Below are 226,384 nucleotides of genomic sequence, written 5' to 3'. Positions count from 1 at the left end.
CACCCGCACCGGGCACGAGATCATGTTCCCGACGCCCTGGCGCGCCTTGAGCCGCGCCTGTCCCTCCGCGTCGAGGTCGTCCCACTCCGGGCGCCAGTCGCAGAGCATCGCCGGCCCGTAGGTCTCGGTCAGCCCGTAGAGGTGCGTGACCTCGAAGCCCAGCTCCCCCATCCGCCGCAGGATCGCCGGCGACGGCGGCGCCCCACCCGTCGCGATGCGCACCGTGTGCCCCTCCGGCAGCGGCGCCGCGTCCTTCGCGTACGCGATCATCGACAGCACCGTGGGCGCGCCGTTGAGGTGGGTGACGCCCTCCTCGCGGATCAGCCGCCACACCTCGGTCGGGTCCACCTTGGGCAGGCACACGTGCGTCGCGGCGGCCGCGGTGACCGCCCACGGGAAGCACCACCCGTTGCAGTGGAACATCGGCAACGTCCACAGGTGCACCGAGCTCGGGGTGAGCCCGGTGTGCCCGACCATCGCCACGGACTGCAGGTAGGCGCCGCGGTGGTGGTACATCACCCCCTTGGGCCGGCCGGTGGTGCCGGACGTGTAATTGATCGACAACAACGACCGCTCGTCCGACGGCGTGCGGTGCACCGGCTCCGCGCCCGCCAGCAGCGCCTCGTACTCCTCGCCCGCGCGGATCCGGTGGGGCGGCGCGTCGAGCTGAGCGAACACGTCGTCGACCAGGGTGTCGAACGACGGGTCGTGGATCAGCACGGCGGCCTTCGAGTGCTGCAGGATGTAGGCCACCTCGCCGGCGGAGAGCCGGGTGTTCACCGCCACCAGGGGCACCCCGGCCCACGGCACCCCGAAGTTCGCCTCCAGCAGGACGTGCGTGTTCGGCGCCAGCACGGCGACCGGTCGTCCGTGCCCTGCGTCGGCTCCGCGCGATCCGTCGCCGCCCGCCAGGCGCGCCAGCCCGCCCGCCAGGCGGGTGCACCGCTCGTGGAGCTCCGCGTAGGTCCACCGCCGGTCCCCGTCGACGACCCCGACCCGGTCGCCGTGCGCCGCGGCGGCGCGATCCAGGTACGCGGTCGGGGTCAGCGGCTCGTAGGAGAGGGCGTCGAGAAGGGTGGGATCGAGGGCGGCATCGCTCACGAGGGTGAGCCTCACCCGCCCGGGCACCCGGGCGCAACGGGAGGCCGCACGGCCCGGGACCGGTCAGGAGGGGGCGAGCGGCCCGACCTCCTTGCGCCGCTGCGCCACCAGCTCCGTGACCCCGGACAGGAAGCGGGCGACGGCGGCCAGCTCCGCACCGCTGTAGCCCTCCAGCATCGCGTCCATCCCGGTGCCGAGCGGCCCGAAGAACGCCTGGCCGATCCCGGCGGCGGCCGAGCCGTAGCGCAGCACGACCCGGCGGCGGTCCCGCACGTCGCGGCCCCGGCGGACGTAGTCGTGCCGTTCCAGCCGGTCGACGAGCGCCGTCGTCGCGCCGGAGGAGAGCCCGAGGTGGGCGCCGAGCCGGCCCGCGGTGAGCGGTTCCCCGACCTGCTCGGCGTTGAGGACCGCGATGAGCGCGTGCAGGTCCGTCGTGTGCAGCCCGTGCTGCTCGGAGAACGCCTGGGCGAGCCGCGCGGACTCGGTGGCGTAGGCCTGGAGCAGTCGGACCAGCTCGTCCCGCAGCGGCCCGTCCGTCATGATCGCCAGGTTACCGACCGGTCCACCGCGGCTCCCGCTTCTCCAGGAACGCGGCCACGCCCTCCCGGCGGTCCTCGGAGGCGAGCACCGCCTCCGTCGCCTCCCGGGTGGCGGCCCAGCCCCGCTCGTCGGGCTCGCCCGCGACGGTCTCGACCGCCCGCAACGTGGCCCGCACCGCCGCCGGGGCGTTGGCGCACACCTGCTCGGCGAGGGCGAGCGCGGCGGCCTCGGCACCCCCGTCGTCGGTGACGTCGGCGAGCAGGCCGAGCTCGTACGCCCGGTCCGCGCCGAGGGGCCGGCCGGTGAGCAACATCTGTTTGGCGACGGTGAGCGGGAGCGGCCGCGGCGCCCGGAACAGCGCCCCACAGTTCGCGACCAGCCCGCGGGCCACCTCCGGCAGCCCGAACCGCGCCGAGCGGCTCGCCACCACCAGGTCGCAGGCCAGCACGATCTCGAACCCGCCGCCGTAGGCGACGCCCTCGACGGCCGCGATCAGAGGAGTGGACCGATCCCGCCGGACGACGCCGTAGTTGCCGCCCCGGGCGGTGGGCTCGCCCGCGCCCGCCGCCAGGTCCGTGCCGGCGCAGAAGACCGTCGGACCGCCGGTGAGGACGCCGCACCACAGGTCCGGGTCGTCCTCGAGCTGGTTGAGCGCGGCGTCGAGGGCGGCGGTCATGGCCGCGTCGACGGCGTTGCGCTTGGCCGCCCGCTCCATCCGGATCAGCAGGACGTGCCCGCGCCGCTCGGTCGAGACCCGGTGCTCCGTCGCGGTGGAGGTGCTCACGCCCCGACCCTAGGGTCCGGACCGTGACGGACACGAGATCACGTTTCGCGCTCCCCGCCGTCGGCCTGTGGACCGGCGCGCTCGACGTCGTCCCCGCCGCCCGGGCCCGAGAGCTCGCGGCCGAGCTGGAGTCCCTCGGCTACGGCGCCCTGTGGATCCCCGAGGTGGCCGGGCGGGACCCCTTCGTCCACCTGTCGATGCTGCTCTCCGCGACCGGGCGGATGATCGGGGCGACGGGCATCGCGAACATCTGGGCCCGGGACGCCGTCGCCACGTCCTGTGCGACGAAGGCGCTCACCGAGGCCTACCCGGAGCGGGTGCTGATCGGGCTCGGGGTGAGCCACCAGAACCTGGTCAGCGGGCTGCGCGGGCACCGGTACGACAGGCCCCTGACCGCGATGCGCGAGTACCTCGACGGCATCGACGCCGCCCCGTACACGGCGCAGCGGCCGACGACCCCGGCCCGGTACGTCCTCGCCGCGCTGCGCCCGAAGATGCTCGGGCTCGCCGGCGAACGGACCGACGGGGCGCACCCGTACTTCGTCACGCCCGCGCACACCGCCCGGGCGCGGGAGACCCTGGGCGCGGATCCGCTGCTCTGCCCGGAGCAGGCCGTCGTGCTCGAGACGGACCCGGGGAGGGCCCGGGAGATCGGCCGCCGCTACACCGCGACCTATCTGGCCCGGCCCAACTACGTGAACAACATCACGACGCTGGGCTTCGACGAGTCCGACCTGGCCGACGGCGGGTCCGACGCCTTCGTCGACGCCCTGGTGGCCTGGGGCGACGCCGACACCGTGGTGCGCCGGGTGCAGGAGCACCTCGACGCCGGCGCCGACCACGTCGCCGTCCAGGCCCTGCCGGTGGAGAAGCGCGGGGTGCCGGAGGACCAGTGGCGCGAGCTGGCGGCGCCGCTCGCCGCCCTGCGGAAGAGCTGAGCCTGCGGGGGACGCGGCGGGGTCGACCGGAACGGGCCGGCCGGAGTGGTGGCCGGCTGGAGTGGTCGGGCGGGACGGGACGGCCGGAACGGGTACGACCGGAACCGGGGTCGGACCGGGACTGGTGGGACGGAAGTGGCCGGACGCCTGCCCGGCGGCCCACATGGTCATCGTCCGGGACCACCCGCGGCCACTGCTGGCCGGAACATGACCGAAGCGGTGATCGTGCAGGGCCCGGGCTGGGAGCCGGCTGAGACCGCCGGGCGATCTCCTGGCCCCTCGCTCGTACCCTGGTGGTGTGGCCAGCTCGCCGCTCCCCCTCCGCACCGCCGTGCTCACCGCCCTCGCCCTCGCCGCCTCCGGGGGCCTGGCCGCGGTCGGCGCCGCCGCGTGGGGCATCCCCCGCGCGATGGGCGCACCGCCCGAGGAGCTGCGCCGGGCCGCGGACGGGTCGCCGCACGCCCGCGCGGGCAGGTTCCACAACACCGAGCCCGGTATCGCGCTGTCACCCGCCACCGTGCCGGTCGCCCTGCGCGCCATCGCCCTCCGACGGTCGGGGCGACCGACCCGGCCCGTTCCCCTCGTCGGCCCGGCGACCCGGACCGGCGGCGCGACGACCGGCGGACGAACCGGCGGAGCGACCGCCGGCGGGACGACCCGCGCGACGGCTGACCGGAAGTCCGGGGCCACGGCCGACGCCACGACCCGCGCGACGGCCGGCGACGCGGCCCGCGGGGCGACCGGCCGGACCGCAGGGGGGACGACCGGCGGGTCCGCCGGGGAGCTCGCCGTGACCTGGTTCGGCCACTCCAGCGTCCTGCTCGAGATCGACGGCCGCCGTGTGCTCGCCGACCCCGTCTGGGGCGAGCGCGTCTCGCCCTCCCGGCTGGTGGGCCCCCGCCGGCTGCACCCCGCGCCCGTCCCGCTCGACGCGGTGCCCCCGGTCGACGCCGTGCTGATCTCGCACGACCACTACGACCACCTCGACCTGCCCACGGTCCGGGCGCTGGTCGCCGACCCGCGGCACGGCGGGGCCCCGTTCGTCGTCCCGCTGGGGATCGGGGCACACCTGCGAGCCTGGGGTGTCCCGGAGGGCCGGATCGTCGAACTGGACTGGGACGGCACCGCCGAGGTGGCCGGCCTCACCCTCGTCTGCGCCGAGGCGCGGCACTTCTCGGGCCGCGGCCTGCGGCGCGACACCACGCTCTGGTCCTCGTGGGCCGTCGCCGGCCCGCGGCACCGGGCCTACTTCGGCGGCGACACCGGCTACACCGCCGCGTTCGCCCGCGCGGGTGCACGCTGGGGACCGTTCGACCTCACGCTCCTGCCGATCGGCGCCTACGCAGACCTGTGGCCGGACATCCACATGACGCCCGAGGAGAGCGTGACCGCCCACCGCGATCTGCGCGGCCGGGTGCTGCTGCCCGTGCACTGGGCGACCTTCAACCTCGGCTTCCATGCCTGGTCCGAGCCCGTGACCCGGTTGGGGGCCGCCGCGGAGAGGGCCGGAGTCCCGCTCGCGCTGCCCGTTCCGGGGCAGCGAATCGACCTGACCGGCCCGCCACCGACCGCGGACTGGTGGACGCCGGTGGCCTGACCGGCACCATTCGTACCGTTCCGCCCGCGGCCCGCCTTCAGGTTCCCGCAAGGTTCCCGGGCTTGCGCGCTCACTCGAAGGATGCGTCCGAAGGAGTGATCCGCGCGACGCGCGCCACCGCCAGGCCGGACCCCGAATCGACTTTCCGCGAGGCCTTCCTTTATTCTCGGCGCCGACGCATTCTCCTGTTCCGCACGCCGATGAACTCCGCCCCCGGAAAGTCACCCGGACAGCCGCCGGGCGATGCCTCCTGCCCGCGTGGATTCCGGTGACGGACGGGAGCCCGGAGAGCAGAAGGGCTGAGGGAACGTGGCGAAGCAGACCACGGTCACGCTGATCGACGACCTGGACGGCGGCGAGGCGGACGAGCAGGTGGAGTTCTCCGTGGACGGCAGGTCCTACGAGATCGACCTGTCGACGAAGAATTCCGAGAAGCTGCGCGAGGCCCTGGCCCCGTACATTGCGGCGGCCCGCCGCGCCTCCGGCCGGCGCTCCGCGGGCGCCGCCGCCGCGCCCGCCTCGCGGCCCGTTTCCGACCGCCAGCAGAACCAGGCCATTCGCGAATGGGCGGTGGCGCAGGGGATGAAGATCTCCGAGCGTGGGCGGATCCCGTCCAATGTTCTCGAGGCCTACCACGCGGCCCACTGATCTCGCCGGAACGGGTGCCACGGTTCGGTGACAACACGCGCACCATTGGTCAACGAACCGTGGCTCCGCCGCCATTTCCCCCGCCCTCGGCGCCCCTTCCGGAACAGGCAGGACCCGACTCGGGAGGAGGGCGGCTCGTCCGGTCGGTCCACGCCCCACCCGTCGCGGTGACCCCGGCACGCTCCGCTCACCGGTAGACTTGTCCGACCCGCTCCGGTACCCCGATCCGGTGAGCGGACCTGACGAGAGGCACGAGACGTGAACGAGAAGGTCACCGACGGCTACGGAACCTGTCCCGTGTGCGCGCAGCTGAAGCATGTCACCCCCGAGTCGACCCTGCGCCTGCACAACCGGTTCTCGGCCCGCGGCACCGTCGTGTTCGCGCAGCGCTGCGCCGGTTCCGGCGCGCCGTCCCTCGAGAGCACGGAGCGCCCCGCGGCCTCCGCCTGAACCGCACACCCGGCCCGACGCGTCGCCACGCTCCCCCTGCGGCGCCGGGCCCGCGTACCGCGAGTTCCGCCTCACCTCCGTCCGCCGTCGTCGATCGTCTGCCAGGATCGGACCTTCCGACAGCAGAGCGGACGACGTCGATCGAGGAAGAGGACGGACATGTACCCGGGCACGCACGCCACCACGACCCCCGAGAAGCCTGCGGTGGTGATGGCGGGCAGCGGCGAGACGCTGACCTTCCGGCAGCTCGAGGAGGGTTCTGCGCGCCTGGCCCGGTACCTGCACGAGGCCGGGCTGCGCCGCGGCGACGTGATCGCCGTCGTCACCGAGAACACGCCCCGGGTCTTCGAGATCTACTGGGCGGCCCGCCGCTCCGGCCTCTACGTCACGATGGTCAACCACCATCTGGCCGCGCCCGAGGCGGCCTACATCGTCACGGACTGCGGCGCCAGGGCACTGCTGGTGTCCGCGGGCGTGGCCGGGCTCGCGGGCGCCGTCGGGGACCAGGTCTCCGTCGACGTCCGGCTCGCGTTCGGCGGCCCGATCCCCGGCTCGGACGTCTACGCCGACTACGACGACGCCCTCGACGGCGTCTCGGCCGAACCGCTGCCCGAGCAGCCCCGCGGCGCCGACATGCTCTACTCCTCGGGCACCACCGGCCGCCCCAAGGGCATCAAGCCGTCGCTGCCGGACTCCTCGGTCGACGAGCCGGGCGACACCTACATCGACCTGTTCGGCCCGATGTACGGCTTCGACACCGAAACCGTGTACCTCTCCCCCGCGCCGCTGTACCACGCCGCGCCGCTGCGCTTCTGTGCCACGGTCCAGGCGATCGGCGGCACCGTCGTCGTGCTGGAGCGGTTCGACCCGGAGGCCGCGCTGGCCGCGATCGAGCGCTTCTCGGTCACGCACAGCCAGTGGGTGCCGACGATGTTCGTGCGCCTGCTCAAGCTGCCCGAGGAGACCCGCCGCACGTACGACCACTCGTCGCTGCGGGTGGCGATCCACGCGGCCGCGCCGTGCCCGCCCGAGGTCAAACAGGCGATGATCGACTGGTGGGGTCCGGTGCTCCACGAGTACTACGGCGCCACCGAGGCCAACGGGATCACGTTCGTGAGCTCGCCGGAGTGGCTGGAGCGGCCGGGCACCGTCGGCCGGGCCGGCCTGGGCGTCGTCCGGATCTGCGACGACGAGGGCAAGGTCCTCGCGCCGTACGAGGTCGGCACCATCTACTTCGAGCGGGACGAGCGGCCGTTCGAGTACCACAACGACCCGGAGAAGACCGCCGCCGCGACCCACCCGGACCACCCGACCTGGACCACCACGGGCGACCTCGGTTTCCTCGACGAGGACGGCTACCTGTTCCTCACCGACCGCAAGGCCTTCATGATCATCTCGGGTGGGGTGAACATCTACCCCCGCGAGGTCGAGGACGTACTGGTCACGCACCCGTCGGTGCTCGACGTCGCGGTGATCGGCGTGCCGGACCCGGAGATGGGCGAGGCGGTCAAGGCGATCGTGCAGCCCGCGCCGGGCGTCCACGCGGGGGCGGAGCTGGAGCGCGAGCTGATCGCCTTCGTGCGTGAGCGGATCGCGCACTACAAGGCGCCGCGCAGCGTCGACTTCACCGACTTCCTGCCGCGCACCCCCACCGGCAAGCTGGTCAAGCAGGAGCTGCGGGACCGCTACCCGCACTGACCCCCGGCCGCGCCGGGCGGGCTGACCCCGGTGGGCAGCGGCCCGAACGGACCTTGCCGAACGTTCGCTCACCTGGGCAGGCTGTGCGCCATGACGACGCAGTCGGGTGCCCTCGTCGGCCGTGGCATGAGCTTCAGCGACATCGTCGCGCGCTGGGCGCGCGTGACCCCGGACACCCTGCTGTTCGTCGACGCCGTGGCCGGCGTCCGACGGACCTACGCCGAGTCGGACGACCGGATCACCCGGCTCGCGAACGCCCTCACGGCGGGCGGGGTGGCCCGCGGCGACCGGGTCGTGGTGCTGGGCCTGAACAGCGCCGACCTGCTCGAGGCCTACCTCGCGCCGGTCCGCGCGGGCGCGATCTGCGTGCCGGTCAACTTCCGGCTCGTCGCCGACGAGGTGGCGTACGCGCTCACGGACTCCGGCGCCGTCTCGGTGATCGTCGACGCGGGCCTGAGGCCCACCGTGGAGAAGGCGCTGGAGAAGGCGCCGGGCGTCCGCCAGGTGATCACGATCGGCGGAGACCTGGAGGACGTGCTCGCCGCGGCCTCGCCGGACCACGTGGAGCTGCCGAACTCGGACGACGACACCGCCTTCATCATGTACACGTCGGGTACCACCGGACGACCCAAGGGTGCGATGCTCAGCCACCGCAACCTCTACCTGCACTCCTTCTCGAACATCACCACGTTGGGCGGCACGGGCGGCCCCGGCGTCTCGATGTCCGCCGCGCCGCTGTTCCACATCGCCGGGCTCGCGGGCGCGCACATCGCGATCACGGCGGGCGGCACGGTCGTCATCCCGCGGTCCGGCAACTTCGACCCGGTCGAGACCCTGGACGTCCTGGAGCGCGAGAAGGTCACCTCCTGCTTCTGCGTGCCCGCCCAGTGGGCCGCGATCTGCGCGGTGCCGGGGATCGCCGATCGCGACCTCTCCGCGCTCACCCGGATCTCCTGGGGCGCGGCACCCGCGTCCACCACCCTGCTCCGGACGATGATCGACACCTTCCCGCAGGCCCAGGTCACCACGGCCTTCGGGCAGACCGAGTGCAGCCCGGTCACCACCCTGCTGCGCGGCGAGGACGCCCTCGGCAAGATCGGCTCGATCGGCACCCCGATGGCGAACGTCGAGGTCAGGGTGGTCGACGACGAGATGCACGACGTGGCGCCGGGCGAGGTCGGCGAGATCGTCTACCGCGGGCCGCTGATCATGAGCGGCTACTGGAACAGGCCCGAGGAGACCGCCGAGGCCTTCCGCGGCGGCTGGTTCCACTCCGGCGACCTCGTCCGGCAGGACGAGGACGGCTACTACTACGTGGTCGACCGCACGAAGGACATGATCATCTCGGGTGGCGAGAACATCTACTGCGCCGAGGTGGAGAACGTCCTGGCCGCGCACCCGGGGATCGGGGACGTCGCGCTGATCGGGGTGCCGGACCCGAAGTGGGGCGAGACCCCGATGGCGGTGGTGGTCGCCGCGGACCCCGCCGCGGCGCCGACCGTCGAGTCCATCGAGGCCTACTGCCGGGAGCACCTCGCCGGATACAAGCGGCCCCGCCGGATCGCGATCGTGGAGGCATTGCCGCGCAACCCCTCCGGCAAGGTGCTCAAGACGGTGCTGCGCGAGCAGAACCAGGCGGGGTCGCTCGTCTCGCAGCCCGCGGTCTGAGCCCTGTGAGTGGCGATGGTCGCCATGGCGACGATCGCCACTCACGACCTAGGTTGCCGGGGTGCCCGATCTCGATCCCGACGAGTTCCGCAGGCTCGGTCACGCGCTGGTCGACTGGGTCGCCGCGCACCGGGCCGGGCTGGCGGAGCTGCCCGTCCGGCCCGCGGTGCGGCCCGGGGAGATCCGCGCGGCCCTGCCCGCGGACCTGCCCGACGAGCCCGCCGACGACGTCGGCGCCGCACTGACCGGCCTGCTCGACGACGTCGTGGTCCCCGGGTCGCTGCACTGGCAGCACCCCGGGTTCTACGGCTACTTCCCCGCCCAGGCCTCGCTGCTGTCGCTGCTCGGTGATCTCGCCTCCGGCGGGCTCGGCGCGCAGGGGATGCTCTGGTCCACCTCACCGGCCGGCACCGAGGTCGAACAGGTGCTGGTCGACGGGTTCGCCCGCGCCCTCGGCCTCGGCGAGCCGTTCACCTTCACCGGCGGCGGGGGCGGGTCGTTGCAGGACTCGGCGTCGTCGGCCGCGCTGGTGGCGCTGCTCGCCGCGCTGCACCGGGCCTCGCCGGACTGGCGGGAGACGGGCGTCGACGGCACCGAGCGCGTCTACGTCACCGCCGAGACGCACTCGTCCCTGGCCAAGGCGGTGCGGGTCGCCGGGCTCGGCGCGCGGGCCCTGCGCACCGTGCCCTTCTCCCCCGGCACGCTGACGATGTCCGCCGACGCACTGGCCGCGATGCTCGCCGAGGACCGGGCGGCCGGGCTGCGGGCGGTGCTGGTGTGCCCGACGGTCGGGACCACCGGCACCGGGGCGATCGACCCCGTCCGCGCGGTGTGCGAGGTCGCGGACGGGGCATGGGTGCACGTCGACGCGGCCTGGGCCGGCGTCGCGGCGCTCTGCCCCGAGTTCCGGCACGTGCTCGACGGCGCCGAGCTGGCCGACTCGGTCTGCACGGACGCGCACAAGTGGCTGGCGACGGCGTTCGACGCGTCGTTGCTGTGGGTCCGCGACGGGACCGCCCTGCCGGCGGCCCTGTCGATCACGCCGGAGTACCTGCGCAACCCCGCGTCGGACTCGGGCGAGGTCGTCGACTACCGGGACTGGCAGGTGCCGCTCGGCCGCCGCTTCCGCGCGCTCAAGCTGTGGGCCGTGGTGCACGGGACCGGGCTGGAGGGGCTGCGGGAGGGCATCCGCGCCCACGTCGAGCTGGCCGAGGACCTGGCCTCACGGGTCACGACGGACCCGCGGTTCGCCCTGGCCGTACCGCCCTCGCTCGCCCTGGTGTGCCTGCACGTCCTCGGCCCCGACGGCGCGCCCGACGACGCCGCCGGCCGCGCCCTGCTCGAGCGGATCAACGCCGGCGGGCGGGCCTTCCTCACCCACACCACCGTCGACGGCCGCTACGCGATCCGCGTCGCGGTCGGTGCCCTCGGCACGGGCCCGGAGCACCTCGACGTCCTGTGGTCCGAGCTGACCCGCTGATCCGGTTCAGGAGATCGTCTCCGGCGACGTCGCGAAGTGGGCGACGGTGCCGGCGAGCGCGTGCAGGTAGTGGTCCAGCACCGTCCGGTTCACGTTCTCCAGGCGGTCGCAGGCCTGGTGGTAACAGGGGTCGTAGGCCTCGCCGGCCTGCCCGCCGTCGGCCCGGGCCTGTTCCTCGGTCTTCCTCCTGCGGTCGCCGTTCTCCGCGCCCGCCGACGGGATGCCGGCGGCGACGAAGGGGGTCTCGTCGTCCCCGACGAACCTGACACGTTCGACGTCCACCCCCGTGCTGCCCAGCTGGGCGGCGAGCACGTCGGCCACGGCCGCCGAGCCCGGGGGGCCCGCCTCCGAGACGTCGTCCCCCGTCCCGCCCTGCACGAAGTAGCCACCGTTCGGCGAGGCGATCATGTCCACGTTCAGGTACAGCACGATCTTCCCGCGCTCCTCGTCGGACAGGCCGGTCACGTAGCCGGTCGACCCTTGCGCACCGGTCTCCTCGGACCCCCAGAAGCCGAACCGGACGACGTTGCGCACCGCCGGCGAGGACCCGAGCCGGGTCGCGATCTCCAGCAGCGCCGCCACCCCGGACCCGTCGTCGACGATGCCCGGTCCCTCCTCCACCGAGTCGAGGTGCGCGCCGATCATCACGACGTGGGCGGGATCACCCGTGCGCGTCTGCGCGACCACGTTCTGCGCCGTGGTCCGGCCGTCCTCGCCGCCGCGCCGCCGCGAGACCGGGTAGTCCGGCGTCGCGACGTCGTAGCCGGCGGCGCGCAGGACGCCGGTGACGTAGTCGACGCTCGCGGCGTACCCGGGGCCGGGCGAGGCGCGGTTGCCCCCGTTCCGGTCGGCGATCCCCTGCAGCTCCTGCAGGTGCTCGACGGTCCCGGCGTCGGTCACCGCGCCCTTGAGCTGCCGTGCCAGCTGCCCGTCGACGACCGGCACCGTCGGACGCGAGGCCGGACCGGTGGCCGTGCACCCGGCCAGCACGGCGAGCACGACGGCCAGCAGCGCCCACCGGAGGCGCTTGCGGGTGCGGGACCGGGCCTTCGTCATGCGGCCTCCTCGTCGAGGGTGTGCGGCAGGGCGCGGTCCGGACCGGGGCGGCCTGCGTGCAGGAACTCGGTGCAGGGTCCCGGTGCCGTTTCCCACGATCCTGGGAGACCGCTGAGGATCGCTAGTCCGGGATCTCCCGCTGGTCGGCCACGACCACCCCGAACAGGTCGGCGACGGAGGCGAGGCTCGCGGCCTGCAGGGTGGCGGCCGGCACCTCGGGGTGCTGCTTCAGCAGCGTGTCCAGCTCCGTGCCGGTGAACGAGTTCGGGTAGTGCTTCACCACCGTCGCCTCGCCGGACCGCGGGGCGACCCGGTCGACGATCGCGCCGATCTCCTCCCGGACGTCGTACGGCGTGCCGGGGCCGGCGTCGTGCAGGACGTGGACGATCGGGATGCCGGCGGCGCGGGCCCGGTCGAGCAGTTCCTCGGCCTGGTCGAGGGCCGCCTGCACGCCCTCGAGCTCCATCAGGCCGCGCGTGTAGGTGTTCTGGCAGTGGGCCGATCCCACCGGCACCCGGGGAGCGTCGGTGGGTGAGGTTAGCCTCCCCCACATGACGGGGGAGATCACCGGGCGGGCCGTCCGCCGGGGAGCGATCCGGGCCGAACGGTGGCACGTGCTCGCGGCGGTGCTGCTGCTCTGCGGGCACCAGGCCGGCGAGGCGCTGGTCCCGGTCCTGGTCGGCGTCGTGATCGACCAGGGCGTCGCCGCCGGGGACCTGCGCGCGATGCTGGTGTGGCTGCTCGCGCTGGGCCTCGACTTCCTCGTCCTGTCGAACTGCTACCGCTTCGGGGCGCGCCGGGCGCGGCACGCCGAGCGGCACGTCGACCGCCGGTTGCGGCTGCGGATCGCCGACCGGGTGCTGGACCCGCGCGGCGGCGCCGAGTCCGGGCGGCTCCCGGGTGCGCTGGCGAGCGTGGCCACCTCGGACACCCAGCGGGTCGCCGGGCTCGGGTTCGGGCTGCCGCTGCTCCTGGCGCAGGGCACCGCGCTCGTGGTGGCCGCCGTCGCGCTGCTGCGGATCTCGCTCCCGCTCGGCCTGCTGATCCTCCTCGGCACACCGCCGCTGCTCCTGCTGCTGCACCTGCTCGGGCGCCCGCTGGAGAAGCGGAGCGGGCCCGAGCAGGAGCGGGCCGCCCGGGCGTCGGGCGTCGCCGCGGACCTCGTGGCCGGCATCCGCGTGCTGAAGGGCATCGGCGCCGGCCCGGCCGCGGTGCGCCGCTACACCGGCACCAGCCGCGCGGCCCTGCGCGCGACGCTGCGGGCCACGGGCTCGCAGGCCTGGTACCAGGGCGCGGTCCTGCTGCTCAACGGCCTGTTCCTCGCCCTGGTCGCACTCGTCGGCGGGCGACTGGCGCTGGCCGGCGAGCTGAGCGTCGGCGGGTTGGTCGCCGCCGTCGGGCTCGCGCAGTTCCTCGTCGGCCCGCTGCAGACGATCGGGTTCGTCAACGCCCGGCTCGCGCAGGCGCGGGCCTCGTCGGAGCGGATCGCCGACGTGCTGTCGGCGCCGCCGGCGGTCGCGCCGGGCGAGCGATCCGTCCCCGAGGACCCCCCCGGCGCGCTCACCGTCCGCGGCCTGCGCGCGGGGCCGCTGACCGGGCTGGACCTCGACGTCTCGGCCGGCGAGCTGGTCGGGGTCGTCGCCGAGCCGGCGGCCGCCACCGCCCTGCTCGCCGCGCTGGCCCGCGAGTCCGACCCCGAGGAGGGCGGTGTGGAGCTCGACCGGGTCCCGCTCGACGCGTACCCGCCCGAGCAGGCGCGCGCGGCGGTGCTGGTCGCCGCGCACGAGGCGGCGCTGTTCACCGGCACCGTCGCCGAGAACGTCCGGGCCGGGGGGCCGGGCGACCCGGCGGCCGCGCTCGCCGCCGCGGGGGCCGACCAGGTCCTCGAGAGCCTGCCCGCGGGCGCCGACACCCCCGTCACCGAGCAGGGCCGGTCGCTCTCCGGTGGGCAGCGCCAGCGGGTCGCGCTGGCCCGCGCGCTGGTCGCCGACGCCCCGGTGCTGGTCCTGCACGACCCGACGACCGCGGTCGACACGGTCACCGAGGCGCGGATCGCCGAGGGGCTGCGGCTGCTCCGGGCCGGCCGCACCACCGTGCTGCTCACCACCAGCCCGACGCTGCTCGCGGTGGCGGACCGGGTCGTCGTCGTCGACGAGGGGCGGGTGCGCGCCGAGGGCACGCACGCCGACCTGCTCGCCGGCGACCCCACCTACCGCGGTCTGGTGCTCGCGTGAGCGCCCGTCGGCTGCTCCCCGTCGCCGACGGCCGCGCGGTCCGCGCGGCGATCGGCGAGCTGGCCCGCCCGCACCGCGGACGCGCGGTCGCCGCCGTGCTGGCGCTGGTCGCCGGGGCGGCGGCGAGCCTGGTCACCGCTCCCCTGCTGGGCCGGATCGTCGACCTCGTGATCGGCGGCGGCGCGCCGGCCGCGCTCACCGCCCCGGTGCTGCTGCTGGTGCTCGTCGCGGTCGTGCAGGGCGTGCTGGCCGTGCTGGGGCTGCGGCTGCTCGCCCGGGTCGGCGAGACCGCGCTGGCCACCCTGCGCGAACGGTTCGTCGCCCGGGCGCTGGAGCTGCCGCTCGGGCGGCTCGAGGAGGCCGGCTCCGGCGACCTCACCGCGCGGGTCACCACGGACGTCACGACGGTCGGCGAGGCGGTCCGCGAGGCCGTGCCGGAGTTCGCGCGGGCCGCGTTGGTCATCCTGCTCACCCTGGTCGGGCTGGCCGCGCTGGACTGGCGGTTCCTCGTCGGCGCGCTGCTCGCCGTGCCGATCCAGGCGTGGACCGCGCGCTGGTACCTCGGCCGCTCGCAGGCGGTCTACGCGGCCGAGCGGATCGCCGGGGGCGCGCAGCAGCAGGAGCTGCTCGACACCGTCGGCGGGATCGGGACCGTGCGCGCGTTCCGGCTGCACGAGCGGCGGGCCGCGCGGATCCGCGAGCGCGCGGGCGAGGTCGTCGAGCTCGACCGGCGGGTGGTCGTCCTGCAGACCCGGTTCTTCGGCCGGCTCAACGCCGCCGAGTTCGTCGGGGTCGCGGGCGTGCTCGGGGCCGGCTTCGCCCTGGTGAGCTCCGGCGGGGCCACGGTCGGCGCGGCGAGCGCGGCCGCGCTGTACTTCGTCAACCTGTTCGGGCCGGTCAACCAGGTGCTCTTCCTGCTCGACGTCGCCCAGTCCGCGGCGGCGAGCCTGGCCCGGATCGTCGGGGTCGCGTCGCTGGCCCCGGAGCCCGAGCCCGAGCAGCCGGGCGTCCCGGTCGACGGCCGGGTGCGCGCCAAGGAGATCGAGCACGCCTACGTCGAGGGGCACCCGGTGCTGCACGGCGTGGACCTCGACGTCCCGGCCGGGACCCGGGTCGCGCTGGTCGGGGCGTCGGGCGCGGGCAAGACCACGCTGGCGTCGATCCTCGCCGGGGTGCACGAGCCGAGCTGCGGCGCGGTCGACCTCGGCGGCGTGCCGCTCGCCGAGCTCGGTCCGGCCGGCGTGCGGGGGGCGATCGCGCTGATCACGCAGGAGGTGCACGTCTTCGCCGGGCCGCTGGCCGAGGACCTGCGGCTCGCCCGGCCGGGCGCCACCGATGCCGACCTGCGCGCCGCGCTCACCACGGTCGACGCCCTGACGTGGGTGGAGGCCCTCCCCGAGGGCCTCGACACCGTGGTCGGGGCGGGGGCGCACACCCTCACCGCGGTGCAGGCCCAGCAGCTCGCGCTGGCCCGGCTCGTGCTGGCCGACCCGCCGGTCGCGATCCTCGACGAGGCCACCGCCGAGGCGGGCAGCGCCGGGTCCCGGGTCCTGGAGGCGGCGGCCGCGCGGGCGCTGGCCGGGCGCACGGCGATCACCGTCGCCCACCGGCTCAGCCAGGCCGCCGGGGCGGACCACGTGGTGGTGCTCGACGGCGGCCGGATCGTCGAGCAGGACACGCACGAGGCGCTCGTCGCCGCGGACGGCGTGTACGCACGGCTGTGGGCGGCGTGGGCGGAGCGGCACTGACCAGGGCCGGGGTGATCAGCATCACGGCTGCATGACGCGGGCAGCCGCCTCAGGTCGTGAGGACCCGCGCGGGGGCGGGAGCGGGTGCACCGGCCAGTGCCGCCGCGATCTCCCCCGCCCGGACCGCGACGGTCGAGAGCAGCGTCGAGGTGATGCCGTGGGTGTGCTCGGTCGCGCCCTGCACGAAGAGCCCGACGTCGACGGCCCGGCCCTGCGGGGTCGCGCCCGTGACCAGCCGGTAGTCGCGGCGGACCTCGGGACGTCCGGCGTCGTCGCGGGTGCACGCGGCGGCGAGTGCGGGATCGAGCAGCCACAGCGGGTCCGTGGGCCGGTACCCGGTGGCGTAGACGACGACGTCGGCGGTCAGCACGTCCCGCGCCCCGTCGATCAGCGACTCCACCGCCAGCTCGACCCGGTCGCCGGTGTCGACCACGTCGGCCACCCGGGACACGTTGTGGAAGCGCAGCCGCTCCCGACCGGCGACCCGCTCGTGGTAGTGCCGCCGGTACAGCTCGGTGATCAGGTCCGGGTCGACCACGGAGTAGTTCGTGTTCGCGTGGTAGCCCATGATCATCTTCTTGACGGGGTCCGGCGCGGCGTAGAAGTCGTCGACGGCGGCCGGGTCGAAGATCCGGTTGGCGAAGGAGCTGTCGTCGGCCGGGCTGTAACCGTAGCGGGCGAACACGGCGTGCACCTCGGCGTCGGGGTAGGTCCGGTGCAGGAAGTCCACGGTCTCCGCGGCGCTCTGCCCGGCCCCCACCACCGCGCAGCGCGCGGCGGTCCGCAGCTGCGGTGCGCGGTGCAGCAGGTCCCGGTTGTGCCAGACCCGCGGGCCGAGCGTGACCCCGCGCGGCACGTTCGGGGTGAGCCCGGTGGCCAGCACGACGTTGCGGGCCCGCACCCGCACCGGCCCGCTGTCGGCCTGGAAGCCCACCACCTCGGCGAGCTCGACGGGCCCCTCCACCTCGACCGGCACCACCTCGGTGACCTCGGCGCCGTACTCCACGACGCCCGCGAACCGCACCGCGACCCACTCCAGGTAGTCGTGGAACTCCAGCCGGGTCGGGAACGCGCTGCCGTAGTTGATGAAGTCGACGAGCCGGCCGCGGTCGTGCAGGTAGGCGAGGAAGGTGAACGGGCTGACCGGGTTCCGCAGCGTGACCAGGTCCTTGAGGTAGGAGATCTGCATGGTCGCGTCCTCGAGGAGCATCCCGCGGTGCCAGCCGAACCGCTCCTGCCGCTCCACGAACCGGTAGCTCAGCCGCTCCTCCGCCGGCGCAGTGGCGTTGTGCTCGGCCAGGGCGACCGCCAGCGCCAGGTTGGACGGTCCGAACCCGATCCCGACGACGTCGACCACCTCCACGCCGTCGGCCGCCCGCTCGGCACGCGGGTGGTCGGGGGTGTTCGGGGGCGGGACGGTCATCGTGTCCTCTCGGTGCCCGGCGTCAGGCACAGTTGGCGAGCCTCTCTTTACTCAGGGGAGGCTAACTTTCGGATCGCCGGGACTCACGGCTCCGGGTGGGTGATCCCGATCGCGCGCTGCCACGCTCCGTCGTCGCCGGACCGGACACCGCTGGTCCGACCGTGGACGGTCCGTCCGAGCGCCCCCGCCGAGCACCAGGACCGGCCGGGGCCGTGCCGTGTGCCCGCCCCACTCGCCCGCGAACGCCCACCCGGGCGGGCGACGGCGCAGCCGGATGGGGCGTCAGGTGGCCAGCAGCGTCCGGACCAGGTCCTTCCACTGCGCGACCAGCGGATCGGTGGTGTGGTCGCGTGGATCGAAGGCGTAGGTCAGCGCCGCGCCGCGCATGCTCGTGAGCAGGATGTCGCGGAGCTGGCGGAAGCGCGGGTGCGCGGCGAGCTCGTCGCCGAACATGCGCGCCATGGACTCGCGGATCGCCGAGCCCAGGCCGCGCTCGGTCGGGCGCAGCGCCTCGGCGATGTCCGGGTTGGAGCGCGCGGCCGTCCAGAGCTCGATCGCGGCCCAGAAGTGGGGCTCGGAGAAGCTCTCCCAGAGCAGCTCGACCACGCGGTCGGCACGCTGCCGGAGATCGCGCGTGCCCTCCTCCTCGAGCAGCCGCGTGAGCCGGTCCTCGGTGTCCTGCACGCGCTTGGCGGCGAGGTGCCCGGCGGCGGCGACCAGCAGCAGGTCCCGGGAGGGGAAGTGGTGCAGCAGGCGGCCGCGCGAGACGCCCGCGCCGGCCTGGATGGTCAGGGTGGTGGCGCCGGAGTAGCCGCCCTCGACGAGGGCGGCCACCGCGGCGTCCAGGATCCGGGCGCGGCTGTCGCTGCTGCGCTGCGCCCGGGTCCGGGGTTCGGTGCCCGTCATGAGGTCACAGGCGAGGTCACAGGCCGAGGGAACGGCCGATGACCTCCTTCATGATCTCGGTGGTGCCGCCGTAGATGCGGGTGATCCGGGCGTCCGCGTAGGCCTTGGCGATCGGGTACTCGTTCATGTACCCGTACCCGCCGTGCAGCTGCAGGCAGCGGTCGACGACCCGTCCCTGCAGCTCGGTGCACCAGTACTTGGCCTTGCTGGCGTCGACCGCCGTGAGGTCGTCCGCGTTGAGCGCGCGGATGCAGTCGTCGACGTAGTGCCAGGCCAGGTCGATCTCGGTGGCGATCTCGGCGAGCACGAACTTGGAGTTCTGGAACGAGCCGATCGGCTGGCCGAAGGCCTTGCGCTCCTTCACGTACTCCAGCGTCCAGTTCAGCGCGGCCTCCGCGGCCGCCACGCCCGCGACGGCGATCGACAGCCGCTCCTGCGGCAGCTTGGTGACCAGCTGCGTGAAGCCCTGCCCCTCGGCCTCCCCCAGCAGGTTCGCGACCGGGACCCGGACGTCGGTGAACGACAGCTCCGCGGTGTCCTGGGCGTGCTGGCCGAGCTTGTCGAGGTTGCGACCGCGCTCGAAGCCCTCCATCCCGCGCTCGAGCACGAGCAGGGACATGCCCTTGTGCTTCTGCGACGGGTCGGTCTTCACCGCGGTGATCACCACGTCGGCGTTGATCCCGTTGGTGATGAAGGTCTTCGCCCCGTTGACGACGTAGTGGTCGCCCTCGCGGCGGGCCGTCGTCGACATGGAGGCGAGGTCGGAGCCGATGCCCGGCTCGGTCATCGCGATCGCGGTGATCAGCTCACCGGAGGCGATGCCGGGCAGCCAGCGCTTCTTCTGCTCCTCGTTCGCGTAGGTGAGGAAGTACGGCATGCAGATGTCGTTGTGCAGCGTCAGGCCGAGACCCGAGCCGCCGCAGCCGGCACGCATGAGCTCCTCGATGACCACGGCGTTGAAGCGGAAGTCCTCGACCCCGCCGCCGCCGTACTCCTCGGGTACGTCCATGCCGAGGAAGCCGTTCTTCCCCGCCTCGGCGAACACCTCGCGCGGGACGATGCTGTCCCGGTTCCACTGCTCGTCGTGCGGGGCGATCTCGACCTCGACGAACTTCCGGAACGACTCCCGGAAGGCCTCGTGGTCGCTCTCGTAGAGGGTGCGCTTCATGCCCGGGACCTCCTAGCGCGGTGCCATGCGGATGGCGCCGTCGAGGCGGATGACCTCGCCGTTGAGCATCGGGTTCGCCACGATGTGCGCGGCGAGCAGACCGTACTCGCTCGGCTTACCCAGCCGGGCCGGGTGCGGCACCTGCTTGCCGAGCGACTCCTTGGCCTCCTCCGGCAGGCCGCCCAGCAGCGGGGTCTCGAACAGCCCCGGCGCGATGGTGTTGACCCGGATCTGCGCGCTCGCGAGGTCGCGGGCGATCGGCAGCGTCATGCCGACCACGCCGCCCTTCGACGCCGAGTAGGCCGCCTGACCGATCTGGCCCTCGAAGGCCGCGACGGAGGCGGTGTTGATGACGACGCCGCGCTCGCCGTCGACCGGCTCGTTCTGCACCATCCGCTCCGCGGCCAGCCGGATCACGTTGAACGTGCCGATCAGGTTGACCGTGACGACCTTGGTGAAGGCGTCGAGCGGGAACGCGCCCTGCTTGCCGACGGTCTTGATCGCGTTGCCGATGCCGGCGCAGTTGACGGCCACGCGCAGCGTGCCCAGCTCGGCCGCGACGTCGAGCGCCGCGGTGACCTGGGCCTCGTCGGTCACGTCGGCCGCGGCGAAGCGGGCCTTCTCGCCCAGCTTCTCGGCGATCTCGGCGCCCTGCGACGACGGCAGGTCGACGATCACGACCGACGCGCCGGCGTCGAGCAGGGTCTCGGCGGTGGCGAGGCCGAGACCGGAGGCCCCGCCGGTGACGAGCGCGACCTGTCCGGTGATGTCCATGGGGTGAGGAACCTCCAGCTCGGTGGGGGTGTGACGAGGGCGCGGCGCCGGTCGGGCGCCGCGCCCGTCGAGGGGTGGGGTCAGAGCAGCTCGAGGATGGTGGCGTTGGCCTGGCCGCCGCCCTCGCACATCGTCTGCAGGCCGTAACGGATCCCGTTGTCGCGCATGTGGTGGACCAGCGTGGTCATGATCCGTGCGCCGGAACCGCCCAGCGGGTGGCCCAGGGCGATCGCGCCGCCGTTGGGGTTGAGCGCCTTGATGTCCGCGCCCTCGATGTCCGCCAGCCAGGCCATCGGCACCGGGGCGAACGCCTCGTTGACCTCGAAGGCGCCGATCTCGTCGATCGTGAGGCCGGACTTGGCGAGCGCCTTCCGGGTGGCCGGGATCGGCGCGGTCAGCATGATGACCGGGTCGGCACCGGCGAGGACCGCGGTGTGCACCCGGGCGATCGGGGTGAGGCCGAGCTCTGCGGCCTTCTCCGAGGTGGTCATCAGCAGCGCCGCGGAGCCGTCCGAGATCTGGGAGGCGTTGCCGGCGTGGATCACGCCGTCCTCCTTGAAGACCGTCTTCAGCGTGGCCAGGCCCTCGACCGAGCCGCCGGGGCGGATGCCCTCGTCCTGGCTGATCACGGTGCCGTCGGGCAGCGTGACCGGGGCGATCTGGCCCTCGAACCGGCCCGCGGCCCGGGCGGCGGCGGCCTTCTCGTGGCTGCCGAGCGCGAACTCGTCGAGCTGCGTGCGCGAGAAGCCCCACTGCTCGGCGATCATCTCGGCGCCGACGCCCTGGTTGGGGAACACGCCGTCGTAACGGGCCAGGAACTTCTCGCCGAACGGGTTCTGCCCGTTGGACGAGGAGCCCATCGGGACGCGGGACATGGACTCCACGCCACCCGCGACGACGACGTCGTACTGGCCCGCGATCAGGCCCGCCGCGGCGAAGTGCACGGACTGCTGGGAGGACCCGCACTGCCGGTCCACGGTCACGCCGGTGACGGTCTCCGGGAACCCGGCGGCGAGCGCGGCGGTGCGGCCGATGTCCATGGTCTGCTCGCCGACCTGGGACACGCAGCCCCAGATGACGTCCTCGATCACGGACGGGTCGACGCCCGAGCGCTCGGCCAGCGAGGTGAGGACGTGCGCCGACAGGTCGGCGGGGTGGACGCCGGACAGGCCGCCGTTGCGCTTGCCGACGGGGGTGCGCACGGCTTCGACGATGACTGCATCACGCACGGTCGAGCTCCTTCTCTCGCGGGGTGAGGTCGCAGGTGACTGCTACCGACGGTGCCCGGGCGGGAGCGCCGTCGCCTGAGGGCACCGTAGCAGCGAAACAGTCAACTCTGACCGTCCGGACGGTGTGGCGTACAGAACACTCGTTCAGATCGCCTGGTCAGACCGCCCCGTTGGAGGCCCTCGAGCCGGAGGTGCACCACCGCACGAGCCGGAATTTCCGGCACCGCGAGTCGCGCCCTGGGCTCCCGCGAGTCGCGCCCTGGGCTCCGGTGAGTCGCGCCCTGGGCTCCCGCGAGTCGCGCCCTGGGCTCCCGCGAGTCGCGCCCTGGGCTCCATGATGGTCGGAGGTGTGCGCGCAGGCTTCCCGGACCGCCACCGCCGCGCGACAACACTGATCACGGAACCGGCCGCATGGCATCCCTGGGGCGGCCGCACCCGATGATCGCTCGTTGCGTGCACCTGCGGCCGGTCGAGCTGCCGCCGCTGCACGAAGTCGCCGATCACGCGGCAGAGGTGCCTCGGAACTCGCGACCCGCGGAAGCCCTCGCGGCGGTCGCGCCGCCGACCCGCGCGCTCACAGCGAGCTCGATCCGGCGTGCCCGTCCGTCGCGGCGCCCTTGCGCAGCGCCTCCCGCACCGCGGTGACCGCCTCGAAGAACGCGGCGGTCTCGCGGACGTCCTCCACGGTGTCGGGCCGGTGCCCCCCTCGCTCGCCCGGTGATCCGGGCGCAGGCGAATCCTGAGAGGTTGGGATGACGGCGGCGTCACCGACGAGTTCCCACTGCCTCCGACCGGTCCCCCGGGTCACGACTCGGCAACGGGGTGACAGCACGCGCACCGGACGTGACGATCGCGCGTCGCGGCACCGATGCCCCTTGCGCGGCGGCCCGCCCCGGCAGCAAGGTGACCGCCTCACGTTCCGTGCGAAGGGGGGCTTCGATGGCACGTACTGTCCGGGCCGCGATCCTGCAGGCCAAGTGGACCGGCGACACCGCGTCCATGGTCGACGTGCACGAGTCCTCCGCCCGGGCCGCCGCCGAGCAGGGCGCTCGGGTGATGGGGTTCCAGGAGGTCTTCAACGGCCCGTACTTCTGCCAGGTCCAGGAGGCGGAGCACTACCACCGCGCCGAGCCGGTGCCCGGCGGGCCGACCGTGCAACGGATGGCCGCGCTCGCGAAGGAGCTCGGCATGGTGCTCGTCGTACCCGTCTTCGAGATCGAGAGCTCCGGCAACTACTACAACACCGCCGCGGTGATCGACGCCGACGGCACCGTGCTGGGCAAGTACCGCAAGCACCACATCCCGCAGGTCGAGGGATTCTGGGAGAAGTACTACTTCAAGCCCGGCAACCTCGGCTGGCCGGTGTTCGACACCGCGGTCGGCAAGGTCGGCGTGTACATCTGCTACGACCGCCACTTCCCCGAGGGCTGGCGCGCGCTCGGCCTCGCGGGCGCGGAGATCGTCTTCAATCCCAGCGCGACCAGCCGCGGACTGTCCGCCTACCTCTGGCAGCTCGAGCAGCCGGCCGCCGCGGTGGCCAACGAGTACTTCGTCGCCGCGATCAACCGGGTCGGCGTGGAGGAGTACGGGGACAACGACTTCTACGGCACCAGCTACTTCGTCGACCCGCGCGGGCAGTTCGTCGGCGACGTCGGCTCCGGGACCGACGAGGAGCTGATCGTCCGTGACCTCGACCTGGACATGATCGACGAGGTCCGCCAGCAGTGGGCCTTCTACCGCGACCGCCGCCCCGACGCCTACGGCCCGCTGGTGGAGTCGTGAGCAGGGAGCTGTACGACCGCACCCGGGCGGTCCTGCCGAGCTGGCTGGCGCTCTACTACGCCGAACCGATCGAGCTCGACCACGGCTCCGGTCGGCACGTCTGGGACGCCGACGGGAACCGCTACCTGGACTTCTTCGGCGGCATCCTCACCACGATGACCGAGCACGCACTGCCGGCGGTCACCGAGGCCGTCGCCGCCCAGGCCGCGAAGATCGTCCACTCGTCGACGCTGTACCTGAACCGGCCGATGGTGGAGCTGTGCGAGGAGATCGCCGAGGTCAGCGGCATCCCCGACGCCAAGGTCTTCCTCACCACCAGCGGCACCGAGGCCAACGACGCCGCCCTGCTGCTGGCCAGTGCCCGCAACGGCGCGAGCCAGATCCTGGCGCTGCGCAACAGCTACCACGGCCGGTCCTTCTCGACGATCGGGATCACCGGCAACAGCGCCTGGTCGCCGACCTCGCTCTCGCCCTTCCAGACCTACTACGTCCATGGTGGACAGCGGTACCGGTCGCCGTTCGCGCACCTGTCCGACGAGGACTTCGTGAAGGCCTGCGTCGCGGACCTGGAGGACGTGCTCGACCAGACGGACGGGCGGGTGGCGGCGCTGATCGCCGAGCCGATCCAGGGCGTCGGCGGCTTCACCTCGGGGCCCGACGGCGTGCTCGGCGCCTTCGCCGAGGTGCTGCGGGCGCGGGACATCCTCTGGATCTCCGACGAGGTGCAGACCGGCTGGGGCCGCACCGGCGAGCACTTCTGGGGCTGGCAGGCCCATGAGGCCACCCCGAACATCGTCACGTTCGCCAAGGGCGTCGGGAACGGGCTGTCGATGGGCGGCGTGATCGCCCCCGCCGCGATCATGGACAACCTGCCGGCGAACTCGATCTCCACCTTCGGCGGCAGCCCGATCACGTCGGCGGGTGCGCTGGCGAACCTGCGCCACCTGCGCGAGCACGACCTGCAGGCCAACGCGGCGAAGGTCGGCCCGATCCTGCTCGACGGGCTGAAGGCGGCCCGGGCCCCGGTCGTCGGCGACGTCCGGGGCAAGGGCCTGATGATCGGCGTCGAGCTGGTCGAGCCGGGCTCCGGCACGCCCGGGCGGCCCGCGCCGGCGCTGGCCACGGCGGTGCTGGAGGGCTGCCGCGAGCGCGGGCTGCTGGTCGGCAGGGGCGGCCTGCACGGGAACGTCCTGCGCATCGCTCCCCCGCTCTCGCTCACGGCCGAGGAGGCCGAGGACGGGCTGGCGATCCTGGTCGACGCGCTGTCGGCCGCGACCCCGCAGGAGGCGTCGTGAGCACCCTGGCGATCCGCGGCGGGACGGTGATCACCGCCGCCGACGAGGTGGTGGCCGACGTCCTCGTCGAGGGCGGGAAGGTCGTCGCGCTGACCGCACCGGGCGTGCTCGACCTCCGCGCCGACACCGAGCTCGACGCGGTCGGCCGCTACGTGATCCCCGGCGGGGTCGACGCGCACACGCACATGGAGATGCCCTTCGGCGGGACCTTCGCCGCGGACACCTTCGAGACGGGCACGCGCGCCGCGGCCTGGGGCGGCACGACCACGATCATCGACTTCCCGATCCAGACCGCGGCGAGCCGCGAGACCGGCGGAGCGGGCGGGTCGCTGCGCGCGGCGCTCGACACCTGGCACGAGAAGGCGGCCGGCACGTGCGCGATCGACTACGGCTTCCACATGATCCTGGCCGACGTCACCGAGTCCTCGCTCAAGGAGATGGAGGTGCTCGTCGGCGAGGGCGTCACCAGCTTCAAGCTGTTCATGGCCTATCCCGGCGTCTTCTACTCCGACGACGGGAGGATCCTGCGCGCCATGCAGAAGGCCGGCGAGACCGGCGGTCTGATCATGATGCACGCGGAGAACGGGATCGCCATCGACGTGCTCGCCGAGCAGGCGCTCGCCCGCGGCCAGACCGACCCGCGCCACCACGGCGACGTCCGGCACGCGCTGCTGGAGGCGGAGGCGACCTACCGGGCGATCCAGCTCGCCCGGGTCGCCGGGGCCCCGCTGTACGTGGTGCACCTGTCGGCGCAGCAGGCGCTCGCCGAGATCGCGCACGCGCGCGAGATCGGCGTCAACGCGTTCGCCGAGACCTGCCCGCAGTACCTGTTCCTGTCCACGGACGACCTGGCGCGGCCGGACTTCGAGGGCGCCAAGTACGTCTGCTCGACGCCGCTGCGGCCCGCCGAGCACCAGGCCGCGCTGTGGCGCGGGCTGCGCAACGACGACCTGTCGGTGGTCTCCACCGACCACTGCCCCTTCTGCTTCAAGGGGCAGAAGGAGCTGGGGCGCGGGGACTTCACGAAGATCCCCAACGGGCTGCCGGGCGTCGAGACCCGGATGGACCTGCTGCACCAGGGCGTGGTCGACGGGCACATCTCGCGGCGGCGGTGGATCGAGCTCGCGTGCGCGACGCCGGCGCGGATGTTCGGCCTCTATCCGCGCAAGGGCACCATCGTGCCCGGGTCGGACGCCGACATCGTGATCTACGACCCCACCGCCGAGCACACGCACTCGGCCGCCACGCACCACATGGCCGTCGACTACTCCTGCTACGAGGGCCGGACCACCACGGGCAGGGTCGAGACGGTGCTGTCCCGCGGCACGGTGATCGTCGCCGGCGGCGAGTACCTCGGCTCACCCGGCCACGGGCAGTTCCTGCCCCGCGACACCTGCCAGTACCTGCGCTGATCGGAAGGTGACCGGCATGGACGTCGGACTGGTGCTGCAGACGGACCCGCCCGCCTCGACGGTCGTCGACCTGATGGCGCGGGCGGAGGGGCTCGGGTTCGGCCACGGCTGGACCTTCGACTCGCACATGCTCTGGCAGGAGCCGTTCGTGATCTACAGCCGGATCCTGGAGCGGACCACGCGCCTGGTCGTCGGGCCGATGGTCACCAACCCGGGCACCCGCGACTGGACGGTGCTGGCCTCGCTGTTCGCCACGCTCGACGACATGTTCGGCCCGCGCACGGTCTGCGGGATCGGGCGAGGCGACTCGGCGATGCGCGTGCAGGGCCGCCCGCCGACCACGCTGGCCCGGCTCGAGGCGTCGATCGCGGTCATCCGCGGGCTCACCGCCGGGCGGGCCGTCGACCTCGGCGGCACCGAGGTCCGGATCCCGTGGGTCCGCGAGGGTGCGCCGGCCGTGCCGATCTGGGTCGCCGGGTACGGGCCCAAGGCACTCGCGCTGGCCGGGCGCTGCGCCGACGGGTTCGTGCTCCAGCTCGCCGACCCGTACCTGGTGGAGTGGACGATCAAGACGGTGCGCGCCGCCGCCGCGGACGCGGGCCGCGACCCCGACGCGATCACCATGTGCGTGGCCGCGCCCGCCTACGTGACCGACGATCTCGTGCACGCCCGGGACCAGACGCGCTGGTTCGGCGGCATGGTGGGCAACCACGTCGCCGACCTCGTGACCCGCTACGGCGAGGCCTCCGCGGCGGTGCCGCCCGAGCTCACCGGGTACATCAAGGGTCGCGGCGGCTACGACTACAGCCACCACGGCCGCGCCGGCAACCGGTCCACCGACTTCGTGCCCGACGAGGTCGTCGACCGGTTCTGCCTGCTCGGGCCGCCCGCGGCGCAGCGGGAGCGGCTCGCCGAGCTGGCCTCGCTGGGCGTCGACCAGTTCGCGGTCTACGCCATGCACGACGACCGCGAGGCGACGATCGAGGCCTACGGGGCGGAGGTCATCGGGCGGGTGTGACCCGCGCGCGGGGGGCGACGGGGTCGTCCGCCGGCCGGATCCCGAGCGCCGGGACCAGCCGGCGATGGAGGTAGCCGCGCAGGGCCTGCTCGTCGGCGGCGTCCCCGTCGAACCACACCAGGGACAGCAGGAACCGGATGACGGTCTCGGCGATCTCGTCGAGCTCGGCCTCCAGCTCGGGCTGGAACCGGAGCACCGGGCTGAGGAACCGCTTGGTCATGGCCAGCGCCTCGGCCGAGAGGCTGGCCCTGGCCAGGGCGAACGTCGAGCGGTCCGGGAAGGCGACCGGAGCCAGGGCGGGCTGGGTGCGGAACTCGTAGCGGGCGCGCAGGGTGGTCTCGACGACGAGCTCGGCCGCCGAGGTCGCCTCGCGCGCGCTCTCCCAGATGCGCTCCACGATCTGCTCGGAGAGCCGCAGCAGGGCCGACGACACCAGCTGCTCCCGGGAGCCGAAGTGCCGGTACACCGTGGGCCGGGACACGCCGGCCCGCCCGGCCACGGCGCTCAGCGACGTGCCGTCGAACCCCGTGGCCGCGAGGCACTCCACCGCGGCGTCGAGGATCCGCGTGCGCACGTCCACGGTCGCATTCTCGCAGGTCAGTCGCCGGGATGGATCACCGACTTGATCGCGGTCCGGTCACGGTCCGGAGCCGTGAGGGCCGCCTCCGTGTCCGCCAGTCCGAAGTGGCCCGTCACGAGCGCGCCGAGATCGACGCGGCCGGAGGCGGCCAGCGCGATCGCGGTCGGCCAGGTGTTGGCGTACCGGAAGGTGGCGATCAGCTCGATCTCCCTGCGCTGCAACGAGCCCAACGGGAGTGCGAGGTCCGCCGAACCGCTGCCCACCAGCACCGCGCGGCCGGCGGGCGCCAGCACGTCCAGCGCCGCACGGGTGGCCCCGGGTGCCCGGAGCACTCGAGCAGCACCTCGGGCTCCAGCCCGGCGAGTGCCGACCGCGACACGTCCACGGTGGAGGTCGCACCCAGTCCGGCGGCGACCTCGAGCCGGTGGGCGTTGACATCCGCGACGACGACCTCGCCGGCACCGGCCGCCGCCGCGACCTGCATCGCGAGCAGCCCGATCGGTCCGGCGCCGTTGACCAGCACCCGGCTGCCCGGACCGATCCCGCCCCTGCGCGCCGCCCACACGCCGACGGACAACGGCTCGAGGAGGGCGGCGCGGTCGTCGTCCAGGCGGTCCGGGACGGGATGGGCGAAGGCCTCGTGCACCACGACGTACTCGGCGAGGGCGCCGTCGACCGGCGGCGTCGCGAAGAACTCCATCCGCGGACAGAGGTGGTAGCGACCCGCGAGGCACTGGGCACAGGTGAGGTCCGGGCGCCCCGGCTCGATCGAGACCCTGGTGCCCGGCCGGACCCGGCTCACCCCGTGCCCCAGCGCGACGACCTCGCCGGACGGCTCGTGTCCGAGCACCAGCGGCGAGGAGACCACGAAGTCGCCGATCCGGCCGTGCTCGTAGTAGTGGACGTCGGAGCCGCAGACGCCGACCGAGGCCACCCGGACCAGCACCTCACCCGGGCCGGGCTCGGGCACCGGCCGTTCCTCCAGCGCGATCTCGCCGATCCGCCGCAGCACCGCGGCACGCATCGAGGAAGCCATCCCCCCAGGGTGCCCGGCCCGCCGGGATCCGTCGCCCCGGAGCCGTCCGGGCCGGCGCGGATCCCGGCCGGGCGGCGGGGCGGGTGCTCAGGGCGCCATGACCTGCTTGACGTCGAGGTTGCGGAAGGTCGGCTCGCCCTTCGCCAGGGCGGTCAGCTGCTCGGCGATGCGTTGCGTGGCGGGGTGCTTCGAGTTGCGCATCGCGGCCTCGTAGTCGGGGAAGCCGACGAACTGGACGTACCGGCCGGGCCGATCCCGGTCGGCCGTCACGACGGACCAGCCCGCCGTCCGCGCGTCGCCGATCTCCTCCAGCCATTCCTTCTCGAGCTCGGCGAACCGGCTGATGTCGTCCGCGTCGAACTCGATGACCTGCACGAACGCACCCTGGGCCACCTCGAGCGGCTCGGCGGCCGGGGTCATCGCGCCGCGGATGCCGTCGCGGAGCTCCGCGTCGTCCGTGTGGCCGTGCACGTCCACCGCGTGGGCGACGGCGGCGCGCAGCACCTCCTCCGGCTCGCCGGCGATCGTCAGGCCGCACTCCGACTCGCTCGGCATCGTGCGACAGTCGACCATCATCCTCGCCATGGCGTCCTCCCGGTCCGGGCCCGCGCGGCGCGCGGGGGCCTCACTGCACACCTGCTCACCGACGCCGTCTGTACGCAATTCGGGACGGGACCGTCCGGCGGTACCGGGACCACCGCACGGCACAGCGGGGCTCCGCGTCGGGTGACCCACGCCCACCCCGCCGCATCCTGAAGTCGCTCTCCGTTCATCCCGCGTTCATCCGGTGAACCTACCGTTACGCCCGGCAACACTCCGGGAGAAGCGGCGGGGTCATGGATCTGTCCCTCATCGTCATCGTGGTCGTGGTGACCGCGTTGATCTTTGATTTCACCAACGGCTTCCACGACACCGCGAACGCGATGGCCACGTCCATCGCCACCGGGGCCCTGCGGCCCAGGGTCGCCGTCGCCGTGGCGGGCGTGCTCAACCTGGTCGGCGCGTTCCTGTCCGTGGAGGTCGCCAGGACGATCTCCAGCGGGATCGTCGACGAGACCAGGATCACTCCGGTGGTCATCTTCGCCGGCCTCGTCGGCGCGATCGTGTGGAACCTGGTGACCTGGCTGGTGGGCATGCCGTCGAGTTCCTCGCACGCCCTGTTCGGCGGCCTGATCGGCGCGTCGCTGGTCGCCGCCGGTGTCGGCGCCGTCCACTTCGGCACCGTCGTCACGAAGGTCGTCATCCCGGCTCTGGTCTCGCCGGTCCTGGCCGGGCTGGTCGCCCTCATCGGGACCTACCTCGGCTACCGCGTCACCGCCCGCGCCGACCGCGGCACCGTGTCCACGGGTTTCCGCGTGGGGCAGATCGGGTCCGCGTCGATGGTCGCGTTGGCGCACGGCACCAACGACGCGCAGAAGACCATGGGCGTGATCACCTTGACGCTGATCACCGCGGGCGTGCTGGCCCCGAACTCGAGCCCGCCGTTCTGGGTGATCGCCTCGGCCGGCCTCGCGATCGCGCTCGGCACCTACCTCGGCGGCTGGCGGATCATCCGGACGCTCGGCACGCGGGTCAGCCACATCGAGTCGCCGCAGGGCTTCGCGGCCGAGACCGCCTCGACGGCCGTCATCCTGACCTCCTCGCACCTGGGCTTCGCCCTGTCCACCACGCAGGTCGCCACCGGCGCGATCTTCGGGGCGGGCGCCGGCCGCCGGCTCGCCGGGGTGCGCTGGGGCGTCGCCGGGCAGATGGCGATCGCCTGGATCCTCACCCTGCCCGCGGCCGGGATCGTCGGCGCCGCGGCCGCGTGGGTGGCCTCGACCGGCACCGTCGGCACGGTCGTGGTCGCCGTCGTGGGCGTCGCGGTGGCCGCAGGGATCTACGCGGCCTCGAGGCGCCGGCCCGTCACCGCCGAGAACGTCAACGACGTCCCCGCCCCGGAGCCGGTCGAGCCGCCGGTCCGGCTCGCGGCCTGAGGGAGGAACCCGTGAACATCGCCTGGGGCGCGCTCGGCACCGTCGTGATCGCAGCGCTGGTGATCGGCGTCGCGGTGATCGCGCTGGTGTCGTTCGCCCTGGTCGGGCTGTCTGCCCGCAGCCGGCCCTCGATCGCCGGGCGGCGCGGTCTCGGCCCCGCCACCGGCACCGCGGTCGCCGGGCTGTGCCTGGCCGCCACCGCCCTGATCGTGGGCTACGGGCTGTACGTCATCGTCTCCTGACCCGCTCCCCGACCGGCCGAACGGCGCTCCCGCTCGGCTCTGCCGACGCGGGAGCGCCGTTCGTCCGTGCAGCTCAGCCGGTCGCGACCGCCGGGGCCCCGGCGCCCGACGCGGTGTCCAGCACCAGCCGCGCGATCCGCGAGCGGTGCTGCTCGGCGCTGCCCAGCAGGGCCGCGTCGGTGATCGCCCGCTTGTAGTACAGCTGCGCCTGGTACTCCCAGGTGAAGCCGATGCCGCCGTGCAGCTGGATGGTGTCGGCGGCGATCCGGGAGAAGGCCTGCGAGCAGGTCGCCTGCGCGATGCTCGCGGCGAGCGCCGGGTCGTCCGAGCCGTCGCCCAGGGCCCACACCGCGTGGTAGGCCGCGGAGCGGGCGTGCTCGAGGTCGACGAGCATGTCCGCCAGGCGGTGCTTCACGGCCTGGAAGGAGCCGATCGGCCGGCCGAACTGCAGGCGCCCCTTCGCGTACTCCACGGTCAGGTCGAGCAGGTGCTGCGCGGCCCCGACCTGCTCCACCGCGAGCAGCACCGAGCCCACGACGAGCGCGTGCCCGATGACCCGTTCCGCCTCGTCCGGGCCGGCGACCAGCCGGGCGGGTGCCTCCGCGAAGTGCAGGGTCGCCTGGCGGCGGGTCAGGTCCAGCGTGGTCAGCGGGGTCCGCTCGACCCCGCCCGCGGTCGCGTCGACCGCGAACAACGCGACCCCGTCCGGGCCTGCGGCGGCGACCAGCAGTTCGTCGGCGGCGGCCCCGTCGACCACACGCTCGACGGTGCCGGACACCGTCCAGTCGTCGCCCGCGCGCTCCGCCCGCACCGTCACCGCGGCGGCATCGAACGCACCCGCGCGGTCGGCCGTGGCCACGGCCGCGGTCCGGGTGCCCTCGATCAGCGGGCCGAGCAGCTCCGCACGCACCGGACCGTCCGACGCCGCGACGAGTGCCGGGATCGCCAGGAGGACCGTCCCGAACACGGGCCCGGGGTACAGCGCCGCGCCCAGCTCCTCGACTGCGACGGCCTGGTCGACCAGCGTGCCGCCGACCCCGCCCTGCTCCTCCGGCACGGACAGGCCCAGCACGCCGAGCTCGGAGCCCAGCCGCGTCCAGGCCTTGGGGTCGAAGCCCGGCTCGGACTCCATCAGCCGGCGGACCGCCTGCTCGTCCGCGTTGTCGGCCGCGAACCTACGCACGGCGGAGCGCAGCTCCCGCTGCTCCTCCGAGAACACGAAGGGACGGGACTCCTGCTGGTCAGCCACGAGGGATCTCCTTCCAGGGCTTGCCGGCGTCGGCGCGCAGGTCGCCGGGCAGGCCCAGCACCCGCTCGCCGAGGATGGTGCGCAGCACCTCGGAGGTGCCGCCCTCGATGGTGTTGGCGCGCGAGCGCAGGAAGCGCTGCTGCAGCGGGCCGCGCCAGTCGTCCGTGCGCTCGGTGTCCCGCATCGTGTAGTCGTGGTACAGGATCCCCTCGGGCCCGAGGAGGTCCATGCAGAACTCGTAGACCTGCTGGTTCAGCTCGGCGCCGACGAGCTTGCCCACGGAGCCCTCGGGGCCCGGACCGCCGACGGTCGCCGCCGCGCGGGAGCGTTCGGCGGTCAGCCGCTGGGCCTCGGCCCGCAGCCACAGCTTCGTCAACCGGTCCTCGAGCACCGGGGTGTGCAGGTCCGGCCGCGAGGCCCAGAGCGAGACCGCGTCGGCGATCGTGCCGGTGCCGCGCCGGCTGCCGCTCGACCCGATCGAGCTGCGCTCGTTCATCAGCGTGGTCATGGCGACCCGCCAGCCGTCGCCCACGGCGCCGAGCCGGTGGGCGTCGGGGATGCGGACGTCGGACAGGTAGACCTCGTTGAACTCGGCCTGCCCGGTCATCTGCCGCAACGGGCGGGTCTCGACACCCGGGCCCTTCATGTCGACGACGAAGTAGGTCAGGCCCTTGTGCTTCGGCGCGTCCGGGTCGGTGCGGGCCAGCAGCAGCGCCCAGCGCGCCCGGTGCGCCAGCGAGGTCCACACCTTCTGTCCGTTGACCACCCAGTCGTCGCCGTCGCGGACGGCGGAGGTGGCCAGCCCGGCCAGGTCGGAGCCGGCTCCGGGCTCGGAGAACAGCTGGCACCAGATGTGCTCGGTGGTCGCGAGCGGGCGCAACCACTCGCGCGTGAGCTCGTCCGTTCGGGCGTGCTCGCGCAGCGTCGGCGCGGCCATGCCGTAGCCGATGGGGTTCAGGGCGAACGGGACGGGGCCGCCGGCGTCCTGCAGGATCCCGTCGGCGACCGCCTGCAGGCCGCGGGAGACGCCGAGGCCGCCCAGGCCCTCGGGGAAGTGGACCCAGGAGAGGCCGGCGTCGAAACAGGCGGCGAGGAACTCCCGCGTCGGGACGCTCGTGGGGTCGTGCTCCTGCACGACCTTCCGCGCGGCGTCCGCGACCCGGGACGAGTCGGCAGCGGTGCTCATGCCGGGAACGATATGTGGTGAACGCTCGTTAAGATAGGCCCTCCGCCCGTCGTGTCCACTCGCCCCGCGCGGAGGACTGTTCACCGAAAGGGTTGCGGACGCGACCTCCCCGGAGTGTCGGGATCCGCACGTCAGGGGTATGCAGGAAGGGTGAGCGTCCCGGAGTCCCGCCCCCCGCACCTGACCGATGCCGAACGCCAGCAGCTCGAGGAGCTCGAGCGACGGCTGGTCGGCCAGTTCCCCGACCTCGACCACCGGTTCCGGAACACCTCCGGCAGCGGCGGCTCCGCGCCCGCCGAGGTCCGCCGTGCGCACGCCGTCTTCGCCGTGGTCGCCCTGGTCATGGTGATCGTCGCGGCCGCGGTCGGCGGTGCCGGGGGCGCGCTGGCGGTGCTGCTGAGCATCGGCGGCACCGTCGGCATCCTCGCCCTGGTGGGGCGCAACCTGGCCCGCGCCCGGGCCGCGACCGAGGCGGCCACGCAGCGCCGCGCCGACAGCGGTACCGAGGTCTGAGGGACCCACCCGTTACCGGCGGGCACACTGCGGACGTGCCCGCCCTCGTCGCCGACCCCGGCGCCCTCCCCGACCTGCCCGTCCGGGCGGCGCTCACCGATGTCACCGGCACGCTCACCGCGCACGGGGCCGCCGTCCTCGTCGCGCCGCCCGGCACCGGCAAGACCACACTCGTCCCGCTCGCGCTCGCCGACGCCGTCCCGGGGCGGGTCGTCGTCGCCGAGCCCCGGCGCGTCGCCACCCGGGCCGCCGCGCGGCGGATGGCCGCGCTGCTCGGCGAGGAGGTCGGCGGCCGGGTCGGCTACTCGGTGCGCGGCGACTCGCGCACCTCGGCGGACACCCGGGTCGAGGTCGTCACCTCCGGGCTGCTGCTGCGCCGGCTGGCCCGCGACCCGGAGCTCCCGGGCGTCGGGGCCGTCGTGCTCGACGAGTGCCACGAGCGGCACCTCGACGCGGACCTGCTGCTCACCCTGCTGCTCGACGCCCGGGAGGGGCTCCGCCCGGACCTGCCGCTGCTCGCGGCCTCGGCCACCGTCGCGGCAGGCCGCCTCGCGGCGCTGCTCGGCGCCGCGGACCCGGCGCCGGTGGTGGAGGTCGAGGCACGGACCCATCCGGTCACCGTCCGGCACACCCCGCCGCAGCGCGGCGAGCGGATCGAGGCGTGCGTCGCGCGCGGGGTCCGCGCGGCGCTCGAGCGGACGGACGGGGCGGTGCTCGCGTTCCTGCCCGGGGTACCGGAGATCCGCCGGACCGAGGCCGCGCTGAGCGGCCTCGGGGTGCCGGTGCTACCGCTCCACGGGCGGTTGCGGCCCGCCGAGCAGGACGCCGCACTGCGCGACACCGGGAAGCGCGTGGTGCTGGCCACCTCGATCGCCGAGTCGAGCCTGACCGTGCCGGGGGTGCGCGCCGTCGTCGACTCGGGGCTGGCGCGGGTCCCGCGGGTCGACCACCGCCGCGGCCTCGCCGGGCTGGTGACGATCCCGGAATCCGGGGCCGTCGCCGAGCAGCGAGCGGGGCGCGCCGGGCGGGAGGCGCCGGGCGAGGCGTACCGCTGCTGGCCGGAAGGACGGGTGCTCGCGCCGTTCCCGCAGCCGGAGATTCGCACCGCCGACCTCACCCGGCTCGCCCTCGACCTCGCCGTGTGGGGCACGCCCGACGGGTCCGGCCTGCACTGGTGGGACGCCCCACCGGAGGGCCCGCTCGCGGCCGGGCGGGCGGTGCTGCGGGCGCTCGGCGCGGTCGACGCCACCGGTGCGGCGACGCCGCGCGGGGAGCGGATGGCCGGGCTCGGGCTGCACCCGCGACTGGCCCGCGCGCTGCTCGACGGCGCCGCGGCCGTCGGGCCCCGGGCCGCGGCCGAGGTCGTCGCCCTGCTCGACGACGGCACCCTCGCCACCGGCACCGACCTCGCCGCCGAGCTGGGCCGGCTGCGGAGCGGGCACCACCCGGCCGCCGGACGCTGGCGCGCGGAGGCGGCCCGGCTGGCCCGGCTCGTGCCCGGGTCGGGAGACGCCGGCGGCGGATCGGAGGCGGCGCTGGTGGCGGGCCTGGCCCATCCGGAGCGGACCGCGCGGCGGCGCCCCGGGGAGGCGCCGGTGTTCCTGATGGCCGGCGGCACGGCCGTCGAGGTCGCCGACGCCGGGCTCGGCGCCCGGGAATGGCTCGCCGTCGCGGTCGCGGACCGCACACCCGGAGCGGCGCACGGCCGGGTGCGCCTGGCGGCGGCCGCCGACCGGGCGCTCGCCGAGGAGGTGGCGTCGGCGCTGCTCGACGACCTCGAGGAGGTGGTCTGGGCCGACGGCGACGTCCGTGCCCGCCGGGTGCGCCGGCTCGGCGCGATCGTGCTGGAGGAGCGGCCGTTGCGCGATCCCGATCCGGCGCTGGTACGGGAGGCGCTGGTCGCCGGGCTGCGCGCCGAGGGCACCGGACTGCTGCGCTGGACCGCCGCGGACCGGGCGCTGCGCGACCGGCTCGCCTTCCTGCACCGCACCCTCGGCGGTGAGTGGCCGGGGGTCGCCGAGGAGGATCTGGTCGCGGGGGCCGCCGACCCGGCGGGGTGGCTGGCGGCCCCGCTGGCCGGGGCGCGGCGCCGGGCCGACCTCGCGGCCGTCGACGTCGGGTCGGCGCTGCGCAGCCTGGTCGGCTGGCCCCTGGCGGGGCGGATCGACCAGCTCGCCCCGGAGCGGATCACCGTACCGAGCGGCTCACGGATCGCCGTCGACTACTCCGGCGACCGGCCGGTCCTGCCCGTCCGGGTGCAGGAGGCCTTCGGGTGGACGGACACACCGCGGGTCGCCGGCGTCGCCGTCCTGCTGCACCTGCTCTCGCCCGCGGGCAGGCCGGCCGCCGTGACCGACGACCTCGGCTCCTTCTGGGCGACCGGGTACCCGCAGGTCCGCGCCGAGCTGCGCGGGCGCTACCCGAAGCACCACTGGCCGGAGGACCCGCGGTCCGCCACCCCGACCCGGCGGACCGGGCGGAACCGGCCGGACTGAGGACTACTCCCCGTCCCCGCCGCCCTGGGGCAGGCCCTCGTAGATCTTCTTGCAGTCGGGGCAGACCGGCGAGCCCGGCTTGGGCGAGCGCGTGACCGGGAACCGCTCCCCGCACAGCGCCTCCACCATGTTGCCCAGGACCGCGCTCTCGGCGATCTTGGACTTCTTCACGTAGTGGAACATCTTCGGCTCGTCGGAGCCGGTCGAGTCGGTCCCCTGGGGCCGGGTGTCGACGTCGGGCAGCGTCTGGGTCGGCATGTGCTCCATGATGCCCCACGTGCCCGACCTCGTGCTCTCGCCCGCCGTCCGCGCCGCACTGCGGTCCGGGAGGGCCGTCGTCGCGCTGGAGAGCACGCTCCTGGCGCACGGTCTGCCCGCGCCGCGCAACCGCGAGGTGGCCGAGGAGGTGGAGGACGAGGTACGGGCGGCCGGGGCGGTGCCGGCCACCGTCGCGATGCTCGACGGGCGCGCACACGTCGGGCTGGGGTCCGCCGAGCTCGACCGGGTGTGCGCCGGCGGGCTGGAGAAGCTGTCGGTGCGGGACCTGGGCGTGGCCGCCGGACTCGGCCGGTCCGGCGCGACGACCGTCGCGGCCACCGCCCGGCTCGCCGCCCTCGCCGGGATCCGCGTCTTCGCCACCGGCGGCCTGGGCGGGGTGCACCGAGACGCCCGGGAGACCTGGGACGTCTCCGCCGACCTGCCCGCCCTCGCCGCGACGCCGGTCCTGGTCGTGTGCGCAGGGGTGAAGTCGATCCTCGACGTGGGCGCCACGCTGGAGGTCCTGGAGACCTCCTCGGTCCCGGTGGTCGGCTACCGCACCGATCGCTTCCCCGGCTTCTACCGGCGCGACGCCGGCTTCCCGGTGCCGTGGCGGGTCGACTCGGCCGGCGAGGCCGCGGCCGCATGGCGGGCGCACGTCGCGCTCGGCACGGGCTCCGGGATGGTGCTGGCCCGGCCGGTGCCCGAAGCCGACGAGCTCGACGCCGCCCTGCACGACCGCCTGCTCGCCGAGGGGCTGCAGCTGGTCGCCGAGCGCGGGATCACGGGCAAGGACGTGACCCCGGCGCTGCTCGAGCACTTCCACTCCGCCAGCGCCGGCGCCAGCCTCACCACCAACGTCGCGCTGGTGCGCGCCAACGCCCGCCTCGCGGCGCAGGTCGCCGGGCAGCTCGGGAACCTCTAGTTGTTGCCGCTCTCGATGACCGGGTGGTCCTCGGCCTCCAGCTCGAGGCGCTCACCCTGGTAGCGGTCGAACTTCTCCGTCTTCAGCGGCAACCGGTCGTTGGCGATGAGCACCGCGATCCACGGGAGCGGGATCGAGATGACCAGCAGGGTGACCGCGAGCCACGGGATCTGGTAGAAGACGGCGGCGAGGACCATGCAGGGGATGCGCATCCCCATCATGATCTTGTAGCGTCGCTTCCGGGTGGCCAGCTCCTCCTCGTAGGAGCGCTGCGCGTCCGTGATGAGCACGGGGTCGGAGCCCCGCCCCGTCGCGCGACTGGGTTCGGTCGTCACCGGACCACCTCCTTCCCCATCGTGTCACTGGTCCCGACGGTACGCGCGTCGACCCGGGAAGGAGTTGCGTCCGCAACACGCTGCCCCGGGACCACTCCGTCGGCCCACCGCCCGAGGGCGTCGTCGGCGCCGCCCCCGGGCCGGGACCTTGTCGAGACGTCAGCTTTCGAAGCATCAGCCGCCCACACCGTCAGACCGTCCGACGCTTGAGATCTCGAGCGTTCCCTGGAGACCCCCATGGCCCGGACGACCGTCACGCTCGGTCAACGCCTGGTGGCCACCGCGCGAGCGGCGGACCGGGCGCTCGACCGACGGCTCGCCGAGCACGGCGCCACCCGGTCGACGTGGCGGGTGCTGCCGTACCTCCTCAGCCGTCCGGCCGCGAACCAGCGGGACATCGCGAGGGCGCTGGGCGTCACGGGCGCGACCGTGTCCCACCACCTGCACGGGTGGGAGGTCGAGCAGCTGATCGTCCGGCACCGCGACCCGATGGACCGCCGGTCGCACCTGGTCGAGGTGAGCGAGTGGCTCGCCGGGGCTAGCCCGTGCGGCCCGGCTTCGGGGCGGCGTCGTCCGCGTCGTCGTGCGCGCCGTGCGCGTGCAGCCGCACCGGACCGACGGCCTCCTCGGAGACGACCTCGAGCAGCCGCTTCGCCAGCCCGCCGGAGATCCGGTACCGCACCAGCCGGCCCTCACGGTGCGCGGTGACCATGCCGTGCGCCCGCAGCAGCCGCAGCGCGTGCGACACGGCGCTGTCGCTCATCCCGACGGCGACGGCGAGGTCGGACACGCAGAGATCGCCGGCATGCTGCAGCGCCAGCAGGATCGACAGCCGGTTCACCTCGCCGAGCGCGTCGAGGACGGTGGCCGCGTGCTGGACCTGCTCGGTGTCGGCGAGCACGGCGGTCGCGTCGCACACCTGATCCGGGTCGATGACCCGCATCTCGCGGCGGTCGGTCGGGACCTTGTGCACGCCGTCGATGCTACTGCGGGGCGATCACGTCGCGGCCACCCTCCGACGGGCGTCACCGGGATTCCCCGTCCGCGTCCGCCGGGCCGTCAGGGGGCCGTCTTCCGGGTCGTGTCCCGAGTCGTGTTCCGGGTCGTGTCCCGGGTCGTGTCCCGGGCCGCCTTCTTCGCCGCCTTGGCCGCCTGTTTGAACTCGCGGACCCGTTCCAGCGACCCGGGGTCGACGACGTCGGCCACCGACCGGAACGACCCCTCCTCGCCGTAGCTCCCGGCGGCCTCGCGCCACCCCTCGGGCGCCACGCCGCGCTGCTTGCCGAGCAGCGCCACGAAGATCTGCGCCTTCTGCGTGCCGAACCCGGGCAGCGCCGCGAGCCGCCGGAACAGTTCCCTGCCGTCGGCGACGTCGCTCCAGATGCCGGTGACGTCGCCGTCGTAGCGTTCCACGATCGCCTGGTGCAGCGCCTGCACCCGGCCCGCCATCGACCGCGGGTACCGGTGCAGCGCGGGCTTCTCCGCGAAGACCTCGACCAGCTTCTCCGGGTCGTGGCCGGCGATCTGCCGCGCGTCGAGCGTGTCCGTGCCGAGCCGCCGGGCCAGCTCGGCGGGCGCCGCGAACGCCCGCTCCATCGGGATCTGCTGGTCGAGCAGCATCCCGGTGAGCAGGGCGAGCGGGTCGCGGTCGAGCAGCGCGTCGGCGGCGACGTCCTGGGAGAGGCTCAGCACGCGCCTCATCCTGCCCGACGCCCGGCCCTCGTCGGGAGTCGCGCCCGCTGCGCGAGGACCCGGGCGGCCACCCCTGGCCGCAGCAGCGCCGGCGGCGGGTCGACCAACCCGGTGACCCGGACGAAGGCCCGGGCGAGCACGGGGTCGTCGGCGGCGGCGGCCTGCAGCCGGGCGACGTAGGCACCGGAGAACCGCGTGGCGGCGCCGCGCCGGCCTTCGACCGCGGGGAACGCGAGGTCGGCCCCGGTCGCGAGGTCCCATGCGGCGCGCCCGGCGCCGGCCAGGTCGCGTCGGACCGCCGCGGAGCGAACCCCGGCGCCCCCGGCCAGGTGGCGGCGCAGCGCCAGCGCCTCCAGCGCCGCGACCGTGACACCCTGGCCGTAGATCGGGTTGAACGAGCAGAGGGCGTCCCCCACCACCAGCAGCCCGGCCGGGAGGTCCCGGACCCGGTGGTAGGAGTGCCGAACGGCGGCCGGGAACCGGTACGGCACCGGATCCGACAGCGGCCGGGCCTCCGCGACGGCATCGGCGATGTCCGGGAACTGCAGGCTTCGGGCGAAGGCGCCGAACCCGTCGGGATCCCGTGGTGGGGCGTCGTCGCCCATGCCGAACAGCGTCAGCAGGTGGTGCCCACCCTCGATGGCGGCGAGCGCACCGCCGCGCGGGTGGGCCGGGGTGGGGCCGGTCAGGACGGCCAGATCGCCGCCCAACGCGTCCGGCGGCAGCCTCAGTACCCGGCTGGCGTAGCGGATGTCCACGCCCACCCGCTCGGCCCGCGGCCGTCCGCGACCCAGGTCGTCGAGCCAGGTGGGCACCCGGGACCCGCGTCCGGTCGCGTCGACGACCAGGTCCGCGGCGAGGACCTGCTCGGCGCTGCCGTCGGCACGCCGCAGGATGCGGGCGCCGACCACCCGGTCCCCGCCGGAGCCCACCGTGCCCGTCGCGAGCCCGACGACGTCGCACCCGTCCCGGAACTCCACGCCCGGCAGGTCCCTCACCCGCCGCCGCACGTGCGCTTCCAGCATGGGCCGGCTGGCCGACAACGCCACCAGACCGGAGCGGGTGCGGGCGAAGCGGTGGCCACCGAAACAGGTGCGCACGTCACCGAGCATGTCGCCGGTGGGCACCCCTGCGGCGACGAGCTCGCCGCTCAGCCCGGGAAAGAGCGCCTCCAGGACCTGTTGGCCCCGGGCCAGCAGGGCGTGGATGTGGCGGCCCTGCGGTACGCCGCGACGGGCGGCCGGTTCGTCGGGGAGCAGATCGCGCTCGACCACCACGACCTCGGCGCAGGCCTCGGCGAGCACGCGGGCGGCCAGCAGGCCCGCCATCCCCGCCCCCAGCACGACGGCGCGTCCGAGGTGCGGTCCGGTACCGGTTCCACGCTCGGCAAGCATGCCCGCACCGTGCGGGTCCGCGGTGTCCGGTCGCCAGTCCACGAGGTGCTCACCCCTGCTCACGTGTGCTCAGCGGTGCTCGGCCGGCGCCTCGCCGTGGAGTTCGCGCTCCCACAGGTCCGCGACGACCCGGTGCACCCCCGAGGTCAGGTGCCGCCGGTAGGTGCCGAACGGCAACCCGAGTACCGCGGCCGCACGTTCCTGGGTGGACGCCGGCCGCAGGAACGTGCGGTCGAGTGCCCGCAGGAGCTTGTCGTCGCGCGGGTGCCTGCCGAGCGAGCCGACGGCCCCGCGCAGCACCTCGGCCAGCTGCTCCGGGCCCGGCTCCCCGTCACCCGCGCGGTCGACGAGCAGCCGGGTGCGCAGCAGCGGGTTACGGGCGAGCAGGTCCGGACGGCTCAGGTCGCGCAGGCCCTGCCGCACCGCCGCGGCGAACTCGTCCTCCGCGAGCGGGAGCAGCAGCGGCTCCGCGGGCGCGGGAAGGGTGAAGTCGCGGGCCAGGGCGCGCTCGGTGACCAGCTCCAGCCACGCGTCGACCGGCACCCGGCGGAAGTCGTGGGCGAACAGGCCGAACCGCCCTCCGCCGACGGTGAAGTCGGCACCGGCGGCGCGGGGCAGGTCGGCGATCGCGAAGTAGTCGTCCCACCGGTCGGGTTCGGCCAGCGTCAGGTAGTCCCAGGCGAGCCGCGGCGTGGCCAGGTGGCGCTGGATGGTGAGGACGGGCGCGGCGTTCATCGTCGGCGACGGCCCCTGGTGGACCTCGGCGTCGACGACGAACCGGGTCTGCGTCACCGACTCGCCCGCCCGCGGCGGGCCGTGGGCCCGGCAGTGCCGCCACGCCGCCGCGGCGCCGGGATCGGACTCGATCTCGTCCGGGGCGGCACGGGTGAGGTCCAGCAGCGCGAGGATGCCGCGCACCGACCCGTCGCCGCGGCGCATCACGTGGAACCCCTCGGGCTGGGCCGCCAGCCACCGCCGGGCGATCGCGGCCGCCTCCTCGCCCTCGGCCGCCCGCACCAGCTCGAGGACAGCGTGGTGCTCGTCGGCGCGGAGCGGCTGCGGATGGTGCCGTCCCCAGCTCGACCAGTCGACCGGTGAGAGGATCCCCGGCAGGTTGCGGAACAGGAACTTCTCGTCGAACAGCGCCTCCTGCTGTGCGCGCCCGCGTTCGGTCCGCGCTCGCCCGTGCACCTGGCCCCGCACGGCCCGGAAGATCCGCCGGTAGCCCTCGGGATCCCGCCAGCGCAGGTCGACGTCGAGGACCTCGCGGGCCAGATCGTGCGGGACCAGCCCGCCCGGTGCGGGTTCGACGACCGACACCTCCCTGAGCCACGCGAACGGTTCGGCGGCGTCGCCGGTCCCGAGCGCGGCGCGCAGCAGTGGTTCGGTGGTGACCCGCGCGAGCGCACACACCGCCAGGGCGTCGCGCCGGCGGGTGTCGGGGACGGAGTCGACCATCCGCCGGACCAGCGTCGCGACGAGGTCGGGGTCGAGCGCGTCGCCGACGGGCTCGGCGCCCCGCGCGGCCACGTCGGCGAGCAGAGCCAGCGCGAGCGGATGTCCGTGCGCGACGTCGACCAGGCGGTCGTGCGCGGTCCCGTCGATGCCGCGGGCCGACAGGTACCGCCGGCTCTCCTCACCGCTCCAGTTGCGCAACGCCACGACCCGGAGCAGGTCGGACCAGGCCGGGTCCGCGCGCCAGCCCGCCGTGGGCGGCCGGCGGCCGACGAGCACCGTGACCGCGTCCGCGGGCATCCGCGGCAGCAGCGCGGTGCGCAGCCAGTCGTCGAGCGCCTCCACCCGTTCGTAGGAGTCGACGAGCAGGACGACGCGGCCCGGCCCGGTGATCGGCCCGTCGCCGTCGGGGACGTCGAGCTGCCCGGACAGCGCCTCGAGCACCGCCGCCGGCACCGGCTGCAGCTCCCGGGCATCCAGCCGGACGGGAGACGTGCCCGCGTCGGCCGCGAGGTCGGCGAAGGCGTCGAGCAGAGTGGTCTTCCCGATCCCGCCCGGTCCGTGCAGGTGCAGCACGGCGAAGGGCGGTTCCTCCCCGTCGAGGGCCGCCCGGAACAGCTCCCGCTCCCCCACCCGTCCGACGAAGCGGTCGCGCCGGCGCGCGGCGAGGGAGTCGCCCAGCGTCACCCCGTCATGGTGTCGGCGGGACGCGCGGATGGACAGCGGGACCCCGCGTGGCCCGCCGACCGTAAGCAACCGGCAAGGCGCCCCGGCGCAGTGCCGGTCGCGGCGCGCGACGCCAGGCTCCTCCCGCTGCCCCGCCGGCGTTCGCCCATCGCTCCCCGGCGGCCGGGGCCGGGCGTTCGCCCCCTGCCGACCAGCGCGGACCGGCGTCGGTGAGGATGGCCGGGTGAACGCCGCCGCACCGCCCCCCGCGTTGTCCGACGATCTCTGCGCCCGGCTCCGCGACAGCCTGCTGGAGCACGGGTTCACCACCACCGGTGTGCGTGACCTGCTCGGCGCGGGTGCCCACGCGGCCCTGACCCGCGGCGAGCCCGAGGCCGCCGCCCGGGCCACCCGCGAGGGCGGCGGGCTCGGCTCGCTGGTCCGGCTGTTCCTGCTGGGCGGCACGGAGGCGGCGCCGCCGCTGCCGGAGGTCGACGCCCTCGTCGCGGGCGGGCTCCTCGCCCGCACCCCCGACGGCGTGCGGGCCGCCATGGACCTGCGTCCCTACGGCGAGGAGCACTCGGACGACCCGGCCGGCGAGGCCCTCTGGTACGTCCTCTCCGACCTCGACACACCCGCCGCGCGGCAGGACCGCGACCACGTGACCGGGGTCGGCGGGGCATCGCTCACGCTGGCGTCGTCGCTGGTCCGCACGCCGGTGCGGGACACCCTCGACCTCGGGACCGGGTGCGGGGTGCAGGCCCTGCACGCCAGCCGGTTCTCCGGGCGGGTCACCGCAACCGACGTCGCACCGCGGGCGCTGGCGACGGCCCGGGCCACGCTCGCGCTGTCCGGCGTGCACACCGTCGACCTGGTCGAGGGACCCTGGCTGGAGCCGGTGGCCGACCGGCGGTTCGACGCGATCGTGTCCAACCCACCGTTCGTGCCCGGTCCCGCCCGGGTGGACTACGTCTACCGGGACTCCGGGCAGGCGGGCGACGCGGCGCTGGCCGGGTTGCTGCACGACCTGCCGGCCCGGTTGCGGCCCGGCGGCCGGGCCCAGCTGCTGGGCTCGTGGCTGCACGTGCGCGGCGAGGACTGGCCGGACCGGGTGCGGGCATGGGTTCCCGGAGGCTGTGACGCCTGGATCGTGCAGCGCGAGGTGACCGACCCCGCGCTGCACGTCGGCACCTGGCAGCGCGACGCCGGGCTGGACCTCGCCGCGCCGGCCACCCGCGCGCAGGCGGCGGCCTGGCTGGACTGGCTGGAGGCCGAGCGGGTCGAGGCCGTCGGGTTCGGCTTCCTGCTGCTGCGCACGGTCCCCGACGGGCGGGCCCCGGAGATCGTGGTCGAGGACCTGCCCGGCGAGCTCGCCGACCCGCTGGGCGCGGAGATGACCGGCTGGCTGGACCGCGTCGACTGGCTGCGGGAGCACGCGAGCGACGCGGCCCTGCTGGGCGCGCGGCTGGCCCTCTCGCCGAGCGCGACCCTGGAGCGGTACGCCGTGGCCGGCGTCGAGGGCTGGTCCGACGCGGGCGCGGCGGTCGTGCTCGCCGACGGGCCGCAGTGGCGGCACGAGGTCGACGAGCCCGCCGCCGCGCTGCTCGCCGGCTGCTCGGGCGCACTGCCCCTCGAGGAACTGTTCGCGCTGCTGTCCCTCGCCCACGACCGGCCGGTCGACGCCCTGGTGCAAGCCGCACTGCCCGCCGTGCGGGAGTTCGTGCGGCACGGGGTGCTGGTGCCCGCGGCCACCGGGGACCGCGCGTGAGGGCCGTCGCCTCGCGGGTCCGTGGCGCCTCGGTCACCGTCGACGGCCGGGTCGTCGGCGCCATCGAGGGCGAGGGCCTGCTCGTGCTGCTGGGCGTGACCCACGCCGACGCCGCCGAGGACGTCGAGCGGATGGCCCGCAAGCTCTGGGAGCTGCGGCTGCTCGACGGCGAACGGTCGTGCGCCGACGCGGGCGCCCCGCTGCTCGTGGTCAGCCAGTTCACGCTCTACGGCGACACCCGCAAGGGCCGCCGGCCCTCGTGGTCCGCCGCGGCCCGGCCGGAGGTGGCCGAGCCGGTCGTCGACGCCGTGGTGGCCGCCCTGCGCGCGCGGGGCGCGCACGTGGAGACCGGCCTGTTCGGCGCCGAGATGGCCGTCGCCTCGGTGAACGACGGCCCGTTCACCGTGCTGGTCGAGACCTGACGGGCAAGGCCCGCCGGGGTGAGGATCAGCCGTGGTGCTCGTGCTGCCCGTTGTCGTGCGTGGCGGCGGCGCGGGCCTTCGACGTGACCCGGTCCGCCTGCTCCCCCACGGTCTCGACGACCTTGGCGCCGGCCTCGACCACGCTCTTGGCGAAGTCGCGCTGGCTGGCGAGAACCTTCTCGGCCGCGCCGAACGACGTGTCGACCAGGCTCTGCGCGTCGGCGGCGGTCGGGCGGAACGGGGCGAACGATCCGATCGCGTCCGTCCAGGCGTCGAACGCCGAGCTCACGGCCTCCTGGCCGCGCTTGGTGAAGTCGTTCAGTCGCTCGCTGGTGCCGGCCATGTCGGCCTCCTTCCTCAGCCCTTCGGTCGGGGCGGGGTGTGTCGCGGTCGCGCACCGATCGGCGCGCGCTACCTAAACTACGCACCAGCGTTAAGTATGTCAATCAACGCTGGTGGTGCACCCCGTCACGGCCTCATACCTGCTCGGCGCACAACCCGCACCGAACCCCGTCAGGACTCCAGGAAGCTCCGGTACACCCCGAGCAGCGCCGTCTTCTGCTCCTCGGTCAACCGCGTCTCCGCGCGCACGGCCTCCTCCACCGAGCACGGGCCGGACGCCTCCTCGGCCGGGTCCGCGTGCGCCGTCGAGGCCGTCGAGGTCGCCGACGCCGCGTCGGACCCGCCTCCCCAGCCGGCCTGGCGCAGGAGCTGCTCGGTGTTGAGGTGCAGTGCGTCGGCGATGGAGTGCAGCACCTTGAGCGACGGCTGGTGCAGCCCGCGCTCGACCTGACTGAGGTAGGCGTTGGAGACCCGGGTCATGGAGGCCATCTCGCGCAGCGACAGCTTGGCCATCTGGCGCTGGGCGCGGATGAACCCGCCCAGCGCGTTGACCTGGTCGGACCAGCCCCCGTCCCGCACCCGGTCCTCCGCCGGACCGGCACCGCCACCCGTCGTCATGCCCCCAGTCTTCCCGATCGGGGGCCCCGGTGTCGCGAGCCGGCCCGGCGTGCGAGGCGGTCAGCTCCCCCGCACGTAGGTGCCCGGGGCGTCGCCGAGCGCGGGGTGGGCGTCGGAGCCCAGCGGCGGCGGCGTGACCTTGTCGCCCCCGTGCGCCTCGGCCCAGTTCGCCCAGTCCTCCCACCAGCTCGCGCGCTGTTCGGTGGCGTCGTCACGCCACTGCCGCGCGGTGGCCGGCAGCTCGGTGGTCTCGGTGAACCAGTGCCGCGACTTCGGCGAGGGCGGGTTCACGACGCCGGCGATGTGACCGGAGTTCGACAGCACGAATCGCACGGTCCCGCCGAGCTCGCGGGCGCCGAGGTAGACCGACTCCCACGGCGCGATGTGGTCGCGCTCTGCGGTGATCACGTAGGCGTCCTGCCGGACCTGCTGCAGGTCGAGCTGCTCGCCCGCGAGCTCGAACTTGCCCTCCGCCAGCTCGTTGCGGATGTAGAGGGCGCGCAGGTACTCGGCCTGCATCTCCGCGGGCATGCGGGTGGAGTCGGCGTTCCAGGTGAGCATGTCGAACGGCACCGGATCGTCGCCCTGCAGCCAGTTGACCTCGACGTAGTTCCACAGCAGGTCCGTGGCGCGGAGCAGGTCGAAGGTGCGCTTCATGCTCGAGGCCGGCAGGTAGCCGTCCTTGCGCATCGTGCGCTCGAGGCGGTCGACCGTCGCCTCGTCGGTGAACACCCCCAGCTGGCCCGGCTTGCTGAAGTCCAGCATCGTGTTCATCAGCGTGAGGCTGTGGACGCGGTCCTCGCCCCGGGCGGCGAGCCACGCGAGCAGCGAGGCCGCGAGGGTGCCGCCGAGGCAGAGCCCCGCCACGTTGACCTTCGGCGCCCCGGTGATCTCCTGGACCACGTCGAGCGCGGCCAGCGGCCCCTCGCGCAGGTAGTCGCTCATCGTCAGGTCGCGCAGCGACGAGTCCGGGTCCCGGTAGCTGATCATGAAGACGGTGTGCCCGTGCTGCACCGCCCACTCGACGAGGCTGCGCCCGGGCGCCAGGTCCATGATGTAGTACTTGTTGATCCACGGCGGGCTCATGAGCAGCGGGATCTCGTGCACCGTCGGCGTCTGCGGCGCGTACTGGACCAGCTCGATCAACCGGTTGCGGAACACGACCTTGCCCGGCGTCACGGCGAGGTCCTTCCCCACGGTGAAGTGGCCGGGCGTGTGCTGGCGCGGCAGGCCGCCGTTCTGCACGAGGTCGCGGACGGCGTTGCGGGCGCCACGGGCCAGGCTGCGCCCCCCGGTGGTGAAGGCCTTCTGCACCATCCCCGGGCTGCCCGCCGGCCAGTTCGGCGGGGCGGCGGCCTCGATCAGCTGGCCGACCAGGAAGTCGATCTTGTGCCGGGTGACCGGATCGAGCTCGAGGCCGGCCGACAGCTCGCGCAGCCGCGCGGCGAAGAGGGCGTACTCCTGGCGGCACAGCCAGTACCAGGCGTTCTCCTCCCAGACGGGGTCCTTGTACCGCGGGTCGCGCTCGGGCAGCACGGCCGGCCCCTGCCTGGTCGCCCCCACGGCGCGCAACGCCGAGACGGCACCGGCCCGGGCGGCGTCGAGCCCCCAGCCGAGACCGACCTTGACCGTGCTGCGCGGATGGGTGACCGCCGCCTTCGCCGCACCCGCGAGCGCGGGCACGAAACCGATCGGGTCCACCCGCGCGGCGACGGACCGGGGGTCGAGCCGGTGCTTCACCGCATCCGTCACCGAGTCGACCACGCGACGCGCGTGGTCCTCGGTCCCCGCCCGTTCGGTGGCGTCGCCCGTTCCGCCCTCGGTCGGCGGTACTGCTGCAAGCATCTTCCTGGACGTCATCGGCCGTGGCCTCCCCCGTGAACGACTGGTACCCGCCCCCGGGCCGATCGGGCTCTGCGGCAGGCGGTCGCCCCATGGTGGGGGGTACTGCCCGGTAGCGCGGCGCAAGGGATTCAGCTCACTCCGCAAGCCCCGTCACCTGCGCTTGGTATGGCAAGCACTACTCTCGAGTAGGCCTCCGGTTGCTCGGGATCCCCACCAAGACTTACCGTCGAGTAGCACACGACGGTCGACATCACCGGCGATGGGAGACGACCCATGACCAGCGCGCTGTCCGGCGACACCGGGGAGAGCACTCTCGAGCGGAGCGGCACCGAGGAGCTCGCGGGCACCCCGGTCGGCGGTCCCGCCGCCGAGCACCCGTACCGCTTCCTCCTCCGCTACGGCACCGAGACGGCGGCCCGCAGCCTGGCCGAGGCCGGCAGGGCGGCCGGCGCCGCCTGGTGGTCGCTCGCCCGGCGCCCGTGGGCGGCCCCCGCCCGGACCGCGCTGTGGGCCGGCACCGTGCTCGACCGGGCCGCGCCCCGCTGGCACCTCCCGCACCGCATCACCCTCGAGACCGACTTCGCCGTACTGCGCGACTTCACCGCCGACGAGCACCGCGCCGATCCCGTGGTCCCCACCCTGGTCCTCCCGCCCCAGGCCGGCCACAGCTCGACGGTCGTCGACTTCGCCCCGGGCCAGAGCCAGCTGACCGCGCTGCGCGAGTCCGGTCTCACCCGCCTCTACTCGCTCGACTGGCGGACGGCCACGCAGGCGACGAAGCGGATCACCATCACCGACTACATCGAGGTGATCGACCGCTCGATCCGCCGGATGGGCGGGCGGGCCAACCTCGTGGGCGACTGCCAGGGCGGCTGGCTGGCGGCCATCTACGCAACCCTGCACCCCGGGCGCGTGCACACGCTGACGCTCGCCGGCGCGCCGATCGACTTCCACGCCGGCGACTCGGTCATCGCGGCCTCGACCCAGGCGCTCGCCGGACGGTTCGGGCTCGCTCCCTACCGGGCACTGGTGGCCGCCAAGGGCGGGATCATGGCCGGGGCGGCGGTACTGGCCAACTTCGTGATGATCCAGCCGCAGGCCGAGATCGGCCGCCAGCTGCAGCTGCTCGCCGACGTCCACGACCCGGCGCACGTGGAGCGCTACCGGATCTTCGAGGACTGGTTCAAGCACACCCAGGACATCCCGGGGGCGTTCTACCTCTGGCTGGTGGAGCACCTGTTCTGGCGCAACCGGCTGGTGCGCGGCGAGCTCGAGGTCGGCGGGCGGCCGGCGCGCCTCGACGCCATCTCCTGTCCGCTGTTCCTGCTCGCGGGTGCCACGGATCACATCACGCCGCCCGCGCAGCTGTTCGCGATCGCCGATCACGTGTCGACGCCGGCCACGAAGATCACCAAGCGGGTCGCCGCGGGCGGCCATCTGGGCCTGTTCACCGGGCGGAACGCCCTGCACAGGGACTGGCCGGCGCTCATGTCCGAGGTCCGGGCGTTGTCCACGAGCGGCATCTCCGGCGTGGCCTGACGCGGATCGACGTCCCCGGCTCCCGTCACCCGCACGGCGGATGCGCGGAGCCGGGAACGTTTATCCGCACCCGTGCGTTCAACCCTGTAGAACCCCGGCGGAGGGCCAGTCCCCACTGGCGCACCGCCCGGGTCGCGTTAGGGGAGGAACGTCCATGACAGTGGCACCGACGGTGGATCCCGCACTGGACCCTGCACACGCCGGATCCGCACGCCGGAGCACCGGTAGCGACTCCGCGACGGCGCCCACCCGGCGCCGCGCGCCGGCTCGCGTTCCCGGCCAGCGTACCTCGACCTCGCCCTCCGGTGCCGCGAAGAAGCCGGCACGGGCGCGGAGCACGTCCGCGCAGGGCGAGGCGGCCGCCGCCCGGGCGCCGGAGGAGGCCTTCGACGAGACGATGGCGGACGAGGCGCAGCAGGGCACACAGGAGCCGGGGCGTCCGGAGCTGACGGCCGAGGATCTCGACGCCCAGAGCCCGGCCGCGGACCTCGTCCGCGTCTACCTGAACGGGATCGGCAAGACCGCGCTGCTCACCGCGGCCGAGGAGGTCGACCTCGCGAAGCGCATCGAGGCCGGCGTCTTCGCCTCGCACGTGCTCGACACCGCGCGTGTCGAGGGCCGCGAGCTCGACCCGGCGTACGCCCGCGACCTGCGGGCCGTGGTGCGCGACGGCGAGCGGGCGCGCAACCACCTGCTCGAGGCGAACCTGCGCCTGGTCGTCTCGCTGGCCAAGCGGTACACGGGCCGCGGCATGCCGCTGCTCGACCTGATCCAGGAGGGCAACCTGGGCCTGATCCGCGCGGTGGAGAAGTTCGACTACGCCAAGGGCTTCAAGTTCTCGACCTACGCCACGTGGTGGATCCGGCAGGCGATCACCCGCGGCATGGCCGACCAGGCCCGCACCATCCGGCTGCCCGTGCACCTGGTGGAGCAGGTGAACAAGCTGGCCCGGATCAAGCGGGACATGCACCAGCGCCTCGGCCGCGAGGCCACCCACGAGGAGCTGGCCGCCGAGTCCGGCCTGCCCGAGGAGAAGATCGCCGACCTGCTCGACCACGCGCGGGACCCGGTGAGTCTGGACATGCCGGTCGGCAGCGACGAGGAGGCCCCGCTCGGGGACTTCATCGAGGACGACCAGGCGGCCGACGCCGAGAACACGGTGATCTCGCACCTTCTGCACGACGATCTGCGCCGCGTGCTCGGCACGCTGGAGGAGCGCGAGCAGGCGGTGATCCGGATGCGCTACGGCCTCGACGACGGCCAGCCGCGAACGCTGGACCAGATCGGCCGCCGCTTCGGACTCTCCCGCGAGCGGGTGCGCCAGATCGAGCGCGAGGTCATGGCGAAGCTGCGGGTCGGCGAGCGGGCGGACCGCCTGCGCGCCTACGCCAGCTGAGCACGCACCACGGCCGCGGCCCCGCACCCGACCAGGGATGCGGGGCCGCGGCCGTCGCGGGTCGGGGCCGACGCCGCCCCACCGGGCTCCCCACGAGACGGGGGCGCCGCCGGCCGGTGATCATTCTCGGTGCGGACGGCACCGGTGCCGGCCCGACAGGCGGGCCCGATCGGTGGATGTCGGCCGGGCGGGCGCCGCGCGAGATCACGCCGGGTCGGAAGATCAGGCATGGTGATCCGGCCGCGCGCTGCCTAGGCTCACGGGCATGCCGAGTACGACGGAGACTCCCCAGCCGGTGACCCCCGAGGCGATGCGCGACGTCCTGGGGCACTTCGTCTCGGGCGTCGTCGTGATCACGGCGCAGGGGCCGGACGGGCCGCTGGGCTTCACCTGCCAGTCGTTCGCCTCGCTGTCCCTGGACCCGCCGCTGATCTCCTTCTCCCCCGCGCGCACCTCCTCGACCTGGCCCCGGATCCGCGAGGTGGGTTCCTTCTGCGTGAACGTCCTCGCCGAGGACCACCAGGAGTACAGCAACGGGTTCGCGCGGTCCGGCACGGACAAGTTCGCCGGTGTCTCCTGGAACCCTGCGCCCTCCGGCTCGCCGGTCCTCGAGGGCGTGAGCGCCTGGATCGACTGCAGCCTCTGGAACGAGTACGACGGTGGCGACCACACGGTCGTGCTGGGCCAGGTCGCCAACCTCGGCGCCGACGCCTCCCGGCTGCCGCTGCTGTTCTACCGGGGCAACTACGGGCTCACGCCCCCCGTGGCGAGCGAGTCCGAGGAGACCAGCTGACGGCGGGAAGCGTGCCCTCGGTCCCCTGGGGGCGTCCGAGGGAGGCTCAGCCCGCGGGCGTGATGAGCCCGTTGTCCGGGATGCGCGGGTGTCCGGCGTCGGGGGCGGCCCGCGCCGGTGGCTGCGGCAGGCCGAGCCGCGCCGGCAGGTCCACGACCGAGTCGAGGACGTCGTGGGCCCCCGCCGCACGCAGCCGCGCGGGCGTGTGTGCCCCGCTGGGCACTCCCAGCGCCAGCCCGGCACCGGAGCGCATCGCGGCGGTCATCCCCGCCGTCGAGTCCGCGACGACCACGCAGTCCACGGGCGCGGTGTCCACCGCGGTCGCGGCGGCCAGCACCAGGTCCGGTTCGGGCCATCCGCGCCCGCCGACGTCGGCCGGCGTGAGGAGGAGGTCGGCCGACAGGCCCGCCCGTGCCACCAGCGCGTCCCGCGTCTGCGGGCCGACCCCGGCCACCAGCACCACGGCCGTGCCGGCCTCGCGCAGTGCGCCGATCGCCGCGCCCGCCCCCGGGACCTCGGCGACCCGGCCCTGTTCCGCCGCCTCCCGCAGGTGGGCCTCGTAGGCGTCGGCCGCGAGCCGCGCCCGCCGCAGGTCGCCGTCGAGCAGGTCGAGGAAGACCCGCAGCACCGGACGGTCGGTGGTGGCGCGGGCCTGCCGTTCCAGCGCCGGGAACCGCGGTCCGACCACCGGCACCCCCACCGTCACCAGGCCGCGGCGGACCGCGTCGAGGACCAGGCCGCCGTCGGCGACCGTGGTGCCGACGAGGTCGAGGACGGCCAGGCGCATCACTGCACTCCATCGCGCCCGGGTGACCGGGAGGCGACCGGCGGGCGGCGCCCCGGTGAACGGATCACCGCTCCCGGGTGTCGCCGTCCCGGCCGCGGCCCCCGGACTGGTTCTCCGACGCCGTGCACTTCCTGGGTCTGCAGCAACATGGGCGCGCACCCGGCCGACCCTTCGTCCGTGGGGTCACGGGTGCGGCCAGCTGTTGTGCGTGCAACCGTGCAGTCCCAGGGTCTGCTGCTGCATGACGGGCGCGGGACGGCCCGCGCCGGGGCAGGTCTCGTGGCCGTGGCCCAGGGCGTGCCCGACCTCGTGGTTGACCAGGTACTGCCGGTAGCCCGTGGGGTTGTCGGCGTACTCCGCGGTCGTCTCGACCCACCGGCGGAAGTTCAGGACGACCATCTCCTGGTTGCGGCAGGACACCTCGCCGGCCGTGTCGAGCGGGGCGCACAGCCGGTTCGTGGTGCCCGGCGTGGCGAGCACCAGGTGGATGGTGGCCGCACCGTCCGTGCGGGCGAAGGAGAGCGCACCGCCGGCGCCCCAGCCCCGCGGGTCGTTCAGCGTGTCCATCACGAACCCGGCGAAGGCGTCCGGGTCGACGGGGAGCCCGGCCTCGACGGCCACGCTCAGCTCGCGGACCGGTCCGGGTCCCGGGGCGGGGGTCGAGCCCGGCACCACGGCCAGGCTGCCGTTCCCGTCGCTCGGGACGGACCGGCCGGTGAGGCCCGCGCGCAGGTCGACCGGCGACAGCGCGGTGGTCGTCGGGGTCGTTCCCGGGGAGGTTGGCGGCAACGGGGCGCTCTGCGCGGCCAGGGCGGCCGGGGGCGCCGCGCTCGGGGCCCCGGGCCGGGTGGTGGCCGTCGAGGTGGTGGCGGCCGGGGTGGTGGCGGCCGGGGTGGTGACGGTCGGGGTGGTGACGGCCGGGGTGCGGTCGGCCGGATCGGGCGCGAGCTGGTTCACCCCGGGCCGGGCACACGCCACCAGCAGCAGCGCCGGCAGGCAGAGCGCGAGCAGCCGGGCGGCCGACAGGACCCGCGGTCGGCCGCTCGGCGCGCGGCGGGCGGGGGTCGACTCCGCGGCACGAGAGGGCACGGGCGGCAGCCTGCCACCCCGTGGCGGGTCGCGCCGCGTGCCTCACCGGGTCGTTCACGGACCCATGACCGGAGTACGGCCGCGGACCATCCCGGGCTACTGTGTGAGGCCGCCGCTTCCCGCCCGTCCGGTCCCCTCAGGCCATGTCACCGCACCCGACGGGCCGAGGCCCCCGCCCCGGCGACCAGGCTGCTGATCACGAGGCCGATCACCAGGTGGATCACGGAGTTGGCCACCCGCTCCCCCAGCGGCGCCGAGCCGAGCAGCGGCAGCAGGGCCGCGACCACCGTCACCAGGCCGACGATCCACGACAGGTAGGTCATCGGCCGGGGCGTCGAGAGCAGCAGCAGGTGCGCGAGGCCTGTCGCCGCCAGCGCCGCGACCGCGGACAGGATGCAGAGCAGGACGGTGCGCGAGTCACCGAGCGCACCGGAGCTGGCGGGGCCGTTGAAGGCGATCCGCAGGACCGCGCGCACGATCAGCGTCCCGACCAGCGCGATCAGCGCGGCGACGAGGGCCGTGGCCACGCCGGCCGCCCAGAGCCGGCCGGCATCGACCGAGGGCTTCGGTGCACGCGGCGGGTGCTCGGCCCCGTACTGCTGTTCCCCGTACTGGTGGTCCGCGTACTGGTGATCGCCGTACTGCGGGCCCTGGTCGGGGAGCCGCCGGGTCTCGTCCCCGCGATCCCAGGTGCCGTACCCGCCGCCCGATCCGTAACCGCCGGACATCCCGTTCCCCTCGCCGCGCCGCACCTCGTCTCCGGTGAGTGTGTCGGCCGCGCGGCGAGGGGCAAAGCCGCCACGGCGCCACGACCGGGTGGGCCTACCCTGGGGCCGTGTCCGCCCCCACGCCGCCGGAGCCCGCGCTCCCGCGCGACACCCTGCAGCCCCCGAAGCTCCTGCTCGGGCTGGTCGCCGCGGCGGCCGTCGCGCACGGCGGGCTCGCCGTCGTGAGCGGGGCGGTGTGGGCGCAGGTGCTCTCCGCCGTCCTCTGCGCGGCCGGGCTGGCTGCGGTCGCCCTGCTCGTCACCCGGCCCGTGCCGCACGTCGTGCTGGGCACCGCCGTGCTCGGCATGCTCGGGGTCGCGAGCTTCCTCGGCGTGCTGGGCGCGGCCCTGGCCACCGGCGGACAGCCGGTGTCCGGCTGGGTCGGCCCGTGGGGCATCGCCGCCGTGATCGCCGACTCCTCGGTGGTCCGGATCGCAGCGGCCGTGCTGCGCCGGTCCGACGCCGCGCAGAAGCGGCGCTAGCGCCGTCGGCCGGGAAGGCCCCGGCACCCCGTGCTATCTGATCGTCACATGCCGGTTACACGTCGTGCACACCGGCTGCTCATGCTCGGTCCATGGTCGGCCCTGCGGACGGTCCGTTGATCGAGTTCAGGGTGCTCGGCGGTGTGGAGGCGTGGCGCGCGGGGCGGCGGGTGGAGCTCGGCGGCCCGAAGCAGCGGGCCGCGCTCGCGTCCCTGCTGCTGCGGGCGGGGCGGGTCGTGTCGCTCGAGCAGCTGATCGACGACCTGTGGCCCGAGCATCCGCCGGCCCGTGCGGCGGCCACGGTGCAGGTCTTCGTGTCCCACCTCCGCCGCGCCCTGGAACCCGATCGTCCGCGCGGTGCTCCCGCGACGGTACTGGTGACGGCCGCGCCGGGGTACCGGCTCGCGGTGGAGCCGGAGGCGGTCGACGCGCACGCGTTCGCCCGGCTCGCCGACGAGGGCCACGCGGCCCTGGCCGGCGACGATCCGAACCGGGCCGCCGAGCTGCTCGCCCGGGCCGCGGAGCTGTGGCGCGGCCCTGCCCTCGCCGACCTGCCCGACGCGCCGTTCGTCCGCGCCGAGGCCGCCCGCCTCGACGAGCTGCGGCTCGGCGCCGCCGAGGACCGCGCCGACGCCGAGCTGGCGCTGGGCCGGCACGCCGCGGTCGTGCCCGAGCTGGAGCGGCGGGTGCGCACGCACCCGATGCGGGAGCGCTCCCGCGCCCAGCTGATGCTCGCCCTCTACCGCTGCGGGCGGCAGGCCCACGCCCTCGAGACCTACCGGCACGGCCGCCGCGTGCTGCGCGAGGAGCTGGGTCTGGACCCCGGCACCCGGCTGCGCGAGCTGGAGCAGGCGGTCCTGCGGCACGATCCGGACCTGAGCTGGGAGCCGCCTCGACCGGTCGTCCTCCCGGCTCCCGCGCCCGACCCGGCCGGTTCCCGCACGGACGCGCCGGGTCGCGTCCTCGTCGTCGACGACAGCGGGATCAACCGCACGGTGCTGGTCGCCGCGCTGACCGAGCTGGGGCACGAGGTGCACTCCGCCGAGAACGGCCGGCGCGCGCTGGAGCTGCTTCGGCTCGACGACGGGTTCGACGTCGTCCTGCTCGACCTGCTCATGCCGGTGCTGGACGGCTACAGCACCCTCGCCGCGATCAAGGCCGATCCCGCGCTCGACCACCTGCCGGTGATCATGGTCTCGGCGGTGTCCGAGCTGGCGAGCGTGGTGCGCTGCATCGAGCTGGGGGCCACGGACTACCTGCCAAAACCCTTCAGCGCCGCGATGCTCCGGGCGCGCATGCGGTCCTCGCTCGCGCTCAAACGGCGGCACGACGGGGAACGGGCCGAGATCGCGGCGCTGCGCACCGAGGTCGACCGCGCCCGCGCCCTGGCCGAGCGGCGGTGAGCCGTCGGGACGGGAGGCTGACGCTCACCCGGTTGCTGACCGTCGGGCTCGGGGTCGGCGGGGCGCTGCTCGCGACCGTGCTGCTGGTCAGCCTGCTCGCGGAGCAGAGCATGCAGGACGCAACGCAGGCCGAGGCCCGGCGCTCGGAGTCCCTGCGGCTGGCCTACGAGCTGCGCCAGACCTCCGACGACCTCACCCGGATGGCGCGCTCCTACGTGGCCACGGGCGAACCCCGCTACCTCGGCTGGTTCCGGGAGATCCTGGCCATCCGGGCCGGCACCGCGCCGCGACCGGCGGGCTACGACGGCATCTACTGGGACGTCGTCAGCGACACCGGCCGGCGGCCGACCCCCTTCGTCCCGCCGGCCCCGTTCGCGACGCTCGCGGCCCGGGCCGGGTTCAGTGACCGGGAGCAGGAGCTGCTGGCCACCGCCCAGGCCCGCTCCGACGCCCTGGCGCGGATCGAGGAGCAGGCGTTCGCGCTGGTGGCGGCGGGTACGCAGACCTCGGACGTCGACCGCGCCCGGGCGAGCGCGATGCTCTACGACGCGACCTACCTGCACGCCAAGGCCGGGATCATGGAGCCGATCGGGCAGGTGCTCACGCTCGTCGACACCCGGACGGCGCGGGAGACCGCGCAGGCCGCCCAGCGCGCCCGCGGCTGGTCCGCCGCGGCCGTCACGACCGCGGTCCTGCTGCTGGCGGGCATGGCGGTGCTCGTCGTGACGACCCGGCGCAGCGTGCTGCGGCCGGTCGCCGAGCTCGACGCCGCGACCGCCCGGATCGCGGCGGGCGACGCGGACGTCCGGGCCCGGGTGGCCGGCGTCGGCGAGGTCAGCGCGCTCGCCCGTCGCTTCAACGACATGGCCGGACGCGTCCGCGCCCGCACCGCCGAGCTGAGGCTGCTGCACCAGGTGGCGGCCACCGCACACCGCGCCACCGACCTGACGACCGCGACCCGCGAGGTGCTCGCGCTGGTCTGTACCCATACGGGCTGGCCCACGGGGCGTGCCTCGTTCGCCGACGGCACGCCCCTCGCGGCGCACGGCGACACGCCGGCCGGGCCCGTCCCGGGCGGGCGGGCACCGGTCCCCGGCGAACCCCGGTGGCTCACCGGGACCGACGGGGTCGCGGTCGTCCTGCCGGTGCGGGCCGGTGCCGAGGTGGTCGCGGTCGTGGAGTTCGCCGCGCCGGGCCCCGCCGAGCGCGACCCCGCCCTGCTCGCCCTGCTCTCCGACGTCGCCGCCCAGCTCGGGCAGGTCGTCGACCGGATCCGGACGGCCGACGCGCTGCGCGCCGCGGCCGCCGCCGCGGAGAGCGCCAACCGGGCGAAGAGCGCCTTCCTGGCGACCATGAGCCACGAGATCCGCACCCCCATGAACGCGGTGATCGGCATGTCCGGGCTGCTGCTGGACACCGACCTCGCGCCCGAGCAGCGGCGGTTCGCCGAGATCGTCCGGGACAGCGCGCACGCGCTGCTGCTGATGATCAACGACATCCTGGACTACTCCAAGATCGAGGCGGACCGGCTGGAGCTCGAGCGCAGGCCGTTCCACGTCGCCGAATGCGTCGAGGGGGCGCTGGAGCTGGTGGCGGCCGACGCCGCCGTCAAGGACCTCGAGCTGCTGTGCGTGGTCGAGCCCGGCACGCCGCCGGGGCTGGTCGGCGACGTGACCCGGGTGCGCCAGGTGCTGCTGAACCTGCTGAGCAACGCCGTGAAGTTCACCGAACGCGGCGAGGTCACGGTCACCGTGGCCGCCCGGCCGGTCGAGGACGGCGGCCACGAGTGGCAGTTCACCGTGCGGGACACCGGGATCGGCATCCCGCCCGACCGGTTGGGCTCCGTCTTCGACGCCTTCACCCAGGTCGACGCCTCGACGGCCCGCCGCTACGGCGGCACCGGCCTCGGCCTGGCCATCTGTCGACGGCTGGCCGAGCTGATGGGCGGGTCGGTCACCGCGGAGAGCACCCCGGGCGCGGGCACCTCGGTCTCGGTCACGGTGCGCGCCGAGGCGACCGAGGTCGTGCGCCGCGATCCCGTGCCCGACGCGGGCCGCGCGCTGTCCGGCCTGCGGGCCCTCGTCGTCGACGACCATCCCGGCAGCCTCCGGCTGCTGCGCCGGCGGCTCGGGGCGTGGGGCATGCAGGTCAAGGACACGACCTCCCCCGCCACGGCCCTGCACTGGCTCGACGAGGGGCAACGGTTCGACGTCGCCGTGCTCGACGAGCGCATGCCCGGGCTCGACGGTCCCGGCCTGGCCGCCGCGATCCACGCCCGGCCGGCCGGGGCCGGAATGCCCCTGGTGCTGCTGACGTCGCTCGGCCGGCTCCCCCGGATCGACCGCACCGGGCTCGCCGCCGTACTGCCCAAGCCGGTGCGGCCCGCGGCCCTGTTCCGGGCCCTCGCCGACGCCCCCGGGGACCCGGTCGCCACGGCAACCGGCGGCGCCATGCCGCGGATCCTGGTCGCCGAGGACCACCCGGTGAACCAGCGGCTGGTGTCCCTGCTGCTCACCCGGCTCGGCCACCGCGCCGACGTGGTCAGCAACGGCCTGGAGGCGGTGGCGGCGGTGCGGGACCGGCACTACGACGTCGTGCTGATGGACGTCCGGATGCCGGAGCTCGACGGCCTCGGCGCCACCCGCCGGATCCGCGCCGAGCCGGACGTGCGGCAACCGTGGATCGTCGCGGTGACCGCGGAGCCCGGCGGCCGGGACGCTTGCCTGGCCGCCGGGATGGACGACCACCTGACCAAGCCGCTGGTGGCCGTGGAGCTGGCCGAAGCGCTCGCCCGGGCGTGCCGGGACGCGCCCGTCGCGCCGAAGACGGCGGCACGGGACCCGGCGGCACCGGGTTCGGCGGCACCGGGTTCGGCGGCACCGGGTTCGGCGGCACCGGGTTCGGCGGCACTGGACCCGGCGGCGCTCGACCGGCTCCGCGAGCTGGTCGGCGGTGATCCCGGAGCGCTGTCGGGGCTGGTGGAGGACTTCCTCAGCGAGACCCCGACGCTGGTGAAGGCGCTGCGCACCGCGGTGGCTGTGCGCGATGCCGAGGGTGCACAGCGCGTCGCCCACACGCTCAAGGGCCTCGGCGACACGTTCGGTGCCACCGCGATGGCCCGGCTGTGCCGGCGGGCCGAGTCCCACGGACCGGCTCTCCCGGGCGCCGTCGTCGAGGAGATCGCCGGCGAGCACGCGCGCGTCGCGCAGGCCCTCCGCGTGCTCGCGGCAGGTTCGTGAGCGCGGCCGGCGTCGGACCCCGGTTCCTCGTCGCGACATGTGAGATCTCTCAGCATCAGACGCCCTGATCGTCAGCACGTCCGACGCTTCAGAGAGCGAACTTCTCCGCCGGACGACCCCGGTACCCCGCGAGACCGCCCGGCACGCCCCGGAAGAGCGCAGGCAGGGCCCCCGGACAGCGCCGCACCTCCGGTAGCCGCACCCCCCGTGGCCGCACTTGGCGATCGTTTAGCGGCGGGCTGTTCCCTGGTCCCGGGGTCGGCGCCGCCCCCACCCGCCGGCGCGAACCCCGTGTCGCCGCCGGAGACCACCACCGAACGTCACCGCGCACTCGGACGATGTCCGGAAAGGCAGCCCGCATGAGCATCGAGAACCGGGAGGTGAGCCCGTCGCCGGCGGCCACCGCCGACGTCGGGACCGCGGCGAAGGAGACGCTGGAGGACTACACGCTGCGCTTCGCCCCGCGCAGCTACCGGAAGTGGTCCACGGGCGTCGTCGGGGTGACGGCGCTGGGGGGCATCGCCTATCTCGCCGACTTCGCCATCGGCGCCAACATCGGCATCTCCTACGGCACCACCAACGCCCTGTGGGGCATCCTCGTCTTCGCCGTCGTCATCTTCGCGACGGGCTTCCCCCTGGCCTACTACGCCGCGCGGTACAACCTCGACCTCGACCTGATCACCCGCGGCTCCGGCTTCGGGTACTACGGCTCGGTCGTCACCAACGTCATCTTCGCAACGTTCACCTTCATCTTCTTCGCCCTCGAGGGCTCGATCATGGCCCAAGGCCTCGAGCTCGGGCTCGGGATCCCGCTGTGGCTCGGCTACGCGCTCTCGACGCTGATCATCTTCCCGCTCGTGGTCTACGGGATGTCGCTGCTGTCGAAGCTGCAGCTGTGGACCACGCCACTCTGGCTGGTGCTGATGGTCGCGCCGTTCGGCTACCTGCTCGTCAGCCACCCCGAGTCGGTGGGCTCCTTCTTCGCCTACCAGGGCGAGAACGGCCAGGGCACGCCCAGTCTGGGTGCGGTCATGCTGGCCGCCGGCGTGTGCCTGTCGCTGATCGCGCAGATCGCCGAGCAGATCGACTACCTGCGCTTCATGCCGCCGAAGACGCCGGAGAACGCCCGCCGCTGGTGGGCCTCGATGATCCTCGCCGGGCCGGGGTGGGTCTTCTTCGGGGCGATCAAGCAGGTCGTCGGGCTGTTCCTGGCGGTGTACCTGATCGCGAACGTGGCCGACGGCGCCGCCGTCGCCAACCAGCCGGTGCACCAGTTCCTGGAGATCTACCGCGACCTGCTGCCGCCGTGGCTGGCGATGACACTGGCCGTCGTGCTCGTCGTGATCTCGCAGATCAAGATCAACGTCACCAACGCGTACTCCGGCTCGCTGGCCTGGACGAACTCCTTCACCCGGGTCACCAGGCACTACCCGGGCCGGCTGGTGTTCCTCGGCGTGAACCTGGCGATCGCGCTGGTGCTGATGGAAGCGAACATGTTCGACTTCCTGAACTCGATCCTCGGCTTCTACGCCAACTGCGGCATGTCCTGGGTCGTCGTGGTGGCCGTCGACATCGCGATCAACAAGTACGTGCTGAAGCTGTCGCCGATCACGCCCGAGTTCCGGCGCGGCATGCTCTACGCCGTCAACCCGGTGGGCTTCGGCTCGATGATCGTGTCGGCCGGTGTGTCGATCCTGGTCTTCTTCGGGGTCTTCGGCGCGGCGGTCCAGCCCTTCTCCCCGCTCGTCGCGATCGGCCTGGCCGTGGTGCTGCCGCCGGTCCTGGCGATCGCGACGAAGGGCCGGTACTACCTGCGGCGCACCGACGACGGCCTCGCGTCGCCGCTGTTCGACGAGCACGGCAACCCGTCGGCGGAGGTCCTGCACTGCCACGTGTGCCGGCAGGACTTCGAGCGCCCGGACGTCACGAAGTGCGAGACGCACGACGCGGTGGTCTGCTCGCTGTGCCTGTCCACGGACAAGGTGGGCGACCACGTCCTGCCCGCTGGGAGCTGACCCGGACACCGGGCCCGCCCGGGTGTGCCCCAGGAGAGGGCGGTGCGCCCGGGCGGGCGCCGGGACGGGCGGCCGCGGGGGACGGCGAGTGCGGTGACCACACTAGGTTCAGGGCATGGCCCGCGTGATCAGGTTCCACGAGCTCGGCGGACCCGAGGTGCTGCGCATCGAGGACCTCCCGGTCCGCCCGCCCGGCCCCGGCGAGGTCCGGATCCGGGTCGACGCGGTCGGCCTGAACCGGGCCGAGGTCAACTTCCGCCGGGGCAGCTACCTCGAGGATCCGCGGCTGCCGGCGGGACTGGGCACCGAGGCGGCCGGTGAGATCCTGGAGGTCGGCCCGGAGGTGCCCGGCTGGGCCCCGGGCGACGCCGTCAGCGTGGTCCCGGCCTTCTCCCAGAACGACTACCCGGTCTACGCCGAGGAGGCCGTGGTGCCGGCCGCCGCCCTGGTGCGGCGGCCGGCCGGGATGGACGCGGTGACCGGCGCGGCCGTCTGGATGCCCTACGTCACGGTGTACGGGATGGTCGCCGAGATCCTGCGGGTGCGGCCCGGCGACCGGGTCGTGGTCACCGCGGCCGCGAACAGCATCGGCGTCGCGGCACTGCAGGTGCTGCGGTACCTCGGGGCGGTCCCGGTCGCGACGGTCCCGGCACCGGGCCCGGAGGCGGCACTGCGGGAGGCGGGGGCGGCCGAGGTCGTCGTCGCCGGGCCGTACGCGGGAGACGGCCGGGAGATCCCCGGCGGCGGCTCGCTGGCCGACGCCCTACAGACGGCCTTCGAGCGGGCCGACCCCGGCGATTCCCCGCGCCGGTCCGCGCCCGGTGCCGGGACCAGCACGGCCGGGAGCGATGCCGGCGACGGCCCCGGCGCGGACCTGGTGCTCGACGCCGTGGGCGGGCCGCAGGTCGAGCAGCTGGTCCGCGCCTGTGCACCCGGGGCGACCGTGATCGTGCACGGCGGGCTCTCGGGGCTGCCCACTCCCCTGCCCGGCGGCGGGTACGCGGCCGTGTGGCTGCGCCGCTACCGGGTCTTCGAGATCACCGGGGACCCGGCGGCGCTGCGCCGGGCCGAGCGGTTCGTGCGGGCCGGGCTCGCCGCCGGGGCGTTCGCGCCGGTGGTCGACCGGATCTTCGACTTCGACGACGTCGCCGCCGCCCACGCCTACCTCGACTCCCCCGACCGCGCCCCCGGCAAGCCCGTCCTGCGCGTCCGCTGAGTGTCGGTGGCGGGAGCCTGAGGAGTCGCATCCCGGAACCAGGATGCGCTTGTCGAGCCGTGAAGATGCGCATCATGGTTCCACAACGCGCTCTCCAGCCGACGGAGAGCGCAGTAGGGTTCCACAACGCGCTCGGGGGGCGTCAGGCCCAGGCGCGGGCCGAGCGGGCGGCCCAGTACTGCTCGGCGGGCTCGGCGAGGTCGAGCAGCTCGTCCTCCACCTCGGCGGGGATCTTCAGCCCGGTCGCGGCGGCGTTGCTCGCCACCTGGGCCGGGTCGACGGCGCCGGACAGCACGATCCCCGCCCACGGCTCGGCCAGCACCGCGGCGAACGCCAGCCGGTCCACACCGGTGCCCAGCTCGTCGGCCAGGTTCGCGACCCGGTCGTCCCGGGAGTTCGTCGCACCGCCCGGGGCCAGCCGCCCGTTCGCCAGGGCCTCCTTGACGATCACCCTCGCGCCGGCGTCGGCGGCCTCGGCCAGCGCCGGTCCCACGGACGGCTCGAGGATGTTCCAGGTGCTCTGGAACGAGGTGAACAACGGCTCGCCGTCGACCGTCACCTCCAGCGCCCGCCGGACGGCCTCCGCCTGCTGCGGGCCGGAGGTCGAGATCCCCACCCGGATCCCGTGCTCACGCAGGTCGGCCATCGCCCGGTGCAGGTCGGCGTCGTCGAGCGCGCCGGTGTCCAGGGTGGCCGAGTGCACGTGGTACACGGCCAGCCGGTCCCCGAGCAGCGCCAGCGACTCGGCGGACTGCTCCGCGAACGCCTCCACCGAGTGGTCCTTGACCTCGTGGACGACCGAGACGGAGCCCGCGGGGTCGACCACCGGCACCCCGTCGAGCCGCCAGTCCCCGACGTACCGGTAACCCCACTTGGACCCGACCTCGACGTCCGCCGCCTCGGGCCGCGCCGCGAGCCAGCCGGCCAGGAACTCCTCGGCCCGCCCGTAGGAGCGGGCGGCGTCGACGTAGCGGATCCCCGCGGCGTAGGCGGCGTCGAGCACCGCCCACGTGCGCTCGCGCAGCGCCTCGACGTCCCGCGCATCGCCGAGGTCGCGCGCGCGCCCGGCGGTGATGTACGCGGGCCTGCCGACCGCGGCCAGCCCGATCCCGATGCGGCGTACGGAGGTCACGTCCCCACGCTGCCACATCCCCGGCGGGACGGGAGGCTGCAACGGCACTGCAACCCTTGATCCCCGCGGTGTCGACGGCTTGGGTGAAGTGGCGCGCACCACAGGACGGAAGACCACATGCACGGAAGACGGACAGGGAGGTCCGCATGACCCAGACCCTCGAACCGGCCGCCGCCACCGGGGCCAGCGAACGGGTCGACACGTGGCTCGCCGACTTCGAGGCCGCCCTCGCGGCCCGGGACGCCGAGCGTGCGGCCGGCCTCTTCGCGACGACGTCGTTCTGGCGTGACCTGGTCGCGTTCACCTGGAACATCACGACCGTCGAGAACCGCGACGGTGTCGCGGACCTGCTGCGCTCCACCATGGGGTCCACCGACGCCCGCAACTTCCACACCACGGAGGAGCCGACCGAGGCCGACGGCGTCGTCGACGCCTGGATCGGCTTCGACACGGCCGTCGGCCGGGCCCGCGGGCACCTGCGGCTCACCGACGAGGGCGCGTGGACCCTGCTCACCACGCTCTACGAGTTGACGGGCCACGAGGAGCCGCAGGGCGAGCGACGCCCGATGGGCGCCGAGCACGGCGTCAACCGGGAGCGGGTCACCTGGGCCGAGGCCCGGCGGGCCGAGCAGGAGGAGATGGGCCGCACCCGCCAGCCCTACGTGGTGGTCGTCGGCGGCGGGCAGGGCGGTATCGCGCTCGGCGCACGGCTGAAGCAGCTCGGGGTGCCGCACGTCGTCGTCGACCGGCACCCGCGGCCCGGCGACCAGTGGCGCAGCCGCTACAAGTCGCTCTGCCTGCACGACCCGGTCTGGTACGACCACCTGCCCTACATCGACTTCCCGAAGAACTGGCCGGTCTTCGCGCCGAAGGACAAGATCGGCGACTGGCTCGAGTTCTACACCAGGGTCATGGAGATCAACTACTGGTCCTCCACGACCTGCACGCGGGCCTCCTACGACGAGTCCGCCGGGCGGTGGACGGTCGTGGTGGACCGGGACGGGGAGGAGATCACCCTCCACCCCGAGCAGCTCGTGCTCGCGACCGGCATGTCCGGCAAGCCGAACGTCCCGACGCTGCCCGGCCAGGACGTGTTCCGGGGCGAGCAGCACCACAGCTCGAAGCACCCGGGCCCCGACGCCTACCGGGACAAGAAGGTCGTGGTCGTCGGGTCGAACAACTCGGCGTTCGACATCTGCGGCGCGCTGTGGGAGGTCGGCGCGGACGTCACCATGGTGCAGCGCTCGTCGACGCACATCGTGAAGTCCGACTCCCTGATGGACCTCGGCCTCGGTGACCTCTACTCCGAGCGCGCGCTCGCGGCCGGGATGACCACGCAGAAGGCCGACATGACCTTCGCCTCCATCCCGTACCGGATCATGCACACCTTCCAGCAGCCGGTGTACGCGGCGATCAAGGAGCGCGACCAGGAGTTCTACGACCGGCTGGAGGCGGCGGGCTTCCGGCACGACTGGGGCGACGACGACTCCGGCCTGTTCATGAAGTACCTGCGTCGCGGCTCGGGCTACTACATCGACGTCGGCGCAGCGGACCTCGTCGCCGACGGCGACGTGAAACTCGTGCAGGGCCAGGTCGTCGAGCTGACCGAGCACACCGTGAAGCTCGACGACGGTACCGAGCTCGAGGCGGACCTCGTCGTCTACGCGACCGGGTACGGGTCGATGAACGGGTGGGCCGCGGACCTGATCAGCCAGGAGGTCGCGGACAAGGTCGGGAAGGTGTGGGGCCTGGGCTCCGACACGACCAAGGACCCGGGTCCGTGGGAGGGCGAGCAGCGCAACATGTGGAAGCCCACCCAGCAGGAGGGCCTCTGGTTCCACGGCGGCAACCTGCACCAGAGCCGCCACTACTCGCTCTACCTCGCCCTGCAGCTCAAGGCCCGGTACGAGGGGATCCCCACGCCGGTCTACCGGCTGCAGGAGGTGCACCACACCAGCTGAGCGCGACCGGGGTGCCCGGCGGCGGGGTAGGGGATCTCCGCCGCCGGGTACTCCGCGTCACATGCATGCCGAACTCCTCGTCGTCGGCGGCGGACCGGCCGCCCTCGCCGCCGCCACCAGCTATCGCGACCACGGCGGCGACGGCGCCGTGGTGGTCGTCTCGGACGACACCGCGCCCCCGTACTTCCGGCCCCCGCTGTCGAAGGACTACCTGCGCGGCGAGTCCGAGGCGGGCGACACGGAGCTCACGCCCGCCACCACCTACACCGACCGTGGAATCACCCTGTTGCTGCGCCAGATGGTGACCACGCTGTCGGCGCAGGAGCGGGCCGCGCAGCTCTCCGGTGGCGACCGGATCACCTTCAAGGCCTGCGTCCTGGCCACCGGCTCCGCCCCGAAACCCCTTCCGGTGCCCGGCGCCGACGCGCCCGCGGTCGCCATGCTGCGCACCCTCGACAGCGCGAAGGCCCTGCGTTCGGCGGCCCTGACCGCCCGCTCCGCCGTGGTGGTCGGGTCGGGGTTCATCGGCTGCGAGGCCGCCGCCTCCCTGGCCCGGCGGGGGCTGGAGGTCACGGTGGTGAGCACCGAGGAGCTGCCGCAGGAGAAGCGGCTGGGCCCCGACGCCGGCCGCCGCATCGCCGGCTGGCTGGCCGAGGACGGCGTCACGCTGGTCGGCGGCGCGCAGGTCGAGGCGATCGAGCCGCTCGGGGACCCCGAGGAGCGCCCGCGCCGGGTCCGGGTGTCGGAGCGCGACCCGCTGGAGGCCGACCTCGTGCTGGTCGCCGGCGGCATCGACCCGCACGTCACGCTCGCCCGGGCGGCCGGCCTGGCGGTGGAGCAGGGCCGGGTGGCCGTCGACGAGCACATGCGCGCCTCCCTGCCCGGCCTGTACGCCGCGGGCGACGTCGCCTACGCACGCAACGCCACCGCGGGCCGACACCTCGTGGTGGAGCACTGGGGCGAGGCCGAGGCGATGGGCACGGTCGCGGGCGGCGTGGCCGCCGGGGCCGACCTGCGCTGGGACGCCGTACCCGGGTTCTGGACCGAGATCGGCGGCCGCACCCTCAAGTACGCCGCCTGGGGCGACGGCTACGACCGGGCCCGCCTCGTCGACCACGGGAGCGGCGCCTTCACCGTCTGGTACGCCGACGACCGGGGACGCGCGGTCGGCGTCGCCACCCACGAGGCCGACGAGGACTACGAGCGCGGCAGCGAGCTCGTCGCCGCTGCGGAGCCGGTACCGGACGTGGCTGCGCTCACACCGGAGTAGGCGTAGGGCCCTCCGGGTACGCCTCACCTGATCATGGCCGGAGCGCGATACTCCGGTACCGGGCTCCGGGAGGTGCGTGTGTCGCTGCTGGTGTCCGCCTCGTCGGTGGGGCCGCCGTTCGCGGGGCCACCGTCCGCGGGGCCGCTCTCCGCCGGGTTGCCGTCCTCGGGGCTGCCGTCCTCGGGGTTGCCGTCCTCGGGGTTGCCGTCCTCGGGGCTGCCGTCCTCGGGGCTGCCGGAGGTGGCGTCCGGGCCGACCGGTGCCGGGGGTCGGGGCGCGGAGCAGCATCCCGCGGACCGCCTCGCGACCATGCTCCGCCGCGGCGAGCTGGAGCTCCCGTTGCCCGGCCACGGTGCGACCGGTCTCCGCTGGGCGCGGCTGGCCGCCTGGGGCCGGGAGAGCCTCCCGCTCGCCCGGCTCGCCGAGGGCCACACCGACGCCGTCGCCGTCCTGCGCGAGGCCGGCGTCGAGCCGGTCCCCGGTGCGCGTTACGGCGTGTGGGCGGCCCGCTCCGGCGGCACCGGCGCCGAGCTGACCGGGTCGGCCGGGGCCTGGGTCCTGCGGGGACGGGTCCGGTTCTGCTCCGGTGCGCCGGACCTGGAACGCGCGCTGGTGGTCGCCGCCGCACCGGGCGGGAGCCGGATCGTCGACCTCGACCTGTCCCGCGCCGGGATCCGGCGGCACGCCGACTCCTGGCGTGCGGCCGGGATGCGGGCCAGCGACACCCTCGACGTCGACCTCGACGACCTCCCCGTGGCCGACGTGATCGGTGTGCCGGGCTTCTACACCGGGCGGCCGGGCTTCTGGTGGGGCGGGGCCGGGGTCGCCGCCGTCTGGCTGGGCGGGGCCGCGGGGATCGTCGACGCCCTGCGGGACCGGTTGCGGGAGCAGGCCGACCCCCATCAGCTGGCCCTGTTCGGTGAGCTGCACGCCGGGCTCGAGGCCGTCGACGCGCTGCTCGGCCGGACCGCCGACGCGATCGACGCCGACCCCGCGTCGGCCCACCGCACCGCGGCCTGGACCGCCCGCGCCGCGGCCGAACGGCTGTGCCGGACCGTGCTCGACGTGGCCCCGCGGGTCGCCGGCGTCGCGGCGCTGGCGGGTGGCCTCGCCGACGAGCTCGCCGATCTGGGGATGTACGTCCGCCAGCACCACGGCGAGCGCGATCTCGCGGCCCTGGGGGAGGCGGTACTGGGGGAGGCGGTACCGGGGGAGGCGGTGCCGGCAGAGCCGGTACCGGGGGAGGCGGTGCCGGGACGTGCCGTGGCCGGGGAGGAGCGGTGACGGCGACGGTGTCGGGCTGGGCCGAGGCCCTCGCCCACCACGCACCGCCCGCCATGGACGCGACCGTCGGGCGGCTGGTCGCGGTGGCCGCGCACCCCGACGACGAGACCCTCGCCGCGGCCGGCTTCCTCCGCGCGGTGCACGCCACGGGCGGCACCGTGGAACTCGTCGTAGCGACGGACGGCGAGGCCGCCTTCCCCGACGCCCCGGCCGCCGACCGCGCCGCGCTCGGCCGGACCCGGCGGGCCGAGCTCCACGCCGCCCTCGAGGCGCTGGGCCTGCCGGAGACCCGGGTGTCCTGGCTCGGCCTGCCCGACTCGGGCCTGGCCGACCACGAGGAGGAGCTGACGAGCGCGCTCGCGCCGCTGCTGCGTCCCGCCGACACCTGCCTCGCGCCCTGGAGCGGCGACCCGCACCCCGATCACGCCGCGGCCGGCCGCGCCGCCGAGCGAGCGGCCCCGGTGGGCGCGCACCGCTTCGCCTACCCGATCTGGATGTGGCCCTGGTTGCGGCCGGACGACCCGACGATCCCGTGGCAGGCGGCCCGTGAGCACCGGCTGGACGAGCCGGCGCGCCGGGCCAAGGCCGTGGCGATCGAGCGGTTCGCCTCGCAGCTCGCCCCCGCACCCGACGGCGGCGCGCCGATCCTGCCGCCGGACGTCCTGGCCCACTTCGCCACGGGCCGGGAGCTGTTCTTCCGGGTCCCGCGCCCGGACAGCGCCCCCGCCGAGCGCTTCGCCGATCTCTACGCGGACGGCGCGGACCCCTGGGGGACCCGGACCAGTTGGTACGAGGAGCGCAAGCGCTCCGTCGTCGCGGCCTGCCTGCCGCACCGGCACTACGCACATGCCGCCGAGCCGGGCTGCGGACTCGGCGGCCTGACCCGGGTCCTGGCGGGGCGCTGCGGCGCGGTGACGGCCTCGGACTACACGCCGGCCGCCGTCGCGGCGACGCGGGAGGCCACCGGCGGGTTCCCCGGGGTGAGCGTGCTGGAGGCCGCCCTGCCGGACCCGCGGACGGTACCGGCGGGCGTCGACCTCGTGGTGCTCAGCGAGGTCCTCTACTACCTCTCCCCCACCGACGTCGGCGCCGTGGCCGACCGCGTCGCGCACGCCCTGGTGGCGGGCGGTGACGTGCTGCTCGCCCACTGGCGCGGCTGGCCGGCGGAAGCCCCGCAGGACGCGGCGGCCACGCACGGCCGGCTCCTCGACGACCCACGTTTCGACCTGCTCGTCGAGCACGTCGACGAGGAGTTCCTGCTGCACGTCCTGCGCCGCTCGTGAGCGGGCAGCACGGGCGGACCCGGCCGGTCGCGGCCGGCGGAGCGGCGCGGGGCGCCGCGCCCCGCCGGGCCGGCGAGGCGACGGCCGCCGTCGAGGCCGTCGCGGTCGTGATCCCCGCCCGGGACGAGGCCGAGCGGATCGGTACCTGCCTGCGGTCGGTCCGCGTCGCGCTCGCCGGGTGCGGGCTGCCCGGCGCGGTGTGCGTGGTGGCGGACCGGTGCACGGACGGCACCGAGGCCGTCGCGGCACGCCGTGCCGAGGTCATCGGGAACGGTGCCGCGCGCACGATCGGGGAACTCCGCACCCTCGGGGCCCGGCACCTGCTGGCCCGCCTGCCCGACCGGGCCTGGCTGCTCAGCACGGACGCGGACACCGTCGTCCCGCCGACCTGGGTCACCGACCACCTGCGGCACGCGCGCCGTGGGGCCGACGCGGTGGCCGGGCTGGTGGACCTCGACGACCCGGAGGTGCTGCCGGGGGACGTCCTGTGCCGCTACACCGACCTCGTCGGCGCCGGCACGGGGGTCGGCCGGCACAGGCACGCCTACGCGGCCAACCTGGGCGTGCGGGCCGAGGCGTTCCTGCAGGTCGGCGGCTTCCCGGCCGTCCCGTCCGGGGAGGAGCACGCGCTGCTGGCCCGGCTGCGGGCGGCGGGCCGGCGGGTCGTGTCCCCCACCGACGTCCGGGCCCGCACGAGCGCGCGGACCGAGGGCCGGGCGGTCGGTGGGCTGGCCGACCTGCTGCGCGGGCTGGGCGCCTGAGGGCCGGGGACCGCCATCTCAGGGCCGCTCGAGCTCCTCCAGGGCACCGACCAGCTGCAGCTGGGTGTCCACGCCGGTCACCTGCATCGGCCTGAGCACCACGCGGCTGCCACCGCTGACCACGGCGACCGTCGACCCGACCGCTTCGGCCGCGCGCTGGGTCCGGACCAACGCGGCGAGGCCGCGCGAGGCGAGGAAGCGGACGCCGGTCAGGTCGACGATCACGTGCTTCGCCGTGCGGACCAGGTCGATCGCGGCGTTCTGGAAGGCGGCGGCCTCCGCGGCGTCGATCTCGCCGCGCACCGCGAGCACCCGGGTCCGCTCGCCCACCCGGCACAGGTACAACTCCACCCCGCTGCCGGGTTCGTCGAGCCGCACCCAGTCCCCGGCCTCGGCGCACCAGGCGGCGACCTCGGGCAGGTCCGGCGGCAGATCCGGCGCGGGGCCGGTACCCGCACACTCGGCACTGTCGGGAGCGGGGCTCACGGGATTCGTCCTCTCGGCATAGGAGCAGGCTTCTCGACTCCGGACCAGTGTGAGGACGACCGTACCCTCCTGCGCCCGCCGAGGCGCGACGGCCGCCCGACCGAGCCGTGCCGAGCGGGTGTCGAGGTTGGCCGCCGCGTCGGTGGGAACCCGGCGGCATGACGACGCCCGACCCCGACCCGGTCCCCACCTTCCACCGGGACCGTGTCGACCGGATGGACCACCAGGACCCGCGCGACCGCGAGGACGAGACGCCCGCGGGCTCCGAGGACGAGCCCGCGGAGGAACGCTCCCAGGAGGGCGGCCCGGACTCGGGCACGAGCGGGGAGTGGCGGGAGGGCGCCTCCGGCTAGCCGGCCCCCCGAGTCGCATGCTCATCGCAGGCAGCGGATCGCACGCGGCGTCCGGACCACGGTCCCTGCGTCGCGCCCGAGCCGGGGCCGGTGTGTCACTGTGCTCCATTCGGCGGGTGGCCGGCCCCGGACGTGCTGTGATGGTCGGCGGACGTCGACACCGATGTGGGCGGGAGTGCGGATGCTGCGGGCGGCGGAGTGGTTGATCGAGGCCGAGCGGGTGCTCGGCCAGGTGCTGGAGGGGGTGGCGCCCGACCAGTGGCGCACCCTCGTCCCGCCGCTGCCGACCGGACCGGACCCGACGCGGCCGACCGCCCTCGACGCCCTCGTCCGGCACCACGTCCGGGCGAACGCCGCCCTGCCCGACCTCCTCGACGGCCGCGCGCCGGAACCGGCCGAGCAGGCCCCGGCCGACCTCGACCATCGGCAGGACCTGCCCGCCCTGTCCCGCGAGGTCTCGGCGAAGGCCTGCGCCGCGGCCGCGGCCGTCGCCGACCCGGCCGCGCCCACCGGGGCCGACGGCCTCCCCGCCGAGGAACTGTTGTGGCGGCGTGCGGTCGGCACCGCGCTCATGGCGCACGAGGTGTCGGTGCACCGAGGCTCGGTCAACCCGCTGACCGAGGACCTGGCCCGGGGGCTGTGGGAGCACACGGAGCCGGAGGCGGCGCGCTGGCGCGCGCTCGGGTGGTTCGGCGAGCCCCTCACCCCGGTCCCCGCCGACGTGTCCTGGCGTGACCGGTTCCTCATGGCCGCCGGGCGCGACCCGCACCCGCTCTGGGACCGCTGAGGGCCCCCGCTCCCGCCGGCGTCGGCGTCAGCGGTGCTCGCGCCACGCCCGCTCGAACGGCAGCCGCCACGCGTTGGGCGCGATGAGCTGGTGGATCGCGTTCGGCCCCCACGACCCGACGGGGTAGGTCTTGGCCGGCGGCGGGTCCTCCAGCAGCGGCGCGGACCGCTCCCACAGCGACTCGATGCCCTCGGCCGTGGTGAACAGGGTGTGGTCGCCCCGCATGGCGTCGAGGATCAGGCGCTCGTAGGCCTCCAGCACGTCGCCGGCCGACTCGGTCTCCTGGGTGGAGAACTGCATCGACAGCTTCTCGAGCCGGAAGCCGGGGCCGGGACGCTTGCCGTAGAACGACAGCGACACCTTGGAGGAGTCCGCGAGGTCGAAGGTCAGGTGGTCCGGTCCCTGGGTGCCCACGCCGGAGCCCGCCGGGAACATCGTCCGCGGCGCCTCCTTGAACGCGATCGAGATGATCCGCTGGCCCTCGGCCATCTTCTTCCCCGTGCGCAGGTAGAACGGCACGCCGGCCCAGCGCCAGTTGTCCAGCCCGACCTTCAGCGCGATGAAGGTCTCGGTGTCGGAGTCCCGGGCGACGCCCTCCTCCCCGCGGTAGCCGCCGTACTGGCCGCGCACCACGTCCCACGGGTGCACCGGCAGCAGCGAGCGGAAGACCTTGTTCTTCTCCTCGCTGATCGCCCGCGGCTCCAGCGCGGTGGGCGGCTCCATCGCCACGAACGCCATGACCTGCATCAGGTGCGTGACGACCATGTCCTTGTAGGCACCGGTGGACTCGTAGAAGTTGGCGCGCTGGTCCAGCCCGAGCGTCTCGGGGATGTCGATCTGGACGTGGTCGATGAAGTTGCGGTTCCAGATCGGCTCGAACAGGCCGTTGGCGAAGCGGAACGCGAGGATGTTCTGCGCCGCCTCCTTGCCCAGGAAGTGGTCGATCCGGAAGATCTGCGACTCGTCGAAGACCGTGTGCACGTAGTCGTTGAGCTCGATCGCGCTGGCCAGGTCGTGCCCGAACGGCTTCTCCATCACCACCCGGGCGCGGTCGGCGAGGTCGGCGTCCCGCAGCATCGCGATCACCGCCTGCGCGGCCTTGGGCGGCACGGACAGGTAGTGCAGCCGCTGCACGTCCTCGCCGAGCCTGGCCTCGGCCTCCTTCACCGCGGCGGTCAGCCCCTCCGGCCCCGCCCCCTGCGGCACGTAGGTCAGCTTGTCGGCGAACCCGGCCCACGCCTCGTCGTTCAGCTTGTGGGTGCCGAAGTTCTGCACGGCGTGGCGGGCGAGCTCGCGGAACTCGTCCGTGGACAGGTCGTCCATCGCCGTGCCCACCACGCGGACCTCCGGCGCGAGCGACGACTCGCACAGGTACGCCAGGCCCGGCAGCAGCTTGCGCTTGGCCAGGTCGCCGGTCGCCCCGAACAGCACGATGACGTGCGGCGTGAGCGGCTCCTGGTCGCGGCGGAAGGGGCGCGAGCCAGGGCCGGGGTAGGCGATCGTCTGGGGTCGGGACTCGGGCACGCGGGGCTCCTCGAGGGACGGACCGGTGGGCACGCGACGTCGGGTGCGACCCTAGCCCTTCGCGCGTCCGCCGTCCCGTCGGCGTGATCAACCGGGTGCACCGCGCGGCGCGGCCGGGCACGCGGCACGATGCGGGGCATGAGCACGGACGCGGGCAGGGGCACGGGACGCGAGCACGATCTGGTCGTCTTCGGCGCCACGGGGTTCGTCGGGGCCCTGCTGGCCGGCTACCTCGCGCGTGCCGCGCCGGAGAACGTGCGCATCGCGCTCGCCGGGCGGTCGCGCGGGAGGTTGGAGACCGTGCGGGCCGCGCTGCCCGAACGGGCCCGGGACTGGCCGCTCGTCACCGCGGACTCGACCGACCCCGCCTCGCTGGCGGCGCTCGCGGCCGCCTCCCGGGTCGTCGCGACGACGGTGGGGCCCTACGCGAGGTACGGCCTGCCGCTGGTCGAGGCGTGCGCCCGGGCCGGCACGCACTACGCGGACCTCACGGGCGAGGTGCTGTTCGTCCGCGAGGCGATCGACCGGTACGACGCCGTGGCCCGCGAGTCGGGCGCGCGCATCGTGCACTCGTGCGGGTACGACTCCGTCCCGTCCGATCTCGGCACCCTGCTGCTGCACCGGGCCGCGGGCACCGACCTCGCCCGGGTCCGGGCCGTCGCGACGGCGCGGGGCGGGTTGAGCGGCGGCACCCTCGCCTCGCTGCTCGGGCACGTCGAGAGCGTCGCGGGTGACCCCGCCGCGCGCCGGATCGCCCTGCGGCCGCACTCGCTCAGCCCCGATCCCGCCGCCGAGCCCGCCCCGGACCAGCCGCGCGACGCCGGCCCGCCACGCCGCGAGCCCGACGGCTCGTGGACCGCCCCGTTCGTCATGGCGCCCTACAACACCCGGATCGTGCGGCGGAGCAACGCCCTGCAGGACTGGGGCTACGGCCGCGGGCTGCGCTACGAGGAGCGGATGGCGGCGGGGCGCGGAGCGGCCGGCGCGGCGGCCGCCGTGGCGATCACCGCGGCGACGGCGGCCATGGTCGCCGGGGCGACGTTCCCGCCCACCCGTGCGCTGCTCGAGCGGGTGCTGCCGAAGCCCGGCACCGGGCCGAGCGAGCAGGCCCGGGCGAAGGGCTTCTTCCGGCACGTCCTGACCGGCACCACGACCGACGGCCGGACGGTGACCGCCACGGTCGCGGGCTCCGGCGACCCGGGATACTCCGCCACGGCGGTGATGCTGGGCGAGAGCGCGCTGTGCCTGGCCCTCGACGACCTCCCCGACCGCAGCGGTTCCCTGACCCCCGCCACCGCGATGGGCCACACCCTGATCGAGCGCCTCCGCGAGGCGGGCCACACCTACGAGGCCTCGGCGCCGTAGGCCCGCGCTCGGCGGGGTGCGTGGCCGCATCTCCCGACTCGCGCCGCCACAACTCCCGACTCGCGCCGCCACGACTCCCGACTCGCGCTGCCACGACTCCCGACTCGCGGGTGCCCGCTCCCGCACCCCTCCCGCTCGCCGCGCGTCAACCGCGCGAGCGCCACGCCTCGGCGAGCAGCTCGTGGCTGCGCACCCGGTCGGCGTGCTCGGTGGTGATGGTGGTGACCAGCAGCTCGTCCGCCCCGGTCACCCGGGCGAGCGTCGCGAGCTCGTCGCACACCGTCTCCGGCGTGCCCACGAACTGGGTGTCGACGCGGTCGGCGACCCCGGCCCGCTCCTCCGGCGTCCACTCGCGGGCGCGCGCCTGCGCCGGCGTCGGGTACGGCCGGGCGCCGTGTCCGGCACGGATGTCGAGCACCCACTGGCCGTAGGGCTCGGCGAGCTCGCGGGCCCGTTCGTCCGTCTCCGCCACGACGACGTCGGCGGACACGATCACGTACGGCGCGGCCGCGCGGCCGGGCCGGAAGGCCTCGCGGTAGGCGGCCGCGGCGTCGAGCACCAGGTGCGGGACCAGGTGGTAGCTCACCGCGAACGGCAGGCCGTGCTCCCCCGCCACCCGCGCGCTCTCCCCCGGTGTCGAGCCCAGGACGACCACCTCGACCTCGGCGCCCTCGGCCGGCGTGACGTGCAACGGTTCGCCGCGCGGGCCGCGGGCGGTGCCGGCGAAGTACGCCAGGATCTCGCCGACCTGCCGCCCGTAGTCGGGCGGCTCCTGGTCCGGGTCGAAGCCGAGCAGCTCGGCGAGGCAGCCGTACAGACCCAGGTCCGACGGCACCGTGCCCGGCTTCGGCAGGAGCAACCCGTCGACCACCCGGGTCTCGGGCGCCCGCCCGCCCCTCCGGCCGGTCGGTCCGTTCCGGATCAGCCGCAGGATGCGGTGCAGGTCGAAGCGCCCGAGCCCGACGTCGACACGTCCGGGGTGGACCGCGGCCACCGTCCCGAACTGCTCGGCGACCTGCACCGGCCGGGTGTGCGGCAGCTGGACCGCGCCGGAGCCCACCCGGATGCGCCCGGTCGCCGCCGCGATCAGCGCGACCAGGACCGGGGTCGACGACGACGCGACCCCGGTGGCGAGGTGGTGCTCGGCCACCCAGTAGCGGTGGTACCCCGCCCGCTCCGCGGCCTGCGCGAGGTCGATCGAGTTCCGGAGCGCGTCGCCGGCGGTCCCGTCCGCCGGGACGGGTGAGAGGTCCAGCACGGACAGCGGGAGGCTCACCCCCGAACCCCCTCGGCGGCCCCGCCGCCCGGCAGGACCTCGCCGAGCACCGCCGCCCAGCCCTCCGGGGCCTCCACCGGCGAGAAGTGCCCGACACCGTCGAGCGGGCGCAGGTCCACCCGCTCGAACCACTCGTCGAGCCGGTCGGACCAGGCCCGCGGGAACAGCGGATCGTGCTCGGGCCACAGCACCGTGGTCGGCCCGGCGATCCGGGCCGCCGGGGGCTGCTCGGCGAGCGAGCGCGCGATCATCCCGGATCCGCTGCGGTACCACCCGATCGACGCCACGAACGCGCCCGGCAGGGCGTAGTGCTCGGTCAGCCGGGAGAGCCGCTCCTCCTCGACGGTGAAGCCGGGGCCCGACCAGTGGTCCCAGAAGTGCCGTAGGTGGGCGCGGACGGCATCGGGCCGGCCGTCGATCAGCTGCTCGGCCAGCTCGAGGCGGTGGAAGTGCTGGTACCAGAACTCCCGCGCGGCCTCCGGCGCCAGCACCCGGTCGCCGGCGCCGGGCAGGGGCGGCGCGACGACCAGGGCGGCGACCCGGTCCGGGTGCTCGGCCGCGAGCGTCTGCGCGACCCGGCTGCCGACGTCGTAGCCCGCGAGCACGGCCCGCCCGATCCCCAGCTCGTCGAGCAGCGCGAGCACGCTGCGCGCCTGGCCGCCCGCGGCGAGGTCGCCGCCCGCGTGCTTGTCCGACTCGCCGAAACCGCGCAGGTCGGGCCGGACCACGTCCGCGGTGCCGGTCTCGGCGAGCAGGCCGGCCACCGCCGCCCAGTCGCTGCGGTCGCCCGGCCAGCCGTGCAGGAGCAGGACCGGGTGACCCGATCCGGCCCGCTCGTAGGCGAGGGCGTAGCCGTCGACGTCGGGGCTGGTTCGTGTCGTCCCTGCCACCTGCCGGACCCTACGACGTCGTGTCCCGGCCTGCTCGCGGTTAGTGTCGGTGGGGTGGTCCCGGGGGTACTGACGCAGCGGCGGTGGATCGACCGCTGCCTCGTCACGACCACCGGCTGTCGCGCCCGCTGACCGCGCGCCCCCGTCCTCGACCCACCCTCCAGGGAGAGCTGTCGGATGACCCCCCTGCACCTCGCCGTCGCCCTCGAGGGCACCGGCTGGCACCCCGCCTCGTGGCGCGAGCCCGAGGCCCGCCCCACCGCCCTGTTCGACGCCGGCTACTGGGCCGACCAGGTGCGCGAGGCCGAGCGCGGCCTGCTCGACCTGGTCACGATCGAGGACGGCTTCGGGATCCAGTCCTCGCGCCCGTTCGAACCCGACGAGCGCACCGACCAGGTCCGCGGCCGGCTCGACGCGCTGCTCGTCGCGGCGAGGGTCGCGCCGCTGACCTCGCACATCGGGATCGTCCCGACCGGGGTCACCACGCACACCGAGCCCTTCCACTTCTCCAAGGGCATCGCGACGCTGGACTACGTGAGCACCGGCCGGGCCGGGATCCGGGTCCGCGTCTCCACGCGCCCGGACGAGGCCGCCCTCGTCGGGCGCCGCGAGGTCTCCCGCGAGGACGCGCCGGACCTGTTCGACGACGCCGCGGACTGGGTCGAGGTCGTGCGCCGGCTGTGGGACAGCTGGGAGGACGACGCCGAGATCCGGGACGCCGCGACCGGCCGGTTCGTCGACCGGGAGAAGCTGCACTACATCGACTTCGAGGGCCGGTTCTTCTCCGTGCGCGGCCCGTCGATCACCCCGCGGCCCCCGCAGGGCCAGCCGCTGGTCGCCGCGCTGGCGCACCGCGACCACGCCTACCGCCTCGTCGGTCGCTCCTGCGATCTGGGCTTCGTCACGCCGCAGGAGACCGCCGACGTCGCCCCGGTCCTGGACGAGATCCGCCGCGAGCAGGAGGCCGCGGGCCGGGCGGAGGAACCGCTGCACGTGCTCGGCGACGTCGTGGTGTTCCTCGACGAGTCCGCCGAGGCCGCGCGGGACCGCAAGGGTCGCATGGACTCCCGGTTGGGCCGCGAGCTGATCAGCGACGCGCGGATCGTCGTCGGCACCCCCGCCGAGCTGGCCGACCTGCTGCTGGAGTGGCAGGAGGCCGGGCTGGCCGGCGCCCGGCTGCGCCCCGGCTCGGTCGACCACGACCTCGGGCAGATCACCCGCGGGCTCGTGCCCGAACTGCAGCGCCGCGGCGCCTTCCGCACGGCCTACGAGGCGGACACCCTGCGCGGGCTGTTCGGCCTCGACCGGCCCGCCGATCGCTACGCCGCCTGACCACCCGGGAGGACATCGCATGCCGCGCAAGCAGATCCACCTCGCCGCGCACTTCCCCGGCGTCAACAACACGACGGTGTGGAGCGACCCGGAGGCCGGCAGCCACGTCGAGTTCGACTCGTTCGTCCACTTCGCCCGGACGGCCGAGCGGGCGAAGTTCGACTTCCTGTTCCTCGCCGAGGGCCTGCGCCTGCGCGAGCAGGGTGGGCAGATCTACGACCTCGACGTCGTCGGCCGGCCGGACACCTTCACGGTGCTGGCCGCGCTCGCCGCCGTCACCGACCGGCTGGGGCTGGCCGGGACGATCAACTCGACCTTCAACGAGCCCTACGAGGTCGCCCGGCAGTTCGCCTCCCTGGACCACCTCTCCGCGGGCCGCGCCGGGTGGAACGTCGTGACCTCCTGGGACGAGTTCACCGGGGAGAACTTCCGCCGCGGCGGCTTCCTGCCCCAGGACAAGCGGTACCTGCGCGCCAAGGAGTTCCTCGCCGCCACCTGGGAGCTGTTCGACTCCTGGCGGGGCGACGAGATCGTGGCGGACAAGGAGTCCGGCGAGTTCTGGCGGCCCGGCGGCGACTTCGCGATCCGCTCGGACCAGTTCGACATCCACGGGCGGTTCCCGGTGCCGCGCAGCCCGCAGGGCCGCCCGGTGGTCCTGCAGGCCGGAGACTCCGAGGAGGGCCGCGAGTTCGCCGCCTCCGGGGCGGACGCGATCTTCACCCGGCACGGCACCCTCGAGGCCGGCCGGGCCTTCTACGCCGACGTCAAGGGCCGGCTGGCGAAGTACGGCCGCTCCCCCGACGACCTGAAGATCATGCCGTCGGCCACCTTCGTGCTGGGCGACACCGAGGCCGAGGCGCAGGAGAAGGCCCGGCACGTCCGGTACCAGCAGGTGAGCCCCGCGACCGCGATCAAGTTCCTCGAGCAGCTGTGGAACCGGGACCTGTCCGACCACGACCCGGACGGCCCGTTGCCCACGGTGGACCCCGTCGTCGGGGAGAACACGATCTCCCGCGGCCGGGCCAGCGTGCGGATGTACCGGGACCCGATCGCGACCGCGAACGAGTGGCGCGAGCTCGCCGAGGCCAAGCAGCTCAGCACCCGCGAGGTGATCATCGAGGTGACCGGGCGGCAGAACTTCATCGGCACCCCGGGCCGGATCGCCGAGCTGCTCGACGAGTTCGTGCAGGCCGACGCGTCGGACGGGTTCGTGCTCGTCCCGCACATCACGCCCGGCGGGCTCGACGAGTTCGCCGACACCGTGGTGCCGCTGCTGCAGGAGCGCGGGGTCTTCCGGACCGAGTACGAGGGCGCCACGCTGCGCGAGCACCTGGGCCTGAAGCCGGCGCCGACCACGGCGGCCGGCGACCTCGGGACGGCCGTGTCCGGCTGAGCTAGGCCGGCACGGCAGTGGTCGGGACCGTCCCGAGCAGTTCGATGCCGTTGCGGGCGGCGACATCGAGGACCTGACCCATGCTCGGTTCGCCCTCGGCGGCCGCCGCCGCGGCGGCCCGCACGAACCCCTCGAACGCCGTCCCCGGGGCGTGCACGACGAAGGCCACTGCGCACGAGCCTTCGCGGTGGTGTCGACACGGCGTCGACGACCTCGATCGGCATCCGGTGCGCCGCTCCACGTCGGGGGCGCCGGCGTTGTCCACCAGGGTCAGTAGGACGCGCCGTCGGTCCGCGCGGCCGCCGAGTCGGATGGTCGGGTACGCGGGCTCCCCCTCCGGCGGCCCGCGTCCCGGGCCGCGGCGTCCTCCAGGATCACCGCGGAGGCGCTGGTGCCGAAGCGGGTGGCACCGAGCTCGTGCAGCGCGAGCAGGGTGTCCAGGTCCCGCACCCCGCCGGAGGCCTTGACCTGCACGGACGGGCCGACGGAGGCCCGCATGAGGGCGACGTGCTCGGCCGTCGCGCCGCCGCCGGCGAACCCGGTCGACGTCTTGACGAACGCCGCGCCCGCGGCCTCCGCCGCGCGGCACCCGGCCACGATCTCGTCGCCGGTGAGGAAGGCCGTCTCCAGGATGACCTTGACCAAACGCTCCCCCGCCGCCCCGACGACGGCGGCGATGTCGGCCCGGACGTCGTCGAGCAGGCCGCTGCGCAGCCGGCCGATGTTGAGCACCATGTCCAGCTCGACGGCACCCTCGGTGAGCGCCTGCCGGGCCTCGACCACCTTCGCCGTCGTCGACGTGGTGCCGTGCGGGAAGCCGAGGACGGTGCCGACCGCGACACCGCTGCCGGCCAGTGTGGACACCGCGTGGGCGACGTCGGACGGCCGCACGCACACGCTGAACACCCTGTGCCGCTCCGCCATCGCGAGGTCCGCGTCGACCTGTCCGCGGGTGAGCTCGGGCTTGAGGATCGCGTGGTCGATCATCGCGGCGATCGCGGCGGCGTCGAGGCTCATGCGCAGGGCTCCGGGACGGCTCGCGGGTCGGGGAGGGACGGGGACGACGCTACCGGAGGGCGGCGGTGAGGATCGGGTCTTGCCCGGCGGCGTGGCCGCTCGTACGTTGGGCGCCTGCGTGAAGGGCCGTCGAGACCACGATCGGCCCCTTCCCCCGGGAGGCCTCCGGATGCCGGACCCGACGGCGGGACGCGGGAGCCGCCTCCCGGCGGAACCGGTCCCGCGTTCCCTGCAGGACCGCCTCGTCGACGTGCTGCGCGACGTCCGGTATCCGGCGGAGCGCTGGGAGATCATCGCCGGCGCCACGACGCGGGGCGCCGACGCGCTGACGGCCTGCCACCTCGCTCGGCTGCCCTACCGTACCTACACCGACCTCGACGCCGTGCTCACCGGCGTGTTCGGCCGACGGCCGGTCACGCCGCCGGGACCGGTCGAGCCCGCCTGAGCGCGGCGGCCCCGGAGGCTCAGGCGCGAGCACGGCCGGTGGCGAGCGACCAGCCCAGTACCGCCACCGACCCCACCAGCAGGACCATCGCCAGCGGCACGTGCACGGCCATCACGCCGCCGCTGCCCAGCGCGGCCTGGACGAAGCTCACGGCGAACACGACGGCCGCCACGATCGGCGGCCACCACGGCCCCCTCGCCGAGCGGGCGACCAGGAAGGCGACGATGGCCGTCAGCCCGGTGAGCACGTGCACCACGATCGCGCCGGCGGAGTGCAGCGCCACGGCGGTCGCGCTGCGGGACAGGATCTCGCCGGCCGACACCCCCTGCAGGACGATCATCAGCGCGGCCAGCACGGCCAGGACGCGCAGCAGGGTCATGACCGCCGGGGAGACGGGGGACGCGGCGGGCGAGCGGGTCATGGTGCTCCTCTCGTCGGCCGGGCTCCCCGGCTCGGGTGCTACGGAAGGATGGGCGCACGGGAGCGCCCGCGCTCCCGATCGTGACCGTCCCGTGACCTTCCCGGGCCCCGGCCGTCGAGAAGGAGCTGAGGGCTCAGGTGTCGAACTTCTCCGCCCGGGACGGGGTGCCCTCGGCGGTGAGGTACTCTAGCGTGCGGGTGAGCTCGAGCAGCCGGGTGAGCCCGGGCTGCAGGTCGTCCAGCTGCAGCCGGGCCCCGGCCGCCCGCACGTGCCGGTGCGCCATGAGCAGCGCGGACAGGCCGTAGGAGTCGCAGAAGGCCACCTCGGCGCAGTGCAGGTGCACCGCGCCCAGGCCGGGGTGCGCTCCCAGGCCCTCGACGAGCACCCGGTTGATCTCGTCGGCGTGGTCGTGGTCGAGATCGCCCACGAGGGTGAGCCGGCCGGTCCGGCGCCCGACGACCGCCCAGGTGCAGGTGAGCCGTCGTCCCGCCGTCACGCGGACTCCCGCGTGCCCACGAGGGAGGCCGAGAGCCGGGCCTGCGCGCCCTCCAGCAGGGCCGTGGCCCGCGGGAAGTCCCGCAGCTCCTCCCCGAGCAGCTCGAGGGCGGGGACCAGGAAGGTCGCCGGCACCGACCGGGCCTCCAGGATCTCCGCGGTCCAGCGGAGGAAGCGGCCGAACAGCTCGTCGTCGCCGGTGTAGAGCGAGGTCGCCAGGAACTGCACGATGTGGTCGAGGTCCTCGGCGGTGTGCTGGCGCTGCTGGTCGGTGTAGCGCGCCATCACCGGCAGGCGCAGCTCCAGGCCCGTGTACATCGCCTTGACCAGCTGCGGCGCGGTCCGCGTGACCATCGTGTACTCCTGGTCCGCGAGATGCGGCAGGTCGTCGATGGCCTGGGTGCTGTTCTCCGGCCGCGGCAGTGGGCCCTCCCCCAGCCGGTCCGCCGCGGTGCGCGCGTCGGGCGCCCACGCCTCGGCCCCCAGGAGCCGGGCGTAGCGGCCATCCGAGCCGAAGGCGGCGCCGCCGGCGATCACCGGCACGCCGGTGGCCCGGCACGCCGTGATGGTCGCGTGCGCGGTGGGCAGCCGGGTCGCGATCGACCCCGAGAGGGCGACGGCCTCGGGACTGGTGCGGTGCAGGTGCTCCACCAGGTGCGGCGCGGGCACCTGGGCGCCGAGGTAGTCCACCGTGAACCCGCGCAGCCGCAGCACCTCGGCGAGCAGCCGGGCGGGCAGGGCGTGCCACTCCCCGTCGACACAGGCCACGGCGATCCGGCCGCGGTGCGGCTCGGTGCGCACCCGGTGCCCGATCGCGCCGATCACGCGCTCGTCGATCGCGGTCGCGGTGTGCTCCTGTGCGACGCTGATCCGGTTGGCCGCCCACTCGCGGCCGACCCTGCGCTGCACCGCGCCGACGACGTCGAGGAGCACGGCCTCCGGGTCGACGCCGGCGTCGAGCGCGCCCAGCACGACGTCGGTGGCGGCGTACTCGTCGCCCGCGATCGCGGCGGACCACAGCGCGTCGGTGTACTGCGGGAGGGACTCCTCGGGCCCGATCGGGGTTCGGGTCGTCGGATCGGTCATGCGGTGTACCTACCTCGTCCGTGCCCCCCGACCGCGGTCAGGTGCTGCCCGCGGGGAGCCGTGATCGCCAGGACGGCCATGTCGTCGTGCGTGCCGCGCCCGAGCCACTGCGACGCCAGCATCTGCACCCGCTCGACGACGGCCTCGGCCGGCATCCCGGCGCACTCGCCGAGCGCCCGGCGCAGGCGCTGCTCGCCGAACAGCTCGTCGCCGAAGGGACCGCCCTTCGCCTCGGTGATGCCGTCCGTGTACATCAGGCACGTCTCGCCCGGGCCGAGCGTCAGCTCGGCCGTGGTGGCCCGGACGTCGGGTATCGCACCGATGAGGGTGCCGCGCGTGGGGGCCTCCTCGACGTGCCCGTCGGCCCGCACGATCAGTGGGGCCGGGTGGCCGCCGCAGGTCAGCCGCAGCCGCACCCCGGCACCGTCCCGGGCGACGGAGGCGAGCACGAGCGTGGCGAACCGCGCGTCGTGGGTGTTCAGCAGCGCGCCGTTGAGCAGGCGCAGCATTCGCAGGTGGTCGTCGGCGAGCGGGAGCAGCGCGTGCAGGGTGCTGCGGATCTTCCCGGTGAGGACGGCGGCGTCGAGGCCCTTGCCACAGACGTCCCCGAGGACGACGAGCGACTCGGCGCCGTTCTCCCCGTCCTCCACGCTCGCCGGGTGCACGTCGTAGAAGTCCCCGCCGACGCGATCGCCGTCCTGCGAGGCGCGGTACCGGGCGGCGAACTCCACGCCGGGGAGCTGGTGCACCGTGGGGGGCAACAGGTCCCGCATCAGCGTCTCGGTGATCGACGCCTGCTGGTCGTACATCCGGGCGGCGGACATGGCCACGCCGGCGCGGGTGGCGAACAGCCGCGCGACGACCTCCTCCTCCTCGCTGAACTCGGCGGCTCCGGCACCGCGCACGAGGATCAGCGCACCGGCCGGCACGCCGTGCCCAGGCAGCGGGGTGACGACGATCGAGCCGACCTCGCCGAACCCGGTCGGTCGCAGCCACTCCGGGACCGACATCGGGTCGAGCCAGCGCGAGGGCACGGGCGGGAAGCCCTGCAGCGCCTCGGCCAGGCCGGGGACCTCCTCGGCGTCGACGTCGAGCACGTCGTGCACGATCTCGCCGCCGCGCAGGACGGTCACCGTGGGGTACCGGCCGCCGCGGGCGGGGGCCATGACGATCGCGGCGTCGCAGAGGTTCTCGGTCGCCAGCGCGACCGTGGTCTCCATGCACCGCTGCAGGTTCAGCGACCCGAGCAGCGCGGTGGAGACCTCGGTGAGGAAGGCCGTGCGGGCCTGCTCGGTGCGCAGGGCCTCGCGGGCGAGCCGGGTGTCGGTGTCGTCGACGAGCCACCAGGTGACCGTGCCGTCGTCGTGCCGCACGGGGTGGCCCTCGAGGCTGCGCCGGTCGACCCAGCCCTGCGCGGCGCCGCCGGGTCCCGGGGTGCCGGCGAGCGTCGCGTGGGACTCGGCCAGCCAGCCGGGGGCGGTCGCAGTGAGGGACTCGCCGACGCGCACGCCGGGCAGCAGCGCGCGCGCAGCCCGGTTGAGGGCCTGGACGATCCCGGCGGCGTCCGCCACCACGGCCGGGTGGGGTGCGGTGTCGATCCTCGTGTCGATCTCCAGGAGAGTCGCACCAGTGGCGTGCTCGGGGTCTGTCACAGGCACGGGACGCCGGCACGCCCCTTCTCACCTCGAATCCGTCGTGGTCGGCCCGGTCAGTGTCGCCTACTGCTGCGGGATCTGTCCAAAGGACACCGACTCCGGACAACGGCGGTCGTGTCGCGGGAATTCCCGGGTCAGCCCGGCTCGGGCGCCATCAGCGCCCACACCACCTTGCCCTCGCCACGGTCGACGACGGCCCACTCCTCGGCCAGCGAGGCGACCAGCTGCAGCCCGCGGCCGCGGGCGGCGCCAGGATCGTGCGGCCGGAGGACGGGCGGGAGCGGTGAGCGGTCCGCCACGGCGATCCGCACGCCCCTCCGGTCGAACGTCACGGTGAGCGTGAACGGGGTCCCGGCGTGCTCGACGGCGTTGGCGACCAGCTCGTTCACCACCAGCGCGACGTCCTCCGGGTCCCCCGGGTACGCCCACGCCGCCAGGCGCCGGTCCACCGCCCGCCGCGCGCGGCCCACGACCTCCCGTTCGGGCGGGAGGACCCAGGTCGCGTCGACGACGGCCGGACGTCGTTCGGCCCGGTCGAGCGCGAGGTCGACGCCGTGCGCGACGGCGACCCGGTCGGACACCCCGGCCGCCCGGAGCATCCGCCGGAGCTGGTCGTCGCGGGCCACCAGGGCCAGCCGCGCCTCGGGCCACCCGCCGGCGTCCCGGGCCGCCCGGGCGAGCACGGCGAGCAGGCTGAGCCGCTCGACCCGCAGGTCGTCGAGGTCGACGACCACCCGGTCGAAGCCCTGCAACAGGCGCGCGAGATGGCTCGCCGCGTCGGGCGCGGTCTCGGGGACCAGCCGCCCCACCAGGTGCACGCGCGCCGTCCCGCCCTCCGCCGCCGTGATGGCACGCAGCGGCGAGGACCTGTCGCTGTACTCGGGAACGGTCACCCCGGCGCCTCCCCCTTCCCCTCGCCCACCCGGGTACTCGTACACCCCACCGCGGGTGCTACCTCCCCGGTGGCCCCGGCGTGCCCGATCCGCACGACGACCACTCCGGCGTCGTCGGGCGAGCGGCCGTCCGAGCGGGACCGGGCGGCCCCCAGCAGCGCCTCGGCGGTCTCCTGCGGTCCGGTGTCGGGCGGCAGGCCGCCGAGCACGGCGGCCAGCCCGGACCCGTCGAACTGGTCCGGGTCGCCGACCCGGTGCGCCTCGGTCACGCCGTCGGTGTAGAGCACCAGGTCGTCGCCGGGGCGCAGCTCCAGCCGCTGCCGGCCGACGGGGGCGCCGGGGGCCAGACCCAGGATCATGCCGCCGCCCGCGAGGGGCTCCACCCCGCCGGCGGCGCGTCGCACCAGGCCCGGCGGGTGGCCGCCGCGACGTCGACCCGCCAGCCACAGCCCGCGACGGGGCGATGGAACCGGGCGTACACCGCCGACACGAAGCCGATGCGGTCGCCGAACAGGGCCTCGGCGAACCAGCCCCGCAGGACCTCGTCGACCGTGCGCAGCACGCCCGTGCCGTCCGCGTACGTGGGCTCGCCGAGCGCGGCCGTGCGCACGGCGGAGCGGGCCGGCGCCGTGGTCCGGGCGGCCACGGCGCCCTTCCCGCAGACGTCCCCGACGACGAGCCCGAACCCGCCCCCGAGGGGCACGAGGTCGTAGAAGTCCCCCATCACCTCCACGTCGGTCCCGCCCGGCTCGAACCGTGCACCGACCGTCACACCGGGCACCACGGGCGGGTGCAAGGGCACCAGACCGGCCTGCAGGGTGCGGGCCAGCTCCGCGGCCTCCGCCGCGGAGCGCTCGGCCGCCTCGGTGGCCCGGGCGGCGTCCCGCAGGGCGAGCCGCAGCGCGATCTCGCCCCGGCCGCCCGGGCCAGGCCGCGCAGGGCGGCCCGCTCCTCGTCCGTCCACCGCCGGGCGACCCGGTCCATGGCGCAGAAGTTGCCGATCACGTAACCGTCGGGATCGAGGACGGGCAGCCCGAGCCAGGCCGCGGCCTCGAACTCCTTGATCTGCGGCAGGTCCCGCAGCCGCGGCTCCCGCGAGACGTCCGGGGCGCAGATCCCGTCCGCCGCGTCGATCACCACGTGGCAGGCGGCGTCGTGGACCGGGACCTCGTAGGTGCCCTCGGGCCCGGTGAGCGCCTCCGGGTGCGGCGGGCCCTTGAGGACGGAGCGGACGTCGTCGACCACGGTGAGGGCGACCATCGAGGTGCCCATCAGGGCCGACGCGAGCCTGCGTCGCGCGACCGCACCGGACTGAACGGTGCTCGGGTTCCACAGATCCTGCCGATGCTAATCGCCCCCGCGCGCGTCCACCCCCCGGTCGGCGCCGTCCTGTCCGAGCAGCGGCCGGAAGGTGAGCGCGAGATGGAGGGTGAGCCGGTCCCGCCCGTCGGCCAGGTCCAGACCCGTGAGCTCGGTGATCCGCCCGAGCCGGTAGTACAGCGTCTGCCGGTGGATCGCGAGCGCCCCGGCGGTCCGCCGCGCGTTGCCGGCCAGATCCAGGTAGGTCGCGGCGGTCGCGGCGAGCACGGGGTGGTCCAGGAGCGGGCGCACGGCGGGGTCGATCGTGCCCTCGCGCAGCGCAGGGCGCGGGCCGCAGCCGAGCAACCGGTAGGGCCCGAGGGCGTCCCACCGCGCGACCGGGCGCAGCCGCGGCACCTCGTGCGCGACCCGGGCCGCCAGCCGCGCCTCGCGGACGCTGTCCCGCAGCCCCACGAGATCCGCCCGTTCCCCGCCGATCCCGGCGACGAGCCGGGCGGGGTCGGCGCCGTCGAGCCGCTCGGCGTAGAGGTGGCGGGCGGCGTCGGCGAGGTGGTCCGCGCCGGCCGACGGGGTCAGCAGCAGCACGGTGGGGTCGGCGGGATCGTCGGCGGCGGTGGCGAGGGCGGCCCGGGGCAGCCGCCAGAGGTTGAGCGGGGGCACGGGCCCGCCACCGGCGAGGTGCAGCGCGATCGCGCGCACCGGGGCGTCCCGGGCCAGGGCGCCGAGCCGGTCGATCTCGGCGGCCGCGATCTCGGCCGTCGCCGGGTCGCCGGAGAGCAGGTCGTGGGCCCGTTCGGCGAGGTGCTCGCGGGTACGGGCCTGCCCGGCCATGAGCGTGCCGGCGCGGGCGGCGTGCCGCATGACGCGGTCGAGCCGCTCGTCGGCCTCGGGCCCGGCCAGCCGGCCCGTGGCGTCGAGCACCCAGACGTAGCCGTAGGTCACCCCGTTCCACCGCGCCGGCAGGCACACCCGCGCGACCACGCCGAAGCCCGGGTCGGCGGGGGTCCGCACCGGGCGCTCGCTGGTCGCGATGCCGAAGCGCTCGAACCAGTCCTGCACCTCGGGGCCGGAGCGGCGGTGCAGGATCGACCGCTGCCGGACCGGGTCCAGCTCGTCCGGGTGGGCCCCGTAGCAGACGAGGTTGAAGTCCCGGTCCTCCAGGACGACGGGCTCACCCAGCACGCGGGAGACCTCGTCCACGAGCTCCTGCAGCTCCATCGGACAAGTGTATGAGCAACGGCGTCGGAGCTTCCGACGATCGTCCATGGGCCGCGGAACGGGAACTGCCTACCGTGGTCCCACACCGGTGCCCGTGGTCCCGCCGCCGCATCGGAGGCCGGAAGGGAGACCTGCCGTGTTCAGCTCGTCCGTCCTCGCCGTCAGCCGCCGTCCCCTCGTCCGCCGCCTCGTGACGGGGGCGACCGCCGCGCGCCGGGTCGTCGACCGGTTCGTGGCCGGCGACACGCTCGACGCGGCCCTCGCCGCCACGGCCGACCTCACGGCCGACGGCCTGCTCGTCACTCTCGACCACCTGGGCGAGCACACCACCGACGCCGGCCGGGCCGTCGCCATCCGGGACGCCTACGTCGCCGCGCTCGACGGCCTCGCCGCACGGGGCCTGGCCGCCCGCGCCGAGGTGTCGGTGAAGCTCTCGGCCCTCGGCGCGGCCCTGCCCGGCACCCTCGCCCTGGACAACGCCGCCGCCATCTGCGCCGCCGCCGACCGCGCCGGCACCACGGTCACCGTCGACATGGAGGACCACACGACGGTCGACGCCACGCTCGAGACGGTCGGCAAGCTGCGCGCCGAGCACCCGTGGGTGGGCGCCGTCGTCCAGGCCGCGCTGCGCCGGACCGAGGCGGACTGCGCCGACCTCGCCCGGGAGGGCTCGCGGGTCCGCCTGGTCAAGGGCGCCTACGCCGAGCCCGCCTCCGTCGCCTATCCGGCGAGGGTCGAGGTCGACGCGTCGTACGAGCGCTGCCTGCGCCTGCTCATGGCGGGTCCCGGCCACCCGATGGTCGCCACCCACGACCCCCGCCTGATCGCACTGGCCGAGGGCATCGGCCGCGATCCCGCGACCTTCGAGTTCCAGATGCTCTACGGCGTCCGGGTCCCCGAGCAGCACCGGCTCGCCGCGGCGGGACACCGGATGCGCGTCTACGTCCCCTACGGCGCCGACTGGTACGGCTACTTCGCCCGTCGCCTCGCCGAACGCCCCGCGAACCTGGGCTTCCTGCTCCGCGCCCTCGTCACCCGCTGATCCGTCGCCCGAGGAGTCGACCATGGATGCGATCACCGCCGTCCCCGAGCCGGCCAACGAGCCGGTGCACACCTACGCCCCCGGCTCGCCCGGACGCGCGTCGCTCGAGGGGACGCTCGCCGAGCTGCGCGGGCAGCGCCCCGAGCTGCCGATGACGATCGCCGGGAAGCGCCGGATGGCCTCCGGCGAGCGGTTCGACGTCGTCGAGCCGCACCGGCACCGCTCGGTGATCGGGTTGTCGGCCAACGCCACCGACGCCGACGTGGCCGAGGCCGTCGCCGCCGCGAAGACCGCCGCCCCGGCGTGGGCGGCCCTGCCCTTCGACGAGCGCGCCGCCGTCCTGCTGCGCGCGGCCGACCTGCTCGCCGGGCCCTGGCGCGACACCCTCAACGCCGCCACGATGCTCGGCCAGTCCAAGTCCGTACAGCAGGCCGAGATCGACGCCGCGTGCGAGCTGATCGACTTCCTGCGGTTCAACGTCCACTACGCCCGCCGCGTGCTCGCCGAGCAGCCGCGCAGCGTCCCCGGCGAGTGGAACCGGATGGACCACCGCCCGCTCGACGGGTTCGTCGTGGCCATCACGCCGTTCAACTTCACCGCCATCGCCGGCAACCTGCCGACCGTGCCCGCACTGATGGGCAACACGGTCGTCTGGAAGCCCACGCCGACCCAGCAGCTCGCCGCCGAGTACACGATGCGGCTGCTCGAGGCCGCGGGCATGCCACCCGGGGTGATCAACCTGGTGACCGGTGACGGGCTCGCCGTCTCCCGGGTCGCGCTCACCGACCCGGGGTTCGCGGGCCTGCACTTCACCGGCTCCACCGCCACCTTCACGACGCTGTGGCGCACGCTGGCCGACAACCTCGACCGCTACCGCAGCTACCCGCGGATCGTCGGGGAGACCGGCGGCAAGGACTTCGTGGTCGTCCACCCCTCGGCCGACCCGGCGCCGCTGACCACCGCGCTGGTCCGGGGCGCGTTCGAGTACCAGGGCCAGAAGTGCTCCGCGGCCTCCCGCGCCTACGTGCCGCGCTCGCTGTGGCCGGCGCTGCGCGACGAGCTCGCCGAGGTCACCGCCTCGCTGACCTACGGCGACGTCACCGACCTGCGCCACTTCGGCGGGGCGCTGATCGACGCCCGCGCCTTCGGCCGGGTCCGCGGCGCGCTGGACCGGGCGAAGAACACCGCCTCGCTCGACGTCCTGGTCGGCGGGGGCAGCGACGACGCCGAGGGCTGGTTCGTCGACCCCACCGTGCTGGTCGGCACCGACCCCGGCGACGAGGCCTTCACGACCGAGTACTTCGGGCCCGTCCTGGCCGTGCACGTCTACGACGACGCCGAGTGGGAGCCGACGCTCGAGCTCGTGGACCGCACCAGCGCCTACGCCCTCACCGGCGCCGTGTTCGCCACCGAACGCTCGGCCATCGACCACGCGCACCGGGTGCTCCGGCACGCCGCCGGGAACTTCTACGTCAACGACCGCCCCACCGGCTCGATCGTGTCCCGCCAGCCCTTCGGCGGCAGCCGGGGGTCCGGCACCAACGACAAGGCGGGCTCGATGCTCAACGTCCAGCGCTGGACCAGCCCGAGGGCGATCAAGGAGACCCTCGTGCCCCCGACGACACACACCTACCCGCACATGCACTGACGCACTATGGAACCATAACGCGCTCAGGGCCGCCGATATCGCGCGTTATGGAACCATAATGCGCTCGATCTGGGCCTCACCTCGCGTTGTGGTTCCATGATGCGTCTCAGTCGAGGCCGCCGCGCTTGACGAGCTGGGCGGCGATGACGTTGCGCTGGATCTCGTTGGTGCCCTCACCGACGATCATCAGCGGCGCGTCCCGGAAGTAGCGCTCGACGTCGAACTCGGTCGAGTAGCCGTAGCCGCCGTGGATCCGCACGGCGTTGAGCGCCACCTCCATCGCGACCTCGGAGGTGAACAGCTTCGCCATCCCCGCCTCCATGTCGCAGCGCTGCCCGGACTCGAACTTCTCCGCCGCGTAGAGGATCAGCTGGCGGGCCGCCGTCACCTTGGTCGCCATGTCCGCCAGGTAGTTCCCGACCGACTGGTGCTGCCAGATCGGCTTGCCGAAGCTCTCCCGCTCCTGGGCGTAGCGCAGCGCGTCCTCCAGCGCCGCCTGCCCCACACCGAGCGCGCGGGACGCGACCTGGATCCGGCCCGTCTCCAGGCCCTTCATCATCTGCGCGAAGCCCTTGCCCGGTTCCCCGCCGAGCACGGCGTCGGCGGGCACCCGCATGTCGTCGAAGATCAGCTCACAGGACTCGACACCCTTGTAGCCCAGCTTGGGCAGGTCCTTGCTCACGGTGAGCCCGGGGCCGTGCTCCACCAGCAGCACCGAGATCCCCTTGTGCTTCGGCTCGGCCGCCGGGTCGGTCTTGCACAGCAGCGCGATCAGCCCGGACCGGCGGGCGTTGGAGATCCACGTCTTCGAGCCGTTGATCACGTACTCGTCGCCGTCGAGCCTGGCCTGCGTGGCCATGTTCTGCAGGTCCGAGCCGCCGCCCGGCTCGGTGAGCGCCATCGTGGCCCGCAGTTCGCCGGTCGCCATCCGCGGCAGGTACCGGTCCTTCTGCTCCTGCGTGCCGAAGGCCAGCAGCAGCTTCGCGACGACCGTGTGCCCGCCCATCGCTCCGGCGAGGCTCATCCACCCGCGGGCCAGTTCGGCGGTGACGAGCGCGTAGCAGGGCATCGACACCGGGGCCTCCCCCCAGGGCTCGGGGATCGCCAGCCCGAAGATGCCGAGCTCCTTCATCTGCTCGACGAGCTTCTCGGGGTAGGTGTTCTCGTGCTCGAGCTCCCGGACGACGGGCTTGACCTCGCGGTCGACCCAATCCCGGACCGTCTCGACGACCGCCCGCTCTTCGGTGCTCAACGTGTTCATGCTCGGACCCCTCGTCGCGCCTCTCAGGATTCTGCAGAATATAGAACTTGTGCTCGCGGTCCGGCAGACCCGCACCGGCGTGAGACCGTCCACCCTGCCCCGGCCGGCCCTCGACCGCGCGGCCCGGAACCGCGATCGAGGCGGCGGTCTGGCGGCCGGAGGGGCCCGTGCCCGAACCCAGGCGGTCCTCGCCCCCTGACCGAGAGCGCCGTGTTCCTCACGCTCATGGTCGAGCGCGGGGGCGAGGCCGCGGGCGCGCGTGGTCGACGAGGTGCAGGGCTCCCGGTACTTCGACGGGGGCGACCTGCGCACGCCGGGTCGACCCACCGAGCGGGACGCCAGAGCTGCCCGACCATGATCGAACAGCCCCGAGGTCCCGCTCGCTCACTCGGTCGCGGTCGCCCCGGCGAACTGGGCCTGGTGGAGCCGGTGGTAGGCGCCGCCCGCGGCGAGCAGCTCCTCGTGCGTACCCTGCTCGACGATCGAGCCCTCCTCCAAGACCAGGATGAGGTCCGCGTCCCGGATCGTGGAGAGCCGGTGGGCGATCACGAAGCTGGTGCGCTCGGCGCGCAGGGCCGCCATCGCCCGCTGCAGCAGCAGCTCGGTGCGGGTGTCGACGGAGCTGGTGGCCTCGTCGAGGATCAGCAGCGAGGGGTCGGCGAGGAAGGCGCGGGCGATCGTGATCAGCTGCTTCTCCCCCGCGCTGACCCCGGTGCCCTCCTCGTCGATCACCGTGTCGTAGCCCGCGGGCAGGCTGCGGACGAACCGGTCGACATAGGTCGCCCGGGCCGCCGCGAGGATCTCCTCCTCCGACGCGCCCGGGCGGCCGTAGGCGATGTTGTCCCGGATCGTGCCGTGGAAGAGCCACGTGTCCTGCAGGACCATGCCGATCCCGGAGCGCAGGTCGGAGCGCGCCATCCGGGCGATGTCCACGCCGTCGAGCGTGATCCGGCCGGCGTCGAGCTCGTAGAACCGCAGCACCAGGTTGACCAGCGTGGTCTTGCCCGCACCGGTCGGCCCGACGATCGCGACGGTCTGGCCCGGCTCGGCGACCAGCGAGAGGTCGGTGATCAGCGGCCGGTCGGGCTCGTAGCGGAACGAGACGTGTTCGAACGCGACCCGGCCGCGACGCGTGGTGCGCACCTGCGGCGCCGCCGGCTCCGGGGTCTGCTCCTCGGCGTCGAGCAGCTCGAACACCCGCTCCGCCGAGGCCACCCCGGACTGCAGCAGGTTCGCCATCGACGCCGCCTGGGTGAGGGGCTGGGTGAACTGCCGGGAGTACTGGACGAACGCCTGGACCTCGCCGAGCGTGAGCGAGCCCGAGGCCACCCGCAGCCCGCCGATCACCGCCACGAGCACGTAGTTCAGGTTCCCGACGAACATCATCGACGGCATGATGATCCCGGAGATGAACTGGGCCCGGAAGCTCGCGCCGAACAGCTCCTCGTTCTTCTCCCCGAACTGCGCCTCGACCTCGGCCCGCCGACCGAACACCCGCACCAGCTCGTGCCCGGTGAAGGCCTCCTCGATGTGCCCGTTCAGGATGCCGGTGTTGCGCCACTGCGCCACGAACTGCTTCTGCGAGCGCCGCCCGATCGCCCGGGTCAGTCCGATCGACACCGGCACGGTGATCAGCGCGATCAGGGCGAGCAACGGCGAGATCAGGATCATCATCGCCAGCACGCCCACGATCGTGAGCAGCGAGGTCACCAGCTGGCTCAGCGTCTGCTGCAGTGACTGCTGGACGTTGTCGATGTCGTTCGTGACACGACTGAGCACCTCGCCGCGCTGCCGGCCGTCGAAATACCGCAACGGCAGCCGGTGGATCTTGTCCTCGACCTCGCGGCGCAGCTGGAACACCGTGCGCTGCACGATCCCGTTGAGCAGGTAGCCCTGCGCGTAGGAGAACACCGACGCCGCCAGGTAGATCGCGATCACGCCGAGCAGCACGAGGCCGAGCGCCCGGAAGTCGATCCCCTGCCCCGGTACCACGCCCTGGGTCTCGATCAGCGTGGCGGTGGTGTCGTTCCCCGCCGCGCGCGCCCGCGCGGCCGCTTCCGCCGCGGTGAGCCCGGCGGGCAGCTGCGCGCCGATCACCCCGGCGAAGATCACGTCCGTGGCGTGGCCGAGGATCCGCGGGCCGATCACGTTCAGCGCCACGCTGATCACGCCGAGCGCCATGACGACGAGCACGCCCAGCCGGTCGGGCGCGAGCCGACCGATCAGGCGGCGGGCGGAGGGACCGAAGGTGGCGGCCTTCTCCGTGGGCTGGCCGATGCCGCCCCACGGCGGTCCGCCGCCCCGGCGCTGGGCGGCCATCCCGCGCGCGGCGGAGACGCTGTCGGCGTCCTGCCGGGGGCGGCCACGGGGAGCGGTGGTGGTCACGCGGCCTCCTCGACGCCCAGCTGGGACTCGACGATCTCGGCGTAGGTCGGGCAGCCTGCCAGCAGCTCCTCGTGCCGCCCGACGCCGACGACCACGCCGTCGTCGAGCACCACGATCCGGTCCGCGCCGGCCACGGTGGACACCCGCTGGGCCACGACGAGCACGGTCGCCGCCGCGGTGACCGGTGCCAGGGCGGCCCGCAACCGGGCGTCCGTGGCGACGTCCAGGGCCGAGAACGAGTCGTCGAACAGGTAGATCGGCGGCCGCTTGACCAGGGCCCGGGCGATGGCGAGCCGCTGCCGCTGACCACCGGAGACGGTCGTGCCGCCCTGGGACACCGGCGAGTACAGCCCCTCCGGCATGGCGTGCACGAACTCCTCCGCCTGCGCGATCCGCAGCGCCTCCCACAGCTGCTCGTCCGTGGCGGTCGGGTCGCCGTAGCGCAGGTTGCTCGCCACCGTGCCGGAGAACAGGTAGGGCCTCTGCGGCACCAGCCCGATCCGCCCCCACAGCTCCTCGGGGTCGACATCACGCACGTCGACCCCGTCGACCAGCACGGCGCCGTCGGTGACGTCGAACAGCCGGGGCACGAGGGAGAGCAACGTGGTCTTGCCCGCGCCCGTGCTGCCGATGATCGCCGTGGTCTCCCCGGGCCGCGCGGTGACGTCGATCCCGCGCAGCACCGGTTCGGCGGCGCCCGGGTAGCGGAAGGTGGCCCCGCGGAACTCCACGACGCCCTCGACCCGGCGGGGGACGACGGGCTCGCGCGGCGGCGAGACCGAGGACTCCGTGCCGAGCACCTCGGCGATCCGCTCGGCGCACACCGCGGCACGCGGCACCATGATCGCCATGAACGTGGCCATCATGACGGCCATGAGGATCTGCAGCAGGTAGGCCAGGAACGCGGTGAGGGCGCCGATCTGCATCTCCCCCGCGTCGATCCGGATCGCGCCGAACCACAGCACGGCCACGCTCGAGACGTTGAGCACGAGCATCACGATCGGGAAGATCAGCGCCTGCAGTCGCCCCGCGGCCAGCGCCACCGCTGTGACCTCGCGGTTGGTCACGTCGAACCGCGCCCGCTCGTGCGGCTCGCGGACGAAGGCCCGCACCACCCGGATGCCGGTGATCTGCTCGCGCAGCACGCGGTTCACGGCGTCGATCCGCTCCTGCAGGAGCCGGAACCGGGGCACCATCCGCACCACGACGGCGCCGATGCTCACCGCCAGGACGGGCACGGACACCGCGACCAGCCAGGAGAGCCCGGCGTCCTCCTGCAGCGCCATCACCACGCCGCCCACGCACATGATCGGCGCCGAGACGAGCATCGTGCAGCCCATCAGCACCAGCATCTGGACCTGCTGCACGTCGTTCGTGCTGCGGGTGATCAGCGACGGGGCGCCGAAGCGGTTCACCTCGCGCACCGAGAACTCGCCGACGCGGTGGAAGACGGCCGCCCGCACGTCCCGCCCGAAGCCCATCGCCGAGCGGGAGCCGAACCAGACCGCCGCGATCGAGCAGACGACCTGGACCAGCGAGACCACCAGCATCCAGCCGCCCGTGCCGAGGATGAAGCCGGTGTCCCCGCGGGCGATGCCGCGGTCGATGATGTCCGCGTTGAGACTGGGCAGGTAGAGCGCCGCCATCGTTCCGACCAGCTGCAGGGCGACGACGAGGGCGAGCGGTCTGCGGAAGGGCTGCAGGTACCGCCGCAGCAGGCGCAGCAGCATGCGTCGACACACCCCTGTCGTGAGGCCCGCCGCGGGCGGACGTGTGGTGGGAGACCGACGATAGCCGCGGGGTCCGACGGTTCCGGCGGCGATCGTCGCGCCGTGTGACGGTACTCCGTCCGGGGCAGCGGGCCGAGCGGATTTCGCCGACGGCGGAGATCGGTCCCCGCTACGGTGCGTCCCCATGACCGACGTCGACCTCACCGCCCGGGCCGCCGCCACCGGCGGCTCCCCCACCCTCCGCGGATACCTCGCCACCCCGGAGGGCGACGGCCCCTGGCCGGGCGTGGTCGTGGTGCACGAGGCCTTCGGGCTCGACGACGAGATGCGTCGGCACGCGGACCGGCTCGCCGCGCGCGGCTACCTGACCCTCGCGCCGGACCTGTTCAGCGCGGGCGGCGCGCGCCGGTGCCTGGTCTCGACGTTCCGCGCCCTGTTCGCGGGCCGGGGCCGCGCCTTCGCCGACATCGAGGCCGCCCGGGCCGAGCTGGCCGCGATGGACGCCTGCACGGGCCGGGTCGGTGTGATCGGCTTCTGCATGGGCGGAGGGTTCGCCCTGCTCACGGCCTCGCGCGGGTTCGACGCGTCGTCCGTCAACTACGGGCAGCTGCCCAAGGACCTCGACGCCGCGGTGGCCGGGGCCTGTCCGATCGTCGCCAGCTACGGGGCGAAGGACATCTCCCTCAAGGGGGCCGCGGGCAAGCTGGAGGCGGCGCTGACCCGGGCCGGCGTGCCGCACGACGTCGCCGAGTACCCCGCCGCGAACCACTCGTTCCTCAACGAGCAGCAGAACGGGCCCCGCGCCCTGCGCCCGCTGCTGCGGGTCACGGGGATGGGGCCCGAGCCGGAGAGCGCCGCGGACGCGTGGAGGCGCATCGACGCGTTCTTCCGGACCCACCTCTCCTGAGCCCCGCGACTCGCCGAAGCCCACACCGCGACTCGCGGGAGCCCACACCGCGACTCGCCGGAGCCCACACCGCGACTCGCCGAAGCCCACACCGCGACTCGCGGCAGCCCACACCGCGACTCGCGGCAGCCCACAGCGCGACTCGCCGAAGCCCACTCCCCCGTCGTCGGTCCACGGACCGAGATCGGCGCCGCCGGGACGACTGCCGACGGCCGCGACCGGGAACGCCTGCAGGAGGCGACTCGGCGGGACCGCCGGGAGGAGGAGCGCATGGAGTACGTGAAGCTGGGATCGACCGGCCTGGACGTGTCGCGGATCTGCCTGGGCGCGATGAGCTTCGGCGAGCCGGGGCGCGGCCGGCACGACTGGACGCTCGGCGAGGACGACGCGCGCCCGATCATCCTGCGCGCGTTCGAGGCCGGGGTGAACTTCGTCGACACCGCCAACGTCTACTCCGCCGGCGGCAGCGAGGAGATCCTGGGCAAGGTCCTCGCCGAGTACGGGCACCGGGACGAGATCGTGCTGGCCACGAAGGTCAACGGGCGGATGCGGCCCGGACCCAACGGGCAGGGCCTGTCACGCAAGGCGATCACGAGCGAGCTCGACGCCAGCCTGCGTCGGCTGGGCGTGGACCACGTGGACCTCTACCAGATCCACCGGTGGGACCCGCGCACGCCGATCGAGGTCACCATGGAGGCGCTGCACGACGTCGTGAAGGCGGGCAAGGTGCTCCACGTCGGGGCGTCGTCGATGTGGGCCTGGCAGTTCGCCAAGGCCCAGCACACGGCCGAGCGGCACGGCTGGACGCCCTTCGCGACCATGCAGAACCACTACAACCTCCTCTACCGGGAGGAGGAGCGGGAGATGCTGCCGCTGTGCGCGGACCAGGGCGTCGGGGTGATCCCGTGGAGCCCGCTGGCCCGCGGGCGGCTGACCCGGCCCTGGGACTCGACCACCGCCCGCACCGAGACGGACGAGTTCGGCCGCAGTCTCTACCGCGACGAGGACCGCGAGGTCGTCGACCGGGTCCTGGAGCTCGCCGAGCGCCGGAGCCTGTTGCCGGCGCAGATCGCGCTGGCATGGGTGCTGAGCAAGCCGACGGTGACGGCGCCGATCGTCGGGGCCACGAAGCGGCAGCACCTCGAGGACGCGTTGTCGGCCGTCGACGTCACGCTGACGGCCGAGGAGATCGCGTTCCTCGAGGAGCCGTACCAGCCGCACGAGGTGGCCGGATTCGTGTGAGCGGTCACGCGGCGAGGGTGGCGTAGCGGCCGCGGTCGGCGACCAGCGCGTCGTGCGTCCCCCGCTCGACGACGCGACCGTGGTCCAGGACGGCGATCTCGTCGGCGTCCCGGACGGTGGAGAGCCGGTGCGCGATGGTGATCGTGGTGCGGCCCTTCGCCAGCTCGGCGAAGGCGCGTTGCACCGCCCGCTCGGTCTCGGTGTCCAGCGCGCTGGTGGCCTCGTCGAGGACGAGCACCTGTGGGTCCCGCAGCAGCGTGCGGGCGATCGCGATGCGCTGCTTCTCGCCGCCGGAGAACCGGTGCCCGCGGGAGCCGACGACCGTGTCGTACCCCTCGGGCAGGCTCGCGATCAGGTCGTGGACCTGGGCGGCGCGGGCGGCGGCCTCGATCTCGGCGTCGGTGGCGTCGGGTCGGGCGTGTCGCAGGTTCTCCCGCACCGTCGCGTGCAGCAGGTAGGTCTCCTGGCTCACCACCCCGACGATCCGCGCGAGGTCGGCCAGGCGCACGTGCCGGACGTCGATGCCGTCGATGGTGATCCGCCCGGAGTCGGGGTCGCGCAGCCGCGGGACCAGCGAGGCGAGCGTCGACTTGCCGGAGCCGGTCTCCCCCACCAGGGCGAGGGTGGTGCCGGCGGGCACGTCGAGGGTCACCCCGGCGACGGCCGCGGTGTCGCTGCCCGGGTAGGCGAAGGTCACGTCCTCGAAGCGGACGTGCCCGCGCACCCGCGCGAGGTCGACGGGGACCGGGTCGGCCGGGTCGTCGACCTCGACCGGCAGGTCCAGGTACTCGAAGATCCGGGCGAACAGGGCGAGCGAGCTCACCAGCGAGACGCCGACGTCGAGCAGGCCGGTCAGCGGCCGGAACAGGCTGCCCTGCAGGCTGGTGAACGCGATCAGCGTGCCGACGGTCATCGCGCCGGCGGTGATCGGCAGCCCGGCGGACAGGTAGATCACCGCGGGGATCGCGGCGAAGATGATGCTCATCGTGGCCATCCGCCAGCGGCCGGCCAGCTGGCTGCGCAGCTCGAGGTCGACCAACCGCTCCGACGAGCGGGTGAAGCGGTCGACCAGGGCCGGGCCGGCGCCCAGGGTCTTGCTCAGCTGGATGCCGGAGATCGAGAGGCCCTCCTCGATCGTCACGTTGAGGTCCGCGAGCTCGCGCTGCTGGCGCGCGGTGATGCTGCGGCGCATCCGGGCGACCCGCCGGGAGAGCAGGATCGCGGGTGGCAGCACGACCAGCGAGATGAGCGTGAGCTGCCAGGACAGGGCGACCATCGCGACCAGGGTGGCGACGGTCGTGGTGAGGTTCGAGGCGATCGACGTGGCCGTGGAGGTGACCACGGACTGCATGCCGCCGATGTCGTTGGTGATGCGGGACTGCACCTCGCCGGTGCGCGTCCGGGTGAAGAAGCCGAGCGACTGGCGCTGCAGGTGCGCGAAGACGTCCGTGCGCAGCCGGTGCATGACCTGCTGGCCGACCCGCGTCGAGATCCAGGTCTGGACCACGCCGAGGGCGGCGGTCACGGCGGCGACGGCGACCATGCCGCCGACCAGCCAGGCCAGCAGCGGGACGTCGCGGTTCGGCAGCGCGACGTCGAGCACCTCGCGGAGCAGGAAGGGCGAGGCCATGCCCACCACGGAGGAGGCGACGATGATCGTCACAACCAGCGTGAGCGGCCCGCGGTACGGGGTGAAGAGCCGGCCGATCCGGCGCAGCGAGACCTCCCGGGCCTGCTGCTTCTCGGCGGCCGACGGGGCGCGGCGGCCCGGACGCCCGGGACGGTCCGGCCGGCCGGAGGAGCTCTGGAGTTGCGGATCCAAGTGCGTGTCCCCCTCGTCAGACATGCTGAGGTTACCTCAACATGAGGGAACAACACGACCCGCTGGTACGGTATTCCCGTGACCGACGGGGAGGAGACGCTGGGCGAGGCGTTCTGGGCCGTCGCCCGGCTCATCCGGAGCCGGTCGAAGCAGGCACTCGCGCCGTGGGACGTCACGCCCTCGCAGTTCCGGGCGGTCGCCGTGCTCGCCAGGCACGGCGTCCTGCGCCTCTCGGCACTGGCCGAGCACCTGCGCATCGCCCCGCGCTCGGCCACCGAGGTGGTCGACGACCTGGAGGGCCGCGGGCTCGCCGCGCGCAACCCCGATCCGGCGGACCGGCGGGCCACGCTGGTCGGGCTCACCCCCGAGGGCGCCGACCTGGCCCGCGAGATCCGGGCGGCGCGCCACGCCGAGTCCGAGAGCCTCTTCGCCGAGCTCGACGAACGCGACCGGGCCGACCTCGCCCGGATCCTGCGCCGGCTGCGGGCGGCGGCCGCCGGCGCCGGGGACGGCGCGGCCGCGCCCCCCGCGCGGGGTGATGTGCAGCCACGGGCCCGAACGGGAACATCGACACCGTGAACCGCTTCACCACGACCACCGAGTCGGAGGCCGTCGTCGCCGCCGAGCGCGCCGCGATCTGGGCCGTCCTCACCGACCCGGCGCTGCTCCCCCGGCTCACCCCGCTGTTGACCGGCATCGACACCCACGGCGACCACTGGCGCTGGAGCATGATGCGCCTGGCCGTGCTCGGCGTCGGGATCCAGCCGACCTTCACCGAGCGGATGCGGTTCGCCGACGGGTCCGAGGAGTCCCGCATCGACTTCACGCACGAGCCGCCACCGGACGTGCACGAGTTCACCGGCGCCGACGGCTGGTACCGCCTCCGGGAGGCCGCGGCCGGCACGCACCTGGCGATCCGGCTGACCCTGCACGTGGAGCTGCCACTGTCCCGGCTCGCCTCGCCCGCGGTCGTCGGGCTGATGAACGTGACGCTGCAGCGCACCGGGGACCGGTTCGTCACCAACCTCCTGCACCATCTCGACGCCGACGAGGTCCCGGGCAGCCGCGTCACCCGCTGAGCACGCCGACGGCCCCCCGACCACGTCGTCGGGGGGCCGCCGGGCCTGCGCCGAACGTCACGGGATGACGAGCGTGGACTCCCCGGCCGCGCCGTCGAGCTCGCTCACCGCCAGGCCCAGCCCGGTCAGCCGCGGCGGGACGCCGTCGGCCACCCAGCGCCCGAGCAGCAGCCGGACCTTGTCCGCCATCTGCGTGCGCAGCATGGTGAAGGACTCCTCGGCGGTCACGGCGTCGTCACGGGTCATGCCGACCCGGCCGAGCAGCAGCCACCAGGCCCAGGCCGCGGCACCGGCGTTGGCCACGAAGTCCGGCACCACCGGGACGCCGCGGGCGGCGAGCATGGCCTCGGCCTCCGGCGTGGTGGCGGCGTTCGCGGCCTCGACGACGACCGCGGCGGCCACGTCGTAGCTGTTGTCCGGGGTGATCGCGTAGGAGATCGCGGCCGGCACGAACACGTCGGCCGGCAGCCCGACGACCGCGGAGCGCGGCAGCTGCTCGACCCCGGCCGGCAGCCGGGTGCGGTCGATCTCGCCGTAGCCGTCCCGCAGCTCGAGCAGTGCGGGCACGTCGAGGCCCGCCGGGTCGTGGAGGGTGCCGGCGGCGTCGGCCATCGCGACCACGCGCATGCCGGCGTCGTGCAGGTACCAGGCCGCGCCGCCGCCCATGGTGCCGATGCCCTGGATCGCGACGGTGGTGCCCTCGACCGCCCAGCCGAACGCGGAGGCCGCGCCGAGGCACGCGTGCGCCACGCCGTAGCCACCGATGACGTCGCCGAGCAGCCCGCCGGGGACGCGCGCGTCGAGGCCCTGGCGGACGCGCTCGAGGGTGGCCGCCGGGTCCGCCGAGCGCGAGATGGCCGCGTGGTACGACTGACCGAGCCCGATCCGCTCGAACACCTCGTCGATGAGGTGCTGCGGCACGCCGAGGTCCTCGGCGGTGACCCAGTGGCCGTCGATCCACGGCCGCATGGCCTGGCAGAAGCGCTCCAGCACCCCGACCGCGCGCGGGTCCTTGGGGTCGAAGTCGATGCCGCCCTTGGCCCCGCCGACGGGCAGGTCGAAGGCGGCGGTCTTCGCGGCCATGCCCCGGGCCAGGTCCTCGACCTCGGACAGCGTGCAACCGGCCCGCATCCGGGTGCCGCCGGTGGCGATGCCGGAGCGCAGGGTGTGCACGACGAGGTGGCCGCGGGCGCCGGTGACCGGGTCGGTCCACGTCACGCGCAGGTAGGGCTCGCGGTCCCGCGGGGCGGGAGCGGCGGCCACAGGAAGGGGGGCGGGGACCGGCGCGGCCGGCACCTCGATCGGCGTCCCCAGCGGCCCCATCGGCTCCTGCATCGTGGTCACGTCGGCGGACCTCCCGGTCTGCTGCTCGGGGCACGACGAACCGCGCCGGGCCCGTCCGGGCGGCGGCGTGGGGGTCGTGCCGGGGTGGCCGGCGATCTCCGCCGGTGTCCCCACTGTGCGGCAGCGGCGCGGCCGGCGTCCATCAACGAATCGTGGAGGATCGCGTTCACGGTTCCTGCACGAGCCGGACCGCCCGCCTACGGTGGGTGCCGTGGAGCTGTCCCTCTCACGCCTGCGCATGCTCCGCGAGCTGCACCGGCGGGGCACGGTCACCGCCGCCGCGGCGGCCCTGCACTACACCGCCTCGGCGGTGTCGCAACAGCTCGCCCAGCTGGAGCGCGACGTGGGCGGCGCCCTGTTCGAGCGGCTCGGCCGCCGGGTGCAGCTCACCGAGCTGGGCATGGTGCTCGCCGAGCACGCCGAGGAGATCCTCGCCTCGGTGGAGCGCGCCGAGCTCGCCGTGGAGGAGGCCCAGCAGGCGCGGTCGGTGCGGCTGACCGCGGGCGTCTGGGCCTCCGTGGCCTCGGGCCTGCTGCCCGCCGCGCTCGCCTCGCTCGCCGCCGAGCACCCCGGGATCCAGGTCCGGACCCGGGAGCTGGCGCCCGAGGAGACCGCCGGCGCGGTCCGCGACGGCGCCCTCGACTTCTCGTTCGTGATCGACTACTCGGGGCACCCCATGTCCTGGGACCCCGCGCTGACCCGGGAGGTCGTGGCCGTGGAGCGGCTCTACGCCGCGGTCCCGGCCGGGACGGTGCCCGGCGCGACGGTCACCCTCGGCGAGCTGGCCGACCAGCCGTGGATCCTCGCCGGCCCGCGCTCGCACTTCGGCCGCGCGGTGCGCGTGGCCTGCCGCCGCGCCGGGTTCGAGCCGGCCACCACGCACGAGGTCGAGGAGCAGTTCACGGCCCTGGCCCTGGTCGCGGCCGGGCTCGGGGTCACCCTCGTCTCGGACCTCGGCCTGGTGCGGCGCCCGCCCGGGACCGACGACGCGATCGACGTCGTCGCCCTGACCGAGCCCGTCATGCGCACGGTCTCGATCGCCTACCGGACCAAGGCCACCCGCCGGCCCGCGCTGCACCTGGTGATCGCCGCGGTGCGGGAGGCCGCCGCGGCGACGGGGCTGGGCGCGGAGGCGAGCTTCGGCCTCCCGCCGGGCGCCCCCGCCGGCGACCTGCACGGCCCCCGGCTCCCCCTGCCGTAGCCGCCGGACGGCCGGCGACCCGGGCGCTCGCGGTGCCGGACCCCTCGCGCTCGCCCGTGCCGCCCCCGGCGGCGAGCGGGGCGGCCGGCGGGTGGACCGGTCCGGGGCTCAGCGCCGGTTGACCCAGTCCGCGGCGTGCGCGGCCCCGGCGAGCTTGGCGAGCAGCCGGTTGAGAGCAGCGAGGTCCTCCGGGTCGAGCAGCCGGGCCCATTCGGCCTCGCGGGCGTTGTGCCGCCGGAAGGTCTCCTCGGTCGCCGCCGTGCCCTGCTCGGTGAGCGCGAGGACCACCGACCGGCCGTCGGCCGAGCCGGGCCTGCGGTCGAGCAGGCCCGCGGCGCTGAGGGTGTTGGTCAGGCTGGAGACGGCGGCCCGGCTCATCCCGGACAGCTCGGCCGCCCGCCGCGACTCCTGCGGCCCGGCGACCCAGATGGTGAACAGCAGCCGCCAGGCCGACCAGCTCCAGCCCGCGGGCCGGTGCACCGTGGACTCGAGGTCGTAGACCAGCCCGCTCGCGACGCGGGTCAACAGCAGGACCATCGCCATGGCGGAGCGGTCGGTCCCGGGCAGTCGACGCTGCATCTCGTCGATCGCGACGCCGGCGAGGGACAGGAAGTCGCTGTCGGACGGCGGGTCGGCGGGCACGCCGGGATCCTACGGCCGCCGCGCGGGCGGCTCGGCGAGCCGGGACAGCGCCGGGGCCAGCCGCATCGGGACGGACTCGACCATCGAGATCGCGGTGCTCGAGCGCACCACGCCGCGGCAGCGCAGCACCTCGCGCGTGATCCGGTGCAGGTCGGCGGTGTCGCGCGCGACCACCCGGACCAGGAGGTCGCCGTCGCCGGTGACGGCGTGCACCTCGCACACCTCGGGCACCTCCCGCAGGTCGGCGAGGGTGCGGTCGGCGTCGACCTGGTCGATGGTGAGGGTGAGGAAGGCGAGCACCGGATAGCCGGCGTGCTCGGGCCGCACCCGCACCGTGACCGGCGACAGCGCGCCCTCGGCCTCGAGCCGGCGCAGCCGCGTCTGGATCGTGTTGCGGGCCATGCCCAGTCGCTGGGCGAGCGCGACGACGGTGGCGTGGGGCTCGTCGTCGAGCGCGAGCAGGATCCGGGCATCGGTCCGGTCGAGCAAGGTGACCACTCCTGAGCTGTAGCCGACGGTGATGCTGAGCATTGTGCCGTACTCAGGAGTGACGTGTTGTGCAGGACGCACCGACGAGCTCGACGCCGGCCGAGCGGTCGTCCGGGCCGGCGTGGGCAGGGCCTCCTCCCGGCGCACGGCGGCGATGCGGCGACCCGGCGGCCGGGAGCGGGACCGGTCAGGCGTCGGCCGTCAGGAGGCGCTCGGCGGCGGTGCGTTCGCGTTCCTGGACGCTGCCCGGGAGGGCGTCGCGCAGCGACCACCGCGACACGCTGCCGTCCGGCCCGGTGCGCAGGCCGCGGGCCAGTGCCTCGTCGATCCGGCTGCGGACCTCGTCCTCGAGGTCGCTGTCGCAGGCGAAGAGCACCCGCAGCCGCAGCCGACTCCCCGCCCGGCACCACTCGGTGTGGTGCGCGGCGATCGGGCACGGCGGCTCGTGGTCCCAGGTCCCGCACAGCGCGGCGGTGATCGCCGCGCCCGGAGCGGCCCGGTCCCCGTCCTCGGCCAGCTCGATCTCGGCGGTGTGTGCGAAGACGGAACGCATCCCGCCAGGATGACAGACGATGTGGCAGACGTCACAGTGACCGCCGGATTCGCGGGAGGCGCGTTCGCGGGCCGGGCCGGACCGGTAGAACGCCCTCATGCAGCGCATCGCCGTGGTGACGGGAGCGGGATCGGGCCTGGGCCGGGTCGTCGGCCGGGCCCTGCTGGAGGACGGCTGGGCGGTCGCCCTGGCGGGCCGGCGCCCCGAACCGCTGACCGAGACCGCGGAGGGCTTCGCCGACGCCCGCATCGTGCCCACCGACGTCGCCGACGAGGACTCGGTCGCGGCTCTGTTCCGCACCACGGTCGACGCGTGGGGCCGGGTGGACCTGCTGGTCAACAACGCCGGCACCTTCGGCCCCTCCGGCACGCCGGACGAGATCGGGATCGCCGAGTGGCGCGCGGCCGTCGACACCAACCTGACCGGCTCGTTCCTGTGCGCCCGCGCGGCCTTCGCCGTGATGCGCGAGCAGGACCCGCAGGGCGGCCGGATCGTCAACAACGGCTCGATCTCCGCCCACGTCCCGCGCCCGGGCAGCGCCGCCTACACCGCCACCAAGCACGCCATCACGGGGCTGACCCGGTCGATCTCGCTCGACGGCCGCCCGTACGGCATCGCGTGCGGGCAGATCGACATCGGCAACGCCGCCACCGACATGACCGCCGGGATCGCCACCGGCGCCCGCCAGGCGGACGGGTCGGTGCGGCCGGAACCGACCTTCGACGCCCGGCACGTCGCCGACGCCGTCCGCTACATGGCGAACCTCCCGCTCGACGCGAACGTCCAGTTCCTCACCATCACGGCCACGACCATGCCGTTCATCGGCCGGGGCTGATCAGGCCGGTCGCGCTCGCGCATTAGGGTTGGCGCATACCCTGCGGAAGGAGAGTCGGATGAAGACGCGCCTGACCTGCCCGTGCGGCGAGCACATCAAGGGCACGGACGAGGACGACCTGGTGGCCAAGGCCCAGGCGCACCTGAAGGAGAAGCACCCGGACCACGAGTACTCGCGCGACGAGATCCTCTTCATCGCGTTCTGAGCGGGTCGTGGTCGACCACGGACCGGCTCCTACTCGTCGGCCTGCCACGGGGCGAAGGGCGGCAGCGCGCTGGCCCGGCCGGTGAACTCCGCCGGCCGCTTCTCCAGGAAGGCGCGCACGCCCTCCTTCCCGTCGGCGATCGACGTGTAGAACATCGCGAGCGAGTCGACGCGGTGCGCCTCGACCGGGTGCGGCGCCGCGCTGTTGCGGTACATCATCTGCCGCATCAGCGCGGTCGCGACCGGCGAGTGCCCGTCGACGAACTTCCGGGCGAGCGCGTAGGCGGTGTCGAGCAACTGGTCGGCGGGGACGACGGAGCGGAGCAGGCCGCCGTCGAGCGCCTCCTGCGCGCTGAGCACGTCGGCCGAGTAGACCCACTCCAGCGCCCGGCTGATCCCGACGATCCGGGGCAGGAACCAGGTCGAGGCGGCCTCCGGCACGATCCCGAGCCGGCCGAAGACGAAGCCGATCCGGGCGTCCTCGGAGGCCAGGCGGACGTCCATCGGCAGGGTCATGGTCGCCCCGATGCCCACCGCGGCGCCGTTGATCGCCGCGATCACGGGCTTGGTGCAGCGGTAGACGGCGAGCGAGACCTGCCCGCCGGTGTCGCGGACGCCGCGCACGATCTCCGGGTCCTCGAAGCGCTCCTGCAGGTCGCGCACGGTCGGCCGCAGCGACTCGTCGAGGCCGAACACGTTGCCCTCCGACGACAGGTCCATGCCCGCGCAGAACGCCCGGCCGGCGCCGGTGACCACGATCGCGCCCACCTCGTCGTCGGCGCTCGCCCGGTCGTAGGCGGCGATCAGCTCGTCCGCCATGGTGACGGTGAAGGAGTTGAGCCTGTCCGGGCGGTTCAGCGTGAGGGTGAGGATGCCGTCGCGCACCGTGTAGTCGAGGGTCTCGTAGGTCATGCCCCGATCATGCCTCCCGGTCCCCGGTCCCCGGTCCCCGGTGCGCCAGGGGCGCCGGAGCACCCGTCGTAACGGTGCGGGCGGCCGTGGCGACACCGGCAGCATGAGCGGCAGCGCGCGCAGGCCGTACCGCCCGGGCCCGCTGGGCTGGGCGGGCGCGGTCTGCGTGGGCGCCGGCGTGGCCGCCGGCTTTCTCGGGTTCGCGACACTGACCTGGACCGCCACCGCACTCGCGGTGCTCGCCGTGCTGGTCGCGGCCGGGGCGCTCGCCCTGTCGGTCGTCGCGCAACCGGGCCCGCTGGGCGGCGCCGCGATCCGGGCCGGCCTGACCTGGGCCGCCTACGTCGGCGCCCTGTTCGGTTGGCGGGTGCCGGTGACGGGTGCGGAGTTCCCGCTCGGCGGAGCGACGGTGGCCGCGGCGCTGGTGGTGGCCGTGGCGGTGGTGCGCCGCCGCCCCGGTCCCGCGGGCGCGGTGCTGGCCGTCGCCGTCCTGCTGGGCCTGGCGCTCGCGGCGGGGGCGGCGCTGCGGGCGCTCGCGCTCGGCGCGCCCGGGGCGGGTGCGGCGCTGGTCGTGGCGGGGTGCGCAGCGGCGGTGACCTACGTGGCCGCGACACCGGCCGTCGGCGACGCCCGGCCCCCGGTCGTCGGGCAGGGCCGCTGACCAGGGCCGGTCACGGCCCGGGCAGGACCGGCTCGGCGGGCAGGACCGGCTCGGCGGGCAGGACCGGCTCGGCGGGCAGGACCGGCTCGGCGGGCAGGACCGGCTGGGCGGGCAGGACCGGCTCGGCGGGCAGGACCGGCTGGGCGGGCAGGATGGGCAGGACGGCAGGGTCAGGGCGGTCAGGACCGGCAGGGTCAGGGCGGTCAGGGCGCGGCCAGGAACCGGTCGATCACCGGGGCGAGCTCGTGGGCTTCGGTGAGCAGCGCGAGGTGCCCGCCGCGGTAGACGTGCAGCTGCGACTCGGGAATTCCGCGGTGCAGCACCCGGGCGTTGACCAGCGGGATGAGCGGGTCGTCGTCGCCGGAGACGATCAGTGCGCGGGCGGCGATCATGCGCAGGACGGGCAGGGTGGTCCAGCCCGCCCCGGCGAGCAGCTGGTACAGGTAACCCCGCTCGTAGCCCGCGGCGTCACCGTCGCCCGAGGACTGCAGCAGCCGGGCGGCGCGCTCGGGGTGCGTGCGCATCGTGCCGCCGTAGATCTCGCCGGCGATCCGTGCGGCGTACTCGGGGTCGCGGTAGCGCCGCGGGGTGAGCATCTTGCCCAGCACCGCGGGCCGGGCGGGCACCATCAGCGAGCCGGTACCGGTGGCCACCAGCACCAGCCGGCGCACCCGGTCCCGGCCGCTCAGCGCGACCTGCTGGGCGAGCCCACCGCCCCAGGAGTAGCCGAGGACGTCGACCTCCGCGTGGCCCAGCTCGCGCACCAGCCTGCCGACGGTCAGGGCGAACGTCGCCATGTGGTACGGCATCCGCGGCCGCGGCGACCCGCCCACCCCGGGGACGTCGAACCGGATCACCTCGAGCTCGGGCGGCAGCGCCTCGACGAACGGTGCGAGCATCTCCAGACGCGCGCCGATGCCGTTGAGCAGCAGCAACGGGGGGCGGGAGCCGTCGCCGCGACGGATCGCGACGCGGAGCGTGCGCCCTCCGACGGTGCGGGTGGACACCTCGCCGAGGGTGCCGGTCATGCGTCCAGTCTGGCCGATCAGGAGGCTGGCGTCCCGCCGACATGGCCCGTGCCACGGGGGGCGCGAGAATCTCCGGGCGGGACACCGGCGCAGCACCGCCCTGCTGGCAGCGCGGCCGGCTCCCCGAGGTCCGCCCCCCGACCTCAGTCAGCCGTCAGCGACAGCTCCCCCTCGGCGAGCGTCAGCCGCGCCCGCCCGCCGGAGCGCAGCTCCTCGGCGAGCAGCAACCGCGCCAGGCGTCGCTCGACCTCCCGCGCGACGACCCGGCGCAGCGGCCGGGCCCCGTACTCGGGTACGTGCCCCAGCTCGGCGAGCCGGTCGAGCGCCTCCGGCTCCACGACGAGCTCGACGCCCTGGGCCGCGAGCCGCGCGCGGGTGCCGGCCAGCATCATCGCCGCGATCTCGCGGATCTCGGCCCGGTCGAGCGCCTCGAACAGCACGACGTCGTCGATCCGGTTGAGGAACTCGGGCCGCAGGTGCCGCCGCACGGCGAACATCAGCTGCTCGCGGATCGACTCCACCGGACGCCCCGCCGCGGCCGCCGCCAGGATCTCGTCGGCACCGAGGTTGCTGGTCATCACCACGATGCTGTGCCGGAAGTCGACGGTGCGGCCGCGGGCGTCGGTGAGCCGGCCGGCGTCGAGGACCTGCAGCAGAGTGGCGACGACGTCCGGGTGCGCCTTCTCGATCTCGTCGAGCAGCACCACGGTGTACGGGTCGCGGCGCACCGGCTCGGTGAGCTGGCCGGCCTCGTCGTGGCCGACGTACCCGGGCGGCGCGCCGATCAGCCGCGTGGCGGACGCGCGGTCGCCGTACTCGCTCATGTCGAGCCGGACCATGCGTTCCCCGGAGACGGAGCCTGCGGAGTCGACCCTCGGCCCGGAGACGGAGCCTGCGGAGTCGACCCTCGGCCCGGAGACGGAGCCTGCGGAGTCGACCCTCCGGCCGGCCCCGAACAGCGCGGCGGCCAGGGCCCGGGCCAGCTCGGTCTTGCCGACGCCGGTCGGGCCGAGGAACAGGAAGGAGCCCGCCGGCCGGTCGGGGCTGGTGAGCCCGGCCCGCGCGCTGCGCACCGCGTCGGCGACCGCCTCCACGGCCCGGTGCTGCCCGACCACCCGGCGGTGCAGGTGCTGCTCCAGCTCGAGCAGCCGCGTCCGCTCCGGGGTGGTGAGGTCGGCGACCGGGATGCCGGTGCGGTCGGCGACGACCTCGGCGACCTCGCGCGCGGTGATCTCGGCCTCGCGCGGCCCGTCGTCCAGGACCAGCCGCTCGAGCTCGCGGTCGAGCATCGCGACCCGCTCGGAGTCGCCGGCGTCGGCGGCGACCTCCCGCGCCCGGACCAGCTCCTCCACCCGCCGGTCCGGCGGTGTGCCGGTGCCGCGCAGCCCGCAGCGCGCGGCCGCGCGGTCGATCAGGTCCACGGCCTTGTCCGGCAGGTGCTTGTCCCGCAGATAGCGCACGGACAGGGCGACGGCGGCCTCGATCGCGGCGTCGGTGATCCGGACCCGGTGGTGCTCCTCGTAGCGCGGGCGCAGACCGCGCAGGATCTCCGCGGTGGCCTCGGGCGTCGGCTCCGGCACCCGCACGATCTCGAACCGGCGCTCGAGCGCGGCGTCGCGCTCGATGTGGCGGCGATGGTCCTCCGGCGTGGTCGCGCCGACGAGCTGCAGGTCGCCGCGGGCGAGGGCGGGTTTGAGGATGCTGGCCGCGTCCATCGCCTGGTCCTGCGCGGACCCGGCGCCGACCACCAGGTGCAGCTCGTCGACGAACACCACCAGCGACCGCCCGGCCGCGGTGATCTCGCCGATCACCGCGGTGAGCCGCTCCTCGAACTCGCCGCGGTACTTCGTCCCGGCGACCATCCCGGCCAGGTCGAGCGCGACGACCCGCACGTCCCGCAGCGTCACCGGGACCCGGCCGGCCGCGACCCGCGCGGCCAGCCCCTCCACGATCGCGGTCTTGCCCGTGCCCGGCTCGCCGACCAGCACCGGGTTGTTCTTGGTGCGGCGGGCGAGCACCTCGACGACCTGGTCGATCTCGGCGTCCCGGCCGATCACCGGGTCGAGCCGGCCGGCCCGGGCCTCGGCCGTCAGGTCACGGCCGTACCGGTCCAGGCGGCGCGTGGAGGCCCGCCGGGGACGGTCCGGGCCCCGCTGCTGCTCGCGCGGCCCGTCGTCCCGCTCGTCGTCCCGGTCGTCCGGGAACCCGAGGCCGTGGACCAGCCCGCGCAGCAGGTCCTCCAGCGGGCCGAGGCCGCCGCCGAACGGGTCCTGGGGTTGGGGCATCGCGTGCGACCTCCGGCTCGGCGACGTGTGCCCTTCGTTGTACCCGCGTTCCCCGGCTCAGGCGCGCGCGCCGAGGCGGACCGGCAGCGCGGTGAGGCCGCGGATCAGCGTGCTGCGCCGGTAGGTGAGGTCCTCGGCGGCCAGGGCGAGCTCCGGCCGCGCGGTGAACAGGCTGCGCAGGGCCACCTCGCCCTCGATCCGCGCCAGCGGGGCACCCAGGCAGTGGTGCAGGCCGTAGCCGAAGGCGAGGTGACCGCGGTCGTCCCGGGTCACGTCGAGCCGGGCCGCGTCGGCGAAGCGGGCGTCGTCCCGGTTGGCGGCGCCGATGCCGAGCACGACGACGGCGCCCTCCGGGATCGTCGTCCCGGCGACCTCGACGTCCTCGGCCGCGAACCGGACGGGCGCGGTGGTGACCGGCGCGTCCCAGCGCAGGAACTCCTCGACCGCGTTCGGCCACAGCTCCGGCTCGTCGGCCAGGATCTCGCGCTGGTCGGGGTGGGTGAGCAGGCCGAGGACGCCGTTGCCGATCAGGTTGACGGTGGTCTCGTGGCCGGCGATGAGCAGCAGCATCGCCATGGCGACGAGCTCCTCCTGCGACAACGCGTCGCCGTCCTCGTCCGAGACCTGGGTGAGGGCGCTGAGCAGGGCGTCGTCCGGCTCGGTGCGCTTGCGGTCGATCAGCCCGGCCAGGTAGTCCGACAGCTTCTGGGAGGCGGCGAACTTCTCGTCCTGCGGCGACTCGTCGATCATCGTCGACGACCAGCGGCCGAAGTCGTCGCGGTCCTCCGCCGGGACCCCGAGCAGCTCGCAGATCACGCGGACGGGGAGCAGGAAGGCGTAGTGCGCCATGACGTCGACCGTGCCGTCGGCGGGAAGGGCGGCCAGCAGGTCGTCGGCGATCTCCTGGACGCGCGGCCGCAGCTCGGCCATCCGGCGTGCGGTGAAGGACCGGCTGACGAGCTTGCGCAGCCGCGTGTGGTCCGGCGGGTCCATCAGCAGCATCATCGGTGTGGGCGCGGCCGGCATCGCGTCGCGCTGGTCGGCCGGCAGCGTGTAGCGCCAGTCCTTGGAGAACCGCGCGTCGACGAAGGCGGCCCGCGCGTCGGAGTACCGGGCGATGATCCACATCGGGCCGTCCGGCAGGTCCAGCCGGCGCACCGGCTCGTCCGCCCGCAGCTCGGCGTAGGCCGGGTAGGGATCGCTCCAGAACGGGCCGTCGAAGAGGTCGAGGCCGGAGGTGGTGGTCGGCGCCATGCCCCCATCGTGCCGCAAGAAGTCAGCGCTCGCTTACAAGCGTGCCGGAGACACCTGCTCCGGGCGGACCGCGACGTCCGGGGGCACCGGCGTGCCGGTCACGACGGCGGCCCCCAGCGCCGCCAGCGCGGGTGCCGACTCGATCCCGGACCCGCCCTGACCGGCGAAGAAGTGGAAACCGGGATGCTCCGGGCGAGCACCGACCAGGGGGTCGCGATCCGGCGCGAAGGTCCGCAGCCCCGCCCAGGCGGTGCGTACGGAGCGGAGGCCGAGGTGCAGCGCCTCCTCGACCCGCTCGAGGGCGAGCGCGACGTCGAGCTCGTCCGGGCGGGCGTCACCGGGCTCGGCGGGAGTCTCGTCGCCGGGCGAGAGGAGCAGGGCCTCGCCCTCCGGCTTGCAGTAGAAGCGCTCGGCGGCGTCGATCAGCATCGGCATGCCCGGCGGGAGCGTGCACGGGGAGAGCGCGATGGTGCGCCGGTAGGGCGTGAGGCCGGCCGGCGTGACACCGGCCAGCGCGGCGACGACGTCGGTCCAGGACCCGGCCGCGTCCACGACGTCGGGCGCGGTCCAGGCGCCCTCCGCCGTCTCCACCCGCCAGGTCCCGCCCGTCCGCGTGATCGCGCGGGCCCGCGCCCCCCGGACGACCCGGCCGCCGCGGCGGCGCAGCCCCCGGACGTAGGCGCCGTGCAGGCCGATGGCGTCGACGTCGGCGGCCGCCTCGGTGATCGCGCCGCACCGGACGTCCCGCAGCCCGGGGCAGGCACCGGCGGCCTCGGCGCCGGCCAGGGCGTGCGGGCCGTCCGGCTCCGCCGCCCACTCGGCCAGCAGGTGCTGCAGCTCGCGCTCGCCCGCCTCGTCGAACGCCGCCCAGACGACCGTCAGCGGGCGCAGGAACGGCGGGGCCTCCAGCTCCTCGGCGAGGGCCGGGAAGCGCGGAGCGCTCGCGCGGATGAGTGCCCGGAAGACGGCGGTGCCGTGGCCGGGGATGTAGGTCGCGGCCGAGCGGCCGGTCGAGTGCACCGCGAGCGACGGCTCGGCCTCCAGCAGCAGGACCGAGCGGTGCGCGGCGATCTCGTAGGCCACCGAGGCACCGGCGATCCCGCCACCGATCACGATCACGTCCGGGGAGCCGTCCACGGGACCCACCGTAAATCGGTCGCGCGGGAAGGGAGGTGTCCCTAGGGTTTCGGCCATGGACCTCATCACCCTGTGAGACGGCGCGTCTCCGTCGAGGGACGCCACCCGTCACCGGCGCGATCCGCGCCGGCCGGTTCCTGTCCGTCCGGGCCGCCCCGCGGTGGCCGGACGTCCTTCCTCCCCGGATCGTGGCTGTTGCGGCACGCGGTCCACGGAGTCCCGCGTCCGCCATGCCCGCTCGAGGGGCGCGGCGGCCGGTCGTGCCGCGGGTCGACACGCTGCCGATCGTGCGTCGCCGGGCGCGGTCCGATCCGGAGGAAGGACCCGCACGCCCCGCGGGGCGGCCCCTCATCTCCTCCAGGAGGTCCTCGTGCGAGCTCATGACACCAGCCAGACCCCGACCACCCAGCCGACCAACCGCGCCGCCCGCCGCGCCGCCGCCCGCGGGAAGACCCCGCAGGCCACCGGTACGGACGCGCCGCGCACGCTCGCCCGGATCGGCCGGGCGAGCACCACCCCGGTGCACGCCCGCACCGATTTCGCCGCACGTCGCAGCGGCTGACACCGCGGCGGGGCCGGCCACTCCCGGGCGCCGGCCCCGCCGCACCCTCGCGGGGGGGTCGGCGGAGGGGAGCGGGACAGCTCGACCGGGCCCGCTCCCCTCCCGGCGACCACCCCGTCCCACGTGGACCTCCAACACCGCGAGTCGCGCCCCCGGCTCCCGCGAGTCGCGCTCCAGGCTCCGCCGAGTCGCGCCCCCGGCTCCCCCGAGTCGCGCCCCCGGCTCCCCCGAGTCGCGCCCCCGGCTCCCCCGAGTCGCGCCCCCGGCTCCCCCGAGTCGCGCCCCCGGCTCCCCCGAGTCGCGCCCCCGGCTCCGCCGAGTCGCGCCCCCGGCTCCCGCGAGTCGCGCTCCAGGCTCCGCCGAGTCGCGCTCCCGGCTCCCGCGAGTCGCGCTCCAGGCTCCGCCGAGTCGCGCTCCAGGCTCCGCCGAGTCGCGCTCCGAGCTCCACCGACTCGCGCCCACCCACACCCCTCAGGCATCGACGACCTACGGTGCGCCGGCCGCTGCGCGCGGCCCCCGGGGCGCGACCGACTACGCTCGTCCCGTGCCGGACGTCTGGTGGGCCCGACCGGTGGACCCCTCGTCGGCGCCGCATCTCGTCGCGCTGCTCGACGCCCACGAGCGCACCCGGCTCGCCGCGTTCCGGCGCCCCGTCGACCAGGCCCGCTACCTCGCCGCGCACGCCCTCACCCGGCTCGTGCTCGGCGCGCGGCTCGACACCGATCCCGCCCGGATCGCGCTCGACCGGACCTGCCGCTGCGGCCGGCCCCACGGCAAGCCCCGCCTGGTCACCAGCACCGCGCCCGCCTTCTCGCTGACCCACTCCGGGGACCGCGTCGGCGTCGCGCTGAGCGACGACGGGCCCGTCGGGCTCGACGTCGAGGAGATCCGCGCCCTCGCCGACCTCGACCGGCTCGCCGAGCACGTCCTCTCCCCCACCGAACGCGCCCGTCCGCCCGCCGACGCCCGCGCCTTCCTCACCGTCTGGACGCGCAAGGAGGCCCTGCTCAAGGCCACCGGCGAGGGGCTCGCCAGCCCGATGGACGCGATCACCCTCGATCCGAGCGGCGCCGTCCTGGCCTGGACGGACGGGCCGGGCGCGGCCTGGGTCGTCGACCTCGAGGCGGGCCCGGACCACCCGGCGGCGCTGGCCGGGCTCGGCGCGCGCGCCCCGGAGGTCCGCACGCACGACGGCGACGGCCTCCTGCACTGACGCGCCGGCCGCGCGGCCGCGCCGACCACGCCGGCCGCGGCCGACCACCCCGGTCGGGCCAAGCGCGGCTATTCCACCGGCCGCCACGGCCGCGGCGGGAGCGTGGGCAGGCCGGAGGGCGAGCACTGCCCGCCGCGCTCGCCGGCGAGCCGGAACACGAGCCAGCCCACGACCGCCGCGAGCACCGAACCGACGAGGATACCGATCTTGGCCTCGCTGACGAGCAGCTCGTCGTCGAGGGCGAGCTCGGTCACGAACAGCGCCACGGTGAACCCGATCCCGGAGAGTCCGGCACCACCGAAGAGCTGCCCCCAGCGCAGCGTGTCCGGCACCCGGCCGATCCCGGTCCGCAGCGCCAGCCACGTCCCGATCGTGACGCCGATCGGCTTGCCCAGCACCAGCCCGACGACGATGCCCCAGGTCAGCGGCGAGGCGACGGCGGCGCCGAGGGTCTCACGGTCGAGCACCACCCCGGCGTTGGCCAGGACGAACAGCGGCACGATCACGTAGCTCGACCAGGGCTGGATCTTCGCCTGCAGCCGCTCGTTCGGCGAGACCGCCTCGGTGACCGCGGCCTGCGTGGCGAGGGCACGCTGGGGCGTCGGGTCCAGGATGAAGGTCTTGCCGACGATCATCGCCCGCCGCATGTCCTGCCGGCGCGGGGCATAGGTGTTGACCAGCAGACCCAGCGCCACCCCGACCACGCTCGGGTGCACCCCGGAGGCCAGGACCGCGAACCACATGACGACGCCGATGAGCGCGTAGAACGGCGTCCGCCAGAACCGGGCGAACCGCAGCCCGAGGAGCGCGGCGAAGAGCACGATCGCGAGCAACAGCGCGAGCACGTCGACCTGCTCGGTGTAGAAGACGGCGATGGCGATCACGGCGCCGACGTCGTCGACGATGGCCAGGGCCAGCAGGAAGACGCGCAGCTGGTCCGGGCAGCGCGGGCCGACGAGCGCCAGCACGCCCAGCAGCACCGCGGTGTCGGTGGAGATCGTGATGCCCCAGGCGTTCTGCGCGACCGTGCCGGCGTTGAAGGCCAGGAAGACCAGGGCCGGGATCACCAGGCCACCGACCGCCGCGGCCGCCGGCGCGGCGAGCGCCCGGAAGCCGCGCAGCTCGCCGAGCGTGATCTCCCGCGCGATCTCCAGCCCGACGCTGAAGAAGAACAGGACCATCAGGCCGTCGTTGACCCAGTGCCGCAGGTCCAGGCTCAACGACCACTCGCCGAGGTTCACGGCCAGCGGGGTGTGCCAGAAGGTCTCGTAGCCGAGCGGCAGGTTCGCCCAGAGCAGCGCGAGCACGGCCGCCGAGATGAGCAGCACCGCCGAGCCCGACTCCGTGCGGAGGAACTGCCGCGCGGCGCGGGAGAGCTCCCCACGTTCGGATAGGGTCGTCACGGTCACCGGATCATCCTGCCCGGGCGTCGGGCTCGGACGCGAGGAGGTGGGCGCGATCGGGCCGCTCGATCCGCCGCTCGGGGCGTACGACCATGTCGCCGGCCGGGTCGACGCGCCGCTGGCGCTCCTCGAGTACGGCGACTTCGAGTGCCCCTACTGCCGTGCCGCGGCACCCGTGATCGAACAGGTGCGCGCGCGGCTGGGTGAGCGGCTGCGCTTCGCCTTCCGGCACTTCCCGCTGCACGAGCTGCACCCGCACGCCCTGGCCGCGGCCACCGCGTCGGAGATGGCGGCGCTCGAGGGCCGGTTCTGGCCGATGCACGCCAGTCTCTACGCGCCCGGCCCGCCCCGCCTCACCCAGGCCGACCTGCGCGAGCACGCCGTGGTGGCCGGGGTGGACCCGGACACGGTCGTCTGGCCGGCGACACGGGTGGTGGAGGACCGGGTCGAGGCCGACTTCAACTCCGGGGTCCGCAGCGGGGTGCGCGGCACCCCCACGTTGTTCGTCAACGGGGAGCCGTACCGGGGGGACGTCACGGTCGAGCGGCTGGTCACCGCCCTCACGGCGGTCCGCTCGGGCCCCTGAGCGGGCTCCCGGCGCCGGGCCTACCCTGAGCCGGTGACGGCGACGCCCGGCCCCCGGTCCCGCGACCGGCCCGCCCGCCCGCGCGGGGCGGAGGCGGCCTGGCGCGCCGATCCGGTCGTCGGGCCCGCGCTCGCGGCGGTCGACGCCGACCCGGCGCGCCCGTGGACGGTCGCCGCCCTCGCCGAGGAGGCCGGGGTGACCGCGCCGCTGTTCGCGCGGCGGTTCCGCGAGGTGGTGGGTACCGCTCCCCTGGCCTACCTGCGGCGGTACCGGATGTGCCTGGCCGAGAGGTATCTCGCCGAGCCCTCGGCCACGGTCGCGGCCGTCGCCCGCCGGGTCGGCTACGCCGATCCCTTCTCCTTCCGCGTCGTGTTCACCCGGGAGCGCGGCGTCCCGCCGGGCCGGGTCCGGTCCGCGAGGTCCCCGGGACGGTCGCGAGCCTGACGGACGGGGCCGCGCGCGCCGTCGGTGCCTGCGGCCAGAATGTCGTCGTGAACCGCTGGGTGCTGCACCTCGACATGGACGCGTTCTTCGCGTCGGTCGAGCAGCTCACCCGGCCCACCCTGGCGGAGCGGCCGGTGCTGGTCGGCGGCACCGGGGGGCGCGGCGTCGTCGCCGGGGCCAGCTACCAGGCCCGGGTGTTCGGCGCGCGCTCGGCGATGCCGATGGGCCAGGCGCGCCGGCGCTGCCCGCACGCGACCGTCCTGCCCCCGCGGTTCCCGCTGTACAAGGTGATCTCCGAGGAGGTCATGGGAGTGCTGCGCGAGGCCGCGCCCGTGCTGGAGCCCGTGTCGGTCGACGAGGCGTTCCTCGAACCTCCGGCGCTGGCCGGGGCGTCGGCCGCGGAGGTGGAGGAGTTCTGCGTGGCGCTGCGCGCCGAGGTGCGGGCGCGGACCGGGCTGCCCGCGTCGGTGGGGGCGGGGTCGGGCAAGCAGGTCGCGAAGATCGCCTCGGAGCTGGCCAAGCCGGACGGTCTGACGGTCGTCGCGCCGGCGGTCGAGCGGGAGGTGCTCGATCCGCTGCCGGTGCGCTCGCTGTGGGGCGTCGGACCGGTGGCCGAGGCGGCGCTGCGCACGATCGGGGTCGAGACGATCGGCGCCCTCGCGGCGATGGACGCCCGTGAGGTCGCCGGGGTGCTCGGCTCGACCGTCGGTGCCGAGCTGCACCGGCTCGCCCGCGGCATCGACGAGCGGCCGGTCGCCCCGCGCGGCGCGGCCAAGCAGATCTCCGCGGAGTCCACGTTCGAGCACGACCTCACCGCGATGGCCGACGTCCTGCGCGAGGTCGGGCGGATGACGGCGGCGGCCCACCGCCGGCTCGTCGTCGACGGCCGGGCGGCGCGGACCGTCACGGTCAAGGCGCGCAACGCGGACTTCCAGACCCACACCCGCTCCGAGACCACCGCGTTCGCCTCCACCGACCTCGCCACCCTGACGGCGGTCGCACAGCGGCTCGCCCGCACCGCCGTGCCCGAGGGTGGGGTGCGGCTGGTCGGGGTGTCGCTGTCGGGTCTGTCGGACAGCCCGCCGCCGGCCCTGTTCGAGGCCGTCCCCTCGGAGTCGGGCTGGACCACCGCGCCACCGACACAGCCCGTGGAGACCGTCGAGGCGGACACGGTGCTCACCGTGGAGACGTCCGAGGGGACCCATCCGGAACCGGGCACCGAGTTCGGGCCGCGGCCCGGCGGGCGGCACGGGTCCCGCGACCCGGCGAGCCCGTGGCGGGCGGGCGACGACGTCGCGCACGCCGTGCACGGGCACGGCTGGGTGCAGGGGGCGGGGCACGGCCGCGTCACGGTCCGGTTCGAGACGCGCGCGACCGGGCCCGGCCCCGCCCGCACCTTCGCCGCCGACGACCCGGCCCTCTCCTTCGCCGATCCGGTCGAGAGCTGGCGGCTGCCCTCACCGGCGCACTGACGGACGGGCGAGCCCGCCGAAGGGGCGCATCATGGTTCCACAACGCGCACCCAGCCGCCGAGAAGACGCATTATGGTTCCATAACGCGCTCACAGCCGCAGAAGACGCGCGTTATGGTTCCACAACGCATTTCCTCACGCGTCCTTGTCCGCCACCCCCGCGGCGTCGAAGGTGGCGACCTCGGCGAGCGCCCGCGCCGCCCCCTGCACCACCGGGAGGGCGAGCAGCGCTCCCGTCCCCTCCCCCAGCCGCATACCGAGGTCGAGCAGCGGATCCAGGCCGAGGTGCGCCGTCGCGATCCGGTGCCCGGGCTCCGCCGAGCGGTGCCCGGCCACGCACGCGGACACGGCGTCGGGCGCCAGGACCGCGGCGACGAGGGCGGCCGCACCGGCGTTGACGCCGTCGAGCAGCACCGGGACGCGCAGCGCGGCGGCGCCGAGGACGAACCCGGCGATCCCGGCGTGCTCGAGCCCGCCGAACGCGGCGAGGAGGTCGAGCCCGTCGGCGGGGTCAGGAGCGTGCCGGGCCAGCGCCTGCCGGACGACCTCCGTCTTGCGCAGGAGCGTCGCGTCGTCGATCCCGGTGCCGCGCCCGGTCGCCTCGGCCGGGTCCGCGCCGGTGACCGCGCAGATGAGCGCGGCCGCGGCGGTGGTGTTCGCGATACCCATGTCACCGGTGACCAGGCACCGGTTGCCGGCGGCGACCAGGTCCCGCGCCACCTCGATGCCGGTCTCGACCGCCCGGCGGGCCTGGTCGCGGGTCAACGCCGGACCGGCCGTCATGTCCGCGGTGCCGTCGGCGACCCGGCGCGGGAGCAGCCCGGGCACGGGATCGAGCGGGGCCGCGACGCCGACGTCCACCACCTGCACCTCGGCCCCGAGCTGGCGGGCGAAGGCGTTGACCACCGCGCAGCCGGCCAGGAAGTTCCCGACCATCTGCGCGGTGACCTCCTGCGGCCACGGGGTCACGCCCCGGGCGTGGACGCCGTGGTCCCCGGCGAACACCGCGACGGCCGCGGGCTCGGGCACCGGCGGCGGGCACTGCCCGGCGATCCCGGCCAGCCGCACCGCGAGGTCCTCGACCCGGCCGAGCGAGCCGCGCGGCTTGGTCATCCGGTCCAGCCGGTCCCGGGCCTCCGCCTCGGCGGCGGCGTCGACGGGCCGGATCGCGGCCGCGGTCTCGTCGAGCAGGGTCATCGCCACCTCCCCGGGCAGCGCCCGGTCTCCGTACCGCTCCTGGTGCACCGCCCACCGCAGCGGGCGCCGGCGGGCCCAGCCCGCGCGGGCCAGCTCCGGCTCCGGTGCGAACTCCCGCACGTGTCCCACGCACAGGTACGCCACCACCTCGACGTGCGCGGGCAACCCGAGCAGGCCGGCGAGGGCACGCAGGCCGGCGTCGTCGAAGAAGCTGACCCAGCCGACGCCGAGGCCCTCGGCCCGCGCGGCCAGCCACAGGTTCTGCACGGCCGAGGCCGTGGAGTGCGCCGCCATCTCGGGGCGCCCGTACCGGCCGAGCACGTGCCGGCCGCCGCGGGTGGGATCCGAGGTGACGACGACGTTGACCGGGGTGTCGAGCACCGCCTCCACCTTGAGCGCACCGAACCCCGCCGCCCGGGCCCGCGGCAGGGACGCGGCGAACGCGGCCCGCTGCGCCGCGACCAGACCGGCCACGCGCTCGCGGGTCGCCCGGTCCCGCACCACGACGAAGTCCCAGGGCTGCGAGAACCCGACGCTCGGTGCGGCGTGGGCGGCCTCGAGCACGCGCCGGAGCGCCGCGTCCGTGACCGGCTCGTCGGGCAGGAACCCGGTCCGGACGTCTCGGCGGCCGTGCACCACCTCGTAGAAGTCCCCGGCCCCGCCGATCATCCCGGCGTCGGGCCCCACCCCGGCATCGCGCCCCACCCCGGTATCGGGCCCTACCCCGGCATCGCGCCCTACCACGGCATCGGGCCCTACCACGGCATCGGGCCCTACCACGGCATCGGGCTCAGCCGCGGCGGGACGAGCGAGACCCCGGGCCGGGCCTCGGCGTGGATCCCGGCGACCCGCAGGCCGTCGAGCAGCGCCCGGCAGCCCGGGTTCGTCGCGGGGTCCCCGGGCACGGCGAGCACGACCCTCGCGGCCCCGAGACCGACGAGGTCCGCGACGGCGGCGGCCGCCCCGGCCAGGTCGGGCAGGCGTTCGACGCGCCAGGCCTCGGCGTAGAACAGGACCGTCGACTCGACCTCCGGCGTGGCGAGGACGGCGTCGGCGGCGGCGATCAGATCCGCGCCCTCGGCGGTCTCGGGGTCACCCCCACCGGTACCGAGCACCGTCACGGTGGGGGTGCGCGCAGCGCTGGCGCGACCATCGCCGGTCATCCTGGCCTCCTCGAGGGTCCGCGCCCTCATCGTCGAAACCTGCGACGGCGGCGAGTGTCCTGGCTCCCGGATCGTCGCGCGCCTCCCGGCCTTCCCACCCCGTGGGGCGGTGACCGTCGGATGGGGACGCGCTTCCCCGGTCACAGTGGCGGGACCGCGCCGGATTCACACCGGCTTCCTCCACTGCCGTCGACCACGACGACATCACGCGGCGGCCGCAGAATCAAGCCGCCCGCCGTCACACCTGCGCGACCGGCGGGGGCGGCGTGCCCCACGCCGCAGAGCGGCGTCGCGGTCGACCGGCCGCGCAGGCACCGCCCTGACGACCTACCGCCGGCCGCCGGTGACGGGCCGGCCGCCCGACCGGGCCGGAGCGCCCGGGTCCGCGGTGTCGTCGGCGAGAACGAAGTAGTTCTCCTCCTCCTGCAGGAAGTGCAGCCGCAGCAGCGCGTGCAGGCCGTAGAGCGAGGCGAGCAGATCATCGAGCTGGTCGGCACCCACCTCGCCGTTCGCCTCGGCCAGGGAGAGGTGGGTGCCGATCCGGGTGGCCAACCGGTCGATCTCCGCGTGCGTGCGGCTCATGGTCGCGGTGGCCTCCGCGCTGCCCAGGGGGCGGGCCAGCGCCGGGTAGAGCCGGGCCTCCTCGCCGTGCTCGTGCGGCAGCAGGCGGTCGGTCAGGAAGTGGTGCACCTGCCGCAGCGCCTCCAGCGCCGTGCCGTCCCTGCTCACGGCCAGCCGGTCGGCGGCGTCGCGCAGCTGGGCGAGCGCGTCGCGCAGCTCGTCGTGCTCGGCGGCGAAGTGGCGCAGGATCCGCTCGGTGTCCGCGGGCAGCGCGCGGCCCGACCGGGGGGCACGCAGGGCACGCAGGGCGTTGAGGATCACCGCGACGTCGATGCCCTCCTGCAGCAGCGCCCCCGCGGCGGGGGTGAGCAGGCCGAGTGCGGCGACCGCCATCGCCAGCAGCGACAGGCCCATCCCGACCACGGCGCTCTGCACGGCGACGCGTCGGGACCGGCGGGCGATCTCCATCGCGTCGGCCAACCGGTCGAGCCGGTCGGTGGTCAGCACGATGTCCGCGGCCTCGGAGGAGGCGCTGGCGCCGCGCGCCCCCATCGCGACCCCGACGGTGGCGGCGGCCAGCGCGGGCGCGTCGTTGACCCCGTCGCCCACCATCACCGTCACCGCCTGCTGCTGCTCGGCACGCACCGACGCCACCTTGTCCGCCGGCGACTGCTCGGCCAGCACCTCGTCGAGCCCGAGGACCGAGCCGATCTCGTGCGCCGGTTCGGGACGGTCGCCGGTGAGCATGATCAACCGGGTCAGGCCCGCGGCGCGGAGCCGACGCAGGGTGCGGGGGGCGTGCCGACGCAACGGGTCGCGCAGCAGGATCGCGCCGACCATCTCGTCGTCCACGCTCACCCAGGCGATCGCCGCACCGTCCAGGGCGGCCCGGTTGACCGCCGTGCGTGCCCAGGCCGCGGTGGAGGTGCGAGCAGGCCTGCCGACCTCGACGACGTGTCCGTCCACGGCTGCGCTCACCCCACGCCCGGGTCGCTCCACCACGTCGGCGGGCAGGGCCAGCGGCAGGCCCCGGGCCCGCGCCTCGGCCACGACCGCCTCGGCCAGCACGTGCGGGGACAGCTGGTCGGCCGAGGCGGCCAGGCGCAGCACGTCGCCGGGGCCGCGGTCGGGCGCGGCGAGGATGTCGACGACCGCGGGTCGGCCGGCGGTGAGGGTGCCGGTCTTGTCCATCACCAGGGTGGTCGCGTTCCCCAGGTTCTCGAGTGCCCCACCGCTGCGGATCACCACCCCGAGCCGCGAGGCGCGGGAGAGCCCCGAGACGATCGCCACGGGCGCGGCCAGCAGCAGCGGGCACGGGGTCGCCACCACGAGGACCGCGACGGCCCGCACGGCGGAGCCGCTCGCCAGCCACGCCGCCCCGGCCAGCAGCAGCGCCACCGGCAGGAACCAGGCCGCGTACCGGTCGGCCAACCGGACCACCGGCGCGTTCTCCGCCCCGGCCTGTCGGGCCAGGCGCACGATGCCGGCGTAGGTGCTCGCCTCGGCGGTCGCGCCGGCACGGACCTCGACGGCACTACCGGCGTTGACGACACCACTGCGCACCGGGTCGCCGGTCTGCCGCTCCACCTGCAGCGGCTCGCCGGTCAGCACGGACTCGTCCAGCACCGCGACGTCGCCCTCGACCCGCCCGTCGACCGGGACGACCTCGCCGGGGCCGACGACCAGCAGATCGCCGACCGCGACCTCCTCGGCCGGGACCACCTCCACCCGGTCCCCGACGCGGCGCCGGGCCGAGCGCGGGGCGTGCTCCAGCAACGCCGTCAGGTCACGCGCCGCACGCCGCTGGGCGGCGGCGTCCAGCGCGCGGCCCGTGGCCAGCATGACCGCGATCAGCGCCCCGGCCAGGTACTCGCCCACCAGCAGCGTGCCGACCAGCGACAGCACCGCGATCAGGTCGACACCGGCCCGCCTCCGGCGCAGCGCGGCGACCACCCACACGACCGCCGGAACGAGCGCGGTCAGCGTGCCGACCACCCAGGACCCGGCCGCGACCGTGCGCTCGCCGATCAGCCAGGCGATCACCCCGGCGAGCAGGGCGGCGAGGGTGACCGCCAGCAGGGCCGGCTCGATCACCGCGCCGACGCGGTCCCACCACGCCGGGCGGGGCCGGGAGTCGGGTTCCAGGGCCTGCACCGGGACCTCCCGGGTGATCGTCGATCGGGCTCGCCGGGCACCGTCCCGGGCGGATGCACGAAGTCGACCGGAGCCACGGCCCTTCCCGACAGGGCCGCAATGCCCGACCGCGGGGACACAGGACCCGCCGGGCCCGTCCCCGCCGGCCCGGTCACCCCTCGGGTCGGCGCGCGCACCGGATGCGGTAGTGTTCTCCACACCGGAGCGAACAGCCCGGCGAGCCCCGGGCCTGGGTGCTCATGCGGACGTAGCGCAGCTGGTAGCGCATCACCTTGCCAAGGTGAGGGTCGCGGGTTCGAGTCCCGTCGTCCGCTCCACGATCTCCCCTCAGCGATGCTCAGCCGTACCGGCCGGCTGCTCCGTCCGTTCCCACCGCCCCGGCCCCACCGGCCGCAGCTCGACGAGCGTGCCGTTGGGCGGGACCTCCCGCGGCGCCTCCTCCGGCCCGAGACCGCACGCGGCGGCGACGAGGGCCCGCAGCGTCTCGCCGTGGGTGACCAGGACGACCTCTCCGGCCACGGGCAGCCCGGCGAGCACCCGCGCCGCACGGGCGTGCAGCTCCCGGCCCGTCTCGCCGCCCGGTGGCGCCCAGTCCGGCTCCGCCCCGGCCAGCGCGGCCGCGCACGCCGCGGCGGGGCGGCCCTCCCACTCGCCGTGCGACTGTTCGCGCAGGCCGGAACGCTCCTGCACCCGCAGACCGCGAACCCGTCCGAGCACCGCGGCCGTCTCGGCCGCCCGGCGCTGCGGGCTCGTGAGGACCAGCGCGCCGGTGCCGACCCGCAGCGCCTCCGCAACGGCCCGCGCCTGCGCCCGGCCCCGCGCCGTCAGCCCGACGTGCGTGGTACGGCCCTGCAGCAGCCCGGCGGCGTTCCAGGTGCTCTCGCCGTGCCGGACCAGGTGCAGCACCGGCGCTGTGCTCATCGTTGGGCCGTGAGCCCCGCGACCGGCCCGATCACGACGATCGCCGGCGGGCTGATCTCCTGCTCCTGGACCTGCACGGCGACCGTGCCGAGGGTGGCGCGCAGCGTGCGCTGGATCCGGGTGGTGCCGTCCTGGATCACCCCCACCGGGGTGTCCGCGGACCGGCCGTACTCGATGAGCGCGGCGGCGAACTGCGCGATCCGCTCCACCGCCATCATCAGCACGATCGTGCCGCGCATCCGGCCGAGGGCCTCCCAGTCGACGAGGCTGCGCGGGTCGTCCGGCGCGACGTGCCCGGACACCACGACGATCTCGTGCGCCACGCCGCGGTGGCTGACCGGGATCCCCGCGACGGCCGGCGCGGCGAAGGCGCTGGTGATCCCGGGGACGACCGTGACCGGCACGCCGGCCTCGGCACAGGCCTGGACCTCCTCGAACCCGCGCCCGTAGACGAACGGGTCCCCGCCCTTGAGCCGCACCACGAACTTGCCGGCCTTCGCGTGCTCGATCAGCAGCTCGTTGATCCGCTGCTGCGCCATCGCCCGGCCGTACGGGATCTTGGAGGCGTCGATGACCTCGACGTCGGGCCCCAGCTCCTCGATCAGGTCCCGCGGGCCGAGCCGGTCGGCCACCACGACGTCCGCCCGGGAGAGCAGCCGCCGCCCGCGGACGGTGATCAGCTCGGGGTCGCCGGGCCCGCCGCCGACCAGCGCGACGCCCGGCAGCACCGGGTCGGCCGAGTCGGACACCACGCCCGCCTGCAGGGCCTCGACCAGCGCGGTCCGGACCGCGGCCGAGCGGCGGTGCGCGCCCTTGGCGAGGACGCCGACGGCCAGACCGTCGTACTCCCCGGTCGCGGGGGTGACGGCGGTGCCGAGGCGCCCGTCGTCCGCCCGGACGCAGAAGACCCGGCGGCGCTCGGCCTCGGCGCCGACCGCGGCGTTGACCTCGGGGTCGTCCGTGCAGGCGATGGCGTACCAGGCGCCGTCGAGGTCGCCCTCGGCGTAGCAGCGGGGCGTCCAGGTGATCTCGCGGGCCGAGGCCATGCCCTCGACGGCCGGGGTCACCTCGGGCGAGACGACCTCGACGAGCGCCCCCGACGCGATCAGCCGGGAGACCCGGCGCTGCGCGACCTGCCCTCCCCCCACGACGACCACCCTGCGTCCGGCGAGCTCGAGGCCGACGAGGTACTGGTCGTGCTGGGTCACGTGCAGGTCCTTCCGCGGATCGCCCCGGCGGGCTGGTCGTGGCCGGCGCGCCTGGAGAGAAGGTCACGGGACGCGCCCGGTGTCACTCCGGGTCCCCTGTCGCCGACTGCGGAAGCATAACGAGCCGACGATCGCAGCTGAACCGTCCCGCACGGGGCCCGCCTCTCCCGACGGTCAGTCCCCGCTGGTCAGGGAGGTGTGCTCGACGCGGGCGGCGGCGACCGTCACATCTCCCACGATCGTCTTGGGCACGACGAGCCGCGGCGCACCGAGCTCGGACGCCACCAGGAGGGCCGCGGCCTCGGCCACGGACGGTGTGCCGACCGCCTCGCCGACCCGCACGCTGCCCGGCACGGCGACACCCGCCAGCGCCGCGGCGGGCCGCACCTCGAGCCGGGCGGGCGCGATGGCGTCGAGGATCCCCTGCTCCCCCGCCTTGGCCTCGACCGAGGCGTAGACGACGTCCGCCCCCGCTCCGGTCACGTCCCGCACGACGGCCAACGCCGCCCGCACCGCCGCCCCGGACACCCCTCGCCGCGCCCCGATGCCGACCACCACCCGTGAGCGGCGGCTGCCGCTGGAGGGGCGGTCGCCGCTCACGATCCGACCCGAGAACCCGTCGGCCCCGACGCCGAGGCCCTTCCGCACGAGGGGCGGTCCGCCGGTCCCGTCAGCTCAGCGGCAACGTGTGCGGACAGGAAGCGACTCACCGAGCCCGGGGTGCCGGCAGGGTGGGTGTGCAGGAACGACGCGTGCACCCCGCCCGCGACGAAGCCCTCCGGCTCCCCGCCGCGCCACCCCCACGCCGGCGCCGCACCGGCCCGTGGCGTGACCGCGCAGTGGTGGAACTCGTGCCCGCCCACCCGTTCCCCCGCGACGAAGCCGGTCGAGTCGCCCAGCGACACCGCCTCGCGGTAGCCGAGGGTGAGCCGGCCGGTCATCGCGGCGGTCGCGTCCAGGGCACCGACCAGCGGGACGCCGTCGAGCTCCCGGCACAGGTAGAGCAACCCGCCGCACTCGGCGCGGATCGGCGCACCCGTGGCGGCGAGCCCCCGGATCGCCGCGAGCAGGCCGACGTTGGCGCCGAGATCGGCGACGTGCTCCTCGGGGAACCCTCCGGGCAGGACGAGCCCGCCGACGCCCGCGGGCAGGGTCCGGTCGCGCAGCGGGTCGACGAGCACGACCTCGGACCCCGCCACCTCCAGCAGCTCGACGTGCTCGGCGTAGCCGAAGGAGAAGGCCGCCCCACCCAGCACCGCGGTCCGCACTCCCGGCCCGGCCCGGAACCCGCCGAGCTCGCCTGCCGGGTCCCACACCGGCCCGGCCGGCAGCGGCTCCGCGACCCGGACCACCGCGTCGAGGTCGACGTGCTCGGCGACCAGGGCCGCCATCGCGTCGACGGCCGCGGTCGCGGCCGCACCGTGCTCGACGGCCGTCACCAGACCGAGGTGCCGCGAGGGCACGGCCAGCTCGGCGCGCCTCGGCAGGACGCCGAGCACCGGCAGCCCGATCTCGTCGCACGCCGCCCGGAGCACCTCCTCGTGCCGCGGCGACCCGACGCGGTTGAGGATCACCCCGGCGATGCGAGCTCTGCCCATGGCCGCTCCGCCTGCGCTCCGCGTGCTGCCCATGGCCGCTCCGCCTGCGCTCCGCGTGCTGCCCATGGCCGCTCCGCCTGCGCTCCGCGGGCCCGGGTCGAAGCTGCGGAAACCGTGCAGCAGCGCCGCCACCGACCGCGACTGCCCCCGGCAGTCCACGACGAGCACCACCGGCGCCCCGACCATCGCAGCGACCTGGGCGGTGGAGCCGTACCCGTCGGCCACCCGGCCGTCGAACAGCCCCATGACGCCCTCGATCACCGCGACCTCGCAGCCGGCGGCGCCGTGCCGGACCAGCGGCCCGATCCGCTGCTCGCCGACGAGGACCGGGTCGAGGTTCCGGCCCGGGCGTCCGGCGGCGAGGGTGTGATAGCCGGGGTCGATGTAGTCGGGGCCGATCTTGAACGGCGCGACCGCGGTCCCCCGCCGGGCCAGGGCGGCCATCAGGCCGGTGGCGACCGTCGTCTTCCCGGACCCCGACGCCGGGGCCGCGACCACGAGCGCGCGGGCTACCACTCGATCCCCCGCTGCCCCTTCTGCCCGGCGTCCATCGGATGCTTGATCTTGGTCGTCTGCATGACGAGGTCCGCGGCCTCGATCAGCTCCGGCGCCGCGTCCCGGCCCGTGACGATCACGTGCTGGCGGCCCTCGCGCGCGGTGAGCACCTCGACGACCTCGTGCACGTCCACCCAGCCCCACTTGAGCGGGTAGGTGAACTCGTCGAGGACGTAGACCTCGTGCACCTGGTTCTCGATCCGGCGGCGGATCTCCCGCCAGCCCTCGAGCGCGGCGGCGGCGTGGTCGGACTCGCTGCCGGCCTTGCGGCTCCAGCTCCAGCCCGAGCCCATCTTGTGCCACTCGACGGGCCCGCCCTCGCCGGTCTGCTCGTGCAGCCGGCCGAGCGCGCGGAAGGCTTCCTCCTCGCCGACCTTCCACTTCGCCGACTTCACGAACTGGAAGACACCGATCGACCAGCCCTGGTTCCAGCCCCGCAGGGCCAGCCCGAAGGCGGCCGTCGACTTGCCCTTCATCTCACCGGTGTGCACCACCAGCAGCGGGCGGTTGCGGCGCTGGCGGGTCGTCAGCCCGTCCTGCGGCACGGCCGTGACCTGGCCCTGGGGCATCGTCGTCCTCCCGGTCGGTGGTGGGTGCGGGTCGGTGGTGGGTGCGGGTCGGCGGTGGGTGCGGGTCGGCGGTGGGTGCGGCTACGCGCTCGCCGCGGCGGTCAGGTCCGCCACGGTGAGCTCGTCGACCGTGATCACAGGGGCGCCGGCCGCGGCGGCGACCTGGCCGGCGAGGCCGAGCCTCACGAAGCCGGACTCGCAGTCGACGACCACGGTGTGCGCACCGTCGGCCGCCAGCAGCCCGGCCGCGCGGCGGGCGTCGGCCACGGGGTCCCCGCCGGGCTCCGCGGCCACCGTGGCCCGCCCGTCCGTCAACAGGACGACCAGCGGGCGGCGGCGCGGGTCCCGGACCCGCTCCGCGGCGAGGGTCCGGCGGGCGAGCAGCAGACCGTCGGCGAGCGGGGTGCGACCACCGGTGCGCATCGCGGCCATCCGGACCCGGGCGGTGGGGACACTGGTCGTCGGCGGCAGGACGAGCTGGGCACCCGCCGAGCGGAACGTCACCAGGCCGACCTTGTCGCGGCGCTGGTAGGCGTCGCGGAGCAGGGCGAGGACGGCGCCGGACACGGTCGCCATGCGCTCGCGGGCGGCCATCGAGCCCGAGGCGTCGACGACGAACAGCACCAGGTTCCCCTCCCGGCCCTCGCGCAGCGCCGCACGCAGGTCGGCGCGCTCGAGCAGCAGGCCCGGGCCGCGGCGGCCGCGATCGCGCTGGAACGGGGCGGCGGCGGCGAGGGTCGCGGGCAGGTGCAGGTCGGCGGCCCGGCGCGGGGTCGCGGCGGAGGGCCGGACGACACGCCCGGTGTCGGTGCGGGCCCGCGAGCGGCGACCGGGGGCGCCGTCGCCGACGCCGGGAACGGTGAACCGGCGGGCCGCGACCCGGCTCAGCCGGGCGGGGGCACCGACGGGCATCGCGCTGCCGGCGCTCGGGGCCTCGGGGCGGTCGCGGGCGGCGTCCACCCGCCCGGCGGCGTCGGACCCCGGGGCGCCGCCGGTCTGCCCGGGAGCGGTCTGCTCGGGGCCGGTCTGCCCGGGGCCGGTCTGCCCGGGGCCGGTCTGTCCGGGGCCGGTCTGCCCGGGGTTGGGCTGCTCGGGGTTGGGCTGCTCGGGGCCGGACCGGTCGGCTCGGGTCCGAGTCGGACCCGGGGCCCCGTCCGCGTCGGCGCCCCCGTCGCCGCCGGGCTCGGCCGCGTCCGTGTCGGGACCGCCGTCCGGGCCGGGGTCGTCGTCCGGGGTCCCGCCGCCCGGGTCGTCGTCCGGATCGGTCGGGTCCTCCGGGCCGAGGTCCTCCTCGGCGTCCCGAAGGGCCTCGTCGAGGTCCTTCTCGTCGATCCCCGGCTCGTCGAAGGGGTCCCGCCGGCGGCGGTGCGGCAGCGCGAGCCGCGCCGCGACCCGGACGTCGTCCTCGGCCACGACGCCGGCCCCCCGCCAGGCGGCGTGTGCCAAGGCGGCCCGGGCGATGACGAGGTCGGCACGCATGCCGTCGACGTCGAACCGGGCGCAGACGAACGCGATCCGCCGCAGCTCCCGGTCGCTCAGCCGCACCCGCCCGACCCGGCCCCGCGCGGCGACGATCCGCGCCGCGACCTCCGCGTCCGCCGCGGCCCAGGTGCGCGCGAACCCCGCCGGATCGGCCTCGAACGCCATCCGCCGGCGGACGACCTCGACCCGGGTGTCCACCTCCCGCGCCGCCCGCACCTCGACGGTCAGCCCGAACCTGTCGAGCAGCTGCGGCCGCAGCTCGCCCTCCTCCGGGTTCATCGTCCCGACCAGCAGGAACCGGGCCGCGTACGAGACCGACACCCCGTCGCGCTCGACGTGGGCGCGGCCCATGGCGGCGGCGTCGAGCAGCAGGTCGACGAGGTGGTCGTGCAGCAGGTTGACCTCGTCGACGTAGAGCACGCCGCGGTGCGCGTCGGCCAGCAGGCCGGGCTGGTAGGCGCGGGTGCCCTCGGCCAGCGCCTTCTCCAGGTCGAGCGAGCCGACGAGCCGGTCCTCCGTGGCGCCCACGGGCAGCTCGACGAGCCGGGCCGGCCTGGTCGCGGCGCCGCCCGGGTGCGGAGCGTCGGGGCAGGACGGGTCGGGTGCCGCCGGGTCGCAGCCGAACCGGCATCCCGGCACGACCTCGACCGCCGGCAGCAGGGCCGCGAGGGCCCGCACCGCCGTCGACTTCGCGGTCCCCTTCTCCCCGCGCACCAGCACCCCGCCGACGCCGGGGTGCACGGCGTTGAGGACCAGGGCCAGGCGCAGGTCGTCGTGCCCGACGACCGCCGAGAAGGGGAAGGTGGTACCGCTGCTCACCGGCGCGACTCTGCCAGACCGGTCGCGAGCACCGGGAGATCGGCGGGAGCACCGTGACTGATCACATGCTCGAGGGCGGCCGTGTCCAGGTGCTGGTCGACGAGGTCGGCGAGCAGGTCGAGCTGGGCGGTCCGCTCCGCCGCGAACGACGTGTCGGGAGCCGGGCGGAAGCCGGACCGACCTGACTGTTCGGCGAGCCGGGCCAGCAGCAGCCGGCGGAAGGCGTCGTTCTCCAGCAGGCCGTGCCAGTGGGTGCCGAGCACCGCGCCGGCGTCCGAGCCCTCCCCGTCGAGCAGCTGCGGGTCGCCCGAGCGCACGACGCGACCGTGGTGGATCTCGTAGCCGGTCACCGGCTCGCCGAACGCCGTCCCCCGGGGGGTGCCGAGGTGCTTCTCGGCGTCGAAGGCGATCTCGAGGTCGAGCAGTCCGAGCCCGGCGACGTCCGCGCCGCCCGGCACCTCCACCCCGGGATCGGTGATCCGCCGGCCCAGCATCTGGTAGCCGCCGCAGATCCCCAGCACGGGCCTGCCCTCCGCGGCGTGCGCGGCGATCGCGTCGGCCAGGCCCGACGCCCGCAGCCAGCCCAGGTCCGAGACGGTCGCCTTCGACCCCGGCAGCACCACGACGTCGGCGTCGAGCAGCCGGGACGGCTCCGTCACGTACCGCACGGCGACGCCGGGCTCGCAGGCCAGGGCCTCGGCGTCGGTCGCGTTGGAGATCCGCGGCAGCCGCACCACCGCGACCCGCAGCCACTGCTCGCCGACCGGCGGCGCCGGGCGGCCGAGCACCCCGTCGGCGACGGCCGACAGCGAGTCCTCGGCGTCGAGCCACAGCCGGTCCGACCACGGGACCACGCCGAGGGTGGGTCGTCCGGTCAACGTCCGGAGCCGGTCCAACCCCGGCGCGAGCAGCGCGGGGTCGCCGCGGAACTTGTTGATCACGAAACCGGCGACCCGGGCCTGGTCGGCGGGGTCGAGGACGGCGACGGTGCCGAACAGGTGCGCGAGCACGCCACCCCGGTCGATGTCGCCGACCACGATCACCGGCAGGTCCGCGGCCTGGGCGAGGCCCATGTTGGCCAGGTCGGTGGCCCGCAGGTTGATCTCCGCGGGAGAGCCGGCGCCCTCGCAGACCACGACCTCGAACCGGGAACGCAGGTCGGCGAGGGTGTCGGTGACGACCTCCCGTAGCGCCGCGGTCCGGGTCCGGTAGGACATCGCCGAGACCTGACCGTCCGCCCGGCCGCGGACCACGACCTGCGAGGTCCGGTCGCTGCCCGGCTTCAGCAGCACGGGGTTGAACGCGACGCTGGGCTCCAGGCCGCAGGCGTGCGCCTGCATCGCCTGCGCCCGGCCGATCTCGCCGCCGTCGACCGTGACGACGGAGTTGTTGCTCATGTTCTGGGCCTTGAACGGGGCGACCGACACCCCCTGCCGGTGCAGCCGGCGGCAGATCCCCGCCACCAGGGCGCTCTTGCCGGCGTCGGACGTCGTTCCCGCCACCAGCAGGGCGCCGCTCGGAGTCACGCCGAGCAGTCTCCGGCAGGAGGGCCCGCCGGGCCCCGGCGGGGTGCGGCGACCGGTCGGGACCACGGGCCGGGCGGGACGACCCCGTTCCCGCCCTCGATCCCCGGCGGCGGGGCAGCGGGGGCCCGGGGGGGCTCGGCGGCACCCGCGCCGTGCGGGACGCCTACCGTAGGGGCATGCGCTTCCTGCTGCGCCCGGGCTGGATCGCCTTCGTGGTGGTGGTCGTCGGCTTCGCCGTGGCGTGCTACACGCTGCTGGCGCCGTGGCAGTTCGGTCGCGAGGAGCAGCGCCAGGCGCAGCAGCACGCGATCGACGTCGCCGACGCCACCCCGCCGGTCCCGTTCGCCCGGCTGGTCCCCGGCCAGGCCGTCGAGCCGGGTGACGAGTGGCGCCGGGTCACGCTCTCCGGGACGTACCTGCCGGACGCCGAGGCGCTGGTCCGGCTGCGGTTCGCCGAGGGCAGACCCGCCTCCGAGGTGCTCACGCCGCTGCGGCTCGACGACGGCCGCACCGTCGCCGTCGACCGCGGCTCGGTCACCACGAACGACGGCCAGGCCGTCCCCGACTTCCCGGCCGCGCCGTCCGGGACGGTCACCCTGACCGGCCGGCTCCGGACGAACGAGACCGACACGAGCGGGCGGGCGCCGCTGACCGAGGGCGCTCACCTGCAGATCTACGCCGCCGACTCCCGGCAGCTGGCCGCCGCGACCGGCATCCCCGACATGGTCGAGGGGTACGTGCAGCTCGCCGCCGGCGAGCCGGGTGTGCTGACCCCGATCCCGGTCGCCCCGGGCAGCTCCGCGGCCCCGTTCACGAACGGCTCGTACGCCCTGCAGTGGCTGACCTTCGGCGCCATCGCGATCATCGCGCTCGGCTACTTCATCCGGCTCGAGATGCTGCAGCGGCGCGGCAGGCGGGAGTCGAGGGCGGGCCTGCGCGACGCGCTGGCGGGCCGTGACGTCGAGCCCCCGCTCGACGACGACCGCGACGCCCCCGCGCCCCGCTGACCGCCCCCTGCCGGTCGCCCCCTGCCGGTCGCCCCCTGCCGGTCACGGTGCACGGCGCCGTCGGCCGGCAGGAGTGCGGGGGAGCGCCGTTCGTCCGCCCCGGTGCGACAGTCGGCCGCTCATCGCCGCAGGCGCGACGCCACCACCACGCCCACACCCGCGGCCAGGATCCCGACGGCGCGGGAGAGACGGGCGGCGCGGACGAGGTCGGCGGGGACCGGGGCGGGGCCGCTCCCCAGCGCCGGGCGGTCCTCCGCGCCGTAGGCGTACTCCGTCCGCCCACCCAGCCGCACCCCCAGCGCCCCGGCGGCGGCGGCCTCCACCGGCCCCGCGTTGGGGCTGGGGTGCTCCCGGGCGTCGCGGCGCCAGGCGGCCAGCGCGGCGCCCGGCCGCCCGCCCGCCAGCGGCGCCGCGGCCGCCGTGAGCAGCGCCGCACCCCGCGCCGGCAGCAGGTTGACGAGGTCGTCGAGGCGTGCCGACGCCCAGCCGAAGCGCGCGTAGCCGGGCGAGCGGTACCCGACCATCGCGTCGAGCGTGTTGACCGCGCGGTAGCCCAGCAGGCCCGGCACCCCGGCCACCGCGCCCCAGAACACGGGCGCCACCACGGCGTCGGACGTGTTCTCCGCCAACGACTCCACACCCGCCCGCGCCATCCCGGCCGCGTCGAGCAGCGCGGGGTCGCGGGCACAGAGGTGCGGGATCCGCCCCCGCGCCGCGGCGAGGTCGCCCTGCTCCAGGGATCGGCCGAGCGCCGCGCCCTCGCTCACGAGCGAGGTGCCGCCGAGCACGGCCCAGGTCGCCGCGGCGGTGAGCAGCACCGACGCCGCCGAGCCGCGGCACGCCTCGACGTCCCCCCGCCCGACCGGACCCCGCCCGACCGAACCCCGCCCGACCGAACCCCGCCCGGCCGGACGCGCCCGACCCGCCCGTCCGCCGACCCTCCCCGCGGCCCGCTCCCCCGCGGCGCCGAGCAGCACCGCTCCGCCGACCAGCAGCGCGGTGTAGACCGCGCCGGCCCCGCGGGAGTCGGCGTACAGCCGCCGTTCGAGCGCCGCGGCGACCCGGCCGAAACCCGCCACCGGATGCCCGCGCCGCGGATCGCCGAGGACGAGATCGGCGGCCACCCCCAGCGCCAGCCCCCACGCCCGGGGCGGACACCGGTCGGCTGCGCGGAGGGACCGCAGGAGGGGGACGCGCCGCATGCCGGTCACCGTAGCGCGGTGGATGATCGGGGCATGCGCACCGACATCGACCCCGGCGAGCTCGGGCACGGCCGCTTCTACAAGGTGCTGACCAGCGTCGTCGTCCCCCGGCCCATCGCGTGGGTCGCCACCCGGTCGGCGGCGGGCGTCGACAACCTCGCCCCGCACTCGTTCTTCACGGTCTCGTGCGTGGACCCGCCCATGGTGCAGTTCACCTCGGTCGGCAGGAAGGACTCGCTGCGCAACGCCACGGAGACCGGGGAGTTCGTGGTCTGTCTCGCCACCGAGACGATGTTCGAGCGGGTCAACGCCACCGGCACGAACTTCCCGGCCGAGGTCTCGGAGTTCGCCGCGGTCGGGCTGACCGCCGAACCGAGCGCGACCGTGGCACCGCCCCGGGTCGCCGAGTCCCCGGTCGCCCTGGAGTGCCGGGTCCACCAGGCCCTCGAACTGGGCGACTCGACGGTCGTGATCGGCCGGGTCCTGCACGCCGCGATCGACGCCGACGTCTTCGAGACCGACGCCCGCGGCACCAGCCTGCCCGCGATCGACAAGCTGCGCCCGCTGGCCCGCCTGGGCCGCAACGAGTGGTCGACGATCGGCACGGTCCTCGACATCACCCGCATCCCCTACGACGACTGGCCGGGCCACTACCGCCGCGGGGACTGACCGGTCTCGCGGCGGGCGTGCAGGTCGGCCGCCCGGGCGGCGATCTGGTGCAGTGTGCAGGGCCATACGACACCCGACCCGGCGTTGCGGCAGGCGGAGCAGCGGCCGAGACGGTCCGGGACGTGGTCGGCGAGCAATCGGCCGAACACCTCCGGCATCCCGGCCAGCACGCTCGCCATCGGTCCGCTCCCGGGCGTGTACGCCCCGCCGCCTCCGGACATCCGTCCCCCTCGCCGTCGTCGTCGTGCGCCGCCGCCCTTGAGGCGACGACCGCCGGCGGTGGCCCGCCGCGCACGCGCCGTGCCCCGCGGCACGGCCCGGGGGAATGACTACCGGACGGCCGGGCGGAGGAGCCGCCCGGCCGCGCCGCCTACAGGGTGAACTCGCCCGACGGCGTCGCCTCCGGGTCGGCGTGCAGGTCGCCCTCGCGGCCCCGCAGCTCGACCCGGCGGATCTTCCCGGAGATCGTCTTGGGCAGCTCGTGGAACTCCAGCCGCCGGATCCGCTTGTACGGGGCGAGGTGGTCCCGCGCGAACTGCAGGATGTCCCTCGCCGTCTCCTCGGTCGGCTCGTAGCCCGCGGCGAGCACCACGTACGCCTTCGGCACGGCCAGCCGCACCGGGTCCGGCGAGGGCACGATCGCCGCCTCCGCCACCGCGGGGTGCTCGATGAGCACGCTCTCCAGCTCGAAGGGGCTGATCCGGTAGTCGGAGGCCTTGAACACGTCGTCGGCGCGGCCGACGTAGGTGATGTAGCCCTCCGCGTCCCGGGAGCCGACGTCGCCGGTGTGATAGTAGCCGCCGGCCATCGCCTCGGCGTTGCGCTCCGGGTCGTCCCGGTAGCCGACCATGAGCCCGATCGGCCGCTGCGCCAGGTCGATGCAGATCTCGCCCTCGTCGGCCTTCTCCCCCGTCGCGGGGTCGATCAGCGCGATCGGGAAGCCGGGCATCGGCCGGCCCATCGAGCCGGGCTTGATCGGCGCGCCGGGCGGGTTGGCGATCTGGACGCTGGACTCGGTCTGCCCGAACCCGTCGCGGATCCGCAGCCCCCAGGCCTTCTCGACCTGCTCGATCACCTCGGGGTTGAGCGGCTCGCCCGCCCCGACGACCTTGGTCGGCGGGGTGCGCAGGCCGGACAGGTCGGCCTGGATCAGCATGCGCCACACCGTGGGCGGGGCGCAGAAGCTGGTCACCCCGTAGGTGTCGAGCACGCCCAGCAGGTTCGACGCGTCGAACCTGCTGTAGTTCATGACGAGCACGGTCGCCTCGGCGATCCACGGCGCGAAGACGTTCGACCACGCGTGCTTGGCCCAGCCGGGCGAGGAGATGTTGAGGTGCACGTCGCCGGGCTCCAGCCCGATCCAGTACATCGTCGACAGGTGGCCGACGGGGTAGCTCTGGTGCGTGTGCTCCACGAGCTTCGGCTTGGCCGTGGTGCCCGAGGTGAAGTAGAGCAGCAGGGTGTCCGTGGCCTGCGTCGGCCCGTCGGGCGTGAAGACCGCGGACTGCTCGTACGCGTCGGCGTAGTCCTCCCAGCCCGAGGGCGCGCCCCGGACGGAGATGCGGGTGTAGTCGCCCGGGACGTCGGCGAACTTGGGCGCGTCGTCCTTGCCGACGATCACGTGCTTCGCGTTGCCGCGGTCCACCCTGTCGCGGAGGTCCTCGGCGGTGAGCAGCGTGGTCGCCGGGATGACGACGGCGCCGAGCTTCATCGCCGCGAGCAGCGTCTCCCACAGCTCGAGCTGGTTGGCCAGCATGAGGATGATCCGGTCGCCGCGGGCGACGCCGCGCCCGCGCAGCCAGTTCGCCACCCGGTCGGACCGCTCGGCGAGCTCGGCGAAGGTCCACGACGCGTCGCTGCCGTCCGCCTCGATGATCCGCAGCGCCGTGCGCGCACCACGCTCGGGGTCCGCGGCGACGGCGTCGAAGTGGTCGAGCGCCCAGTTGAACTCGGTGAGCTCGGGCCAGCGGAAGTCGCGCACCGCGGTGTCGTAGTCCGTGCGGTGCGCGAGGAGGAAGTCCCGCGCCGCGTAGAAGGCCGTGCTGCTGTCGGACATGACACCTCTCCGAGATCGGCGGCTCTGCTCGGTGGGAACCCTATTCGAGAAGGCCCTCCGCGCCAGTCCGGCGGACGCGCCGGTGCGGGTCCGCTCCCCCTCGAACGTGGCGGTGCGTCGCCGTGGCGGGCCCGCGCGACCCGACTAGCGTCCCGCGGGTGGACGGGGCGACGGTGCGCAGCGGCAGGGCGGGGTCGATCCGCGGGTTCCTGACGGCCGGGGCGCTGGCCCTGCTGCTCACGGGCTGCGGCGCCGCACCCGCGGCGCAGGAGACCTCCGCGCCCGCTCCCGTGCCGTCCGCCGCGCCGTCGGTCGTGCACCCGGCCGCCCCACAGACCACGGCCCCGCCGACCACGGTCCCGCAGGCCGCGCCGGCGGGGACCACGCTGCTCTGGCCCGTCACCGACCTCGCGGCGGCCCAGAACCTGCAGGACCGCGTCGACGGCGGCGCGCAGCCGTGGCTGCTCGACCCGGAGGAGGTCGCGATCAGCTACGCGACCACGACGTACGGCTGGACCGCGCCGGAGACGTCGTCCACCGTCCCGGGGTCGGTCGACCTCTCCGACCCCTCCGGCGGCACCGCGCACCTCACGCTCGTCCAGCCCGTCCGGGCGGGCTCGACGGGCATCTGGGTCGTCTCCGCGGCCACCCGCGGCTGATGCCCGCGCCGCCGGGCACCGCCGGACGTCGGCGGATCCGATCACCAGAAAGGGTGAAAGGTCCGCGAACCTGCTGCGTTCCGACGAGCGCCACCGATTCCACCCGTGAGAGCCGCCCACACCGCCGGGCGGCCGGCGCCAGGGAGCCAACGCCATGATGACCAGCGACTCGGTCCAGCAGGACATGTTCACCGTGCTGCACGGGCAGCCCGCGCCCGTCGTCACGCGGTGGACCTACACCGCGGCCGACCCGTTCGCGGTCACCCTCGCCGTCCGGACCAGGCAGGACCGGTGGGTCGAGTGGCTCGTCGCGCGCGACCTCGTCGTCGAGGCGCTGTCCGGGCCGGCCGGCCACGGCGACATCCGGATGAGCCCGCAGCTGGTCCAGGGCTACGACATCGTCGAGATCGAGATCCGCTCCACCGACGGTCGCGCCGTGCTCGAGGTCGACCGGGACCTGCTACGGCACTTCGTCGAGTCGTCGGCGGAGCTGGTTCCGCTCGGTGACGAGTCGGCCCGCCTGGACCTCGACCGGGTGATCGAGCGGATCACCCAGAGCTGCGAGGGTTGATCCCCGCGTCGCGCGCGCCCTCGACCCCCGGCACGCCACCCGTCTCCGGGTTCGCGTCGATCCGCGCGGCCGCGGTCGGGCGCTCCTGCGGCTCGGTCTCCTCCTGGTAGTCCCGGACCGCGTCCTCCTCGGCCTCGCCCGGGCGCTGGTCCTCCGCCAGCTGCCGCGCGACCTCCGGGTCGTCGGCCGGGGACTCGTCCAGCACCGGCTCCATGTCCTGGTCGAGGTCGTGCATCGCGGCCTCCTCGGCCGACGCCGCCCCGCCGTCCACACCGACGTCCGCCGCCGCGGTCGCGGGATCCTCGTCGACCATCCGCCCGTCCGCACCGGAGTCCCGCGGGGCCAGCCGGCCGCTGCGGCTGGTGTCCACGCTCTCCGACTCGGGCTGCTCGCGGGCGAGCCGCTCGTCGAGCGACTCGCCCTCCCGCTGGCCCGCCGCGGTGACCGCCGGGTCGTCGACCCCGTAGGGCCGGTCGGCCGGGATGTACCCGGCGTCGAGCGGATCCCCGCCCGACGGGCCCGTGAGCGCCTCCTCGTTACCGAGATGGAGGGTCTCCGCCAGGTCCGGCGCGGTCTCGAGGCCCTTCTCGTCCGCCTCGCGCTTCGCCATGATCCTCCGCTCTGCTCGTTCCGGGCGCGGTCGGCGCCCTCGCCCACGCCTACCCCGGACGGTGCTCCGGCACACCCGCCGTGGTCCGATAGGGCATGACCAGCGACAGCGGTGCGCACGGCGGCACGGACCGGGCCGCGCCCCGGGCCGCCCGTCCCCGTGACTCCGCCGCGACCCGGCGCGCGCTGCTCGCCGCGGGCCGCGAGCTGTTCGCCCGGGCCGGGTACGAGGGCACGACGGTGCGCGCCGTCGCCGAGCGCGCCGGCGTCAACCAGGCCCTGTTGTTCCGGCACTTCGGGTCCAAGGAGGGCCTGTTCGCCGAGGCCGTGACCGGGCAGGCCCTCGACCTGCTGCACGACGGGCCGCCGGAGCAGGTGCTCCCCCGCACGCTGGCGGCGATCCTCGCCCCGGCCGAGGCCGCGGACGGGCCGGGGGGCCCGGTCGACGACTCGGCGGACGTGGCGCTGTTCCTCGCCACCCTCCGCTCGGCCGGCAACACCGACGCCGCGGCCACGGTCCGCGAGGAACTGCGCGTGGCCTACGGCGGCACGCTCGCCCGGCTCGTCGCCACGGACGACCCCGCCGACGCCGAGCTGCGCGCCGAGCTCGCCCTCGCCTGGTTGCTCGGGATCGCGCTGCTGCGCAAGGTGATCCGCAGCGATGCGGTGGCGGCCGCGGACCCGGACACCGTGGTCGGGCACGTCACGCGGGCGGTCGAGGCGCTGTTCGGCCCCGCCGCGCCCGCCTGACGGTCAGCCGGCCGCCGCGTCCTCGGCGGGCCGGCCGAAGCGGTGCCGCAGGAGCACCCGGCTGCCCCGGCCGTCGAAGTGGACCAGCACGGTCTCGACCATGTGCTGCATGAGCAGCATCCCGCGGCCCCCGCGGGCGTCGCCGGTGATCGTGCCGCCCTCGCCCCCGGCGGGCCGCCAGCTGCCGTGGTCGGTGATCTCGATGCAGAGTGCCTCGCCCTCGGTCCACAGGGTGAGCTCGACGTCCCCGGGCCGGCCCTCGGGGTAGGCGTGCCGGACGGCGTTGGCGACGGCCTCGTCGACCGCGAGGACGACGTCGTCGGCCTGCTCGGTGGTCAGCCCCAGCGGCGCGAGCCAGCCGAGGAGCTCGTGCCGGATGACGGACAGCTGGGCGGGGTTCGCGGGCCAGCTGCGGTGGACGTACTCGACGGAGCCCGCCAGACCGGTGAGGCCGGCCCCACCGAGGTCCTCCTCGGGGTGCTCGTCGTCCCGGGCCGCGGCGGCGGGCCCGCCCGCCCCCACGTCGGTGCCCCCGACGTCGGCGGTCCGGGGGTCGCTGCGGGGGTGGTCGGTGGGCGGCGGGTGCTCGGCGGGCAGGGAGTCGGCCGGTGCGGCCTGGTGCGGGATCCGTGTCGGACAGGTCATGGATGCCTCTCGGTACGGGGAGCGTGTCGCGCCGGACGCCCCTGGGATGGCCCTGCGGGCCCGGCCCACAAACACCGCTGGTCGAGCCCCTGACACCGCTCGTCGTGCGCACCCGACCCGGAGCCCTGCCGCACGGACCAGGGCCGCTGGGCCGGACGGCGGGCCCTACCGCCCCTCGGTCCGCGGGGTCCGGGGGGAGGGCGCGCGCGCCGCCCCGGGGGCCCCGTCGCCGGCCGCGGCGGTCCGGCCCGAGGGAGCGGCGGGCCGCGCCCCGGGCTCCTCGGTGCCCGGCGTGCCGGAGGCGCCGACGGGTGTCGCGTTCGGCGGCGCCGCCCGCGCCCCGGCCCGCCGGTCGACCTCCTCCCCGATGTAGCGCAGCACCTCGGCCGCGACCGCGGCGACCGGTACCGCCAGGAACGCCCCGGCGATGCCCCAGATCGCGCCGCCCGCGGTCACCGCGAGCAGCACGACGGCCCCGTGCAGGTTGAGGCTGCGGCTCTGCAGGATCGGCTGCAGGACGTTGCCCTCGATCTGCTGCACCGCGATGATGATGCCCAGCACGATCAGTGCCGTGGTGAAGCCCTTCGTCACCAGCGCCACGAGCACCGACAGCGCACCGGCGACGAGCGCGCCGACGATCGGCACGAACCCGCCGAAGAAGGTGAGCACCGCCAGCGGCAGCGCGAGCGGCACGCCGAGGATCACCAGGCCGATGCCGATGAACACGGCGTCGACGAGCGCCACGAGCGCCTGGGTCCGGATGAACCCGCCGAGCGTGCGCCACGCCCGCTGCAGCACGCCCGCCACGTGCCGTCCGGCCCGGGCCCCGGTCACGCTCGTGACCCACGGCAGGAAGCGCGGGCCGTCCTTGACGAAGAAGAAGGCCAGCACGACGGCGAGCAGGATGTTGAGCAGGCCGTTGGCGAAGGCCGACACCCCGGTCAGCACGGTCCCCGCGATCGTCGACGCGCTGGACTGCAGCTGGCGCGTGACGTTGTCGAGCATCGCGCCGATCTGCCCCTGGCCGAGGTTGAACGGCGGCCCGTTCAGCCACTGCTGGATCTGCCCGAGCCCGCCGGTGACGCCGGCGGCGATCTCGTCGGCCTGCCCCGCGACCTGCGGCGCGATGAGGCTGATGATCCCGCCGAGCACGACGAGGGCGCCGACGAGCACCAGGGTCGTGGCCACTGCGGGCGGGAACCGGTGCGCGATCAACCAGCGCGCCGGCGGCCGGAGCACGGTCGCGAGGATGACGCCCAGGAGCACCGGCAGCACGATCGACCACAGCTGGCCGATCACCAGGCCGAGCAGGACCGCGCCGCACCCGATCAGGATGATCCGCCAGCTCCAGGTGGCGAGCCAGGTCAGCCCGCCACCGATGACCGCGCCGCGGTCCGGCCGCGGGGGCGCGGCGGCCGGGACGGGCGCGAACGGCGCCCCGTCGGCGGTGCCGTTCGCGGTGGGGTCCCGCCTGCGGTCCCCCGTGCCGTCGACGACCCCGTTCACGGCTCCGTCCGGCGTGCCGTCGGCGCCCCGGTCCCGGACGGCGTCGGGGGCACGGACGGCGTCGGGGTCACCGCCCGCGGCCGCCCCGCCGAGCCCCGTGCCGTCGGCGGGGATGCTGCGGCCCGTGCCCTCGCGGTCCTCACCGCCCGGGCGCCCGCGCGCCTCGCGGCCGGCACCACCCGGCCCGCTCCGGTCGGTCACACCGCCACCCCCGTCCCGCTCGCGCGGTCGACCCGCTCAGCGGTCCCCGGGATGCCGCCGCAGCAGGTACGTGTCCATGATCCAGCCCTTGCGCTCCCGTGCCTCCGCCCGGATCCTCACGATCTCGTCACGGACCTCGAGCACCGGCCCGGAGACGAGGAGCTCGTCCGGGCTGCCCACGTACGCACCCCAGTACACCTCCACGTCGGCCACGTCGTCGTCCGGCAGGGTGGCGAAGGCGGTGCCGCCGTCGAGCATCACCACCACGTCGTCGACGTCGGCGGGCAGCCCGGCCGCGATCCGCCGGCCGGTCGTGATCAGCACCGGCCGGCCCACCCGGTTGAGGATCAGCCGGTGGGCGGCCGCGAGCGCCTGCACGCTCGAGATGCCGGGGTAGGACACCACCTCGACGCCCTCGAGGCCCTCGAGCAGCCGCAGGGTGCCGTCGTAGAGGGAGGGGTCGCCCCACACGAGGAAGGCGCCGGTCTCGCCGTCGGCCAGCTGGTCGATCATCGACGCGTAGAGCGACCCGCGGCGGTCCTGCCAGTCGACGACCGCGGCGGTGTAGCGCTCCGACCGTCCGGGCTCCCCCGCGCCGGCCCCGCGGTCCCGCTCGGGGTCCGCGGCCTCGACGACCCGGTAGCTGCCGGGTTCGAGGTGCCGGTCGAGGATCCCGGTCCGCAGCGCGGTGAGGTCCTCCTTCACCTCGCCCTTGTCGATGACGAAGACGACGTCGACGCGCCTGAGGGCGGCCACCGCCTGCAATGTGAGGTGGTCGGGGTCCCCCGAGCCGATCCCGATCACGTACACCGTGCGCACCCGGACACCCTATGCGGGCGTGGACCGCCGCAGGACGGGCCCGCCGGACCGTCTCGTCGGGTCGGGCAGCGTGACCGGACGGGTAGGGTCGCGGACTCGACCGGGTGATCTCGAGCGAGCGGAGGACCGGGACGTGAGGGTGGCGCACCTCGTCGACACGCTGCACCCCGACGGGGGCGAGTACGGCCTCGAGGCCCTCGCCCGGGCGGCGCGCACGGCCGAGCTGGAGCTCGTCGTCGTCGGCATCTCCGGCAGCGGCGACGGGGCGCGGGCCGCCGCGCTCCGCCGGGCCGGCGCCGTGGTCGTCGAGCACGGGCTCGCGCCGTGGGACCCGCGGGCGGTGCCCCGGATCGTCGAGACGCTGCGGGAGCACCGGGTCCGGCTGGTGCACACCCACGCCCCGAACGCCGACGTCGCCGGCAGCGCGGCCACCACCCGGCTGCGGATCCCGGTGGTCTCCACCCTGCACCGGATCGAGGAGGAGCCCGCAGACCGGCTGCACCGGCTGCGGCGCACCGCCCGCACGCTGGCCCGCAGCCGGTTCGTCACGCGGACGATCGCGATCTCGCGGCTGCAGCGGGACTGGTACCTGCGGGTCGCCGGGTCCGAGAAGGGCCTGGTCGTGCTGCCCGACGGCGTCACCGATCCCGGACCCGCCGATCCCGCCGTGCGGGCGCGCGTGCGCCGGTCCCTGGGTGTGGGCGACGACGGGCTGCTGGCCCTGTCCGCGGCGCCGATGCGCCGCGGCAAGGGCCAGGACCTGCTGCTCGACGCGGTGGCCGAGCTGCCCGAGGACCTCCCGCTCACGGTGGTGCTCACCGGCGACGGTCCGCTGCGGCCCTGGCTGGAGGCGCGGGTGGCCCGGGAGGAGGAGCTGGAGGGCCGGGTGGTGTTCCGGCACCACGGCGATCCGGACCCACTGCTGCAGGCCGCGGACCTGCAGATCCACACGACGCGCACCGACTCGATGCCCGGCGTGGTGGTGCGCGGGATGGCGTGGGGGGTGCCGGCGGTCGTCAGCCGGGTCGGCGGGCTGCCCGAGATCGTGACCCGCGACGTCGGCCGGCAGGTGCCGCTGAGCGCCGCGGCGATCGCCGGGGCGATCGTGGAGCTGGCCGGCGACGACGCCCTGCGCGCCCGGCTCGGCCGGGCCGCCCGCGCCCGCTACCTCGAGCGCTTCGAGGCGGGCGGCTGGGCCGTGCGGCTGCGCGAGGTCTACGACTCCGCGCTCGGGTCGCCGGTCCGCTCGCCCGGGACCTGAGTCGGTCCCGGGCCTGGGGCTGGCCCGGTCCCGGGACTGGCCCGGTCCCGAGCCCGGGCCGATCCCGAGCCTGGGCCGGTCCGCCGGAGACTGGGCAGCCCGCCGGGCCGCGAACCGGGCCGGCTCGGGGCTCCCGGGGGGAGCGCCGGGCACCCGGGCGCCGTTACGCAGGGGGGTCGTGATCACGTCCGGTGCCGCCCCCCGTGCGCCCCGCGGACGCGGTGTCCCGTTCGCCGGCCGAGGCCGGTCCGTGACCTCGGGTCCGGATCACCACGAGCGGCTTCGCCGGACGGGAACGACGGCTCGTCCCTCGGGGACGGCCGCTCGGCGCGCCGCGGCCCGTTCGGCCCGCGCAGCGATCACGCCCCGGTTACGGTCGGTCCTGCCGGTGGGAACGACGTCCACCGGCACGCCCGGTCGGCCCGTCCCGCCTGCCCGCCGACATTCCCCCGGGCGCCCACCCCCGGCACGGGGCAGGCGCGGCGCGGTTGCTCCCCGGCTCCCCGCATGCCGCCCGCGGACGGCGAGGAACGACGCATGTCCGACACGTGTGTGGCACCGCGCCCGGTGCTCGTACCGAGCTCCCGGCGCGGCGACCCCCGGCCCGACGGATCCCGGCTCGCGGCTTCTCGGTTCGCGGCTTCTCGGCACAGCGCCGAGGACCGCTGCGACGGCGAGGGCCTCTCCGCCGCCGACCTGATCGCCCGCCTCGGCGGTGCGTCCGCTCCCCCGCCCTCCGGCGGGCGCCGTGCCCGGCGCGCCGCGGAGGACTCCGCCGGGCACAACCCTGAGCACGCCCCCGGGGGCCCGGTGTCCCCGCTCGGTGTCCGGCCGGTCGGCCCGCCGGCCCACCCCGGCCCGACCGTGGCCCATCCCGGCCCGGCCGCCGCGCCGGACCGTCCCACCGCACCGGCGCGTCCGGCGGACGAGCCCCCCGCCGGCCTCACCGGGTCCTTCTTCGCCTCGGGCCTGGCCGCCCCGGGACGCAGCGGCGACGGCCCCTCGCTCACCGGCATCCTCCCCGCGCTGTCGGCCGCGGTGCGCTCGCCGAAGGCCGTCGCGGCCGCGGCGACCGTGACCGTCATGGGCGCCACCGCCGTCCTCGGCGGCCTGCCCACCCCCGGCGGTGAGATCGCCCCGACCACCGGCGACTCCCCGACGCTGCGCCTCGCCGCGGCCGACGTCACGCTCCACGGGGGCACGGGGGACGGTGGCGACGACAGCGCCGCGACCCCGGGCGGGGACGACCGTCCCACCCAGGTCCTGCAGGCCGTCCAGGAGGGCCCCGGCGCCGTCGGCGGGTCGATGCAGTCCGCCTTCGGCACGGCCATGGGGACGCTGCCCCAGGTGTTCGAGAAGGCCGACGCCGCGGGCATCGCCGCCGTCCAGAAGGCCGAGGCCGAACGGGCCGCCGAGGAACAGCGGAACGCGCTCCGCCGCGCCGCGCAGTCCGCCGGCGGCGCGGTGGACGACGCGGTCGACGAGGTCGTCGGGCAGGCCTCCGGCGCCGGGGCGAAGGCGCTCGCCGCGGCCCGCACCAAGCTCGGAACGCCCTACCGGTGGGGCGCCTCCGGCCCGAACGCCTTCGACTGCTCCGGCCTCACCTCGTGGGCGTTCGCCCAGGCCGGGGTGAGCATCCCCCGCACGTCGGCCGCGCAGTCGACCTTCGGCACCGCGGTCAGCAAGGACCAGCTGCAGCCCGGCGACCTGGTGTTCTTCTACTCGCCGGTCAGCCACGTGGGCATCTACCTGGGCGGCGGCAAGATCCTGCACGCCAGCACCAGCGGCGAGCCGGTGAAGATCTCCGACATGTCGGCGATGCCGTACCACAACGCCCGGCGCATCTGATCCGAGCGGGCCCCGCTCGCCCACGGGGCCCACGAGTCCCGCCCGACCACGGGTCCCGCGACCACGGGGCCCACGACCACGGGGCCCACGACCACGGGACCTACGACCGGGCCCGCCCGACCACGGGGTCCGCCCGTCCACGGGGCCACGACCACGGCCGGGCCGCTCGGCTCCGGACCCGACCGACTCACCACTGCCCGAACCCAAGATCGCCGTCGGTGACCGTTCCCCGCCGCACTGGGCCGCATCCGGCCACCAATGGCGATCATGCAATCCGACACGACCGGGCCCCGCCGGCTGCCCGAACCCAAGATCACCCTCGGCGACCGTTCCCCGCCACACTCGGCCGCATCCGGCCACCAATGGCGATCATGCGGCGCGACAGGACCGGTCCGGCTGCCCGTGATCACCGCTCCGGACATCCGGGCCACGGACGGCCGCCGGCTGTCCCGTCGAGCGATCACGGCGCCGGACGTCCTCGGGCGGTCCCCCTCGCCCGGCGTCCGACCGGGCCCGGTCCTCACCCCCGAGCGGGTGCGACGACGAGCCGGTCCACCTCGCCCTCGAGCACCGCGCGGGCGTCGGCGTCGAGGCCGTCGTCGGTGACCAGGACGTCGGCCTCGGCGAGCTCGGCGATCGTGGAGATTCCCGCGGTCCCCCACTTCGTGCTGTCGGCGACCACGACGAGCCGCTGACCGGCCTCGACGAGCGCGCGGTCGGTCTCGGACTCCATCAGGTTGGGCGTGGTGAAGCCGGTGGCCGCGCTCATCCCGTGCACGCCCAGGAACACGACGTCGAGGTTCAACGACCGCAGCGCGGCCACGGCGACCGGGCCGACCAGCGCCTCCGAGGGCGTCCGGATCCCGCCGGTGAGCACGACGGTGCGGTCGGGGCGACGGGCGGCGTGCAGGACCTCGGCCACCGCCATCGAGTTGGTGACGACGGTCAGGTCGGCGACGTCCGTGATGCGCCGGGCCAGCGCCCACGTCGTGGTGCCCGCGGACAACCCGATCGCCGTGCCGGGCTCGACGAACCGGGCCGCGGCCTCGGCGATCGCCTGCTTCTCCGCCTGCTGCCGGCCGGACTTGACCGCGAACCCGGGCTCGTCCGTACTGGTGGCCGTGACGGGACCGACCGCCGTCGCGCCCCCGTGCACCTTGTCGACGAGCCGCCGCCGGGCCAGGACGTCGAGGTCGCGGCGGACGGTCATGTCCGACACCCCGAAGCGCTCGGCGAGATCGGACACGCGGACGGCGCCCCGCTCCCGCACCTGCTCGAGGATGAGCTCCTGCCGTTGACGCGCGAGGAGGCTCACGGTCGCACCGCCTCGTTCCGCACCACATCGCACACAATGCAACGTCACCACACGGGCGTCAACGGCCCGACCGGACAGCCCTGCCCAGCCTCGACGCACCCGGCCGGCTCGATGTTCGGTGCGACTCGCACATTCTCGACCGATTCAGCCTGTCGGATAATGTTCAGTTACGCGCGAGAAGGGGTACCTTGCGTCCCGACACGTACCGACCGGGACCGGCGAGGGAGCCCGCTATGACGCGTACCCGAGGGGGCCGCACGACGGCCCGGCTGCGAGGCGGACTCGCATGACGACCATCCTTGCCCAGGGGCAGACGGACCTGCTGCTCGACGCCAACGCCCTCGACTACTCGCTCGTCGCCTTCTACTTCCTGCTGGTGCTCGGCATCGGGTACGCGGCGCGGCGGTCGGTCTCGTCCAGCCTGGACTTCCTGCTGTCCGGCCGCTCGATGCCCGCGTGGATCACCGGCCTGGCGTTCATCTCGGCGAACCTCGGGGCCCTCGAGCTGATCGGCATGGTCGCCAACGGGGCCCAGTTCGGCATCCCGACGGTGCACTACTACTGGGTCGGCGCGATCCCGGCGATGGTGTTCCTCGCCCTGGTGATGATGCCGTTCTACTACGGCTCCAAGGCCCGGTCGGTGCCGGAGTTCCTGTACAAGCGGTTCAACCGCACCACCCAGCGCGTGCAGGCCGTGATCTTCGCGCTGTCGTCCATCCTGATCGCCGGCGTCAACCTGTTCTCGCTCGGCCTGCTGCTGGAGGCCCTGCTCGGCTGGTCGCTGGCCGTCGCCATCCCGGTCGCCGCGGTGATCGTGCTCGCCTACATCACCCTCGGTGGGCTCTCGGCGGCGATCTACTCCGAGGTCCTGCAGTTCTTCGTGATCCTCGCCCTGCTCATCCCGCTGACGATCGCCGGGCTCGCCCGGGTCGGCGGGTGGGACGGCCTGAGGGAGGCCGTGATCGCCGGCCCCGGCGGTCCCGAGGAGCTCTCGGCATGGCCCGGCACGACGCTCACGGAGATCGCGAACCCGGTGCTCTCGGTCGTCGGCATCGTGTTCGGCCTGGGCTTCGTGCTGTCGTTCGGGTACTGGACCACGAACTTCGCCGAGGTCCAGCGCGCCCTCTCGGCGAAGAGCATGTCGGCGGCCAAGCGCACGCCGCTGATCGGCGCCTACCCCAAGGCGCTCATCCCACTGGTCATCATCGTCCCCGGCATCATCGCCGCCGTCCTGGTCCCGCAGCTGCAGACCCTCAAGTCCGGCGGGCAGACGGACGTCACCTACAACAACGCGCTCTCGCTGCTGATGAAGGAGGTCCTGCCGAACGGCATCCTCGGCGTGGCGATCGCAGGCCTGCTCGCGGCGTTCATGGCCGGCATGGCGGCGAACATCAGCTCGTTCAACACCGTGTTCACCTACGACATCTGGCAGGACTGGGTGAAGCCGGGCCGATCGGACCGCTACTACCTGCAGGTCGGGCGGTCGATCACGGTGATCGGCTGCGTCCTGGCCATCGGTACCGCGTTCGTGGCGTCGGGCTCGGGCAACATCATGGACTACCTGCAGTCGCTGTTCAGCTTCTTCAACGCACCGCTGTTCGCGATCTTCATCCTCGGCCTGTTCTGGCGGCGGATGACCGGCCCCTCGGCCTGGATCGGGCTGCTCGCCGGCACCGCGGCCGCGGTGGTGGTGAACATCCTGACCACCACGGGGGTGCTCACCATCTCGAGCCAGGCAGGCAGCTTCCTCGGCGCGAGTGCGGCGTTCGTGGTCGGCGTCCTGGTCGCCGCGGGGGTGTCGCTGGTGACGACCCCGAAGCCGGCCTCGGAGCTCGGCGGGCTGGTGTGGAGCCTGACGTCGAAGGAGGAGCGCAGCCACGAGCGCCACGGCGACGACAGCGGCTGGTACCGCAGCCCGGCACTGCTCGCGGTGGGTGTGCTGGTGCTGACCACGATCCTCTACATCCTCTTCTGGTAAGGACGGGCCATGACGGAACCGAACGGAGCCCCGGCCGGCCAGGACGCGCCGGCCACGACCACCGCGTCGCGGCTCTTCGATCTGCGGACGGTGCTCGCGCTGCTGTTCAGCGTCTACGGCATCGTGCTGGTCGTCGTCGGGCTCGTCGCGACGGACGAGGCGGACATCGCGATGGCGGGCGGCTGGAACGTCAACCTGGACACCGGGATCGCGATGCTCGTGCTCGCGATCTTCTTCATCCTCTGGGTCCGGCTGCGGCCGGTGAAGGCCCCGGTCGAGGAGATGGAGGGGACGGCCGGCGACACTGCCGGTCCCCCCGGCCACTGAGACCGCCGAACGACCCCGGCCGTCGGCGTCCAGGTGGTGTGCGCGCACGGTGGAGCCGCAGCTCGTCCCGCGCGCTTCGCCAGGCCGACGACGTGGCGCTGGCACCGCCTGGGCGCCACGCAGCAGGGCGGGGTTGTTCGGCCGATCTCATGATCGACCCGTACGTACCCGGTCGGCCCCGCAGTGTCAGCTGCGGGAGCCGACCCGGTACCAGGGGCTGAATACCTGCAGCGTCCAGTCGTCGAGACGGTGGACGGCGGTGCGGACCGTGGTCCAGAGTGCGGTCATGCCTTCCGTTCCCTCCGGGATCGTGTCCTGTGGTGGCGAGGGCCTGTCGCCGGTCCCTCGCCCCGTGTGACGCGACGATCTTCTGAATCGTTACCGAAGAGGGCGGCCGTGCGAGAGGTGTCACAGCAGGTACCGCGAACCGGGGAGGACGACGGCACCCGCCCGCCCCGGTAGCGTCGCCGGAATGCCGGACCCGCTGCTCGTGATCGCCCGGGACGTCGAGCACGAGATCGAGATCCAGCGCTCCCGTTTCCTGTGCCGGCTTGCCCGGGTACCCGATGCCGAGGCCGCCGCCGTGCTCATCGCCGAGATCCGCCGCGAGCACTGGTCGGCCACGCACAACTGCACGGCCTTCCGCGTCGGCCGGGAGGGCGGGGTCCAGCGCTCGTCCGACGACGGCGAGCCGGCCGGGACCGCGGGCGTCCCGATGCTCGAGGTGCTGCTGCGCCGCGAGCTGACGGACGTCGTCGCCGTGGTCACGCGCTACTTCGGCGGGGTCAAGCTCGGCGCCGGCGGCCTGGTCCGCGCCTACGGCCGGGCGGTCACCGAGGCGATCGACGCCGTCGGGGTACTGCGCCGCGTCCGGCACACCCGTTTCCTGCTCGCCACCGCCCACGCGCAGGCCGGCCGAGTGGAGAACGGCCTGCGGGCGGCGGGGTACCCCGTCGTCGACGTCCGCTACGGCCGGGAGGTCGAGCTCACCGCCACCGCCGCCGACCCGGAGGCCTTCCGCGCCTGGCTCGCCGCGCAGACCGGTGGCGCCGTCGAGGCGGTCGAGGTCGGGGAGGTCGACGTCGAGATCGGGCCCTGACCCGGCGGCGGGTCAGGGGCGCGCGGCCGCGATGACCTTCAGGTCCGCGACGAACGCCGCCAGCCTCTCCCGTCGCTCTCCCGGATCCGAGCGCAGGATCGACGACGGGTGCACGGTCGGCACGACCGTGCGGCCGTCCTGCTCCAGCAGCTCGCCCCGATGGTCGGTGATCCGGAAGTCCTGCCCCAGCAGCGACTTGGCGGCGACTGCGCCGAGCACCCCGACGACGGGCGGCGCGACCAGCCGCAGCTCGGCGTCGAGCCACGGACGGCACGCCCGGACCTGACGCACGGTGGGCGGCTTGTGGATGCGGCGCTTCCCCCGTTCCTCGAAGCGGAAGTGCTTGACCGCGTTGGTCACGAACACCTCGCCGCGGGCGATGCCGGCCTCGTCGAGGGCCTGGTCGAGGACCCGGCCGGCCGGACCGACGAAGGGCTTGCCGGCCTTGTCCTCCTGGTCGCCGGGCTGCTCGCCGACGAGCATGAGCCAGGCGCCGCGCGGCCCCTCGCCGCCGACCGTCGGCCCCGCCGTCCGGTACAACTCGCAGCCGGTGCACCCGGCCTCGACCTCGCGCAGGACGTCCAGGTCGGTCGCGGACGGGGCGTCGGCGGCGGGCTCGGTCATGCGGGAGCAGTGCCCGGCCGCGGGGCAGGGGAAACGCAGGTTCTCCCGGGCCCGTCGCATCCCGTTGCGGGCCGGCTCACGGCGCGACTCGCCGAAGCTCAGAACGCGACTCGCCGAAGCCCAGAACGCGACTCGCGCGCAGCTGTCAGGTGGCGTGGCTCGGCTCGCGCCGGTGCTGCTGCTCGTGCTCGTCCGTGCCCGGGACGGGGATGCGGGCGAGGTGGGCCTCCCGGAGGACCGAGACCGTGGGCCGGACCGCGAACAGGATCGAGCCGACGAGGAAGAACCAGGTAGCGAGCAGCATGAGCGACTCGGAGAAGAAGCAGACGCTCCCGACCACGAAGGCCACGGCGGCGGCGAACTCCACCGCGGTGTAGATCTTCTGGTACCGGCCGTAGACGGCGCGGTGCCGTGGGCTCGCGGTGGGCCGGCCGGGGTCGAAGCTCCGGCCTCGGGCGGTGGTCCTCACCCTGCTGTCCTCCTCGGTCTGCTCCCGGGCTGCGTCTTCCTGCTCGCTCCCGGGCCGGGTCGTCCTGCTCCCGGGTGGCGTCGTCCGGGAGCTACCTCGGTGCGTGCACGACGAAACGTCGTCACCGCTCGCCGGGCACCCCGTCGAACGCCTCGCCGCAGCGCCAGCAGCGGTCGCCCGGCGCGTCGGGGTCCTCCGTGGGCATGGCCCCGCAGGCCGGACACAGCCGGTGCAGCCAGCAGACCGGGTCGCCGCCCGGTTCGTCGTCGCGCTCCTCCGCCATGCCTCCACTGTGACGCGCCACATCCCCGCACGCCGGGAATTGAGTCGACTCGACTCACGTTTACTCAGTCAGGCGCTGCGAACCCCGTCAGCGACCAGCATCGAGGAGACACAGCATGAGCACCCTGATCCCGCGTCGCGACCCGTTCTTCGCCGAGTTCGACGCCCTCGTCCGTCGCGCCTTCGGCCCCTCCCCCGTGCGTGTCCCGCGCCCGGAGAGCGGCTTCACCCCGGCCGCGGACGTGACCCGCGACGGCGACGACGCCCTGGTCTCCCTGGAGGTCCCGGGCCTCGACCCCGCCACGGACGTCCACGTCGACGTCGAGGAGGGCCGCCTGGTCGTCCACGGCGAGCGCCGTGACGAACGGAGCGAGGAGAACGACGGCCGCCGGTTCCGCGAGGTCCGCTACGGCTCGTTCCGCCGCAGCTTCGGGCTCCCCCGGCACGTCACCGCCGACACGGTGAGCGCCACCTACGAGGCGGGCGTGCTGAAGGTCCGCGTCGCCGGCGCCTACGCCGAACCCCGCAAGCCGGGCGTGACCAGCATCCCGGTGCAGGTCCCGGCCGCCGAGCTGCCGGCACAGGAGTCCGGGCAGGGCCCGGACGAGGACTCCGAGCAGGAGTGATCGCAGCCGGTCGGAGGATTCCGGCCGGGGAGCGACGACGGCACCCCGCCCGTGGGCGGGGTGCCGTCCCCGTGCTCGAGCAGCCCGACCTCACACCCGGCGAGATCGTCCTGCCCCCGGAGCACGTCGTCGGGAGCACCACCGCTCCCCCGGTGAGCTCCTGACGGGTCACGTCCATCCGGTGTGCCGGGGCCGGGCCCCGACCGTGCGCGGCATGCCGCCCACGTCGTCGAGGTCGCCGACCGCCCTCGGTCACCGCGCAGCCCGGCGGTGCCCGCCCCGGAGGCCCCGTCGGGGGCCGAGGTTGCACCCTCGGTGATCACACAGGCCACCGGCGTCTCCGTCCGGGCGAGCCGGGCCCAGAACCTGATCGTGGCCGGGTGGTGGCTGGCAGGATCGGCCAGGTGGACGGCACGACCGGTCCGAACGGAACGCACGGTACGGCAGGACCCAGACCGGCGACGATGAGCGACGTCGCCCGGCAGGCCGGCGTGTCCCGCGCGACCGCCTCCTACGTCCTCAACCGGACGCCGGGCGCCCGGATCCCGGAGCAGACGCGCGCCAAGGTGCTCGCCGCGGCGGAGGCCCTGCGGTACGTCCCGCACGTCAGCGCCCGGTCGCTGCGGCGAGGGCGCAGCGACCTGGTGGTCGGGCACGTCGACGGCACGTCCATCCTGCGCGACCGGCTGCCCTTCTTCGGGTTGGTCCAGATCGCGTCCGAGGTGCGCAAGGCCGGCTACACCTTCCTCATCCACGGCGACCCGACCGTCAGCGGGCTCGCCGCGGCCCGGGCCTGGCTCGCGCTGCGGCCCGCAGCCGTCGTCGCCACGCTCGATCGGTTCTCCGAGGAGAGCGTCGCGATGCTGGCCGGGGCGGGCACGGTGCCGGTGGCGCTCGGCCGCCGCGCGTCGGAGCTCACCGCCACCGTCGTGCTCGACGACGGCGAGCTCGGCCGGGCCGCCGTCACCCGGCTCGCCGACCGGGGCCGCCGCCGGATCGCGGTCCTCGGGTCACACGAGGACCTGGCCGCCGACCCGCTGCTCGGCAACCGGATCACCGAGGCCCTGGCGACCGCGCGTCGACGGGGACTCGAGACCCGGTACGTGCCCATGCGCCCGGAGGTCGACGCGGCCGCCCGGGTCGCCACGGAGTGGCAGCGGGGCTGGTCGCCCGACGGCGTCGTCGGGCCGACCGACCGGCACGCCGGGCTGCTGCTCGGCGCCCTCACCGACGCCGGCATCGACGTGCCCGGCCGGGTGGCGGTCATCGGGATGGACGACGACCCCTTCTGCGACCTGCTCCGCCCCCGCCTGACCTCGGTCGCCGCGGACCTGACCGGGGGCGGCACCTCACTGGCCGGGGTCGTCCTCGCCGCGATCGAAGGACGGTGGGACCCGGGCCGCGCGGTGCGCCGGTTCCCCGCCCGCGTCGTCGCTCGCGACAGCGCCTGAGCGACACCGACACCGGGGACGGCGACACGCGCCGTGTGGCGCCTCCGACAGCCGTGACCCGAGTATCGATCACGGGAGCGGCGATGTCTGCGTGGCCCGACCGGTTCCACCGATGCCGAGGTGAACGCCACCCCGACCGCTCTGCGACCGAAGGAACGAGAGTGAGCCAGCTCCCCCGAAGCGGCCCCGGGCGAGCGGGCTCCGCCGCCGCCCGCGCTGTCGCGATGCAGGTCGCCTACCAGTTCCCCGAGCTCACCGAGCGGCTCGTGCTGGACGCCGGCGGCGGACTCGGCCCCGACGTGGCCCTCGCCCTCCGTGCCGCGAGCCTGCCGGGCGCCTCCGCGGTGCTGAAGGCCGTGCACACCCTCACCCCCGCCGGATCGCCGAGCTCGCTCACCGCGCCGTCCGGCTCGTGCCGGGGTACCGCTCGCCGATCTCGACGAGCTGGCCTGTGCCCTGGCCTCCTTCGCCGACGCCGGCGCGCGCGACACCTTCATCCACACGGTGCGCAGCGCGTTGACCTGGTCCGGGCAGCGCCTCGACGGGACGGGCCGGCTCTACCTGCTCGCCGATCTCCCGGTCCTGCTCGTCGCCGGCACGGACGACGCCGTCATCCCCCTCGACCACAGCCTGGCCGCACACGACCGGCTGCCCCACAGCCGGCTCGAGGTCTTCGAGCACACCGGGCACTTCCCGCACTCCGAGCACCCGGCCCGGTTCGTCGAGGTGCTCCTCGACTTCCTGCACACCACCAGCGCGGTGCACAGCGACACCGATTCCTTCCGCCGGCGGCTGGTGGCGGCGCCCGGCCCCGCACGGCCGCGGCGGTCGTCCCCGTGTGACCACCGCCCCGGCATCGGGACCGGTCCGGCGGCGCGGCGGGAGCGGACCAGCGCGAGTCCGCCGACGAGGGCCCCGACCGCGCCCGGCGCCACGGCGACGACGACCCGGCCGGCCCGTTGCCGGTGCCGAGAGCACCGGCGGCGGTCGTGGCGTGGCGACCGCCGGGCGTCGACGGTCCTACTCGTCGACGGTGTGCACCGCGGCCTCCTCGGCGGAGGCGGCGGCGCCGTCGATGCCGACGTCCCGGGCCCAGGCGTCCGCGTCGTCGTCGCCGACCCCGCCCTCGGCGGCGTCGACGAGCCGGCCGGAGCGCGCGTTCCCGACCTGGTCGTCGCGCAGCTCGCCGTCCGTGTCGGAGGTGTCGGACTCCCAGTCCGCGTCCTCGGCGTCGTCACCCCAGTCGTCCGGGATCTCGCGGGCGAGCCGGTGGGCGAGGTCCTCGCCGGTGTGCTCGTCGGAGGGGGTGACCCCGAAGTCGTCGACCGCCCACGGGCGCTCCGGCGGGGAGTAGCCCTCGTCGAGCACGTCCCGCACCCCGCGGTAGTCCAGCGTGTCCTCGGGTTCCAGCTGGTCGGTGTCCACGTCCGGCCCGTTGTCGTCACGGCTCATGCGCGCCAGCCTGGCACTGCTCGCCGACGGCGTCGACGAGTCCGCAGCGCCGTCGTCGCGTCGCAGGTCGTGTCCGACGGGGCGAGGTGCCGGGTGCGACGCCCCCTGCGTCGCGGCAGGGTCACCGCGCCGTGGGCGCCGGCGGTGCGCGGGACCGTCACCGGGGAAGGTGGGTGCACACCCGACGAGCAGGCCCGGCACCGCGTGGTGCCGGGCCCGTCGTGTGTTCCGGTCAGTCCCCCGCGACCGGCTGGGGCGGCCGGATCGAGGGCGCCGGCACCCCGCCGGGAGCCGGCGCGCCGAGGGCCACGCGCACCTCGGCCGTCGAGCCGGGGTCGACCCGCACGACCTGGACGTCCGGCGCGTACCCGGCCGCGGTGAGCGTGTAGGTGCCGCTCGGCAGGTCGGCGAAGGCGAACCCGCCCTGATCGTCCGTGCTCGTCGAGGCGACCACCTCGCCGTCGGGACCTACGAGCGTCGCGACGGCGTCGGGCACGGCCCGGCCGCTGCTCGCGGCGGTCACGGTGCCGCGCAGCCCGGCCCGGTCCGGCAGGCGGACGTCGTGCACGAGCGAAGCGCCGTCGGCCAGCGTCACCGTGGACGCCACCGGCACGCCCGGCCCCGCCGCGGCGAGGGTGAACGCCCCCGCGGAGACCCCGGCGATCCGGTAGCGACCGGTTTCGTCCGTGCGGGCCGCTCCGGCGACGTCGCCGCGCGCGTCGATCAGCGTGACCGTGACCCCGGCGGCCGGCACGGCGTGCTCGCCCCGCGACACGGTCCCGGACACCTCGCTGCCGCCGCCGAGCGTGACGTCGTGCCGCACCGGGCGGTCGGCCACGGCGACCATGGACGCCGAGGGCCGTAGCGTTCCCGCCGACACGACCAGCAGGAACGTACCGCCGGTGGACAGGTGGAACTCGAAACCGCCGTCGGGCTCGGTGGCGGTCCGGGCGATCTGCTCCCCCGTCCCGGCCGTCAGCGTGACGACGGCCTGTCCCAGTCCGGCCCCGCCGGTGCGGCTGACGAAGCCGTAGACCGCGGGCCCGACGCCGTCCGGATCGGCCGGCCGATCGGCGGTGACGTGGTGCGGCATGGCGTGCCGCCCCCGGTGCCAATCCTCGGGGTGCCAATCCTCGGGGTGCCAATCCTCGGGGTGCCAATCCTCGGGGTGCCAATCCTCGGGGTGCCGGTTCGCGGGCTGCCCGTTCTCGGGGTGCCCGTCCCCGGGGTGCCGGTGCTCGGCGACGTCGGATCGGGCGGGCAGCTCCGCGGGGGTCGAGGTGGTGACCGGCGCCGCGACGGCCGCCGCGGGAGCGGCCACACCGGGCAGGGCACCGGCGGGCGCGACCGAGGGGGCCCCGCCGTTGGCGCCGACGTTCTGCTCGGCCTGCTGCTGGATCCCGCTCAGCGTGCGCAGCGGGACCTCCTTGATGAACACGATCGCGAGCAGCGAGACGATCGCGAGCCCGCCCGCGACCAGGAAGATCCGGGCCGTCGCGTCGCCGTACGCACCCCGGACGATGTCCGCGACGAAGGCGGGCAGCTCGTTCAGCGAGCCGATCCCGACCTCACCGGAGCCCGCACCGGTGATCGGCACGCCGGCGTCGGACAGGCCCTGCGTGGTGAGGTCCGCGACCCGGGTCGCCAGGATGGCACCGAGGACCGAGACCCCGACCGTGCCGCCCAGCGACCGGAAGAAGGTGACGGTCGACGACGCCGCGCCCAGGTCGGTGACCTTGACCGTGTTCTGCACGGCCAGCACGAGGTTCTGCATGGTCATGCCCATGCCGATGCCGAGCACGGCCAGGTAGACGCCCATGAGCCAGATGTCGGTGGCGTGGTCGATCGTGGACAGCAGGCCGAATCCGACGACCATCAGCACCGCGCCGGTGACCAGGAAGACCTTCCACCTCCCGAGCCTGGTGATCAGGATCCCGGACACCGTGGCGGACAGCGTCGAACCGATGATCATGGGCAGGGTCAGCAGGCCGGAGGCCGTGGGCGAGTAGCCGCGCGCGATCTGGAAGTACTGGCCCAGGAAGACGGCGCCGCCGAACATCGCGACGCCGACCGCGATGCTCGCGATCACCGCGAGCGTGGTGGTGCGCTCCTTGAACAGGTACAGCGGGACGATCGGCTCCGCCGCCCGCGACTCCACGAACACCGCGAGCCCCAGCAGGACGACGCCGATCGCGAGGAGCAGCCACGACGTGCCCGAGCCCCACGCGAACTCGTTGCCGGCCAGGGTGACCCAGATCAGCAGGTCGCAGACCCCGGCCGCGATCAGGGCGGCGCCCAGGTAGTCCACCCTCACCCGGCGCGTGACCACGGGCAGGTTCAGCGTGCGCTGCACGACGACCAACGCGACCACCGCGAACGGCGCGCCGACCCAGAAGCACCAGCGCCAGCCCAGTGAGCTGTCCACGATCACGCCGCCGATCAGCGGCCCGGCGACCGTGGCCAACGACATCACCGCAGCGATCGGGCCGGTGTAGCGGCCGCGCTCGCGGGGGCTGATCATGGCCGCGATCACGATCATGATCAGCGACTGCAGCGCGCCGAGTCCCAGGCCCTGGACGGCCCGCCACGCGATCAGGACGTCGACGGACTGGGAGAACCCGGCGAGGACCGACCCGCCGATGTAGCAGACGATACCGAGCTGCACCAGCAGCTTCTTGGAGAACAGGTCCGCCAGCTTGCCCCAGATCGGGGTGCTCGCCGTCGAGGACAGCAGGGTCGCGGTGACGACCCAGGTGTACTGGCTCTGCGAGCCGTGCAGGTCCGTGATGATCGTCGGCAGCGCGTTCGAGACGATCGTCGCCGACAGGAACGCGGTGAACATCGCCAGCAACATGCCGGACAGCGCCTGCAGGACCTGGCGGTGCGTCATGGCGCCGTCGGGGGAGCCGGGCGGCTGCGCCGCCGGTGCGCTGGGCGCGAGCGGCGTCTCGCCGCGGGTGGTGGACACGCGTGCTTCCTCGTCTCTGGCAATTCTCGGGTGGTGCGGAGGCGGGGCGCCACGGGGTACCGGATACCCCGGCGGCGCGGCTAACCGGTGCCGGCCGGGTCCGGGCGCCGGCGCGGGGGCGGCGGGATGCGGTGCAGGTCGGCGACCAGACCCCGCAACTCCCCGGCGATCCGCCCGACCTCCTCGTCCGTGCGATGGGCCAGGGCGGCGGCGACCTGCTGAGCGCGGTGCTCGCGGTACGCGGCGAGGGCGGCGCGGCCCCGGTCGGTCACACCTACCAGGTAGGCGCGGCGGTCCTCCGGGTCGGGGCGTCGGTCGACGAGGCCGGCCTCCTCGAGCGCGGCGACGCGTCGGCTGATCACCGACGCGTCGACGTCGAGTGCGGCGGCCAGCACACCCAGCCGCTGCTCCCCGTCGGCGACGAGCAGGCCCAGCAGCCCGGCCCGGGACGGGTGCAGCACACACGCGCCCTCGCCCACCGCCTCGGCATCGGCCAGGTGGCGGGCCAGGCGCCCGAGGCCGACGAACTCGCGGATGACCTCCACGAGGTCGGACGCCGTCGACGTGCTGACCACTGCCTCCCCTTTGGTTGCTACACGCAAGCATACACACATGCTTGCGCCATGCAATTTCGGCTCCGCCACCTTCGCCCCATCGGGTCCGGACCGTGCGGGCCGTCCCGCCCGCGCCCGGGGCCGCCGCGGCCGCACGCGGCGCGGCTAACCTGGCCCGGAGATGAGCACCTCGCCCGCCGCGGGCCGCCCGCGCGATCCCGACGTCGACCGACGGGTCGCCAGCGCGGCTGTCGAACTGTTCGGCACGCAGGGCTGGGCGGGCTTCAGCGTCGAGGCGGTGGCCCGGCGCGCCGGGGTCGGCAAGGCGTCGATCTACCTGCGCTGGCCGAGCAAGGAGGCGCTGCTCGTCGGCGCGCTGGCCGACCGCGTGCCGCCCGTGGCCGACGTCGACACCGGCACCGTGCGCGGCGACCTCGTCCGGCTCGCCCGCCAGCTCCTCGAGATGCACCTCGGCCCGTCCGGGCGTGCGGTCGAGCGGATGGGGCTCGACGCGCCGCAGCTGCCCGGGGTCGCCGAGCGGTGGGAGCGGCACCGCGAGGCGCAGGTCCGGGCCGCGCGGGCAATGGTGCGGCGCGGGATCGAGCGCGGGGAGATCCCGGCCGACACCCCCGTCACGCTGCTGCTCGACACGCTGTGCGGCGGCGTCGCCCTGCACGTCTCGTCCACACCGGAGCGGCTCCGGCCGGCGATCGACGTCGAGGACTATGCCGAGCGTCTCGTCACGTTCCTGATGCGCTCGGTTGAGTGAGCGGGCCGGCGGGCGTTACCGTCCGAGGGGGTTTACGGACGTTCGGCGTCCAGGAAGTGGGGTGTCCACGTGGTGCACAAGGTCCCCGCGGGTGGCGTCCCCGCGGGCGTGGAGGTCGTCGGCACCGCGCAACGCGCGGCGTGGGCCGCGAAGGTGCTCCCGCCCGTCGAGCGGCTGGAGGCGGGCCTGTGGTCCGTGCCGGTCCCGATCCCGCACAACCCGCTGCGCTACACGCTCTGCTACCTCGTTCCCGGCGACGACGGCGTGGTCGTCGTCGATCCCGGCTGGGACACCGAGGACACCTGGTCGGCCCTGGTCGCCGGGCTCGCCGCATCGGGGGCGACCTTCGACGACGTCGTCGGGATCGTGGCGACGCACGTCCACCCGGACCACCACGGCCTCTCGGCTCGCCTGGCCGAGCGCAGCGGCGCCTGGGTCGCGATGCACCCGGCCGAGGCGGCCACCCTTCCGCAGCGGTGGAGCGGCAGCGCCGAGGACCGACGCGACGCCATGGCCGGATGGCTCTGCGGGTGCGGTGCGCCCGACGCCGAGGTCGGTGAGCTGACCGGGCCCCGCAGCGGCGGGCCGGGGGGCGAGATGGCCGAGCCGGACGTCCTGCTGGAGGACGGCGACGCCCTCCCCCTGAAGGGTCGCACGGTTCGCACACTGTGGACACCGGGACACACGCCGGGGCACATCTGCCTGCTCGAGGCCGACGCCGGGGTGCTGCTGACCGGCGACCACGTCCTGCCGCGGATCACCCCCAACATCGGCCTGACCCCCGGCTCCGACGACCCGGCCCTCGCCACCTTCCTGGACTCGCTCGAGCGTGTCGCCGGCACGGACTCCGAGCACGGCGGCCTCACCGCGCTGCCCGCGCACGAGTACCGGTTCCGGGGCCTCGCCGCACGATCGCGCGCGCTGCAGGCGCACCACGCCGAGCGCTGCCGCGAACTGCTCGGGATCGTGCGGGAGGCCGGCGAGCCGACGATGTGGGAGATCGCGGCCCGGCTGACCTGGTCGCGGCCGTGGGAGGAGGTCGGCCCGATGCGGATCGGCGCGCTGGCCGAGACCGCCTCGCACGTGCGCTACCTCGTCGACCGTGGCGAACTCGAGTGCCTCGGCGGCGCGCCGGGCGCCATCACGGCTCCCGTGCCGGACAGCACGCCGAGGGTCAGGCTGGCTCGCCGCGCGGTCGCCTGAGGTGGGCCGGCCCGACGGGTCGCCGAGGGTCGGCCGGCATGTTGCGCGGATCGGGGGCCGGCATCAGCGGCGACGCGGCCGGTCTGCGCAGGCGAGGCAGGTCTCGGCGGCGGGCAGGGCCTCCAGGCGGACGTCGGGGAGGGCGGCACCGCACCGGGTGCACAGCCCGTAGGTCCCGCGACCGAGCCGGTCGGCGGCGCGGTCCAGGGCCGCGATCTCGCCCCGGGCCCCGGCGAGCAGGCCGAGGAGCTGGGCGCGCTCGAAGCCGATGGTGACGCCCTCGGGGTCGTGCTCGTCGTCGTGCGTGGTCAGTGCCTGTTGCTCGGCGAGCGCCGCCACCTGCACCTCGAGCGCCGCCTGCCGAGCGACGGCGGACTCGCGCGCCGCGGCGATCCGGTCGCCCGCAGTGCTCTCGCCGAGAGTGCTCCCGTCGGTGGTGCTCTCGTCGGTGGTGCTCTCGTCGGTGGTGCTCTCGTCGGGGGTGCACTCGCCGGGGGTGCCCTCGCCGGGGGTGCTCTCGTCGGGGGTGCTCTCGTCGGGGGTGCTCTTCCCGGGAGCATCGGGGTCCGGGTCGGGGTCGGGGTCGGGGTCGGGAGGCACGCCTCCCAGTCTCTCCCGGCCCCGACCGCCCGGCCAGCTGCCGACCCGCGCGAGCCCACGGCCCGCCTCACCGAACAGCCCGACTCACCGAAGCCCACAGCCCGACTCACCGAAGCCCACGGCCCGACTCGCGCTGCGGGCACTCCCGACTCACCGAAGCCCACGGCCCGACTCGCGCTGCGGGCACTCCCGACTCGTGCTGCGGGCACTCCCGACTCGCGGAGGTGGGTCAGACCGCGGCCGGTGCTCCGACCATGCCGGACAGGCGGCCGGTGATGATCTCCTCGGCGTCCCGGACGATGCGGCTGATCAGCTCCTCGCAGGTCGGGACGTCGTGGATGAGCGCCTGCACCATGCCCGCCGACCAGATGCCGTGGTCGAGGTCGCCGGTCTCGTAGACCATGGCGCCCCGCGTGCCCGCCACCAGGTCCTTCACGTCCTCGAACCGGGCGCCGGCGGCGAGCTTCTCCACGACCTCGCGGGACACGGCGTTGTCGGCCACCCGCGCGGTGTTGCGGAGCTGGCGGAAGATCAGCCGGGTGTCGCGCTCCCCCGCCTCGACCAGCCTGTCCTTGACGTTCTGGTGGATGCCCGACTCGACGGTCGCCATGAACCGGGTGCCCATGTTGATGCCGTCGGCACCCAGCGCGAGCGCTGCGGCGAGCCCGCGCCCGTCACCGAAGCCGCCGGATGCGATGAACGGGATCTCCACCGCGTCGGCGGCGGCGGGGAGCAGGATCAGCCCGGGGACGTCGTCCTCACCGGGGTGCCCGGCGCACTCGAAGCCGTCGATCGACAGGGCGTCCACGCCGAGCTCCTGCGCCTTGAGACCGTGCCGGACGGAGGTGCACTTGTGGATCACCTTGATCCCGGCGGAGTGGAAGTGCTCGAGGTGCTCGATCGGGTTCGCCCCGGCGGTCTCGACGAAGGGCACGCCCTCCTCGATGATCACCTGGCGGTACTCCGCGTAGGGCGGCGGGGTGATCGCGGGCAGGATGGTGAGGTTGACGCCGAACTTCTCGTCGGTCAGCTCCCGGCAGCGCCGGATCTCCGCCCGCAGGTCCTCCGGGGTGGGCTGGGTGAGGGCCGTGATGAAGCCCAGGCCACCCGCGTTCGCCACCGCCGCGACGAGCGGCGCCCGTCCCACCCACTGCATGCCGCCCTGCGCGATGGGGTGCTCGACCTCGAACAGCTCCGTGAACCGCGTCCGCATCCTTGCTCCGCTCCCCGCCCGCCCGCGACGGCCCGCCCGCCCGGCTCATCCGGCCGCCGCGAGCGCCTCACTGAACGAACGATCGAATAGGTCTCGTCGGCATGATCGTGCCCGGCCGCCGCGAGGCGCGTCAACGCACTCCGGCTCACGTCACGGCGGAGGTCACGCGGACCGGGGACCGCAGGAACATCTCGTCGGGCCACGGCCCCGCCCCGACGACGGCGGTGAAGTGCCCGTCGATCCACTCCCGCTCGGCGGCCCGGTGTCCCGCCGCATCAGCCGGACGCGGCAGGCCCGACCACCCGCACTCGCACCGCGCGAGCACCGCGACGTATCCCGAGCGGCCGTCCCGGGCCTCCGACCGGATGTCGGTCCAGATGTCGGTGGCCCGCCCCGCGGCGTCCAGACCGGCCACGAACCCCTCGTGCTCGTCCGTCGACTCGTCGGCCGCCGGCCCGATGAACAGCATGATCACAGCCTGTCTCCGCGGACGTCGCGGCGGGAAGCTCCCGGGAGGTTCCTCACCCCGCCCGGTCCGCGAACGGCTTCGGTGGACCGACGAGCGGGCGGCCGGGTCTCGACGGCCGCCGGATGGCCCCGGCGGTCGGCGGACGGAGTCGGCGGGCTTCGGAGTGGTGTGCCCGACCAGCGAGGAGCCGCCAGGAACCGGCGGCGCAGAAGGCCGCCCGGCACGGACGCAGCCGCAGCCCCACCCCACGCGAGCACGCCCCGGATGCCGATGCCGGGCTCGGCTCGCACTTGACCGCGCCACGGCGCGCGACCTACCGTCGTCGCCAGGTCAAGAGCGCCAGCGCCAAGCCCCGGCTCGCTGGCCGGCAACCCTCCTCCGCGGCGGGGTGCTCCGGGTGACGACCGGGCCGCCGCGGACCCGCGGCCGGCAAGCGCGGACCCTCACGTCCGGCACGTCGTGCCGCACCGGGTCCTGAGCGATCCGGGAGGATCGACCATGTCCGACGTCCGTACCGCCGTCACCACCGCGCCGCTGCGCACCGCCGGCGCATCGCGGCGCACCGGCGCCCCCGACCCGACGCCGCTGCCGGCGCTCGTCGGCACCGGGCTGCCGGTCCCGCTGGTCGACGGCCGCACCGTGCCCTGTGTCAACCTCGACCTCGCCGCCAGTGCCCCCGCCCTGCGCGCGGTCGCGGACCACGTGACCGAGCTGCTGCCCTACTACTCGAGCGTGCACCGCGGCGCCGGCTACGCCTCGCAGGTCTGCACCTCGGTCCTCGAGGGCGCCCGGCACACCGTGGCCCGCTTCGTCGGGGCCCGCCCGGACGACGTCGTCGTGTTCACCCGCAACACCACGGACGCGCTCAACCTGCTCGCCGGCGCGGTCCCGGGCGCGACGCTCTGCCTCGACGTCGAGCACCACGCCACGCTGCTCGCCTGGCGCGGCACCGACCACCGCGTGCTGCGGGCCCCGGACACCGTCGGCGAGACGCTCGACCTCCTGCGGGACGCGCTGACCGCCGAGCGGACCGCACTGCTGGCGATCACCGGCGCCTCCAACGTCACCGGCGAGATCCTGCCGATCGACGAGATCTGCGCGATCGCGCACGCCGCGGGTACCCGCGTGGTGCTCGACGCCGCGCAGCTCGCCCCGCACCGCCGCGTCGACCTCGCGGTGTCCGGTGTGGACTACGTCGTGCTGTCCGGGCACAAGCTCTACGCCCCCTACGGCGCCGGCGCGCTGGTCGGGCGGCGGGACTGGCTCGACGTCGCCGCCCCGTACCTCGCCGGCGGCGGCGCGGTCCGCTCGGTCGGTGTGGAGGACCGCACCGCGGAGGTGAGCTGGGCCCCGGCACCGCACCGGCACGAGGCCGGCACGCCGAACGTCCTCGGCGCCGCCGCGATCGCCGCCGCCTGCCGCGTGCTCGATCCGGTGATCGACGAGATCGTCCCGGCCCACGAGCGCGCCCTCCTCGCGCGGCTGCTCGGTGGGCTGTCCGGCACCGTCCGCCCGCTCCGGATCTGGGCCGACGCACCGGACCGGGTCGCGGTCGTCTCCTTCACGGTCGCCGACATCCCGGCCGGTCTCGTCGCGGCCGCGCTGTCCGCCGAGCACGGGATCGGGGTGCGCGACGGGCGGTTCTGCGCCCACCCCCTGCTCGCCCGCCTCGCGGGCGGGGCCGACGCCGTCCGGGTCAGCCTGGGCCTGAACACCACCGGGTCCGACGTCGACCGGCTCGTCGGGGCCGTCCGCGCGATCGCGGCCTCCGGCCCGCGGTGGGACTACCGCGAGGTCGACGGCCGGTGGACGCCCGTCCCGGACCCCCGCGACCTCGACCCGCTGCGGCTGGGCACCGACGCCGGACCGGGTGGAGCGGTCTGCGGGCACTGAGCGGTCTGCGGGCACTGAGCGGTCTGGGGGCACCGAGGCGTCGGGCCGAGCGGTGCGGCACACCGCTCGGCCCCTACGGACGGGTGGACGGGCGCATCGTCGGCGCGTCACCGTCGTTTCCCCGCAGGCGTGGGTGGTACACCCACCCCGGGCGACGACCGGGTCGCGGCGAGCACGGAGAGTAGATGGCAGACGACGCAGCGCTGTCCGAGGCGCAGACCGAGGAGACCGGGGACAGCTCGGAGCAGCAGCCCCATGAGCCCAGCGAGATCACCTACGCGGAGCACCTGCATCCCGCGCGGCCCCGCACGCTGCGCCACCGCGCCCGGGCCAAGTCGCCCGTCCTCCGGCGGTCGGTGGCGAAGGACGGCGCGGCGACCGGGGAGAACCCGGCGTACGTGTCGTGGCTGCTCAGCCAGTCCATGTTGGCCGACGCCAACGAGATCGGCCGGCAGTTCTCCGGCCAGGGCACGATGTGGCAGAACCCGTTCGCCGATCCCGGCCCGCGCCAGGCCGTGGAGTCGGCGTCGGTGTGGTTCACGGCCTACCCGATCTCGCTGATCACCCGCCCCGGCCAGTCCTTCCTCGCCGCGCTGGGCGAGGAGGAGCTCTGGAACGCCTTCTGCACCATCGGCATCGAGGCGATCCACACCGGACCGGTCAAGCGGGCCGGCGGCATCGCCGGCTGGCAGTACACGTCCAGCGTCGACGGGCACTTCGACCGGATCGGCACCGAGATCGACCCCGCCTTCGGCACCGAGGCCGAGTTCCGCGCGATGTGCGGCATGGCCACCTGGTCCGGCGGCACGATCATCGACGACATCGTGCCCGGCCACACGGGCAAGGGCGCGGACTTCCGGCTCGCCGAGCTGAAGTACGCCGACTACCCCGGCATCTACCACATGGTGGAGATCGAGGAGGAGGACTGGAACCTCCTGCCCGACGTGCCGGCCGGCCGGGACTCGGTGAACCTCGACGTCGCCACGGAGGAGGCGCTGGAGAAGGCCGGGTACATCATCGGCCGGCTGCAGCGCGTCATCTTCTACGCGCCGGGTGTCAAGGAGACGAACTGGAGCGCGACCAAGCCGGTCGTGGGCGTCGACGGCGTCGCCCGGCGATGGGTGTACCTGCACTACTTCAAGGACGGGCAGCCCTCGATCAACTGGCTCGACCCCTCCTTCGCCGGGATGCGGCTGGTGATCGGCGACGCCGTGCACTCGCTGGCCGACCTGGGCTCCGGTGCGCTCCGGCTCGACGCGAACGGCTTCCTCGGCGTCGAGAAGAGCGCCGAGGGGATGCCGGCCTGGTCCGAGGGCCACCCGCTCTCCTCCGCGGCCAACCACCTGATCGCGAGCATGGTGCGCAAGCTCGGCGGGTTCACCTTCCAGGAGCTCAACCTCACGATCGACGACATCCGCGCCACCTCCGAGGCCGGCCCGGACCTGTCCTACGACTTCGTGAACCGCCCCGCGTACCACCACGCCCTGGTCACCGGCGACACCGAGTTCCTGCGGCTGACCCTGCGGACCTCGCTGGAACTGGGCGTCGAGCCCGCCGGGCTGGTGCACGCCCTGCAGAACCACGACGAGCTGACCTACGAGCTCGTCCACTGGGCCACCGGGCACCGCGACGACCCGTTCCCCTTCGCCGGGGAGGAGCTCACCGGCGAGCAGCTGGCCGAGCGGGTCCGCGCGGACCTCACCGAGGGGCTGACGGGCGAGCGGGCGCCCTACAACCAGGTGTTCACCACCAACGGGATCGCCTGCACGACGGCCACCGTCATCGCGGCGACGCTCGGGCTGTCCTCACTCGACACCATCACGGACGACGACGTCCCGGAGATCATGCGGGTCCACCTGCTGCTGGCGATGTTCAACGCCCTGCAGCCCGGCGTGTTCGCGCTGTCCGGCTGGGATCTCACCGGCATGCTCACCCTGCCGGCCGACGACGTCGCCGAGCTGATCGGCGAGGGCGACACCCGCTGGGTCCACCGCGCCGCGCACGACCTCATGGGCGTCGCCCCGCACGCGGTCAGGTCCGCGTCGGGAATGCCTCGGGGCCGCTCGCTCTACGGTCCCCTGCCCGCCCAGCTGGAGGACGAGCGCAGCTTCGCCCGGCAGCTGCAGGCGATCCTGGCCGTCCGGTCGCGCTACGGGATCGCCGTGGCGCGGCAGGTAGACATCCCGGACGTCTCCCACCGCGGCATGCTCGTCATGGTCCACGAGCTCGACCCGGGCGAGGACGGCGACCGCCGGATGCACGTCACGGTGCTGAACTTCGCCGCCGAACCCGTCGTCGGCACCGTCCGCTCCGAGCACCTCGTCCCGGGTAGCCGGGTCACCGACATGTTCACCGACAAGGAGTGCGCGGTGGTCGACGACCTGCAGGCCTTCGTGGTGGAGCTCGAGCCGCACCAAGGGCATGCGCTGCTGCTGGAGGTGCCCGCCGAGGACTGACGGGCTCCGCCGCCCGTGCGCGGTCGGTGGTGCCGGCGCACCACCCACCGCGCACAGTGACGGCCGGGCGGTCAGGCGGCGGTCGCGCTGCGGAAGTAGTGCCCCTCCCCCAGGTCATCGAGGAGACCCGGGTGGGTCGGCTCCCAGCCGAGCTCGGCCCGCGTCAGCGCGTTCGAGGCCGGGCAGTCGGCGGCGAAGAAGCGGCCGAGCCAGCCGAAGTGCTCCGCGGCTCGCTCGGCGGACACCGGGACCACCGGCAGGCCGAGCCCACGCCCGATGGCCTCGGAGATCGCCCGCGCGGGCACCCCCTCCTCCGCGACGGCGTGCAGGACCGAGCCCGCGCGCGCCTGCTCCACCGCGAGGCGGACGAGGACGCCGGCGTCCCGCTGGTGGACGGCCGGCCAGCGGTTGGAGCCGTCGCCGACGTAGGCGGAGACGCCCTGGGCCCGCGCGATGTCCACCAGTCTGGCCACGAAGCCGTGGTCGCCGTCGCCGTGGACCGTCGGGGCGAAGCGCACGACGGACGACCGCACTCCGCGCTCCGCGAGCGCGAGCGTGGCCGCCGCGCTGGCCGTCCGCGGGTGCGCGGCGGGATCCGGCTCGTCGCGCTCGGTCGCGACGCGGCCGGGCGCGAGGCCCGCGACGCCCGAGGCGACGACGAACGGCCGGTCGGTGCCCTCGAGGACCCCGCCGATCGCCGCGATGGCGGCCAGGTCCATCCGGGCGGCCTCGGCCATCTGCGAGAAGTCGTGGTGGTAGGCGAGGTGGACGACGCCGTCGGACCCGTCCGCGCCGGCCCGCAGGCTCTCGAGGTCGTCCAGACCGCCGCGGTGCACCTCGGCGCCCAGGGCCGCGACAGCGGCCGCCGCGGCATCCGAGCGGGCCAGGCCGAGGACCCGGTGCCCCGCGCCCTGCAGCTCACGGACGGCCGCCGAGCCGATCCAGCCGGATGCCCCGGTGACGAAGACGCGCATGGGGAACCCTCCCGAGTATCGATGTCACTTGATGACATCACCGTAGCCTCGATGTCAGCAAGTGTCATCATTAGACTCCCGCGGATGGGTCGCTGGGAGCCGAACGCGAGCGGGCGCCTGCGCGAGGCCGCCCTGGACCTCTACGTCGAGCGCGGCTTCGAGCAGACGACGGTCGCCGAGATCGCGGCCCGCGCCGGCCTCACGGCGCGCACCTTCTTCCGGCACTTCGCCGACAAGCGGGAGGTGCTCTTCGCCGGCTCGGAGCTGCTGGAGCAGCAGATGGTCGCCGCGCTCGACGGCGCCCCGGACGCGGCGTCGCCGATGGACGCGGTCGGGGCGGCCCTCGACGCCGCCGCGGTCGCGCTCGGCCGCAACCGCGACTTCTCGCGGCGGCGCCACCTCGTCATCGTCGCCAACGGCGAGCTGATGGAGCGCGAGCTGATCAAGATGACGAGGCTGACGGCGGCCCTCACCGAGGGGCTGCGCCGGCGCGGCGTACCGGAGGGGGACGCGCGGCTGGCCGCGGAGGCGGGGGGCGCCGTCCTCCGGGTCGCCTTCGAGCAGTGGGTCACCGGGTCCGAGCAGCAAGACCTGGCGCAGGTGATGCGCGAGTCCGTCGGGCGGCTGCGCTCCCTCACGCGCTGACGCAGGTTCGTCCGCGTCGGGATCAGCGCGCGGCCAGCTCGTCCTCGATCCGTCGGCCGGACGGCATGCCGCCGCGCGCCCCGCTCCCCGCGACGGACAGTGCGGCGGCCACCACCGCGCGTCGGACCGCCCGCGGCACCGTCTCCCCCGCCGCCAGCCCGGCCGCGAGGACGCCGTTGAAGGTGTCGCCGGCGCCGGTGGTGTCCCGGACCGCGGGGGCCGGGTGGGCCGGGACCTGCTCGACCCCGCCGCCGGGGTCGACGACGAGAGCCCCGTCGCCGCCCAGGGTCACCACGACCTCCGCGTTCGTCCGCCGGGCCAGCGCGGTCGCCTGTTCCTCGACCGGACCGGCCTCCTCGCCGTGCGGCAGGAGGGCCGCCAGATCCCGGATCTCGGTGGTGTTGGGGGTCAGCACCGGCCCGTGCCGCAGCAGCCGGCCGATCACCGGCAGCACGGGCGCCGGGTTCAGGACGCACCGGATTCCTCGTGCCGCGGCGGTCTCGACCGCCGCGGCCACGGCGTCCTCGGGAATCTCGGTGCTGACCAGCACACATCCCGCCCGGTCGGCCGACCGGTCGACGGCGGATCGCACCGCCTCCGGGTCGACGGCCGCGTTCGCCCCGCCGCCCACCGCGATCTGGTTCTCGCCGTCCGCGTCGACCACGATGAGCGCGACCCCGGTCGGCACGTCGTCGAGCACCGCGACCCCGCCGACGTCGATCCCCTCGGCCCGCAGCTCGGCGACGGCACCGGAGCCGACGTCGTCGGCCCCGACCGCCCCGACGTACCGGACCGCGGCGCCCGCGCGCGCCGCGGCCACCGCCGCGTTGGCACCCTTGCCACCGCCGAACCGCTGCACCCCGGGCCCGACCACGGTCTCGCCGGGGCCGGGCAGCCGCGGCGCCCGCACCACCATGTCGACGTTCACCGCGCCGACCACGAGCACTCGCCCCGGCCCGCCCTCAGCAGGTCCGGTCACGGGCGGGAGAGCAGGCGGGCGAGGGTGTCGAGGTCGGCCTGCACCGCGGCGAGGTCCCGCTCCGCGTCCGCGTCGCTCATGCCGGGCCGCTGACGGACTGTGAAGACGAGGTCGCAGCCGTCCCCGTTGGGCAGGACCCGGACCGGGTTGGAGACGACCTCCCCGCTGGGCAGCGTGACGTCGTGGTCGAGCACGCCGAACTCGTTGCGCGGCGCGAAGGCGATCTCGACGGTGCCCATCGGCGACTCGGTGATCCACCGGCCCTCGTGCAGCTCGACGCTCGACGAGGCGAGGCCGGCCGCCCAACGGGGCAGGTTGGTGGGATCGGCGACGAAGGCGTAGACCTCGGCCGTGGGCGCCTCGATCCGGACGCCGAGGTGCCGGCTGGGGAGAGTGGACACGGGCACTCCTTCCGCTCGGGCCGCCCACCCTGCCACGCACCCCCGACAGGATCACCCGGCCCCGTCGACCGTCATGATCACCACCTGCGGTGGATTCCGGCCACACACGGCCGCCGGCCACCGTACGAGGCGATCATGGACCGAACACATCGACGTACGCACCCACCGTCCCGTGAGGACTCACCGGCCGCGCGGGCGCGCGGATCGTCCCCGGGGGCGTCTGGTGGATCACCGTCGATGGGCTCGGTGATCCGGACGGCTCCTGGCACGGCGGAGCCGGGTCCTCATACCGGGCGTGTCCGGGCCCGGCGACGACGCAGCCAGGGGGCGTCCGGGCGCGGAGACCGCGGCGGACGATCCACCAGCCGTCCCCTAGCGTCGACGCATGAGCGACAGCGCGGATCCGTCGTCCGACACCCGGCTCGAGGCCCTCCGGCGCGGCGAGAAGCTCCCGAACCTGATCGCCGAGACGGCGTCGGGGTTCGCGGTGTTCGGCGACCACCAGAAGCTCCCCGGCTACTGCCTGCTGATCCACCGGGCCGAGGTCGAGCACCTCGACGACCTCGGCGAGACCGAGCGGATCCGCTTCCTGTACGAGCTGTCCCTGCTCGGCCAGGCGGTGCGCACCGCGCTGCGGGACGACCGGCAGTTCCGCAGGGTCAACTACGAGGTCCTCGGCAACACCTGGCCGCACCTGCACGGGCACGTCCACGCCCGGTACGAGTGGGAGCCGGACGACTACAAGTTCCTGCCGGTCTGGCGCTACCCGGACCTGCACGGCGCCGAGCACGCCGCCGGGACGCGGCACGAGGAGCTGAAGGAGCGGATCGCGCTCGAGCTGCGGGCCCTGCTCACGGGCGGTCTGTAGCCCGTCGGGGCGAGGGTCCAAGATGGCGGGCGTCGCCCTGCCGAAGGAGATCACCGTGCGCCGGTTCGCCGCGCTCGCCGTCCTGCTCGTCCTGCCGTTCCTGCTGCTGCCCGGCAGCGCCGCCGCGGACCCGCCCTTCCGCGTACCCGGGCCCGTCACCGACCGGGCCGACGCCCTCGACGCAGCCGGCCGCGCCCGGGTCACCGAGGCGATCGACCGGCTGCGCGCCGACCGCGGCTACGACCTGTTCGTCGTGTACGTGCCTTCGTTCGACGGCCGGGACGGGCAGCGGTGGGCCGACGCCACCGCGGTCGCCTCACAGCTCGGGCGCGACCAGGTGCTGCTCGCCGTCGCGACGGAGGACCGCGTCTACGGGCTGTCGGTCGACGACGCCTTCCCGGAGTCCGACGCGTCGATCCTCGAGATCCGGCGGGACGCCGTGGAACCCGCGCTCGCCCGGGACGACTGGGCGGGGGCCGCCGTCGGTCTGGCCGACGGGCTGCGTGGGACCGGCAGCGGTGCCACGATCCCGTTGCTCGTCGGTGGCGGGGTGGTCGTCGCCGGCGGCGCGGCGTGGCTCGTGAGCCGCCGCCGGCGCGCGACGCGGGCGGCACCGACCCCCGGCCCCGCGCCCGCCGGACCGCCCGACCCCGCGCCCGGCGAGTCCACGCAGGACCTCGCCTACCGCTCCAGCCAGGCGCTCCTGCAGGTCGACGACGCCGTCGGCACCTCGGAGGCCGAGCTCTCCGCCGCCCGCGCCCACTTCGGCGAGGAGGCGGTCGCCGGGTTCGCCGCGGCGCTCGAGGCCTCGCGCGCGGACATGCTCGCCGCCTTCGAGATCCGCCAGCGGCTCGACGACGACGTCCCCGAGACCGAGCCGGAGCGGCGCGCGATGCACGGGGAGATCATCCGGCTCGCTACTCGGGCCGACGACCGGCTCGACCACCAGGTCGAGGCCTTCGACCGGCTCCGCGCCCTCGAGGCCGACGCCCCCGGCTACGTCGACGGGATCGCCGCCCGGCTCTTCGGGCTCATCGCCCGGGTGCCGGAGGCCGAGCAGCAGTGGGCCGAGCTCGGCCGGCGGTGGGCGCCCACGGCGCTGGAGCCCCTGGCGGAGAACCTGCCGCAGGCGCACGCGTTGCTCGCCAACGGGCAGAAGGAGCTCGACGAGGCGCGGGCCCGGCTCGGCGCGTCGCAACCCGCGCTCGCCGTGGTCGACGGGCGGGCGGCGGAGGACGCGGCGACGCAGGCGGAGACCCTGCTCGACGGGATCGCCCGCCGCGGGAGCGAGCTGACCGACGCGGCGGCCCGGGTGCCGGCCGCGCGGGCGGCGGTCGAGCAGGACCTGGCCGAGGCCTCGGCGCTGCCGCAGGTCGACCCCGGCGTCACGGCCCGGGCACGGGCGGCGGTGGCGGCCGCGGACACGGCGGCGCGCGGGCCCGGCGTCGGGTCCGCACCCGACGGTGGGACGGCTGCGCTCCCCGACCCGCTCGCGGCGCTGCGCCTGCTCGACGAGGCGGGCACCGCACTCGACGCGGCGATCGCGGACGCCCGGGAGTCCGCCGAACGGGCGCGCCGGGCGGCGGCCGCGTGGGAGCAGGCGCTGGTGACGGCCCGGTCGGCGGTGGCGGCGGCGTCGGACTTCGTGTCCACGCGGCGCGGCGCGGTGGGCGCACCGGCGCGGACGCGGCTCGCCGAGGCGCAGCGGCACCTCGCCGCGGCGACGGCGGGCGGCGACCCGGCGGCGGCGCTGCGCGAGGCGCAGCAGGCGGAGGCGCGGGCGCAGGAGGCCCTGCAGCTGGCGCAGGCGGACGTCTCGCGCTGGTCGGGGCCCTCCGGCAGCGGCGGCGGCAGCGGGCTCGGCGGCGAGCTCGGCGCACTGGTGCTCGGCGGGATCCTGTCCGAGGCGATGCGGGGCGGCGGCTACCGCGGCGGCGGGGGCGGCGGGTTCGGCGGCGGATTCGGGGGCGGGTTCGGAGGCGGACGCTCCGGCGGCCGCGTCCCCGGCAGCTTCGGCGGCTCCTCCAGCCGGGGCCGTCGGGGCGGCGGCGGGCGCTTCTGACGACGGCCGTAGTCAGGGCGCACTATGGAACCCTAATGTGCCACATCATGCTGTCCTGGCGCGCTATGGAACCATAATGCGCCAGATATCGTCTTCTTAGCGCGTCATGGAGCCATAGTGCGCGCGAGTAAGCAGGTCACAGGAGGGCGCGGATCGCCTTCTCGAATCCCACCACGTGGCCCAGCGCCAGTTCCGCGGCCTTCTCCCCCTCCCCCGCGACGACGGCGCGGAGCAGGTCGGCGTGCTCGTGGACGTGGCCGGGCAGGCCGGGCAGCCGGTCGAGGAAGAGGACCCAGATCCGGGTGGCCAGGTTGTCGAGCCGTACGCAGACGTCCTCCAGGTGCGGGTTCCCGGTGGCGCGGTAGAGCGCCCGGTGGACCTCGACGTCGGCACGCAGCAGCTCGCGCGGGTCGCCCACGGGGTCCAGCGCGGCGACGCGTTCGCCGAGCTCGGTCAGTGCGGCGCGGGCCGCGGACCCCGCGGACCGCGCGGCGGTGCGGGCGGCGAGCGGCTCCAGGCTCAGCCGGACCTCGGACAGGTTCGCCAGGTCGGTGATGTCCACGGCCGTCGCGAAGGTGCCCCGCCGGGGATAGGCGACGACGAGCCGGTCGCCCTCCAGCCGTTTCAGCGCCTCCCGCACGGGGGTCCGGCCGGTGCCGAGCTCGGCGGCCAACCGGTCGTCGTTGAGGGGGTCACCGGGCCGGATCTCGAGCATGACGAGGCGGTCCCGGATCGCCTCGTACGCCCGATCGGCCAGCGACCCCGCTTCTCCCGCGGCAGCGACGCTCACGTTCCCTCCCCCTTGACCGACCTCGATGACGTGCCTACCGTACCTCACGATTGATATACCAGCCTGTGCGATCTGTTCGGGCAGACCGTAGGACGGAGTCCTGCATGGCCGAGCAGCTGCCGGAACACCCCGATTTCCTGTGGCGGACGCCGGAGCCGAAGAAGTCCTACGACGTGGTCATCGTCGGTGGGGGTGGGCACGGTCTGGCCACGGCGCACTACCTCGCCCGCAACCACGGGATCCGAGATGTGGCGGTGCTGGAGAAGGGCTGGCTGGCGGGCGGGAACATGGCCCGCAACACCACGCTGATCCGGTCGAACTACCTGTGGGACGAGTCCGCGGCGATCTACGAACACTCCCTCGGGCTGTGGGAGGGCCTGGAGGAGGACCTGGGCTACCCGATCCTGTTCTCCCAGCGCGGGGTGCTCAACCTGGCCCACACCGAGCAGGACGTCCGCGACTCCGTCCGCCGGGTCGAGGCCAACAAGCTCAACGGGATCGACGCCGAGTGGCTCGGCCCGGACCAGGTGGCCAAGCTGTGCCCGATCGTCAACGTCTCCGCCGACATCCGCTACCCCGTGCACGGCGCCACCTACCAGCCCCGCGCCGGGATCGCCAAGCACGACTACGTGGCGTGGGGGTTCGCCCGCCGCGCCGACGAGGCCGGGATCGACCTGATCCAGGACTGCGAGGTCGTCGGCTTCAGCACCGACGGCGACCGGGTCACCGGGGTGCGCACCACCCGGGGGGACATCGCCTGCGGGCGGGTCGCGCTGTGCGCGGCCGGGCACACCAGTGTGCTGCTCGACATGCTCGGGGTGCCGACGCCGCTGCAGTCCCACCCGCTCCAGGCGCTGGTCTCGGAGCTGCTGGAGCCGGTACACCCGACGGTCGTGATGTCCAACGCCGTGCACGTCTACGTGTCCCAGGCACACAAGGGCGAACTCGTCATGGGCGCCGGGGTGGACTCCTACACCGGCTACGGCCGACGCGGGGCGTTCCACATCGTCGAACGCCAGATGGCCGCCGCGGTGGAGCTGTTCCCCGTCTTCGCCCGGGCGCACCTGCTGCGCTCCTGGGGCGGGATCGTCGACGTCACCCCCGACGCCTCCCCGATCGTCGGGCACACCCCCTACGAGAACGTGTTCCTCAACTGCGGCTGGGGCACCGGCGGGTTCAAGGCCACCCCCGGGATCGGGTGGTGCCTGGCCGACACCGTCGCGCACGGGCGCCCCCACCCCTACGTCGCCCCGTTCGCCCTCGACCGGTTCGTCACCGGCGCGCTCGTCGACGAGCACGGCGCCGCGGCCGTCGCCCACTGAACCAGGAGAAGACACCGATGCAGTTGATCCACTGCCCCTGGTGCGGCCCCCGCGAGGAGGTCGAGTTCCACTACGGCGGCCAGGCCCACCGCGCCTACCCGAGCGACCCCGTCACGCTGTCGGACGAGCAGTGGGCCCGGTTCGTGTTCTTCCGGGACAACCCCGAGGGCCCCTCCGCCGAACGCTGGACCCACGCCGCCGGCTGCCGGCGCTGGTTCCACGCCGTGCGCGACACCCGCACCTACCGGTTCCTCGCCACCTACCGCATCGGCGAGCCCCGTCCGGAGGTCGGCGCATGAGGATCGACGGCTACGGACGCGTCGTCGACCGCACCCGCACCCTGACCTTCACCTTCGACGGCGAGCAGTACACCGGCCACCCCGGCGACACGCTGGCGTCGGCGCTGCTGGCGAACGGGGTCCGCCGCGTCGCGACCAGCGTGAAGCTCGGCCGGCCGCGCGGCATCACCGCCGCGTGGAGCGAGGACCCGACCGGGCTCGTGCAGGTCGAGGAGCCCTTCCCTGAGCCCATGCTGCTCGCCACCACGATCGAGCTGGTCGACGGCCTGGTCGCCAGGGGTCTCGGCGGCCGCGGCCGGCTCGCGGAGGTCCCCGACACCGCGCGCTACGACCGCCGGTACACGCATTGCGAGACCCTCGTGGTCGGCGCCGGGCCCGCGGGCCTGCTCGCCGCGCGCACCGCCGCGCGCCGGGGCGACCGCGTGGTACTCGTCGACGACCGCCCCGCCGCGGGCGGCGCGCTGCTCGGCACCGAGCGGATCTGCGGACGGAGCGCCGACGAGTTCGTCGCCGACACGATGGCCGAGCTGCGGGCGGATCCGGACGTCCGGGTCCTGCCGCGCACCACGGCGTTCGGCCACTACGACGACGGCTTCGTGCTCGCCCTGGAGCGTCGCACCGACCACCTGGCCGACCCTCCGCGGAACCTCTCGCGCCAGCGGGTCTGGCGCATCCGGGCCGCCCACGTCGTCGTCGCGACCGGGGCGCACGAGCGGCCGATCGTGGTCGAGGACAACGACCGCCCCGGGATCATGCTGGCCGCCTCGGCCCGGGACCTGCTGCACCGGTTCGGTGTGCTGGTCGGCCGGGAGATCGTCGTCTTCACCACCGACGACGCCGCGCACGCCGCCGCCGCCGACCTCGAGGCCGCCGGCGCCCGTGTCGTCGTCGTGGACCCGCGCTCCACGAGCGGGAGGCCGTACTCCGGCAGCACGTACCGCGCCCGGGTGGTGGGGACGAGCGGCGGGGAGGACGGCGCCGTCACCGCCGTCACGCTCGACGACGGCACCGTGCTCCCCTGCGACACCCTCCTGCTCTCCGGCGGCTGGAACCCGACCGTGCACCTGTTCTCGCACCTGCGCGGCGCGCTGCGGTACGACGCCGAGCTGGGCGCGTTCCGGCCGGGCGAGCCGGTCGACGGGGTCACCGTCGTCGGCGCGGCGAACGGGACCTTCGACCTCGCGGGCTGCCTCGCCGAGGGCCGCGGGGACGGCACCGGCGAGACCCGGGAACCGCCGCCGCCCACCACCCAGGTCCTGTGGCGCACCGAGGGCGATCGGACGAGGCAGTTCGTCGACCTCCAGCGCGACTCGACGGTCGCCGACATCGTGCGGGCCGTCGGCGCCGGCCTCCGCTCGGTCGAGCACATCAAGCGCCACACGACGATCGGCACCGCCCACGACCAGGGTAAGACATCCGGCGTGATCGCCTCCGGGATCACCGCCGAGCTGCTGGGCGTGCCGGTGGAGTCCCTGGGCACCACCACCTTCCGCCCGCCGTACACCCCGGTCGCCTTCGCGGCGTTGGCCGGGCGCGACCGCGGCCGGCTGTTCGACCCCGAGCGCACGACCGCCCTGCACGGCTGGCACGTCGCGGCGGGCGCGGTGTTCGAGGACGTCGGGCAGTGGAAGCGACCGCTCTCCTACCCGCGGCCGGGCGAGGACAGGGAGGCCGCGGTGCTGCGCGAGTGCGCGGCGGCCCGCACCGGCGTCGGCATCCTCGACGGCTCCACGCTCGGAAAGATCGACGTCCAGGGGCCCGACGCCGGCGTCGTCCTCGACCGGGTCTACACGAACATGATGTCGAGCCTGAAGCCGGGCCGGGTCCGCTACGGCGTGATGTGCGGCCTCGACGGCATGGTGATCGACGACGGCACCGTGCTCCGCCTCGCCGACGACCGGTTCCTCGTCATGACCACCACCGGCGGCGCCGCGCCGATCCTCGACCACCTCGAGGAGTGGCTGCAGACCGAGTGGCCGGAGCTGCGGGTCTCGCTGACCTCGGTGACCGAGCAGTGGGCGACCTTCCCGGTCGTCGGGCCGCGGTCCCGGGACGTCATCGGCGCCCTGGCCCCGCACGTCGACGTCTCGAACGCGGCCTTCCCCTTCATGAGCTGGCTCGACACCGTGCTCGACGACGGGGCCGACGGCGTCCCGGTCCGGTTGGCGCGCATCAGCTTCTCCGGCGAGCTGGCCTGGGAGGTGAGCGTGGACGGCTGGCACGCGGGGGCCGTTTGGCGACGCCTGCTGGACCTCGGCGCGCCGTACGGGATCACCCCGTACGGCACCGAGACGATGCACGTCCTGCGCGCCGAGAAGGGCTACCCGATCATCGGGCAGGACACGGACGGCACCGTCACCCCGCAGGACCTCGGCATGGACTGGGTCGTGTCGACGAAGAAGCCGGACTTCGTGGGCAGGCGGTCCTTCGCCCGCCCGGCCACCACGGGCCCGCTGCGCAAGCAGCTCGTGGGCCTGCTGCCGCTCGACCCCGACCTGACGCTGCCGGAGGGCTCGCAGATCGTCGAGCCGACCGACGCGCTGCCGCCGCCCCCGGTGCCGATGCTCGGCCACGTCACGTCGAGCTACCGCAGTGCCGCGCTCGGCCGGACCTTCGCGCTCGCCCTGGTCAAGGGCGGTCACGGACGGATCGGGGAGCGCCTGACCGTGCCGGTCGACGGGGCGCTGGTGCCCGTCGAGGTGACCGGTTCCGTGCTGTTCGACCCCGAGGGGTCCCGTCGGGACGGTGAGCCGAGTGTCCACTGAGATGTCCACCGCGACCACCCTGCGCCCGATGGGGGCGCTCGACGGCTGGGCCGGCCGGTTCGCCGAGCTGCCGGACTCGGTGGCGCTGCTGGCCGAGCCGTTCCACGCGATGGTCGACGTCCGCACCCCGGACCCCGCCGCGCTGGAGGAGCTGGTCGGCGCCCGGCTGCCCGGGCCGAACGCGTGGAGCGGCGGCGAGCGCGTCACCGCGATCTGGCTCGGGCCCGACGAGTGGCTGCTGACCAGCCCCTTCCTCGCACCGGCCGAGCTGGAGGCGGCGGTCCGGACCGCGGGGGCGACCGGGGTGGACGTCTCCGCCCAGCGCACCACGATCCGGCTCCGCGGCGCCCACGCCCGGGACGTCCTGGAGACGGGCTGCGCGATCGACCTGCACCCGCGCGCCTTCGGGGCCGGGTCGGCGGCGGTGACGCTGCTCGGCCGGGCCGGGGTGGTGCTGCTCGGCCTCGGGCCGGCGGACCACCGGATCCTCGTGCGGTCCTCCTTCGCGACCTACCTCGCGGAGTGGCTGCTCGACGCCGCGAGCGAGTTCCGATGACGGGGTGGTGGCTCGAGCCATGACGGTCTCCGCGTTCGACCTGTTCAGCGTCGGTATCGGCCCCTCGAGCTCGCACACCGTCGGCCCGATGCGGGCGGCGCTGCGGTTCGCCGGGCGGCTCGAGCGCGAGGGCCTGCTCCCCCGCGTCGCGCACGTGAAGGCGGAACTGTTCGGCTCGCTCGGCGCCACCGGGAAGGGCCACGGCAGCGTCGGCGCGGTGGTGCGCGGGCTGGCCGGGGAGGCGCCCGAGACCGTCGACCCGCGCAGCCCCACCGTCGACGACGTCCGGGGCACCGGGCGGCTGCGGCTGCTCGGTCGGCACGAGATCGGCTTCCGGGCCGAGGACGTCGTGCTGCACCGGCGGCGGACGCTGCCCTTCCACCCCAACGGGATGCGGTTCACCGCACACGACGGGACCGGCTCGGCGCTGCTGAGCGCGGAGTACTTCTCCGTCGGCGGCGGCTTCGTGCTCGACGAGGCGCAGCAGGCGCTCCTGCCGCCCGAGCCCGAGGTCCCGTACCCGTTCGCGGCCGGTGCCGAGCTGCTCGCCCGCTGCCGCGAGACCGGGCTGCCGGTCAGCGGGGTCGTGCAGGCCAACGAGTGCGCCCGGATGCGGCGCCTGCGCCCGGACGTCGACCCCGAGGCCGAGGTCCGGCGCGGCCTCCTCGCGCTCTGGGCGGTCATGCAGGAGTGCGTGGAGCGGGGCTCGACGACCGGCGGCGTCCTCCCGGGCGGGCTGAAGGTCCGGCGCCGCGCGGCCGCCCTGCGGGAGGCGCTGGAGGCCGAGCCCACCGCGGAGTCCGGCGAGTGGGTCGCCCTCTTCGCCCTGGCCGTGAACGAGGAGAACGCCGCCGGCGGCCGGATCGTCACCGCGCCGACCAACGGCGCGGCCGGGATCGTGCCCGCCGTCCTGCACTACTACCGCCGGTTCTGCAGGACCTCGTCCGACGACGGCGTGATCCGGTTCCTGCTCACGGCCGCCGCCGTCGGCTCGCTGTTCAAGGAGAACGCCTCCCTCTCCGGCGCCGAGGTCGGCTGCCAGGGCGAGGTCGGCTCGGCCTGCTCGATGGCCGCCGCGGGCCTCGCCGAGGTCATGGGCGGCACCCCGGAGCAGGTGGAGAACGCCGCGGAGATCGGCATCGAGCACAACCTCGGCCTGACCTGCGACCCGATCGGCGGGCTCGTCCAGATCCCGTGCATCGAGCGCAACGCCGTGGCGTCGACGAAGGCGATCACCGCGGCCCGGATGGCGGTGCGCGGCGACGGGCAGCACCACGTCAGCCTGGACAAGGCGATCCGGACCATGCGGATCACCGGCGCGGACATGAAGACCAAGTACAAGGAGACGAGCCGCGGCGGGCTGGCCCTCACCGTGGTCGAGTGCTGAGCCGTCGGGTGCTGAGCCCGGCCCGGTCGTGAGTGGCGATGGTCGCTACAGCGACCATCGCCGCTCACGGGGTCAGTTCTTCTTGATCACCACCTTGAGCGCCTCGTGGGCGGCGGCGTCGGCGAACACTTCGTAGGCGCGGTCGATCTCGTCGAGGCCGAAGGTGTGGGTGCCCATCTTCTCGGCCGGGATCTTGCCGCTCGCGACCATCGTGAGCAGCGTCGGGATGGAGACGGTGTCCACCAGGCCCATGGTCAGCGTGACGTTCTGGATCCACATCTGCTCGAGCGGCAGCTCCACGGGCACGCCGTGCACGCCGATGTTGGCGATGTGGCCGCCGGGGCGCACCAGCGCCGCGGCCGTGCGCAGCGTCTCCGGGTAGCCGACGGCCTCGATCGAGACGTCGACGCCCAGGCCGTCCGTCAGCGCCTTGACCGCCTCGACGACGTCGGGACCGGCCTCGACGGTGTCGGTCGCCCCGAACTCGACGGCCTTGCTCAGCCGGAACTTGTTGGTGTCCACCGCGATGACCCGCGACGCGCCCCAGAGCCCGGTGGTCAGGATGGCCGCGAGCCCCACCGCACCGGCGCCCACCACGGCCACCGTGTCCCCGGGGCGGACCTGCCCGGCCAGCACCCCGACCTCGTACCCGGTCGGCAGCGAGTCGGCGAGGAAGATCGCCTGCTCGTCCGTCACCTCGTTCGGGACGGCGTAGAGGGACGTGTCGGCGTACGGCACGCGGACCGACTCGGCCTGGGTGCCGTCGACCAGGTGCCCGAAGATCCAGCCGATGCCGCCGACGGTCTGGCAGTGCGACGGCATGCCCCGCTGGCAGTAGGCGCACCGACCGCAGCGGGTGATGGCCGGGACGAGTACCCGGTCGCCCTCCCGGAACCCGGTCACGGCCGAGCCCACCTCGGTGACCGTGCCGACGGCCTCGTGGCCGAGGATGCGGCCGTCCGTCACCGCCGGGACGTCTCCCTTGAGGATGTGCAGGTCCGTGCCGCAGATCGTGGTGGTGTCCACCCTGACCACCACGTCCGTCGGGTCCTGGACGGCCGCGTCCGGGACCTCCTCCCACGCCTTGGCTCCCGGTCCGTGATAGACGAGCGCCTTCATCCGTGCCCTCCCTCGGTCGATGCCACCGCAGGGACACGGTAGTGGTGCATGTCACAGCTGGTCGTCTCACTCTGCGACCGGCCGGGCGATCGGCCACCCGGCCCCACCGCCCACCTCAGCCGACGACACCCCGGTCGTGCAGCCCGCCGATCTCCGCCGCGCCCAGCCCCAGGACCTCGGCCAACACCTCGTCGGTGTCCCGGCCCAGCACCGGTGCCTCCCCGGCCGGACCGTGCTCCCCGCTCCACCGCAGCGGCGAGCGCGCCGTGATCGAGGCCGTCCCGTCCGGCAGCGTCAGGTCGGTCAGCACCGGGTGCCGCCCCTCCCGGTGCGCGCCCACCACCTCGGTCATCCCCCGGTACCGGCCCCACAGCACCCGGGCTGCGTCGAGCTCGTCGGACACGGTCTTGAGGTCGCGGGCCCCGAACCACGGCCGCAGCACGGCGGCGATCGTCTCGCGCAGCCGGTAGCGCTCCGACTCCTTGGTGAGGTCGGCGTCGAGCGCCTGCTCGAGCGCCGCGAAGACCTCCTCGGTACCGGTGACCGTGCGCAGCGCCGCCCACTGCCCCTCGGTCAGCGCCACGACCATCACGCGCGCGCCGTCGGAGCAGGCGAAGTCGACACCGAAGGAGCCGTAGACGTGGTTGCCGTGCCGGGGGCGCTCGCGACCCCGTTCCGCCGCCTCCGACAGCCAGCCCAGGTTCGCCACCCCGGCCAGCGCGACGTCGGCCAGCGCGAGCTCGACGTAGCTGCCGCGGCCCGGTCCGGGAGCGGTCGTACAACGCCGCGAGCACGCCGGTCGACACGCTCAGCCCGGTCACCAGGTCCCACGCCGGCAGCACGTGGTTGACCGGTGCGCCGCCCTCCTCCGAGCCCGTGATCTGCGGGATCCCGACCTCGGCGTTCACCGTGTAGTCCACCGCCGGGCGCCCGTCCGGATAGCCCTGCACGCGCAGGTGGATCAGGTCCGGGCGGCGCGTCACCAGCACGTCGTTGGCCATCCAGCGGCGCCCGACGACGTTGTCCACCAGCACCCCGCGGTCCGCGCCCGGCGCGGTGATCAGCGCGGTGACCAGCTCGCGGCCCTCGTCCGAGCGCATGTCGACCGTCACCGACCGCTTGCCCTTGTTCAGCGAGGCCCAGTAGTACGACTCGGCGTCGGCCGGGCCGGTCCCGTTGCCCACCACCGGCCAGCGCCGGTGGTCGGTGTTGCCGCCGACCGGATCGATCCGGATCACGCTCGCGCCCAGCTGGGCCAGCGTCATCCCACCCGTCGGGCCGGCCACGAAGCTCGCGCACTCCACGACCTGCAGGCCCTCCAGCGGACGGCTCATCTCGTTCCTCCCCGGCTCACGGTCCCGGCCTGATCCCCCGATCCTGCCGCCCGTGGACCCCGGACGCAGGCCTCGCCCACCGCAGGCCGCGCCCACCGCTGGTCCGACCTCACTGGGCACGACGCCGATTCGGTGGTTCCCGTTCCGGGCAGCTGACCGTACGCTCGTTAGACCGGTATGTGACGTCGTCGTCGCGGTCGGCGGCGCCATGTCGGGTCAACGGAGACCGACCGGACGAGGAGAACCATGTCCAGTGCGCACACGGACCAGCAGGGAACGGCCGAGGTCGACGCGGTCGTCGTCGGCGCCGGCTTCTCGGGGCTGTACATGCTGCACCGCCTTCGCGACACGCTCGGGATGTCGGTGCGGGTGTACGAGGCGGCGGACGACGTCGGCGGCACCTGGTACTGGAACCGGTACCCGGGCGCGCGGTGCGACTCCGAGAGCTACTTCTACAGCTTCTCGGACCGGCTGTCGGAGGACCTGCTGGAGGAGTGGACGTGGAGCGAGCGCTTCGCGGCCCAACCGGAGATCCTCCGCTATCTGCAGCACGTCGCCGACCGGTACGACCTGCGGAAGGACATCCGGTTCCGGACGACGGTCGTCGGGGCCGAGTACGACGACGCGACGGGCCGGTGGACCGTCCGCACCGACGACGGCGGGCGGGTCACCGCGACCTTCCTGATCACCGCGGTCGGGTGCCTGTCCACGACCAACCTGCCGGACTTCCCGGGCCGGGACGCCTTCCGCGGCGAGTCGTACCACACGGGCGTCTGGCCGCACGAGGGCGTCGACTTCACCGGCAAGCGGGTCGTCGTCGTCGGCACCGGGGCGACCGCGGTGCAGGCGGTGCCGGAGATCGCCCGGGACGCGGCGCACGTGCACGTGCTGCAGCGGACGGCGAACTACGACATCGCCGGCGGGAACCGGCCGATGGACGCCGAGGACGGCAGGAAGATCAAGGACAACTATCGGGACATCTGGAAGGCGACCCGGGAGACGGCCTTCGGCTTCCCCTACGACGTGGCCGACCGCACCGCGCTGTCGGTGTCGGACGAGGAGCGCGAGCGCATCTTCGCCGAGGCCTGGGAACGCGGCGGGTTCCGGCTCGGCACCACCTTCAACGACCTCCTCCTCGACGAGGAGGCCAACGAGACGGTCTCGGAGTTCCTGCGCGCCCGGATCCGCGAGCGGGTGCACGACCCCGAGGTCGCCGAGCTGCTCTCGCCGCGGGACCACCCCTTCTTCACCAAGCGCCCACCGCTGGAGAACGGGTACTACGAGACGTTCAACCGGGAGAACGTGACGCTGGTCGACGTGCGCACGGCACCGATCCAGGAGATCACGCCGACCGGGGTCCGGACCGCCGACGCCGAGTACGAGGCCGACGTCATCGTCTACGCCACGGGGTTCGACGCGATGACCGGGACCCTGTTCAGGCTGGGCATCCGCGGCCGGGACGGGGTCGGCCTGGACGAGAAGTGGGCCGAGGGCCCGCACTCCTACCTCGGCATCGCGACCCACGGGTTCCCGAACCTGTTCATGGTCACCGGCCCGCAGAGCCCGTCGGTGCTGAGCAACATGCCGGTGTCGATCGAGCAGCACGTGGACTGGATCGCCGACTGCCTGCGCCGGCTGCGCGAGGACGGTTACGACACGATCGAGGCCCTGCCCGAGGCGGAGGACGACTGGGTCGCGCACCACGACGAGGTCACGGCGATGACCCTCCTGCCGCGGGCGAACTCGTGGTGGGTGGGCGCGAACATCCCGGGCAAGCCGCGCAGCCTGTACCCGTACGTGGGTGGCGTCGGTGTCTACCGGCTGCTCTGCGACGAGGTCGCCGCCCGTGGCTACGACGGGTTCGTCCGCGGCAAGAGCGGGGCGGCCACGAACGGCAGGTTCAGCGGGGTCGCGCGGGCCCGGTACACGGAGCTCGCCGAGGAGGCCGCCGCGGCACGGGCATCGTGATCCCCGCCCGGGACTCCCGTACCGCCGGGAGGGAGCGGTAGCACCGCCCGGGGCCCGCTCTGCCGGGCCCCGGGGGGCCTCACGACGGTCGTCCGGCACTCGCAGTGATCAGCCCGGCCGTCGCACGTGATCCTTCCGGCCGGGACACGGACGCTGCGGCAGCATCGCTCGCGCGACGCTCGGACCGATCAGCCGTGGCTCGTCCGACATGTCGGGGAGCGGAGCGGGTAGGCCGGAGCCGGAGGTGGTCGCCATGCCCCGGACCCGGCCCCGGCTGCATGCCGGGCAGCACGTCGAGGAGCCGCGGCTCGTCGAGGGGCAGCTCCTCGGGGAGCTGCGCGCGGGGCGGCTGCTCGTCCCTCGTGCTCCGCGCCGGTGCAGGGCGCCGACGGGCGAGGAGGCCGGAGGGTGAACGGGCGCGACCCGGCCGCCGAGCGTCGGGCCCTGGCCGCACGGTTGCGGGCCCAGGGGATCACGGACGAGCGCGTGCTCGCCGCGGTGGGCGAGGTGCCCCGGGAGCGGTTCGTCCGACCCGAGCTGGCCGGCGAGGCGTACGGCGACCATCCGCTCGACATCGGCCACGGCCAGACGATCTCCTCGCCGTGGATCGTCGCGTTCAGCGTGGCCGCGCTGCAGCAGCCGCCGTCGGCGAGGGTGCTGGAGATCGGCACCGGGTCCGGATACGCGGCAGCGGTGCTCTCCCGCTGCGTCGCCGAGGTCGTGACCGTCGAGCGTGACCCGCGGCTCGCCGCGCACGCCCGTGAGCTGCTCGCCGAGCTCGCCCCGGTCGTGGAGGTGCGAACCGGGGACGGGATGCGGGGCGCCCCGGACCGGACCCCCTTCGACGGGATCGTGGTGACCGCCCTGGCGACCCGGACGATCCCGCCCGCTCTGCTCGACCAGCTCGCGCCGGGCGGGACGATCGTCTGCCCGGTCGGCGCGGACCGTGTCGGGACGTTGGTCCGCTACCGCGACGGCCGGTCGGAGGACCTGGTCGAGGTCAGCTTCGTCCCGCTCGTCCCGGGCAGCCCGGACCCCTGAGTCGGCCCGGACCCCGAGCTACGCCGGACCCCGAACCGCCCCGAACCCCAAGCCGCCCCGAACCCCAAGCCGCCCCGGACCCCGGCCCGTCCGGATCCCGCGCCGGTCCGGCCCGCTGAGCCCGCCCGGACGCCCGAGCCGGTCCGGGAGTCAGAACAGCAGCACCAGCCGCCCCCGGGTCCCGCCCTGCTCCAGCCGGGCGTGGGCCTCGGGGGCGCGCTCGGCCGGGTAGGTGTCGGCGACCCGCAGCGTGACCGCACCGGACTCGGCGAGCACGCGGAGGGCGTCGAGCCGCTCCCGGTCCTCGGCGACGTCGCGCACCCACACCGGGTGCCAGGTGATGTCACGCTCCTCGGGACCGGAGTACCCCCGCACGGTGGCGATCCGCCCCCCGTCGCGCACGGCGGCGAGCAGCACGTCGCCCTGGACCGAGCCGTCGGCCAGCGCGTCGACGCCCTCGGGCACGGCCTCGCGGATCCGCTCGGCCACCGCGTCGCCCCGCGGGACGACGACGTCGGCGCCGAGCTTGCGGACGAGCTCGACGTCGGCGTCGGAGGCGTCGGCCACCACCCGCAGGCCGGCAGCCTTGGCCAGCTGCACCACGTACCCGCCGTACGCGCCGGCGGCTCCGGTCACGGCGAGGGTGGCCCCGGGCTCGGGGTCGAGCAGGTCGAGGGTCCGGCGCGCGGTCAGCCCGTTCATCGGCAGGGTCGCCGCACGGGCGTGGTCGGACCCGGCGGGCGCGCGCACCACCGACCCGACGGGCACCACGACGTACTCGGCGTAGGCGCCGTGGGCGCCGTCGGGCACGACGACGGCCATGACGGCGTCGCCGAGGGCGAGCCCGCCCTGCGCACCCTCGCCCATCTCGTCGACCACGCCGGCGGCGTCCATGCCGGGCACGTACGGCGGCGGGTCCTTGCGCTGCCGCTCGGCGCGCGACCCGTCCCGCACGAAGGTGTCGGTCGGGTTGACCGCCGCCGCGTGGACCCGGATCCGGATCTCGCCGGGCCCGGCGTGCGGCTCCGGCAGCTCGACGACCTCGAGGGCCTCCGGCCCGCCGTACTGGTTCACCCCGATCGCGCGCATGCCCCGAGACTCCCATCCGCCCGGCGCACCCGCCGCACAGGCCCCCTGGTGGGCGCGGCGCCCCGCGGTCGCGCCGGGACCGCCCGCCGACCGCGACGCGCTCCGCCGAGGGCGAACCCGTGGCGGCCGGGCTGCGGCGGACGGCAGGATGGACGGCGTGACGACCTCCCCCGAGACAGCGAACGGGACCCGCCGCAGCGGTCTGGACCTGCGGTGGGTCGACCCCGGCACCCGCCCCCAGGACGACCTGTTCGGCCACGTCAACGGCCGCTGGCTGACCAGCCACGTGATCCCGGACGACCGGGCGCAGGACGGCGCCTTCCGCGACCTGCGGGACAGGGCCGAGGAGGACGTGCGGGCGATCGTGGAGGGCGCGGGCGATCTCGAGGGACCCGAGGCCCGGCAGATCGCCGACCTCTACGCCTCGTTCATGGACACCGGGGCCGTCGAGGCCAAGGGCGTCGAGCCGCTGCGCCCGCTGCTCGCCGAGATCGCGCGGGCCGCGGACAAGGCCGAGCTCGCCGCGGTGCTGGGCCGCCGGCAGCGGCAGGGCCGGGCGTCCCTGTTCGGCGTCTACGTGTCGACGGACGCCAAGGACTCCGACCGCTACCTGGTGCACCTCTCGCAGTCCGGCCTCGGGCTGCCCGACGAGTCCTACTACCGCGAGGACGCCTATGCGGAGATCCGCGCCAAGTACGTGACCCACCTGGAGCGGCTCGCCGGCCTGGTCGGGCTCGAGGACCCGGCGGGGCTCGCCACGACGGTCATGGAGCTGGAGACCGCGCTCGCCGCGGTGTCCTGGGACCGGGTGACCAACCGCGACGCGGAGAAGACCTACACCCTGATGACCTGGCCCGCGGTGCAGGCCAACGCCCCGGAGTTCCCGTGGGAGTCCTGGCACGCGGCGCTGCACCCGCCGGACGGGGCGTTCGACGAGGTCGTCGTCCGGCAGCCGTCGTTCGTGCTCGCCGCGGCGAAGCTCTGGGCGGAGCTGCCGCTCGAGCAGTGGCAGGCGTGGCTGTCGATCCGCACCGCGTCGGCCGCGGCGGACTACCTGAATCAGGCGGTCGTCGACGAGGACTTCGACTTCTACGGCCGCACCCTCTCCGGCACCCCGGCGCTGCGCGAGCGCTGGAAGCGCGGTGTGTCGGTGGTGGAGGGGGCGCTCGGCGAGGCGGTCGGCAAGCTCTACGTGGAGCGGCACTTCCCGGCGTCGTCGAAGGAGCGGATGGTCGAGCTGGTCGCGAACCTCGTCGAGGCCTACCGGCAGAGCATCTCCTCGCTGGACTGGATGAGCCCGGCCACCCGCGAGCGGGCGCTGGAGAAGCTCGGCAAGTTCACGCCGAAGATCGGCTACCCGGACAAGTGGAAGGACTACTCGGCGCTCGAGATCAAGGCGGACGACCTGCTCGGCAACGTCCTGCGCGCCGCCGAGTGGGACTTCGACTACGACCTGAACCGCGTCGGCGGCCCCGTCGACCGCGACGAGTGGCTGATGACCCCGCAGACGGTCAACGCCTACTACCACCCGCGGATGAACGAGATCGTCTTCCCGGCCGCGATCCTGCAGCCGCCCTTCTTCGACCCCGAGGCGGACGACGCCGCCAACTACGGCGGCATCGGCGCGGTCATCGGGCACGAGATCGGCCACGGCTTCGACGACCAGGGCTCGCGCTACGACGGCGACGGCACCATGACCGACTGGTGGGAGGCCGCCGACCGGGCGGAGTTCGACCGGCGCAGCAAGGCCCTGATCGACCAGTACGACGGGCTCTCCCCCGCCGGGCTGCCGGAGCACACGGTCAACGGCGCGCTGACCGTCGGCGAGAACATCGGCGACCTCGGCGGGCTCACGATCGCGATCAAGGCGTACCGGATCGCGACCGAGGGCACGGAGCCGCCGGTGATCGACGGGTTCACCGGGCTGCAGCGCGTGCTGATCGGCTGGGCGCAGGTGTGGCGGGCCGTGACCCGGGACGCCGAGGCGATCCGGCGGCTCACGATCGACCCGCACTCACCGCCGGACCTGCGCTGCAACGCCGTCGTCACCAACCTCGACGCCTTCCACGAGGCGTTCGACGTGCGGGAGTCCGACGCGCTGTTCACCGCCCCCGAGGCGCGCGTGCGCATCTGGTGAGCCCCACGTGACGGTGACCGACGGGCCGGGTGAGCGCTTCGGCCTCACCTGGCCCGGCCGGGCGGAGTGCCTGCGGGTGATCGGCGAGCCGCCCGCCGGCACGCTCGAGCCGATGCCGGCGGAGTCCGTCGACTGGGACACCACCGGCAACGTGATCGTCGAGGGGGACAACCTCGAGGTCCTCAAGCTGCTGTCCCGCGCCTACCACGGCGCGGTCAAGCTGATCACGATCGACCCGCCGTACAACACCGGCCGGGAGTTCCTGTACCCGGACGACTTCGCCGACCCCATGGCCGCCTACCTGCGCTTCTCCGGTCAGGTCGACGACTCCGGGCGGCGGGCGAACGCGGCCGTCGAGACCGCGGGGCGCCGGCACTCGCGGTGGCTGTCGATGATGTACCCGCGGCTGGTGCTGGCCCGTGAGCTGCTGCGCCCGGACGGCGCGATCTTCGTGACGATCGACGACACGGAGGTCGCGCACCTGCGGCTAATCATGGACGAGATCTGGGGTGAGGAGAACTTCGTCGCCACGGTCGCCTGGCAGAAGGTGTTCGCCAAGAAGAACCGGGCGTTGATCTCCGGCAGCCACGACCACGTGCTGGTCTACGCCCGGGACGTCGAGGCGTGGGACCGGCGGCTGCTGCCCCGCGGCGCGGCACAGGAGAAGGCCTTCGGCAATCCCGACGGCGACCCCCGCGGGCCGTGGCAGAGCGTCTCCTTCTCGGTGCGGTCGGAGGGCGTGGAGCGGGCCGGGACCTACCGGTACCCGGTCACGCTGCCGTCGGGCCGCGAGGTGTGGCCGCCCGCGGGGCGGCACTGGAACGGCGACCGGGCCCGGTACGAGGAGCTGCGCGCCGACGGCCGGATCTGGTTCGGCCGCGACGGCGACCACCCGCCGCGGGTCAAGGGCTTCCGCAGCGAGGTGCAGGCGGGGATCGTGCCGGACACCTGGTGGCGGCACGACGAGACCGGGCACAACCAGGAGGCCAAGCGCGAGGTCGTCGCGCTGTTCGGGGCGGACGAGCCGTTCACCACGCCCAAGCCGACCCGGCTGGTCCGCCGGATGCTGCAGATCGGCACCGGCCCGGGCGACCTCGTGCTCGACTTCTTCGCCGGCTCGGGGACGCTCGGGCACGCCGTGTTCGCCGAGAACCTGGCCAGCGGGGAGGAGCGGCGGTTCCTGCTGGTCCAGCTGCCGGAGCCGACGCCGGGCACGGCGTACTCCTCGATCGCCGACGTCACGCGGGAGCGGGTGCGGCGCGCGGGCGCGGCGCTGCGGCCGGACGCGAAGCCCGACGCGGACCTCGGCTTCCGGGCCTACCGGCTCGTCGCCGGGGACGGCGCCGATCTCACCGGTCTGATGCTGGCGGCGGGTCACCCGCTCACCGCGTCCGTCGAGGAGGTCGACCTCGCCGGTGTCCCGGGCTGGTCGGTCGCCGGCGGCGCGCTGCTGGTCTGCCTGGCTCCGCTCACCGGGTCCGCGGTCGAGGCGATGCTGGCCCGCGAGCCCGGGGTGCTGGCGGTGACCGAGGACGGTTTCGGCGGCGACGACGCCCTGCGCCTGCACACCCTGCACGCCGTCCGCGAACGCAACCGGCGGGGCGTCGACCTCGCGCTCCAGGTGGTGTGAGTGCTCCGCTTCGACGCGACGCTCCCCCACCAGGCCGCGGCTGTCGCCGCCGTCGTCGACCTCTTCGCCGGGCTGCCCCGCGCCCCGCACCCGGCCTTCACCGAGACCGGCGTCGCCAACCCGCCCGGCCCCGGATTCGACGCCCGGCTCCCGGCCAACCTCCGCGCCGTCCAGGAGCGCCACGGGCTGCCGCCGACGGGCGGGCGCACCCGCGACTTCGCCGTCGAGATGGAGACCGGGACCGGCAAGACCTACGTCTACCTGCGGACGGCGTTCGAGCTGCACCGCGCCCACGGCTTCCGGAAGTTCGTGGTCGTGGTGCCGAGCGTGGCCGTGCGGGAGGGCGTGCTCGCGAGCATCGAGGCCCTGCGCGAGCACCTGACCGCGCTCTACGCCGAGCCCTTCGACGCCGTCGCCCACGACGCGCGCCGGCTCGGGCGCGTCCGGCGCTTCGCCACCGCCGGCAGCGTGCAGTTCCTGGTCATGACCCTGCAGGCCTTCCGCCGGGATGTGGCCGGGCGGGGCGGCAACGTCGTCCACCGGGCCCAGGACCAGATGGCGGGGCGGCGGCCGATCGAGGTCGTCGCGTCGACCCGGCCGGTCGTGATCCTCGACGAGCCGCAGAACATGGAGTCCGACGGTGCGGCGGCGGCCATCGCGAAGCTGAACCCCTTCTGCACGCTGCGCTACTCGGCGACCCACCGGGACCCGCACGAGCTGGTCTACCGGCTGGATCCGGTCGAGGCGCGGGAACAGGGCCTGGTCAAGGGCATCGAGGTGGCGTCGGTCGTGCCGGACGGGCGGGCGTCCGAACCCCTCGTCGGGCTCCTCGCGGTCGACGCCGACCGGTCCCGCGCCCGGCTGGTGATCCACCACGAGCAGCGCGAACGGACGGCGTGGGTGCGGCTCGGCGACGACCTCGCGGCGCTGTCCGGCGGACGGCGGGAGTACGCCCGCGGCTTCGTCGTCGCCGACATCGGGTTCCGGGAGCCCGCGGTCCGCTTCTCCGGCGGGCTGGTCGTGACGCCCTCGACCCCGGCCGGGACCTACGACGCCGCCGTCCGCCGCGCGCAGGTGATCGAGACCGTCCGCCGCCACCTCGACCGGGAGCGTGAGCTCGCACCCCGCGGGATCAAGGTGCTGTCGCTGTTCTTCGTCGACCGGGTGGCGAGCTACCGGGCGCCGGACGGCGGGCTCGGCGAGGCCGGACGCTGGTTCGAGGAGGCCTACGCGCGGTTCGCGCCCGAGTACCCCGACCTCGGCCTGCCGCCGGTCGCGGCGGCGCACGGCGGGTACTTCGCCGGTGACCCGCGGACCGGGTACGTCGACGGCGGCGAGACCGACGCGTCGGCGTTCGACCTGATCATGCGGGACCGGGAACGGCTGCTCTCGGCCGCCGAGCCGATGCGGTTCCTGTTCAGCCACTCCGCGCTGCGCGAGGGCTGGGACAACCCGAACGTCTTCGGGATCTGCACGCTCCACGAGACCCGCTCGCCCGACCGGAAACGCCAGGAGATCGGCCGCGGCCTGCGGCTCCCCGTCGACGCCGCGGGCCGGCGGGTGCGGGACCCGCGGGTGGCGCGGCTGACCGTGATCGCCAACGAGGCCTACGACGAGTTCGCCCGCACCCTGCAGGAGGAGTACCGCGCGGACACCGGGCGCGAGATCGTCGTCCGGCGGGCGGGCGACCCCGAGCGCGCCGCTCGGAGCGCGCGGTTCGCGGCGCTGTGGGCCCGGGTCGGGCAGGGGCTGCGCGCGCGGTTGCCGCTGTCGACCGAGGACCTGGTGGGCCGTGCCGTCGGGACGCTGCGGGAGGCCGGCCGGGTCATGCCGCCGCTGGTCCGGGTGCGGACGACCGACTGTGCCACCGGTGAGTCCGTGGCCGGCCCGGCCTACGCCGTGGAGCCCGACGCGGGTCTCACGGAGGCGGAGGTGGTCGCCGAGGTGCAGGCCCGGACCGGGCTGACCCGCGCGACCGTGTGCCGGGTGCTGTCGGAGGCCGGCCTGCTCGGGTGCGTGGCGGTGAACCCCGTCGCGGTGCTCGACCGCACCTCGTCCGCGCTGCTCGGCGCGCTGCGCGCCCAGCTCCCGCCGGTGCTGGAGATCGTCCGTGGGGAGCTCCGGTCCGCCGACACCGTGTGGGGCGAGCCGGTGGTGCTGCCCCGCGCCTTCACCGTCGACACCCCGCTCGGACCGGTCGCACCGCGGGCCGCGCACGTCGACGGCGAGGCGGTCTACCTGCTCACGGGACCAGGACGTACTTCCCGGTGACCCGACGCTCGGCGTAGAGCCGCAGCACCGCCCCGGCCTCGTCGAGCGGCGCGATCGAGGGGCGCGGTGGGTGCAGCTCGTCGCGCCCGATCCGGCCGAGGACGTCGGCCAGCAGCGCGGCGTTGGCCTCCGGCCCGCCGACGTCACGGGCCCAGTCGCCCCAGTCCACCCCGATCACCGAACGGTTGCGCAGCAGCACGATGTTCGCCGGCAGGCGCGGGATCTCGCCCGAGGCGAAGCCCAGCACGCAGAACCGGCCGCCCGCGCGCAGCGCCCGCAAGGACGACTCGGCCGCGGGCCCGCCGACGGGGTCGATCACGACGTCGGCGCCGCCGTCCGTCGCCGCGCGGATCCCGTCCCTGAGCTCGGTGTAGTCGATCGTCACCTCGGCGCCCGCGGCCTCGGCCGCCGCCCGCTTCTCCTCCGACGACGCCACCGCCACGACCCGCGCGCCCAGGCTGCGGGCGACGTCGACGGCGGCCAGCCCGATCCCGCCGCCCGCCCCGAGGACCACGACCCGCTCGCCGGGCTCGATCGTCACCCGCCGCGTGACGGCGAAGACGAGGGTCGTGTAGCTCTCCATGGCGCAGGCGGCGACGGTCACGTCGACGCCGTCGGGGAGTGGAACGGCGAGCGGGGCCGGCACCGTGGCGTGCGAGGTGAACCCGCCGAACCCGGTCACGGAGGCGGCCACCGCGGTGCCGACCGGGCAGGTCTGCACGCCCTCGCCCACCGCCACGACCCGGCCCGCGACCGCCGAGCCCGGGGTGAACGGCAGCGGCGGCTTCACCTGGTAGCCGCCGCGGACGATCAGCCCGTCGACGAAGCTCACGCCCGCCGCACCGACCTCGATCAGGACCTCACCGGGGCCGGGCGCCGGGGTCGGCTCCTCGACCACGCTCAGCAGTTGCGGATCACCGAACTCGGTGCAGACCACGCGCAGCATCGGTCCACCCTGACCGATCGTCCGTCCACCGTCGCCCGGGCGTGAGCACGGCCACGCCTGGCCGCGACACCCGCCGACCGGGCGTCGCGGACGGGTCAGGGGTCAGAGCTCCTTGAGCACCGCGTCCGCCGAGCTGACCAGCACGTCCGACGGCTTCTCCTCCACCCACACGCCCTGCACCACGCCGTCCTTCAGCACGGCCGCGTAACGCTGGGAGCGCAGGCCCAGGCCGGAGCCGGTGCCGTCGAGGGTGAGACCGACCGCCTTCGCGAAGTCGCCGTTGCCGTCGCCGAGCATGAGGACCTTGTCCCCGACCTCCCGGGACCTCCCCCAGGCGTCCATCACGAAGGCGTCGTTGACGGCGACGCAGGCGATCGTGTCGACGCCCTTGTCCCCCAGCTCGTCGGCCCGCAGCACGTACTCGGGCAGGTGGTGGTCCGAGCAGGCCGGGGTGAAGGCCCCGGGCACGCCGAAGAGCACCACGGTGCCCGTGCCCAGGACCTCCGCGCTCTGCACCGGCGTCGGGGCGCCGTCACGGACGGTGGTGAGGGTGACGTCCGGGACGGTGTCGCCGATCGAGAGGGTCACGCCGAACTCCTCGCTGCTGGGGATCTTGGCCCGCCCCACGCTCCGCCGAGCGCTGGGGCCACCTCACGCTAGTGCCGGACCTCGGCCGGGGCGACGGCACGTCCCCCACCTTCCGGTGAGGCACCGGCCACCGCCCCCGAGCCCACCGGAACCGCCACGTCCGGGCCGCCCGGGTCAGGATCACGCGCGTGGACGCGCGTCAGGGCTCGTGCAGGGCGTGATGGGCGATCTTCCCGCTGGAGGTCAGCGGCAGCGTCTCCGGGAAGTGGAACCGGGCCGGGATCTTGTAGGCGGCGATGCGCGGCCGGAGGAACGCGACGAGCTCCTCGGCCGTCGGGCTGCGACCGGCGCGCGGCACGACGAAGGCCACCGGCACCTGGCCCTCCTCGGGGTCGTCGGCCGCGATCACGGCCGACTCGAACACGTCGTCGTGCTCGTCGATCGCCGCCTCGACCTCGCCCGGGGTGATCTTCGAGGTACGCCGGACGATGACGTCCTTGCTGCGCCCGGCGAACCACCAGAGGCCCTCCTCGTCCCGGGAGCCGAGGTCCCCGGTCCGCAGCCAGCCGTCGACCGTCGTCGCGCGGGTGAGCTCCGCGTCCTCCCAGTACCCGGCCATCCGCATCGGCCCGCGCACGAGCAGCTCCCCGGTGTCGGGATCCGTCGTGACCTCGGCCCCGCCGACCGGCCGCCCGATGCACCCCTCCCGGTCCAGGTGCGGCTCGCGGACGACGGTGAGCCAGATCGCCTCCGTCATCCCCCAACCCACGCAGATCGGCTGCCCGGCCAGGGCCGTGAACTCCCGCTGCAGCCTCGCCGGGACCGTGTCACCCCCGGTGTAGGTGCCGCGCAGCGAGGTGAACCACTCGTGGCGGGCCCCGGGGGCGCGGATCACCTGCGCGAGCACGTCGATGTGGGTGCAGATCAGCGTCGGCCGGTTCGCCTGCAACCCGGCCACGTAGGCGTCCAGGTCGAAGCCGCCCAGGAGGGCGACGGTCCCACCCGCGCCGAGGGCCGTCAGCGTGGCGATGAAGCCGCTGACGTGCACCTGCGGCTCCGCGACCTGCACGACGTCGTCGGGACCGACGTCACCGAGCGCCTCCGACGTGCTGGTCAGCATGGCCCGGGCCGAGGTGTGGTCGTGCAGCACGCCCTTCGGGGTGCCTCCCGAGCCGGAGGTGAAGAACAGCACCGCGGGCGCGTCCGGCGGCGGGGGTGCGGGTGGGGCCGCCCCGCGCGGGAGGAGCAGCGGGGCGAGCCGCTCGTGGCGCTCGTCGGCACCGGCGACGAGGATCCGCACGCCGTCGAGCACGGCGGGGTCCACCCGTCCGAGGGCGTCCACCCTCTCGGCGTGCACGACCAGCCAGGACGGCCGGCACCGCCGCAGGGCACGTTCGATCTCCGGCGGGGCGTGGCGGGCGTCGAGCGGGGCGGCGATCGCCCCGGCCGCGAAGCAGGCCAGGTAGGCCAGCACGGTCTCGGGGGAGTTGGGCAGCAGGAGCGCGACCCGCTCGCCCGCGAGCGCGTCGGCGGCCATCACGGCGGCGAGCGCATCGGCCGCCGCACCCACCTGAGCGTAGGTCCACCGCTCGCCGCCGAAGGTGAGCGCCGTCCGGTCGGGAGCCCGTTCCGCGTGGCCGGCGACGAGCCTGCTCAGCGGCGGGAAGCCGGTGACCGGTTCGGCGACGTCTCGGGTGTCCGTCATGGCGACTCCGGGGCTGGGAGACGGGATCGCATGCTCGCACGGCCGCCGCCCGGACCGAACCGCCGAACCGGCGAACGGGGCGGGCCGGACCGCGAGGGTCGGGGTGCCGGCTCGGCGCAGTTCCGGGCCGTGGCCGACGCCGGCGGGTTCATCGATCCGCGGCCCGCAGGAGGAGGTCGACCACCCGCCGCTGGACCGCTTCGGCGTCGGGATGGGTGTAGAGGGCCAGGTGGGTGCCGGCGTCGAGGAGGAGGACCTCGGCGCCGGGGATGGTCCGGGCGGCGAAGGTGCTGTCGTCGGGCGGGAGGTCGCTGTCGGCGGTGCCCTGCACGACGAGGGTGGGGGCGGTGATCGTCTCCAGGTCGAGCGAGGTGATGGCGGCGAGCTGGTCCAGGTCGTTGCCGTACCCCGTGCGGCGGTGCCGGTCGCGGAAGGTGGTCTCGCCGAGATCGAGGACGAAGCGCCGCCTGGCCGGGTCGGTGAAGACCTCGGCGACCCGGGCGGCGAGTTGGTCCTCGGTCAGGTCTCCCTCGCCGGCCAGGGCGCCCTCGATGTACCTCTCGGGGCTGTGCGCGGCGAGGGCCCGCAGCAGCCACCGCCCGGGGGCGGTGGTGAACATCAGCCGGGTGGGCAGGTCCTCCGGGGGAGCCCGGTAGGCCCGGCGGCACGCCGCGTTCGCGGCGATCGCCGTGACGCGCCGGGGGTGCCGCACGGCGAGCCGGTACCCGGCGGGCCCGCCGCCCGACCAGGTGTAGACCCCGGCGCGGTCGACACCGAGGTGGTCCAGGAGCGCGGCGAGCAGGTCGGCCTGCCGGTCGATGGTGGCGTTCCCGCCCAGCGGCGTGCCCAGGTAGCCGGGGCGGGACAGCAGGATCGCCGCGATCCCGTCACGGGGCAGGATGCGGGCCATCAGGGCGGCGGCGTCGATCCCGCCCGGTGTGCCGTGCACGACCACGACCGGTGCGCCGGTGCCGACGACGGCGTACTCGACCGGCCCGAGGGCAGTCTCCGCGATCCTCGGGGTGTACTCGCTGGTCTCCCTCACGTCCGGCCTCCCGAACCGGTCTGCGCCGTGGCGGTCGCTCCCTCGGGCGGTCCCCTCCGGAACCCGCGGCCCGCTCCCGGCGGTCCTCGGCGTCCCGGCGCCGCAGCGCTCGTCAGCCGGCCCGTCCCGCCGACCCCGCTCCGGTGCCGGGCTCTGCGGGGCGGAGGGTGAAGAGGATCTCCGCACCGGTCACCCGCAGCACCCGACGCAACGTGGCGCCGACCCCGGCGAGGGTGACGGTGCCGCCGCGGCGAGCGGCGCGGCGCTGCAGGCCGATCAGGGCGGCCAGGCCGGCGGAGTCGCAGAAGTCGAGACCCTCGACGTCGACCACCAGGTCCGCCGGCAGGTCCGGACCGGTCTCCTCCGCCACCGCCCGCACGTGCTCCTCCAGGCGCGCCGTCGTCCCGAAGGTCAGGTCGCCGACCAGGACGAGGACGAGGTGCGCCGCGTCGGCGCGCACGTGCACGCGCAGCGGCCCGCCCCGGGCGGGATCGCCGTACACACCGGACCTGGTGCTCATGCCGTGGCCTCCCTGACGGTGGCCGCCCCCTGGGTGGGTACGGCCGGACGATCGTGCAGCGCCGCGGCGCAGGCACTCCTGGGCGAAGGGGAAGTCGTGCAGGCCGGCGTGGAACCCGGCGAGCACGGCGCGCGCCGCGTCCGTCCCCACGCCGCGGGCGTCGAGCAGGTCGGCCGGCCAACCCAGGTAGCCGGTGAGGACCTCGGGGTCGGACAGGTAGACCGCGGCGCCGAGGACGCCGGTGCGCTGCGCCGCCACGACCGTGCGGTGCGCGGCGGGCTCCACCCGCTCGTTCACGGCGGTGGCGGCGTGCGGCGCCTGGACGACGAGGACGGCGATGTCGTCGTGCGCGCGCGAGACCAGCCAGCGCCTGGTGTGCTGCTCCACCCGCTCGGCGATCGCGGGGGCCGGCATCACGTGCGCCCCCGCCAGCAGGCCGGCCAGCCGCTGCTCGCCGAGGACCTCGCAGCCGTCGACGCCGCCGCGGGCCTCGCTGACGCCGTCCGTGTACAGCACGCAGGCCTCGCCCGGCGCCAGCCGGACGGTGCGCGAGGCGAACCGGGCGGACGGCACCGCGCCGACCAGCATGCCGCCGATCCCGATCTCCTCGACCCCGGCGCGGCGCACGACGAGCGGGGGCAGGTGCCCGCCGCCGGCCAGCTCCAGCTCGAGGCCGCCGTCGGCCAGCGGCGTGGCCGTGCCGAGCACGACGGTCGCGAAGCCCGGGTCGGCCTCGGGGTCCGCGGCCTCGAGCATGGTCTCGTTGAGCAGCTGCAGCAGGCCGACGGGGTCGCGGTGGAGGCGGCGCAGGGCCTGGACGGACTGGCGCAGCTGCCCCGTGCTGACGGCCGCGTGCACGCCCTTGCCGCACACGTCCCCGAGCACGAACATCGCCGACCGGTCCGGCCCGACGTGCACGTCGTAGAAGTCACCGCCGATGAGCAGGCCCTCCTCGGCCGGCCGGTAGGCCACGCCGAAGACCATCCCGGGCACCCGCGGCAGCTCCGGCTGCTGCAGGCTCCGCTTGACCACCGCCGCGGTGCCCGCCTGGGCGGCGTAGAGCGAGGCCGCGGCGAGCGCCAGCCCGGAGCGCTGGGCGAACTCCTCGGTGAGGGCCTGGTCGACGCCCGGTGCGGCGGCCGGGTCCACCTCGTGCCGCAGCAGCACCAGCGCACCCGCCGGGACGCCGTTGCCGGGCAGGGAGAGCAGGGCCGCCGCCGCGGGCGCGCCGGCCGCCCACGGCTGACCGGCGAGGTCCTCGGCGAGCATCGGGCGGGGCCCGGTGGCGATCCCGGCCAGGGCGTCGCGCAGCTCGGCGGGCATGTCGGCGGCGTCCGTGCGGCCGCTGCGGGCGACCCGGTCGCCGTCGCAGGCGTACCACCGCGACACCCCGCCGCGGACCGGCAGCACCACGACCGCCAGGTCCGCCAGCTCCGACGACGCCAGCTCCACGACGGCCCGGGCGGTGCGCCCCGGGTGCAGGGAGAGCCCGAGCCGGCGACTTGCCGTGGCGAGGAAGCGCGAGCGGGCGCGCTCGGCGAGCAGGTGGTCCAGCCGCCGGCGGTGCTCGGTGACGTCCTCGACGTGCCAGGCGACCCAGCCGTCGGGGAGTTCCTGACGGCGGGCGCGCAGCGCCCGGCCGGCCAGCTCGAGCTCGGCCGGGCCGTCCGCGGTCCCGCCCGCGAGCCCGGACGCGACGGACCGCGGCAGCACCTCGGCCTCACGCACCCCCGGGAGCAGGCGGCGGGCGGTGGCGTTGGCCCGCCGGACCAGGCCGCGGTCGTCGAGGGCGAGGACGCCGAAGACCGCCCCGTCGAGCAGCCGGTCGGCGAGGCTGCGGTTGGATTCGGGGTCGGGGTCGGGGTCGGGGTCGGGGGCCGGGGCGGGCGGCGGCGCGACCGGGCCCGGGACCCGGTCCGCGTCGCCGACGGACCCCCCGCCGATCCCGGCCGTCATCCGGCGCGCGTCGGCGTCCTTGCTGCGGATGATGCGCTCCCCCTCCGGACGCGGCCGCGCCGGAGCGGCGCGCGGGCACGTCCCGCCAGGCTAGCCGGTCGCGGACGATCGTCCGCTCCGGACCGCACGGCCTGCGTGGATCCACGGGTCCGGCCGGTGCCTTTCGTATCCTCGACCGGTGAGACGACGCCGCCCGGCCCCGCTCCCCCAGCGGCACGGGCTCGACCCGGTCCGGCTGCGCACCCCGGACGAGGGCCACTGGCCGACCATGCGCGAGCACCTGGTCGAGCGGCTGCCGCGGGTCGACCCGGGCCGGATCGAGGAGATGCTGCGCGAGGAGCGGATCGTCGGCCCGGACGGACCGGTGACGGTCGACGCGCCGTTCGTCCCCGCCTCCTTCGTCTGGTTCCACCGGGACCTGCCGGTGGAGGTCCCGGTGCCGTTCGAGATCGGGATCGTGCACCGCGACGAGGACATCCTCGTGGTCGACAAGCCGCACTTCCTGGCCACCATCCCGCGCGGGCGACACGTCGTGGAGACCGCGCTGGTGCGGCTGCGGCACCGGCTCGACCTGCCGCAGCTCTCCCCCGCGCACCGGCTGGACCGGGTCACGGCCGGGCTCGTGCTGTTCGTCGTGCGCCCCGAGCTGCGCGGCCGGTACCAGACGATGTTCCGGGACCGGCGGGTCCGGAAGACCTACGAGGCGATCGCCCCGTACCGGCCGGGCCTCGCGCTCCCGTGCACGGTGCGCAGCCGCATCGTCAAGGAGCGCGGCGTGATCCGGGCCTACGAGGTGCCGGGCGAGCCCAACGCCGAGACCCGGGTCGAGCTCCTCGATCGGCGCGGCGAGCTCGGCCGCTACCGGCTGCAGCCGCTCACCGGCCGCACCCACCAGCTCCGGCTGCACCTGGCCGGGCTCGGCATCCCGATCGTCGGCGACGACTTCTACCCCGACCTGCGCGAGACGCCGCTCGACGACTTCTCCTCCCCGCTGCAGCTGCTCGCCCGCACCCTCGAGTTCACCGATCCGGTGAGCGGCGAGGCGCGGCGGTTCGACAGCGGGTTGCGGCTGCTGGCCTGGCCGGAGAACGGTGCGGCGGGCGGGTGAGCGGCCGCGGCGGTCGCCCCCGTCCTCGACCCTGAGGACGCGGTGCGGCGTTCGGAGCAGTACCGCTGCGCATCGGCAGCAGGCGGGAGCCGCTCGGCGCGTCGGTCGCGTCGCGTGCCGGGGTCGTCTCTCAGCGTGGCAACGCGGGACCCGCCCGGCTTCGTAGGGTCCGGCGCAGCGGTTCCCGCCCCCGGCGCACCGCCCCCCGCCGCCGCGGGCGGGACCGCACGACTCGCTCCCCGCGACGACCATGAAGGAACGACCGAGATGACGCTCCCCCGTCCCCTCAGGCCTGCCCGGGTCCGCCCCGTGCTCGCGGCGGCCGCCGCCCTCGCCGCCGCGACCGCGTTGTCCGCCTGCGGCTCGTCCGGCTTCGTCGACGCCGGCGCGGCGCTGCCCGCGGGCGGCACCGGCAGCACCACCGGCAGCACGGACGGCACGACCGTCGCCCCGACCGGCGGCCTCGGCACCGGGGTGACGGCCGTCGGCACCGTCGTGACCACGGACGGCTTCACCGTGTACCGGTTCGCCGACGACCGGAACGACCCCTCCGCCTCCACCTGCACCGGCGCGTGCGCCGCGAAGTGGCCGCCGGTGCAGGGCGACGGGCAGCCCGCCCTGCAGGGCATCCCGTCCGGCCTGGTCGGCACGGTCGGCCGACCGGACGGCACCCAGCAGCTCACCCTGAACGGCTGGCCGCTCTACCGCTACAGCGGTGACACCCGCCCGGGCGACGCCAAGGGCGAGGGCGTCGGCGGCAGCTGGCAGGCCATGGGCGCCAACGGCAACCCCGCCGCGGACGGCCCGGCGGCGAGCCCGGCGGCCATCGCGGCGACGGGACCCGACGGGAGCCCGGGGTCGACGGCCCCCACCACCGCGGCCGGCCTCGCCCCGACCTCCGGCTCCTGACGGCGGGGGTCGGTGGTGCTCCTGCACCACCGACCCTCCTCGCGTCCAGCACGCGGACGAGGGACGACGCGCGGCGACACCGACCGCCGTGCGCGGAGTAACTCACGGGCGCCTGCCGCGCCGGCCCCGCGTCAGCGCTCGTCGCCCCACAGGCCCTCGCCGGTCCACGGGTCGCGCGACTCCTCGTAGCGGCGCTCCGGCGCCGGCCCGGGCACGGGGCCCTGCACGGGCGGGTCCGTGCCGACGTCCGAGGCCGACCCGCCCGACTGGTACGACGGCTCGTCCTCGGGATCGGTGGCGCGATGCCGCCCCGCCTCCAGGCCGCGCTGGTAGGTCGAGAGCCGGTTGCGCACGCGGTCCGGCTGCCGCTCGGCGGACACCTCGCCCCCGGCGGCACTCGCCGCACCCCGACGGCTGCGCAGCGGCGGCGTGACCATCTGCCGGCCCGGCCGGCGGCGCGGGAGGCCGCTGCCGGTGGTCGGGAGCTCGGTCTCGGCGCGGGCGGCGCGCTCGGCGGCCGCGCGCCACTCGTCGTCGCCCGAGCCCGACCAGTCCCCGCCGCCGGCGGCGCCGGAGCCGAGCCAACTGTCCGCCAGGCCCCGGCCGGTGCCCTGCCCGATGCCCTGGTGGCCGTTCGCGTGCCCGTTGCGCCCGTTGGTCCCGTGGCCGCCGAACTCGTGCCCGTTGAGGTCGTGCCCGTTGCGGTCGTGCCCGTTGCGGTCGTGCTCGTTGCGGTCGTGTCCGGGGGACCAGCCGTCGACCGGCGGGGCCGGGTCGTCGTTCGTGCGGAACCACGCCGACGCGACGGCGGCGAAGATCGGGGTCCCGGCCAGGTCCTCGTCCGAGCGGGCGAGCCCGGCGTCGAAGGAGCCGAACAGCTCGTCGACCGAGGCGGGCGTGGGGGCGGAGCCGGCGCGGACCGGCTCCCAGGTGATCTCCGAGGAGTCCCGGGGTCCGCGCGGGACGGGCGCGGGCGACGGCGGGGCGGCCGGTGCCGGCGCGGCGGACTCGCTCGGGACCCGGACACCCGCGGCCGGTTCGACCAGCGCCCGCGGGAACCGGACCAGCGCGATCGTGCCGAACCCCGGGGTGGCCGGACCGCCCAACGGGGCCTGCAGCTCCAGCCGGGCGCCGCAGCGGCGGGCCAGCCGGGCGGCCAGGTGCAGCCCGAGCCGCTCCGGTGGGATGGCCGCGTCGGCGCCGCCGGCGATCTCGTTCTCCAGCGCCGCGGCCTCCTGCCACGGCAGCTCGACGCCCTCGCCCTGCAGCTCGACCGTCACGCCGCCGTCGCCCGCCCAGCGCCCGACCAGCTCGATGCGACTGCTGCGCGGCACGGTGCGCTCGGCGTGTGCGAGCAGCTCGGCGAGCACCTGCCCGGCGCCCACGGCGCTGCCCGCGGCGAGCGAGGCCGACGGGGCGGGCGGCACCGAGACCCGATGCGGGTCCTCCGCGCCCGCGGCGGTGTCCGCGAGGATCCGGCCGACACCGGTGGGCACGGGACCACGCCGCTCCGGACGACCGCCGACCAGGCTGAGGACGCTCTCGCCGTCCCGCAGCATCCGCCGGGCCCCGGCGGCGAGCTCCGCGCCCTCCGGCGAGTCCGGGCCCAGCCGCTCGGCGACGGCGAGCTGCCGCTCGGCGTGACCGCAGACGCGCCGCGCGAGCCCGGCGAGCAGCAGGTCGGGCCGGTCGTCGGCGCCGTCGGCGCCACCCGCACCCCCGCCCGGCTCGTCGAGCCAGGAGGCGGACGAGACGTCTCGCTCCACGCTGTCCTCCGCTGGTCCGTACCCCGATCCGGCCGGGTCGCCGCACGGACCCGGCCGACCGTCCGCGACCGCCCACCGAAGCAGGCGGGCGCGCTCGGCCCCGCGTCCGCCGGGGGAGCTGCGACCCGACGTCTGTAGGTCCACGGGACATTACCCGGCGGCCCGGCGCTCGGCGGCCCGTCGGGCGGGCGTGCGATGACCGGTCGGCCGGAGGTGGACCGGCGGCGATCGGCAAGCCGACACGCCGGACGGGAGGGAGTGATCCCTCCCGGGCCCGCCAATCGGCGCAGGGACGGCCCCCGCGGGGCGATCCCGAGAACGGAACAGGCGCCCCGTCCGCGACGCTGCGGCGGTGCGCCCGGTCACAGAGGCTAGGTCAACACCTGCCCGGTCGTCCAGGCCCCGGTCGGACTCGATTCGGCGACGATTCCGGCGATCGTGCTCCGCGCGTCACTCGAACCGGGAGGGATCACCCGCGCCCTTGCGGACGATCTCGGGCTCCGGGCCCGAGAGGTCGACGACGGTCGTCGGCTCGGTGCCGCACTCCCCCGAGTCCAGGACGGCGTCGACGGCGTGGTCGAGCCGCTCCTTGATCTCCCAGCCCTGGGTCGGCGGGACGTCGGGCTCCGGCGAGTCCGGCAGCAGCAGCGTCGAGGAGAGCAGCGGCTCGCCGAGCTCGGCGAGCAGGGCCTGGGCGACCAGGTGGTCGGGGATGCGCACGCCGACCGTCTTCTTCTTCGGGTGCAGCAGCCGACGGGGCACCTCCTTGGTCGCCGGGAGGATGAAGGTGTACGGCCCCGGCGTCGCGGCCTTGATCGCCCGGAAGACCGCGTTGCCGATCTGCACGAACTGGCCGAGCTGCGCGAAGTCGCGGCAGACCACTGTGAAGTGATGACGGTCGTCGAGCCGGCGGATCGCCCGGATCCGGTCGAGCCCCTCCTTGTTGCCGAGCTGGCAGCCGAGGGCGAAGACCGAGTCGGTGGGGTAGACGATCAGGCCGCCGCCGCGGACGATCTCCACCGCCTGACCGATCGCCCGCCGCTGCGGGTTGTCCGGGTGCACGTCGATGAACCGGGCCACGGGGGCAGCGTATCGCCGGAACGCGCCGGGGGACGGGAATCGTCCGGCGCGGTGACCACGACCGTTCGCCGGTGATCGCGGGACCCGCGTGGTTCTCGCGCCCGCACCGCCGGTACCGGGCGTACGGGGGGCGGCGCCGCGCGGGGCGCCCGGGCCGGTGCGGACCGGTGAACGATCGTGGTCACTGCACTAGCGTCGTCGGCAGCCGGAACCCGGGCCGACCCAGGAGGACGCCGTGACCCCTGCCGAGCTGCTCACCGACGCCTTCGGCCGCATCTCCGACGGCGTGCCCGCCGTGGTCGAGGGCCTGACCGAGGACCAGCTGGCGCTGCGGCCCGACGGGGAGGGCAACTCGATCGCGTGGCTCGTGTGGCACCTGACCCGGGTGCAGGACGACCACCTCGCCGACGCGTTCGGCACCGAGCAGGTCTGGCTCGCCGACGGGTGGCAGCAGCGGTTCGGGCTCGACCTCGAGCCCTCCGACACCGGCTACGGACACGGCCCGGACCAGGTCGCCGCGGTGCGGGCCGGCGCGGACCTGCTGGCCGGCTACCACGCCGCCGTCGCCGAGCGGACCGTCGGCCTGCTGGCCGGGCTCACCCCGGAGCAGCTCGACGAGGTGATCGACGACGACTGGGACCCGCCGGTCACCCGGGGGGTGCGGCTCGTCTCGGTGGTCGACGACGACGCCAGGCACCTCGGGCAGGCCGAGTACGTCCGGGGGCTGCTCGCGGGCTGACCGCTCCGACCGCCGGGGCTGGTGGCCGCGCGCGGACTCGTGTGGAGTGGGGACATGGATCTCCGGCTGAGCGGGAAGCGCGCGATCGTGACCGGCGGGAGCCGCGGCATCGGGTTCGCGGTGGCGTCGGCGCTGGCCGTCGAGGGCTGCGACGTCGCGATCGTCTCGCGCGGCACGGAGGCGCTCGTCGCGGCCGCCACCCGGCTCGCGGCGCACGGGACCCGGATCGTGCCCCTCGTCGCCGACACCACCGACGACGCGTCCGTGCGGGCCATGGTCGAGGCGGCCGCGGGGGAGCTGGGCGGCGTCGACGTCCTCGTGAACGCGGCGGCCCGGCCCGCCACCCCGGGTGCGCAGGCGAGCGCGTCGGAGACCGACGACGAGGTCGTGCGCGAGCAGTTCGAGACCAAGGTGCTGGGCTACCTGCGCTGCGCCCGGGCCGTCGCGCCGCTGATGACCGCCCAGGGCTGGGGCCGGATCGTCAACATCAGCGGGCTGAACGCGCGCAGCTCCTCCTCGCTGGTCGGTTCGGTGCGCAACGTCGCCGTCTCGGCCATGACCGCCGCGCTCGCCGACGAGCTGGGCCCACAGGGCGTCAACGTCACCGTGGTGCACCCCGGGATCACCGTCACCGAGCGCACCCCGGACATGGTCGCCGCGAAGGCGGCCGCCGACGGCACGTCGGAGGAGGAGGCCGCGCGCGCCCTCGGCCGGACGACCACGGTCGGTCGGATGATCACCGCCGAGGAGGTCGCCGACGTCGTCGTCTTCCTCGCCTCGCCGCGCAGCGTCGCGATCAACGGCGACGCCGTCGCCGCGGGCGGCGGGCAGCCGGGGGTCACCCACTACTGATCCGGAGCCGGGGAACCGGAGGATGCCGACGGACGGGCCCCCGGGTCACCCGGTGGGTGGGCAGGTCCCGCCGGGATACTCGGGCCCGTGGCGGACGACCGGCGGCCCCTGTACCACCTCGTCGGGACCGCGGGGTTCCCGAACTACGGCGACGAGCTGATCGCCGCGGGCTGGCTGCGCCACCTCGCGCACACGGTTCCGGACGCGGACGTCTGGCTGGACTGCCCCTCCCCCGGCACGGCGGCGACGCTGCTCGACGGGCTGCACCCGCGCGCCCGCTTCACGGACACGGTGTGGCGGCTGTGCCACGCCGCGCCGGAGGGCGGGGCGTGGGAGGTCGCGGCGTGGGTGCGCAGCGCGGTCGCCGACCCCGGCCTCGCGCCCCGCTGGGTGGCCGGTGTCGACCTGCTGCGCCGGGCGGACGTGGTGCACGTGGTCGGCGGCGGGTACGTCAACGGCATCTGGCCGCGGCACGCCGGGGTGCTCGCCGCCGCGGTCGCCGCCGTCGGGCACTCGGGCGGACGGGCCGTCGCGACCGGCCAGGGCCTCACCCCGGAGGCCACCGGGACCGGGCCGCTGATCCGGTCCCTCCTGGAGCGGTTCGCCCTGGTGGAGGTGCGCGACGAGGCGTCGGCCGCACTGCTGGACCGGCCGGACACCCTGGGGCTCGACGACGCCTTCCTGCCGGCGGCCGCCGTCCCCGCCGTCGCCGACCCGCCGCGGGTCGTGCTCTGCCTGCAGTCCGACCTCAGCGACCGGCCCGCCGAGGCGCTGGCGAGCTTCGTGCTGGGGACGCTGCGGCGGTGGGCGGTCGACCCGAAGGAGGTCGCCGTCGTCGAGGGGATCCCGGGGCAGGACCGCATCGTGTACGCACTGCTGGAGCACGAGCTGCCCGGCACGCGGTTCGTACCGTTCGACCGGGTGTGGCGGGACGGGCTGCCGGTCGCGCCGGACCAGACGTGGATCTCCACCCGCTTCCACCCGCACCTCGTCGCGGCCGCGGTGGGCGCGGGCGGGCTCGCGGTGAGCCTCGACGGCGACTACTACCCCACCAAGCACCGCTCGCTGACCGCGCTCGGCAGCGGCTGGGAGCTGGTCACCGACCTCGACACCGCCCCGGAGCGGCCGCAGCCGGGCGGCTTCCCGCCCCCGGTGCTGGCCGCGCTTCGGGAGCGGAAGGCGGCACTGGCCGACCGGGTCTACGGCCGCCGGCCCCGCGCGGGAGCAGCCCGGTCGGCGTGCCGGCCCGAAACGTGCCGATGATCACCCGGCCGGGCGGACACGTTCGCCGACGCCGGGGCGATGTGCAGGCATGGACGCGATCAACGACGACCCCGGGGCCGTCGTCCCGGTACCGGCACGGCGTCCGGCTCCCGAGGATCCCGTCGCCGCCGACGACCGCCTGATCGAGGAGATCAGGACCGGACACCGGGGGATCGAGGACGCCGATCCCCTCGTCCGCACCCTCGTGTTCTGGCGCCAGGTCATGCGCCTGCGGCGCACCGGGCGCAGCGGCCCGCGGCGCCGCTGCCACCGCGGGTGAGGCGTCAGGCCTGCTTCATCTGCGTGAGGCGGCGGGTCGTCGGCCAGCGGACGTCGTGCGCCCAGCCGAGCCGCTCGAAGAGCCAGATCACCCGGGCGGAGATGTCGATCTGCCCTTTCAGCACGCCGTGCCGCGCGCACGTCGGGTCCGCGTGGTGCAGGTTGTGCCAGCTCTCGCCCATGGACAGGATCGCCAGCGGCCAGAAGTTGCGGGAGCGGTCGCGCGAGCGGAAGGGACGCGCGCCGATCATGTGGCAGATCGAGTTGATCGACCAGGTCACGTGCATGCAGAGCCCCATGCGCACCAGGCCGCCCCAGAAGAAGCCGGTCAGCGCGCCGGCCCAGGACCAGGTCAGCAGGCCGCCGAGCAGCGCGGGGAGCCCCAGGCTCACCAGCACCCAGAGCCCGAACAGACCGCTCACGCGGCGCAGCACCTTGTCGGCGAGCAGGTCCGGGATGAACCGCTCCCAGTTCGTCTTGCGCCGGTCGAAGATCCAGCCGACGTGCGCCCAGACGAATCCGCGGGCGACGGCCCAGGGCGACGTGCCGTAGCGCCACGGCGAGTGCGGGTCGCCCTCCTTGTCGGAGTAGGCGTGGTGGCGGCGGTGGTCGGCCACCCACGCCAGCACGGAGCCCTGGATCGCCATGGAGCCGGTGATCGCCAGGACCACCCGAAGCCACGGACGCGCCTTGAACGAGCGGTGGGTGAAGTGCCGGTGGTAGCCGACGGTCACGCCCAGGATGCCGACGGTGTAGAACACCGCCGCGATCGCGACGTCCCACCAGCCCAGGCCCCAGCCCCACGCCACCGGGACCGTCGCCAGCAGGGCGAGCACCGGGAGCACCACGAAGGCCCAGACCAGGCTCTGCTGCCAGGTGCTGCGGTACTCGCCGATCATCGGCTTCGGGCCCCGCGGGTTCTCCCGGGGAGTGGGGTCGGGCACGGGGAGGTCGGGGGCCTCGACGCTCAAGCGGGTCACCTCGTGGGGTCGGGGGGCCGGGCTTCTGCAGGTAAGCCTAAGGGCGAAGGTCGCGTACCCGCAGGGCGCAGGGGTAGTCCTCACGCGGTCGCCGCTCGCGTGTCACCGGTCCGGTACCCCGGGGCCACCGGGCCCGGCGTGCCAGGATCGGTGGGCCCGGCGCCGGTGACGAGGAGGAGTTCCATGACCCGCTACGAGCGCGTTCCCGCCCCCGGCGGCGGGGAGTTCGACGCCTACCTGGCCCTCCCGGAGGGCGGGCGCGGCCCCGGCGTGCTCGTGTTCCAGGAGATCTTCGGGATCAACGACAACATCCGGGGGATCTGCGAGCGGCTCGCCGCCGAGGGGTACGTGGCCCTGGCGCCGGACATGTTCTGGCGGCTGGAGCGCCGCTTCGAGCGCAAGGACGAGTCCGCCCTGACCGAGTGCATGGGCATGGTGCAGCGGTTCGACCTCGCCGCCGCGGGCGGCGACATCACCGCCGCCCTCGCCCACCTGCGGACGCTGCCCGAGTGCACCGGCAGGGTCGGCGCCCTCGGCTTCTGCCTCGGCGGCACCCTCACCTGGCTCTGCGCCACCACCGCCCGGGTCGACGGCGCCGGCATCGACGCCGCCGTCCCCTACTACGGCTCGGGCATCCACGAGATGCTCGACCGTGCCGCGGACCTCGAGTGCCCGGTGCTGTTCCACTACGGCGACCGCGACCCCTACATCCCGGCCGAACAGATCGCGAAGGTCGAGGCGGAGGTGGCGGGGCGGCCGCACGTGCAGGTCCGGCACTACGACGCCGGGCACGCCTTCTCCAACTGGGACGCACCCTCGCTGTACGACGCGACCGCGGCCGCCGAGGCGTGGGGCCACACCACCGCCTTCCTGGCGACCCACCTGAAGTAGGCGGGCCGCCGCCGCGGTCCGGTGGCGGCCGGTCAGCCCTCGTCCTGCTCCCGCAGCAGGGAGCGGGTGCGGGCCCGCTCCTCCGGATCGGGCGAGAAGGGCAGCGCCACGTACTCGTCCACCCCGGCCTCGCGCAGCTCGCCGAGGCGCTCGGCGACCTCCTGCTCCCCGCCGACGATCGCGGCGTCCGCCGGCCCCGCGTACCCCTCCCGGTCCAGCATCGCGCGGTAGGAGGGCAGCCGTCCGTACACCGCGAACTGGCGGGCGGCCTCGGCGCGGGTTCCGTCGACGTCGTCCGTCACCGCGACCGGCAGCGAGGCGACCACCCGCACGGTGCGGCCGGCCTCCTCGGCCGCGCCGCGGATCGTCGGGACGACGTGCTCGGCGAGGGTGCGGGGGCCCGTCATCCACGTGACGGTGCCGGCGGTGCGGCGCCCGGCGAGCCGCAGCATCTGTGGGCCGAGTGCGGCGACGTACACGTCCGGCGCCGGGGCACCCGGGACCCGCAACGTGCCCCGCGTCGTGACGAGCTCGCCCTCGGCCGCGGCCTTCTCCCCCACCAACAGCGGGAGGAGGCCGTCGAGGTACTCGGCCAGCCGCCGGACCGGGCGGTCGAACGGCAGCCCCCACACCCCCTCGACGACGGGTCGGTGGCTGAGCCCGAGCCCGAGTGTCAGCCGGCCCTCGCCGATCAGGTTGACGGTGAGCGCGCGCTGGGCGAGCGCCATCGGGTGCTGCGGCTGGATCGGCAGCACCCCGGTGCCGACCTCGATCCCGGGCACCTCGCGCAAGGCCACGGCGAGGACGGTGAGCAGGTCCGGCTCGGAGGGCAGCTGGGCCGTCCAGTACCGGCGGAAACCCTCCACGCGCAGCTGCGCGAGCTCCTCGACGTAGGCGTCGACGACGGAGCGGCCCCCGCCGTCGCCCAGGTACCCGAACATGCTGATCCGCATCGCCACGGGGGCAGCCTGCCACCGCCGCGGCGTGGTGGGCCCGGGCTCAGCCCCGCACGGCGGCGAGGAAGGCCGCGATGTCGCGGTGCACCACGAAGTGCCGGTCCAGCCCGAGCAGCGTGACCACCCGGCTCACCCCGGGGTGCGCGTGCACCCCGGCCAGGTGGACCCGGCCGCCGGAGCGCGTGTAGACGCCGAGCAGCGCGCTCACGCCCACCGAGCCGAGGTAGGTGACCTCCGACAGGTCCACGACCACCGCGCGGGCGCCGACCGCCGCCGCGTGCAGGGCCGCGTGCAGGGCCGCCGCGGAGTCCGCGTCGAGCTCACCGACCAGCCGGAGCGCGACGACCCCGTGGTCCAGGGTCCGACTCTCGGCCGCGAAGGAGTTGGGCGATCGTTCCAGTGCCCGGGTCACCGATGGCCTCCTCGTGCCTCACACAGCGCCGGACCTCACCTTCCCGCCAGGTCAGCGGGGGGTCAACCGGCGGCCGGGTGACGCGATCACCACGTTTGCCGGACCTCGGGACGAGCTACCCGTGACACCCCTGCCGAGCGTCCGCGCCGGCCCTACCCTTGGGCGTCGACGCGGGAGGAGGCCGGCGTGCCGAAGGTGCTCGGGGGGTCGCTCGCCGCTCATCGCGACGAGGTCCGCGCCCGCGTGTTCGCCGCCCTGCGCGCGCTGCTCTACGAGCGGGGGTTCGACGCCGTCACGCTGGCGGACGTCGCGGCCGCGGCGGGCGTGGGCCGGACCTCGATCTACAACCACTTCCCGGACCGGCAGGCGCTGCTCGTCGCGTTCGTCGAGCACGAGGCGGACCGCTACGTCGCGGACCTGGAGGCGGCGCTGGCCGACGCGCACACCCCGACCGAGCGGCTCGCCGTCTTCGCACGGCTGCAGCTGCACCGGCTCGCGCAGTTCCACCTCCCGCCCGGCCAGGGCCTGTCCGGGGCCCTCGATGCCGAGGCGTACCGGCGGATCGCGGCGCACGCGGACCCGATCGGCGACCGGCTGACCCGGATCGTGCGGGAGGGGATCGAGTCGGGCGAGATGGCCGCCGAGGCCCCGGCCGTCCTGGTGGCGATGATCGGCGCGGCGCTGTCCGCCCGGCAGATCGTCGACGTGCCCCCGGAGGAGCTGGCGGGGTCCGTGGAGGCCGCCGTGCGGATCGTGCTGCGCATGGTCCGGCCGTCGCAGTGAGCCTGGCCTCAGTCGCGCGGGTGCTCTAGCATCTTTTCTGACACGGCGTCAGGAAGATGCGGGAGGAACACCCATGGGCGAGCTCTCCACCGGTGTGCGCCAGGCCACGGCCGAGATCCACGAGCGGGCCCATCACTCCATCTACATGACCGCCCTGCTCGACGGACGGCTCCCGCTGTCGGCCTACACCCTGCTCGCCGAGCAGTACCTCGCCGTCTACGGCGCCCTCGAGGCCGCCGGCGACGCACTGGCCGACGATCCGGCCGCGGGCCCGTTCGTGATCGACGAGCTGCGCCGGCTCCCCGCCCTGCGCCGGGACGTCGCGGCCCTCGGCGGGTCCGCCGACGCGCCCCGCGTGCTGCCCGCGACCGCGACCTACGTCGCCCGGCTGCGCGGGGCCGCGACCGACGCGCCGGTCTTCGTGGCCCACCACTACACCCGCTACCTGGGCGATCTCGCCGGCGGCCAGGTCGTCGGGAAGCTCCTGGAGCGCACCTACGGCATCACCGGTCCCGGGGCGCTGTTCTACGACTTCTCCGCGCTCGGCAGCCCGTCGAGGTTCCGCACCCGCTACCGCGCGCTGCTCGACGCCGCCCCGTGGGACGAGATCGAGCAGCGCCGGGTCGCCGACGAGGCCGTCCGGGCCTTCGAGCTGAACATCGCGATGCTCGACGGGATGGCCGAGGCCACGGGGCTCCCCGCGGCCGCCTGACCGCCCGGGGGCCGTCAGAAGACGATCACGCCGCGCAGGTTGCGGCCGGCGTGCATGTCGTCGAAGCCGGTGGCGACCTCGTCGAGCGTGTACCGGGTCGTGATCAGCTCCGCCAGCTTGAGCGCGCCCCGCCGGTAGAGCTCCAGCTGCGCCGGGATGTCCGCGGTCGGCGCGCTGGCGCCGAACAGGGAGCCCTGCAGCCGCTTCTGGTAGAGCGTCAGCTCCATCAGCGGGATGTCGCCCTCGCGGCTGCGCACGTCGCCCAACCCCACGACCACGCACGTCCCGCCCTTGCGCACCGCCCGCAGCGCCTGACCGACGTGGGAGCCCCGGGTCACGCCGACGCAGACGATCGACGCGTCCGCACCCTGGCCGTCGGTCAGCGAGCGGGCGAGGTCGGCGGCCTGGCGGACGTCCTCGACGGCGTGCGTCGCACCGAGCCCGAGCGCCGACTCGCGCTTGAACGCCACCGGGTCGACGGCGATCACGGCCGACGCACCGGCGTGCGCGGCGCCCTGCACGGCGTTGATCCCGATCCCGCCGACGCCCATCACGATCACGACCTGGCCGGGCCGGACCTCGGCGGAGTTGACGGCCGCGCCCCATCCGGTGCCCACCCCGCAGCCGGTCAGGCAGGCGATCTCCAACGGGATCGACGGGTCGACCTTCACCGCCGAGGCGGTCGAGACGGTCGTGTACTCGCAGAAGGTCGACAGCCCGCACATCTGGCCGACCGGCTCCCCGTCCAGGGCGAGCCGGAACGACGTCGGGTCCTCCCACCGCGCGTTCGTCGCCAGCGAGGCCCCGAGGTCGCAGAGGTTCTGCATGCCGTGCGCGCACCAGCGGCACCGGCCGCAGGCGGGCAGGAACGAGAACACGACGTGGTCGCCCTCGGCGAACCCGGTGGTCCCCGGCCCGACGGCCTCGACGATCCCGGCCCCCTCGTGCCCACCGGCGAACGGCAGGATCCCCACCTTCTGGCCCCCGGTGGCGTGGTGGTCGTCGGAGTGGCACAGCCCGCTCGCCACCATCTGCACCCGGATCTCGCCCGGCCGGGGGTCGTCCACCTCGAGCTCGACGACCTCGAACCGGCCGGGGACCTCGCGCAGCACCGCGCCTCGCGTCAGCACGCGATCACGCTACGCCCACAGCGGCGGCATCGTCCTGGGGATCATGGAGCGGTCCACGTCGCTCGGGCGTCCGGACCGCGGGTGGGTGACGGGTACGACGTTCGCCGTGTCGGCCCCCCGATGCTCGGGTAGGGACTGTGATCGAGGACCGGCACGGTGGACGGAGGAGACATGGCGATCGCGGAGATGGTGCGCAAGGTGCGGCGCAAGCCGGACCCGGCGGCCGGTGAGGACCTGCCGCACGTCGTGGTGGTCGGCGCCGGCTTCGCCGGCCACACCGCCGTGAGGGGGCTGGTGCGGCGGCTGCGCGGCCGGGCGCGGATCACGGTGATCGACCAGAACGACCACTTCCTCTACCTCCCACTGCTGCCGGAGGTCGCCGTCGGGACGCTGGAGCCGCGGCGCATCGCCGTGCCGCTCGCCCAGTCGCTGCACGGCGTGGACGTCGTGCTCGGCGAGGTCCGCCACATCGACGTCGACGAACGGACCGTCGCCTGGACGGACCCCGAGGGCGGTTCCGGGCAGGTCACCTACGACCGGCTCGTGCTGGCCGCCGGCAGCGTCAACAAGCTGCTGCCGGTGCCGGGCGTCGCCGAGTACGCGCACGGCTTCCGCGGCCTGCCGGAGGCGCTCTACCTGCGCGACCACCTGACCCGCCAGATCGAGCTGGCCGCGACGGCCCGGGACCCGGCGGAGAAGGCCGCGCGCTGCACCTTCATCGTGGTCGGAGCCGGGTACACGGGCACCGAGGTGGCGGCGCAGGGGGTGTCGTTCACCGCCGAGCTGGCCCGGGCGCACCCCGCGCTGCGGGGCGTGTCCCCGCGCTGGATGCTGCTCGACATCGCGAAGCGGGTCCTGCCCGAGCTCGACGAGCGGCTCTCGCACACGGCCGACTCGGTGCTCCGCGAGCGCGGGGTGGACGTCCGGACGGGCCAGTCCGTGGCCGAGGCCCTCCCGACGTGCGTGCGGCTGACCGACACGGACGAGGAGGTCCCGACCCACACCCTCATCTGGTGTGTCGGGGTGCGACCGGACCCCCTGGTCCAGGACATCGGGCTACCCACCGAACGCGGCCGGCTCGTCGTCGGGACGGACCTCGCCGTGGCCGGGCACCCCGAGATCGTGGCGTGCGGCGACGTGGCCGCGGTCCCGGACGTCACCCGGCCCGGGTCGGCCACCCCCATGACCGCCCAGCACGCGACCCGGCAGGGGGCACTGGCCGCGCGCAACGTGGCCGCGTCGCTGGGGCACGGCACCCCGCGGGCGTACAAGCACAGCGACCTCGGCTTCGTGGTCGGGCTCGGCGGCACGGACGCGGCCGCCAACCCGCTCGGCGTGCCGCTGTCGGGTCTGCCGGCCACCGCCGTGACCCGCGGGTACCACCTGCTGTCCATGCCCGGCAACCGGATCCGGGTCGCGGCGGACTGGCTGCTCGACGCCGTGCTCCCCCGCCAGGCCGTGCAGCTCGGTGTGGTCCGGGGGCAGCACGTGCCCCTGGAGACCGGCCCGGCCCGGACCGGTTGACGCAGGCGCGCCGGCACCGCCCGCGAGCGCGGGCGGCGCGGCGCATCGGAAGGAACATGTCGACCCACGACAGGATTCACCGGCCGCCGACGGGGGCATCCCGACCGACATGACGAGCCGGAGCGACACCACCAGCCGGGCCGGGACGAACCGGCGCGCCGAGTGGGACGACAGGGACGAACCGCGGGACGGGCGGAGGGACGGCCGCCCGGCGGGCGACTCGCGCCGGGACGAGGATCCTCCCGGCCGCGAGGCCGACAACCCGGCGCGGATCCCGCGCCAGGGCTGGGTGCAGGTGGTGAAGCGGGCCTGGGCCGAGTCGAAGGACGACAACGTGCCGATCCTCGCCGGCGGCGTCGCCTTCTTCGCGTTCCTGGCGCTGTTCCCCGCCCTGATCGCGGCGGTGACGCTCTACGGCCTGGTGGCCGATCCGGCCCAGGTGGCCGCGCAGGTCGAGTCCCTCTCCTCCGCCCTGCCCGAGACCGCCCGCCCGATCATCACCGACCAGCTGAACGCCGTCGCGAGCAGCAGCAACGGCGCCCTGGGCATCGGGTTGGCGGTGTCGCTGCTGGGCGCGCTGTGGAGCGCCTCGAGCGGCACGATGAACCTGATGAAGGCCACGAACCTGGCCTACGACGAGGACGAGACCCGCGGGTTCCTGAAGCTGCGCGGCACCGCGCTGGCCCTCACCCTCGGCGCGGTCGTGTTCGTGCTGCTCGCGGTGGCCCTCGTCGCCGTCCTCCCGCCGCTGTTCGGCGCGCTCGGCCTGGGCGGCATCGGCCTGGTGGCGGCGCAGGTGGCGCGGTGGGCGCTGCTGATCGCACTGGTCGGCGTCGCGCTCGCCGTGGTCTACCGGATCGCGCCCGACCGCGACTCGCCCCGCTTCAGCTGGGTCAGCGTCGGCGCGCTGGTCGCCACGCTCCTGTGGATCGCCGGCAGCGTCGCCTTCAGCTTCTACGTCAACAACTTCGGCAGCTACAACAAGACCTACGGCGCCCTCGCCGGCGTGATCGTCCTGATGCTGTGGCTGTACCTGACCAGCTTCATCGTGCTGCTCGGCGCGGAGATCAACTCCGAGAGCGAGCGCCAGACGGCGCGGGACACCACCCGGGGCGAACCCCTCCCGATGGGCGAGCGGCGCGCCGAGGCCGCGGACACCCTCGCCGAGCCGGAGCGGGACCACACGCGCTGATCAGCCGCGGCCCCCGATTCGGGGCACCCCCGCGAGCAGCCCTCGTTGCGGGACGCCGTCGACCGGCTCGGCGGCGGCGCCCGTCTCGGCGAGCACGTCGTTCGCCGCGAGGACCCCGGACATCGCCGCCCGCTCCATCAGCCCGGCGAGGTAGGGCAGTTCCACGAAGTCCCCGGCCACGCGCACCCCGCGCGCGTCCGTCCGCACGCCCGGCCGGGTGCCGGCCGTCCCGGGCGGGAAGGCCGGCGCGGTGGCCTCGTGCCGCTGGTGGGTGTGCAGGACCTCGGCCGTGCGGACCTCGGGCCAGAGCGCGGCCAGCTCGGCTCGCATCGCCCCGGTCGCGGACTTCGCGTCCGGCTCCCGGCAGGCGTACGAGTGCAGCTCGACGACCGAGCCCCCGGCGCGCGCGGCCCACTCGGCCGACGGGGCCTCCAGCCGCGAGTACACCGTGATCGAGTCGAGGGTGTGCTCCCCGCTGACGGCGCTGAAGACCGCCCGCTCCGACGCGACGTCCCGGTCGAGCCACAGCCGGGTGACCGCGAAGGGCGGCGCGGTGCCGAGCCCGGCGCACTGGGCGGCGAGCCGCGGCGCGGAGCCGGCCGCGTCCGGCGACGCCTCGAGCAGCCCCCGCAGCCCCGCGGGATCCAGGGCCAGCACGACGTGACGCGTGGCGAGCTCCCCCGCCTGCGTGGCGAGCCGCCAGCCCTGGCCGTCCGGGGCGAGGCGGGTGACCCGGCACCCGGTCCGCACCTGAGCCCCGCGCTCGCGCAGGTGGCGCGCGAGCGGGTCCCAGATCGCGGTGCGATGGTCGGTGACCGGGGCGTCGAAGCCGATGCCCTCCGGGTTGCCCAGGAAGTAGTAGTGGAACATCGCGACCAGCTCGCCGGCGGAGAGCCCGGACTGGTCGCAGAAGAAGGAGCGGGCGAAGGCCTCGAACAGCATCCCGCGGGTGCGCTCGGACATCCCGAGCCGATCGAGGAAGGCGGCTGCGTCGACGCCGTCGAGCTCCGCGGTCGTCGTCGCGCGGTCGTAGGCGAGCAGGGCGCGCCCGGCGTCGGGGTCGGCTCCGGCCATGTCCCGCCAGCCGAGGCTCTTCGAGCGCAGCAGGAGCGCGATCAGGTTCACCGGCGGCGCGGCGGGCAGGCCGGAGAGGTCCTCGTCCGGCCACCGACGCGAGATCACCGGGTAGCCGTCGACCGGGGCGAGGAACCGCAGCTCCGGGTCGATCCGCCGCAGCACCGCGCGCCAGGTGTAATAGTGCCGGAAGAAGGCGTGGAAACCGTGCTCGACGACCTGCTCGGTCCCGTCCGGCAGGACCTCCGGCCATGCGCCCAACCGCCCACCGAGGTGCTCCGCGGACTCCAGCAGCGTCACCCGCACCCCGCGCTCGGCGAGCACCACCGCCGCGCTCACGCCCGCCACCCCGGCGCCGACCACCACCGCCTCCGTCCCGGCCGGCGCCTCCCGCGGCAGGGCCGGATCGGGCACGACCAGGCGTCGCCGGCGCATCCGCAGCGGGGCGGCCCGGCTCGTCAGCGGATCGGTCACGACCGGACCCCCGCGGCCGACAGCACGCCGGCCCGCCCGGCCGCGCGGGCGAACGGGATCGCGACCGCGCCCATCAGCACGCCACCGACGAGCGCCGAGCCGGGCAGGCCGAAGAAGGCGAGGTGCGCGAGGACCGAGGAGCCGTAGACCCAGAGGTAGAGCGCGGTGGCCGGGCCGGAGGGGCGGTCCTGGGCGGGCAGTGCGGCGTGCAGCGCCGCGACGATCGACGCCGAGACCAGCAGCCAGCCGGCGTAGTTGGTGAGCGGGATGCCGGGGACCAACGGCAGGCCGGGCCCCGGGTCGAGCCAGTGCCAGTGCCCCGCGTCGACCATCTGCGGGTCGAGGAAGACGTCCCAGGTGGCCAGCGCCGCCGCCCCGACCACGACGACGCCCGGGCCGGACCGCACCAGCGTCCGCCCGACGACGAGCGCGGGCCAGGCCATCATCGTCCAGGCCAGCGGCACCACCACCGGCACGTCGAGCAGCTCGGGACCCAGGGTGCCGGTGTAGGCGTACGCGCCGAAGGGGATCCCGGTGCGCAGGCCGACGGCCTCGGCCACGAGTCCGCCGCCGCCCGCGAGGGCGAGGAGCACCGCCCCGCCCCGGGGGCCGTGCAGGCGGACGACGTCGCACACCGACGCGGCCGCGAACACCACCACCGACAGCACGGTGACGTGCGTGCGCAGCGCCTCCGGGGTGAGCGGGTAGGCGATCTGGACCAGCACCGCTCCCGCCACGAGCACCCAGGTCGGCCCGGGCGCGCGCCCGCGTGCGGGGGGAGCGGTTCGGAGCACGCGTCGTCCTTCCTGCGGGCACGGTCCCGGCAGGGGGACCACCGGGTGCCCCGACGATCCCGCGACTTCCCGGTTCCCGCGACTCGAACGGCCCACCGGATCCGACCGGCGAGGCGGGTCGAGGTGCGGACCGGACCCGTGGCTCCTAGGGTTCCGCCGTGACCGCCGCGCGCCTCCCCGGACCGCTCCGGGCCGCGGTCACGGCCGGGTCGGCACTGGCGACCCTCGGGACACTGCACCAGCTGCGCAACCAGCGCCTCCTCCGCACCCCGCCCGCCGCTCCCCCGCCGGTCACCGTGCCCGTCTCGCTCCTGGTGCCGGCCCGCGACGAGGCCCACCGCATCGGCCCCACGATCCGCTCGCTGCTCGACCAGACCGGGCTGGCCGAAGCCGAGATCCTCGTGCTCGACGACGGCTCCACGGACGGTACCGCCGAGGTCGTCCGGGCGACGGCGGCCGGGGCCCCCCGGTTCCGGGTGCTGACCGGGAGCTCGCCCCCGGCCGGCCGGCTGGGCAAGCCGCACGCCTGCGCGCAGCTCGCCGCGGCCGCACGCGGCGAGGTCCTGGTGTTCGTCGACGCCGACGTCGTCCTGGCACCGCACGCGGTCGCCGCGGGGGTCGCCGTGCTCCGCGGGCCCGCCCCGCTCGACCTGCTGTGCCCCTGGCCGCGGCAGGTCGCCACGGGCGTCGCCGGCCGGCTCGTCCAGCCGCTGCTGGCGTGGTCCTGGCTGGTCACGCTCCCGCTGCGGGTCGCCGAGCGCTCCGGGCGGCCCTCGATGGTGGCCGCCAACGGGCAGTTCCTCCTGGTCGAGGCCGCGGCCCTCGACCGGGCGGGCGGCTGGGAGGCCGTGGCCGGCGAGGTGCTCGACGACATCGCGCTGGCCCGGGCGGTCCGGCGATCCGGCGGCCGCACCGGGGTCGCCGACGGGTCCGCCCTCGCCACGTGCCGGATGTACGACGACGGCCGGCAGCTCGCGGCCGGGTACCGCAAGTCGCTGTGGGCGGCCTTCGGCTCCGCCCCGGGTGCGGTCGCGGTGGCGGCGCTGCTCGCGCTCGGCTACGTCCTGCCCGCGGTCGCCGCGTTGCGCGGCTCGCGGGCCGGCGCGCTCGGCTACGCCGCGGGCGTGGTGAGCCGGGTGCTCGCCGCGCGCCGGACCGGGGCCCGCACCTGGCCCGACGCCGCCGCCCACCCGCTCTCGGTCGCCGCGCTGCTCGGGCTGCTCGCCTCGTCGTGGGCGGGGCGCCGGGCGGGCACCCTGAGCTGGAAGGGCCGGCGCCTGTGAGATCGGGGACCGTGAGGGGAGCCCACAGCGCGACTCACGGGAACCCACAGCGCGACTCGCGGAAGCCGGGAACCGTGAGGACGGGGATTGTGAGGTCGCGACGGTGAGCCGGGTCGTGGTGATCGGGGCCGGCGTCGGCGGGCTGGCGGCGGCGGCGCGGCTGGCCGCGCTGGGCCACGAGGTGGCGGTGCACGAGCGCGCCGGCACCCACGGCGGCAAGCTCGGCCTCGCCGAGGTCGGCGGGTTCACCTTCGACACCGGGCCCTCGCTGCTCACCCTGCCCGGGGTGCTGGAGGAGACGTTCGCGGCCACCGGGGGTCCGTCGGGGCTGGCCGTGGAGCCGGTGGACCCGGTGTGCGCCTACACCTTCGCCGACGGCACCCGGCTGGACATGCCCCACGATCCCGCCGCCGTCCCGGCCGCCCTCGACGCCGCGCTCGGCCCCGGCACGGGCGCCGCCTGGGAGGCGTTGTACGCCCGTTCGGGCCGGCTGTGGGACCTCGTCGGCGACGCCGTGCTGCGCCGCCCGCTCGACCTGCGCGCGCTGCTGCGGATGTCCGCACGGCTGCGTGACCTGCGGGTGGTCGCCCCCTGGCGGACCATCGACGGGCTGGGCCGCGAACTGCTCCCCGACCCGCGACTGCGGACCTGGTTCGCCCGCTACGCCACCTACTCCGGCTCCGACTTCCGCCGGACCCCGGCCGTGCTGTCCGTGACGCCGTACGTCGAGCAGCGGTTCGGCGGCTGGTACGTCCGCGGCGGGCTGCGCCGCATCGCCGACGCGCTCCTCGACCGCTGCCGGGCCCTCGGCGTGACCGTCCATCTCGGGTCCGAGGTGGAGGCGGTCACCCTCGCCGACGGGGCGGTGCACGGGGTGCGGGTCGGCGGCCGGGAGGCGCCGGCGGACGTCGTCGTGTGCAACGCCGACGCGTCCGTCCTCTACGAACGGCTGCTCCCGGAGAGCTGCTCGCGCCGGGTCCGGCGCACCCGGCGCGCCCTGCGCCGGGCGCCCCGCTCGCTCGCCGGGTTCGTCCTCCTGCTCGGCCTCGAGAAACCGCCGGGCCGCGAGCCCGGCGCCGCGCACCGCGTCTGGTTCCCCGGCGACTACGCCGCCGAGTTCGACGCGATCTTCGGCCGGCGGCCCCGGCCCGTACCCGACCCGACGATCTACGTGCACGCCCCGGACGACCCCGCACTCCGGCCCGACGACGCGAGCGAGGGATGGTTCGTGCTGGTCAACGCCCCTGTGCACGATCCCGGCCGGGGCGTGGACTGGGACGGGGCGGGGCTGCGGGAGCGCTACGCCGACCACGTCCTCGCCACGCTGGCGGCGCGGGGCACGGATGTCCGGGACCGGGTCCGCGTGCGGGAGATCCTCACCCCGGCCGACCTGGAGCGGTGCGCCGGCGCCCCGGGCGGGGCGATCTACGGCACCGCCTCGCACGGGCCGCGCGCCGCGTTGCGCCGCCCGGCCAACCGGTCGCCGGTCCCCGGGCTCCACCTGGTCGGCGGCTCGGCGCACCCGGGCGGCGGGCTCCCGCTCGTGCTGCTCTCGGCGGAGATCACGGCGGGGTCGATCGGCCCGGCGGGAACTCCCCCGGCGTCGAGCGCAGGATCCCCGCCCCGAGCTGCAGCAGCCCCACCACGCCCACGACCGTCCACCCGACCACGAGCACCGTGGCCCAGTCCCACCCGGTGAGCGGCGTGCCCGCGGGCAGCGCTCCCGCGCCCAGCGCGGCCACCGCCACCACGATCACCCGGGTCGGCCGCTCCGCGACCGTCACCGCCCCGGCCCCCGGCATGCCGACCGACTGGGCCCGCGCCCGGACGTACTCGTGCAGCAGCACCAGCGCACCCGCCGCCACCGCCCACCACGGCGGAGCGCCCAGCGCGACCAGGACGCCGGCCAGGAGGAGATCGCCCACCCGGTCCGCGGCGGCATCGACCACCGCGCCGAGCGGCCGGGCCCGGCCGGTGCGCAGGGCCACGGCGCCGTCGAGCCCGTCGAGGATCCCGGCCACCACCACGAGGGCGCCGGCGAGCAGCGGCCACCGCCCGCCCGCCGCGGCCGCGGGCCACGCCCCGGCCACCGCCAGCACTCCCGCCAGCGACAGCAGGTCCGGCGGCACCCGGGCGACCGGGCCCGCGGCGGGCCCCTGCACCAGCCGCACCCACCCGCGCACGAGCGCCGACGGCTGCACGCCGGGGTGCAGGGCCGACCAGCCCGCGACCCCGCCCACCTCCCACCCGTCGGGTCTCACGGCGCCAGCGTCGCACCACCGCGGCGGCGGCGCCCGCCGTGGGGGCGTGCGATGAGCGCGCACCCGACACCACGGACCCTCCTGCGGGAGACGGCGCGCTCCTTCCCGGGCAGCGACGTCGCCCTCTGGGCCGCCGGCGCCACCTTCTTCGGCCTGCTCGGGCTGGTCCCGCTCGCCCTGGTGTCGCTCCGGGTCGCGGGCGAGCTGGTCGGGTCCGAGGCGCTGACGGCCGGGATGGACACCGCCGTCGCGGGGCTGCCCGCGGGCCACGGCACGCCCGAGGCGCTGCGCACGCTCACCGCCACCGCGCTCGCCATGTCCTGGTGGCAGACCCTGGTCGTGCTGTTCCCCGCGAGCCTCTACGGCGAGGGGCTGCGCCGCGCCTTCCTGCAGCTCTCCCCCGCCCGGGACCGGTTCACGGGCTGGCGCGGGCGGCTCGGGCTGCTGGCCCTGGCCGTCGTCGCCCCGGTGCTGGTGCTCGCCGTGCTCGCGGCGGCGCCGTTCGTCGCGCCGCTCTACGTCCGCGGTGGATGGTGGCTCGCGCTCGGCGTGGTCGTCGCCTTCCACGTCGTGTGGATCACGGTGTCGGTGGCGCTGGTGCTGGTGTTCCGGTTCGTCGGCCCGGGTCGCACCGGGTGGCGGGCGCTGCTGCTCGGGGGGTTCGGCACCGGGTCCGTCCTCGCCGGGTTCCTCCAGGGCTTCCTGCTGTTCCTCGCCATCCCGGTCGAATGGTCGGCGCCCTTCGGCGGGCTCCCGATCGTCGGGGCGGTCTCGGCGCTCGCCCTGTGGCTCTACCTGCTGCACGTCCTGCTGCTCACCGGGTACCGGGCCACCCTCGTCGCCGACGACGTCCTGCGCGGGTGACCCGCCGCCCTCGACTCGGGCGCCGCGCCCCGGCGAGGTCGCCGGGGCCCTCGGCGTCGACCGCGAGGTGGTGGCGGAGGTCCTGCTCGCCCAGGGCTACCAGAACGCGGGATCGCTCGACGAGCGGCGCGACGCCGGCGAGCCCGACGACGCCCGGCTCGGCGACCTCGACGCCGCTCTCGACCGCGCCGAGGACCGCGCGACCCTGCGGCCGCTGCTCGCCGCCCTGCCCGAGCGCGAGCGGACCATCCTCGGCCTGCGGTTCGTCGACCAGCTGACGCAGTCGGAGATCGCGCGGCGGGCCGGGGTGTCGCAGATGCACGTCTCCCGGCTCCTCGCCCGGAGCCTGTCGGCCCTTGCGCGCCCGGGCCGCGGCGACGCACGTTTGACGAACGGTCCGCGGACCTACCCTCTCCAGGAGAAACCCGTGTACCGGGACGACAGGAAGGACACCATGACCACCACCGAGTCCCGCCAGCAGATCAACTACACCGTCCCCGGCATGAAGATCGACCAGGCCGGCGAGGTCGTCACCCTCCTGCAGGACCGCCTCCACGCCCTCAACGACCTGGCGCTGACCCTCAAGCACGTGCACTGGAACGTGATCGGACCGAACTTCATCGCGGTGCACACCATGCTCGACCCGCAGGTCGACGGCGTGCGGGGGATGGTCGACGACGTCGCGGAGCGCATCGCCACCCTCGGCGGCTCGCCGTGCGGCACGCCGGGTGCCCTGGTCGCGCAGCGCAGCTGGGACGACTACTCCATCGGACGCAGCGACGCGATCGCCCACCTCGGCGCACTCGACCTCGTCTACGCCGGGGTGATCGAGGACCATCGCGCCGCGATCGCGAAGACCGAGGAGCTCGACCCGGTCACCCAGGACATGCTGATCGCCCAGGCCGGTGAGCTCGAGCAGTACCAGTGGTTCGTCCGCGCGCACCTGGAGAACGCCGACGGCACTCTCCGCTCGGCGGACGCCGACACCGAGGTCGGCGCCGCGAAGTCCGCGACCCGCTGACCGGCGCGCCGGGTGGGGTCAGGGGTTCGTCGCCCGCTCGTCGCGCAGCCTGCTGGTGAGGTCCTCGATCTCACCGCGGGCGTCGTCGAGCTGCGCCCGGGCGCGGGCCAGCTCGTCGGCGCGTTCCTGCAGGTCCGTCCGGGCGGTGTCGAGTTCCTCGGCGGCGCGGTCACGCGCGTCGTCCGCCTCGCGGCGGGCATCCTCGGCCTCCCGCCGGGCGTCGTCGGCGCGCTCCCGGGCCCGGTCGCTGACGAGCAGCCGGTCCTCCAGGTCGGCGATGGTCTGGGCGGAGGTGAGGGTGTGGCCGTCGTCGAGCAGCTCCCGCAGCCGGCCCGCGAGAGTGAGCTGGCGCCGCGAGTACCGGCGGTGCCCGCCGTCGGTGCGGTGCGGGTGCAGCACCCCGGCGCTGTCCAGGCTGCGCAGGAACGCCGGCTGGACGCCGAGGAGCTCCGCCGCCTGCCCCATCGGGACGGCGGGGTAGTCCTCGTCGTCGAGCCTGCTGAGGTTGTTCGCCACGAGCCGCCGCATCCTCCCCTTCCGGCCGCCGGCCCGGCGCACGACGGTCACTGCACGGTGCGAAACTTGTACCAATGACTGGAGGTTTTCGCAAGTGCGCGGTAGGGTCACCGCTCGTCGCGCCACGGCGTAGCGCCGTCGGACCCGGGCCTCGTCAGGCC

Annotated in this window: 206 protein-coding genes, 1 tRNA gene, 4 pseudogenes and 2 riboswitches (2 of these 213 cut by a window edge); of the genes and pseudogenes, 102 read left to right on the top strand and 109 right to left on the bottom strand. The window is 75.1% G+C overall.

What is annotated here, in order from left to right; genetic code table 11:
* The 3 genes from ACL02T_RS02635 to ACL02T_RS02625 form a co-directional block, all read right to left on the bottom strand.
* Window positions 1-1,101, bottom strand: the 5' portion of a protein-coding gene (locus tag ACL02T_RS02635) for an acyl--CoA ligase family protein (protein WP_412828998.1). The gene continues 522 nt to the left of window position 1, outside the view; the window shows 1,101 of its 1,623 coding nt (coding positions 1-1,101); its start codon is at window positions 1,099-1,101; its stop codon lies off the left edge, out of view.
* A gap of 63 nt (window positions 1,102-1,164) precedes the next feature.
* A complete protein-coding gene (locus tag ACL02T_RS02630; RefSeq protein ID WP_412828997.1) occupies window positions 1,165-1,641 on the bottom strand; it encodes a MarR family transcriptional regulator in 477 nt (158 codons plus the stop codon).
* Window positions 1,642-1,651: 10 nt separating this feature from the next.
* Window positions 1,652-2,425 carry an enoyl-CoA hydratase-related protein gene (locus tag ACL02T_RS02625; protein ID WP_412828996.1) on the bottom strand — a complete coding sequence of 258 codons (774 nt, stop codon included), beginning with the start codon at window positions 2,423-2,425 and terminating at the stop codon, window positions 1,652-1,654.
* A 23-nt stretch (window positions 2,426-2,448) separates the two neighbouring features.
* On the opposite strand from ACL02T_RS02625, the gene ACL02T_RS02620 reads away from it, so the two are divergent.
* The 7 genes from ACL02T_RS02620 (at window position 2,449) to ACL02T_RS02590 (ending at window position 10,904) form a co-directional block, all read left to right on the top strand.
* On the top strand, window positions 2,449-3,363 hold the full coding sequence (locus ACL02T_RS02620; protein ID WP_412828995.1) for a TIGR03620 family F420-dependent LLM class oxidoreductase: 915 nt from the start codon (window positions 2,449-2,451) through the stop codon (window positions 3,361-3,363).
* A gap of 298 nt (window positions 3,364-3,661) precedes the next feature.
* A complete protein-coding gene (locus tag ACL02T_RS02615) occupies window positions 3,662-4,960 on the top strand; it encodes an MBL fold metallo-hydrolase (RefSeq protein WP_412828994.1) in 1,299 nt (432 codons plus the stop codon).
* A gap of 309 nt (window positions 4,961-5,269) precedes the next feature.
* The gene (locus ACL02T_RS02610) at window positions 5,270-5,608 is read left to right on the top strand and encodes a histone-like nucleoid-structuring protein Lsr2 (RefSeq protein ID WP_412828993.1); all 339 of its coding nucleotides are present in this window, start codon (window positions 5,270-5,272) and stop codon (window positions 5,606-5,608) included.
* Between the two features lie 258 nt (window positions 5,609-5,866).
* Window positions 5,867-6,058 carry a hypothetical protein gene (locus tag ACL02T_RS02605; protein WP_412828992.1) on the top strand — a complete coding sequence of 64 codons (192 nt, stop codon included), beginning with the start codon at window positions 5,867-5,869 and terminating at the stop codon, window positions 6,056-6,058.
* Window positions 6,059-6,217: 159 nt separating this feature from the next.
* Window positions 6,218-7,756: an acyl-CoA synthetase gene (locus ACL02T_RS02600; RefSeq protein ID WP_412828991.1), complete on the top strand. Its 1,539-nt coding sequence runs from the start codon at window positions 6,218-6,220 to the stop codon at window positions 7,754-7,756.
* Between the two features lie 90 nt (window positions 7,757-7,846).
* On the top strand, window positions 7,847-9,424 hold the full coding sequence (locus ACL02T_RS02595) for a long-chain-fatty-acid--CoA ligase (RefSeq protein WP_412828990.1): 1,578 nt from the start codon (window positions 7,847-7,849) through the stop codon (window positions 9,422-9,424).
* A 61-nt stretch (window positions 9,425-9,485) separates the two neighbouring features.
* Window positions 9,486-10,904 carry a pyridoxal phosphate-dependent decarboxylase family protein gene (locus ACL02T_RS02590; RefSeq protein WP_412828989.1) on the top strand — a complete coding sequence of 473 codons (1,419 nt, stop codon included), beginning with the start codon at window positions 9,486-9,488 and terminating at the stop codon, window positions 10,902-10,904.
* A gap of 6 nt (window positions 10,905-10,910) precedes the next feature.
* Here the strand turns inward: ACL02T_RS02590 and ACL02T_RS02585 are convergent, their stop codons facing one another.
* Together ACL02T_RS02585 and ACL02T_RS02580 are read right to left on the bottom strand one after the other, a co-directional pair.
* Window positions 10,911-11,960 (bottom strand): M20/M25/M40 family metallo-hydrolase, encoded by a 1,050-nt coding sequence (locus tag ACL02T_RS02585; RefSeq protein WP_412828988.1) that lies wholly within the window; start codon window positions 11,958-11,960, stop codon window positions 10,911-10,913.
* Between the two features lie 121 nt (window positions 11,961-12,081).
* Window positions 12,082-12,474 carry an isochorismatase family protein gene (locus ACL02T_RS02580; protein WP_412828987.1) on the bottom strand — a complete coding sequence of 131 codons (393 nt, stop codon included), beginning with the start codon at window positions 12,472-12,474 and terminating at the stop codon, window positions 12,082-12,084.
* 37 nt (window positions 12,475-12,511) lie between these two features.
* On the opposite strand from ACL02T_RS02580, the gene ACL02T_RS02575 reads away from it, so the two are divergent.
* Both ACL02T_RS02575 and ACL02T_RS02570 read left to right on the top strand, forming a co-directional pair.
* Window positions 12,512-14,194, top strand: coding sequence for an ABC transporter transmembrane domain-containing protein (locus ACL02T_RS02575; protein ID WP_412828986.1), 1,683 nt, complete (start codon window positions 12,512-12,514; stop codon window positions 14,192-14,194).
* On the top strand, window positions 14,191-15,942 hold the full coding sequence (locus ACL02T_RS02570; protein ID WP_412828985.1) for an ABC transporter ATP-binding protein: 1,752 nt from the start codon (window positions 14,191-14,193) through the stop codon (window positions 15,940-15,942). Before ACL02T_RS02575 ends, ACL02T_RS02570 begins: the two co-directional genes overlap by 4 nt.
* 49 nt (window positions 15,943-15,991) lie before the next feature.
* On the opposite strand, the gene ACL02T_RS02565 is transcribed toward ACL02T_RS02570, so the two are convergent.
* The 5 genes from ACL02T_RS02565 to ACL02T_RS02545 form a co-directional block, all read right to left on the bottom strand.
* On the bottom strand, window positions 15,992-17,365 hold the full coding sequence (locus tag ACL02T_RS02565) for a lysine N(6)-hydroxylase/L-ornithine N(5)-oxygenase family protein (protein ID WP_412828984.1): 1,374 nt from the start codon (window positions 17,363-17,365) through the stop codon (window positions 15,992-15,994).
* Window positions 17,366-17,647: 282 nt separating this feature from the next.
* The gene (locus ACL02T_RS02560) at window positions 17,648-18,271 is read right to left on the bottom strand and encodes a TetR/AcrR family transcriptional regulator (RefSeq protein ID WP_412828983.1); all 624 of its coding nucleotides are present in this window, start codon (window positions 18,269-18,271) and stop codon (window positions 17,648-17,650) included.
* 16 nt (window positions 18,272-18,287) lie between these two features.
* Window positions 18,288-19,439, bottom strand: coding sequence for an acyl-CoA dehydrogenase family protein (locus ACL02T_RS02555; RefSeq protein ID WP_412828982.1), 1,152 nt, complete (start codon window positions 19,437-19,439; stop codon window positions 18,288-18,290).
* Between the two features lie 12 nt (window positions 19,440-19,451).
* Entirely contained in the window at window positions 19,452-20,213 is a 762-nt protein-coding gene (locus tag ACL02T_RS02550; RefSeq protein ID WP_412828981.1) for a 3-hydroxyacyl-CoA dehydrogenase, read from the bottom strand.
* 80 nt (window positions 20,214-20,293) lie between these two features.
* Window positions 20,294-21,442, bottom strand: a complete 1,149-nt coding sequence (locus tag ACL02T_RS02545; RefSeq protein ID WP_412828980.1) for a thiolase family protein — start codon at window positions 21,440-21,442, stop codon at window positions 20,294-20,296.
* Window positions 21,443-22,381: 939 nt separating this feature from the next.
* Between ACL02T_RS02545 and ACL02T_RS02540 the strand changes: the two genes are divergently transcribed.
* The 4 genes from ACL02T_RS02540 to ACL02T_RS02525 are packed head-to-tail and all read left to right on the top strand — an operon-like array spanning window position 22,382 to window position 26,949.
* Complete coding sequence (locus ACL02T_RS02540) at window positions 22,382-23,224, top strand: nitrilase-related carbon-nitrogen hydrolase (protein ID WP_412828979.1); 843 nt, start codon at window positions 22,382-22,384, stop codon at window positions 23,222-23,224.
* Window positions 23,221-24,519 (top strand): aspartate aminotransferase family protein, encoded by a 1,299-nt coding sequence (locus ACL02T_RS02535; RefSeq protein ID WP_412828978.1) that lies wholly within the window; start codon window positions 23,221-23,223, stop codon window positions 24,517-24,519. The genes ACL02T_RS02540 and ACL02T_RS02535 overlap by 4 nt, the downstream gene beginning before the upstream one ends.
* A complete protein-coding gene (gene hydA / locus ACL02T_RS02530; protein WP_412828977.1) occupies window positions 24,516-25,931 on the top strand; it encodes a dihydropyrimidinase in 1,416 nt (471 codons plus the stop codon). Before ACL02T_RS02535 ends, hydA begins: the two co-directional genes overlap by 4 nt.
* 16 nt (window positions 25,932-25,947) lie before the next feature.
* Window positions 25,948-26,949: a TIGR03842 family LLM class F420-dependent oxidoreductase gene (locus tag ACL02T_RS02525; RefSeq protein WP_412828976.1), complete on the top strand. Its 1,002-nt coding sequence runs from the start codon at window positions 25,948-25,950 to the stop codon at window positions 26,947-26,949.
* Here ACL02T_RS02525 and ACL02T_RS02520 read toward each other — a convergent pair.
* The 4 genes from ACL02T_RS02520 to ACL02T_RS02505 form a co-directional block, all read right to left on the bottom strand.
* Entirely contained in the window at window positions 26,933-27,529 is a 597-nt protein-coding gene (locus tag ACL02T_RS02520; protein WP_412828975.1) for a TetR/AcrR family transcriptional regulator, read from the bottom strand. The genes ACL02T_RS02525 and ACL02T_RS02520 overlap by 17 nt on opposite strands.
* A 17-nt stretch (window positions 27,530-27,546) precedes the next feature.
* The gene (locus ACL02T_RS02515) at window positions 27,547-27,750 is read right to left on the bottom strand and encodes a hypothetical protein (protein WP_412828974.1); all 204 of its coding nucleotides are present in this window, start codon (window positions 27,748-27,750) and stop codon (window positions 27,547-27,549) included.
* Window positions 27,726-28,565, bottom strand: a complete 840-nt coding sequence (locus ACL02T_RS02510; protein WP_412828973.1) for an alcohol dehydrogenase catalytic domain-containing protein — start codon at window positions 28,563-28,565, stop codon at window positions 27,726-27,728. The genes ACL02T_RS02515 and ACL02T_RS02510 overlap by 25 nt, the downstream gene beginning before the upstream one ends.
* 87 nt (window positions 28,566-28,652) lie before the next feature.
* On the bottom strand, window positions 28,653-29,120 hold the full coding sequence (locus ACL02T_RS02505) for a DUF1059 domain-containing protein (RefSeq protein WP_412828972.1): 468 nt from the start codon (window positions 29,118-29,120) through the stop codon (window positions 28,653-28,655).
* Between the two features lie 281 nt (window positions 29,121-29,401).
* Here ACL02T_RS02505 and ACL02T_RS02500 point away from each other — a divergent pair, with 281 nt between their 5' ends.
* Window positions 29,402-30,541, top strand: a complete 1,140-nt coding sequence (locus ACL02T_RS02500) for an inorganic phosphate transporter (RefSeq protein ID WP_412828971.1) — start codon at window positions 29,402-29,404, stop codon at window positions 30,539-30,541.
* An 11-nt stretch (window positions 30,542-30,552) separates the two neighbouring features.
* On the top strand, window positions 30,553-30,783 hold the full coding sequence (locus ACL02T_RS02495) for a hypothetical protein (RefSeq protein WP_412828970.1): 231 nt from the start codon (window positions 30,553-30,555) through the stop codon (window positions 30,781-30,783).
* Window positions 30,784-30,856: 73 nt separating this feature from the next.
* Here the strand turns inward: ACL02T_RS02495 and ACL02T_RS02490 are convergent, their stop codons facing one another.
* Window positions 30,857-32,032: an acyl-CoA dehydrogenase family protein gene (locus ACL02T_RS02490; RefSeq protein WP_412828969.1), complete on the bottom strand. Its 1,176-nt coding sequence runs from the start codon at window positions 32,030-32,032 to the stop codon at window positions 30,857-30,859.
* The gene (locus tag ACL02T_RS02485) at window positions 32,025-33,218 is read right to left on the bottom strand and encodes an acyl-CoA dehydrogenase family protein (protein ID WP_412828968.1); all 1,194 of its coding nucleotides are present in this window, start codon (window positions 33,216-33,218) and stop codon (window positions 32,025-32,027) included. Before ACL02T_RS02485 ends, ACL02T_RS02490 begins: the two co-directional genes overlap by 8 nt.
* A 150-nt stretch (window positions 33,219-33,368) precedes the next feature.
* On the opposite strand from ACL02T_RS02485, the gene ACL02T_RS02480 reads away from it, so the two are divergent.
* Both ACL02T_RS02480 and hrpB read left to right on the top strand, forming a co-directional pair.
* Window positions 33,369-33,731: a DUF3040 domain-containing protein gene (locus ACL02T_RS02480; protein ID WP_412828967.1), complete on the top strand. Its 363-nt coding sequence runs from the start codon at window positions 33,369-33,371 to the stop codon at window positions 33,729-33,731.
* 35 nt (window positions 33,732-33,766) lie between these two features.
* Window positions 33,767-36,226: an ATP-dependent helicase HrpB gene (gene hrpB, locus ACL02T_RS02475; RefSeq protein WP_412828966.1), complete on the top strand. Its 2,460-nt coding sequence runs from the start codon at window positions 33,767-33,769 to the stop codon at window positions 36,224-36,226.
* 3 nt (window positions 36,227-36,229) lie between these two features.
* Here the strand turns inward: hrpB and ACL02T_RS02470 are convergent, their stop codons facing one another.
* On the bottom strand, window positions 36,230-36,484 hold the full coding sequence (locus ACL02T_RS02470; RefSeq protein WP_412828965.1) for a DUF3039 domain-containing protein: 255 nt from the start codon (window positions 36,482-36,484) through the stop codon (window positions 36,230-36,232).
* Between the two features lie 10 nt (window positions 36,485-36,494).
* Between ACL02T_RS02470 and ACL02T_RS02465 the strand changes: the two genes are divergently transcribed.
* Window positions 36,495-37,409 (top strand): pseudouridine-5'-phosphate glycosidase, encoded by a 915-nt coding sequence (locus ACL02T_RS02465; RefSeq protein ID WP_412829324.1) that lies wholly within the window; start codon window positions 36,495-36,497, stop codon window positions 37,407-37,409.
* Here ACL02T_RS02465 and ACL02T_RS02460 read toward each other — a convergent pair.
* Window positions 37,406-37,744, bottom strand: coding sequence for a DUF3099 domain-containing protein (locus ACL02T_RS02460; protein WP_412828964.1), 339 nt, complete (start codon window positions 37,742-37,744; stop codon window positions 37,406-37,408). The two genes, ACL02T_RS02465 and ACL02T_RS02460, sit on opposite strands and share 4 nt — an antisense overlap.
* A gap of 237 nt (window positions 37,745-37,981) precedes the next feature.
* Between ACL02T_RS02460 and ACL02T_RS02455 the strand changes: the two are divergent.
* A pseudogene (locus ACL02T_RS02455) lies at window positions 37,982-38,236 on the top strand (MarR family winged helix-turn-helix transcriptional regulator); the annotation flags it as partial.
* Between the two features lie 46 nt (window positions 38,237-38,282).
* Here ACL02T_RS02455 and ACL02T_RS02450 read toward each other — a convergent pair.
* The 4 genes from ACL02T_RS02450 to ACL02T_RS02435 form a co-directional block, all read right to left on the bottom strand.
* Complete coding sequence (locus ACL02T_RS02450) at window positions 38,283-38,717, bottom strand: ArsR/SmtB family transcription factor (RefSeq protein ID WP_412828963.1); 435 nt, start codon at window positions 38,715-38,717, stop codon at window positions 38,283-38,285.
* An 86-nt stretch (window positions 38,718-38,803) separates the two neighbouring features.
* Window positions 38,804-39,445, bottom strand: a complete 642-nt coding sequence (locus ACL02T_RS02445; RefSeq protein WP_412828962.1) for an HhH-GPD-type base excision DNA repair protein — start codon at window positions 39,443-39,445, stop codon at window positions 38,804-38,806.
* A complete protein-coding gene (locus ACL02T_RS02440; protein WP_412828961.1) occupies window positions 39,442-40,893 on the bottom strand; it encodes an FAD-dependent oxidoreductase in 1,452 nt (483 codons plus the stop codon). The genes ACL02T_RS02445 and ACL02T_RS02440 overlap by 4 nt, the downstream gene beginning before the upstream one ends.
* Window positions 40,894-40,899: 6 nt before the next feature.
* The gene (locus ACL02T_RS02435) at window positions 40,900-42,972 is read right to left on the bottom strand and encodes a hypothetical protein (RefSeq protein ID WP_412828960.1); all 2,073 of its coding nucleotides are present in this window, start codon (window positions 42,970-42,972) and stop codon (window positions 40,900-40,902) included.
* A gap of 223 nt (window positions 42,973-43,195) precedes the next feature.
* Between ACL02T_RS02435 and ACL02T_RS02430 the strand changes: the two genes are divergently transcribed.
* Entirely contained in the window at window positions 43,196-44,719 is a 1,524-nt protein-coding gene (locus tag ACL02T_RS02430) for a DUF7782 domain-containing protein (protein ID WP_412828959.1), read from the top strand.
* Window positions 44,716-45,141 (top strand): D-aminoacyl-tRNA deacylase, encoded by a 426-nt coding sequence (dtd, locus tag ACL02T_RS02425; protein WP_412828958.1) that lies wholly within the window; start codon window positions 44,716-44,718, stop codon window positions 45,139-45,141. The genes ACL02T_RS02430 and dtd overlap by 4 nt, the downstream gene beginning before the upstream one ends.
* A 25-nt stretch (window positions 45,142-45,166) precedes the next feature.
* On the opposite strand, the gene ACL02T_RS02420 is transcribed toward dtd, so the two are convergent.
* The 3 genes from ACL02T_RS02420 to ACL02T_RS02410 form a co-directional block, all read right to left on the bottom strand.
* Window positions 45,167-45,484, bottom strand: coding sequence for a hypothetical protein (locus tag ACL02T_RS02420; protein WP_412828957.1), 318 nt, complete (start codon window positions 45,482-45,484; stop codon window positions 45,167-45,169).
* 170 nt (window positions 45,485-45,654) lie between these two features.
* Window positions 45,655-46,101: a helix-turn-helix domain-containing protein gene (locus tag ACL02T_RS02415; protein ID WP_412828956.1), complete on the bottom strand. Its 447-nt coding sequence runs from the start codon at window positions 46,099-46,101 to the stop codon at window positions 45,655-45,657.
* A gap of 60 nt (window positions 46,102-46,161) precedes the next feature.
* Window positions 46,162-47,961, bottom strand: a complete 1,800-nt coding sequence (locus ACL02T_RS02410; protein WP_412828955.1) for a PHA/PHB synthase family protein — start codon at window positions 47,959-47,961, stop codon at window positions 46,162-46,164.
* Between the two features lie 258 nt (window positions 47,962-48,219).
* Between ACL02T_RS02410 and ACL02T_RS02405 the strand changes: the two genes are divergently transcribed.
* From ACL02T_RS02405 to ACL02T_RS02395, 3 genes are all read left to right on the top strand, one after another.
* Window positions 48,220-49,485 (top strand): alpha/beta fold hydrolase, encoded by a 1,266-nt coding sequence (locus tag ACL02T_RS02405; protein WP_412828954.1) that lies wholly within the window; start codon window positions 48,220-48,222, stop codon window positions 49,483-49,485.
* A 397-nt stretch (window positions 49,486-49,882) separates the two neighbouring features.
* Window positions 49,883-50,881 carry a sigma-70 family RNA polymerase sigma factor gene (locus tag ACL02T_RS02400; RefSeq protein ID WP_412829323.1) on the top strand — a complete coding sequence of 333 codons (999 nt, stop codon included), beginning with the start codon at window positions 49,883-49,885 and terminating at the stop codon, window positions 50,879-50,881.
* A 265-nt stretch (window positions 50,882-51,146) separates the two neighbouring features.
* A complete protein-coding gene (locus ACL02T_RS02395; RefSeq protein WP_412828953.1) occupies window positions 51,147-51,674 on the top strand; it encodes a flavin reductase family protein in 528 nt (175 codons plus the stop codon).
* Between the two features lie 46 nt (window positions 51,675-51,720).
* Here the strand turns inward: ACL02T_RS02395 and ACL02T_RS02390 are convergent, their stop codons facing one another.
* From ACL02T_RS02390 to ACL02T_RS02380, 3 genes are all read right to left on the bottom strand, one after another.
* The gene (locus ACL02T_RS02390) at window positions 51,721-52,461 is read right to left on the bottom strand and encodes an HAD family hydrolase (RefSeq protein WP_412828952.1); all 741 of its coding nucleotides are present in this window, start codon (window positions 52,459-52,461) and stop codon (window positions 51,721-51,723) included.
* Window positions 52,462-52,644: 183 nt separating this feature from the next.
* On the bottom strand, window positions 52,645-53,550 hold the full coding sequence (locus ACL02T_RS02385) for a DUF3152 domain-containing protein (protein WP_412828951.1): 906 nt from the start codon (window positions 53,548-53,550) through the stop codon (window positions 52,645-52,647).
* Window positions 53,551-53,696: 146 nt separating this feature from the next.
* Window positions 53,697-54,278 carry a DUF6069 family protein gene (locus ACL02T_RS02380; RefSeq protein ID WP_412828950.1) on the bottom strand — a complete coding sequence of 194 codons (582 nt, stop codon included), beginning with the start codon at window positions 54,276-54,278 and terminating at the stop codon, window positions 53,697-53,699.
* Window positions 54,279-54,385: 107 nt separating this feature from the next.
* Here ACL02T_RS02380 and ACL02T_RS02375 point away from each other — a divergent pair, with 107 nt between their 5' ends.
* The 5 genes from ACL02T_RS02375 to ACL02T_RS02355 all read left to right on the top strand — a co-directional run bounded on the left by ACL02T_RS02375 (window position 54,386) and on the right by ACL02T_RS02355 (window position 62,672).
* Window positions 54,386-54,799 (top strand): hypothetical protein, encoded by a 414-nt coding sequence (locus ACL02T_RS02375; protein ID WP_412828949.1) that lies wholly within the window; start codon window positions 54,386-54,388, stop codon window positions 54,797-54,799.
* Between the two features lie 92 nt (window positions 54,800-54,891).
* Entirely contained in the window at window positions 54,892-56,202 is a 1,311-nt protein-coding gene (locus tag ACL02T_RS02370) for a BTAD domain-containing putative transcriptional regulator (RefSeq protein ID WP_412828948.1), read from the top strand.
* Window positions 56,199-59,441 (top strand): response regulator, encoded by a 3,243-nt coding sequence (locus ACL02T_RS02365; RefSeq protein WP_412828947.1) that lies wholly within the window; start codon window positions 56,199-56,201, stop codon window positions 59,439-59,441. The genes ACL02T_RS02370 and ACL02T_RS02365 overlap by 4 nt, the downstream gene beginning before the upstream one ends.
* Before the next feature lie 359 nt (window positions 59,442-59,800).
* The gene (locus tag ACL02T_RS02360) at window positions 59,801-61,456 is read left to right on the top strand and encodes a purine-cytosine permease family protein (RefSeq protein ID WP_412828946.1); all 1,656 of its coding nucleotides are present in this window, start codon (window positions 59,801-59,803) and stop codon (window positions 61,454-61,456) included.
* Between the two features lie 115 nt (window positions 61,457-61,571).
* A complete protein-coding gene (locus ACL02T_RS02355) occupies window positions 61,572-62,672 on the top strand; it encodes a zinc-dependent alcohol dehydrogenase family protein (RefSeq protein WP_412828945.1) in 1,101 nt (366 codons plus the stop codon).
* A 142-nt stretch (window positions 62,673-62,814) separates the two neighbouring features.
* Here ACL02T_RS02355 and ACL02T_RS02350 read toward each other — a convergent pair whose 3' ends face one another.
* Entirely contained in the window at window positions 62,815-63,822 is a 1,008-nt protein-coding gene (locus ACL02T_RS02350) for an aldo/keto reductase (RefSeq protein WP_412828944.1), read from the bottom strand.
* A gap of 128 nt (window positions 63,823-63,950) precedes the next feature.
* Between ACL02T_RS02350 and ACL02T_RS02345 the strand changes: the two genes are divergently transcribed.
* The 5 genes from ACL02T_RS02345 to ACL02T_RS02325 all read left to right on the top strand — a co-directional run bounded on the left by ACL02T_RS02345 (window position 63,951) and on the right by ACL02T_RS02325 (window position 70,363).
* Window positions 63,951-65,765 (top strand): NAD(P)-binding domain-containing protein, encoded by a 1,815-nt coding sequence (locus ACL02T_RS02345; RefSeq protein WP_412828943.1) that lies wholly within the window; start codon window positions 63,951-63,953, stop codon window positions 65,763-65,765.
* Between the two features lie 61 nt (window positions 65,766-65,826).
* The gene (locus ACL02T_RS02340; RefSeq protein WP_412828942.1) at window positions 65,827-67,035 is read left to right on the top strand and encodes an NAD(P)/FAD-dependent oxidoreductase; all 1,209 of its coding nucleotides are present in this window, start codon (window positions 65,827-65,829) and stop codon (window positions 67,033-67,035) included.
* Window positions 67,036-67,068: 33 nt separating this feature from the next.
* A complete protein-coding gene (locus ACL02T_RS02335) occupies window positions 67,069-68,319 on the top strand; it encodes an acyl-CoA dehydrogenase family protein (RefSeq protein WP_412828941.1) in 1,251 nt (416 codons plus the stop codon).
* The gene (locus ACL02T_RS02330; protein WP_412828940.1) at window positions 68,316-69,602 is read left to right on the top strand and encodes a bifunctional PIG-L family deacetylase/class I SAM-dependent methyltransferase; all 1,287 of its coding nucleotides are present in this window, start codon (window positions 68,316-68,318) and stop codon (window positions 69,600-69,602) included. The genes ACL02T_RS02335 and ACL02T_RS02330 overlap by 4 nt, the downstream gene beginning before the upstream one ends.
* Entirely contained in the window at window positions 69,599-70,363 is a 765-nt protein-coding gene (locus ACL02T_RS02325; RefSeq protein ID WP_412828939.1) for a glycosyltransferase family 2 protein, read from the top strand. Before ACL02T_RS02330 ends, ACL02T_RS02325 begins: the two co-directional genes overlap by 4 nt.
* A gap of 18 nt (window positions 70,364-70,381) precedes the next feature.
* On the opposite strand, the gene ACL02T_RS02320 is transcribed toward ACL02T_RS02325, so the two are convergent.
* Window positions 70,382-70,849, bottom strand: a complete 468-nt coding sequence (locus ACL02T_RS02320) for an STAS domain-containing protein (RefSeq protein WP_412828938.1) — start codon at window positions 70,847-70,849, stop codon at window positions 70,382-70,384.
* A 158-nt stretch (window positions 70,850-71,007) separates the two neighbouring features.
* Between ACL02T_RS02320 and ACL02T_RS02315 the strand changes: the two genes are divergently transcribed.
* Both ACL02T_RS02315 and ACL02T_RS02310 read left to right on the top strand, forming a co-directional pair.
* Window positions 71,008-71,202, top strand: coding sequence for a hypothetical protein (locus ACL02T_RS02315; protein ID WP_412828937.1), 195 nt, complete (start codon window positions 71,008-71,010; stop codon window positions 71,200-71,202).
* 181 nt (window positions 71,203-71,383) lie between these two features.
* Window positions 71,384-71,989, top strand: coding sequence for a hypothetical protein (locus ACL02T_RS02310; protein WP_412828936.1), 606 nt, complete (start codon window positions 71,384-71,386; stop codon window positions 71,987-71,989).
* A gap of 27 nt (window positions 71,990-72,016) precedes the next feature.
* Here ACL02T_RS02310 and zwf read toward each other — a convergent pair whose 3' ends face one another.
* Window positions 72,017-73,513, bottom strand: a complete 1,497-nt coding sequence (gene zwf, locus ACL02T_RS02305; protein ID WP_412828935.1) for a glucose-6-phosphate dehydrogenase — start codon at window positions 73,511-73,513, stop codon at window positions 72,017-72,019.
* A 138-nt stretch (window positions 73,514-73,651) separates the two neighbouring features.
* On the opposite strand from zwf, the gene ACL02T_RS02300 reads away from it, so the two are divergent.
* The gene (locus ACL02T_RS02300; protein WP_412828934.1) at window positions 73,652-74,878 is read left to right on the top strand and encodes a saccharopine dehydrogenase family protein; all 1,227 of its coding nucleotides are present in this window, start codon (window positions 73,652-73,654) and stop codon (window positions 74,876-74,878) included.
* A 145-nt stretch (window positions 74,879-75,023) separates the two neighbouring features.
* Here ACL02T_RS02300 and ACL02T_RS02295 read toward each other — a convergent pair whose 3' ends face one another.
* On the bottom strand, window positions 75,024-76,154 hold the full coding sequence (locus ACL02T_RS02295; protein ID WP_412828933.1) for an LLM class flavin-dependent oxidoreductase: 1,131 nt from the start codon (window positions 76,152-76,154) through the stop codon (window positions 75,024-75,026).
* Window positions 76,151-77,044 (bottom strand): alpha/beta fold hydrolase, encoded by an 894-nt coding sequence (locus ACL02T_RS02290; protein WP_412828932.1) that lies wholly within the window; start codon window positions 77,042-77,044, stop codon window positions 76,151-76,153. Before ACL02T_RS02290 ends, ACL02T_RS02295 begins: the two co-directional genes overlap by 4 nt.
* Window positions 77,045-77,221: 177 nt before the next feature.
* Between ACL02T_RS02290 and ACL02T_RS02285 the strand changes: the two genes are divergently transcribed.
* Window positions 77,222-78,376, top strand: a complete 1,155-nt coding sequence (locus ACL02T_RS02285; protein WP_412828931.1) for an LLM class flavin-dependent oxidoreductase — start codon at window positions 77,222-77,224, stop codon at window positions 78,374-78,376.
* A 19-nt stretch (window positions 78,377-78,395) separates the two neighbouring features.
* Window positions 78,396-79,769, top strand: coding sequence for an NtaA/DmoA family FMN-dependent monooxygenase (locus ACL02T_RS02280; protein WP_412828930.1), 1,374 nt, complete (start codon window positions 78,396-78,398; stop codon window positions 79,767-79,769).
* A 1-nt stretch (window position 79,770) separates the two neighbouring features.
* On the opposite strand, the gene ACL02T_RS02275 is transcribed toward ACL02T_RS02280, so the two are convergent.
* Together ACL02T_RS02275 and deoC are read right to left on the bottom strand one after the other, a co-directional pair.
* Window positions 79,771-79,938 (bottom strand): hypothetical protein, encoded by a 168-nt coding sequence (locus tag ACL02T_RS02275; protein ID WP_412828929.1) that lies wholly within the window; start codon window positions 79,936-79,938, stop codon window positions 79,771-79,773.
* A 101-nt stretch (window positions 79,939-80,039) separates the two neighbouring features.
* Complete coding sequence (deoC, locus tag ACL02T_RS02270; protein WP_412828928.1) at window positions 80,040-80,786, bottom strand: deoxyribose-phosphate aldolase; 747 nt, start codon at window positions 80,784-80,786, stop codon at window positions 80,040-80,042.
* A 169-nt stretch (window positions 80,787-80,955) separates the two neighbouring features.
* On the opposite strand from deoC, the gene ACL02T_RS02265 reads away from it, so the two are divergent.
* A complete protein-coding gene (locus tag ACL02T_RS02265) occupies window positions 80,956-81,231 on the top strand; it encodes a DUF2795 domain-containing protein (protein ID WP_412828927.1) in 276 nt (91 codons plus the stop codon).
* A 19-nt stretch (window positions 81,232-81,250) separates the two neighbouring features.
* Here ACL02T_RS02265 and ACL02T_RS02260 read toward each other — a convergent pair whose 3' ends face one another.
* From ACL02T_RS02260 to ACL02T_RS02220, 9 genes are all read right to left on the bottom strand, one after another.
* Window positions 81,251-81,652 (bottom strand): hypothetical protein, encoded by a 402-nt coding sequence (locus ACL02T_RS02260; protein WP_412828926.1) that lies wholly within the window; start codon window positions 81,650-81,652, stop codon window positions 81,251-81,253.
* 133 nt (window positions 81,653-81,785) lie between these two features.
* Entirely contained in the window at window positions 81,786-82,148 is a 363-nt protein-coding gene (locus ACL02T_RS02255) for an STAS domain-containing protein (RefSeq protein ID WP_412828925.1), read from the bottom strand.
* Entirely contained in the window at window positions 82,145-83,233 is a 1,089-nt protein-coding gene (locus ACL02T_RS02250; protein ID WP_412828924.1) for a cobalamin B12-binding domain-containing protein, read from the bottom strand. Before ACL02T_RS02250 ends, ACL02T_RS02255 begins: the two co-directional genes overlap by 4 nt.
* On the bottom strand, window positions 83,230-84,891 hold the full coding sequence (locus ACL02T_RS02245) for a PP2C family protein-serine/threonine phosphatase (protein ID WP_412828923.1): 1,662 nt from the start codon (window positions 84,889-84,891) through the stop codon (window positions 83,230-83,232). The genes ACL02T_RS02250 and ACL02T_RS02245 overlap by 4 nt, the downstream gene beginning before the upstream one ends.
* A gap of 131 nt (window positions 84,892-85,022) precedes the next feature.
* On the bottom strand, window positions 85,023-85,781 hold the full coding sequence (locus ACL02T_RS02240) for an ATP-binding protein (RefSeq protein WP_412828922.1): 759 nt from the start codon (window positions 85,779-85,781) through the stop codon (window positions 85,023-85,025).
* Window positions 85,778-86,164 carry a SpoIIE family protein phosphatase gene (locus ACL02T_RS02235; RefSeq protein WP_412828921.1) on the bottom strand — a complete coding sequence of 129 codons (387 nt, stop codon included), beginning with the start codon at window positions 86,162-86,164 and terminating at the stop codon, window positions 85,778-85,780. Before ACL02T_RS02235 ends, ACL02T_RS02240 begins: the two co-directional genes overlap by 4 nt.
* Window positions 86,137-86,553: a SpoIIE family protein phosphatase gene (locus tag ACL02T_RS02230; RefSeq protein ID WP_412828920.1), complete on the bottom strand. Its 417-nt coding sequence runs from the start codon at window positions 86,551-86,553 to the stop codon at window positions 86,137-86,139. Before ACL02T_RS02230 ends, ACL02T_RS02235 begins: the two co-directional genes overlap by 28 nt.
* On the bottom strand, window positions 86,550-87,056 hold the full coding sequence (locus tag ACL02T_RS02225; protein WP_412829322.1) for a GAF domain-containing protein: 507 nt from the start codon (window positions 87,054-87,056) through the stop codon (window positions 86,550-86,552). The genes ACL02T_RS02230 and ACL02T_RS02225 overlap by 4 nt, the downstream gene beginning before the upstream one ends.
* Before the next feature lie 72 nt (window positions 87,057-87,128).
* Window positions 87,129-88,319, bottom strand: a complete 1,191-nt coding sequence (locus ACL02T_RS02220; RefSeq protein WP_412828919.1) for a PucR family transcriptional regulator — start codon at window positions 88,317-88,319, stop codon at window positions 87,129-87,131.
* A 136-nt stretch (window positions 88,320-88,455) separates the two neighbouring features.
* Here ACL02T_RS02220 and ACL02T_RS02215 point away from each other — a divergent pair, with 136 nt between their 5' ends.
* Both ACL02T_RS02215 and pruA read left to right on the top strand, forming a co-directional pair.
* Window positions 88,456-89,361, top strand: a complete 906-nt coding sequence (locus ACL02T_RS02215) for a proline dehydrogenase family protein (protein WP_412828918.1) — start codon at window positions 88,456-88,458, stop codon at window positions 89,359-89,361.
* A 22-nt stretch (window positions 89,362-89,383) separates the two neighbouring features.
* A complete protein-coding gene (gene pruA / locus ACL02T_RS02210) occupies window positions 89,384-91,009 on the top strand; it encodes an L-glutamate gamma-semialdehyde dehydrogenase (RefSeq protein ID WP_412828917.1) in 1,626 nt (541 codons plus the stop codon).
* Window positions 91,010-91,115: 106 nt separating this feature from the next.
* Here the strand turns inward: pruA and ACL02T_RS02205 are convergent, their stop codons facing one another.
* From ACL02T_RS02205 to ACL02T_RS02195, 3 genes are all read right to left on the bottom strand, one after another.
* A complete protein-coding gene (locus ACL02T_RS02205) occupies window positions 91,116-92,270 on the bottom strand; it encodes an acyl-CoA dehydrogenase family protein (RefSeq protein WP_412828916.1) in 1,155 nt (384 codons plus the stop codon).
* Between the two features lie 384 nt (window positions 92,271-92,654).
* On the bottom strand, window positions 92,655-94,589 hold the full coding sequence (locus ACL02T_RS02200) for an ABC transporter ATP-binding protein (RefSeq protein ID WP_412829321.1): 1,935 nt from the start codon (window positions 94,587-94,589) through the stop codon (window positions 92,655-92,657).
* Window positions 94,590-94,651: 62 nt separating this feature from the next.
* Window positions 94,652-96,385 (bottom strand): ABC transporter ATP-binding protein, encoded by a 1,734-nt coding sequence (locus tag ACL02T_RS02195; protein ID WP_412828915.1) that lies wholly within the window; start codon window positions 96,383-96,385, stop codon window positions 94,652-94,654.
* 184 nt (window positions 96,386-96,569) lie between these two features.
* On the opposite strand from ACL02T_RS02195, the gene ACL02T_RS02190 reads away from it, so the two are divergent.
* Both ACL02T_RS02190 and ACL02T_RS02185 read left to right on the top strand, forming a co-directional pair.
* Entirely contained in the window at window positions 96,570-97,292 is a 723-nt protein-coding gene (locus tag ACL02T_RS02190) for a dienelactone hydrolase family protein (protein ID WP_412828914.1), read from the top strand.
* 270 nt (window positions 97,293-97,562) lie between these two features.
* Window positions 97,563-98,534, top strand: a complete 972-nt coding sequence (locus ACL02T_RS02185; RefSeq protein WP_412828913.1) for an aldo/keto reductase — start codon at window positions 97,563-97,565, stop codon at window positions 98,532-98,534.
* A 4-nt stretch (window positions 98,535-98,538) separates the two neighbouring features.
* On the opposite strand, the gene ACL02T_RS02180 is transcribed toward ACL02T_RS02185, so the two are convergent.
* Window positions 98,539-100,380 (bottom strand): ABC transporter ATP-binding protein, encoded by a 1,842-nt coding sequence (locus ACL02T_RS02180; RefSeq protein ID WP_412828912.1) that lies wholly within the window; start codon window positions 100,378-100,380, stop codon window positions 98,539-98,541.
* Window positions 100,381-100,434: 54 nt separating this feature from the next.
* Here ACL02T_RS02180 and ACL02T_RS02175 point away from each other — a divergent pair, with 54 nt between their 5' ends.
* Together ACL02T_RS02175 and ACL02T_RS02170 are read left to right on the top strand one after the other, a co-directional pair.
* Window positions 100,435-100,935, top strand: coding sequence for a MarR family winged helix-turn-helix transcriptional regulator (locus ACL02T_RS02175; RefSeq protein WP_412828911.1), 501 nt, complete (start codon window positions 100,435-100,437; stop codon window positions 100,933-100,935).
* Window positions 100,932-101,435: an SRPBCC family protein gene (locus tag ACL02T_RS02170; RefSeq protein ID WP_412828910.1), complete on the top strand. Its 504-nt coding sequence runs from the start codon at window positions 100,932-100,934 to the stop codon at window positions 101,433-101,435. Before ACL02T_RS02175 ends, ACL02T_RS02170 begins: the two co-directional genes overlap by 4 nt.
* Window positions 101,436-101,492: 57 nt before the next feature.
* On the opposite strand, the gene ACL02T_RS02165 is transcribed toward ACL02T_RS02170, so the two are convergent.
* Window positions 101,493-102,779, bottom strand: coding sequence for a Glu/Leu/Phe/Val dehydrogenase dimerization domain-containing protein (locus ACL02T_RS02165; RefSeq protein WP_412828909.1), 1,287 nt, complete (start codon window positions 102,777-102,779; stop codon window positions 101,493-101,495).
* A 211-nt stretch (window positions 102,780-102,990) separates the two neighbouring features.
* Here ACL02T_RS02165 and ACL02T_RS02160 point away from each other — a divergent pair, with 211 nt between their 5' ends.
* Window positions 102,991-103,980, top strand: coding sequence for a LysR family transcriptional regulator (locus ACL02T_RS02160; RefSeq protein WP_412828908.1), 990 nt, complete (start codon window positions 102,991-102,993; stop codon window positions 103,978-103,980).
* Between the two features lie 108 nt (window positions 103,981-104,088).
* On the opposite strand, the gene ACL02T_RS02155 is transcribed toward ACL02T_RS02160, so the two are convergent.
* The 3 genes from ACL02T_RS02155 to ACL02T_RS02145 all read right to left on the bottom strand — a co-directional run bounded on the left by ACL02T_RS02155 (window position 104,089) and on the right by ACL02T_RS02145 (window position 105,664).
* The gene (locus tag ACL02T_RS02155; RefSeq protein WP_412828907.1) at window positions 104,089-104,622 is read right to left on the bottom strand and encodes a MarR family winged helix-turn-helix transcriptional regulator; all 534 of its coding nucleotides are present in this window, start codon (window positions 104,620-104,622) and stop codon (window positions 104,089-104,091) included.
* A 9-nt stretch (window positions 104,623-104,631) separates the two neighbouring features.
* The gene (locus ACL02T_RS02150) at window positions 104,632-105,153 is read right to left on the bottom strand and encodes an Lrp/AsnC family transcriptional regulator (protein WP_412828906.1); all 522 of its coding nucleotides are present in this window, start codon (window positions 105,151-105,153) and stop codon (window positions 104,632-104,634) included.
* Window positions 105,154-105,298: 145 nt separating this feature from the next.
* A complete protein-coding gene (locus ACL02T_RS02145) occupies window positions 105,299-105,664 on the bottom strand; it encodes a hypothetical protein (RefSeq protein ID WP_412828905.1) in 366 nt (121 codons plus the stop codon).
* Window positions 105,665-105,761: 97 nt separating this feature from the next.
* Here ACL02T_RS02145 and ACL02T_RS02140 point away from each other — a divergent pair, with 97 nt between their 5' ends.
* Together ACL02T_RS02140 and ACL02T_RS02135 are read left to right on the top strand one after the other, a co-directional pair.
* Window positions 105,762-106,499, top strand: coding sequence for an SDR family oxidoreductase (locus ACL02T_RS02140; protein WP_412828904.1), 738 nt, complete (start codon window positions 105,762-105,764; stop codon window positions 106,497-106,499).
* 58 nt (window positions 106,500-106,557) lie between these two features.
* On the top strand, window positions 106,558-106,704 hold the full coding sequence (locus ACL02T_RS02135) for a DUF1059 domain-containing protein (protein WP_412828903.1): 147 nt from the start codon (window positions 106,558-106,560) through the stop codon (window positions 106,702-106,704).
* Between the two features lie 29 nt (window positions 106,705-106,733).
* Here the strand turns inward: ACL02T_RS02135 and ACL02T_RS02130 are convergent, their stop codons facing one another.
* Entirely contained in the window at window positions 106,734-107,615 is an 882-nt protein-coding gene (locus tag ACL02T_RS02130; RefSeq protein WP_412828902.1) for a crotonase/enoyl-CoA hydratase family protein, read from the bottom strand.
* Between the two features lie 103 nt (window positions 107,616-107,718).
* Here ACL02T_RS02130 and ACL02T_RS02125 point away from each other — a divergent pair, with 103 nt between their 5' ends.
* Window positions 107,719-108,276: a hypothetical protein gene (locus tag ACL02T_RS02125; RefSeq protein WP_412828901.1), complete on the top strand. Its 558-nt coding sequence runs from the start codon at window positions 107,719-107,721 to the stop codon at window positions 108,274-108,276.
* 203 nt (window positions 108,277-108,479) lie between these two features.
* Here the strand turns inward: ACL02T_RS02125 and phaZ are convergent, their stop codons facing one another.
* The 4 genes from phaZ to ACL02T_RS02105 form a co-directional block, all read right to left on the bottom strand.
* Window positions 108,480-109,304: a poly(3-hydroxyalkanoate) depolymerase gene (phaZ, locus tag ACL02T_RS02120; protein WP_412828900.1), complete on the bottom strand. Its 825-nt coding sequence runs from the start codon at window positions 109,302-109,304 to the stop codon at window positions 108,480-108,482.
* A 143-nt stretch (window positions 109,305-109,447) separates the two neighbouring features.
* Window positions 109,448-111,589, bottom strand: a complete 2,142-nt coding sequence (locus tag ACL02T_RS02115) for an ATP-dependent Clp protease ATP-binding subunit (RefSeq protein ID WP_412828899.1) — start codon at window positions 111,587-111,589, stop codon at window positions 109,448-109,450.
* A 57-nt stretch (window positions 111,590-111,646) separates the two neighbouring features.
* On the bottom strand, window positions 111,647-112,843 hold the full coding sequence (locus tag ACL02T_RS02110) for a cytochrome P450 family protein (protein ID WP_412828898.1): 1,197 nt from the start codon (window positions 112,841-112,843) through the stop codon (window positions 111,647-111,649).
* A 33-nt stretch (window positions 112,844-112,876) separates the two neighbouring features.
* Window positions 112,877-113,980, bottom strand: coding sequence for an NAD(P)/FAD-dependent oxidoreductase (locus tag ACL02T_RS02105; RefSeq protein WP_412828897.1), 1,104 nt, complete (start codon window positions 113,978-113,980; stop codon window positions 112,877-112,879).
* Window positions 113,981-114,350: 370 nt separating this feature from the next.
* Here ACL02T_RS02105 and ACL02T_RS02100 point away from each other — a divergent pair, with 370 nt between their 5' ends.
* Together ACL02T_RS02100 and ACL02T_RS02095 are read left to right on the top strand one after the other, a co-directional pair.
* On the top strand, window positions 114,351-114,542 hold the full coding sequence (locus tag ACL02T_RS02100; RefSeq protein WP_412828896.1) for a hypothetical protein: 192 nt from the start codon (window positions 114,351-114,353) through the stop codon (window positions 114,540-114,542).
* Window positions 114,543-115,086: 544 nt separating this feature from the next.
* A complete protein-coding gene (locus tag ACL02T_RS02095) occupies window positions 115,087-115,755 on the top strand; it encodes a 4'-phosphopantetheinyl transferase family protein (RefSeq protein ID WP_412828895.1) in 669 nt (222 codons plus the stop codon).
* Window positions 115,756-115,823: 68 nt separating this feature from the next.
* Here ACL02T_RS02095 and nhaA read toward each other — a convergent pair whose 3' ends face one another.
* Window positions 115,824-117,158 carry a Na+/H+ antiporter NhaA gene (gene nhaA / locus ACL02T_RS02090; RefSeq protein ID WP_412828894.1) on the bottom strand — a complete coding sequence of 445 codons (1,335 nt, stop codon included), beginning with the start codon at window positions 117,156-117,158 and terminating at the stop codon, window positions 115,824-115,826.
* Between the two features lie 46 nt (window positions 117,159-117,204).
* On the opposite strand from nhaA, the gene ACL02T_RS02085 reads away from it, so the two are divergent.
* Genes ACL02T_RS02085 through ACL02T_RS02075 form a run of 3 tightly spaced genes read left to right on the top strand, consistent with a single transcriptional unit; the run spans window position 117,205 to window position 119,660 of the window.
* Entirely contained in the window at window positions 117,205-117,744 is a 540-nt protein-coding gene (locus ACL02T_RS02085) for a DsbA family protein (RefSeq protein WP_412828893.1), read from the top strand.
* A gap of 33 nt (window positions 117,745-117,777) precedes the next feature.
* Window positions 117,778-118,188, top strand: coding sequence for a helix-turn-helix transcriptional regulator (locus ACL02T_RS02080; RefSeq protein ID WP_412828892.1), 411 nt, complete (start codon window positions 117,778-117,780; stop codon window positions 118,186-118,188).
* 47 nt (window positions 118,189-118,235) lie between these two features.
* Window positions 118,236-119,660: a DNA polymerase IV gene (locus tag ACL02T_RS02075; protein WP_412828891.1), complete on the top strand. Its 1,425-nt coding sequence runs from the start codon at window positions 118,236-118,238 to the stop codon at window positions 119,658-119,660.
* A 134-nt stretch (window positions 119,661-119,794) separates the two neighbouring features.
* Here the strand turns inward: ACL02T_RS02075 and cobT are convergent, their stop codons facing one another.
* From cobT to ACL02T_RS02060, 3 genes are all read right to left on the bottom strand, one after another.
* The gene (gene cobT, locus ACL02T_RS02070) at window positions 119,795-121,561 is read right to left on the bottom strand and encodes a nicotinate-nucleotide--dimethylbenzimidazole phosphoribosyltransferase (RefSeq protein ID WP_412828890.1); all 1,767 of its coding nucleotides are present in this window, start codon (window positions 121,559-121,561) and stop codon (window positions 119,795-119,797) included.
* Between the two features lie 68 nt (window positions 121,562-121,629).
* Window positions 121,630-122,019 (bottom strand): SAM-dependent methyltransferase, encoded by a 390-nt coding sequence (locus ACL02T_RS02065; RefSeq protein ID WP_412828889.1) that lies wholly within the window; start codon window positions 122,017-122,019, stop codon window positions 121,630-121,632.
* Window positions 122,020-122,051: 32 nt separating this feature from the next.
* Window positions 122,052-122,245: riboswitch (cobalamin riboswitch) on the bottom strand.
* Between the two features lie 101 nt (window positions 122,246-122,346).
* Window positions 122,347-124,725 carry a heavy metal translocating P-type ATPase gene (locus tag ACL02T_RS02060; RefSeq protein WP_412829320.1) on the bottom strand — a complete coding sequence of 793 codons (2,379 nt, stop codon included), beginning with the start codon at window positions 124,723-124,725 and terminating at the stop codon, window positions 122,347-122,349.
* Window positions 124,726-124,975: 250 nt separating this feature from the next.
* On the opposite strand from ACL02T_RS02060, the gene ACL02T_RS02055 reads away from it, so the two are divergent.
* Window positions 124,976-125,051: transfer RNA gene (locus tag ACL02T_RS02055), tRNA-Gly, on the top strand.
* 10 nt (window positions 125,052-125,061) lie between these two features.
* Here ACL02T_RS02055 and ACL02T_RS02050 read toward each other — a convergent pair.
* The 7 genes from ACL02T_RS02050 to ACL02T_RS02020 all read right to left on the bottom strand — a co-directional run bounded on the left by ACL02T_RS02050 (window position 125,062) and on the right by ACL02T_RS02020 (window position 133,412).
* The gene (locus ACL02T_RS02050) at window positions 125,062-125,655 is read right to left on the bottom strand and encodes a histidine phosphatase family protein (protein WP_412828888.1); all 594 of its coding nucleotides are present in this window, start codon (window positions 125,653-125,655) and stop codon (window positions 125,062-125,064) included.
* Window positions 125,652-126,863 (bottom strand): uroporphyrinogen-III C-methyltransferase, encoded by a 1,212-nt coding sequence (gene cobA, locus ACL02T_RS02045; RefSeq protein WP_412828887.1) that lies wholly within the window; start codon window positions 126,861-126,863, stop codon window positions 125,652-125,654. The genes ACL02T_RS02050 and cobA overlap by 4 nt, the downstream gene beginning before the upstream one ends.
* Before the next feature lie 174 nt (window positions 126,864-127,037).
* Window positions 127,038-127,463: a cobalamin biosynthesis protein gene (locus ACL02T_RS02040; RefSeq protein ID WP_412828886.1), complete on the bottom strand. Its 426-nt coding sequence runs from the start codon at window positions 127,461-127,463 to the stop codon at window positions 127,038-127,040.
* Window positions 127,460-128,977 carry a cobyrinic acid a,c-diamide synthase CobB gene (locus tag ACL02T_RS02035; RefSeq protein ID WP_412828885.1) on the bottom strand — a complete coding sequence of 506 codons (1,518 nt, stop codon included), beginning with the start codon at window positions 128,975-128,977 and terminating at the stop codon, window positions 127,460-127,462. Before ACL02T_RS02035 ends, ACL02T_RS02040 begins: the two co-directional genes overlap by 4 nt.
* Window positions 128,971-129,585 (bottom strand): cob(I)yrinic acid a,c-diamide adenosyltransferase, encoded by a 615-nt coding sequence (cobO, locus tag ACL02T_RS02030; protein ID WP_412828884.1) that lies wholly within the window; start codon window positions 129,583-129,585, stop codon window positions 128,971-128,973. The genes ACL02T_RS02035 and cobO overlap by 7 nt, the downstream gene beginning before the upstream one ends.
* An 81-nt stretch (window positions 129,586-129,666) precedes the next feature.
* Entirely contained in the window at window positions 129,667-131,886 is a 2,220-nt protein-coding gene (locus tag ACL02T_RS02025; protein WP_412828883.1) for a VWA domain-containing protein, read from the bottom strand.
* Window positions 131,883-133,412 carry a cobyric acid synthase gene (locus ACL02T_RS02020; RefSeq protein ID WP_412828882.1) on the bottom strand — a complete coding sequence of 510 codons (1,530 nt, stop codon included), beginning with the start codon at window positions 133,410-133,412 and terminating at the stop codon, window positions 131,883-131,885. Before ACL02T_RS02020 ends, ACL02T_RS02025 begins: the two co-directional genes overlap by 4 nt.
* 176 nt (window positions 133,413-133,588) lie before the next feature.
* On the opposite strand from ACL02T_RS02020, the gene ACL02T_RS02015 reads away from it, so the two are divergent.
* On the top strand, window positions 133,589-134,419 hold the full coding sequence (locus tag ACL02T_RS02015) for an SURF1 family cytochrome oxidase biogenesis protein (protein WP_412828881.1): 831 nt from the start codon (window positions 133,589-133,591) through the stop codon (window positions 134,417-134,419).
* 119 nt (window positions 134,420-134,538) lie between these two features.
* Here the strand turns inward: ACL02T_RS02015 and ACL02T_RS02010 are convergent, their stop codons facing one another.
* Complete coding sequence (locus tag ACL02T_RS02010) at window positions 134,539-135,621, bottom strand: cobalamin biosynthesis protein (protein WP_412828880.1); 1,083 nt, start codon at window positions 135,619-135,621, stop codon at window positions 134,539-134,541.
* A gap of 33 nt (window positions 135,622-135,654) precedes the next feature.
* On the opposite strand from ACL02T_RS02010, the gene ACL02T_RS02005 reads away from it, so the two are divergent.
* Window positions 135,655-136,290, top strand: coding sequence for a flavin reductase family protein (locus tag ACL02T_RS02005; RefSeq protein ID WP_412828879.1), 636 nt, complete (start codon window positions 135,655-135,657; stop codon window positions 136,288-136,290).
* Here the strand turns inward: ACL02T_RS02005 and ACL02T_RS02000 are convergent.
* Window positions 136,272-136,469: a hypothetical protein gene (locus tag ACL02T_RS02000; RefSeq protein ID WP_412828878.1), complete on the bottom strand. Its 198-nt coding sequence runs from the start codon at window positions 136,467-136,469 to the stop codon at window positions 136,272-136,274. The two genes, ACL02T_RS02005 and ACL02T_RS02000, sit on opposite strands and share 19 nt — an antisense overlap.
* Before the next feature lie 191 nt (window positions 136,470-136,660).
* The gene (locus ACL02T_RS01995; RefSeq protein ID WP_412828877.1) at window positions 136,661-138,346 is read right to left on the bottom strand and encodes an AMP-binding protein; all 1,686 of its coding nucleotides are present in this window, start codon (window positions 138,344-138,346) and stop codon (window positions 136,661-136,663) included.
* Window positions 138,347-138,504: 158 nt separating this feature from the next.
* Here ACL02T_RS01995 and ACL02T_RS01990 point away from each other — a divergent pair, with 158 nt between their 5' ends.
* Both ACL02T_RS01990 and ACL02T_RS01985 read left to right on the top strand, forming a co-directional pair.
* Window positions 138,505-139,005: a hypothetical protein gene (locus ACL02T_RS01990; RefSeq protein ID WP_412828876.1), complete on the top strand. Its 501-nt coding sequence runs from the start codon at window positions 138,505-138,507 to the stop codon at window positions 139,003-139,005.
* Between the two features lie 154 nt (window positions 139,006-139,159).
* Window positions 139,160-139,576 (top strand): SsgA family sporulation/cell division regulator, encoded by a 417-nt coding sequence (locus tag ACL02T_RS01985; protein ID WP_412828875.1) that lies wholly within the window; start codon window positions 139,160-139,162, stop codon window positions 139,574-139,576.
* Here the strand turns inward: ACL02T_RS01985 and ACL02T_RS01980 are convergent.
* Window positions 139,554-140,186 carry a DUF5709 domain-containing protein gene (locus tag ACL02T_RS01980; RefSeq protein WP_412828874.1) on the bottom strand — a complete coding sequence of 211 codons (633 nt, stop codon included), beginning with the start codon at window positions 140,184-140,186 and terminating at the stop codon, window positions 139,554-139,556. The genes ACL02T_RS01985 and ACL02T_RS01980 overlap by 23 nt on opposite strands.
* A 95-nt stretch (window positions 140,187-140,281) precedes the next feature.
* On the opposite strand from ACL02T_RS01980, the gene ACL02T_RS01975 reads away from it, so the two are divergent.
* Window positions 140,282-140,935 (top strand): TetR/AcrR family transcriptional regulator, encoded by a 654-nt coding sequence (locus tag ACL02T_RS01975; RefSeq protein WP_412828873.1) that lies wholly within the window; start codon window positions 140,282-140,284, stop codon window positions 140,933-140,935.
* Window positions 140,936-140,938: 3 nt separating this feature from the next.
* Here the strand turns inward: ACL02T_RS01975 and ACL02T_RS01970 are convergent, their stop codons facing one another.
* From ACL02T_RS01970 to cobF, 3 genes are all read right to left on the bottom strand, one after another.
* Window positions 140,939-141,580 carry an ATP-binding protein gene (locus tag ACL02T_RS01970; protein ID WP_412828872.1) on the bottom strand — a complete coding sequence of 214 codons (642 nt, stop codon included), beginning with the start codon at window positions 141,578-141,580 and terminating at the stop codon, window positions 140,939-140,941.
* 165 nt (window positions 141,581-141,745) lie between these two features.
* Window positions 141,746-143,287, bottom strand: a complete 1,542-nt coding sequence (locus ACL02T_RS01965) for an AI-2E family transporter (protein ID WP_412828871.1) — start codon at window positions 143,285-143,287, stop codon at window positions 141,746-141,748.
* 36 nt (window positions 143,288-143,323) lie between these two features.
* On the bottom strand, window positions 143,324-144,106 hold the full coding sequence (gene cobF / locus ACL02T_RS01960; RefSeq protein WP_412828870.1) for a precorrin-6A synthase (deacetylating): 783 nt from the start codon (window positions 144,104-144,106) through the stop codon (window positions 143,324-143,326).
* Window positions 144,107-144,239: 133 nt separating this feature from the next.
* Here cobF and ACL02T_RS01955 point away from each other — a divergent pair, with 133 nt between their 5' ends.
* Window positions 144,240-145,367, top strand: a complete 1,128-nt coding sequence (locus ACL02T_RS01955) for a glycosyltransferase family 4 protein (protein ID WP_412828869.1) — start codon at window positions 144,240-144,242, stop codon at window positions 145,365-145,367.
* A 537-nt stretch (window positions 145,368-145,904) separates the two neighbouring features.
* Entirely contained in the window at window positions 145,905-147,215 is a 1,311-nt protein-coding gene (locus ACL02T_RS01950; RefSeq protein WP_412828868.1) for a C40 family peptidase, read from the top strand.
* Between the two features lie 520 nt (window positions 147,216-147,735).
* Here ACL02T_RS01950 and ACL02T_RS01945 read toward each other — a convergent pair.
* A complete protein-coding gene (locus ACL02T_RS01945; protein WP_412828867.1) occupies window positions 147,736-148,530 on the bottom strand; it encodes a DeoR/GlpR family DNA-binding transcription regulator in 795 nt (264 codons plus the stop codon).
* 286 nt (window positions 148,531-148,816) lie between these two features.
* On the opposite strand from ACL02T_RS01945, the gene ACL02T_RS01940 reads away from it, so the two are divergent.
* From ACL02T_RS01940 to ACL02T_RS01930, 3 genes are all read left to right on the top strand, one after another.
* Complete coding sequence (locus tag ACL02T_RS01940) at window positions 148,817-150,508, top strand: sodium:solute symporter family protein (protein ID WP_412828866.1); 1,692 nt, start codon at window positions 148,817-148,819, stop codon at window positions 150,506-150,508.
* Window positions 150,509-150,517: 9 nt separating this feature from the next.
* The gene (locus ACL02T_RS01935; protein WP_412828865.1) at window positions 150,518-150,835 is read left to right on the top strand and encodes a hypothetical protein; all 318 of its coding nucleotides are present in this window, start codon (window positions 150,518-150,520) and stop codon (window positions 150,833-150,835) included.
* A 472-nt stretch (window positions 150,836-151,307) separates the two neighbouring features.
* Entirely contained in the window at window positions 151,308-151,934 is a 627-nt protein-coding gene (locus tag ACL02T_RS01930; RefSeq protein ID WP_412828864.1) for a YigZ family protein, read from the top strand.
* Window positions 151,935-151,946: 12 nt separating this feature from the next.
* On the opposite strand, the gene ACL02T_RS01925 is transcribed toward ACL02T_RS01930, so the two are convergent.
* The 3 genes from ACL02T_RS01925 to ACL02T_RS01915 all read right to left on the bottom strand — a co-directional run bounded on the left by ACL02T_RS01925 (window position 151,947) and on the right by ACL02T_RS01915 (window position 153,310).
* On the bottom strand, window positions 151,947-152,558 hold the full coding sequence (locus tag ACL02T_RS01925) for a UdgX family uracil-DNA binding protein (protein ID WP_412828863.1): 612 nt from the start codon (window positions 152,556-152,558) through the stop codon (window positions 151,947-151,949).
* 145 nt (window positions 152,559-152,703) lie between these two features.
* Entirely contained in the window at window positions 152,704-153,027 is a 324-nt protein-coding gene (locus tag ACL02T_RS01920; protein ID WP_412828862.1) for a YrhK family protein, read from the bottom strand.
* A 121-nt stretch (window positions 153,028-153,148) separates the two neighbouring features.
* Window positions 153,149-153,310 carry a hypothetical protein gene (locus ACL02T_RS01915; RefSeq protein WP_412828861.1) on the bottom strand — a complete coding sequence of 54 codons (162 nt, stop codon included), beginning with the start codon at window positions 153,308-153,310 and terminating at the stop codon, window positions 153,149-153,151.
* Window positions 153,311-153,425: 115 nt separating this feature from the next.
* Here ACL02T_RS01915 and ACL02T_RS01910 point away from each other — a divergent pair, with 115 nt between their 5' ends.
* The 3 genes and pseudogenes from ACL02T_RS01910 to ACL02T_RS01900 form a co-directional block, all read left to right on the top strand.
* Complete coding sequence (locus ACL02T_RS01910; RefSeq protein WP_412828860.1) at window positions 153,426-153,935, top strand: Hsp20/alpha crystallin family protein; 510 nt, start codon at window positions 153,426-153,428, stop codon at window positions 153,933-153,935.
* 464 nt (window positions 153,936-154,399) lie between these two features.
* Entirely contained in the window at window positions 154,400-155,386 is a 987-nt protein-coding gene (locus ACL02T_RS01905) for a LacI family DNA-binding transcriptional regulator (protein ID WP_412828859.1), read from the top strand.
* A 426-nt stretch (window positions 155,387-155,812) separates the two neighbouring features.
* Window positions 155,813-156,052: pseudogene (locus ACL02T_RS01900) on the top strand (alpha/beta fold hydrolase); the annotation flags it as partial.
* A gap of 354 nt (window positions 156,053-156,406) precedes the next feature.
* Here the strand turns inward: ACL02T_RS01900 and ACL02T_RS01895 are convergent.
* From ACL02T_RS01895 to ACL02T_RS01885, 3 genes are all read right to left on the bottom strand, one after another.
* Window positions 156,407-156,838 (bottom strand): DUF5709 domain-containing protein, encoded by a 432-nt coding sequence (locus ACL02T_RS01895; RefSeq protein WP_412828858.1) that lies wholly within the window; start codon window positions 156,836-156,838, stop codon window positions 156,407-156,409.
* A gap of 232 nt (window positions 156,839-157,070) precedes the next feature.
* Window positions 157,071-159,806 (bottom strand): MFS transporter, encoded by a 2,736-nt coding sequence (locus ACL02T_RS01890; RefSeq protein WP_412828857.1) that lies wholly within the window; start codon window positions 159,804-159,806, stop codon window positions 157,071-157,073.
* 80 nt (window positions 159,807-159,886) lie between these two features.
* Window positions 159,887-160,381 carry a MarR family winged helix-turn-helix transcriptional regulator gene (locus ACL02T_RS01885; protein ID WP_412828856.1) on the bottom strand — a complete coding sequence of 165 codons (495 nt, stop codon included), beginning with the start codon at window positions 160,379-160,381 and terminating at the stop codon, window positions 159,887-159,889.
* Window positions 160,382-160,541: 160 nt separating this feature from the next.
* Here ACL02T_RS01885 and ACL02T_RS01880 point away from each other — a divergent pair, with 160 nt between their 5' ends.
* A complete protein-coding gene (locus tag ACL02T_RS01880; protein WP_412828855.1) occupies window positions 160,542-161,129 on the top strand; it encodes a TetR/AcrR family transcriptional regulator in 588 nt (195 codons plus the stop codon).
* Between the two features lie 69 nt (window positions 161,130-161,198).
* Window positions 161,199-162,332 carry an MBL fold metallo-hydrolase gene (locus ACL02T_RS01875; RefSeq protein ID WP_412828854.1) on the top strand — a complete coding sequence of 378 codons (1,134 nt, stop codon included), beginning with the start codon at window positions 161,199-161,201 and terminating at the stop codon, window positions 162,330-162,332.
* A 63-nt stretch (window positions 162,333-162,395) separates the two neighbouring features.
* Here ACL02T_RS01875 and ACL02T_RS01870 read toward each other — a convergent pair whose 3' ends face one another.
* The 3 genes from ACL02T_RS01870 to ACL02T_RS01860 form a co-directional block, all read right to left on the bottom strand.
* On the bottom strand, window positions 162,396-162,932 hold the full coding sequence (locus ACL02T_RS01870) for a TraR/DksA family transcriptional regulator (RefSeq protein WP_412828853.1): 537 nt from the start codon (window positions 162,930-162,932) through the stop codon (window positions 162,396-162,398).
* 229 nt (window positions 162,933-163,161) lie between these two features.
* The gene (locus ACL02T_RS01865) at window positions 163,162-164,145 is read right to left on the bottom strand and encodes an NAD(P)H-dependent flavin oxidoreductase (RefSeq protein WP_412828852.1); all 984 of its coding nucleotides are present in this window, start codon (window positions 164,143-164,145) and stop codon (window positions 163,162-163,164) included.
* 145 nt (window positions 164,146-164,290) lie between these two features.
* Complete coding sequence (locus tag ACL02T_RS01860; RefSeq protein WP_412828851.1) at window positions 164,291-164,614, bottom strand: hypothetical protein; 324 nt, start codon at window positions 164,612-164,614, stop codon at window positions 164,291-164,293.
* Window positions 164,615-164,942: 328 nt separating this feature from the next.
* Window positions 164,943-165,056, top strand: a riboswitch (SAM riboswitch).
* 56 nt (window positions 165,057-165,112) lie between these two features.
* Here ACL02T_RS01860 and ACL02T_RS01855 point away from each other — a divergent pair.
* Complete coding sequence (locus tag ACL02T_RS01855) at window positions 165,113-166,507, top strand: aminotransferase class V-fold PLP-dependent enzyme (protein ID WP_412828850.1); 1,395 nt, start codon at window positions 165,113-165,115, stop codon at window positions 166,505-166,507.
* A gap of 185 nt (window positions 166,508-166,692) precedes the next feature.
* Complete coding sequence (treS, locus tag ACL02T_RS01850) at window positions 166,693-168,963, top strand: maltose alpha-D-glucosyltransferase (protein WP_412828849.1); 2,271 nt, start codon at window positions 166,693-166,695, stop codon at window positions 168,961-168,963.
* A 71-nt stretch (window positions 168,964-169,034) separates the two neighbouring features.
* Here treS and ACL02T_RS01845 read toward each other — a convergent pair whose 3' ends face one another.
* Window positions 169,035-169,937, bottom strand: coding sequence for an SDR family oxidoreductase (locus ACL02T_RS01845; protein WP_412828848.1), 903 nt, complete (start codon window positions 169,935-169,937; stop codon window positions 169,035-169,037).
* Between the two features lie 84 nt (window positions 169,938-170,021).
* Between ACL02T_RS01845 and ACL02T_RS01840 the strand changes: the two genes are divergently transcribed.
* Window positions 170,022-170,582 carry a TetR/AcrR family transcriptional regulator gene (locus ACL02T_RS01840; RefSeq protein ID WP_412828847.1) on the top strand — a complete coding sequence of 187 codons (561 nt, stop codon included), beginning with the start codon at window positions 170,022-170,024 and terminating at the stop codon, window positions 170,580-170,582.
* Window positions 170,583-170,604: 22 nt separating this feature from the next.
* Here ACL02T_RS01840 and ACL02T_RS01835 read toward each other — a convergent pair whose 3' ends face one another.
* Both ACL02T_RS01835 and ACL02T_RS01830 read right to left on the bottom strand, forming a co-directional pair.
* Window positions 170,605-171,561: a PfkB family carbohydrate kinase gene (locus ACL02T_RS01835; RefSeq protein WP_412828846.1), complete on the bottom strand. Its 957-nt coding sequence runs from the start codon at window positions 171,559-171,561 to the stop codon at window positions 170,605-170,607.
* Window positions 171,558-171,962: an SRPBCC family protein gene (locus tag ACL02T_RS01830; protein ID WP_412828845.1), complete on the bottom strand. Its 405-nt coding sequence runs from the start codon at window positions 171,960-171,962 to the stop codon at window positions 171,558-171,560. Before ACL02T_RS01830 ends, ACL02T_RS01835 begins: the two co-directional genes overlap by 4 nt.
* 385 nt (window positions 171,963-172,347) lie before the next feature.
* Here ACL02T_RS01830 and ACL02T_RS01825 point away from each other — a divergent pair, with 385 nt between their 5' ends.
* Both ACL02T_RS01825 and ACL02T_RS01820 read left to right on the top strand, forming a co-directional pair.
* Window positions 172,348-172,830: an HIT family protein gene (locus ACL02T_RS01825; protein WP_412828844.1), complete on the top strand. Its 483-nt coding sequence runs from the start codon at window positions 172,348-172,350 to the stop codon at window positions 172,828-172,830.
* Window positions 172,831-172,852: 22 nt separating this feature from the next.
* The gene (locus ACL02T_RS01820) at window positions 172,853-174,892 is read left to right on the top strand and encodes a TPM domain-containing protein (RefSeq protein ID WP_412828843.1); all 2,040 of its coding nucleotides are present in this window, start codon (window positions 172,853-172,855) and stop codon (window positions 174,890-174,892) included.
* 136 nt (window positions 174,893-175,028) lie between these two features.
* Here the strand turns inward: ACL02T_RS01820 and ACL02T_RS01815 are convergent, their stop codons facing one another.
* Complete coding sequence (locus ACL02T_RS01815; protein ID WP_412828842.1) at window positions 175,029-175,682, bottom strand: GntR family transcriptional regulator; 654 nt, start codon at window positions 175,680-175,682, stop codon at window positions 175,029-175,031.
* 104 nt (window positions 175,683-175,786) lie between these two features.
* On the opposite strand from ACL02T_RS01815, the gene ACL02T_RS01810 reads away from it, so the two are divergent.
* The 5 genes from ACL02T_RS01810 to ACL02T_RS01790 are packed head-to-tail and all read left to right on the top strand — an operon-like array spanning window position 175,787 to window position 182,011.
* Window positions 175,787-177,004 carry a sarcosine oxidase subunit beta family protein gene (locus ACL02T_RS01810; RefSeq protein ID WP_412828841.1) on the top strand — a complete coding sequence of 406 codons (1,218 nt, stop codon included), beginning with the start codon at window positions 175,787-175,789 and terminating at the stop codon, window positions 177,002-177,004.
* Between the two features lie 17 nt (window positions 177,005-177,021).
* Complete coding sequence (locus ACL02T_RS01805; protein WP_412828840.1) at window positions 177,022-177,303, top strand: sarcosine oxidase subunit delta; 282 nt, start codon at window positions 177,022-177,024, stop codon at window positions 177,301-177,303.
* Window positions 177,300-180,068, top strand: coding sequence for a 2Fe-2S iron-sulfur cluster-binding protein (locus tag ACL02T_RS01800; RefSeq protein ID WP_412828839.1), 2,769 nt, complete (start codon window positions 177,300-177,302; stop codon window positions 180,066-180,068). The genes ACL02T_RS01805 and ACL02T_RS01800 overlap by 4 nt, the downstream gene beginning before the upstream one ends.
* Window positions 180,058-180,624, top strand: coding sequence for a sarcosine oxidase subunit gamma (locus tag ACL02T_RS01795; protein ID WP_412828838.1), 567 nt, complete (start codon window positions 180,058-180,060; stop codon window positions 180,622-180,624). Before ACL02T_RS01800 ends, ACL02T_RS01795 begins: the two co-directional genes overlap by 11 nt.
* 19 nt (window positions 180,625-180,643) lie before the next feature.
* Complete coding sequence (locus tag ACL02T_RS01790; protein WP_412828837.1) at window positions 180,644-182,011, top strand: L-serine ammonia-lyase; 1,368 nt, start codon at window positions 180,644-180,646, stop codon at window positions 182,009-182,011.
* A 72-nt stretch (window positions 182,012-182,083) separates the two neighbouring features.
* Here ACL02T_RS01790 and ACL02T_RS01785 read toward each other — a convergent pair whose 3' ends face one another.
* The 3 genes and pseudogenes from ACL02T_RS01785 to ACL02T_RS01775 form a co-directional block, all read right to left on the bottom strand.
* Window positions 182,084-183,130, bottom strand: a complete 1,047-nt coding sequence (locus ACL02T_RS01785) for an alcohol dehydrogenase catalytic domain-containing protein (protein WP_412828836.1) — start codon at window positions 183,128-183,130, stop codon at window positions 182,084-182,086.
* Window positions 183,131-183,245: 115 nt separating this feature from the next.
* Window positions 183,246-183,839, bottom strand: coding sequence for a CoA transferase (locus tag ACL02T_RS01780; RefSeq protein ID WP_412828835.1), 594 nt, complete (start codon window positions 183,837-183,839; stop codon window positions 183,246-183,248).
* A gap of 115 nt (window positions 183,840-183,954) precedes the next feature.
* Window positions 183,955-184,395: pseudogene (locus ACL02T_RS01775) on the bottom strand (CoA transferase); the annotation flags it as partial.
* A 315-nt stretch (window positions 184,396-184,710) separates the two neighbouring features.
* Between ACL02T_RS01775 and ACL02T_RS01770 the strand changes: the two are divergent.
* The 3 genes from ACL02T_RS01770 (at window position 184,711) to ACL02T_RS01760 (ending at window position 187,473) form a co-directional block, all read left to right on the top strand.
* Window positions 184,711-186,432, top strand: coding sequence for a flavin-containing monooxygenase (locus ACL02T_RS01770; RefSeq protein ID WP_412828834.1), 1,722 nt, complete (start codon window positions 184,711-184,713; stop codon window positions 186,430-186,432).
* 253 nt (window positions 186,433-186,685) lie between these two features.
* Window positions 186,686-186,844, top strand: a complete 159-nt coding sequence (locus tag ACL02T_RS01765) for a hypothetical protein (RefSeq protein WP_412828833.1) — start codon at window positions 186,686-186,688, stop codon at window positions 186,842-186,844.
* Window positions 186,841-187,473, top strand: a complete 633-nt coding sequence (locus ACL02T_RS01760; protein ID WP_412828832.1) for a protein-L-isoaspartate(D-aspartate) O-methyltransferase — start codon at window positions 186,841-186,843, stop codon at window positions 187,471-187,473. The genes ACL02T_RS01765 and ACL02T_RS01760 overlap by 4 nt, the downstream gene beginning before the upstream one ends.
* A 150-nt stretch (window positions 187,474-187,623) precedes the next feature.
* Here ACL02T_RS01760 and ACL02T_RS01755 read toward each other — a convergent pair whose 3' ends face one another.
* Window positions 187,624-188,562: an NADP-dependent oxidoreductase gene (locus ACL02T_RS01755; protein WP_412828831.1), complete on the bottom strand. Its 939-nt coding sequence runs from the start codon at window positions 188,560-188,562 to the stop codon at window positions 187,624-187,626.
* Between the two features lie 157 nt (window positions 188,563-188,719).
* On the opposite strand from ACL02T_RS01755, the gene ACL02T_RS01750 reads away from it, so the two are divergent.
* From ACL02T_RS01750 to ACL02T_RS01740, 3 genes are read left to right on the top strand one after another with little or no spacing between them, the layout of a single operon-like run.
* Window positions 188,720-190,699, top strand: coding sequence for a M13 family metallopeptidase (locus ACL02T_RS01750; protein ID WP_412828830.1), 1,980 nt, complete (start codon window positions 188,720-188,722; stop codon window positions 190,697-190,699).
* A gap of 7 nt (window positions 190,700-190,706) precedes the next feature.
* Window positions 190,707-192,329 (top strand): site-specific DNA-methyltransferase, encoded by a 1,623-nt coding sequence (locus tag ACL02T_RS01745; protein WP_412828829.1) that lies wholly within the window; start codon window positions 190,707-190,709, stop codon window positions 192,327-192,329.
* Complete coding sequence (locus ACL02T_RS01740) at window positions 192,330-194,600, top strand: DEAD/DEAH box helicase family protein (RefSeq protein WP_412828828.1); 2,271 nt, start codon at window positions 192,330-192,332, stop codon at window positions 194,598-194,600.
* On the opposite strand, the gene ACL02T_RS01735 is transcribed toward ACL02T_RS01740, so the two are convergent.
* The 5 genes from ACL02T_RS01735 to ACL02T_RS01715 form a co-directional block, all read right to left on the bottom strand.
* Window positions 194,572-195,546: an NADPH:quinone oxidoreductase family protein gene (locus ACL02T_RS01735; protein ID WP_412828827.1), complete on the bottom strand. Its 975-nt coding sequence runs from the start codon at window positions 195,544-195,546 to the stop codon at window positions 194,572-194,574. The genes ACL02T_RS01740 and ACL02T_RS01735 overlap by 29 nt on opposite strands.
* A gap of 102 nt (window positions 195,547-195,648) precedes the next feature.
* Window positions 195,649-196,134, bottom strand: coding sequence for a peroxiredoxin (locus ACL02T_RS01730; RefSeq protein ID WP_412828826.1), 486 nt, complete (start codon window positions 196,132-196,134; stop codon window positions 195,649-195,651).
* A 199-nt stretch (window positions 196,135-196,333) separates the two neighbouring features.
* Window positions 196,334-197,839 carry a class I adenylate-forming enzyme family protein gene (locus ACL02T_RS01725; RefSeq protein WP_412828825.1) on the bottom strand — a complete coding sequence of 502 codons (1,506 nt, stop codon included), beginning with the start codon at window positions 197,837-197,839 and terminating at the stop codon, window positions 196,334-196,336.
* Window positions 197,840-197,987: 148 nt separating this feature from the next.
* The gene (locus ACL02T_RS01720) at window positions 197,988-198,884 is read right to left on the bottom strand and encodes an alpha/beta fold hydrolase (protein WP_412828824.1); all 897 of its coding nucleotides are present in this window, start codon (window positions 198,882-198,884) and stop codon (window positions 197,988-197,990) included.
* Between the two features lie 112 nt (window positions 198,885-198,996).
* Window positions 198,997-201,360, bottom strand: coding sequence for a SpoIIE family protein phosphatase (locus tag ACL02T_RS01715; protein ID WP_412828823.1), 2,364 nt, complete (start codon window positions 201,358-201,360; stop codon window positions 198,997-198,999).
* A gap of 178 nt (window positions 201,361-201,538) precedes the next feature.
* On the opposite strand from ACL02T_RS01715, the gene ACL02T_RS01710 reads away from it, so the two are divergent.
* Together ACL02T_RS01710 and ACL02T_RS01705 are read left to right on the top strand one after the other, a co-directional pair.
* A complete protein-coding gene (locus tag ACL02T_RS01710; protein WP_412828822.1) occupies window positions 201,539-202,468 on the top strand; it encodes an RluA family pseudouridine synthase in 930 nt (309 codons plus the stop codon).
* A 267-nt stretch (window positions 202,469-202,735) separates the two neighbouring features.
* Window positions 202,736-203,377: a COG4315 family predicted lipoprotein gene (locus tag ACL02T_RS01705; RefSeq protein ID WP_412828821.1), complete on the top strand. Its 642-nt coding sequence runs from the start codon at window positions 202,736-202,738 to the stop codon at window positions 203,375-203,377.
* Between the two features lie 131 nt (window positions 203,378-203,508).
* On the opposite strand, the gene ACL02T_RS01700 is transcribed toward ACL02T_RS01705, so the two are convergent.
* Complete coding sequence (locus tag ACL02T_RS01700; protein ID WP_412828820.1) at window positions 203,509-205,143, bottom strand: ATP-binding protein; 1,635 nt, start codon at window positions 205,141-205,143, stop codon at window positions 203,509-203,511.
* Window positions 205,144-205,593: 450 nt separating this feature from the next.
* Window positions 205,594-206,223 (bottom strand): L-threonylcarbamoyladenylate synthase, encoded by a 630-nt coding sequence (locus ACL02T_RS01695; protein ID WP_412828819.1) that lies wholly within the window; start codon window positions 206,221-206,223, stop codon window positions 205,594-205,596.
* Between the two features lie 235 nt (window positions 206,224-206,458).
* On the opposite strand from ACL02T_RS01695, the gene ACL02T_RS01690 reads away from it, so the two are divergent.
* The 4 genes from ACL02T_RS01690 (at window position 206,459) to ACL02T_RS01675 (ending at window position 209,357) form a co-directional block, all read left to right on the top strand.
* Window positions 206,459-206,962 carry a mycothiol transferase gene (locus tag ACL02T_RS01690; RefSeq protein WP_412828818.1) on the top strand — a complete coding sequence of 168 codons (504 nt, stop codon included), beginning with the start codon at window positions 206,459-206,461 and terminating at the stop codon, window positions 206,960-206,962.
* Window positions 206,963-207,016: 54 nt separating this feature from the next.
* The gene (locus ACL02T_RS01685) at window positions 207,017-207,814 is read left to right on the top strand and encodes an SDR family NAD(P)-dependent oxidoreductase (protein ID WP_412828817.1); all 798 of its coding nucleotides are present in this window, start codon (window positions 207,017-207,019) and stop codon (window positions 207,812-207,814) included.
* A gap of 87 nt (window positions 207,815-207,901) precedes the next feature.
* Window positions 207,902-209,077, top strand: a complete 1,176-nt coding sequence (locus ACL02T_RS01680; RefSeq protein ID WP_412828816.1) for a polysaccharide pyruvyl transferase family protein — start codon at window positions 207,902-207,904, stop codon at window positions 209,075-209,077.
* Window positions 209,078-209,126: 49 nt separating this feature from the next.
* Window positions 209,127-209,357, top strand: a complete 231-nt coding sequence (locus ACL02T_RS01675; RefSeq protein WP_412828815.1) for a hypothetical protein — start codon at window positions 209,127-209,129, stop codon at window positions 209,355-209,357.
* A 4-nt stretch (window positions 209,358-209,361) separates the two neighbouring features.
* Here the strand turns inward: ACL02T_RS01675 and ACL02T_RS01670 are convergent, their stop codons facing one another.
* A complete protein-coding gene (locus ACL02T_RS01670) occupies window positions 209,362-210,255 on the bottom strand; it encodes an acyl-CoA desaturase (RefSeq protein ID WP_412829319.1) in 894 nt (297 codons plus the stop codon).
* 264 nt (window positions 210,256-210,519) lie between these two features.
* Between ACL02T_RS01670 and ACL02T_RS01665 the strand changes: the two genes are divergently transcribed.
* Window positions 210,520-211,227, top strand: coding sequence for a dienelactone hydrolase family protein (locus ACL02T_RS01665; protein ID WP_412828814.1), 708 nt, complete (start codon window positions 210,520-210,522; stop codon window positions 211,225-211,227).
* 32 nt (window positions 211,228-211,259) lie between these two features.
* Here the strand turns inward: ACL02T_RS01665 and ACL02T_RS01660 are convergent, their stop codons facing one another.
* Together ACL02T_RS01660 and ACL02T_RS01655 are read right to left on the bottom strand one after the other, a co-directional pair.
* Window positions 211,260-212,180 carry a TIGR03564 family F420-dependent LLM class oxidoreductase gene (locus tag ACL02T_RS01660; protein ID WP_412829318.1) on the bottom strand — a complete coding sequence of 307 codons (921 nt, stop codon included), beginning with the start codon at window positions 212,178-212,180 and terminating at the stop codon, window positions 211,260-211,262.
* A 46-nt stretch (window positions 212,181-212,226) separates the two neighbouring features.
* The gene (locus ACL02T_RS01655; RefSeq protein WP_412828813.1) at window positions 212,227-212,595 is read right to left on the bottom strand and encodes an STAS domain-containing protein; all 369 of its coding nucleotides are present in this window, start codon (window positions 212,593-212,595) and stop codon (window positions 212,227-212,229) included.
* Window positions 212,596-212,781: 186 nt separating this feature from the next.
* Here ACL02T_RS01655 and ACL02T_RS01650 point away from each other — a divergent pair, with 186 nt between their 5' ends.
* Window positions 212,782-213,378 (top strand): TetR/AcrR family transcriptional regulator, encoded by a 597-nt coding sequence (locus ACL02T_RS01650; RefSeq protein ID WP_412828812.1) that lies wholly within the window; start codon window positions 212,782-212,784, stop codon window positions 213,376-213,378.
* Window positions 213,379-213,451: 73 nt separating this feature from the next.
* On the top strand, window positions 213,452-214,090 hold the full coding sequence (locus ACL02T_RS01645) for a biliverdin-producing heme oxygenase (RefSeq protein ID WP_412828811.1): 639 nt from the start codon (window positions 213,452-213,454) through the stop codon (window positions 214,088-214,090).
* A gap of 14 nt (window positions 214,091-214,104) precedes the next feature.
* Here the strand turns inward: ACL02T_RS01645 and ACL02T_RS01640 are convergent, their stop codons facing one another.
* The gene (locus tag ACL02T_RS01640) at window positions 214,105-215,220 is read right to left on the bottom strand and encodes an NDMA-dependent alcohol dehydrogenase (RefSeq protein ID WP_412828810.1); all 1,116 of its coding nucleotides are present in this window, start codon (window positions 215,218-215,220) and stop codon (window positions 214,105-214,107) included.
* Window positions 215,221-215,406: 186 nt separating this feature from the next.
* Between ACL02T_RS01640 and ACL02T_RS01635 the strand changes: the two genes are divergently transcribed.
* Together ACL02T_RS01635 and ACL02T_RS01630 are read left to right on the top strand one after the other, a co-directional pair.
* A complete protein-coding gene (locus ACL02T_RS01635) occupies window positions 215,407-216,744 on the top strand; it encodes an NAD(P)/FAD-dependent oxidoreductase (RefSeq protein WP_412829317.1) in 1,338 nt (445 codons plus the stop codon).
* 109 nt (window positions 216,745-216,853) lie between these two features.
* Window positions 216,854-217,936 (top strand): YihY/virulence factor BrkB family protein, encoded by a 1,083-nt coding sequence (locus ACL02T_RS01630; RefSeq protein WP_412828809.1) that lies wholly within the window; start codon window positions 216,854-216,856, stop codon window positions 217,934-217,936.
* Here ACL02T_RS01630 and ACL02T_RS01625 read toward each other — a convergent pair whose 3' ends face one another.
* Both ACL02T_RS01625 and ACL02T_RS01620 read right to left on the bottom strand, forming a co-directional pair.
* Complete coding sequence (locus ACL02T_RS01625) at window positions 217,937-219,484, bottom strand: FAD-dependent oxidoreductase (RefSeq protein WP_412828808.1); 1,548 nt, start codon at window positions 219,482-219,484, stop codon at window positions 217,937-217,939.
* Window positions 219,481-220,278 carry a carotenoid biosynthesis protein gene (locus ACL02T_RS01620; protein ID WP_412828807.1) on the bottom strand — a complete coding sequence of 266 codons (798 nt, stop codon included), beginning with the start codon at window positions 220,276-220,278 and terminating at the stop codon, window positions 219,481-219,483. The genes ACL02T_RS01625 and ACL02T_RS01620 overlap by 4 nt, the downstream gene beginning before the upstream one ends.
* A 158-nt stretch (window positions 220,279-220,436) precedes the next feature.
* On the opposite strand from ACL02T_RS01620, the gene ACL02T_RS01615 reads away from it, so the two are divergent.
* Both ACL02T_RS01615 and ACL02T_RS01610 read left to right on the top strand, forming a co-directional pair.
* The gene (locus ACL02T_RS01615; protein WP_412828806.1) at window positions 220,437-221,561 is read left to right on the top strand and encodes a glycosyltransferase family 2 protein; all 1,125 of its coding nucleotides are present in this window, start codon (window positions 220,437-220,439) and stop codon (window positions 221,559-221,561) included.
* A gap of 103 nt (window positions 221,562-221,664) precedes the next feature.
* Window positions 221,665-223,260, top strand: a complete 1,596-nt coding sequence (locus ACL02T_RS01610; protein ID WP_412828805.1) for a phytoene desaturase family protein — start codon at window positions 221,665-221,667, stop codon at window positions 223,258-223,260.
* Between the two features lie 10 nt (window positions 223,261-223,270).
* Here ACL02T_RS01610 and ACL02T_RS01605 read toward each other — a convergent pair.
* Window positions 223,271-223,690, bottom strand: a pseudogene (locus ACL02T_RS01605) (CDP-alcohol phosphatidyltransferase family protein); the annotation flags it as partial.
* Between the two features lie 183 nt (window positions 223,691-223,873).
* On the opposite strand from ACL02T_RS01605, the gene ACL02T_RS01600 reads away from it, so the two are divergent.
* Both ACL02T_RS01600 and ACL02T_RS01595 read left to right on the top strand, forming a co-directional pair.
* On the top strand, window positions 223,874-224,686 hold the full coding sequence (locus tag ACL02T_RS01600) for a YhjD/YihY/BrkB family envelope integrity protein (protein WP_412828804.1): 813 nt from the start codon (window positions 223,874-223,876) through the stop codon (window positions 224,684-224,686).
* A 70-nt stretch (window positions 224,687-224,756) separates the two neighbouring features.
* On the top strand, window positions 224,757-225,707 hold the full coding sequence (locus ACL02T_RS01595; protein ID WP_412828803.1) for a sigma-70 family RNA polymerase sigma factor: 951 nt from the start codon (window positions 224,757-224,759) through the stop codon (window positions 225,705-225,707).
* A gap of 18 nt (window positions 225,708-225,725) precedes the next feature.
* Here the strand turns inward: ACL02T_RS01595 and ACL02T_RS01590 are convergent, their stop codons facing one another.
* Complete coding sequence (locus tag ACL02T_RS01590) at window positions 225,726-226,223, bottom strand: MerR family transcriptional regulator (protein WP_412828802.1); 498 nt, start codon at window positions 226,221-226,223, stop codon at window positions 225,726-225,728.
* 154 nt (window positions 226,224-226,377) lie between these two features.
* On the bottom strand, window positions 226,378-226,384 hold the final stretch of the coding sequence (locus ACL02T_RS01585; protein ID WP_412828801.1) for an NAD(P)/FAD-dependent oxidoreductase. Its footprint extends 1,391 nt past the window's final position; only the last 7 of its 1,398 coding nucleotides appear in the window; the start codon falls outside the window, past its right edge — the gene reads right to left on this strand; its stop codon occupies window positions 226,378-226,380.

This window comes from Pseudonocardia oceanicola (assembly GCF_047200735.1).
GTDB lineage: Bacteria > Actinomycetota > Actinomycetes > Mycobacteriales > Pseudonocardiaceae > Pseudonocardia.
Note: the sequence above shows the minus strand (reverse complement) of the source record. Positions and strands in the feature narration are given on the sequence as shown.

Bases quoted from the DNA above. Each gene is read 5' to 3' on its own strand.
- ACL02T_RS02630 (WP_412828997.1), bottom strand. From the start codon at position 1,641: ATGACGGACGGGCCGCTGCGGGACGAGCTGGTCCGACTGCTCCAGGCC.
- ACL02T_RS02600 (WP_412828991.1), top strand. From the start codon at position 6,218: ATGTACCCGGGCACGCACGCCACCACGACCCCCGAGAAGCCTGCGGTG.
- ACL02T_RS02595 (WP_412828990.1), top strand. From the start codon at position 7,847: ATGACGACGCAGTCGGGTGCCCTCGTCGGCCGTGGCATGAGCTTCAGC.
- ACL02T_RS02585 (WP_412828988.1), bottom strand. From the start codon at position 11,960: ATGACGAAGGCCCGGTCCCGCACCCGCAAGCGCCTCCGGTGGGCGCTG.
- ACL02T_RS02575 (WP_412828986.1), top strand. From the start codon at position 12,512: ATGACGGGGGAGATCACCGGGCGGGCCGTCCGCCGGGGAGCGATCCGG.
- ACL02T_RS02565 (WP_412828984.1), bottom strand. From the start codon at position 17,365: ATGACCGTCCCGCCCCCGAACACCCCCGACCACCCGCGTGCCGAGCGG.
- ACL02T_RS02560 (WP_412828983.1), bottom strand. From the start codon at position 18,271: ATGACGGGCACCGAACCCCGGACCCGGGCGCAGCGCAGCAGCGACAGC.
- ACL02T_RS02555 (WP_412828982.1), bottom strand. From the start codon at position 19,439: ATGAAGCGCACCCTCTACGAGAGCGACCACGAGGCCTTCCGGGAGTCG.
- ACL02T_RS02550 (WP_412828981.1), bottom strand. From the start codon at position 20,213: ATGGACATCACCGGACAGGTCGCGCTCGTCACCGGCGGGGCCTCCGGT.
- ACL02T_RS02540 (WP_412828979.1), top strand. From the start codon at position 22,382: ATGGCACGTACTGTCCGGGCCGCGATCCTGCAGGCCAAGTGGACCGGC.
- ACL02T_RS02525 (WP_412828976.1), top strand. From the start codon at position 25,948: ATGGACGTCGGACTGGTGCTGCAGACGGACCCGCCCGCCTCGACGGTC.
- ACL02T_RS02510 (WP_412828973.1), bottom strand. From the start codon at position 28,565: ATGGCTTCCTCGATGCGTGCCGCGGTGCTGCGGCGGATCGGCGAGATC.
- ACL02T_RS02505 (WP_412828972.1), bottom strand. From the start codon at position 29,120: ATGCCGAGCGAGTCGGAGTGCGGCCTGACGATCGCCGGCGAGCCGGAG.
- ACL02T_RS02500 (WP_412828971.1), top strand. From the start codon at position 29,402: ATGGATCTGTCCCTCATCGTCATCGTGGTCGTGGTGACCGCGTTGATC.
- ACL02T_RS02485 (WP_412828968.1), bottom strand. From the start codon at position 33,218: ATGAGCACCGCTGCCGACTCGTCCCGGGTCGCGGACGCCGCGCGGAAG.
- ACL02T_RS02470 (WP_412828965.1), bottom strand. From the start codon at position 36,484: ATGCCGACCCAGACGCTGCCCGACGTCGACACCCGGCCCCAGGGGACC.
- ACL02T_RS02465 (WP_412829324.1), top strand. From the start codon at position 36,495: ATGCCCCACGTGCCCGACCTCGTGCTCTCGCCCGCCGTCCGCGCCGCA.
- ACL02T_RS02445 (WP_412828962.1), bottom strand. From the start codon at position 39,445: ATGAGGCGCGTGCTGAGCCTCTCCCAGGACGTCGCCGCCGACGCGCTG.
- ACL02T_RS02420 (WP_412828957.1), bottom strand. From the start codon at position 45,484: ATGGCCGGCACCAGCGAGCGACTGAACGACTTCACCAAGCGCGGCCAG.
- ACL02T_RS02415 (WP_412828956.1), bottom strand. From the start codon at position 46,101: ATGACGACGGGTGGCGGTGCCGGTCCGGCGGAGGACCGGGTGCGGGAC.
- ACL02T_RS02410 (WP_412828955.1), bottom strand. From the start codon at position 47,961: ATGACGTCCAGGAAGATGCTTGCAGCAGTACCGCCGACCGAGGGCGGA.
- ACL02T_RS02405 (WP_412828954.1), top strand. From the start codon at position 48,220: ATGACCAGCGCGCTGTCCGGCGACACCGGGGAGAGCACTCTCGAGCGG.
- ACL02T_RS02400 (WP_412829323.1), top strand. From the start codon at position 49,883: ATGGCGGACGAGGCGCAGCAGGGCACACAGGAGCCGGGGCGTCCGGAG.
- ACL02T_RS02395 (WP_412828953.1), top strand. From the start codon at position 51,147: ATGCCGAGTACGACGGAGACTCCCCAGCCGGTGACCCCCGAGGCGATG.
- ACL02T_RS02390 (WP_412828952.1), bottom strand. From the start codon at position 52,461: ATGCGCCTGGCCGTCCTCGACCTCGTCGGCACCACGGTCGCCGACGGC.
- ACL02T_RS02380 (WP_412828950.1), bottom strand. From the start codon at position 54,278: ATGTCCGGCGGTTACGGATCGGGCGGCGGGTACGGCACCTGGGATCGC.
- ACL02T_RS02370 (WP_412828948.1), top strand. From the start codon at position 54,892: ATGGTCGGCCCTGCGGACGGTCCGTTGATCGAGTTCAGGGTGCTCGGC.
- ACL02T_RS02360 (WP_412828946.1), top strand. From the start codon at position 59,801: ATGAGCATCGAGAACCGGGAGGTGAGCCCGTCGCCGGCGGCCACCGCC.
- ACL02T_RS02355 (WP_412828945.1), top strand. From the start codon at position 61,572: ATGGCCCGCGTGATCAGGTTCCACGAGCTCGGCGGACCCGAGGTGCTG.
- ACL02T_RS02350 (WP_412828944.1), bottom strand. From the start codon at position 63,822: ATGTGGCAGCGTGGGGACGTGACCTCCGTACGCCGCATCGGGATCGGG.
- ACL02T_RS02345 (WP_412828943.1), top strand. From the start codon at position 63,951: ATGACCCAGACCCTCGAACCGGCCGCCGCCACCGGGGCCAGCGAACGG.
- ACL02T_RS02340 (WP_412828942.1), top strand. From the start codon at position 65,827: ATGCATGCCGAACTCCTCGTCGTCGGCGGCGGACCGGCCGCCCTCGCC.
- ACL02T_RS02335 (WP_412828941.1), top strand. From the start codon at position 67,069: ATGGCCGGAGCGCGATACTCCGGTACCGGGCTCCGGGAGGTGCGTGTG.
- ACL02T_RS02315 (WP_412828937.1), top strand. From the start codon at position 71,008: ATGACGACGCCCGACCCCGACCCGGTCCCCACCTTCCACCGGGACCGT.
- ACL02T_RS02310 (WP_412828936.1), top strand. From the start codon at position 71,384: ATGCTGCGGGCGGCGGAGTGGTTGATCGAGGCCGAGCGGGTGCTCGGC.
- ACL02T_RS02300 (WP_412828934.1), top strand. From the start codon at position 73,652: ATGAGCACGGACGCGGGCAGGGGCACGGGACGCGAGCACGATCTGGTC.
- ACL02T_RS02285 (WP_412828931.1), top strand. From the start codon at position 77,222: ATGACCCCCCTGCACCTCGCCGTCGCCCTCGAGGGCACCGGCTGGCAC.
- ACL02T_RS02280 (WP_412828930.1), top strand. From the start codon at position 78,396: ATGCCGCGCAAGCAGATCCACCTCGCCGCGCACTTCCCCGGCGTCAAC.
- deoC (WP_412828928.1), bottom strand. From the start codon at position 80,786: ATGAGCCTCGACGCCGCCGCGATCGCCGCGATGATCGACCACGCGATC.
- ACL02T_RS02265 (WP_412828927.1), top strand. From the start codon at position 80,956: ATGCCGGACCCGACGGCGGGACGCGGGAGCCGCCTCCCGGCGGAACCG.
- ACL02T_RS02260 (WP_412828926.1), bottom strand. From the start codon at position 81,652: ATGACCCGCTCGCCCGCCGCGTCCCCCGTCTCCCCGGCGGTCATGACC.
- ACL02T_RS02250 (WP_412828924.1), bottom strand. From the start codon at position 83,233: ATGACCGATCCGACGACCCGAACCCCGATCGGGCCCGAGGAGTCCCTC.
- ACL02T_RS02220 (WP_412828919.1), bottom strand. From the start codon at position 88,319: ATGGAGCTGCAGGAGCTCGTGGACGAGGTCTCCCGCGTGCTGGGTGAG.
- pruA (WP_412828917.1), top strand. From the start codon at position 89,384: ATGGATGCGATCACCGCCGTCCCCGAGCCGGCCAACGAGCCGGTGCAC.
- ACL02T_RS02205 (WP_412828916.1), bottom strand. From the start codon at position 92,270: ATGAACACGTTGAGCACCGAAGAGCGGGCGGTCGTCGAGACGGTCCGG.
- ACL02T_RS02200 (WP_412829321.1), bottom strand. From the start codon at position 94,589: ATGGCCGCCCAGCGCCGGGGCGGCGGACCGCCGTGGGGCGGCATCGGC.
- ACL02T_RS02195 (WP_412828915.1), bottom strand. From the start codon at position 96,385: ATGCTGCTGCGCCTGCTGCGGCGGTACCTGCAGCCCTTCCGCAGACCG.
- ACL02T_RS02190 (WP_412828914.1), top strand. From the start codon at position 96,570: ATGACCGACGTCGACCTCACCGCCCGGGCCGCCGCCACCGGCGGCTCC.
- ACL02T_RS02185 (WP_412828913.1), top strand. From the start codon at position 97,563: ATGGAGTACGTGAAGCTGGGATCGACCGGCCTGGACGTGTCGCGGATC.
- ACL02T_RS02180 (WP_412828912.1), bottom strand. From the start codon at position 100,380: ATGTCTGACGAGGGGGACACGCACTTGGATCCGCAACTCCAGAGCTCC.
- ACL02T_RS02150 (WP_412828906.1), bottom strand. From the start codon at position 105,153: ATGCTCAGCATCACCGTCGGCTACAGCTCAGGAGTGGTCACCTTGCTC.
- ACL02T_RS02145 (WP_412828905.1), bottom strand. From the start codon at position 105,664: ATGCGTTCCGTCTTCGCACACACCGCCGAGATCGAGCTGGCCGAGGAC.
- ACL02T_RS02140 (WP_412828904.1), top strand. From the start codon at position 105,762: ATGCAGCGCATCGCCGTGGTGACGGGAGCGGGATCGGGCCTGGGCCGG.
- ACL02T_RS02135 (WP_412828903.1), top strand. From the start codon at position 106,558: ATGAAGACGCGCCTGACCTGCCCGTGCGGCGAGCACATCAAGGGCACG.
- ACL02T_RS02130 (WP_412828902.1), bottom strand. From the start codon at position 107,615: ATGACCTACGAGACCCTCGACTACACGGTGCGCGACGGCATCCTCACC.
- ACL02T_RS02125 (WP_412828901.1), top strand. From the start codon at position 107,719: ATGAGCGGCAGCGCGCGCAGGCCGTACCGCCCGGGCCCGCTGGGCTGG.
- phaZ (WP_412828900.1), bottom strand. From the start codon at position 109,304: ATGACCGGCACCCTCGGCGAGGTGTCCACCCGCACCGTCGGAGGGCGC.
- ACL02T_RS02115 (WP_412828899.1), bottom strand. From the start codon at position 111,589: ATGCCCCAACCCCAGGACCCGTTCGGCGGCGGCCTCGGCCCGCTGGAG.
- ACL02T_RS02110 (WP_412828898.1), bottom strand. From the start codon at position 112,843: ATGGCGCCGACCACCACCTCCGGCCTCGACCTCTTCGACGGCCCGTTC.
- ACL02T_RS02065 (WP_412828889.1), bottom strand. From the start codon at position 122,019: ATGACCGGCGATGGTCGCGCCAGCGCTGCGCGCACCCCCACCGTGACG.
- ACL02T_RS02050 (WP_412828888.1), bottom strand. From the start codon at position 125,655: ATGAGCACAGCGCCGGTGCTGCACCTGGTCCGGCACGGCGAGAGCACC.
- cobO (WP_412828884.1), bottom strand. From the start codon at position 129,585: ATGCCCCAGGGCCAGGTCACGGCCGTGCCGCAGGACGGGCTGACGACC.
- ACL02T_RS02015 (WP_412828881.1), top strand. From the start codon at position 133,589: ATGCGCTTCCTGCTGCGCCCGGGCTGGATCGCCTTCGTGGTGGTGGTC.
- ACL02T_RS02010 (WP_412828880.1), bottom strand. From the start codon at position 135,621: ATGCGGCGCGTCCCCCTCCTGCGGTCCCTCCGCGCAGCCGACCGGTGT.
- ACL02T_RS02005 (WP_412828879.1), top strand. From the start codon at position 135,655: ATGCGCACCGACATCGACCCCGGCGAGCTCGGGCACGGCCGCTTCTAC.
- ACL02T_RS02000 (WP_412828878.1), bottom strand. From the start codon at position 136,469: ATGGCGAGCGTGCTGGCCGGGATGCCGGAGGTGTTCGGCCGATTGCTC.
- ACL02T_RS01995 (WP_412828877.1), bottom strand. From the start codon at position 138,346: ATGTCCGACAGCAGCACGGCCTTCTACGCGGCGCGGGACTTCCTCCTC.
- ACL02T_RS01985 (WP_412828875.1), top strand. From the start codon at position 139,160: ATGATGACCAGCGACTCGGTCCAGCAGGACATGTTCACCGTGCTGCAC.
- ACL02T_RS01980 (WP_412828874.1), bottom strand. From the start codon at position 140,186: ATGGCGAAGCGCGAGGCGGACGAGAAGGGCCTCGAGACCGCGCCGGAC.
- ACL02T_RS01975 (WP_412828873.1), top strand. From the start codon at position 140,282: ATGACCAGCGACAGCGGTGCGCACGGCGGCACGGACCGGGCCGCGCCC.
- ACL02T_RS01970 (WP_412828872.1), bottom strand. From the start codon at position 141,580: ATGACCTGTCCGACACGGATCCCGCACCAGGCCGCACCGGCCGACTCC.
- ACL02T_RS01950 (WP_412828868.1), top strand. From the start codon at position 145,905: ATGTCCGACACGTGTGTGGCACCGCGCCCGGTGCTCGTACCGAGCTCC.
- ACL02T_RS01940 (WP_412828866.1), top strand. From the start codon at position 148,817: ATGACGACCATCCTTGCCCAGGGGCAGACGGACCTGCTGCTCGACGCC.
- ACL02T_RS01935 (WP_412828865.1), top strand. From the start codon at position 150,518: ATGACGGAACCGAACGGAGCCCCGGCCGGCCAGGACGCGCCGGCCACG.
- ACL02T_RS01930 (WP_412828864.1), top strand. From the start codon at position 151,308: ATGCCGGACCCGCTGCTCGTGATCGCCCGGGACGTCGAGCACGAGATC.
- ACL02T_RS01925 (WP_412828863.1), bottom strand. From the start codon at position 152,558: ATGACCGAGCCCGCCGCCGACGCCCCGTCCGCGACCGACCTGGACGTC.
- ACL02T_RS01915 (WP_412828861.1), bottom strand. From the start codon at position 153,310: ATGGCGGAGGAGCGCGACGACGAACCGGGCGGCGACCCGGTCTGCTGG.
- ACL02T_RS01910 (WP_412828860.1), top strand. From the start codon at position 153,426: ATGAGCACCCTGATCCCGCGTCGCGACCCGTTCTTCGCCGAGTTCGAC.
- ACL02T_RS01905 (WP_412828859.1), top strand. From the start codon at position 154,400: ATGAGCGACGTCGCCCGGCAGGCCGGCGTGTCCCGCGCGACCGCCTCC.
- ACL02T_RS01895 (WP_412828858.1), bottom strand. From the start codon at position 156,838: ATGAGCCGTGACGACAACGGGCCGGACGTGGACACCGACCAGCTGGAA.
- ACL02T_RS01880 (WP_412828855.1), top strand. From the start codon at position 160,542: ATGAGCACCTCGCCCGCCGCGGGCCGCCCGCGCGATCCCGACGTCGAC.
- ACL02T_RS01865 (WP_412828852.1), bottom strand. From the start codon at position 164,145: ATGCGGACGCGGTTCACGGAGCTGTTCGAGGTCGAGCACCCCATCGCG.
- ACL02T_RS01860 (WP_412828851.1), bottom strand. From the start codon at position 164,614: ATGCTGTTCATCGGGCCGGCGGCCGACGAGTCGACGGACGAGCACGAG.
- ACL02T_RS01855 (WP_412828850.1), top strand. From the start codon at position 165,113: ATGTCCGACGTCCGTACCGCCGTCACCACCGCGCCGCTGCGCACCGCC.
- treS (WP_412828849.1), top strand. From the start codon at position 166,693: ATGGCAGACGACGCAGCGCTGTCCGAGGCGCAGACCGAGGAGACCGGG.
- ACL02T_RS01845 (WP_412828848.1), bottom strand. From the start codon at position 169,937: ATGCGCGTCTTCGTCACCGGGGCATCCGGCTGGATCGGCTCGGCGGCC.
- ACL02T_RS01840 (WP_412828847.1), top strand. From the start codon at position 170,022: ATGGGTCGCTGGGAGCCGAACGCGAGCGGGCGCCTGCGCGAGGCCGCC.
- ACL02T_RS01825 (WP_412828844.1), top strand. From the start codon at position 172,348: ATGAGCGACAGCGCGGATCCGTCGTCCGACACCCGGCTCGAGGCCCTC.
- ACL02T_RS01820 (WP_412828843.1), top strand. From the start codon at position 172,853: ATGGCGGGCGTCGCCCTGCCGAAGGAGATCACCGTGCGCCGGTTCGCC.
- ACL02T_RS01810 (WP_412828841.1), top strand. From the start codon at position 175,787: ATGGCCGAGCAGCTGCCGGAACACCCCGATTTCCTGTGGCGGACGCCG.
- ACL02T_RS01805 (WP_412828840.1), top strand. From the start codon at position 177,022: ATGCAGTTGATCCACTGCCCCTGGTGCGGCCCCCGCGAGGAGGTCGAG.
- ACL02T_RS01800 (WP_412828839.1), top strand. From the start codon at position 177,300: ATGAGGATCGACGGCTACGGACGCGTCGTCGACCGCACCCGCACCCTG.
- ACL02T_RS01790 (WP_412828837.1), top strand. From the start codon at position 180,644: ATGACGGTCTCCGCGTTCGACCTGTTCAGCGTCGGTATCGGCCCCTCG.
- ACL02T_RS01785 (WP_412828836.1), bottom strand. From the start codon at position 183,130: ATGAAGGCGCTCGTCTATCACGGACCGGGAGCCAAGGCGTGGGAGGAG.
- ACL02T_RS01770 (WP_412828834.1), top strand. From the start codon at position 184,711: ATGTCCAGTGCGCACACGGACCAGCAGGGAACGGCCGAGGTCGACGCG.
- ACL02T_RS01765 (WP_412828833.1), top strand. From the start codon at position 186,686: ATGCCCCGGACCCGGCCCCGGCTGCATGCCGGGCAGCACGTCGAGGAG.
- ACL02T_RS01755 (WP_412828831.1), bottom strand. From the start codon at position 188,562: ATGCGCGCGATCGGGGTGAACCAGTACGGCGGGCCGGAGGCCCTCGAG.
- ACL02T_RS01735 (WP_412828827.1), bottom strand. From the start codon at position 195,546: ATGCTGCGCGTGGTCTGCACCGAGTTCGGTGATCCGCAACTGCTGAGC.
- ACL02T_RS01725 (WP_412828825.1), bottom strand. From the start codon at position 197,839: ATGACGGACACCCGAGACGTCGCCGAACCGGTCACCGGCTTCCCGCCG.
- ACL02T_RS01715 (WP_412828823.1), bottom strand. From the start codon at position 201,360: ATGACGGCCGGGATCGGCGGGGGGTCCGTCGGCGACGCGGACCGGGTC.
- ACL02T_RS01705 (WP_412828821.1), top strand. From the start codon at position 202,736: ATGACGCTCCCCCGTCCCCTCAGGCCTGCCCGGGTCCGCCCCGTGCTC.
- ACL02T_RS01685 (WP_412828817.1), top strand. From the start codon at position 207,017: ATGGATCTCCGGCTGAGCGGGAAGCGCGCGATCGTGACCGGCGGGAGC.
- ACL02T_RS01675 (WP_412828815.1), top strand. From the start codon at position 209,127: ATGGACGCGATCAACGACGACCCCGGGGCCGTCGTCCCGGTACCGGCA.
- ACL02T_RS01670 (WP_412829319.1), bottom strand. From the start codon at position 210,255: ATGATCGGCGAGTACCGCAGCACCTGGCAGCAGAGCCTGGTCTGGGCC.
- ACL02T_RS01665 (WP_412828814.1), top strand. From the start codon at position 210,520: ATGACCCGCTACGAGCGCGTTCCCGCCCCCGGCGGCGGGGAGTTCGAC.
- ACL02T_RS01660 (WP_412829318.1), bottom strand. From the start codon at position 212,180: ATGCGGATCAGCATGTTCGGGTACCTGGGCGACGGCGGGGGCCGCTCC.
- ACL02T_RS01645 (WP_412828811.1), top strand. From the start codon at position 213,452: ATGGGCGAGCTCTCCACCGGTGTGCGCCAGGCCACGGCCGAGATCCAC.
- ACL02T_RS01635 (WP_412829317.1), top strand. From the start codon at position 215,407: ATGGTGCGCAAGGTGCGGCGCAAGCCGGACCCGGCGGCCGGTGAGGAC.
- ACL02T_RS01630 (WP_412828809.1), top strand. From the start codon at position 216,854: ATGACGAGCCGGAGCGACACCACCAGCCGGGCCGGGACGAACCGGCGC.
- ACL02T_RS01600 (WP_412828804.1), top strand. From the start codon at position 223,874: ATGAGCGCGCACCCGACACCACGGACCCTCCTGCGGGAGACGGCGCGC.